The sequence below is a fragment of the Muricoccus pecuniae genome, assembly GCF_014199205.1.
In the GTDB taxonomy this organism is placed as follows: Bacteria; Pseudomonadota; Alphaproteobacteria; order Acetobacterales; family Acetobacteraceae; genus Roseomonas; species Roseomonas pecuniae.
Genome location: NZ_JACIJD010000005.1, coordinates 1 through 224,317, shown reverse-complemented (window position 1 = coordinate 224,317; position 224,317 = coordinate 1). Strand labels below are relative to the sequence as shown.

The 224,317-nt window shown below is 71.3% G+C and carries 209 protein-coding genes, 3 tRNA genes and 1 pseudogene (1 of these 213 cut by a window edge); 71 read left to right on the top strand and 142 right to left on the bottom strand.

Going from position 1 to position 224,317, the window contains the following annotated elements; genetic code table 11:
- The 10 genes from parC to FHS87_RS07560 form a co-directional block, all read right to left on the bottom strand.
- On the bottom strand, positions 1–1,738 hold the 5' portion of the coding sequence (gene parC / locus FHS87_RS07605; RefSeq protein ID WP_184515756.1) for a DNA topoisomerase IV subunit A. 497 nt of this gene lie to the left of the window's left edge; 1,738 of the gene's 2,235 nt are visible here — the first part of the coding sequence; its start codon is at positions 1,736–1,738; its stop codon lies off the left edge, out of view.
- Positions 1,739–1,818: 80 nt separating this feature from the next.
- Positions 1,819–2,568 (bottom strand): DNA repair protein RecO, encoded by a 750-nt coding sequence (recO, locus tag FHS87_RS07600; protein ID WP_184515753.1) that lies wholly within the window; start codon positions 2,566–2,568, stop codon positions 1,819–1,821.
- A gap of 32 nt (positions 2,569–2,600) precedes the next feature.
- A complete protein-coding gene (era, locus tag FHS87_RS07595; protein WP_184515866.1) occupies positions 2,601–3,539 on the bottom strand; it encodes a GTPase Era in 939 nt (312 codons plus the stop codon).
- Positions 3,540–3,546: 7 nt separating this feature from the next.
- Positions 3,547–4,212, bottom strand: coding sequence for a ribonuclease III (rnc, locus tag FHS87_RS07590; RefSeq protein ID WP_184515864.1), 666 nt, complete (start codon positions 4,210–4,212; stop codon positions 3,547–3,549).
- 34 nt (positions 4,213–4,246) lie between these two features.
- On the bottom strand, positions 4,247–4,999 hold the full coding sequence (gene lepB / locus FHS87_RS07585) for a signal peptidase I (protein WP_184515750.1): 753 nt from the start codon (positions 4,997–4,999) through the stop codon (positions 4,247–4,249).
- Positions 5,000–5,169: 170 nt separating this feature from the next.
- Entirely contained in the window at positions 5,170–5,574 is a 405-nt protein-coding gene (gene acpS, locus FHS87_RS07580; protein ID WP_184515747.1) for a holo-ACP synthase, read from the bottom strand.
- Positions 5,575–5,584: 10 nt separating this feature from the next.
- Complete coding sequence (locus FHS87_RS07575; RefSeq protein WP_184515744.1) at positions 5,585–7,879, bottom strand: RelA/SpoT family protein; 2,295 nt, start codon at positions 7,877–7,879, stop codon at positions 5,585–5,587.
- A 61-nt stretch (positions 7,880–7,940) separates the two neighbouring features.
- The gene (rpoZ, locus tag FHS87_RS07570; RefSeq protein WP_184515741.1) at positions 7,941–8,339 is read right to left on the bottom strand and encodes a DNA-directed RNA polymerase subunit omega; all 399 of its coding nucleotides are present in this window, start codon (positions 8,337–8,339) and stop codon (positions 7,941–7,943) included.
- Positions 8,340–8,351: 12 nt separating this feature from the next.
- Entirely contained in the window at positions 8,352–8,909 is a 558-nt protein-coding gene (gene folK / locus FHS87_RS07565; protein ID WP_312861913.1) for a 2-amino-4-hydroxy-6-hydroxymethyldihydropteridine diphosphokinase, read from the bottom strand.
- A gap of 38 nt (positions 8,910–8,947) precedes the next feature.
- Complete coding sequence (locus FHS87_RS07560; protein WP_184515738.1) at positions 8,948–9,646, bottom strand: sulfite oxidase-like oxidoreductase; 699 nt, start codon at positions 9,644–9,646, stop codon at positions 8,948–8,950.
- A 145-nt stretch (positions 9,647–9,791) separates the two neighbouring features.
- On the opposite strand from FHS87_RS07560, the gene FHS87_RS07555 reads away from it, so the two are divergent.
- From FHS87_RS07555 to FHS87_RS07535, 5 genes are all read left to right on the top strand, one after another.
- Positions 9,792–11,243 (top strand): efflux transporter outer membrane subunit, encoded by a 1,452-nt coding sequence (locus FHS87_RS07555; RefSeq protein WP_312861910.1) that lies wholly within the window; start codon positions 9,792–9,794, stop codon positions 11,241–11,243.
- Positions 11,240–12,544 carry an efflux RND transporter periplasmic adaptor subunit gene (locus tag FHS87_RS07550; protein ID WP_184515735.1) on the top strand — a complete coding sequence of 435 codons (1,305 nt, stop codon included), beginning with the start codon at positions 11,240–11,242 and terminating at the stop codon, positions 12,542–12,544. Before FHS87_RS07555 ends, FHS87_RS07550 begins: the two co-directional genes overlap by 4 nt.
- Positions 12,541–15,642: an efflux RND transporter permease subunit gene (locus FHS87_RS07545; RefSeq protein WP_184515732.1), complete on the top strand. Its 3,102-nt coding sequence runs from the start codon at positions 12,541–12,543 to the stop codon at positions 15,640–15,642. Before FHS87_RS07550 ends, FHS87_RS07545 begins: the two co-directional genes overlap by 4 nt.
- A 10-nt stretch (positions 15,643–15,652) precedes the next feature.
- Entirely contained in the window at positions 15,653–18,742 is a 3,090-nt protein-coding gene (locus tag FHS87_RS07540; protein WP_184515729.1) for an efflux RND transporter permease subunit, read from the top strand.
- Between the two features lie 64 nt (positions 18,743–18,806).
- A complete protein-coding gene (locus FHS87_RS07535) occupies positions 18,807–19,565 on the top strand; it encodes a hypothetical protein (RefSeq protein ID WP_184515726.1) in 759 nt (252 codons plus the stop codon).
- A 27-nt stretch (positions 19,566–19,592) separates the two neighbouring features.
- Here FHS87_RS07535 and smpB read toward each other — a convergent pair whose 3' ends face one another.
- Together smpB and dapA are read right to left on the bottom strand one after the other, a co-directional pair.
- A complete protein-coding gene (gene smpB, locus FHS87_RS07530; protein WP_184515722.1) occupies positions 19,593–20,078 on the bottom strand; it encodes an SsrA-binding protein SmpB in 486 nt (161 codons plus the stop codon).
- Positions 20,079–20,082: 4 nt separating this feature from the next.
- Positions 20,083–20,961: a 4-hydroxy-tetrahydrodipicolinate synthase gene (dapA, locus tag FHS87_RS07525; protein WP_184515719.1), complete on the bottom strand. Its 879-nt coding sequence runs from the start codon at positions 20,959–20,961 to the stop codon at positions 20,083–20,085.
- A 259-nt stretch (positions 20,962–21,220) separates the two neighbouring features.
- Between dapA and FHS87_RS07520 the strand changes: the two genes are divergently transcribed.
- The 5 genes from FHS87_RS07520 (at position 21,221) to FHS87_RS07500 (ending at position 25,732) form a co-directional block, all read left to right on the top strand.
- Positions 21,221–23,227 (top strand): lytic transglycosylase domain-containing protein, encoded by a 2,007-nt coding sequence (locus tag FHS87_RS07520; RefSeq protein WP_184515716.1) that lies wholly within the window; start codon positions 21,221–21,223, stop codon positions 23,225–23,227.
- Complete coding sequence (locus FHS87_RS07515) at positions 23,227–24,069, top strand: alpha/beta fold hydrolase (RefSeq protein ID WP_184515713.1); 843 nt, start codon at positions 23,227–23,229, stop codon at positions 24,067–24,069. The genes FHS87_RS07520 and FHS87_RS07515 overlap by 1 nt, the downstream gene beginning before the upstream one ends.
- Complete coding sequence (locus FHS87_RS07510; RefSeq protein WP_246418187.1) at positions 24,066–24,512, top strand: phosphatidylglycerophosphatase A family protein; 447 nt, start codon at positions 24,066–24,068, stop codon at positions 24,510–24,512. The genes FHS87_RS07515 and FHS87_RS07510 overlap by 4 nt, the downstream gene beginning before the upstream one ends.
- Positions 24,509–24,994, top strand: coding sequence for a CinA family protein (locus FHS87_RS07505; protein ID WP_184515710.1), 486 nt, complete (start codon positions 24,509–24,511; stop codon positions 24,992–24,994). Before FHS87_RS07510 ends, FHS87_RS07505 begins: the two co-directional genes overlap by 4 nt.
- A 210-nt stretch (positions 24,995–25,204) precedes the next feature.
- Positions 25,205–25,732, top strand: a complete 528-nt coding sequence (locus tag FHS87_RS07500; RefSeq protein WP_184515707.1) for a GNAT family N-acetyltransferase — start codon at positions 25,205–25,207, stop codon at positions 25,730–25,732.
- Here the strand turns inward: FHS87_RS07500 and FHS87_RS07495 are convergent.
- The 15 genes from FHS87_RS07495 to tpiA all read right to left on the bottom strand — a co-directional run bounded on the left by FHS87_RS07495 (position 25,707) and on the right by tpiA (position 41,561).
- Complete coding sequence (locus FHS87_RS07495) at positions 25,707–26,771, bottom strand: threonine aldolase family protein (protein ID WP_184515704.1); 1,065 nt, start codon at positions 26,769–26,771, stop codon at positions 25,707–25,709. The genes FHS87_RS07500 and FHS87_RS07495 overlap by 26 nt on opposite strands.
- 81 nt (positions 26,772–26,852) lie before the next feature.
- Complete coding sequence (locus FHS87_RS07490; protein ID WP_184515699.1) at positions 26,853–27,332, bottom strand: type II toxin-antitoxin system RatA family toxin; 480 nt, start codon at positions 27,330–27,332, stop codon at positions 26,853–26,855.
- Between the two features lie 13 nt (positions 27,333–27,345).
- Positions 27,346–28,425: a lipoyl synthase gene (gene lipA / locus FHS87_RS07485; RefSeq protein WP_246418170.1), complete on the bottom strand. Its 1,080-nt coding sequence runs from the start codon at positions 28,423–28,425 to the stop codon at positions 27,346–27,348.
- 71 nt (positions 28,426–28,496) lie between these two features.
- Complete coding sequence (gene lpdA, locus FHS87_RS07480; protein WP_184515696.1) at positions 28,497–29,891, bottom strand: dihydrolipoyl dehydrogenase; 1,395 nt, start codon at positions 29,889–29,891, stop codon at positions 28,497–28,499.
- Positions 29,892–29,906: 15 nt separating this feature from the next.
- Positions 29,907–30,410, bottom strand: coding sequence for a GNAT family N-acetyltransferase (locus FHS87_RS07475; RefSeq protein ID WP_184515693.1), 504 nt, complete (start codon positions 30,408–30,410; stop codon positions 29,907–29,909).
- Entirely contained in the window at positions 30,407–31,807 is a 1,401-nt protein-coding gene (locus FHS87_RS07470; protein WP_184515690.1) for a hypothetical protein, read from the bottom strand. Before FHS87_RS07470 ends, FHS87_RS07475 begins: the two co-directional genes overlap by 4 nt.
- Positions 31,808–31,838: 31 nt before the next feature.
- A complete protein-coding gene (locus FHS87_RS07465; protein WP_184515688.1) occupies positions 31,839–33,221 on the bottom strand; it encodes a pyruvate dehydrogenase complex dihydrolipoamide acetyltransferase in 1,383 nt (460 codons plus the stop codon).
- 12 nt (positions 33,222–33,233) lie between these two features.
- Positions 33,234–34,688: a pyruvate dehydrogenase complex E1 component subunit beta gene (locus tag FHS87_RS07460; RefSeq protein ID WP_184515684.1), complete on the bottom strand. Its 1,455-nt coding sequence runs from the start codon at positions 34,686–34,688 to the stop codon at positions 33,234–33,236.
- Between the two features lies 1 nt (position 34,689).
- Complete coding sequence (pdhA, locus tag FHS87_RS07455; RefSeq protein ID WP_376766425.1) at positions 34,690–35,712, bottom strand: pyruvate dehydrogenase (acetyl-transferring) E1 component subunit alpha; 1,023 nt, start codon at positions 35,710–35,712, stop codon at positions 34,690–34,692.
- Between the two features lie 314 nt (positions 35,713–36,026).
- Positions 36,027–36,356 (bottom strand): FtsB family cell division protein, encoded by a 330-nt coding sequence (locus tag FHS87_RS23675; protein ID WP_246418165.1) that lies wholly within the window; start codon positions 36,354–36,356, stop codon positions 36,027–36,029.
- A 163-nt stretch (positions 36,357–36,519) separates the two neighbouring features.
- On the bottom strand, positions 36,520–37,803 hold the full coding sequence (gene eno / locus FHS87_RS07445; RefSeq protein WP_184515676.1) for a phosphopyruvate hydratase: 1,284 nt from the start codon (positions 37,801–37,803) through the stop codon (positions 36,520–36,522).
- A gap of 99 nt (positions 37,804–37,902) precedes the next feature.
- Positions 37,903–38,505: an NAD(P)H:quinone oxidoreductase gene (gene wrbA / locus FHS87_RS07440; protein WP_184515674.1), complete on the bottom strand. Its 603-nt coding sequence runs from the start codon at positions 38,503–38,505 to the stop codon at positions 37,903–37,905.
- Between the two features lie 169 nt (positions 38,506–38,674).
- Positions 38,675–40,306 carry a CTP synthase gene (locus FHS87_RS07435; protein WP_184515672.1) on the bottom strand — a complete coding sequence of 544 codons (1,632 nt, stop codon included), beginning with the start codon at positions 40,304–40,306 and terminating at the stop codon, positions 38,675–38,677.
- Positions 40,307–40,410: 104 nt separating this feature from the next.
- A complete protein-coding gene (secG, locus tag FHS87_RS07430) occupies positions 40,411–40,758 on the bottom strand; it encodes a preprotein translocase subunit SecG (protein ID WP_184515670.1) in 348 nt (115 codons plus the stop codon).
- A 44-nt stretch (positions 40,759–40,802) separates the two neighbouring features.
- The gene (gene tpiA, locus FHS87_RS07425) at positions 40,803–41,561 is read right to left on the bottom strand and encodes a triose-phosphate isomerase (protein ID WP_184515668.1); all 759 of its coding nucleotides are present in this window, start codon (positions 41,559–41,561) and stop codon (positions 40,803–40,805) included.
- Positions 41,562–41,679: 118 nt separating this feature from the next.
- Here tpiA and FHS87_RS07420 point away from each other — a divergent pair, with 118 nt between their 5' ends.
- The 8 genes from FHS87_RS07420 to lexA all read left to right on the top strand — a co-directional run bounded on the left by FHS87_RS07420 (position 41,680) and on the right by lexA (position 50,328).
- Positions 41,680–43,590, top strand: a complete 1,911-nt coding sequence (locus FHS87_RS07420; RefSeq protein ID WP_184515666.1) for a peptidylprolyl isomerase — start codon at positions 41,680–41,682, stop codon at positions 43,588–43,590.
- Positions 43,587–45,092 (top strand): anthranilate synthase component I, encoded by a 1,506-nt coding sequence (gene trpE / locus FHS87_RS07415; RefSeq protein WP_184515664.1) that lies wholly within the window; start codon positions 43,587–43,589, stop codon positions 45,090–45,092. The genes FHS87_RS07420 and trpE overlap by 4 nt, the downstream gene beginning before the upstream one ends.
- Positions 45,093–45,219: 127 nt before the next feature.
- Positions 45,220–45,831, top strand: coding sequence for an anthranilate synthase component II (locus FHS87_RS07410; protein ID WP_184515662.1), 612 nt, complete (start codon positions 45,220–45,222; stop codon positions 45,829–45,831).
- A 1-nt stretch (position 45,832) separates the two neighbouring features.
- The gene (gene trpD, locus FHS87_RS07405) at positions 45,833–46,840 is read left to right on the top strand and encodes an anthranilate phosphoribosyltransferase (protein ID WP_184515660.1); all 1,008 of its coding nucleotides are present in this window, start codon (positions 45,833–45,835) and stop codon (positions 46,838–46,840) included.
- A gap of 61 nt (positions 46,841–46,901) precedes the next feature.
- Complete coding sequence (gene trpC / locus FHS87_RS07400) at positions 46,902–47,729, top strand: indole-3-glycerol phosphate synthase TrpC (protein ID WP_184515657.1); 828 nt, start codon at positions 46,902–46,904, stop codon at positions 47,727–47,729.
- A gap of 74 nt (positions 47,730–47,803) precedes the next feature.
- Positions 47,804–48,268, top strand: a complete 465-nt coding sequence (gene moaC, locus FHS87_RS07395) for a cyclic pyranopterin monophosphate synthase MoaC (protein WP_456306607.1) — start codon at positions 47,804–47,806, stop codon at positions 48,266–48,268.
- Positions 48,268–49,473, top strand: a complete 1,206-nt coding sequence (locus tag FHS87_RS07390) for a molybdopterin molybdotransferase MoeA (RefSeq protein WP_184515655.1) — start codon at positions 48,268–48,270, stop codon at positions 49,471–49,473. Before moaC ends, FHS87_RS07390 begins: the two co-directional genes overlap by 1 nt.
- 105 nt (positions 49,474–49,578) lie before the next feature.
- On the top strand, positions 49,579–50,328 hold the full coding sequence (gene lexA, locus FHS87_RS07385; protein WP_184515652.1) for a transcriptional repressor LexA: 750 nt from the start codon (positions 49,579–49,581) through the stop codon (positions 50,326–50,328).
- A 59-nt stretch (positions 50,329–50,387) separates the two neighbouring features.
- On the opposite strand, the gene FHS87_RS07380 is transcribed toward lexA, so the two are convergent.
- Complete coding sequence (locus tag FHS87_RS07380; protein ID WP_184515649.1) at positions 50,388–52,583, bottom strand: ComEC/Rec2 family competence protein; 2,196 nt, start codon at positions 52,581–52,583, stop codon at positions 50,388–50,390.
- Positions 52,584–52,662: 79 nt separating this feature from the next.
- Between FHS87_RS07380 and gltX the strand changes: the two genes are divergently transcribed.
- Positions 52,663–54,069 (top strand): glutamate--tRNA ligase, encoded by a 1,407-nt coding sequence (gltX, locus tag FHS87_RS07375; RefSeq protein WP_184515646.1) that lies wholly within the window; start codon positions 52,663–52,665, stop codon positions 54,067–54,069.
- 21 nt (positions 54,070–54,090) lie between these two features.
- Here the strand turns inward: gltX and FHS87_RS07370 are convergent, their stop codons facing one another.
- The 51 genes and pseudogenes from FHS87_RS07370 to FHS87_RS07120 form a co-directional block, all read right to left on the bottom strand.
- Positions 54,091–56,157 (bottom strand): methyl-accepting chemotaxis protein, encoded by a 2,067-nt coding sequence (locus FHS87_RS07370; protein ID WP_184515643.1) that lies wholly within the window; start codon positions 56,155–56,157, stop codon positions 54,091–54,093.
- 81 nt (positions 56,158–56,238) lie between these two features.
- Positions 56,239–57,108, bottom strand: coding sequence for a DUF697 domain-containing protein (locus FHS87_RS07365; RefSeq protein ID WP_184515640.1), 870 nt, complete (start codon positions 57,106–57,108; stop codon positions 56,239–56,241).
- 32 nt (positions 57,109–57,140) lie between these two features.
- Positions 57,141–58,538, bottom strand: coding sequence for a YcjX family protein (locus FHS87_RS07360; protein ID WP_184515637.1), 1,398 nt, complete (start codon positions 58,536–58,538; stop codon positions 57,141–57,143).
- A gap of 10 nt (positions 58,539–58,548) precedes the next feature.
- Positions 58,549–58,953, bottom strand: coding sequence for a lactoylglutathione lyase (gene gloA / locus FHS87_RS07355; RefSeq protein WP_184515634.1), 405 nt, complete (start codon positions 58,951–58,953; stop codon positions 58,549–58,551).
- Positions 58,950–59,807, bottom strand: a complete 858-nt coding sequence (locus tag FHS87_RS07350) for an LpxI family protein (RefSeq protein WP_184515631.1) — start codon at positions 59,805–59,807, stop codon at positions 58,950–58,952. Before FHS87_RS07350 ends, gloA begins: the two co-directional genes overlap by 4 nt.
- A gap of 5 nt (positions 59,808–59,812) precedes the next feature.
- Positions 59,813–60,634: an acyl-ACP--UDP-N-acetylglucosamine O-acyltransferase gene (gene lpxA / locus FHS87_RS07345; RefSeq protein WP_184515628.1), complete on the bottom strand. Its 822-nt coding sequence runs from the start codon at positions 60,632–60,634 to the stop codon at positions 59,813–59,815.
- Between the two features lie 2 nt (positions 60,635–60,636).
- Positions 60,637–61,080, bottom strand: coding sequence for a 3-hydroxyacyl-ACP dehydratase FabZ (gene fabZ / locus FHS87_RS07340; RefSeq protein WP_184515848.1), 444 nt, complete (start codon positions 61,078–61,080; stop codon positions 60,637–60,639).
- Between the two features lie 56 nt (positions 61,081–61,136).
- The gene (gene lpxD, locus FHS87_RS07335; protein WP_184515625.1) at positions 61,137–62,192 is read right to left on the bottom strand and encodes a UDP-3-O-(3-hydroxymyristoyl)glucosamine N-acyltransferase; all 1,056 of its coding nucleotides are present in this window, start codon (positions 62,190–62,192) and stop codon (positions 61,137–61,139) included.
- A gap of 3 nt (positions 62,193–62,195) precedes the next feature.
- Positions 62,196–63,008: an OmpH family outer membrane protein gene (locus tag FHS87_RS07330; RefSeq protein WP_246418157.1), complete on the bottom strand. Its 813-nt coding sequence runs from the start codon at positions 63,006–63,008 to the stop codon at positions 62,196–62,198.
- A gap of 25 nt (positions 63,009–63,033) precedes the next feature.
- Complete coding sequence (bamA, locus tag FHS87_RS07325) at positions 63,034–65,379, bottom strand: outer membrane protein assembly factor BamA (RefSeq protein ID WP_184515619.1); 2,346 nt, start codon at positions 65,377–65,379, stop codon at positions 63,034–63,036.
- Positions 65,380–65,492: 113 nt separating this feature from the next.
- Entirely contained in the window at positions 65,493–66,620 is a 1,128-nt protein-coding gene (gene rseP, locus FHS87_RS07320; protein WP_184515616.1) for an RIP metalloprotease RseP, read from the bottom strand.
- Positions 66,621–66,659: 39 nt separating this feature from the next.
- The gene (gene dxr / locus FHS87_RS07315; protein WP_184515613.1) at positions 66,660–67,829 is read right to left on the bottom strand and encodes a 1-deoxy-D-xylulose-5-phosphate reductoisomerase; all 1,170 of its coding nucleotides are present in this window, start codon (positions 67,827–67,829) and stop codon (positions 66,660–66,662) included.
- A gap of 37 nt (positions 67,830–67,866) precedes the next feature.
- Entirely contained in the window at positions 67,867–68,727 is an 861-nt protein-coding gene (locus tag FHS87_RS07310; RefSeq protein ID WP_184515609.1) for a phosphatidate cytidylyltransferase, read from the bottom strand.
- A complete protein-coding gene (gene uppS, locus FHS87_RS07305) occupies positions 68,727–69,476 on the bottom strand; it encodes a polyprenyl diphosphate synthase (RefSeq protein ID WP_184515606.1) in 750 nt (249 codons plus the stop codon). The genes FHS87_RS07310 and uppS overlap by 1 nt, the downstream gene beginning before the upstream one ends.
- An 11-nt stretch (positions 69,477–69,487) precedes the next feature.
- On the bottom strand, positions 69,488–70,060 hold the full coding sequence (gene frr / locus FHS87_RS07300; protein WP_184515604.1) for a ribosome recycling factor: 573 nt from the start codon (positions 70,058–70,060) through the stop codon (positions 69,488–69,490).
- Positions 70,061–70,069: 9 nt separating this feature from the next.
- Positions 70,070–70,789, bottom strand: coding sequence for a UMP kinase (pyrH, locus tag FHS87_RS07295; protein ID WP_184515601.1), 720 nt, complete (start codon positions 70,787–70,789; stop codon positions 70,070–70,072).
- A gap of 166 nt (positions 70,790–70,955) precedes the next feature.
- The gene (gene tsf / locus FHS87_RS07290) at positions 70,956–71,870 is read right to left on the bottom strand and encodes a translation elongation factor Ts (protein WP_184515598.1); all 915 of its coding nucleotides are present in this window, start codon (positions 71,868–71,870) and stop codon (positions 70,956–70,958) included.
- Between the two features lie 294 nt (positions 71,871–72,164).
- A pseudogene (gene rpsB / locus FHS87_RS07285) lies at positions 72,165–72,935 on the bottom strand (30S ribosomal protein S2); the annotation flags it as partial.
- 271 nt (positions 72,936–73,206) lie between these two features.
- Complete coding sequence (locus FHS87_RS07280; RefSeq protein ID WP_184515593.1) at positions 73,207–73,758, bottom strand: tellurite resistance TerB family protein; 552 nt, start codon at positions 73,756–73,758, stop codon at positions 73,207–73,209.
- Between the two features lie 93 nt (positions 73,759–73,851).
- Entirely contained in the window at positions 73,852–74,421 is a 570-nt protein-coding gene (locus tag FHS87_RS07275; RefSeq protein WP_184515590.1) for a hypothetical protein, read from the bottom strand.
- Complete coding sequence (dnaE, locus tag FHS87_RS07270) at positions 74,418–77,876, bottom strand: DNA polymerase III subunit alpha (RefSeq protein ID WP_184515587.1); 3,459 nt, start codon at positions 77,874–77,876, stop codon at positions 74,418–74,420. The genes FHS87_RS07275 and dnaE overlap by 4 nt, the downstream gene beginning before the upstream one ends.
- Before the next feature lie 43 nt (positions 77,877–77,919).
- Positions 77,920–78,804: an O-fucosyltransferase family protein gene (locus FHS87_RS07265; protein ID WP_184515584.1), complete on the bottom strand. Its 885-nt coding sequence runs from the start codon at positions 78,802–78,804 to the stop codon at positions 77,920–77,922.
- Positions 78,788–79,468 (bottom strand): ABC transporter ATP-binding protein, encoded by a 681-nt coding sequence (locus tag FHS87_RS07260; RefSeq protein ID WP_184515581.1) that lies wholly within the window; start codon positions 79,466–79,468, stop codon positions 78,788–78,790. The genes FHS87_RS07265 and FHS87_RS07260 overlap by 17 nt, the downstream gene beginning before the upstream one ends.
- Positions 79,461–80,714 (bottom strand): lipoprotein-releasing ABC transporter permease subunit, encoded by a 1,254-nt coding sequence (locus FHS87_RS07255; protein ID WP_184515579.1) that lies wholly within the window; start codon positions 80,712–80,714, stop codon positions 79,461–79,463. Before FHS87_RS07255 ends, FHS87_RS07260 begins: the two co-directional genes overlap by 8 nt.
- A complete protein-coding gene (gene proS / locus FHS87_RS07250) occupies positions 80,714–82,042 on the bottom strand; it encodes a proline--tRNA ligase (RefSeq protein ID WP_184515576.1) in 1,329 nt (442 codons plus the stop codon). Before proS ends, FHS87_RS07255 begins: the two co-directional genes overlap by 1 nt.
- 328 nt (positions 82,043–82,370) lie before the next feature.
- Positions 82,371–82,631 (bottom strand): DUF1467 family protein, encoded by a 261-nt coding sequence (locus FHS87_RS07245; protein WP_184515573.1) that lies wholly within the window; start codon positions 82,629–82,631, stop codon positions 82,371–82,373.
- An 18-nt stretch (positions 82,632–82,649) separates the two neighbouring features.
- Positions 82,650–84,302: a ribonuclease J gene (locus tag FHS87_RS07240; protein WP_184515570.1), complete on the bottom strand. Its 1,653-nt coding sequence runs from the start codon at positions 84,300–84,302 to the stop codon at positions 82,650–82,652.
- Complete coding sequence (locus FHS87_RS07235) at positions 84,299–85,120, bottom strand: type III pantothenate kinase (RefSeq protein WP_184515567.1); 822 nt, start codon at positions 85,118–85,120, stop codon at positions 84,299–84,301. The genes FHS87_RS07240 and FHS87_RS07235 overlap by 4 nt, the downstream gene beginning before the upstream one ends.
- Positions 85,121–85,142: 22 nt before the next feature.
- On the bottom strand, positions 85,143–85,868 hold the full coding sequence (locus tag FHS87_RS07230; RefSeq protein ID WP_312861907.1) for a biotin--[acetyl-CoA-carboxylase] ligase: 726 nt from the start codon (positions 85,866–85,868) through the stop codon (positions 85,143–85,145).
- Positions 85,865–87,286 carry an NADH-quinone oxidoreductase subunit NuoN gene (gene nuoN / locus FHS87_RS07225; protein ID WP_184515564.1) on the bottom strand — a complete coding sequence of 474 codons (1,422 nt, stop codon included), beginning with the start codon at positions 87,284–87,286 and terminating at the stop codon, positions 85,865–85,867. Before nuoN ends, FHS87_RS07230 begins: the two co-directional genes overlap by 4 nt.
- A 4-nt stretch (positions 87,287–87,290) precedes the next feature.
- A complete protein-coding gene (locus FHS87_RS07220; protein ID WP_184515560.1) occupies positions 87,291–88,802 on the bottom strand; it encodes an NADH-quinone oxidoreductase subunit M in 1,512 nt (503 codons plus the stop codon).
- A complete protein-coding gene (nuoL, locus tag FHS87_RS07215; protein WP_184515557.1) occupies positions 88,799–90,715 on the bottom strand; it encodes an NADH-quinone oxidoreductase subunit L in 1,917 nt (638 codons plus the stop codon). Before nuoL ends, FHS87_RS07220 begins: the two co-directional genes overlap by 4 nt.
- Positions 90,716–90,721: 6 nt before the next feature.
- The gene (gene nuoK / locus FHS87_RS07210) at positions 90,722–91,033 is read right to left on the bottom strand and encodes an NADH-quinone oxidoreductase subunit NuoK (protein ID WP_221299635.1); all 312 of its coding nucleotides are present in this window, start codon (positions 91,031–91,033) and stop codon (positions 90,722–90,724) included.
- Positions 91,033–91,728, bottom strand: a complete 696-nt coding sequence (locus FHS87_RS07205) for an NADH-quinone oxidoreductase subunit J (RefSeq protein ID WP_184515554.1) — start codon at positions 91,726–91,728, stop codon at positions 91,033–91,035. Before FHS87_RS07205 ends, nuoK begins: the two co-directional genes overlap by 1 nt.
- On the bottom strand, positions 91,725–92,213 hold the full coding sequence (nuoI, locus tag FHS87_RS07200; protein ID WP_184515551.1) for an NADH-quinone oxidoreductase subunit NuoI: 489 nt from the start codon (positions 92,211–92,213) through the stop codon (positions 91,725–91,727). The genes FHS87_RS07205 and nuoI overlap by 4 nt, the downstream gene beginning before the upstream one ends.
- A 37-nt stretch (positions 92,214–92,250) precedes the next feature.
- Entirely contained in the window at positions 92,251–93,261 is a 1,011-nt protein-coding gene (gene nuoH, locus FHS87_RS07195) for an NADH-quinone oxidoreductase subunit NuoH (protein ID WP_184515548.1), read from the bottom strand.
- Positions 93,261–95,321, bottom strand: a complete 2,061-nt coding sequence (gene nuoG, locus FHS87_RS07190) for an NADH-quinone oxidoreductase subunit NuoG (protein ID WP_184515545.1) — start codon at positions 95,319–95,321, stop codon at positions 93,261–93,263. Before nuoG ends, nuoH begins: the two co-directional genes overlap by 1 nt.
- 4 nt (positions 95,322–95,325) lie before the next feature.
- Positions 95,326–96,636 (bottom strand): NADH-quinone oxidoreductase subunit NuoF, encoded by a 1,311-nt coding sequence (gene nuoF, locus FHS87_RS07185; RefSeq protein WP_184515540.1) that lies wholly within the window; start codon positions 96,634–96,636, stop codon positions 95,326–95,328.
- Between the two features lie 2 nt (positions 96,637–96,638).
- A complete protein-coding gene (locus FHS87_RS07180; protein ID WP_184515537.1) occupies positions 96,639–97,310 on the bottom strand; it encodes a complex I 24 kDa subunit family protein in 672 nt (223 codons plus the stop codon).
- Positions 97,307–98,512 carry an NADH-quinone oxidoreductase subunit D gene (locus tag FHS87_RS07175; RefSeq protein ID WP_246418203.1) on the bottom strand — a complete coding sequence of 402 codons (1,206 nt, stop codon included), beginning with the start codon at positions 98,510–98,512 and terminating at the stop codon, positions 97,307–97,309. Before FHS87_RS07175 ends, FHS87_RS07180 begins: the two co-directional genes overlap by 4 nt.
- A 41-nt stretch (positions 98,513–98,553) precedes the next feature.
- The gene (locus tag FHS87_RS07170) at positions 98,554–99,228 is read right to left on the bottom strand and encodes an NADH-quinone oxidoreductase subunit C (protein WP_312861906.1); all 675 of its coding nucleotides are present in this window, start codon (positions 99,226–99,228) and stop codon (positions 98,554–98,556) included.
- The gene (locus tag FHS87_RS07165; protein WP_184515529.1) at positions 99,221–99,781 is read right to left on the bottom strand and encodes a NuoB/complex I 20 kDa subunit family protein; all 561 of its coding nucleotides are present in this window, start codon (positions 99,779–99,781) and stop codon (positions 99,221–99,223) included. The genes FHS87_RS07170 and FHS87_RS07165 overlap by 8 nt, the downstream gene beginning before the upstream one ends.
- A gap of 79 nt (positions 99,782–99,860) precedes the next feature.
- Positions 99,861–100,229, bottom strand: coding sequence for an NADH-quinone oxidoreductase subunit A (locus FHS87_RS07160; RefSeq protein WP_184515526.1), 369 nt, complete (start codon positions 100,227–100,229; stop codon positions 99,861–99,863).
- A 261-nt stretch (positions 100,230–100,490) separates the two neighbouring features.
- Positions 100,491–100,567 (bottom strand) — tRNA-Asp (locus FHS87_RS07155).
- 760 nt (positions 100,568–101,327) lie between these two features.
- Positions 101,328–101,399: transfer RNA gene (locus tag FHS87_RS07150), tRNA-Val, on the bottom strand.
- Between the two features lie 122 nt (positions 101,400–101,521).
- Complete coding sequence (gene lon, locus FHS87_RS07145; protein WP_184515523.1) at positions 101,522–103,939, bottom strand: endopeptidase La; 2,418 nt, start codon at positions 103,937–103,939, stop codon at positions 101,522–101,524.
- Positions 103,940–104,126: 187 nt separating this feature from the next.
- Positions 104,127–105,383, bottom strand: a complete 1,257-nt coding sequence (clpX, locus tag FHS87_RS07140) for an ATP-dependent Clp protease ATP-binding subunit ClpX (protein WP_184515520.1) — start codon at positions 105,381–105,383, stop codon at positions 104,127–104,129.
- Between the two features lie 166 nt (positions 105,384–105,549).
- Positions 105,550–106,227, bottom strand: coding sequence for an ATP-dependent Clp endopeptidase proteolytic subunit ClpP (clpP, locus tag FHS87_RS07135; protein WP_184515517.1), 678 nt, complete (start codon positions 106,225–106,227; stop codon positions 105,550–105,552).
- 187 nt (positions 106,228–106,414) lie between these two features.
- Positions 106,415–107,758: a trigger factor gene (tig, locus tag FHS87_RS07130; protein WP_184515513.1), complete on the bottom strand. Its 1,344-nt coding sequence runs from the start codon at positions 107,756–107,758 to the stop codon at positions 106,415–106,417.
- Between the two features lie 46 nt (positions 107,759–107,804).
- Positions 107,805–107,889 (bottom strand) — tRNA-Leu (locus FHS87_RS07125).
- Between the two features lie 64 nt (positions 107,890–107,953).
- On the bottom strand, positions 107,954–109,474 hold the full coding sequence (locus FHS87_RS07120) for an NAD(P)H-hydrate dehydratase (RefSeq protein ID WP_184515511.1): 1,521 nt from the start codon (positions 109,472–109,474) through the stop codon (positions 107,954–107,956).
- A gap of 113 nt (positions 109,475–109,587) precedes the next feature.
- On the opposite strand from FHS87_RS07120, the gene parA reads away from it, so the two are divergent.
- Entirely contained in the window at positions 109,588–110,211 is a 624-nt protein-coding gene (gene parA / locus FHS87_RS07115; RefSeq protein WP_184515508.1) for a ParA family partition ATPase, read from the top strand.
- Between the two features lie 7 nt (positions 110,212–110,218).
- Here parA and FHS87_RS07110 read toward each other — a convergent pair whose 3' ends face one another.
- On the bottom strand, positions 110,219–111,121 hold the full coding sequence (locus FHS87_RS07110; RefSeq protein WP_246418155.1) for a DMT family transporter: 903 nt from the start codon (positions 111,119–111,121) through the stop codon (positions 110,219–110,221).
- Positions 111,122–111,292: 171 nt separating this feature from the next.
- Here FHS87_RS07110 and FHS87_RS07105 point away from each other — a divergent pair, with 171 nt between their 5' ends.
- From FHS87_RS07105 to FHS87_RS07080, 6 genes are all read left to right on the top strand, one after another.
- Positions 111,293–111,964, top strand: coding sequence for an NUDIX domain-containing protein (locus tag FHS87_RS07105; RefSeq protein ID WP_184515502.1), 672 nt, complete (start codon positions 111,293–111,295; stop codon positions 111,962–111,964).
- Positions 111,961–112,686, top strand: coding sequence for an alanyl-tRNA editing protein (locus FHS87_RS07100; RefSeq protein WP_184515498.1), 726 nt, complete (start codon positions 111,961–111,963; stop codon positions 112,684–112,686). Before FHS87_RS07105 ends, FHS87_RS07100 begins: the two co-directional genes overlap by 4 nt.
- A 2-nt stretch (positions 112,687–112,688) precedes the next feature.
- Complete coding sequence (locus FHS87_RS07095; protein WP_312861905.1) at positions 112,689–113,558, top strand: sulfurtransferase; 870 nt, start codon at positions 112,689–112,691, stop codon at positions 113,556–113,558.
- The gene (metC, locus tag FHS87_RS07090) at positions 113,558–114,754 is read left to right on the top strand and encodes a cystathionine beta-lyase (RefSeq protein WP_184515496.1); all 1,197 of its coding nucleotides are present in this window, start codon (positions 113,558–113,560) and stop codon (positions 114,752–114,754) included. The genes FHS87_RS07095 and metC overlap by 1 nt, the downstream gene beginning before the upstream one ends.
- 137 nt (positions 114,755–114,891) lie before the next feature.
- Positions 114,892–115,617 carry a class I SAM-dependent methyltransferase gene (locus FHS87_RS07085; protein ID WP_184515494.1) on the top strand — a complete coding sequence of 242 codons (726 nt, stop codon included), beginning with the start codon at positions 114,892–114,894 and terminating at the stop codon, positions 115,615–115,617.
- 213 nt (positions 115,618–115,830) lie between these two features.
- Entirely contained in the window at positions 115,831–117,984 is a 2,154-nt protein-coding gene (locus tag FHS87_RS07080) for a DUF6311 domain-containing protein (RefSeq protein WP_184515492.1), read from the top strand.
- A gap of 64 nt (positions 117,985–118,048) precedes the next feature.
- On the opposite strand, the gene FHS87_RS07075 is transcribed toward FHS87_RS07080, so the two are convergent.
- The 5 genes from FHS87_RS07075 to FHS87_RS07055 form a co-directional block, all read right to left on the bottom strand.
- Positions 118,049–119,050 (bottom strand): glycosyltransferase family 2 protein, encoded by a 1,002-nt coding sequence (locus tag FHS87_RS07075; protein WP_184515490.1) that lies wholly within the window; start codon positions 119,048–119,050, stop codon positions 118,049–118,051.
- A 75-nt stretch (positions 119,051–119,125) separates the two neighbouring features.
- The gene (locus tag FHS87_RS07070) at positions 119,126–120,475 is read right to left on the bottom strand and encodes an NTP/NDP exchange transporter (RefSeq protein WP_184515488.1); all 1,350 of its coding nucleotides are present in this window, start codon (positions 120,473–120,475) and stop codon (positions 119,126–119,128) included.
- Entirely contained in the window at positions 120,465–121,379 is a 915-nt protein-coding gene (locus FHS87_RS07065; protein WP_184515486.1) for an aldo/keto reductase, read from the bottom strand. Before FHS87_RS07065 ends, FHS87_RS07070 begins: the two co-directional genes overlap by 11 nt.
- 96 nt (positions 121,380–121,475) lie before the next feature.
- Positions 121,476–121,838, bottom strand: a complete 363-nt coding sequence (locus FHS87_RS07060) for a hypothetical protein (protein WP_184515483.1) — start codon at positions 121,836–121,838, stop codon at positions 121,476–121,478.
- A gap of 132 nt (positions 121,839–121,970) precedes the next feature.
- Positions 121,971–122,456 (bottom strand): Fur family transcriptional regulator, encoded by a 486-nt coding sequence (locus FHS87_RS07055; RefSeq protein ID WP_184515480.1) that lies wholly within the window; start codon positions 122,454–122,456, stop codon positions 121,971–121,973.
- Positions 122,457–122,513: 57 nt separating this feature from the next.
- Here FHS87_RS07055 and hisI point away from each other — a divergent pair, with 57 nt between their 5' ends.
- Both hisI and FHS87_RS07045 read left to right on the top strand, forming a co-directional pair.
- Positions 122,514–123,002 carry a phosphoribosyl-AMP cyclohydrolase gene (gene hisI, locus FHS87_RS07050; RefSeq protein ID WP_184515835.1) on the top strand — a complete coding sequence of 163 codons (489 nt, stop codon included), beginning with the start codon at positions 122,514–122,516 and terminating at the stop codon, positions 123,000–123,002.
- Positions 123,003–123,057: 55 nt separating this feature from the next.
- Complete coding sequence (locus FHS87_RS07045) at positions 123,058–123,732, top strand: GOLPH3/VPS74 family protein (protein WP_184515477.1); 675 nt, start codon at positions 123,058–123,060, stop codon at positions 123,730–123,732.
- A 6-nt stretch (positions 123,733–123,738) separates the two neighbouring features.
- On the opposite strand, the gene FHS87_RS07040 is transcribed toward FHS87_RS07045, so the two are convergent.
- Complete coding sequence (locus tag FHS87_RS07040) at positions 123,739–124,041, bottom strand: SemiSWEET family sugar transporter (RefSeq protein WP_246418154.1); 303 nt, start codon at positions 124,039–124,041, stop codon at positions 123,739–123,741.
- Positions 124,042–124,059: 18 nt separating this feature from the next.
- Here FHS87_RS07040 and lpxB point away from each other — a divergent pair, with 18 nt between their 5' ends.
- Positions 124,060–125,250: a lipid-A-disaccharide synthase gene (gene lpxB, locus FHS87_RS07035; RefSeq protein WP_184515474.1), complete on the top strand. Its 1,191-nt coding sequence runs from the start codon at positions 124,060–124,062 to the stop codon at positions 125,248–125,250.
- Between the two features lie 51 nt (positions 125,251–125,301).
- On the opposite strand, the gene FHS87_RS07030 is transcribed toward lpxB, so the two are convergent.
- The 3 genes from FHS87_RS07030 to FHS87_RS07020 form a co-directional block, all read right to left on the bottom strand.
- On the bottom strand, positions 125,302–126,354 hold the full coding sequence (locus tag FHS87_RS07030; protein ID WP_184515470.1) for a YsnF/AvaK domain-containing protein: 1,053 nt from the start codon (positions 126,352–126,354) through the stop codon (positions 125,302–125,304).
- Between the two features lie 55 nt (positions 126,355–126,409).
- The gene (locus FHS87_RS07025; RefSeq protein WP_184515467.1) at positions 126,410–126,811 is read right to left on the bottom strand and encodes a DUF2382 domain-containing protein; all 402 of its coding nucleotides are present in this window, start codon (positions 126,809–126,811) and stop codon (positions 126,410–126,412) included.
- Between the two features lie 74 nt (positions 126,812–126,885).
- Positions 126,886–129,216: a bifunctional salicylyl-CoA 5-hydroxylase/oxidoreductase gene (locus FHS87_RS07020; protein ID WP_184515464.1), complete on the bottom strand. Its 2,331-nt coding sequence runs from the start codon at positions 129,214–129,216 to the stop codon at positions 126,886–126,888.
- 116 nt (positions 129,217–129,332) lie between these two features.
- On the opposite strand from FHS87_RS07020, the gene FHS87_RS07015 reads away from it, so the two are divergent.
- From FHS87_RS07015 to FHS87_RS06970, 10 genes are all read left to right on the top strand, one after another.
- Complete coding sequence (locus tag FHS87_RS07015) at positions 129,333–130,085, top strand: SDR family NAD(P)-dependent oxidoreductase (protein ID WP_184515461.1); 753 nt, start codon at positions 129,333–129,335, stop codon at positions 130,083–130,085.
- Complete coding sequence (locus FHS87_RS24185; RefSeq protein WP_184515458.1) at positions 130,082–130,591, top strand: MarR family winged helix-turn-helix transcriptional regulator; 510 nt, start codon at positions 130,082–130,084, stop codon at positions 130,589–130,591. Before FHS87_RS07015 ends, FHS87_RS24185 begins: the two co-directional genes overlap by 4 nt.
- Positions 130,588–131,397 (top strand): enoyl-CoA hydratase family protein, encoded by an 810-nt coding sequence (locus FHS87_RS07005; RefSeq protein WP_184515455.1) that lies wholly within the window; start codon positions 130,588–130,590, stop codon positions 131,395–131,397. Before FHS87_RS24185 ends, FHS87_RS07005 begins: the two co-directional genes overlap by 4 nt.
- Positions 131,397–132,575, top strand: coding sequence for an acyl-CoA dehydrogenase family protein (locus FHS87_RS07000; protein ID WP_184515452.1), 1,179 nt, complete (start codon positions 131,397–131,399; stop codon positions 132,573–132,575). Before FHS87_RS07005 ends, FHS87_RS07000 begins: the two co-directional genes overlap by 1 nt.
- Positions 132,557–134,215, top strand: a complete 1,659-nt coding sequence (locus FHS87_RS06995) for a benzoate-CoA ligase family protein (protein ID WP_246418146.1) — start codon at positions 132,557–132,559, stop codon at positions 134,213–134,215. The genes FHS87_RS07000 and FHS87_RS06995 overlap by 19 nt, the downstream gene beginning before the upstream one ends.
- 32 nt (positions 134,216–134,247) lie before the next feature.
- Positions 134,248–134,790, top strand: a complete 543-nt coding sequence (locus FHS87_RS06990; protein WP_184515449.1) for an acyl-CoA thioesterase — start codon at positions 134,248–134,250, stop codon at positions 134,788–134,790.
- Positions 134,787–135,188, top strand: coding sequence for a RidA family protein (locus FHS87_RS06985; protein ID WP_184515446.1), 402 nt, complete (start codon positions 134,787–134,789; stop codon positions 135,186–135,188). Before FHS87_RS06990 ends, FHS87_RS06985 begins: the two co-directional genes overlap by 4 nt.
- A gap of 334 nt (positions 135,189–135,522) precedes the next feature.
- A complete protein-coding gene (locus FHS87_RS06980) occupies positions 135,523–136,737 on the top strand; it encodes an NADP-dependent isocitrate dehydrogenase (RefSeq protein ID WP_184515443.1) in 1,215 nt (404 codons plus the stop codon).
- A gap of 96 nt (positions 136,738–136,833) precedes the next feature.
- Positions 136,834–137,514 carry a DUF599 domain-containing protein gene (locus FHS87_RS06975; protein WP_184515439.1) on the top strand — a complete coding sequence of 227 codons (681 nt, stop codon included), beginning with the start codon at positions 136,834–136,836 and terminating at the stop codon, positions 137,512–137,514.
- An 11-nt stretch (positions 137,515–137,525) separates the two neighbouring features.
- Complete coding sequence (locus FHS87_RS06970) at positions 137,526–137,909, top strand: hypothetical protein (protein WP_184515437.1); 384 nt, start codon at positions 137,526–137,528, stop codon at positions 137,907–137,909.
- Between the two features lie 3 nt (positions 137,910–137,912).
- Here FHS87_RS06970 and FHS87_RS06965 read toward each other — a convergent pair whose 3' ends face one another.
- The 3 genes from FHS87_RS06965 to FHS87_RS06955 are packed head-to-tail and all read right to left on the bottom strand — an operon-like array spanning position 137,913 to position 141,269.
- On the bottom strand, positions 137,913–138,380 hold the full coding sequence (locus FHS87_RS06965; RefSeq protein ID WP_184515433.1) for a hypothetical protein: 468 nt from the start codon (positions 138,378–138,380) through the stop codon (positions 137,913–137,915).
- Positions 138,377–140,056 (bottom strand): peptide chain release factor 3, encoded by a 1,680-nt coding sequence (locus tag FHS87_RS06960; protein WP_184515431.1) that lies wholly within the window; start codon positions 140,054–140,056, stop codon positions 138,377–138,379. The genes FHS87_RS06965 and FHS87_RS06960 overlap by 4 nt, the downstream gene beginning before the upstream one ends.
- Positions 140,057–140,099: 43 nt before the next feature.
- Positions 140,100–141,269 carry a multidrug effflux MFS transporter gene (locus tag FHS87_RS06955; RefSeq protein ID WP_184515429.1) on the bottom strand — a complete coding sequence of 390 codons (1,170 nt, stop codon included), beginning with the start codon at positions 141,267–141,269 and terminating at the stop codon, positions 140,100–140,102.
- Between the two features lie 168 nt (positions 141,270–141,437).
- Between FHS87_RS06955 and FHS87_RS06950 the strand changes: the two genes are divergently transcribed.
- A complete protein-coding gene (locus FHS87_RS06950; protein WP_184515426.1) occupies positions 141,438–141,884 on the top strand; it encodes a hypothetical protein in 447 nt (148 codons plus the stop codon).
- A gap of 49 nt (positions 141,885–141,933) precedes the next feature.
- On the opposite strand, the gene FHS87_RS06945 is transcribed toward FHS87_RS06950, so the two are convergent.
- The 3 genes from FHS87_RS06945 to FHS87_RS06935 form a co-directional block, all read right to left on the bottom strand.
- Positions 141,934–142,527 (bottom strand): YcbK family protein, encoded by a 594-nt coding sequence (locus FHS87_RS06945; protein WP_312861904.1) that lies wholly within the window; start codon positions 142,525–142,527, stop codon positions 141,934–141,936.
- Positions 142,524–144,023, bottom strand: a complete 1,500-nt coding sequence (locus FHS87_RS06940) for a L,D-transpeptidase family protein (RefSeq protein WP_246418138.1) — start codon at positions 144,021–144,023, stop codon at positions 142,524–142,526. Before FHS87_RS06940 ends, FHS87_RS06945 begins: the two co-directional genes overlap by 4 nt.
- A 94-nt stretch (positions 144,024–144,117) precedes the next feature.
- Positions 144,118–144,348, bottom strand: coding sequence for a hypothetical protein (locus FHS87_RS06935; protein ID WP_184515420.1), 231 nt, complete (start codon positions 144,346–144,348; stop codon positions 144,118–144,120).
- Between the two features lie 229 nt (positions 144,349–144,577).
- Here FHS87_RS06935 and FHS87_RS06930 point away from each other — a divergent pair, with 229 nt between their 5' ends.
- A complete protein-coding gene (locus tag FHS87_RS06930) occupies positions 144,578–145,786 on the top strand; it encodes a hypothetical protein (protein ID WP_184515417.1) in 1,209 nt (402 codons plus the stop codon).
- A gap of 67 nt (positions 145,787–145,853) precedes the next feature.
- On the top strand, positions 145,854–146,573 hold the full coding sequence (locus tag FHS87_RS06925) for a DUF1028 domain-containing protein (protein ID WP_184515414.1): 720 nt from the start codon (positions 145,854–145,856) through the stop codon (positions 146,571–146,573).
- A gap of 7 nt (positions 146,574–146,580) precedes the next feature.
- Here FHS87_RS06925 and FHS87_RS06920 read toward each other — a convergent pair whose 3' ends face one another.
- From FHS87_RS06920 to minC, 4 genes are all read right to left on the bottom strand, one after another.
- Complete coding sequence (locus FHS87_RS06920) at positions 146,581–148,944, bottom strand: putative bifunctional diguanylate cyclase/phosphodiesterase (protein WP_184515411.1); 2,364 nt, start codon at positions 148,942–148,944, stop codon at positions 146,581–146,583.
- 69 nt (positions 148,945–149,013) lie between these two features.
- A complete protein-coding gene (minE, locus tag FHS87_RS06915) occupies positions 149,014–149,295 on the bottom strand; it encodes a cell division topological specificity factor MinE (protein WP_184515408.1) in 282 nt (93 codons plus the stop codon).
- A complete protein-coding gene (gene minD / locus FHS87_RS06910; protein WP_184515405.1) occupies positions 149,292–150,110 on the bottom strand; it encodes a septum site-determining protein MinD in 819 nt (272 codons plus the stop codon). Before minD ends, minE begins: the two co-directional genes overlap by 4 nt.
- A gap of 112 nt (positions 150,111–150,222) precedes the next feature.
- Complete coding sequence (minC, locus tag FHS87_RS06905) at positions 150,223–150,927, bottom strand: septum site-determining protein MinC (RefSeq protein ID WP_246418131.1); 705 nt, start codon at positions 150,925–150,927, stop codon at positions 150,223–150,225.
- 173 nt (positions 150,928–151,100) lie between these two features.
- Between minC and FHS87_RS06900 the strand changes: the two genes are divergently transcribed.
- Positions 151,101–151,544 carry an acyl-CoA thioesterase gene (locus FHS87_RS06900; protein WP_184515398.1) on the top strand — a complete coding sequence of 148 codons (444 nt, stop codon included), beginning with the start codon at positions 151,101–151,103 and terminating at the stop codon, positions 151,542–151,544.
- Here FHS87_RS06900 and ggt read toward each other — a convergent pair.
- The 5 genes from ggt to FHS87_RS06875 all read right to left on the bottom strand — a co-directional run bounded on the left by ggt (position 151,541) and on the right by FHS87_RS06875 (position 156,274).
- Positions 151,541–153,190 carry a gamma-glutamyltransferase gene (ggt, locus tag FHS87_RS06895; protein ID WP_246418124.1) on the bottom strand — a complete coding sequence of 550 codons (1,650 nt, stop codon included), beginning with the start codon at positions 153,188–153,190 and terminating at the stop codon, positions 151,541–151,543. The genes FHS87_RS06900 and ggt overlap by 4 nt on opposite strands.
- A 102-nt stretch (positions 153,191–153,292) precedes the next feature.
- Entirely contained in the window at positions 153,293–154,372 is a 1,080-nt protein-coding gene (locus tag FHS87_RS06890) for an ABC transporter ATP-binding protein (protein WP_184515395.1), read from the bottom strand.
- Complete coding sequence (locus tag FHS87_RS06885) at positions 154,369–155,151, bottom strand: class II aldolase/adducin family protein (protein ID WP_184515392.1); 783 nt, start codon at positions 155,149–155,151, stop codon at positions 154,369–154,371. Before FHS87_RS06885 ends, FHS87_RS06890 begins: the two co-directional genes overlap by 4 nt.
- Position 155,152: 1 nt before the next feature.
- Positions 155,153–156,088 (bottom strand): 2-hydroxyacid dehydrogenase, encoded by a 936-nt coding sequence (locus FHS87_RS06880; protein WP_184515388.1) that lies wholly within the window; start codon positions 156,086–156,088, stop codon positions 155,153–155,155.
- A 3-nt stretch (positions 156,089–156,091) separates the two neighbouring features.
- Complete coding sequence (locus FHS87_RS06875; protein ID WP_184515385.1) at positions 156,092–156,274, bottom strand: hypothetical protein; 183 nt, start codon at positions 156,272–156,274, stop codon at positions 156,092–156,094.
- Positions 156,275–156,456: 182 nt separating this feature from the next.
- Here FHS87_RS06875 and FHS87_RS06870 point away from each other — a divergent pair, with 182 nt between their 5' ends.
- Entirely contained in the window at positions 156,457–158,037 is a 1,581-nt protein-coding gene (locus FHS87_RS06870; RefSeq protein WP_184515382.1) for an EAL domain-containing protein, read from the top strand.
- Between the two features lie 32 nt (positions 158,038–158,069).
- On the opposite strand, the gene FHS87_RS06865 is transcribed toward FHS87_RS06870, so the two are convergent.
- A complete protein-coding gene (locus FHS87_RS06865) occupies positions 158,070–161,210 on the bottom strand; it encodes a YhdP family protein (protein WP_184515379.1) in 3,141 nt (1,046 codons plus the stop codon).
- Between the two features lie 86 nt (positions 161,211–161,296).
- Here FHS87_RS06865 and FHS87_RS06860 point away from each other — a divergent pair, with 86 nt between their 5' ends.
- The 5 genes from FHS87_RS06860 (at position 161,297) to FHS87_RS06840 (ending at position 167,530) form a co-directional block, all read left to right on the top strand.
- On the top strand, positions 161,297–164,278 hold the full coding sequence (locus FHS87_RS06860) for a bifunctional [glutamine synthetase] adenylyltransferase/[glutamine synthetase]-adenylyl-L-tyrosine phosphorylase (RefSeq protein ID WP_184515376.1): 2,982 nt from the start codon (positions 161,297–161,299) through the stop codon (positions 164,276–164,278).
- Complete coding sequence (gene bcp, locus FHS87_RS06855) at positions 164,275–164,727, top strand: thioredoxin-dependent thiol peroxidase (protein WP_184515373.1); 453 nt, start codon at positions 164,275–164,277, stop codon at positions 164,725–164,727. The genes FHS87_RS06860 and bcp overlap by 4 nt, the downstream gene beginning before the upstream one ends.
- Before the next feature lie 157 nt (positions 164,728–164,884).
- On the top strand, positions 164,885–166,090 hold the full coding sequence (locus tag FHS87_RS06850) for an MFS transporter (protein ID WP_184515370.1): 1,206 nt from the start codon (positions 164,885–164,887) through the stop codon (positions 166,088–166,090).
- 77 nt (positions 166,091–166,167) lie between these two features.
- A complete protein-coding gene (locus FHS87_RS06845; protein ID WP_246418116.1) occupies positions 166,168–166,635 on the top strand; it encodes a hypothetical protein in 468 nt (155 codons plus the stop codon).
- Positions 166,636–166,642: 7 nt separating this feature from the next.
- A complete protein-coding gene (locus FHS87_RS06840) occupies positions 166,643–167,530 on the top strand; it encodes a DUF6065 family protein (protein ID WP_221299633.1) in 888 nt (295 codons plus the stop codon).
- Positions 167,531–167,606: 76 nt separating this feature from the next.
- Here FHS87_RS06840 and FHS87_RS06835 read toward each other — a convergent pair whose 3' ends face one another.
- Both FHS87_RS06835 and FHS87_RS06830 read right to left on the bottom strand, forming a co-directional pair.
- On the bottom strand, positions 167,607–168,953 hold the full coding sequence (locus tag FHS87_RS06835; RefSeq protein ID WP_312861901.1) for an ATP-binding protein: 1,347 nt from the start codon (positions 168,951–168,953) through the stop codon (positions 167,607–167,609).
- Between the two features lie 13 nt (positions 168,954–168,966).
- A complete protein-coding gene (locus tag FHS87_RS06830; protein WP_184515364.1) occupies positions 168,967–169,686 on the bottom strand; it encodes a response regulator in 720 nt (239 codons plus the stop codon).
- A 195-nt stretch (positions 169,687–169,881) separates the two neighbouring features.
- On the opposite strand from FHS87_RS06830, the gene FHS87_RS06825 reads away from it, so the two are divergent.
- Positions 169,882–170,586, top strand: coding sequence for a DNA-3-methyladenine glycosylase family protein (locus FHS87_RS06825; protein WP_221299631.1), 705 nt, complete (start codon positions 169,882–169,884; stop codon positions 170,584–170,586).
- Positions 170,587–170,627: 41 nt separating this feature from the next.
- On the opposite strand, the gene FHS87_RS24180 is transcribed toward FHS87_RS06825, so the two are convergent.
- On the bottom strand, positions 170,628–170,759 hold the full coding sequence (locus FHS87_RS24180; RefSeq protein ID WP_281394321.1) for a hypothetical protein: 132 nt from the start codon (positions 170,757–170,759) through the stop codon (positions 170,628–170,630).
- A 241-nt stretch (positions 170,760–171,000) separates the two neighbouring features.
- Here FHS87_RS24180 and FHS87_RS06820 point away from each other — a divergent pair, with 241 nt between their 5' ends.
- Entirely contained in the window at positions 171,001–172,500 is a 1,500-nt protein-coding gene (locus FHS87_RS06820; protein WP_456306606.1) for a circularly permuted type 2 ATP-grasp protein, read from the top strand.
- The gene (locus FHS87_RS06815; protein ID WP_184515361.1) at positions 172,500–173,441 is read left to right on the top strand and encodes an alpha-E domain-containing protein; all 942 of its coding nucleotides are present in this window, start codon (positions 172,500–172,502) and stop codon (positions 173,439–173,441) included. The genes FHS87_RS06820 and FHS87_RS06815 overlap by 1 nt, the downstream gene beginning before the upstream one ends.
- A gap of 24 nt (positions 173,442–173,465) precedes the next feature.
- Here the strand turns inward: FHS87_RS06815 and FHS87_RS06810 are convergent, their stop codons facing one another.
- Entirely contained in the window at positions 173,466–175,775 is a 2,310-nt protein-coding gene (locus tag FHS87_RS06810) for an FdhF/YdeP family oxidoreductase (protein WP_184515358.1), read from the bottom strand.
- A 12-nt stretch (positions 175,776–175,787) separates the two neighbouring features.
- Entirely contained in the window at positions 175,788–176,882 is a 1,095-nt protein-coding gene (locus FHS87_RS06805; RefSeq protein ID WP_184515355.1) for a catalase family protein, read from the bottom strand.
- A 146-nt stretch (positions 176,883–177,028) separates the two neighbouring features.
- On the opposite strand from FHS87_RS06805, the gene FHS87_RS06800 reads away from it, so the two are divergent.
- From FHS87_RS06800 to FHS87_RS06785, 4 genes are all read left to right on the top strand, one after another.
- On the top strand, positions 177,029–177,226 hold the full coding sequence (locus tag FHS87_RS06800) for a hypothetical protein (protein ID WP_184515351.1): 198 nt from the start codon (positions 177,029–177,031) through the stop codon (positions 177,224–177,226).
- 117 nt (positions 177,227–177,343) lie between these two features.
- Positions 177,344–178,306 (top strand): GAF domain-containing protein, encoded by a 963-nt coding sequence (locus tag FHS87_RS06795; protein ID WP_184515349.1) that lies wholly within the window; start codon positions 177,344–177,346, stop codon positions 178,304–178,306.
- Between the two features lie 114 nt (positions 178,307–178,420).
- Positions 178,421–179,938, top strand: a complete 1,518-nt coding sequence (gene adh, locus FHS87_RS06790) for an aldehyde dehydrogenase (RefSeq protein ID WP_184515345.1) — start codon at positions 178,421–178,423, stop codon at positions 179,936–179,938.
- Positions 179,939–180,004: 66 nt separating this feature from the next.
- Entirely contained in the window at positions 180,005–180,349 is a 345-nt protein-coding gene (locus tag FHS87_RS06785) for a DUF779 domain-containing protein (RefSeq protein WP_184515342.1), read from the top strand.
- A gap of 7 nt (positions 180,350–180,356) precedes the next feature.
- Here FHS87_RS06785 and alaS read toward each other — a convergent pair whose 3' ends face one another.
- Both alaS and FHS87_RS06775 read right to left on the bottom strand, forming a co-directional pair.
- A complete protein-coding gene (gene alaS / locus FHS87_RS06780) occupies positions 180,357–183,005 on the bottom strand; it encodes an alanine--tRNA ligase (RefSeq protein ID WP_184515338.1) in 2,649 nt (882 codons plus the stop codon).
- A gap of 91 nt (positions 183,006–183,096) precedes the next feature.
- Entirely contained in the window at positions 183,097–183,699 is a 603-nt protein-coding gene (locus FHS87_RS06775) for a transposase (protein WP_184515335.1), read from the bottom strand.
- 205 nt (positions 183,700–183,904) lie between these two features.
- On the opposite strand from FHS87_RS06775, the gene FHS87_RS06770 reads away from it, so the two are divergent.
- Complete coding sequence (locus tag FHS87_RS06770) at positions 183,905–184,987, top strand: hypothetical protein (protein WP_184515332.1); 1,083 nt, start codon at positions 183,905–183,907, stop codon at positions 184,985–184,987.
- A 247-nt stretch (positions 184,988–185,234) separates the two neighbouring features.
- Here FHS87_RS06770 and FHS87_RS06765 read toward each other — a convergent pair whose 3' ends face one another.
- From FHS87_RS06765 to flgB, 9 genes are all read right to left on the bottom strand, one after another.
- Positions 185,235–186,323 carry an SMP-30/gluconolactonase/LRE family protein gene (locus FHS87_RS06765; protein ID WP_184515329.1) on the bottom strand — a complete coding sequence of 363 codons (1,089 nt, stop codon included), beginning with the start codon at positions 186,321–186,323 and terminating at the stop codon, positions 185,235–185,237.
- A gap of 206 nt (positions 186,324–186,529) precedes the next feature.
- A complete protein-coding gene (gene recA / locus FHS87_RS06760) occupies positions 186,530–187,567 on the bottom strand; it encodes a recombinase RecA (RefSeq protein WP_184515327.1) in 1,038 nt (345 codons plus the stop codon).
- Between the two features lie 177 nt (positions 187,568–187,744).
- The gene (locus FHS87_RS06755) at positions 187,745–189,286 is read right to left on the bottom strand and encodes an ATP-binding protein (protein ID WP_184515324.1); all 1,542 of its coding nucleotides are present in this window, start codon (positions 189,284–189,286) and stop codon (positions 187,745–187,747) included.
- A 35-nt stretch (positions 189,287–189,321) separates the two neighbouring features.
- Positions 189,322–190,374, bottom strand: coding sequence for an EscU/YscU/HrcU family type III secretion system export apparatus switch protein (locus FHS87_RS06750; protein ID WP_184515321.1), 1,053 nt, complete (start codon positions 190,372–190,374; stop codon positions 189,322–189,324).
- A gap of 3 nt (positions 190,375–190,377) precedes the next feature.
- Positions 190,378–191,154 carry a flagellar biosynthetic protein FliR gene (locus tag FHS87_RS06745; RefSeq protein WP_184515318.1) on the bottom strand — a complete coding sequence of 259 codons (777 nt, stop codon included), beginning with the start codon at positions 191,152–191,154 and terminating at the stop codon, positions 190,378–190,380.
- Positions 191,151–191,426: a flagellar biosynthetic protein FliQ gene (locus FHS87_RS06740; protein WP_184515315.1), complete on the bottom strand. Its 276-nt coding sequence runs from the start codon at positions 191,424–191,426 to the stop codon at positions 191,151–191,153. The genes FHS87_RS06745 and FHS87_RS06740 overlap by 4 nt, the downstream gene beginning before the upstream one ends.
- A 14-nt stretch (positions 191,427–191,440) precedes the next feature.
- Positions 191,441–191,728, bottom strand: a complete 288-nt coding sequence (gene fliE, locus FHS87_RS06735; RefSeq protein WP_184515312.1) for a flagellar hook-basal body complex protein FliE — start codon at positions 191,726–191,728, stop codon at positions 191,441–191,443.
- Entirely contained in the window at positions 191,728–192,135 is a 408-nt protein-coding gene (flgC, locus tag FHS87_RS06730) for a flagellar basal body rod protein FlgC (RefSeq protein ID WP_184515309.1), read from the bottom strand. Before flgC ends, fliE begins: the two co-directional genes overlap by 1 nt.
- Before the next feature lie 16 nt (positions 192,136–192,151).
- Positions 192,152–192,553, bottom strand: a complete 402-nt coding sequence (gene flgB, locus FHS87_RS06725; protein WP_184515306.1) for a flagellar basal body rod protein FlgB — start codon at positions 192,551–192,553, stop codon at positions 192,152–192,154.
- A gap of 94 nt (positions 192,554–192,647) precedes the next feature.
- On the opposite strand from flgB, the gene FHS87_RS06720 reads away from it, so the two are divergent.
- The 3 genes from FHS87_RS06720 to fliP are packed head-to-tail and all read left to right on the top strand — an operon-like array spanning position 192,648 to position 193,873.
- Positions 192,648–192,899 (top strand): hypothetical protein, encoded by a 252-nt coding sequence (locus tag FHS87_RS06720; RefSeq protein WP_184515303.1) that lies wholly within the window; start codon positions 192,648–192,650, stop codon positions 192,897–192,899.
- A gap of 12 nt (positions 192,900–192,911) precedes the next feature.
- Complete coding sequence (locus FHS87_RS06715) at positions 192,912–193,157, top strand: FliO/MopB family protein (protein ID WP_184515302.1); 246 nt, start codon at positions 192,912–192,914, stop codon at positions 193,155–193,157.
- 50 nt (positions 193,158–193,207) lie between these two features.
- Complete coding sequence (gene fliP / locus FHS87_RS06710; protein ID WP_376766423.1) at positions 193,208–193,873, top strand: flagellar type III secretion system pore protein FliP; 666 nt, start codon at positions 193,208–193,210, stop codon at positions 193,871–193,873.
- A 117-nt stretch (positions 193,874–193,990) separates the two neighbouring features.
- Here fliP and speE read toward each other — a convergent pair whose 3' ends face one another.
- From speE to FHS87_RS06665, 9 genes are all read right to left on the bottom strand, one after another.
- On the bottom strand, positions 193,991–194,863 hold the full coding sequence (speE, locus tag FHS87_RS06705; protein ID WP_184515300.1) for a polyamine aminopropyltransferase: 873 nt from the start codon (positions 194,861–194,863) through the stop codon (positions 193,991–193,993).
- A gap of 72 nt (positions 194,864–194,935) precedes the next feature.
- A complete protein-coding gene (speD, locus tag FHS87_RS06700) occupies positions 194,936–195,382 on the bottom strand; it encodes an adenosylmethionine decarboxylase (RefSeq protein WP_184515297.1) in 447 nt (148 codons plus the stop codon).
- Positions 195,383–195,541: 159 nt separating this feature from the next.
- On the bottom strand, positions 195,542–198,337 hold the full coding sequence (locus FHS87_RS06695) for a hypothetical protein (protein ID WP_184515294.1): 2,796 nt from the start codon (positions 198,335–198,337) through the stop codon (positions 195,542–195,544).
- Complete coding sequence (locus FHS87_RS06690) at positions 198,337–198,891, bottom strand: protein phosphatase CheZ (RefSeq protein ID WP_184515291.1); 555 nt, start codon at positions 198,889–198,891, stop codon at positions 198,337–198,339. Before FHS87_RS06690 ends, FHS87_RS06695 begins: the two co-directional genes overlap by 1 nt.
- A complete protein-coding gene (locus FHS87_RS06685; RefSeq protein WP_184515288.1) occupies positions 198,884–199,264 on the bottom strand; it encodes a chemotaxis response regulator CheY in 381 nt (126 codons plus the stop codon). The genes FHS87_RS06690 and FHS87_RS06685 overlap by 8 nt, the downstream gene beginning before the upstream one ends.
- A 16-nt stretch (positions 199,265–199,280) precedes the next feature.
- Complete coding sequence (locus tag FHS87_RS06680; RefSeq protein ID WP_184515286.1) at positions 199,281–199,919, bottom strand: MotE family protein; 639 nt, start codon at positions 199,917–199,919, stop codon at positions 199,281–199,283.
- A gap of 8 nt (positions 199,920–199,927) precedes the next feature.
- On the bottom strand, positions 199,928–200,350 hold the full coding sequence (locus FHS87_RS06675) for a DUF6468 domain-containing protein (protein ID WP_184515283.1): 423 nt from the start codon (positions 200,348–200,350) through the stop codon (positions 199,928–199,930).
- Complete coding sequence (fliM, locus tag FHS87_RS06670) at positions 200,347–201,402, bottom strand: flagellar motor switch protein FliM (RefSeq protein WP_184515280.1); 1,056 nt, start codon at positions 201,400–201,402, stop codon at positions 200,347–200,349. Before fliM ends, FHS87_RS06675 begins: the two co-directional genes overlap by 4 nt.
- The gene (locus FHS87_RS06665; RefSeq protein WP_184515278.1) at positions 201,399–201,962 is read right to left on the bottom strand and encodes a flagellar basal body-associated FliL family protein; all 564 of its coding nucleotides are present in this window, start codon (positions 201,960–201,962) and stop codon (positions 201,399–201,401) included. Before FHS87_RS06665 ends, fliM begins: the two co-directional genes overlap by 4 nt.
- 230 nt (positions 201,963–202,192) lie before the next feature.
- Here FHS87_RS06665 and FHS87_RS06660 point away from each other — a divergent pair, with 230 nt between their 5' ends.
- The 4 genes from FHS87_RS06660 (at position 202,193) to flgH (ending at position 205,493) form a co-directional block, all read left to right on the top strand.
- On the top strand, positions 202,193–202,939 hold the full coding sequence (locus FHS87_RS06660; protein ID WP_184515274.1) for a flagellar hook basal-body protein: 747 nt from the start codon (positions 202,193–202,195) through the stop codon (positions 202,937–202,939).
- 72 nt (positions 202,940–203,011) lie between these two features.
- Positions 203,012–203,797 (top strand): flagellar basal-body rod protein FlgG, encoded by a 786-nt coding sequence (flgG, locus tag FHS87_RS06655; RefSeq protein WP_184515271.1) that lies wholly within the window; start codon positions 203,012–203,014, stop codon positions 203,795–203,797.
- Between the two features lie 5 nt (positions 203,798–203,802).
- On the top strand, positions 203,803–204,747 hold the full coding sequence (gene flgA, locus FHS87_RS06650; RefSeq protein ID WP_184515268.1) for a flagellar basal body P-ring formation chaperone FlgA: 945 nt from the start codon (positions 203,803–203,805) through the stop codon (positions 204,745–204,747).
- 11 nt (positions 204,748–204,758) lie between these two features.
- Positions 204,759–205,493 (top strand): flagellar basal body L-ring protein FlgH, encoded by a 735-nt coding sequence (gene flgH, locus FHS87_RS06645; RefSeq protein ID WP_184515265.1) that lies wholly within the window; start codon positions 204,759–204,761, stop codon positions 205,491–205,493.
- Positions 205,494–205,549: 56 nt separating this feature from the next.
- Here the strand turns inward: flgH and FHS87_RS06640 are convergent, their stop codons facing one another.
- Complete coding sequence (locus tag FHS87_RS06640) at positions 205,550–205,741, bottom strand: CsbD family protein (protein WP_221299629.1); 192 nt, start codon at positions 205,739–205,741, stop codon at positions 205,550–205,552.
- A 112-nt stretch (positions 205,742–205,853) separates the two neighbouring features.
- Between FHS87_RS06640 and FHS87_RS06635 the strand changes: the two genes are divergently transcribed.
- On the top strand, positions 205,854–206,609 hold the full coding sequence (locus tag FHS87_RS06635; protein ID WP_184515262.1) for an SOS response-associated peptidase: 756 nt from the start codon (positions 205,854–205,856) through the stop codon (positions 206,607–206,609).
- Position 206,610: 1 nt separating this feature from the next.
- Here the strand turns inward: FHS87_RS06635 and uraH are convergent, their stop codons facing one another.
- Together uraH and FHS87_RS06625 are read right to left on the bottom strand one after the other, a co-directional pair.
- Positions 206,611–206,958, bottom strand: coding sequence for a hydroxyisourate hydrolase (gene uraH, locus FHS87_RS06630; protein WP_184515259.1), 348 nt, complete (start codon positions 206,956–206,958; stop codon positions 206,611–206,613).
- Positions 206,955–208,394 (bottom strand): SidA/IucD/PvdA family monooxygenase, encoded by a 1,440-nt coding sequence (locus tag FHS87_RS06625; protein WP_184515256.1) that lies wholly within the window; start codon positions 208,392–208,394, stop codon positions 206,955–206,957. Before FHS87_RS06625 ends, uraH begins: the two co-directional genes overlap by 4 nt.
- 243 nt (positions 208,395–208,637) lie before the next feature.
- Here FHS87_RS06625 and FHS87_RS06620 point away from each other — a divergent pair, with 243 nt between their 5' ends.
- On the top strand, positions 208,638–209,903 hold the full coding sequence (locus tag FHS87_RS06620; protein WP_184515253.1) for a M20 family metallo-hydrolase: 1,266 nt from the start codon (positions 208,638–208,640) through the stop codon (positions 209,901–209,903).
- Positions 209,904–209,945: 42 nt separating this feature from the next.
- Here the strand turns inward: FHS87_RS06620 and FHS87_RS06615 are convergent, their stop codons facing one another.
- The 3 genes from FHS87_RS06615 to thrS form a co-directional block, all read right to left on the bottom strand.
- Positions 209,946–210,713 (bottom strand): carbonic anhydrase, encoded by a 768-nt coding sequence (locus tag FHS87_RS06615; RefSeq protein ID WP_184515249.1) that lies wholly within the window; start codon positions 210,711–210,713, stop codon positions 209,946–209,948.
- A 178-nt stretch (positions 210,714–210,891) separates the two neighbouring features.
- Complete coding sequence (infC, locus tag FHS87_RS06610) at positions 210,892–211,416, bottom strand: translation initiation factor IF-3 (RefSeq protein ID WP_184515246.1); 525 nt, start codon at positions 211,414–211,416, stop codon at positions 210,892–210,894.
- A 128-nt stretch (positions 211,417–211,544) separates the two neighbouring features.
- Positions 211,545–213,506 (bottom strand): threonine--tRNA ligase, encoded by a 1,962-nt coding sequence (gene thrS / locus FHS87_RS06605; RefSeq protein ID WP_184515243.1) that lies wholly within the window; start codon positions 213,504–213,506, stop codon positions 211,545–211,547.
- Positions 213,507–213,763: 257 nt separating this feature from the next.
- Between thrS and FHS87_RS06600 the strand changes: the two genes are divergently transcribed.
- Positions 213,764–215,164 carry a PQQ-dependent sugar dehydrogenase gene (locus FHS87_RS06600; RefSeq protein WP_312861898.1) on the top strand — a complete coding sequence of 467 codons (1,401 nt, stop codon included), beginning with the start codon at positions 213,764–213,766 and terminating at the stop codon, positions 215,162–215,164.
- The gene (locus FHS87_RS06595; RefSeq protein WP_184515240.1) at positions 215,164–215,514 is read left to right on the top strand and encodes a c-type cytochrome; all 351 of its coding nucleotides are present in this window, start codon (positions 215,164–215,166) and stop codon (positions 215,512–215,514) included. Before FHS87_RS06600 ends, FHS87_RS06595 begins: the two co-directional genes overlap by 1 nt.
- A gap of 49 nt (positions 215,515–215,563) precedes the next feature.
- On the opposite strand, the gene purU is transcribed toward FHS87_RS06595, so the two are convergent.
- The 3 genes from purU to FHS87_RS06580 form a co-directional block, all read right to left on the bottom strand.
- Positions 215,564–216,439: a formyltetrahydrofolate deformylase gene (purU, locus tag FHS87_RS06590; protein ID WP_184515237.1), complete on the bottom strand. Its 876-nt coding sequence runs from the start codon at positions 216,437–216,439 to the stop codon at positions 215,564–215,566.
- A 160-nt stretch (positions 216,440–216,599) separates the two neighbouring features.
- On the bottom strand, positions 216,600–217,031 hold the full coding sequence (locus FHS87_RS06585) for a CBS domain-containing protein (RefSeq protein WP_184515234.1): 432 nt from the start codon (positions 217,029–217,031) through the stop codon (positions 216,600–216,602).
- Between the two features lie 114 nt (positions 217,032–217,145).
- Positions 217,146–218,927, bottom strand: coding sequence for a glucan ABC transporter ATP-binding protein/ permease (locus tag FHS87_RS06580; protein ID WP_184515231.1), 1,782 nt, complete (start codon positions 218,925–218,927; stop codon positions 217,146–217,148).
- Positions 218,928–219,184: 257 nt separating this feature from the next.
- Between FHS87_RS06580 and FHS87_RS06575 the strand changes: the two genes are divergently transcribed.
- Positions 219,185–220,207, top strand: coding sequence for a tripartite tricarboxylate transporter substrate binding protein (locus tag FHS87_RS06575; protein ID WP_184515229.1), 1,023 nt, complete (start codon positions 219,185–219,187; stop codon positions 220,205–220,207).
- A 5-nt stretch (positions 220,208–220,212) separates the two neighbouring features.
- Positions 220,213–221,199, top strand: coding sequence for a Bug family tripartite tricarboxylate transporter substrate binding protein (locus FHS87_RS06570; RefSeq protein ID WP_184515226.1), 987 nt, complete (start codon positions 220,213–220,215; stop codon positions 221,197–221,199).
- Between the two features lie 71 nt (positions 221,200–221,270).
- Here the strand turns inward: FHS87_RS06570 and FHS87_RS06565 are convergent, their stop codons facing one another.
- Positions 221,271–221,936, bottom strand: coding sequence for a glutathione S-transferase (locus tag FHS87_RS06565; protein WP_184515224.1), 666 nt, complete (start codon positions 221,934–221,936; stop codon positions 221,271–221,273).
- Between the two features lie 255 nt (positions 221,937–222,191).
- Here FHS87_RS06565 and FHS87_RS06560 point away from each other — a divergent pair, with 255 nt between their 5' ends.
- Entirely contained in the window at positions 222,192–223,421 is a 1,230-nt protein-coding gene (locus tag FHS87_RS06560) for a polyhydroxyalkanoate depolymerase (protein WP_184515221.1), read from the top strand.
- 15 nt (positions 223,422–223,436) lie between these two features.
- On the opposite strand, the gene FHS87_RS06555 is transcribed toward FHS87_RS06560, so the two are convergent.
- Both FHS87_RS06555 and FHS87_RS23385 read right to left on the bottom strand, forming a co-directional pair.
- A complete protein-coding gene (locus FHS87_RS06555; protein ID WP_184515218.1) occupies positions 223,437–223,880 on the bottom strand; it encodes a VOC family protein in 444 nt (147 codons plus the stop codon).
- A 150-nt stretch (positions 223,881–224,030) separates the two neighbouring features.
- On the bottom strand, positions 224,031–224,317 hold a 287-nt coding region (locus FHS87_RS23385; RefSeq protein WP_221299627.1), incomplete at its 5' end, for an IS3 family transposase.

Genomic DNA, 224,317 nt, shown 5'->3' with positions numbered 1-224,317 from the left:
CGCCGCGGCCGCGCGGGATGGCGTCGGCCTTGATCGTGTAGGCGCGGCCGTTGGAGGCGAGCAGGCCGATGCGGTCCGTCGTCTCCGCGTGCAGCATGAGGGCGAGGCTGTCGCCTTCCTTGAAGCGCAGGCCGGAGGGGTCCTCGATATGGCCCTTCTGCGCGCGCAGCCAGCCCTTCTCCGAGAGGATGACAGTGATCGGCTCGCGCTCGACGAACTGGTTCTCGTCGAACACCACCGCCACCGCCTCGGTCTGCACCGTGCGGCGGTCGCCCAGCGCGCCGGAGCCGAACCTGTCCCGCGCCGCGCCGATCTCCTCGGCGATCCGGTCCCACTGCGCCCTCTCGCTGGCGAGGAGCTTCTGGAGCCCCTTCAGCTCCTTCGTCAGCCGCGTGTGCTCGCGCCGGATCTCCATCTCCTCCAGCTTGCGGAGGGCGCGGAGGCGCATGTTCAGGACTGCCTCGGCCTGGTTGTCCGTCAGGCCGAAGGTCCTGATCAGCGCCTCCTTCGGATGGTCCTCCTCGCGGACGATGCGGATCACCTCGTCGAGGTTGAGATAGACGAGGAGGTAGCCGTCCAGGATCTCCAGCCGCTTCTCGATGGCGGAGAGGCGGTGGCGGGAGCGGCGGACGAGCACGACCTGCCGGTGGTCGAGCCAGGAGCGCAGCACCTCGCGCAACCCCATGACGCGCGGGGTGCGCTCGGCATCCAGCACATTCATGTTCAGCGGGATGCGGCTCTCCAGCGGCGTCGCACGGAAGAGGCTCTCCATCAGCATGGCGGGCTCGATCGTGCGGGTCTTGGGCTCCAGCACGAGGCGCACCTTGTCCGTGCTCTCGTCGCGCACATCGGCGAGCAGCGGCAGCTTCTTCGCCTCCAGCAGCTCCGCGATCCCCTCGATCAGGCGCGACTTCTGCACCTGATACGGGATCTCGGTGACGACGATGTGCCAGGTGCCGTTCTTGAGCTTCTCCACCTCCCACTTCGCGCGCAGGCGGAAGCCGCCGCGGCCGGTCTCGTAGGCGTTCAGGATGCTGTCGGCGGGCTCCACCATCACGCCGCCCGTCGGGAAGTCCGGGCCGGGCATATGGGCGAGGAGCTGGGCGGTGGTGGCCTCGGGGTTGCGGATCAGCTCCAGCGCCGCGCCGCAGACCTCGCCCGCATTGTGCGGCGGGATGGAGGTGGCCATGCCCACGGCGATGCCGTTCGCGCCGTTCGCCAGGAGGTTCGGGAAGGCGGCCGGCAGCACGACCGGCTCCTGCTCCTCCCCGTCATAGGTAGCGCGGAAATCAACGGCGTCCTCGTCGATGCCCTCCAGCAGCGCCTTGGCGACCTCGGTGAGCTTCGCCTCGGTGTAGCGCATGGCCGCGGCGTTATCGCCGTCGATATTGCCGAAATTGCCCTGGCCCTCGACGAGCGGGTAGCGCGCCGCGAAGTCCTGGGCGAGCCGCACCAGCGCCTCGTAGACCGAGGCGTCGCCGTGCGGGTGATACTTGCCGATCACGTCGCCCACCACGCGGGCGCATTTCTTGAAGCCGCCCGCGGGGTCCAGCCGCAACTGCTGCATCGCCCAGAGCAGGCGGCGATGAACCGGCTTCAGCCCGTCCCGCACATCCGGCAGGGAGCGCGCCATGATGGTGGACATGGCATAGGCGAGGTAACGCTCGGACAGGGCGCCGGCGAGCGGGGTCTCGTTGATGCGGCCGCCATCGGGCAGCGCCTTCAGGTCGTCGGGCATGGGCTCGGCGCTATGTTCTTCATCTGTTCAGGGTGATCCGTTCTAGCAGGACCGGGGCGCGGATGCCAGCACGGCGCGCCTCAGGCCGCCTTTTCCCCGGCCTCTGCGAGCGCGGCGACACGGTCCGCGAGTGCCTCCCGCGCAGCAGGCATCGGGCGGTGATGACTGCCGAAGGCATCGCGGGCGAGGAAGTGGCCGGTCAGGCGCAGGGCGTCCGACCAGTCCTTCGGCCCGCTCGGCCGGGAGGGATCCCGCATGAAGGGCGGCAGGGGCAGCATGCGGTCGGCATAGGGGGCCGCGACCTCGGCGCGCACCGCGCGGCCGGATTTCGGGGAGACATGGGTCAGCCCCTCCGCCTCCCCCGTCACGGCGCAGCGCGCGAGGTCGAGGCCGTAGCCGAGCTCGGCCAGCAGCAGCACTTCCCAGTGCACGAGGTCGGGCAGCACCTCCTCCGCCCCCCGCCCGAGATGGGCGAGGATGGGGACGAGGGCGCGGAAGGCGGCGGGGTGCGGCTCGCGCTCCGGCAGGGCCTCGGCGGCCACTGCGCAGGCGGAGGAGAGCAGCGCGAGGGCCAGCGGATCGTCCATCGCGAGCGCCGCCGTGGGATGCACCAGCTCCCCGCTGAGATGGCCGAGCTGGTCGGAGAGGCGAGCCATCCAGCGCGCTTCCACGAGGTTGCCGGGCAGCCAGACCGGCGTCTGCGCGCGAGAGGCGCCGCCGCGCGCCATGCCGGCGTGGCGGCCGTGCTCCTCCGTGAGAAGGCTGATCACGGCCCCGCCCTCCCCGAGGGGGCGGGACTCCAGGACGATGGCGGGGGCGGTCCATTCCATGCCGGAAAGATGGGGTTCCCGGCCCCCGAACGCTACTCCAGGTCCTCCAGCCCGAGGGCGCGGAGGCGGCCGCGCTCCTCGTCCCAGCCCGGCCTGTCCTTCACGTTGAGGAAGAGATGGACCGGCCGCTCCAGCAGCTTCGTCAGCTCCACGCGCGCCCGCTGGCCGATCTCGCGGATGCGGGAGCCCTTGTCCCCGATGAGGATCGCCTTCTGGGAGGACCGGCCGACATAGATGGTGCAGTCGATCCGCACCGAGCCGTCCTTGCGCTCCTGCCAGGACTCCGTCTCCACCGTCGCGTGGTGCGGGACCTCCTCATGGGTCTGGCGCAGGATCTGCTCGCGCACGATCTCGGCGGCCAGCATCCGGTCCGTCACGTCGGACAGCTCGTCCTCGGGGAACAGCCATGGCCCGACCGGCATCGCCTCGCAGAGCTGGGTGCGGAGGCGGTCCACCCCATCCCCCGTCTCGGCGGAGATCATGAAGGTCTCGGCGAACTGGAGCAGCCCGTTCAGCTCGGCGGTGAGGGGCAGCAGGCGCTTGGTGTCGAACAGGTCCGTCTTGTTCAGCACGAGCCAGAGCGGCGGCGAACCCTTGGCCAGCTTGGCGACGATGGCGCGCAGCGGATCGGTCAGCCCCGCCCGCGCATCCACCACCAGCATGGCGAGGTCGGCGTCCTGCGCGCCGCCCCAGGCGGCGGCGACCATGGCGCGGTCCAGCCGGCGGCGCGGGCTGAAGATGCCGGGCGTGTCCGTCAGCACCACCTGCGACCGCCCCTCCGTGAGGATGGCGCGGATGCGGAAGCGCGTCGTTTGCGGCTTGTTCGAGACGATGGAGACCTTGGCGCCCGCCAGCCGGTTCACCAGGGTGGACTTGCCGGCATTCGGCGCGCCCAGCACGGCGGCGAGACCGGCGCGGGTCGGTCCCTCAGGGGCCGTCTTCGGCCCCTCGGGCGCGGTCTCCTCGGGAATGTCGTCCTCAGCCACGGGACAGCTCCGTCAGCAGCGCCTCGGCCGCGAGTTGCTCAGCGGCGCGCTTGCTCTCGCCGCTGGCCTCGGCCGCCTTGCCGCAGGCGCGCGCCGAGACGGTGAAGAGCGGCGCGTGGGAGGGACCCTCGGCGCTCACCAGCACGTATTCGGGCAGGCCCTGGCCGCGGCCGAGCAGGTATTCCTGCAGCCGGCTCTTGGCGGACATGGGCGGGGTCGCGTCCGCCTCCATGGCGACGGTCCATTCGCGGCGGATGAAGGCGCGCGCGGCCTCCAGCCCGGCATCGAGGTAGAGGGCGCCGATCAGCGCCTCCGTCGCGTCCGCCACCACGTTGGCGCGCTGGCGCAGCCCGGTGCGGCCCTCGGCGGGGGGAATGCGAAGGGCGGCCGGAAGGCCGATGGCGTCGCCCACCTTGGCCAGGGTGTCGGCGGCCACGAGCACCGCCAGGCGCTTGCCCAGCTCCCCCTCCCGCTCCTCGGGAAAGCGCTCGGACAGCCACTCGGCCATGCAGAGGGCGAGGACGCGGTCGCCGAGGAACTCCAGCCGCTCGTTCGAATCGAGCTGGCGGCGCTTCGGATCGGCGGCGGAGCGGTGGGTGAGCGCCTGCTCCAGCAGGGCGGGATCGCGGAACCCATGCCCCAGCCGGTCCGAGAGCATGGCGACGGGCGCCTTCACGAGAGCCCTCCCGCCATCATCGCACGCCCGAGAAGATGCGCGTCCAGCGGACGGCGAAGGGCCAGGCCCAGACCTCCCACCAGCTCGCCGAGCCGTCCCACGAGAAGAAGATGAACTCGGCCCGGCCGACGAGGTTCTCCACGGGCACGAAGCCGACATAGCTCGTGGCCCGGCTGTCGAGGGAGTTGTCGCGGTTGTCGCCCATGGCGAAGACGTGGTCGGACGGGACCACGAATTCCTGCGTGTTGTCGTAGGGGCCGTCATCCGAGGCCTCCAGGATCTCATGAGTGCGCGCGGGGCTGCCGGAACTCGGCGGCAGCGTCTCGCGGTAGAGCCGCACGGTCAGGCGGGGGCCGTCCCCCTCCACGGTGTAGGGGCCGACGGCCGTGCGCGTCACGGGCTGGCCGTTCACGCGCAGGACCCCCTGCCGCACCTGGATGCGGTCCCCGGGCAGGCCGACGATGCGCTTGATGTAGTCCGTGGTGCCGTCCCGCGGCAGCTTGAACACGGCCACGTCGCCGCGCGCGGGCAGGCTGCCCAGGATGCGGCCGCGGAAGAGGTTCGGGCTGAAGGGCAGCGAGGCCCGGGAATAGCCGTAGGAGTACTTCGACACGAACAGGTAGTCGCCCACCAGCAGGGTCGGGATCATGCTGCCGGAGGGGATGTTGAACGGCTCGAAGGCGATGGTGCGGATGCCGATGGCGATCAGGCCCGCATAGAGGATCGTCTTCAGGCTCTCCAGCCAGCCGCCGGAGGACTTATTGCTCATCGTATGCTTCTTCGCGGCCTCACCCGGCCGGCCGAGAACCCCCGGAGAGCCCGGACAGGGGCGTGGGTCGGGCCGCCGCTGGCCCGTGGGTGCGACAGATGGGCCGGGCTGTCAAGGAAGGCCGGGGCGGCACTTCAGGGAAGCAACCCCAGCGGGGCGTGCGAACGGCCCTAAAAAGGCACGGCCGAGATGATCACCACAGCCTCGGCATAGGGGTACTCGTCCGTCATGGTCAGCGCCACCTGGGCGCGGTGCCCGGGCGGGGTGATGGCGGCCAGCCGCTCCGCCGCCCCGCCGGTCATCTCCATGGTCGGCTGGCCGGAGGGGAGGTTCACCACGCCGAGGTCGCGCCAGTAGACGCCGGCCCGGAAGCCGGTCCCCAGCGCCTTGGAGGCTGCCTCCTTCGCCGCGAAGCGCTTGGCATAGGTCGCGATCCGGATGCGCTCCGCCCGCCGCTCGGCCTTGGCGCGCTCGAGATCGGTGAAGACGCGGGAGATGAAGCGATCCCCGTGGCGCTCGATGGTCCGCTCGATCCGGCGGATGTCCACCATGTCGTTGCCGAGGCCGAGAATCATGGTGTGGGGATCACGCCTTGGCCCGCTCCACCTGCTCGATGCCCGGCAGTGCGCGAAGGGCGGCGATGACGCTGGAGAGGTGGCGCAGGTCCTTCACCTCCAGGTCCACGTTCAACTCGGCGAAGTCCGAGGCGCGGTGGAGGAAGCGGAGGGACTGGATCCGTGCCTCCTGCTTCGTGATCGCGGTCGTCATCCCCGCGATCGCCGCCGCCTCGTTGGAGGCAATGACGGAGAGCCGCGCGACATGCTCCCCGGCCGCGCCCGGGGCGGTGTCCCAGTCCACGTCGATGAAGCGCTCGGGCGTGCCGGCGAAGGCGTCGAGCGTGTGGCAGCCCTGCTTGTGCACGGTCACGCCGCGGCCGGTGGAGACGATGCCCACGATCCGGTCCCCCGGCACGGGGTGGCAGCAGCCGGCAAAGCTCACCTCCATGCCCGAGACGAGGCCGGTGATGCCGTGCGCGACGTCCCGCCCCTTGGTGACGCGGTGGGGAACGGTCGAGCCCGGCTTGCCCCGCGCGCGGGTGAGGGCCAGGGCCTCGATGCCCGAGACGGCCGGGCGCGGCGGGCCGCGCAGTTCCGGCACGGCGGCGTGCAGCACGTCGCGCGCCGTGATGTTGCCGGCGCCGACCGCGATGCAAAGCTCCTCGAAGCCCGGCTGCTTCAGCGCCTTGACTGCGGGCTCCGCGATCTTCTCCGAGAAGTCCAGCCCCTCCTGGCGGAAGGCGCGGGCGATGGCCTGCCGGCCGTTCTCCCGGCTCTCCTCGCGCTGGCGGGCGAGCACGGTGCGGCGGATGCGGGCGCGCGCCTTGCCCGTGACGACGAAGCGCTCCCAGGCCGGGTTGGGCGTGCCGCCGCGGGCGGTGATGATCTCGACCTGGTCGCCGTTCTCGAGCTGGTGCCGCAGCGGCACGATGCGCCCGTTGATCTTCGCGCCGACGCAGGAATCGCCGATCTGGGAGTGGACGTGATAGGCGAAGTCCACCGGCGTCGCCCCGCGGGGCAGCGCGATCAGGTCGCCCTTGGGGGTGAAGCAGAAGACCTGGTCCTGGTGGAGGGCGAGCTTCGTGTTCTCCAGGAAGTCCTGCGCCTCCCCGGCATTCTCCAGGATCTCCAGCAGGTCCTTCACCCAGGGATAGCGCTTGCGGTCGCGGGAGGCGTTCACCACCCCGTCCGGGCCCTGCTTGTAGATCCAGTGGGCCGCGACGCCGAACTCGGCGACCTCGTGCATCTCCGGCGTGCGGATCTGCACCTCGATCTTGGCGTTCCGGCGCTCGGGCACCGTCACCCCGGTATGGAGGGACTGGTAGCCGTTGGGCTTGGGGGTGGAGATGTAGTCCTTGAAGCGGCCGGGGACGACGCGATAGGCCGAGTGGATGGCGCCCAGTGCGGCGTAGCAGTTCGCCTTGTCGTCGGTGATGACGCGGAAGGCCATGATGTCCGAGAGCTGCTCGAACTCGACCTTCTTCGAATGCATCTTCAGCCAGATGCCGTAGGCCGACTTCTCCCGCCCCTGGATCTCGATCACCGGCACGTCCGAGTCCCGGAGGCGGCGGCGCAGGTCCTCGGCGATGTCGGCGATGAGGTCAGCGCCCTGGCCGCGGAGGAAGGCGAGGCGGGCATTGATCGTCTGGGAGGCGTCGGGCTGGAGCTCGCGGAAGGCGCGGTCCTCCAGCTCGTCCTTCACCGACTGCATGCCGATGCGCTCGGCGAGCGGCGCATAGATCTCCATCGTCTCGCGCGCAGTGCGGGCGCGGCGGTGCTGCTGCGGGACGAAGTGGAGGGTCCGCATGTTGTGCGTGCGGTCGGCGAGCTTCACGAGGAGGACGCGGATGTCCTCGCTCATCGCCAGCACGAGCTTGCGGAAGTTCTCGGCCTGCTTCGTGCGCTCGGACTGCAGCTCCAGCCGCGTCAGCTTCGTGACGCCGTCCACGAGCTTGGCCACATCAGGCCCGAAGTCGCGGGAGAGGTCCTGGAGCGTGACCCCGGTGTCCTCCACGGTATCGTGGAGAAGGGCGGTCGCGATGGTGGCCGCGTCCAGCCGGTAGCCGGCCAGGATGCCGGCGACGGCCACGGGATGGCCGATATAGGGGTCGCCGTTATCGCGCTGCTGGTTGCGGTGGGCCTTCTCGGCGACGCCATAGGCCCGCTCGATCATCGCCCCGTCGGCGCGGGGGTCGTAGCCCGTGACGAGGGCGGCCAGGGCGGCGCCGGGATTCTCACCCAGCCCCGCATCGCCCGTACCATCGCCTCCCCCGAAGTCGGAGGCGCCGGCGAGCACCCCTTCGGGCGCCCAGAAGGGGGTCATGGCGACACCGGGAGGGTTAGGGATCCCGGTGCCGTCTTTCATGGAGAGATATGCCCCCCGGTCAGCGGCGGCCGCCGAGCTCGGCCGCGATGGCGGCCTCGAGGTCGTCGCCGGACATGTCCTCGACCTGCATGCCGGCCTCGGCCGCGCTCTCCTCGTTGACGTCCATCACGCCGAAGATGTTCTCGTCGGTCGCGATGAGGTCGATCACCTCCTCCTCCACCGGCTCGGGCTCGGGGGCGCGCAGGAGGGACTTCACGATGTCCTCCTTCAGCCCGTCCAGCTCGACGGTCTGGTCAGCGATCTCGCGGAGCGCGATGACGGGGTTCTTGTCGTTGTCCCGGTCCACCGTCAGCTCCTCGCCGCGCGAGATCGCACGGGCGCGCTGGGCGGCGAGAAGGACGAGGTCGAAGCGGTTAGGAACCTGGAGGATGCAGTCCTCGACCGTGACGCGGGCCATGGCGGACTCCGTTTATTCTGTGCGGGCGAACGGGTCAGATAGAGCGGACGGCGCCGGAACACAACCCCGCGTGAAACCACCCACCAGGCCCGGGGCAATCCGCCGCATCGGGGCGGGCGGAAGGTCCCGCAGCAACGCCTCCGCCTCCTGGCCCGTCGAGGGATGCACCCATCCCGGCCAGACCTCCCGGAGCGGCTCCAGCACGAAGCGGCGCAGATGGGCGCGGGGATGGGGGATCACGGGGTCGGGCGCCGCGCGGAGGAGGCGGCCCATCGCCACGATGTCGAGGTCCAGCGTCCGGGGCGCGTTGGGGTAGGGGCGCCCCCTGCCCTCCCGCGCCTCGATCGCCTGGAGCGCGGCGAGCAGCGCGGCGGGATCGGCCGCCCCGCGCAGCCGCGCGACGCCGTTCACGTACCAGGGGCTGGCGGGGTCCGGCGGCTCGGGCGCCGTCTCCCACCAGGATGAGGTGGCCAGGAGGGAGAGGCCCAGGAGGCCGTCCAGCGCCTCCGCGGCCCGCCGGCAGGTGGCGAGCGGCGCGGCGCCGTCCGGCCCCGGCAGGTTGGCCCCGATGGCGACGAGGATGTCGCCCCCGGATTCGCCGGCCGGGCTCAGGAGTAGCGCTCCTCCTTCCAGGGGTCGCCGCGGTCGTGGTAGCCGCGCACCTCCCAGAAGCCGGGACGGTCATCGGGGATCAGGGTGATCCGCCGGATCCACTTCGGGCTCTTCCAGAAGTAGAGATGCGGCACGACGAGGCGCAGCGGCCCGCCGTGCTGGCGGGTCAGCGGCTGGCCCTCCCAGTGGGTAGCCAGGAGGTTCTCCGGCCGGTCGAGGTCGGCCAGCGGCAGGTTCGTGGTGTAGCCGTCATGCGACTCCATCGTCACGAAGCGCGCCTCGGGCCGCGGGCGGGCACGGGCGAGGAGGTCGGTCACGGAGATGCCGCGCCAGTCGTTGTCGTAGCGGGACCACTGGGTGACGCAGTGGATGTCGTTGCGCCGCTCCTCCTGGGGAAGCGCCATCAGCTCGGCCCAGGAGAGGGAGAGCGGGGCCTCCACCAGCCCGTCGATGTCCAGCCGGGCAGCGGCCTCGGAGACGGCGGGCTGGATGCCGAGGTCCAGCACCGGCCAGTCCGTCACCAGCCGCTGGCCCGGCGGCAGCCGGTCCCGCTCGGGATCGCCGGCGGTGCCGGTCAGCAGACGTCCCTGCTCCGCCCAGAGCTCCTTGGTGCGGACCAGTTTCTCCTTAATCCCCTCCAGGACCCCTTCCGGGGTTCCGCCGGGCTTGCCCTCGGGCGCGCTGTCCTTGCTCATGCCGCAGAGGTGCGCGCGGATGGCCCGGGATGCAACGCCCCCGCCGCCGGTTTCGCGCCGGAGGCGTGCGCGACCGTTCCCGGCGATCAGTGGCGAAGGGTAACGGGGCATAGGGGGCGGGTCCCATCCGGCCTACAATGATCGCGTGCGACAAGCAGTTCCGACCCTTCCTCCCCCCGCGCCCACGCGGCGGGGCGCCAACAGGCTCATCCTGGGCGCGATCCTCGGCGCGCTCCCCTCGGGCTGCGCCCTCCTCCCCGATCCCGTCCCGGCCGTGGCGGCCGGGCCCAACCGGTTCCGCGAAGCCGATTCGCGCGCCCCCGTCTCCTGGCCGGACCCGAACTGGTGGCGCCGCTTCGGCTCCACCGAGCTGGAGCGGCTGATGGCCCGCATGGCCGGCGAGAACCTCGACCTTGCCGTGGCCGCCGCGCGGGTGCGCCAGGCCGACGCCTCCGCCCGGATCGCCGGCGCCGCCCTGCTGCCCATCGTCACCGGCGGGGGTAGCGCTCAGCGCAGCGAGGCGGGCGGCGGCGCGCGGGCGGTGACGCGATACAGCGCGAGCCTCGCCGCTTCCTACGAGATCGACTTCTGGGGGCTGAACCGGAACGCCGCCCTGTCGGCCCGGCTCTCGGCCGAGGCGACCCGATTCGACCTCGGCACGACCCTCATCACGACCGAGGCCTCCGTCGCCAACACCTACTTCACCATCCTGGAGGCGCGGGACGCCTTGCGGATCCAGGAGGCGAACCTCGCCGCCGCCCGCCGGGTGCTGGCCGTGATCCGGCAGCAGGTGGCGGCGGGCACGGCCACGGGCCTCGACCTCGCGCAGCAGGAGACGGTGGTGGCCCAGCAGGAGGCGGCGGTGCCCCCCTTGCGACAGACCGTCTCCCAGAACATCGCCACCCTCGCCGTGCTCGTCGGGCGGGCGCCGGCGGAGATCGAGATCACCGGCCAGGGCTTCGGCCGGCTGGACGTGCCATCCCCCTCCCCCGGCCTGCCCTCGGAGTTGCTGGCGCGGCGGCCGGACGTGCTGGCGGCGGAGGCGGCCCTCGCCTCCGCCAATGCGAATGTGGCGGTGGCCCGGGCGGCGCTGCTGCCCTCCGTCACCCTCTCGGCCCAGGGCGGGTTCCAGTCCCTCCTCCTCGGCACGCTGCTCCGGCCGGAGGCGCAGTTCGCCACCCTCGCCGCGAGCCTCGCCCAGACCGTCTTCGACGGCGGCGCCCTGCGCGGCCGGGTGGAGCTGGCCCGGGCGCAGCAGGAGGAGCTTCTCTTCACCTATCGCCAGGCCATCCTCTCCGCCCTCTCCGACGTGGAGAGCGCCCTCGCCGCCCTGCGCGAGACGACGGAGCAGGAGGCGCTGCTGCGCGAGGCGGAGACGCGCGCCGCCCGCGCCTACAACATCGCCGAGGAGCAGCTCCGCGGCGGCATCATCAACCTGATCACCCTGCTCAACACCCAGGCGACGCTCTTTACCGCCCGCCGCAACCTGTCGACCGGGCGGCTCAGGCGTTTCCAGGCAGCGGTGGGGCTGTTCCGGGCGCTCGGCGGTGGCTGGGGCCCGCGCGCCGCCGCCCAAGTTTCGGAGATACGCCGATGAGGCGCGGATACGCTTGGCTCCTGGCGCTGGTGCTGCTGGCCGGCGCCGGCGGGGCGGGCTGGTGGTGGTGGCAGGGGCGCGGGGTGCAGGACCCCTCGGCGGCGCGCGACCAGCGAGAGGCGCAGGGGCCGCAGGGCACGGTCGCGCCGCAGGGGCCCGGGGCGCCGCGCCAAGGCGCAGGCGGGGCGGGCCGCGCGCGCCGCCCCGGCGGGGGCCCTCCCGTGCCGGTGACGGTGGCCGAGGCCTCCCGCCGGGACGTCTCCCTCACCGTGGACGCGCTCGGCACGGTGGTGCCGCTGGAGAGCGTCGTCGTCCGCACGCAGATCGACGGCCAGCTCATGGAGGTGAACTTCCGCGAGGGCCAGGAGGTCGCCAAGGGGGAGGTGCTGGCGCGCGTGGACGAGCGCACCGCCCAGGCCGCGCTGCAGCAGGCCGAGGGCAAGCGGGCCTATGACCAGGCCCAGCTCGCCAATGCCCGGGTGGACCTCCAGCGCTACCAGAGCCTCGCCCGCGGCGCAGGGGTGACGCAGCAGCAGGTGGACACCCAGCGCGCCCAGGTGGCGATGCTGGAGGCCCAGGTCAGGCAGGACGAGGCCGCCATCGAGCAGGCGCGCACCCAGCTCGGCTTCGCCACCATCCGCGCGCCGCTGGCCGGGCGCGTCGGCATCCGGCAGGTCGATCCCGGCAATATCGTGCGGGGCTCGGACACGAACGGCATCGTGACGGTCACCCAGATGTCGCCCATCGGCGTCACCTTCACCCTGCCGCAGCAGGAACTGCCGCGCCTGATGCGGGCGATGGCCGCGGGCCCCGTGCCCGTGGAGACCCTGCCGGGGCCCAATTCCTCATCGGGCAACGCGCCGGTCGCGCGCGGCACGCTGCTGACGGTGGACAATGCCGTGGACCCCACCACGGGCACGATCAAGGCGAAGGCCACCTTCTCCAACGAGGACCGCGCCCTCTGGCCCGGCGCCTTCGTCAACCTGCGCCTGCGGATCGAGGTGGTGCCGGGGGCGACCGTGGTGCCTCTCGTCTCCGTCCAGCGCGGGCCGGAGGGGAACTACGCCTTCGTCATCCGCGAGGACCGCACGGTGGAGCAGCGGCCCGTCACGATCGGGCAGACGACGCAGGCCGAGGCGGTGGTGCAGTCCGGCCTCCAGCCCGGGGAGCGCGTGGTGACCTCGGGCGGGCTGCGGCTGAGCGCGGGCACCGCGGTGGCCGTCGCCGACGACACCGCCCCCGCCCGCCCCGCCGGCCCCCGCCCGCGCCGCACGGCCGACGCGCAGGGAAGCGCGAATTGAACATCTCGGCCCCTTTCATCTCGCGGCCCGTGGCGACGACGCTCCTGTCGGTCGCCGTGCTGCTCGTGGGTCTCTGGGGCTACTGGCGGCTGCCCGTCTCCTCCCTGCCCGAGGTCGAGTTCCCGACGATCGAGGTCTCCACCCAGCTGCCCGGCGCGGCGCCCGACACGGTGGCGCTGCTGGTCACCGCGCCGCTGGAGCGCCAGCTCGGGCAGATCGCCGGGGTCTCGGTGATGACCTCCACCTCCGGCCCCGGCACCAGCCGCATCGCCATCCAGTTCGCGCTGGACAAGGACATCGAGGAGGCGGCGCAGGACGTGCAGGCGGCGCTGGACGCCGCGCGCGGCACGCTGCCGACGACCCTCCCCTATCCCCCGGTCTACGCGAAGGTGAACCCGGCGGACCCGCCGATCATCACCCTCGCCCTGACCTCCGACACCCTGCCCATCGCGCGGCTCTCGGACACGGCCGACACGCTGCTCGCGCAGAAGCTCTCCCAGTCCGCGGGCGTCGGCCGCGTGACGGTGCAGGGCAACATGCGCCCGGCCGTCCGGCTGCGGATCGACCCGGCCCGGCTGGCCGCCTACGGCCTCTCCATGGCCGATGTCCGCACCGCCGTGACGGGGGCGAACGCCAACACGCCCAAGGGCTCGCTGGACGGTGCGCGCCAGGCCTCCACCATCATGGCGAACGACCAGATCACCGCCCCCGGCGAGTTCGCCGAGGTGATCGTGGCCTATCGCAACGAGGCGCCTGTCCGGCTGCGGGATCTCGGCACGGCGCAGGAAGGGCTGGAGAACGACCGCAACGGCGCCTGGTTCAACGGCCGGCCCGCCGTCATCCTCGATGTGCAGCGCCAGCCCGGTGCGAACATCGTGGACACGGTGGCCCGCATCCGCACCCAGCTCCCCGACCTCGAGCGCGGGCTGCCGGCCGGCATCGCCATGTCCGTCGTGTCGGACCGCACGGAGACGATCCGCGCCTCCGTGCGGGAGGTGGAGCTGACCCTCGTCCTCTCCACCGTGCTCGTCGTCGCGGTGATCTGGCTGTTCCTGCATTCGGGGCGGGCAACCATCGTGCCTGCGGTTTCGCTGCCGCTCTCCATCATCGGCACCTTCGCCGTGATGTCCTGGATGGGCTTCTCGCTCGACAACCTCTCCCTCATGGCCCTGGTGATCGCGACGGGCTTCGTGGTGGACGACGCGATCGTCATGATCGAGAACATCGTCCGCCACATCGAGGAGGGCATGGCGCCGCTCGCCGCAGCCTATGAGGGCGCGCGCGGCATCGCCTTCACCATCGTCTCCCTCACCGTCTCGCTCATCGCCGTCTTCATCCCGCTGCTCTTCATGGAGGGGGTGGTCGGCCGGCTGTTCCGCGAGTTCGCGCAGACGCTGACGGCCACCGTCCTCGTCTCCATGGTCGTCTCCCTTACCCTCACGCCCATGATGTGCGCGCTGCTGCTGCGCCCGGCCAGGGAGAGCAAGGGCCGGATCGCCCGGGCCTCCGACCGGGTGTTCGACGCCCTGCTGCACGCCTATCGCCGCGCGCTGGAGGTCACGCTGCGCGCCCAGGCGCTGACGCTGCTCGTCGCCATCGGGACGGTGGCGCTGACCGGCTGGCTCTACGTCGTCATCCCCAAGGGGTTCCTTCCCCCGCAGGACACGGGCCTCATCCAGATCGCCACCGAGGCGCCGGGCGACGTCTCCTTCGCCCGCATGTCGGAATTGCAGCGCGCCGTGGCGGAGGTCGTTCGGTCCGACCCGGCGGTGGAGGCGGTCACCTCCGTCGTCGGCGCGGGCACGGTGAACGCGACGCTCAACGGCGGGCGGGTGACGGCGGTGCTGCGGCCGCGCGAGACGCGGGACCTGACGGCACAGGAGGTGATCGCGCGCCTCTCCCCGCGCCTGGCCGGGATCGCGGGGATCGTCAGCTATCCCCAGGCCGTGCAGGACATCCAGATCGGCGCGCGTGCCGGCACCACCCAGTACCAGTTCACCGTGGTGGACGCGGACGCCGCCGAGCTGGCGCGCTGGTCTCCCCGCATCCTGGAGGCCCTGCGCGCCCTGCCGGAGCTGACCGACCTCTCCAGCGACCAGCAGCAGGACGGGCTGCGGATCACGGTGGAGGTGGACCGCGCCCGCGCCGGCCGGCTGGGCGTGACGATGCAGGCGGTCGACGACGCCCTCTACGACGCCTTCGGCCAGCGCCAGATCTCGACCATCTACGCCCAGAACAACCAGTACCGCGTGATCCTGGAAGCGGGCGAGGACTTCCTGGCGGACCCCACCCGCCTCGGCCTGCTGCGCGTGGCCGGCAGCACGGACGGCACGGCGAGCGTCGTCCCGCTCTCGGAAGTCGCGCGGATCGGGCGGGGAAGCGGGCCGCTGCAGGTGACGCGGGAGAACCAGTTTCCCGCCGTGACCTATTCCTTCAACCTCGCCGAGGGCGTCTCGCTCGGCGGGGCGGTCTCGGCCATCGGGGAAGCGCAGCGCCGCCTCGGCGTGCCCGCGACCATCACCGGGCGCTTCGCCGGGGATGCGGCGGAGTTCAACTCCTCCCTCCGCAGCCAGCCCTGGCTCATCCTCGCCGCGGTGGTGGTGATCTACATCACCCTCGGCGTCCTCTATGAGAGCCTCGTCCACCCGCTGACCATCCTCTCCACCCTGCCCTCGGCGGGGATCGGGGCGCTGCTGGCGCTGGAGCTGTTCGGGCTCGACCTCTCGGTCGTCGGCATCATCGGCATCCTCCTGCTGATGGGCATCGTGAAGAAGAACGCGATCATGATGATCGACTTCGCGCTGGAGGCGCAGCGGGACCGCGGCATGGCCCCGCGCGACGCCATCGTGGAGGCGGCGGTGCTGCGCTTCCGCCCGATCACCATGACGACATTGGCGGCACTGCTCGGCGCGCTGCCCCTCGTACTCGGCCACGGCGCGGGGTCGGAGTTGCGGCTGCCGCTCGGCGTTTCCATCGTCGGCGGCCTGGTCCTCTCGCAATTCGTGACGCTCTTCACCACGCCCTCGGTCTATCTCGCCCTCGAATGGGTGCGGATGCGGCTCGGGGGGCGGCGCGCGGTCGCGGCACCGGCGGAATGAGCATTCTGGCATGAGCATTTCGGGCCCCTTCATCGCCCGGCCCATCGCCACCTCCCTCCTGGCGATCGGCATCGCGCTGTTCGGGCTGGTGGCGATGTTCCGCCTGCCCGTGGCCTCCATGCCGCGGGTGGACATCCCCACCATCGTCGTCATCGCCAACCAGCCCGGCGCCAGCCCGGAGACGATGGCGAGCACGGTCGCGGCCCCGCTGGAGCGGCGCATCGGCACCATCCCGGGGGTGACGGAGATGACCTCCGTCTCCTCCCTCGGGAGCACGCGGGTCATCATCCAGTTCGACCTTGCCCGCACGCAGCGCGAGGCGGCGCAGGACGTGCAGGCGGCGGTGAACGGCGCGCGGCAGGACCTTCCCTCCGGCCTGCCCAACCCGCCGACCATCCGCAAGATCAACCCGGCCGACGCGCCGATCATGATCCTGGCGATGACCTCGGAGACGCTGGCGGGCCCGGCCGTCTACGACATCGCGGACAGCCTCGTCGCCCAGCGCCTGGCCCAGGTGCCCGGCGTGGCCCAGGTCGAGGTGAGCGGCGGCGATCAGCCAGCCGTGCGCGTGGCCGTCGATCCCTCCGCCGCGGCGGCGGCCGGCATCTCGATGGAGGGGGTCCGCCTCGCCATCACCCGCTCCAACGTCACCCAGGCCACCGGCTTCATCGAGGGGCCGGAGCAGTCGGCCGCCATCCGCACCAACGACCGCATCGACAGTGCCGACGCCTATCGCGAGATCGTGGTGAAGGCGCAGGGCGGCGCCATCGTCCGGCTGGCCGACATCGCGCGGGTGGAGGACGGCACGCGCAGCCGGCGGCAGGCCGGCTGGTTCAACGGCCGCCCCGCCATCCTGCTGATGATCCGCAAGCAGGCCGACGCCAACATCATCGAGGTGCTGGACGGCATCCGAGCCATGATCCCCCAGGTGGAATCCTGGGTGCCGGCCGGCGTGCGGCTCGACGTGCTGAGCGATCGCTCCACCACCATCCGCGCCTCGGTAGAGGAGGTGCGGCTGACGCTGGCGCTGACGATCGGGCTGGTGGTGGGCGTCGTCGCCGTCTTCCTCAGGAGCTGGGCGCCCATCCTCGCCGCCAGCGCCTCCGTGCCGCTCTCCCTTCTCGGCACGGTCGGCGTGATGTGGTGGATCGGCTACTCCTTCAACAACCTCTCCCTCATGGCGCTGACCATCTGCGTCGGCTTCGTCGTGGACGACGCCATCGTCATGATCGAGAACATGGCCCGCCACCGCGAGCGCGGACTGCCGCCGCTCCAGGCGGCGCTGGCCGGGGCGCGGGAGATCGGCTTCACCGTCCTCTCCATCACCGTCTCGCTGATCGCGGTCTTCATCCCGCTGCTCGCCATGGGCGGCATCATCGGGCGCATCTTCCGCGAGTTCTCCGTCACCCTCGCCGTCGCGGTCGGCATCTCCGGCGTGGTGTCCCTCACCCTCACGCCCATGATGGCGGCCTGGCTGGAGCGCGACGGCCCGCCACGCCCGCCCGGCCTCCTGGCCCGCGGCTTCGAGGGCGCGCTGGGCGCGACGACGCGCGGCTATCTCCGCAGCCTCGCCTTCCTACTGCGCTTCCGCTGGCTGATGCTGCTGGCGACCTTCGGGCTGATGGGGCTGACCGTGTGGCTCTACATCGTCATCCCCAAGGGGTTCCTGCCGGCGCAGGACACGGGACTTCTCCAGGGCATGACCCAGGCCGCGCCCGACACTTCCTTCGCCACGATGGAGACGCTCCAGCGGCGCGCGGTGGAGACGATCGCGGCGGATCCGGCGGTGGAATCCGTCGCCGCCACGGTCGGCAGCAGCGGCGGCGCGGGCGCCTCCAACCGCGGCTTCATCTACATTACCCTCAAGCCGCGGGAGGAACGCGGGATCTCGGCCGATGCGGTGATCGCGCGGCTGCGCGCCCCGCTCGGCCGGATCGCGGGGGCAGGCGTTTTTCTCTGGGCGAACGAGGACATCCGCATCGGCGGGCGGCAGGACAGCGGCCGCTTCTCCTACGTGCTGCTCGGAAGCGACATCGAGGAGCTGCGTGAGTGGACGCAGACCATGGTCCAGGCCCTGCGCAACGTGCCCGGCATCAACGACGTGACGAGCGACCAGGACCGCGCCGGCCTCGTCACGCGGGTGGAGGTGGACCGCGCCGCCGCCGCGCGCCTGGGCGTCGAGCAGTCCGAGATCAACGCAACGCTGAACAACGCCTTCTCCCAGCGCCAGGTCTCGACGATCTACCGCTCCCGCAACCAGTACCGCGTCGTGCTGGAGATCGACCCCGCGCTGCAGCAGGGCCCGCCCGACCTCTCCCGCATCTTCCTGCCCGGCGCGGGGACCACGCAGGTGCCGCTCTCGGCCGTCGCGCGCGTGGTGGCGGCCTCGGCGCCGCTGGCCGTGACGCATCAGGGCGGCTTCCCCGCCGCCGCCATCTCCTTCAACCCCGACGAGGCGCTGAGCGTGGAGGAGGTGCGCGAGCGGATCGAGGAGGTGCAGCGCCAGGTGCGGCTGCCGGCCAGCATCCGCCCGCAATTCGGCGGCAACGCGGCAGCCGCGCAGTCCTTCGCCCGGGACATGCCCTTCCTGATCCTCGGCGCCTTCCTCGCGATCTACGTCACGCTCGGCGTGCTCTACGAGAGCTTCATCCACCCCATCACGATCATCTCCACCCTGCCCACCGCGGGGCTCGGCGCGCTGCTGGCCCTGCTGGCCACGAGCACGCCGCTGACGGTGATCGCGCTGATCGGCGTGATCCTGCTGCTGGGAATCGTGAAGAAGAACGCGATCATGATGGTGGACTTCGCGCTGGAGCACGAGCGGGAGAAGGGTGGGAGCAGCGAGGAGGCGATCCTAGCCGCCTGCCGCGAGCGCTTCCGCCCGATCCTGATGACGACCCTGGCCGCCCTGCTCGGCGCCGTGCCGCTGGCGCTGGGCACGGGCACGGGATCGGAGCTCCGGGCGCCGCTCGGCATTGCGATCATCGGCGGTCTGGTCGTCTCCCAGCTTCTGACGCTCTACACCACGCCGGTCGTCTATCTCGCCCTGGACCGGCTGCGGCGCCGGGAGCCGCGCGCCCTGGCGCAGCCGGCCGAGTAGCGCCGGGGCTTGCGGGCGCGCGCGATCCGGCGCCCCCTTCACGCCGCAACCGGGGAGAAGCGCATTGGATCCGATCAGGGCTGCGGCCGGGCTTCTCGCCGCGGCGCGCGACGGGGACGCCCTTCCCGGCCTTCCCCAGGCGCTACGCCCCACCACCCTCGATGCGGCCGAGGCGATCCAGCACGCCACCTTCGCCGCGCTGGGCGAGATGATCGGCGGCTGGAAGCTCGGGCGCCAGCTCGGCCAGGTCTTCTCCGCCCCTATCCCGGCATCCCGCATCCTCGCCGATCCCGGCGAGGCGCCCGTGCCCATGCCCGCCGCGCGCTTCATCGAGCTGGAGGTGGCGCTCCGCTTCCACGGCGAGGTCGCGCCCGCCGCCGCCGCGGCGCTGCGTCCGGAGGACCTGCCCGGCCTCGCCCGGCTGTCCGCCCTGTTCGAGCTGGTGCAGCCGCGCTTCGAGCCCTCGGCGGAGCCGGGCCCGCTGGACCGGATCGCCGAATGCGTCGGCAATCACGGCGCGGCGCTGCGAGAGAGCCCCTTGCCCTGGTCGTTCGAGGAACTGGACGCGCCGCCGCCCGTGCGGCTGATGCAGGACGGGAAGGTGATCGTGGAGCGCGACGGCCCGCATGTCGCCACCCCCGTCCGGCCGCTCTTCGAGGCCTGGATCGCGCGGCTCGGCCGGGAGGGGCGCGGCATCGCGGCGGGGGAGGTCGTCACCTTCGGCAGCCTCACCGGCATGCCGCCGGTCCCGCCGGAGGGCGCGCGCTACCGCGGCGAGATCGGCGGGATGGAGCCGCTCCTTCTCACCATCGCGCCGGCCTGAGCGGAGCTCAACCGGGGTGAGCGGGACTCACCCGCGGTCGCGCATCACCCGGGCCTTGTCGCGCTTCCAGTCGCGCTCGGCGATGGCCTGGCGCTTGTCGGCCTTCGTCTTGCCCTCGGCCAGGCCAAGGGTGAGCTTGGCCACGCCGCGGTCGTTGAAGTGGATGTCGAGCGGCACGAGCGTCGCGCCCTCGCGCGAGATGGCGCCGGTGAGGGTCTCGGCCTGCTTGCGGTGGAGCAGCAGCTTGCGCGGCCGGCGCGGCTCGAACTTCGCCACCACCGATCCGGCCTGCCATTCCGGGATGTAGAGGTTGAAGATCCACATCTCGCCGTCGCGCTCGCCGGCCCAGGCCTCGGTCAGCGTGGCGCGGCCGGCGCGCAGGCTCTTCACCTCCGGCCCGACGAGGACGATGCCGGCCTCGTAGGTGTCGAGGATCTTGTAGTCGAAGCGCGCCTTGCGGTTCTGCGCGGCGATGCCGTGGCTGATCAGGGCCTTCTTGCGGGGCTCGGCCATGGCGTCAGTTCAGCAGCCCCGCGCCGGTCATGGCCGCGCGCACCCGGTCCTTCGATGACGCGGCGATCGGCGCCATGGGCAGGCGGCAGAACTCGCTGCCGCGGCCGAGCAGGCTGGCCGCGTACTTCACCGGGCCAGGCGAGGTCTCGCAGAACATGGCGTCGTGCACGGGCACCAGGCGCTCCTGGATCGCCATCGCGTCCCCCACGCGCCCCTCGGCCCAGGCGTCGTGCATCTCGCGGCAGAGGCGCGGGGCGATGTTGGCCGTTACGCTGATGCAGCCCACCCCGCCGGCGGCGAGGAAGGAGAGCGCCGTGTGGTCCTCGCCCGAGAGCTGGCAGAAGTCGGGCCCGCAGGCGGCGCGGGTGTGGAGCGGGCGCGTCAGGTTGGCCGTCGCGTCCTTCACGCCCACGATGTTCGGGTGCTTCGCCAGCCGCGCCATCGTCTCGACGCTCATGTCGATCACGCTGCGGGGCGGGATGTTGTAGATGATGACGGGGATGTCGGCGGCGTCCGCCACCGCCTTGAAGTGCAGGTACATCCCCTCCTGCGTCGGCTTGTTGTAGTAGGGCGTCACCACCAGCACGCCGTCGGCCCCCGCCTTCTTCGCGTGCTTCGTGAGCGCCACCGCCTCTGCCGTGCTGTTCGACCCCGCGCCCGCGATCACCGGCACGCGCCCGCCCGCGGCCTCGATGCAGAGCTCGACGATGCGCGCGTGCTCCTCATGGGAGAGGGTCGGGCTCTCGCCGGTGGTGCCGACGGGGACGAGGCCCTGCGCGCCCTCCTCCACCTGCCAGGAGACGAAGTCCTGGAAGGCGCGCTCGTCCAGCGCCCCGTCGGGGGTCATGGGCGTGATGAGGGCGACGAGCGAACCCTTGAACATGGGGCGGCGGTTCCTGACAGCGGGGGGCGGATATGGGATGCCGGCGCGCCCTGCGCCAGCGCTTCCGGATTACGCGCCGCGACCTGCCGTCACAAGGGCGCCCGCGATCCGGCCCCTCACTCTGGCCCCCACTTCGGCACGGTGCCCCCGCGCCACGATCGGGCGCGATGATGGGCCGGCCGCTCGCAAACCCGTGTTCCGGCCCTTGCCAGCGCCGTGCCGCGGCGTGACTCTGCACCGCCACCGACCGAGCCCTCCCATGCCCCTGACGGCCCGCTCCCTCCGGCTCGCTACCCGCCTCACCCTGGTGCTGGGCCTGGCCGCGCCCCTGGCCGGGCCGCCTCTCGTCCCCCTCGCCAGCCCGGCCGCCGCCCAGCCCTGGGCGAGCGAGGCCGCTCGCGTCGCCGCCCGCACCGCGCTCGGCCTCGCCGGCTCGGGCCGCCACGCCGAGGCCGGTGCCGCCGCCGCCCAGGCGGACCCGCTGATGGGGAAGGTGGTCCTCTGGCTCCGGCTGCAGGCGCGCGGCGAGGCGGGCGGGGCGGAGCTGGCCGCCTGGATCGCCGCGAACCCCGACTGGCCCCTGCCCAACACCCTGCGCCTCCGGGCGGAGGAGGCCCTGGCCGCGGAGCCCGACGACGCACTCGTCCTCGGCCATTTCGCGCGCAACCCCGCCACCACCCTCGCCGGGGCGCAGCGCCATGCCGACGCCCTCTCGCGCAGCGGGGAGGGCGCGCGGGCGGCCTCCCTTCTCCGCGCCGCCTGGGCCGGGGGCTTCGGGGACGCCGCCGCCGAGCCCGGCTTCGCCGAGCGCAACGCCGCCATCCTGACCGCCGAGGACCGCTGGCGCCGCTTCGACCGCGCCTTCCTCGCCCGGGATCTCGGCGATGCCGCGCGCGCCGCCGCCTGGGTGGACCCTTCCCGCCGCGCGCTGGCCGATGCGCGGCTGGCCGTCGCGGGTGAGCGCGCCGAGCCCGTGACGGGCGGGGACGATCTCGGCATCCTCGCCGCGGGCGCCCGGCTGCTGCGCCGGGGCGAGCGCGACGCGGAGGCGGCCGCGCTCTGGGCCAGGGCGGCCCCGCTGCAGAAGGGCCTCCCGCCCGAGGCCGCGAAGGCGATCTGGGCGGAGCGGCAGGTCCTCGCGCGCAAGCTCATCCGGCTGAACCAGCCGGCGCTGGCCTATCAGGTCGCGGCGCAGCACGGGCAGGAGGAGGGCGAGGGAAAGCTGGAGGCGGAATTCCTGGCGGGCTGGATCGCTCTGCGCCGCCTGGACCAGCCCGACCTCGCCGCGCGCCACTTCTCCCTCCTCGGGGACAACAGCGCGAGCATCATCACCCGCGCCCGCGCCGCCTACTGGCAGGGGCGCGCGGCGGAGCGGACCGATCCGGCGCGCGCGAAGGCGCGCTACGGCGAGGCGGCGCTGCTCGGCACCGCCTTCTACGGCCAGCTCGGCGCCCTCGCCCTGGGGGAGGACGAGGCGCGCCTCGCCGCCCGCATCCGCGGCATCGCCCCACCGCAGCCGACGGAGGAGGCCGCGCGCCTCTTCGCCGGGCGCGAGCTGGTCGCGGCCGCCCTCGCCCTGGCCGACCTCGGCGACCACCGGCGCGCGCGCATGTTCCTCCTCCGCATGGAGGAGCTCTCGCCCGATCCGGCGGACCGCGTGCTCATCGCGCGGCTGGGCAATGCGCTTGGGCGCCCGGACCATGCCGTCTGGATCGCGCGCCGCGCCGGGGCTGATGGGGTGATGCTCCTGCCCGAGGGCTGGCCCACCCCCTACCCCACCCCCTCCGGCGTGCTGGAGCCCGCCCTGGTCAACGCCATCGCGCGGCAGGAGAGCAACTTCGATCCCGAGGCCGTCTCGGGGGCGAATGCGCGGGGGCTGATGCAACTCCTCCCCGCGACGGCCGCGGGGGTTGCGCGGCGGCTCGGCCTCCCTCACCAGCAGGGCTGGCTGACGACGGACCCCGCCCATAACCTGCGCCTGGGGTCGCAATATCTGGCCGACCAGCTCGGGCGCTTCGGGGGCAACCTCGCCCTGGCCGCGGCCGCTTACAACGCCGGGCCGGCGCGGGTGCAGGAATGGCTCGGCACCTATGGGACGCCCGGCGAGGGCGGCATGGACGTGATTGACTGGATCGAGCTGATTCCCTTCTCCGAGACGAGGAACTACGTGCAGCGCGTGGTGGAGAACGTGGTGGTCTACCGCGCGCGGGATGCCGCGACGGCGGGGCAGGCCCATCCCCTGAAGCCCTGGATGGCCGGGCCTTGATGCCCGTCAGCCGCCGCATCGCGGCGCGGGACGGACTGGCGCTGCACGCGCTGGAATGGGCGGGCGACGAGGCGCGCACGCCCCTGCTTCTTCTGCCCGGCATCTGCCGCACCGCCTGGGACTTCGCGCTGCTGGCCGAGCGCCATGCGGGCAAGCGCCGGGTCGTCGCGCTCGACTATATGGGCCATGGCGACAGCGCGCGCGCGCCGGACGTCTCGCGCTACCGGCCGGAGCGCGCGGCGGGGGACGTGCTGGACGCCTGCGCGGCGCTCCACCTGCCGCGCGCCGTGGTGGTCGGCACCTCCTTCGGCGGCATCATGGCGATGGTGCTCTCCATCCTCCGCCCGCGGCTGCTCCGCGCGGCCGTGCTGAACGACATCGGCCCGCGCATCGACCCCCGCGGCCTCGCGCTCGTGGGCGGCTTCGCCGGGCATGATCCGGGCTTTCCCGGCCTCGACGAGGCGGTGGCCTATCTCCGCACCGTCATGCCCCGCCTGCCGCTGCCGGACGAGGAGGCGTGGCACCGCTTCGCCGCCCTCACCTACAAGCCCGGCGCCGACGGGCTGCTGCACCCCCGCTGGGACACGCGCATCCAGCGGGCCATGGAGGCGGGCGGCGGCCCACCCGATCTCGGCCCCGCCTTCCGCGGGCTGCGCCCCATCCCCGCCATGCTCGTCTGGGGCGAGGCGAGCGAGTTCCTGGCGGCGGAGACGGTGCGGGAGATGGTGAGGGAGAAGCCGGACCTGGAGCTCGTCACCCTCCCCGGCGCCGGCCACGCGCCCACGCTGGAGGAGCCCGGGGTGGCCGCGCCGCTGGACCGCTTCCTGGACCGCATTCCTTGATCCATCCCACGGCGATGGCGGTGGCGAGCCTTCTCGGCATCGGGCGGCTGCGCCCGGCGCCCGGCACCTGGGCCTCGGCAGCCGTGCTGCCCCTTGCCCTGCTCGGCCCCTGGTGGTGCCTCGCGCTCGGCCTCCTCTTCTCCCTCCTCGGCATCTGGGCGGTATCGCGGCTGCCGGAGGCGCGGGAGGACCCGGGCTGGGTGGTGGCGGACGAGGCGGCGGGGCAGTGCCTCGCGCTCGCCGCCCTGCCTGCCGGGGCCTCGGCCCTCTGGGTGCTGGCGGGCTTCGCGCTGTTCCGCCTCCTCGATATCCTCAAGCCCGGTCCCGTCGGATGGGCGGACCGGATGGAGGGGAGCCTGGGCGTGATGCTGGACGACATCCTGGCCGGGCTGCTGGCCGGCGCGGCGCTCCTTCTGCTCCAGGCAGTCCTGGGGGCGGCATGACCACCGTTGATGCCGCTGCCCGGCTGCTCGACCTCCTCCGCGCCCGCGGCCTCACCATCGCCACGGCCGAATCCTGCACGGGCGGCCTCGTCTCCGCGGCGCTCACCGCGGTTCCCGGCTGCTCCGACGTCGTCCTCGGCGGGATCGTGACCTATTCCAACGGGATGAAGGCCTCGCTGCTCGGCGTGCCGGAAGAGGTGCTGCGCCGGGTCGGCGCGGTGTCGGAGGACTGCGCGCGGGAGATGGCCACCGGCCTCCTGCGGGCGACGGGCGCGGGGCTCGGCATCTCCGTCACCGGGATCGCCGGGCCGGGTGGAGGGAGCGCGGAGAAGCCCGTGGGGCTCGTCTATATCGGTGTCTCCCGCCCCGGAGGCGAGACAACCGTGCGGCGCAACCTGTTCTCCGGCGACCGGGCGGCGATTCGGGCCGCGACCGTCGATGCCTCGCTCGCCCTGGCGACCGAGGCGCTGCTTACCGGCTGACCCTGGCCGCCTGAACCGAAATCACACAATCGTCCACTTATCTCGCACTCGTTGCATAGTTCTTACTGACAACGCGGAATGGTCGTGTTTCGCTGATCCATCACGCGCCACGCGCGAGCCGCGCTGGATGCTGTTGGAGGATTGCATGATCGAAGGTGACCGGTCCGGCACGCGGTGCGGGGACGTGGCCCGTTCCTGGAGCTGCGCCGCATGATGCCGACCGTCCGGGCCGCCCGGCCGAGCGATGCTCGGGGCCTGGCCACGCTCCTCATGGAGATGCAGGCGCATTACGGCGCCCCCGTGCCCGAGGCGGAGGCGGTGGAAGCCGCCATCCTCCTCTGCTCCCTCCCCGCCGAGGGCTTCAACCCGCGGACGCTCCTCGCCTTCGACGAGGATACCGCCACCGGCTCCTGCGTCCTGAACGTGATGCTTCCGGCCGCCGAGCTGCGGCGCTCCCTGTACATCAGGGATCTCTTCGTCTCCGGCCGGGCCCGCCGCCGGGGAACAGGGCGTGCCCTGGTGCAGGGCGCCGTGCGCCTCGCGCGCGAGGGAGGCTTCTGCGCCCTGGACTGGACGACGGACTCGCTCAACCTGCCGGCGCGCCGCCTCTATGACAGCATGGGCGGCCGCGTCGTCGGGCGGACCTATTACCGCATCGACCGCGGTGCGATGGCCTCGGCCCTTGAGCAGCCCGCCCTCGCCCAGCCCAGCCTCATGGCCGCAGTAGCCGGCGAATAGCGTCCAGCGTCTCCGGGATCATGGAGGCGGAGACGTCGAGATGGGTGCAGGCGCGCAGGCGCCCACCCAGGGCGCTGACGGCGATGCCCTCGGCCCTGAGCGCGGCCTGCAGCGCCTCGGCCCCCACCCCCGCCCCGGCCGGATCGAAGTAGACGAGGTTGGTGTCGGGCTCCTCGACGCCGATCCCCTCGATCTGCCGCAGCCCGGCCGCGAGGGCGCGGGCATTCGCGTGGTCCTCCGCCAGCCGGTCGATGTGGTGGTCCAGCGCGTAGAGGCAGGCCGCGGCGCAGATCCCGGCCTGGCGCATGGAGCCGCCGAGCCGCTGCTTCCAGCGCCAGGCGCGGCCAATGAACTCCTCGGACCCTGCCAGCACCGCGCCGAGCGGCGCGCCCAGGCCCTTGGTGAAATCGAGCCAGACGGTGTCGAAGCCCGCGCACATCTCGGTCGCCGGCACGGCGGCGGCGACGCAGGCATTCATCAGCCGCGCCCCGTCCATATGGGTGGCCCAGCCCTGCTCGCGCGCGATGCCGCAGAGCTCGTTGAGCTGATTCACGGGCCAGACGGCCCCACCACCGATATTCGCGGTCTGCTCGATCTCGAGCAGGGTCTGCGGCGGGGAGTAGCGGCCGCGGCCGCGGATGGCGCCGCGCAGGGTGGCCGCGTCGAACATGCCGCGCTCGCCGCGAAGCGGATGGATCTGCACGCCCGCGATCGCCGCGTGGCTCCCGCCCTCGCTGGAGAGGATATGCGCGCTCTCATGCGCCAGCACCTCGTCGCCCGGGCGGCAATGGGTGTTGATGGCGACGACGTTGCACATCGTGCCGGAGGGCAGGAACATCGCCGCCTCCTTGCCCAGCAGCGCCGCCATGCGGTCGCAGAGGAGATGCACGGTCGGGTCGTCGCCGTGCTGCTCGTCCCCGACCTCGGCCGCCATCATCGCGGCCTTCATCGCCTCGGTCGGGCGGGTCTGGGTGTCGGAGTATAGATTGATGCGGATCGGCGGCGCGCCGGGGGCGGGGCGCTCGGGGGCGTGGACCATGGGGAACCTCTCGCGGCGACTGCCGGTGCTTCTGCCAGCAGCAGCGGCCCGCGGCCAGAGGCGGCCGGCCGGGAGGCTCGGTCAGCCCGGGCCGGGATTCGGCCGCGCGGTGAGCTTCGCGCCCGGCCTGTCCCGCCCGTAAAGCGCCATTGCCCGCCGCTCGAAGGCGCGCACCATCAGCCGCACGGCCTCGTTGAACACGGTGCCGATCACCGCCTGTAGCAGGCGCGAGCGGAACTCGAAGTCCACGAAGAACCTCACCTCCGACCCGCCCGGCACCGCCGTGAAGTTCCAGTGGTTGTTCAGGTAGCGGAAGGGGCCGGTGAGGTACTCGACATGCACGTGCTCCGGCCGCTCCAGCGTCACGCGGCTGCGAAAGGTCTCGCGGAACATCTTGAAGCCGATGGTCAGGTCCGCGATGAGCTCGCCCTCCGTGCGGGAGACCACCTGGGCGCCGACGCACCAGGGCAGGAACTCCGGGTAGCGCCTGACATCGGCCACCAGGTCGAACATCTGCTCCGGCGTGTAGGGGAGACGCTTCGTCTCCGCATGCGTCGGCATTCCCGGGACTTCCTCAGGCAGCCGTTGCGGGGACGCGGCCGAGCGTGGCGTCGCGGGCCGCGCGCAGCTCCGCGAAATCGCGGTCCGCATGGTAGGAGGAGCGGGTGAGCGGCGTGGCCGAGACGAGCAGGAAGCCCTTGGCGCGGGCCATGCGGGCGTAGTCCTCGAACTCCGCGGGCTCGACGAAGCGGTCCACCGCCGCGTGCTTCACCGAGGGCTGGAGGTACTGCCCGATGGTCAGGAAGTCGATCTCGGCCGAGCGCATGTCGTCCATCACCTGAAGCACCTCGCCCCGCGCCTCGCCCAGCCCGACCATCACGCCGGACTTGGTGAAGATGCCGGGGTCCAGCCGCTTCACCTCGTCGAGCAGACGCAGCGAGTGGAAGTAACGCGCGCCGGGCCGGATCGTCGGGTAGAGGCGGGGCACGGTCTCCAGATTGTGGTTGAACACGTCCGGCCGCGCGGCGACCACCACCTCCAGGGCGCCGTCCTTGCGGAGGAAGTCCGGTGTCAGGATCTCAATCGTGGTCTCCGGCGCGGCGGCGCGGATGGCGGCGATGGTGCGCGCGAAGTGCTCGGCGCCGCCGTCCCGGAGATCGTCCCGGTCCACCGAGGTGATGACGACGTGCCGCAGGCCCAGCGCCGCCACGGCGTCGCCCACGCGGCGCGGCTCGTCGGTGTCCAGGCCTTTCGGCATGCCGGTGGTGATGTTGCAGAAGGAGCAGGCGCGCGTGCAGATCTCGCCCATGATCATCATGGTCGCGTGGCGCTGGGACCAGCACTCCCCGATGTTGGGGCAGGCCGCCTCCTCGCAGACGGTGACGAGTTTGTTCTCCCGCATGAGGTTGCGGGTCTCGTGATAGATCGGGTGGGTCGGGGCCTTCACCCGGATCCAGTCCGGCTTGCGCTTGATCGGGTTGTCCGGCCGGTTCGCCTTCTCCGGATGGCGAAGCGGGGCGGCGGCCGTGCTGGGCACGATCCGCGCGATCGCGGCCGGCAGCGCGGGGGAAGCACTGTCCGTCGCGGGCAGGGCCGCCGGGCCGGAGCCCTGCGCGCCGCCGGCGCGGTGATCCACCAGGATGCGGGTGGCCATGCGGTCAGTCCTCGGCCGCGCCCCCGGCCCGGGGGCGGAGGCGCGGCGATGGGGGTGGAAGCGGTCTGGGCCTAGATGTGGATCACCCGGCCGTATGCATCAAGAACGGCCTCGTGCATCGCCTCGGAGACGGTCGGGTGCGGGAAGACCGTGTGCATCAGCTCGGCCTCGGTGGTCTCGAGCGTCCGGGCCACGGTGTAGCCCTGGATCATCTCCGTCACCTCCGGCCCGACCATATGGGCGCCCAGCAGCTCCCCGGTCTTCGCGTCGAACACGGTCTTGATCATCCCCTCCGGCTCGCCGAGCGCGATGGCCTTGCCGTTGCCGATGAAGGGGAAGCGCCCGACGCGCACCTCGTGCCCGGCCTCCTTCGCCTTCGCCTCCGTCAGCCCGACGCTCGCCACCTGCGGGCGGCAATAGGTGCAGCCCGGGATGTTCATGGCATCGAGCGGGTGCGGGTGCATCCCGGCGATGCCCTCGACGCAGATGATCGCCTCGTGGCTGGCCTTGTGGGCGAGCCAGGGAGCGCCGGCCACGTCGCCGATCGCGTAGAGGCCGGGCTCGCCGGTGCGGCACAGCTCGTCGGTGACAATGTGGGTGCGCTCCACCTTCACCTTCGTGCCCTCAAGGCCGAGATCCTCGACATTGCCGACGATGCCGACTGCCGAGATGAGCCGGTCGGCCGTGATCGTCTGCTGCTTCCCGCCCGCCTCGACGCTGACCGTGACGGAGTCGGACGTCTTGGTGATCTGGCCGAGCTTCGCGCCGGTCAGGACATTCATCTTCTGCTTCGTGAACGACTTCTGCACGAAGGCGCTGATCTCCGCGTCCTCCACGGGCAGGATGCGGTCCATCACCTCGATCAGCGTGACCTGGGCGCCCATGTTGAGGAAGAAGCTAGCGAACTCGCTGCCGATCGCGCCCGAGCCGATGACGATGAGCGACTTCGGCATGGTGTCCGGCACCAGCGCCTCGCGGTAGGACCAGACGAGCTTCCCGTCCGGCTCCAGCCCGGGCAGCACGCGCGCGCGGGCGCCGGTGGCGAGGATGATGTTCTTGGCCTGAAGGTCGGCGACCGGCTTGCCGTCCTTCGTGACGGAGAGCCTGCCGGGCCCGGCGAGCTTGGCCGTGCCATCGACCACCGTGACCTTGTTCTTCTTCATCAGCCCCTTCACGCCCGCCGAGAGCTGGCCGGCAACGGCGCGGGAGCGCTTCACCACCTTCTGGAAGTCGAAGCGGATGTTGTCGGCGGCGAAGCCATAGGCATCCAGCGTGTGCAGGAGATGGTTGATCTCGCTCGCCCGCAGCAGCGCCTTGGTCGGGATGCAGCCCCAGTTGAGGCAGATGCCGCCGAGATTCTCGCGCTCGACCAGCGCGACCTTCATCTTCAGCTGCGCGGCGCGAATGGCCGCCACATAGCCGCCGGGCCCGCCGCCCACCACCACGAGATCGTATTGATCGGCCATGCCGGCCTCCCTTCCTTATTCGGCCAAGCGACGGAGCGCGTCGCCGCTCACCCGTCGCCCGCGCCAGTCATCCAGCGCCGCCGCGCCCAGCCCCTCGTAGAAGCGGATCGCGGGCTCGTTCCAGTCCAGCACCTGCCAGTCCAGCCGCGCCCAGCCCCGCTCCAGCGCCAGCCGGGCGAGGTGGCGGAAGAAGGCGCGGCCGATGCCGAGGCCTCGATGACGGGGCTCGACATAGACATCCTCCAGATGGATGCCCGGCCGACCGGTGAAGGTGCTGACATTGTTGTACCACAGCGCGCCACCCACCACGCGCCCCTCGCGCTCGGCGAGGACGGCGTGGAGCAGCGGCGCCGGGCCGAAGAGGAGACGGCCGAAATCCTCCTCCGTCGCCACGGCCGCATGGCCGAGCCGCTCGTACTCCGCGAGTTCCCGCACGATGCGCAGGATCTCCGGCAGATCTGCCGGTTCCGCGTCCCGCAGGGTGAAGGCCGCTCCTGCGATGCCCTGCCCCACCGTCATGCCCGCCTCCCCCCTTCGGCCGCGACGCCCAGCGCCGGCCAGCGGCGCGAGGCGAGCGAGGCGATCGCCAGGGAAGCGGCGGTCGAGAGGCCGAAAATCAGGGCCAGGTTGTAGCGGTCCTGGTTCACCGAGGCGCCCGCATGGACCGCGAGCATGATCCAGGCGGGCGCGGCATAGACGAGCAGCGGGGTGAGCCGCCCCGCCCGCCGCGCGGCGGCGATCCCCAGCGGCAGCAGGAGGATCATCGCGAAGCCCCAATAGCGCCCGACCCAGAGGCCGCGCCAGGCGAGCGAGAGGGTCGATCCCACATAGGCCACCGGCTTCCCGAGCACCTCCTCGCGCAAGAGGACGGGCAGCGCCGCATCCACCCCGCCGGGCGCTTCCAGTGCCGCATGGCGACGGCGCTGGCCGATGTCGTAAAGGCTGCCGGGCCGGTCCCAATCCAGCCGCGCCGCTGCTTCAGGCCCGAAGAGCCGCGCGGTGAGCGCGTCCCCGAAATCCGGAAGCCAGTAGAGGAAGGACAGGCCGAACTCGCGCGGCGTCATCCCGTTATAGGCCATCCGCTCGATCAGTACGGCAGGACCGTAGCCCGCGGTGAGCGCGAAGCGCCCGAGCACCAGCTCGTTCCGGACAGCCCAGGGCAGCAGCGCCGCGGCGAGACCGAGCCCGAAGAGCGCGCCTGTCATCAGGCGCCGCGGCGCGAAGAGAAGCAGTGCCGCAAGGGCGAACGGCGCGAGCACGATATGGCTGGGCCGGGTGAGGATCAGCAGGCCCAGTGCCGCACCGCCCGCCAGCGCCGCCCAGCGCCTTGTCCCCTCGAATGCCACAAGGAAGAGAAGGGTGGCGGCTGAGAAGAGAAAGAGGGCGAGGCTCTCCGTCATCGCGAGGTTTAAGAGCTTGGCATAGCCGAGCGCGGCCGCGAGCCCGAGAGCCGTCGCCAGCACGGCCACGGCAGGACGTCCGGTGACGCGCAGGGCGGCGAGCAGGAGTAGCGCTAGCGCCCCCGCGACGAGCGCGTCATTCACCCAGCCGACCAGCCCGCGATAGGCCGGGCAGCGCGCGGCGGCGTCGTCCGAGGGCAGGTGCCGCACAGCGCAACCCGCCGCCTCCCGCAGCGCGGGATCGAGCCTCATCAGCCCGGCAAGCAGCACGGGGTAGCCGGGGCCGAGGAACATGCCGGGCGGCGGGGGCTCGGTGGAACTGTCCACCCGGTCGAAGAAGCCGTCGGAGAAGGTGCCCCAGCGCACCAGGTCCCAGGCGGTCGCCACGTAGAACTTCTGGTCGAAATGGGCGAGGTCGCGCGGCGGAACCCGCGACCCCGCGGCGAGCAGCGCAGCGAAGCAGACCAGGAAGGCGAGCGCGGCCGCGAGCGCGCCGTGCCGCCCGCGCCCCGCCACTCTCACCACCCCGCGCCGCCCGCCGCGCCCCTCACAGCATGAGGCTCAGCGGGTCCTCGACGATCGACTTGAAGGTGGAAACCCACTCCGCCGCCAGCGCGCCGTCGATCACGCGGTGATCGACCGAGAGCGTCACGGTCATCACCGTGGCCACCGCGAGCTGCCCGTCCTTCACCACCGGCCGCTTCTCGCCCGCCGAGACGGCGAGGATGCCGGCCTGGGGCGGGTTGATGATGGCCGAGAACTGCTTCACCCCGAACATGCCCATGTTCGAGATGGAGAAGCCGCCGCCCTGGAACTCCTCGGGCTTCAGCTTGCCGGACTTCGCGCGGGCGGCGAGGTCCTTCATCTCGTTGGAGATGGTCGCCAGGCCCTTCTGGTCGGCGCGGCGGATAATGGGCGTGATCAGGCCGTCGGGGATGGAAACGGCGATGCTGATATCCACGTCGTCGTAGATGATCGTCGCGTCGTCGGTCCAGGTCGCGTTGGTCTGGGGCAGCTTGCGCAGCGTGGCCGCCGTCGCCTTGATGACGAGGTCGTTCACCGAGAGCTTGTAGGCGTTCGGTCCGTCCTTGGGCGAGCGCGCGTTCAGGTCCGCGCGCAGCTTCATCAGCGCGTCCAGCTCCACGTCGATCGAGACGTAGAAGTGCGGGACGGTCTGCTTGCTCTCCGACAGGCGGCGGGCAATGACCTTGCGCATGGAGGAATGCGGCACGGCCTTGTGCGGCGCCGTGATCACGGGCGCGGCGGGCTTGGGCGCGGGAGCCGGCGCGGCGGGTGCCGGGGCGGGCGCTGCGGCCTGCGGGGCGGGCTGCGCGGCGGCCGGCTTCGGCGCGGCCTGGGCCGCCTCGATGTCCGACTTCACGACGCGCCCGTTCGGGCCGGAGCCCTTCACCGAGGCGAGGTCGATCCCGGCCTGCTCCGCCATGCGGCGCGCGAGCGGGGAGGCGAAGACGCGCCCCCCCTGCCCGGCCGGCGCGGCAGACGGCGCCGGGGCGGGGTTGCCGCCCGTGGGCGCGGGCGGGGTGATCGGCTGCTCGGCCGCGCCCGCGACCTTGCCGCCCGCGGCCTGCACGCCTTCCATCGCAACGCTGCCGGAAGGGGACGGAGCCGGCCCTGCCTCGCCGGCCGTGCCGCCGGCGGCGGAGGTACCGCCGGAGGGGACGGCCTCGCCCTCCTCCACCATCACACCGATGGGCTGGTTGACCTTCACCCCCTCGGTGCCGTCGGGCACGAGGATCTTGCCGAGGATGCCTTCATCCACGGCCTCGAACTCCATCGTCGCCTTGTCGGTCTCGATCTCGGCGATCACGTCGCCGGACTTGACCGTGTCGCCCTCCTTCTTGAGCCAGCGGGCGAGCGTCCCCTCCGTCATCGTCGGAGAGAGGGCGGGCATCAGGATATTGGTGGCCATGTGCCGCGCCCCTTACTTGTAGGTCACTTTGCGCGCCGCCTCGACCACCTGCGCCACCGTCGGCAGCGCCAGCTTCTCGAGATTGGCGGCGTAAGGCATCGGCACGTCGGCGCCGGCCACGCGGGCGGGGGGCGCGTCGAGATAGTCGAAGGCGCCCTCGATCACCTGCATCGCGACCTCGCTGCCGATATTGGCGAAGGCCCAGCCCTCCTCCACCGTCACGAGCCGGTTCGTCTTGCGGACGGAGTCCAGCACGGTGTCGATGTCGAGCGGGCGGATGCTGCGGAGATTGATCACCTCCGCCTCGATCCCCGCCTTGGCCAGCTCCTCCGCCGCCTGCATCGCCAGCCCCACCATGATGGAGTAGGCGACGATGGTGACGTGCGAGCCCTGGCGCTCCACCTTCGCCTTGCCGATGGGGAGGATGAAGTCCTCATCCACCGGGCACTCGAAGGTCTGGCCGTAGAGGATCTCGTTCTCGAGGAAGACGATCGGGTTCGGGTCGCGGATGGCGGCGCGGAGCAGGCCTTTCGCATCCGCCGCGGACCAGGGTGCGATCACCTTCAGCCCGGGGACATGCGCGTACCAGGAGGTGTAGTCCTGGCTGTGCTGCGCCGCCACGCGGGCGGCGGCGCCGTTCGGACCGCGGAAGACGATGGGGCAGCCGAGCTGGCCGCCCGACATATAGAGCGTCTTCGCCGCCGAGTTGATGATGTGGTCGATGGCCTGCATCGAGAAGTTGAAGGTCATGAACTCGACGATCGGCTTCAGCCCGGTCAGCGCCGCGCCGACGGCCATGCCGGTGAAGCCGTACTCCGTGATCGGCATGTCGAGCACGCGCTTCGGGCCGAACTCGTCGAGCAGCCCCTGCGAGATCTTGTAGGCGCCCTGGTACTGGGCGACCTCCTCGCCCATCAGGAACACGTCCTTGTCGGCGCGCATCTCCAGCGCCATCGCGTCGCGCAGCGCCTCGCGCACGGTGGTGGGCTTGGTCGGGCCCCAGTCCTTCTCGGGCTGGGCGGTGGACTTCGCCTCGGCCGCCACCCCCTCGCGCCGCTCGGCGCCGCGAGCGGAGACCTGGCCGTAATCCTCGGCGGTCTTCGCAACCTGGGCGACCTCGCCACCGTGCTGCGTGGCATTCGATTCCGGGCCCTGCGGGGCGGCGGGCTTGCTGCCCTGCTCCGCCACGGGCGTCGCGGTGTTGCCGGCCGGCGCCGCGCTGCCGTCGCCGCCGTCCAGCTCCGCGATGGCGGAGTTCACCTGCACGCCCTCGGTGCCCTCGGGGACGAGGATCTTCGTGATCTTGCCCTCGTCCACGGCCTCCACCTCCATGGTGGCCTTGTCGGTCTCGATCTCGGCGAGCACGTCGCCGGACTTCACCTCGTCGCCTTCCTTCTTCAGCCAGCGGCTGAGCTTGCCCTCGGTCATCGTCGGCGAAAGGGCGGGCATCAGGATCGTCGCGCCCATCTCAGCGGCTCTCCACCAGAACATCGGTCCAGAGTTCGGATTCGTCGGGCTCGGGGCTGGACTGGGCGAACTCCGCCGCGTCCTGCACGATGGCCTTCACCTCGTCGTCCACTGCCTTCAGGTCGGCCTCGCTCGTGCCGCCCTCCAGCAGCAGCTTGCGCACGGTCTCGATGCAGTCGCTCTGCTCGCGCATCTTCTGCACCTCCTCGCGCGTGCGGTACTTCGCGGGGTCGGACATGGAGTGGCCGCGGTAGCGGTAGGTCTGCATCTCCAGTAGGTAGGGCCCCTTGCCCTCGCGGCAGTGGGCCACCGCGCGCTCGCCGGCCGCCTTCACCGCCAGCACGTCCATGCCGTTCACCTGCTCGCCCGGAATGCCCCAGGGCGCGCCGTTCTTCGACAGGTCCTTCGAGGCCGAGGCGCGCTCGACGGAGGTGCCCATGCCGTAGCGGTTGTTCTCGATGATGAAGATGCAGGGCAGCTTCAGCAGCGCGGCGAGGTTGAAGCTCTCATAGACCTGACCCTGGTTCGACGCGCCCTCGCCGAAATAGGCGAGCGCCACCTTGCCGTCCTCGCGGTACCAGTTCGCGAAAGCAAGGCCGATGCCGAGCGAGACCTGCGCGCCCACGATGCCGTGGCCGCCGTAGAAGCCCTTCTCGCGGGAGAACATGTGCATGCTCCCGCCCTTGCCCTTGGAGTAGCCGCCGATGCGGCCGGTCAGCTCCGCCATCACACCGCGGGCCTCCATGCCGGTCGCCAGCATATGGCCGTGGTCACGGTAGGAGGTGATGACCTCGTCGCCGTCCTGCAGCGTCATCTGCATGCCGACGACGACGGCTTCCTGGCCGATATAGAGGTGGCAGAAGCCGCCGATCAGCCCCATGCCGTAGAGTTGGCCCGCCTTCTCCTCGAAGCGGCGGATGAGCAGCATCTCGCGATAGGCCTTGCCCAGGATGTCCTGGTTGTGGCCGGGCTGGGCCGGCGAGTCGTTGCCGCGTCCGTTGCGGCGCTTCGCCGCATTGTCCATCCCAAGCGCCATCGGGGGGTGCTCCTGCGTTCCAGCCGGCCGGGAGGCCGCCCTTTCCGGGCAGATACGGTCGCCGCTCCCGATCAGCAAGCTACAAGACTCACCTAAGTCATTGATGTTGCGGTGCAACAGAACGATTAACCGCTTTCTGGTTAAGCACCTTGGCCGCGAGGAATCCCGCGCTTCGGCAACCGGAGGGCTGTCCGGACCGGCTAAGCCCGACCTCCTGGCCACCGACACGCGGCGATACGAACAAAAGAAAACAGCGCGCCGGAGTTCCGGCGCGCCGCGAATATCCCGAAGAGAACCGGCCCTCAGAAGAGCCGGCGGTTCGGCGGATAAGGCACGATGATCTCGTCCCGCGACACCACGTTCAGCAGCGCGCGGGCGCGTTCCTCCAGCATATCGCGGTCAAGGTGCTCGGCGCGCAGCCCGGCCACCTTGCGCTCCATGCTGTCCCGCTCCGCCTCGGCTTCGGCGAGGACGATGCGCGCAGCGGCGATCTCCGCGTTGCGGGCCTCGCGCGCCAGAATGCCGCGCGTGCCGTGCATTGCGTGATGCGCGAAGTATCCGCACAGCGCGAAGAAAATTACTGGAAGCACCAAGGCCTGCGCCCGGCGCTTCACCCCCTTAAAGAAAGCCAACTGCCCCTCCCCCGAAGAGCTTAGGCCGATCGGAATGATCCCCTGCCCCCGAGTAAAATCGGCGTGCCTCGAAAGCGCAAGCCGTCTCAGAGGGATAGCGCAGAAATAGCTGTGGACGTTGCACCGAAGCCGCGCCGGAATCGCTCCAGCGCGGCGGCCGGTCCTAGCGCCCGCGTGGCAGCACGCTCCGGCCCGCATAGCGCCCGGCCGGGCCGAGGCCCTGCTCGATGCGGATGAGCTGATTGTACTTGGCCAGGCGGTCGGAACGGGAGAGGGAGCCCGTCTTGATCTGCCCGCAGTTCGTGGCCACGGCGAGGTCGGCGATGGTCGCGTCCTCCGATTCGCCGGAGCGGTGCGACATCACGGCTTTGTAGCCGGCGCGGTGCGCGGTCTCGACCGCCTCCAGCGTCTCGGTCAGCGTGCCGATCTGGTTCACCTTCACCAGGATGGCGTTGCCCACCCCGGCTTCGATGCCCTGGCGCAGCCGCTCCGGGTTGGTCACGAACAGGTCGTCGCCCACGAGGTTGACGGTCTTGCCCAGCCGCTCGGTCAGGAGCTTCCACCCCTCCCAGTCGTCCTCGGAGCAGCCGTCTTCGATGGAGACGATGGGGTACTTGCCGCAGAGGCCGGCGAGGTAGTCCACCATCCCCGCCGCATCCAGCTTCTTCCCCTCGCCCTCCATGTCGTAGGTGCCGTTCTTGAAGAACTCGGTGGAGGCGCAGTCGAGGGCGAACATGATGTCCTCGCCCACGCGGTGCCCGGCCGCCTCGCAGGCCTGGGAGATGAAGTCCAGCGCCTCCTCGGCGCTCTTCAGGTTCGGCGCGAAGCCGCCCTCGTCGCCGACATTCGTCGCGTGGCCGGCGTCGTGCAGCTTCTTCTTCAGCGCCTGGAACACCTCGGAGCCGATCCGCACGGCGTCCGACATCGTGCCGGCGGCCACCGGCATGATCATGAATTCCTGGATGTCGATCGGGTTGTCCGCGTGCTGGCCGCCATTAATGATGTTCATCATCGGCACCGGCAGGGTGCGGGCGAAGGTGCCGCCGACATAGCGATAGAGGGGCAGGCCGTAATGCTCGGCCGCCGCCTTCGCATTGGCGAGCGAGACGGCGAGGAGAGCGTTCGCCCCCAGCCGGCCCTTGTTGGGGGTGCCGTCCAGCTCGATCATCGTCTCGTCGATCTTCACCTGATCGGTCGAGTCGAGGCCGGACAGGGCGTCGAAGATCTCGCCCTCGACATTGGCCACCGCCTTGCGGACGCCCTTGCCGCCGTAGCGGGATTTGTCGCCGTCCCGCAGCTCCACGGCCTCATGCGCGCCGGTGGAGGCACCGGAGGGGACGATGGCGCGGCCGAGGGCGCCGCTGTCCAGCACAACCTCCACCTCCACCGTCGGATTGCCGCGGCTGTCCAGGACCTCGCGGGCGATGATGTCGGCGATGGCGCTCATTCGGTGCTCTCTCCCGGCTCCGTCCCCTGAATCGGGACGGAAGTCGGATAGGCCCGGGAGGGTTGGCAGGCAAGGGAGCCCCCCTGCCCGCCCCGCCGCTCAGGCCGCGAGCTTGGCCGCGATCCGCGCCACGTGCTCGCCCTGGAACCGGGCGGCGCCGAGGTCGTCCTCCGTCGGCTTCAGGCTGCCGTCGCCGCCCGCCACGGTGCTCGCGCCATAGGGCGTGCCGCCCTGCACCTTCGTCACGTCCTGCAGGGGCCCGTAGGAGTAGGGCAGACCGACGATCACCATACCGAGGTGGTAGAGCACGTTGTTGGTGGCGAGGATCGTGCTCTCCTGCCCGCCATGGAGGCTGGCGGTGGAGGTGAAGCAGGACCCGACCTTCCCGTTGAAAGCCCCGCGCGCCCAGAGCCCGCCGGTCTGGTCGAGGAAGTTCTTCATCTGCGACGCCATGTTCCCGTAGCGGGTCGGGGTGCCGATGATGATGGCGTCGTAGTCCGGCAGCTCGTTCACCACGGCCACCGGGGCCGCCTGGTCCAGCTTGTAGTGAGAGTTCCGGGCGACTTCCTCGGGCACCAGCTCGGGCACGCGCTTCACATCCGCGGTCACGCCGGGGACGGCGCGGGCGCCCTCGGCCACCGCATGCGCCATCGCTTCGATATGGCCGTAGCTGGAGTAATAGAGGACGAGAACCCTTGCCATCGCCACGCATCCCTTCATCTGCCGCCCGCCGCAGCGGCGGGCCGTGCCCGGCAGTTATGGTCGTGCCGGGCCGGCGGACAACGCGCGGGGGGAATGACGGTTATTCACGGAGCGAGGGTGACAATCCCGTCAGCGGGCCGTCCGTGAGGGGACGGCCCGGACAACGGCCTCAGACCAGCCGCGCCTGGCGCACCGCCGCGCCGATGAAGCCGGCGAAGACGGGGTGCGGCTCGAAGGGCTTGGACTTCAGCTCGGGGTGGTACTGCACGCCGAGGAACCAGGGATGGTCCGGCCGCTCCACGATCTCGGGCAGCACGCCGTCCGGCGACATGCCGGAGAAGCGCAGGCCGGTGGCCTCCAGCCTCTCGCGGTAGTTCACGTTCACCTCGTAGCGGTGGCGGTGGCGCTCCATGATCTCCGCGCGGCCGCCATAGATCTCGCGCACCAGCGAGTCCTCGGCCAACAGGGAGGGGTAGGAGCCGAGGCGCATCGTGCCGCCGAGGTCCCCGCCCTCGGCGCGGCGCTCCACCTGGTTGCCGCGCTTCCACTCCGTCAGCAGGCCGACCACGGGGTCGTCGCAGGGGCCGAACTCGGTGGAGGAGGCGCCGGGCATCCCCGCCTGGTTCCGCGCGGCCTCGACCACGGCCATCTGCATGCCGAAGCAGATGCCGAGGAAGGGAACGCCGCGCTCGCGCGCGAACTGCACCGCGCGGATCTTGCCCTCCGAGCCGCGCTCGCCGAAGCCGCCGGGCACGAGAATGCCGTGCACCCCCTCCAGCCGCTTGGTCGCGCCCTCCCCCTCGAAGATGGAGCTGTCCACCCAGTCCAGCCGCACCTTCACGTTGTGGGCGATGCCGCCATGGGCCAGCGCCTCGCCGAGCGACTTGTAGGCGTCGAGCAGGGACATGTACTTGCCGACGACGGCGATGGTGACCTCGCCCTCCGGCTGCTGGAGCGACTGCACGATCCGCTGCCAGCGGGAGAGGTCCGGCTCGCCATAGACGGACATGTCGAAGTGGCGCAGCACCTCGCGGTCCAGACCCTCGGCATGGTACTGCAACGGCACCGCGTAGATGGACGAGGCGTCGAGCGCCGGGATCACGCTCTCCGGCCGCACGTTGCAGAAATTGGCGATCTTGCGCCGCTCGTTCTCCGGGATCGGCCGGTCACAGCGGCAGAGCAGGATCTGCGGCTGGATGCCGAGGCCCAGCAGCTCCTTGACGCTGTGCTGCGTCGGCTTCGTCTTCAGCTCGCCGGCCGAGGCGATCCAGGGCACAAGCGTCAGGTGCACGAAGAGGGAGTTGCGCGGCCCCAGCTCGTTGGCGAGCTGGCGCATCGCCTCCAGGAAGGGCAGGCTCTCGATGTCGCCCACTGTGCCGCCGACCTCGACGAGAACGAAGTCGTAGTCCTCGACGCCGGAGGTGATGCCCTCCTTGATGGCGTCGGTGATGTGGGGAATCACCTGAACGGTGCCGCCGAGATACTCGCCGCGCCGCTCCTTCGCGATCACGTCGGAGTAGATGCGCCCCGTCGTCCAGGCATCGGCCTGGTTGGCGTGAACTCCGGTGAAGCGCTCGTAATGCCCGAGGTCGAGGTCGGTCTCCGCCCCGTCATCGGTCACGAAGACCTCGCCGTGCTGATACGGGCTCATCGTGCCCGGATCGACGTTGAGATAGGGGTCGAGCTTCCGGAGCCGGACCTTGTGGCCGCGCGCCTGGAGGAGCGCCGCGAGGGATGCGGCGGCAATGCCTTTTCCGAGGGAAGAGACCACGCCGCCGGTGATGAATACGTACCGCGTCATGGGTGGCCCTTATAGCGCGCGTTGAAACGCCGCGGCCAGGGGGCGCGGACGCAGGGAAGCCATGCGCGGCACCCTCCTTGCGGGGCGCCGCGCCCGGGAACGAATCAGTTGGTCGGGACGCTCGGCGCCGGCGGCAGGGCGGGCGCGGCCGGGGTAGCCGGGGCCGTGCCCGGGGCACCGGTCGCGGCCGGGGGCGACTGGTCGAAGATGGAGCGCTGCCGCCCCGTGCCCTGGTTCAGCAGGCCGAGCGCGAGCGCGAGCGCCATGAAGAGCGTGGCCAGCACCGCCGTCGCCCGCGTCAGCAGGTTGGCGGTGCCGCGCCCCGTCATGAAGCTGCCCATGCCCTGGGACGAGCCGATGCCCAGCCCCCCGCCCTCGCTGCGCTGCAGCAGCACCACCCCGATCAGGGCGGCGGCGACGAAGAAATGCAGGACGAGGAGGACGGTGGTCATGGTGGGCGGCTTCTAGACCCGTTCCGTGATGCGAGGAAAGGGATTCAGGCGGGAACGGCCGCGGCGATGGCCAGGAAGTCCTCGGCCTTCAGGCTGGCGCCCCCCACCAGCGCGCCGTCCACGTTCGGCAGAGCCAGGATGGCCGCGGCGTTGGAGGGCTTCACCGAGCCGCCGTAGAGGAGGCGCGTCGTCTCGCCCGCGCCGGGGAAGCGCCCGGCCAGCTCGGCCCGCATCCGCCCGTGCATGGCGGCAATGTCGTCATTCGTCGGCGTGCGGCCGGTGCCGATGGCCCAGACGGGCTCATAGGCCACCACCCCCTTGGCCCCGGCGAAATCGGGCGGCAGGGAACCGGCGAGCTGGGCGGCGACGACCGCCTCCGCCTCCCCCGAGTCCCGCTGCGCCTCGGTTTCGCCGACGCAGACGATGGGGATCAGCCCGGCCGCGATGGCCGCGCGGGCCTTCGCCTGCACCAGGGCGTCGCTCTCCCCGTGGTCCGCCCGGCGCTCGGAATGGCCGAGGATGACGTAGCCGCAGCCGGCATCGGCCAGCATGGCGGCGGAGACGTCGCCCGTATGGGCCCCGTTCGCCTCGGCCGAGCAGTCCTGCCCGCCGATCGCCACCGGCTTCCAGCCCATGGAGGCCGCGGCGACGTGCAGGTGGAGGAAGGTCGGGCAGATCAGCAGGTCCGCGCCCCTCACCCCCTCCAGCCCCGCGCGCACGCCCTCGGCCAGGGCGGCGGCCTCGCGCAGCGTGCCGTTCATCTTCCAGTTGCCGGCGATGAGGGGGCGGACATCGGGGGTCATGCGGTCTCCTGGCGTTACGGCTCGTCTGCAGCGCCTATCGGCGGTGGGGGCGTTTGGCAACCGGGCCGGGGTGCGCTACGGGCTGCGCGTCTTCCGCCTTCCCCACAGGGGCATTGCCATGATCACCGCGTTCCGCCGCCTCGCCGGCACCTGGTTCGCCAAGGGGTTGTTCCTCCTCCTGGTCCTCTCCTTCGCGGTCTGGGGAATCGAGGACGTGGTCCGAAACCTCGGGCGGGACAATGCGGTGGCCCGCGTCGGCGGGGAGGCGATCGAGCTCACGGAGGCGCAGGACGCCGCCCGGCGCGAGACCCAGCGCCTGCAGCGCCAGCTCGGCCCGCGCTTCGAGGCGAACGAGGCGTTCCGCCAGGCGGTCGCCCGCCAGGCCGTGGAGAACCTGATCGCCTCCCGCGCCCAGAGGCAGGAGGCCCGGCGCATGGGCGTCGCGGCCTCGGTCGAGGCGGTGCGCGCCTACACCTTCTCCATTCCTTCCTTCCAGGGTGCGGATGGGCGGTTCAGCCCCTTGATCCTGCAGCAATTCCTCCGACAGAACGACCTGAGCGAGGGCGACTTCACCCGCCTCGTGGTGGCGGATCTGGAGCGGCAGCAGCTCGTCGGGGCCGTGCGCGCCGGGGCGCGGGCGCCGGAGGCCCTGGCCCGCCAGCTCCTCGCCTTCGCCGGGGAGCGCCGCGTGGCGGAGGTGGCCGAGTTCCCCCTTCTCAATGCCCCCGAGCCGCCCGAGCCCACCGAGGCCCAGCTCACCCGCTTCCACGAGAACAACCCGGCGCCGTTCTCCTCGCCCGAGTACCGCGAGGCCGCCCTCGCCCTTCTCTCGGCCGAGACGCTCCTGCCGCGCGTGGCGGTGAGCGACGCCGAGGTCGAGGCCGGGCTGGAGGCGCAGCGCGAGCGGACCGGCACGCCCGAGCGCCGCACGGTGGAGCAGGCGCTGGTGAACTCCAGGGAGGCCGCCGAGGCCATCCGCGCCGCCTGGGCCGGGGGCGCCGATCTCGCCGCCATCCGCGGCCAGGCCGAGGGCGCCGGCGGCACCGCGCTGGAGATGGGTCAGGTGAGCCGCGGCGAGATGCCGGTGGAGAACATCGCCGCCGCCGTCTTCGCCCTGCCCGAGGGCGGTGTGACCGACCCCATCCAGAGCCCCTTCGGCTGGCACGTGATGAAGGTGACGGCCGTGCAGGCCGCCGCCGGCAAGCCGATCGAGGAGCTGCGCGCGGAGACCCGCGACTTCCTCGCCCGCGAGAAAGCCGCCGACCTCACCTTCGAGGAGGCGAACAAGCTGGAGGACGCGCTCGGCGGCGGCGCGACGGTCGAGGAGGCTGCGCAGCGCTTCGGCCTCGCCGCCATCCGCGTGACGGTGGACCGCAATGGCAACGGCCCGGACGGGCGGCGCGTGGAGCTGCCCGGCGGCCCCGTGGCCCGCGCCGGGGTGCTGGAGGCGATCTTCGCGGGCCCCGCCGGGGCCGGCACCCGCGTGGCCGAGGCCGGCAACGGCTTCCTCGCCCTCGACGTGCCCCGCGTCACCCCGGCGGCGCTGAAGCCCTTCGCCGAGGTCGAGGCCGAGGTGCGCCGCGCCTGGACGCTGGACGCCCGCCGCCGGGCCCAGGAGGAGCGGGCCGCCGCCCTGCTCGGCGCTGCCCAGGGAACGGGCCAAGGGGGGAAGGACTTCACCGAGGCCGCGCGCGAGGCCGGGGTGGAGCCGGTTCGCATGGGCCCCTCCCTCCGCGACCCCGGGGCCGCGGCCCCCGGCGGCATTCCCGGCGGGCTGCTCCCCGGCCTCTTCGCCGCCAAGCCGGGCGAGGTGACCATGGCCCAGACCTCCGATGGCTACGCCGTCGCGCGCCTCGTCGAGATCGTGCCCGCCGATGTGGCGGCGGATGCCGAGGGGCAGGCGCGGGTGAAGAACGAGGTGGAGCAGTCGATGCAGGACGACCTGGAGGCCCAGTTCGCCGCCGCCCTGCGCGCCCGCGCGAATGTCACGATCAACCCGTCGGCGATGGAGCAGGTGGCCGCCCGATGAGTGCCAGCGACAGCTACGCCGCCTTCGCCGCCGCCCATGAGGCCGGGCGCGGGCAGGTGATCTTCCGCGAGCGCGTGGCGGATCTCGACACCCCTGTCGGCGCCTTCCTCAAGCTCGCGGAGGGGCGGCCCAACACCTTCCTGCTGGAGAGCGTGGAGGGCGGGCAGAGCCGCGGCCGCTACTCCGCCATCGGCCTCGCGCCCGACCTCGTCTGGCGCTGCCGCGACGGGCGGGCGGAGATCAACCGCCACGCCCTCTCCGCCCCCCACGCCTTCGTGGCGGAGGAGGCGCCTCCGCTGGAGAGCCTGCGCGCCCTCATCGAGGCCTGCCGCATGGAGCTGCCCCAGGGCCTGCCGCCCTGCGCGGCCGGGCTGTTCGGCTATCTCGGCTACGACATGGTCCGCCAGATGGAGCGGCTGCCGGCGAAGAACGCCGACGTGCTGGGCATCCCCGAGGCGCTGCTCACCCGCCCGACCGTGATCGCGGTCTTCGACCATGTGCGGGACATCCTCACCCTCTGCGCCCCCGTCCATGCCGACCGGGGGGAGACGGCGCGCGCGGCCTATGACGCCGCCCAGGCCCGGCTGGACGAGGCGGAGGCGGCGCTCGACCGCCCCGTGCCGCGCCCCGCGCCCCCCGCCGCCCTGCCCGCCCCGGGCAACCCGGGCTCCAACTTCACCAGGGAGGGCTTCATCGAGGCGGTGGAGCGCGGGAAGGATCTCATCGCGGCGGGCGACGCCTTCCAGATCGTGCTCAGCCAGCGCTTCCAGGCGCCCTTCGCCCTGCCGCCCTTCGCCCTCTACCGCGCGCTGCGGCGGTTGAACCCGGCGCCCTTCCTCTTCCACTTCGACTTCGGCGGCTTCGCGGCCGTGGGCGCCAGCCCCGAGATCCTCGTCCGCCTGCGCGACGGCACCGTGACCGTCCGCCCGCTGGCCGGCACGCGCCGCCGGGGCGCGACGCCCGAGGAGGACCTCGCGCTGGAGAGGGAGCTGCTGGCCGATCCGAAGGAGCGGGCGGAGCACCTCATGCTGCTCGACCTCGGCCGCAACGATGTGGGCCGGGTGGCCGAGATCGGCAGCGTGCGCGTGACCGCCCAGTTCGGGATCGAGCGCTACTCCCAGGTCATGCATATCGGCAGCGAGGTGCAGGGGCGCCTGCGCCCGGGCCTCACCGCCCTCGACGCCCTGGTGGCCGGCTTCCCCGCCGGCACGCTGTCGGGTGCGCCCAAGGTGCGGGCGATGGAGATCATCGAGGAGACCGAGCCCTCCCGCCGGGGCGTCTATGCCGGCTGCTTCGGCTATTTCGGCGCCGATGGCGGGATGGACACCTGCATCGGGCTCCGCATGGCGCTGGTGAAGGACGGGGTGATGTCCGTCCAGGCCGGGGCCGGGGTGGTGGCCGACAGCGATCCCGAGGCGGAGTACGAGGAGACGCGCCAGAAGGCCCGCGCCCTGTTCCGCGCCGCCGAGGAGGCCGTGCGCTTCGCGGCCGTGCGGAAGTAGGGCGCCAGCAGACCTCCCGCCGGCGGCGGCACCCGCCCCCCATGCCGGGCGGGGGTGCCGTCCGGCGCCGTCGACCACCCTCTCCCCGCTTGACCCGGCGCCTCCCCTGGGACGAAGTGAGGGCGCCATGATCCTGCTCATCGACAACTACGACAGCTTCACCTTCAACCTCGTCCACTTCCTCGGGGATCTGGGCGCGGAAGCGCAGGTCTGGCGCAACGACGCGCTCTCCGTGGACCAGGCGCTGGAGATGAAGCCGCGCGCCATCGTCCTCTCCCCCGGCCCCTGCACGCCTGATGAGGCGGGGATCTGCCTCGACCTCATCGGCGCGGCCTCGCGCAAGGGCGTGCCGGTCTTCGGCGTCTGCCTCGGGCACCAGGCCATCGGCCAGGCCTTCGGCGGGGCGGTGGTGCGCGCGCCCGAACCCGTCCACGGCAAGGTCCACGACATCCATCACGGCGGGTCCAGCGTCTTCGCCGGCCTGCCCAGCCCGGTGCGCGCCACGCGCTACCACTCCCTCGTCGTCCGGCGGGAGGACCTGCCCGAGGAGCTGGAAGTGACGGCGGAGACGGCCGACGGCCTCATCATGGGCCTCTCCCATCGCGACATGCCGGTCTGGGGCGTGCAGTTCCACCCGGAGAGCATCGCCTCCGACCACGGGCACGACATGCTGGCCAACGTTCTCCGCATGGCCGGGATCAACCTGCCGCCGCGGGGCGAGACCCTCCGGGCCGCCTGAGGTGTCGCTCAAGCCAGTCCTGGCCCGGCTCGCCGCCGGGGAGCGTCTCGCCGAGAGCGAGGCGGAGGCCGCCTTCGGCACCGTGATGGCCGGCGAGGCCACCCCCGCGCAGATCGCGGGGATGCTGATGGCCATGCGCGTGCGCGGCGAGACGGTGGCGGAGATGACGGGCGCCGTGCGCGCCATGCGCGCCCGCATGGTGGCGGTGGAGGCGCCGGAGGGCGCGATCGACCTCGTCGGCACGGGCGGGGACGCGGCGGGCACGGTGAACATCTCCACCGCCGCGGCGCTCGTGGTCGCGGGATGCGGCGTGCCCGTGGCCAAGCACGGGAACCGCGCCCTCTCCTCCCGCGCGGGCGCCTCGGACGTGCTGACCGCGCTCGGCGTGAACACGGACGTGCCCTTCGAGCGCCTGCCCCAGGTCATCCGGGAGGCCGGCATCCTCTTCCTCATGGCGCCCCGTCACCACGCGGCGCTGCGCCACGCCGCCGGCCCGCGCATGGAGCTGGGCACGCGGACCATCTTCAACCTCTTGGGACCGCTGACGAACCCGGCCCGCGTCCGCCGCCAGATGACCGGCGCCTTCGCCCCGCAATGGCTGCGCCCCATGGCCGAGACGCTCGCCCGGATCGGCACCGAGCACGCCTGGCTCGTGCACGGGCAGGGGCTGGACGAGCTGACGATCGCCGGCCCCTCCGATGTCGTGGAGTTGAAGGACGGCGTGATCCGGGAATTCGAGATCACGCCGGAGGAGGCGGGCCTGCCCCGCCACCCCGCCGAATCGCTTCGCGGCGGCGAGCCCGGCGAGAATGCCGAGGCGCTGCTCGGCGTGCTCAGGGGCGAGGCCGGCGGCTACCGGGATTGCGTGCTGCTGAACGCCGCCGCGGCGCTGATCGTGGCGGGACGGGTGACGGATCTCCGGGCGGGAGCGGCGCTGGCCGCCGAATCGGTTGCCTCCGGCGCGGCCATGCGGGCGTTGGAACGGCTGCGCTCAGCCACCGCGGCGTGATCCCGGCGGTGGGAGCTGCCGCTTGACGCGCGCGGCGGAAGAGCGCCAGGAACAGGCCATCATGGACCAGACCCTTCCGCCCGTGGACGCGCCCCTCTCGGACACGCTCCGCAAGATCCTCGACGACAAGCGCGTGGAGGTGCAGGCGCGCATGCAGGAGACCCCGCTCTCCGAGATGGAGCGGCGCGCGCGGGACGGCGGGCGCCCCCGCCCCTTCACCCAGGCGCTCTGCGATGCCGTGGCGGAGATGCGGATCGGGCTGATCGCCGAGGTGAAGCGCGCCTCCCCCTCGGGCGGCCTCATCCGCGAGCCCTTCGACCCCGCCGGTATCGCCCGCGCCTATGAGGCCGCCGGCGCCTGCTGCCTCTCCGTGCTGACCGACGAGCCCTATTTCAAGGGCACCGCCGAGCACCTCCGCCTGGCGCGGGAGGCGACAGGGCTTCCCGTGCTGCGGAAGGACTTCATGATCGATCCCTGGCAGGTCTTCGAGGCCCGGGCCATGGGGGCGGACGCGGTCCTCATCATCATGGCCGCGCTGACCGACGACGAGGCCTCGGCCATCGAGGACGTCGCGCGCGGCCTCGACATGGGCGTGCTGGTCGAGGTGCATGACGAGGAGGAGCTGGAGCGAGCCCTCGGGCTGGAGACGCGGCTGATCGGCGTGAACAACCGCGACCTCCGCACGCTGCGGACCGACATCGCGGTGACCGAGCGCCTCGCCCCCCTCATCCCGGCCGACCGCATCCCCGTCGCCGAGAGCGGCATCCGCACGCCCGAGGACGTGCGCCGCATGGCGAATGCCGGCGCGCGCTGCCTCCTGGTGGGCGAGCACCTGCTGCGCCAGCCCGACCCGGGCGAGGCCGCGCGCCTCTTGGTGCAGGCCGCTTGAGCAGCCCCCTGACCACGGGCGAGGACCGCGCGAGCGATCCTCTGACCACGGGCGAGGACCGCGCGAGCGGTCCTCTGACCCATTTCGACGCGGCCGGCCGGGCGGCCATGGTCGATGTCTCGGCCAAGGCCGAGACGGTGCGGGAGGCGACCGCGCGGGGCCGCATTACCATGCAGCCGGAAACTCTGGCCCTCATCGCCGGGGGCCGCGCAGGCAAGGGCGACGTGCTCGGCGTCGCGCGGCTGGCCGGGATTATGGCGGCCAAGCGCACCGCGGACCTCATCCCCCTCTGCCATCCCCTGCCCCTCTCCTCCGTCTCGATCGAGCTGGAACTGGCGGAGCCCGGCGCGGTGGAGATCGCGGCAACCGTCCGCACCGCCGGGCGGACGGGGGTCGAGATGGAGGCCATGACGGCGGTCACGGTCGCGGCCCTCACCATCTACGACATGGTCAAGGCGGCCGATCGCGGGATGCGGATCGAGGCCGTGCGGCTGACCCGGAAGTCAGGCGGAAAATCCGGCGCTTACGAGGCTTCCTGATGATCCCGGTTGAGGAAGCGCTGGACCGCATCCTGGCGGTTCTCTCCCCCACGGGCGCGGAGAGTGTGGCCTTGCCAGAGGGCTGGGACCGGGTTCTCGCCCGCCCGCTGGAAGCCCGGCTGACCCAGCCTCCCACCGATGTTTCGGCCATGGACGGCTACGCCCTGCGCGCCGCCGATGCCTCGGTCGGGATAGGGCTGCGGGTGATCGGCGCCTCGCCGGCCGGCCATCCCTTCCCGGGCAGCGTGGGGCCGGGCGAGGCGGTGCGGATCTTCACCGGCGGGGCGGTTCCGCCCGGGGCCGACACGATCCTGTTGCAGGAGGACGCGGCCGCCGAGGGCGACCACGTCTCCCCCACCGAAGCCCCCCGCCCCGGGCGCCACATCCGCCGCGCCGGGCTCGACTTCCGGGCGGGCGAGCTGCTCATCCCCGCCGGACGGCGGCTGACGGCACGCGACATCGGCCTCGCCGCGGCGGGGAACCATCCCTGGCTTCACGTCCATCGCCGTCCGCGCATCGGCATCCTCGCCACGGGGGACGAGATCGTTCTTCCCGGCGAGGCCGTGCCGGAGGGGGGCATCGTCTCCTCCAACGCCCACGCACTGGCAGCGCTGGTGCGCGCGGCGGGGGGCGAACCGCTCGTCCTGCCCATCGCGGCCGATGACCGCGACGCCATCGCCGAGGCCGCCGAGGCCGGGCGGCGCCTCGACCTGCTCGTCACCACGGGCGGGGCGAGCGTGGGGGAGCACGACCTCGTCCAGGCCGCGCTCGCGCCCATGGGGCTGAAGCTGGACTTCTGGAAGATCGCAATGAGGCCGGGCAAGCCCCTGATCTTTGGGGATTTGCGCGGAACCCCGCTGCTCGGCCTGCCCGGCAATCCCGTCTCGGCACTCGTCTGCGCCGTGCTCTTCCTCATCCCCGCCCTGCGCCGCCTCTCGGGCCTGCCCGCCGGTCCGGTGGAGACCCGCCCCGCCCTTCTCGGGGCCGACATGGCGGCGAATGACCGGCGCCAGGACTACCTGCGCGCGACCCTGGCGGAGGATGCAGAGGGCGGGCTGGTGGCCACGCCCCTACCCGTCCAGGACAGTTCCATGCTCTCCGCCCTCGCCCATGCCGGGGGATTGCTGGTGCGCCCTCCCCATGCGCCGGCTGCCGTGGCGGGGACGGTGGTTCGGGTTGTGGAGTTTTCCTCCCTCGGCGTGTGAAGCGCGGCATTGACCGACGCGGGAGAACTTTCATAGAACTTCCAGGTCGGTTGCCCGTTTGTTCGTGCACGAGACTGCCCCACCCCCCTGGGAGACGCCCGCACCATGCTCACCCGGAAGCAGCACGAGCTGCTCATCTTCATCGACAGGCACCTGCGGAACACCGGCTTCTCCCCCTCCTTCGAGGAGATGAAGGAGGCGCTGAACCTCAAGTCGAAGTCCGGCATCCACCGCCTGATCACGGCCCTGGAGGAGCGCGGCTTCCTCAAGCGCCGCGCCCACCGCGCCCGCGCGCTGGAGGTGCTGCGCCTGCCGGACAGCCTCGCCACGCGCGGGGCCCAAGCTGCTGCTCAGCCCGCCGCGGCGGCTGCCCAGCCCGCCGCGCCCGCCCCGGCCTTCGCGCCCAATGTCATCCGCGGCAATTTCGCGCAGAACCTGCCCGGCGCCGTCCGCACCGCGAACGATGCTGCCGCCGTCCAGCTCCCGCTCTACGGCCGGATCGCCGCGGGCCTGCCGATCGAGGCACTGCGCGACGGGGGCGAGAGCGTCGAGGTGCCCGCCGCCATGCTCGGCGGGGGCGAGCACTACGCGCTGGAGGTCTCGGGCGATTCGATGGTCGAGGCCGGCATCCTCGACGGCGACACCGTCATCATCCGCCGCGGCGACGTGGCCGATAACGGCGCCATCGTCGTGGCGCTGGTGGATGAGAACGAGGTGACGCTGAAGCGCCTGCGCCGCCGCGGCAACTCGATTGCCCTGGAGGCCGCCAACCCCCGCTACGAGACCCGCATCTTCGGGCCGGACCGGGTGAAGGTTCAGGGCCGCCTCGTCGGCCTCGTTCGCCGCTACCACTGACCCCTCCCTGAGGGGGCCGAGCGGGCCGGGGGGCGCATGCCTTCCGGCCCGTTCGCGTTTCAGCGGTCCCCTTCCGTTTCCGCCAGGGGTTCCTCCTGGGGGCGGGAGCGGGGCAGCGGCACGGGGGGCACCCAGGGGCGGTCGCCCCGCGAGGCGCGGTCCGAGAGGATCACCGCCCCCTCCGGTCCGAGCCAGAGGGCGTGCGAGCCGTCCCGCCAGACGGAGAAGCGGTCGATTCGCGGGGTCTGCCGGCACCCGCCCCGGATCGGCTCGAGGGAGAGCATCACCGCCGCCTTCCCGCAGCCCGCCTCGGCCATCACGGGCGGGGGCGGCGGCGCCTGGCCGCGCCGGGGCCTGCTCGCCTCGCGCGGTGCCCTGAGGAGGATCGCGTCGGCGGCCCCCGGCCGCGGGCGGAGCAGGCAGGCCGAGGCCGTGCAGCGGACGAGGCCGTCCGCCGCCTCCCCTTCGGCCGGGAAGGCCGCTGCCTCATCCTCCCCCCAGCTTCGCAGCCAGGATTCGCGGGTGATCCGGCTCGCCCCCGAGGCGCGCTCGACGAGGACACCCGCGGGGGTGGATAGCGCCAGCAGCCGCCCGTCCGCCGCAACGAGCAGATCGGGCGGGCGGCTCATGGAACCCGAGAATAGCCCCGCCAGCATCAGCGGTACCCCGGCCCAGCGCCAGGGGAGGCGCCAGAGGCAGAGCCAGCACAGGCCGAGGGCGAAAAGGCCGAGCCCCCAGCCCGGGATGGGCGGGGCGGTCATCGCCGCGCCGGGCCAGGCCGCGACGATTCGGCCCGTCAGCAACGTGCCATCTACGCCCCAGCCCATGGCGGCCAGCGCCGGCCCTTCCAGCCCGAGGGGCATGAGGAACAGGGCCAGCATCCCCGCAGGCATCACGAGGAAGGAGGTGAGCGGCACGGCCACGGCATTGGCGACCACGCCGTAGAGCTGAAGGCGCCCGAAATGGTGCAGGCCGAAGGGCGTGGTGGCGGCCCCGGCGATGAGGGAGGTGGCCGTCAGCCCCAGCAGCACCGCGGCGGCGCGCCCAGCCGGGCCGCGGGCACGAAGGGCTTGCCCCGCGCCGCGCAGCGCCTCCGCCGCCGCGATCAGGGCGAGCACCGCGCCGAAGGACATCTGGAAGGAGGGGCCCGTGATCGCCGCCGGATTGGCCAGCAGCACGATTGCCGCCGCAAGGGCCAGGGCGCGCGGCGAGAGGGCGCGTCGGCCGGTGAGCACCGCGAGCGTCGCCAGCGCCGCCATGGCGAAGGAGCGGATCATCGGCACCCCTCCCCCCGTCAGCAGCGTGTAGGCACCGCCCAGTGCGAGGCCGAGCAGGGCCGCGGCCGCCTTCGAGTCCAGCCGGAGCGCGAGCCAGGGGATGGCAGCGATGGCCGCCCGCAGCAGCACGAAGCCGATCCCGGTGACGATGGCGACGTGGAGCCCCGAGACGGAGAGAAGATGCGCCAGCCCCGAATCCCGCAGCGCCCCCAGATCCACCGCGGGAATGCCGGCCTGCGAACCCGTCAGCAGCGCGGCGGCGACCGCGCCCGTGGCCCCGGGCAGGCTCCCCGTCACCCGCGCCTCGATGGCGGCGCGCAGGCCGGGGAAGAACGGCGCCGAGCTGCCAGGAGTGACCGTCGCGGGGGCCAGCGCGAAGCCGGAGCCGCCAAGGCCGGAGAAGAAGGCGGCGCGCTGGAAGTCGAAGCCACCGGGATAGGCGGGTGCCATGGGCGGACGCACCAGGGCGCGCAGGGCAATCCCGTCGCCCGGTGCCGGACGCGCCGGATCGGTTGGGCGCAGGCGGATGCGGAGCTGGCGGGCGAGAGGCGGTCCGCCGTCGAGCCGCGGTTCGTCTAGGGTCACGCGCCGGCCCTCCGGCAGGATGTCCACCGAGGCCACGCGGCCGGCGATGATGGCCGCCGTTCGGGGAAGCTCCGGCAGGGGCGGCGCGAGCCGCGCGTGGAGCAGCGCCGCCGCGAAGCCGAGGGCCAGGGCGCCGGCCAGCGCGAATCCCGCTCCCGCCAGGGGAAGGCGCCCGCGCAGGGCGAGGCTGAGGCAAAGGAGCGGCAAGGGCACTGCCAGCCAGACCGGCGAGGGCTCGGCCGTCAGGCCGAAATAGCCGAGCACCCCGATCCCCATGGCCACGGGCAGCCAGAGCGGCCAGCGGTCCCACTCCGCCGCGACGAGCGCGGCGGCGCGTTCGGCCAGCGAGGGAAGAGGTCCGGCGAGTGGGCCTCGGGCGGCGTGGGCGGACATGGTCTCTCGCCATGTTAGCGCATTCCATCACAGAAGCGTGAGGGTTCAACAGGCCGGGGCGGCGGTGTTACAGGGGCGCATGACCGTCCGCACCCGCTTCGCCCCCTCCCCCACCGGCTACCTGCATATCGGCGGGGCCCGGACCGCGCTCTTCAACTTCCTCTTCGCGCGGCACCACGGGGGGCAGTACCTCCTCCGGATCGAGGATACGGACCGCGCGCGCAGCACGCCCGAGGCGGTGCAGCAGATCATCGAGAGCCTCGACTGGCTCGGCCTCTCGCCGGACGAGCCGCCAGTGATGCAGACCTCGCGCGAGGCGCGGCACGCCGAGGTGGCGAAGGAGCTGCTCGCCAAGGGCGCCGCCTATCTCGCCTACGACACCGCCGAGGAGCTGGTCTCCATGCGCGAGCGCGCCCAGGCCGAGGGGCGCCCTCCCCGCTACGACGGCAACTGGCGCGACCGCGACCCCGCCGAGGCGCCGGCCGGCATCGCCCCCGTGATCCGCATCAAGGCCCCGCGCGAGGGGGAAACCGTGGTGCGGGACCTCGTGCAGGGCGAGGTGCGCGTGGCGAACAGCGAGCTGGACGACATGATCATCCTGCGCTCCGACGGCACCCCGACCTACCTCCACGCGGTGGTGGTGGACGACCACGACATGGACATCACCCATGTCATCCGCGGCGACGACCACCTGACCAACACCTTCCGCCAGTGCACCGTCTACGACGCCATGGGCTGGGAGCGGCCGGCCTTCGCCCATATCCCGCTCATCCACGGCGCGGACGGCGCCAAGCTCTCCAAGCGGCACGGCGCGGTCGGCGCGCTGGAGTTCCGGGACCAGGGCTTCCTGCCGGAGGCCGTGTGCAACTACCTCCTCCGCCTGGGCTGGGGCCATGGGGACGAGGAGTTCGTGCCGCGCGAGCGCGCGATCGAGCTGTTCGACCTCGGCGGCGTCGGCCGCGCGGCCTCGCGCATGGACTACGCGAAGCTGTCCCACCTCAACGGCCAGTACATCCGCGCCGCCGATCCCGCCTCCCTCCTGCCGCGCCTCGCGCCCTGGCTCGGCGCGCTGGATCAGGCGCAGACCGCGCGGGTCGAGGCGCTGATCCCGGACCTCCAGCCCCGCGCCCGCACCCTCGTCGAGATGGCCGAGGGCGCCCGCTTCGCCCTCGCCGAGCGCCCGCTGAAGTACGAGCCCAAGGCCGCGGAGGCCCTCGACCATCCCGATGTGCGGGACCGCCTCGCCCGGCTCGCGGAGCGGCTGGGGGGAACGGCCTGGGACCGCGCGGGGCTGGACGCCGCGCTGCGCGACTTCGCCGCGGCGGAGGGCGTGAAGCTGGGCGTGGTGGCCCAGCCCCTGCGCGCCGCGCTGACCGGCAGCCTACAGTCGCCGCCGATCGACGCGGTCCTCCTCGTGCTCGGGCGGGAGGAGAGCCTCGCCCGCATCGGCGACGCGGCGGAAGGGGTCACCCTGATCGGGGGCTGACCGCCCTCCGCCCGCGCCCGCTCAGGCCGCCCGGACCCGCGCCACGAAGTCGGTGACGGTTCCGTTCAGCCGCTCGGCCTGCTGGGCGAGGTCGGAAGCGGCGGAGAGCACCTCCCCCGCCGCCGCGCCCGTCTCGGCCGAGCCCTGGCTGACGCTGGCGATATTGGCCGTCACCGCCTCGGTGGCGCGCGCCGTCTCCTGCACGGTGCGGGCGATCTCCCCCGTGGCGGCGCCCTGCTCCTCGACGGCCGCCGCGATCGCGACCGCGATCCCGCTGACCTCCTCGATCGTGCGGCCGATGCCGCCGATGGCGACCACGGCCTGATCCGTCGCGGCCTGGATCTCGGCGATCTGGGCGGAGATCTCCTCGGTGGCCTTGGCCGTCTGGGAAGCGAGGGTCTTCACCTCGGAGGCCACCACCGCGAAGCCCCGGCCCGCCTCGCCGGCGCGCGCCGCCTCAATGGTCGCGTTGAGGGCGAGCAGGTTCGTCTGCCCCGCGATGTCGCTGATGAGGCGCACCACGTCCCCGATCCGCGCCGCGCCCTGGGCCAGGGTCTGCACCGTGGCGTCCGTGCGGCGGGCGTCATCCACGGCGCGGCCGGCGACGGTGGTTGCCTGGGAAACTTGGCGGCTGATCTCGCCGATCGAGGCCGTCAGCTGCTCAGCCGCGGAGGCAACGGTCTGGACGCCCGAACTCGCCTGCTCAGCGGCCGAGACCACGCGGCCAGCCTGGCTGCTGGTGCCCTCGGCCGTGGCCGTCATGCCGCGCGCCGTCGCCTCCAGCTCGGTGGAGGCGGAGGAGAGGGTCCGCGCCATCTCCCCTGCCTGTGCCTGGAAGCCGCGCACCAGCCCTTCCATCTCCGCGGCCCGCACCTCGCGCGTCTCCCGCGCGGCCTCCGCCTCGGCGGCGAGGCTCCGGCGGGCGACGGAGTTGGCACGCAGCACCTCGATCGCCTCGGCCATGGCCCCGACCTCGTCCGGGCGGCCGCGATGGGGAACCTCGATGTCCAGCTCGCCGGCCGCGATCCGGCCCACCCCGTCGGTCAGGTCGCGCACGGGCGTCACGAGCCGGCGCAGCAGGAGGTTGATACTGCCGATGGCGACGAGCAGGGCCATCCCGGCGAGCAGCAGGCTGACCAGCAGGCGGGTGCGGGCGGCAGCGGCCGCGGAATCGCCCCTCTCCAGCGCAGCTTCGAGCGCCGCGTCGCGCAGCGGGAGTACCTGGGTCAACGCCTCGACGGTCCAGCGCTGGTACTCCGCGTTGCCGCTGGGCCAGGCCGGCGCGGCACGGGAGAGCAGGCTCGCTGCGGCGGCCTCGACATAGGCACGGTACTGCGGCTCCGCGGCGCGGGTGTAGTCGGCCTCCACCCTCTCCAGGACCTTGAGGAGATCCGGGTCGCCCACCTCCGCGGTCAGCCGGCGCGCGGTTTCCATCGTCATCCCGGCCCGTCCCGTCAGGATCTGGGCATTGGCCACGGCGCTCGCTGTCACCGGCTGCCCGCCCCGCCAGGCGTTGATGGCGAGGCTCCGCGCGCCGAGTTCCGTCCGCAGCGCCGTGATCTGCCGCCCGATCTCGGCAAGGATCGCGATCTCGGGCGCGGCCTCGTTGATGCGCTTCTCGGCGCTCCGCGCGGCGGCGTCCATGCCATCGATGATTTCGCTGCGGGCATTGAGGAGGTCGGACACCAGCCGCGGGTCGCCTTCCCTCCCCCCCTTGGCCACATGTTCCCCCACGCGCCGGCGAAGGGCGTTCAGCATATGCGCCGAGCGGTCGATCGGGCCGGCATCCCGTCCCTCGGCCAGGAGGGCCTGGCGGGCGCCGTCCAGCAGCCCGTCCGTGAGGCGGGCATCGCTGGCCAGCGCAGCGATGTCGCCCGTCCCGGTGCGGGCAGCGGAGCTAAGTACCCCCATCTCCACGCCGATGGCCGCCATGCCCCGCAGGGTGCCGTTCAGCACACGGGTGGAGTAGGTGGCGCGCTCGGCCTTCTCCCAGCCCGTCCAGGCCTGCCAGGAATTCCAGCCCAGGACCCCGAGGCCCGGAATGGCAATCGCGGTGACACCGGCGAGCAACAGGGTACGGATATGCATGGGCTCTCCTCGCAGATGCAGGCACTCTGCCAGGAAAAAATTACGCGCCCCTAAAGGCCCTCCTTATCGAGTTGAGCATTTTCAGTTGGTTGGAAGGATCCGGCACGCGGAAGAGGTCGCTCGCGCTAAGGTGATCAAGCGCCGCGCGGCCACAGCCCCGGTGGCGGCCTCGCCCACGACATGCCCGACGAGCGGGTTGCTCACGATGGCCCGCACGGCGGTGTCGGTCGCCACCTCCGTCGCTGCCACCGTCGCCGCGTCGAAGGCGGCGCGGCGCAGGAGGGACGCGGTGGCGGCGATCCCTGGGCGCATCCCGTGCAGCGCGGCCACCTGCCGCACCAGCCGCAACCCGCGCCAGCCCACGACCAGGGCGTCGAGGGCGGGAGAGGGGCTGATCGCCGTGGCCGCGAAGCCCTGCACGGCCGCGAGGCGCCCGATCAGGCGCGATTCGCCGTCCAGCGAGGCGAGCGGGCCGCTCTCCAGCAGGGCGCGTAGGGCGGGCAGGTCCGGCGCCTCGCGGAGCGCGGGAAGGAAGGGGGCGGCGAGCGGGATCGGCTCCGCCCAGGAGAGGACATGCGCCTTGGCCCCGGTGAAGTCGCCCCGCGCGAAGGCGGCGCGGGCGGCGTCCACCTCGCGTAGCAGCAGGAGGGCCCGGAACTCGCGCAGGATGGCCCAGAAGATCGTCCCGAAGCCGCCGAGGGCGACGAGGAGGGTGAGCCAGCCGAGCCAGGCCGCGCGCGCGAACTGCTCCGCGACGTAGTTGCCGGCCGCGAGGGCGGCGAAGCCCAGGATCAGGGCCGAGAGGCCGATCGCCAGGAGCGACAGGGTCGAGAAGCCCGCCGACGGGATGGATGCGGGCTCGGTGCCGCCCTCCCAGCCGTGGTCGAGGCGCGCGGGGCCGGCCTCTTCCTCGAGGATCACGCGGGGCGGTCGGGGGGCGGTCTCGCTCATGGCCGGGCGCATATGGCCCGCCCCGCCCCGGATTACAGCGCGTCGCCCAGGAGGGTGGAGAGAAGGCCGTCGAGGCCGAGATGCGGCACGCCCGCCCGCCCGCCCGCCTCCAGCGCGGGGGGTCGGAAGACCGGCATCTCGAAATAGGCGGCGTTCCAGAAGCTCTCCGGCGGACGGCGGGCCGGAACGAGGCCCGGGTCCACCGTCGCCCAGCGCCCGTTTTCCAGCAGCACGCCCCGCACGGCCGGGGCCACCCGCCCCTCATGCGCCGCCGTCGCCTCCTGCGTGCAACGGATGGCGGCGACGGGATGGACGGAGACGGAGGCGCCCGCGATCTCCGCCCGCCGGCGCGGCGCGTCCACGAGGTCGGAGAGAAGGGAGGCGAGGCTGTCGCGGCTCACCTCCGGCACGTGGTCCGCCTTCGTCGCGGCGAAGGCCACGCGGGCGATGCCGGCGCCGGTCAGCAGGTCCAGCCAGCCGCGCCCGTAGCGCAGCGTGGCGGAGATGGCGGAGAGCGCCTCGGCCGTGTCCTCGAAGGCCTCGCGCCCGGCATGGAGGGCGCCGAGCACGTCCACCAGCACGACCTGCCGGTCGAAGCGGCGGAAGACGGGATCGAGGAAGCGGTCGCGCTGGTCCCGCAGATAGGCCTCGTGCCGCCGGGCGAGCAGTTCCCCGAGCGGGGATTCGCGCGCCGCGGAGGGCAGCGGGAAGAACCAGAGAAGCGGCGCGTCGCCTGAGGGTCCGGGGTTGAGGAAGCGGCCGGGCTGGAGGAAGCGCAGCCCCAGCCGGTCTCGCGCGTCCAGCAGGAAGGCGCGGTAGAGCGCGTGGCCGCGGCGGGCGAGGGAATCCTCCGCCGGGGCATTGGCCGGCAGGGCGCGGGCGAAGGCGAGGAACTCGGCCGCCGGGGCCGCGCGGATGCCCGTGGAGAGGCGCGCGAGGGTGGCGTCCGACCACTCGGCGAAGTCCTGGGCGAACATGGGGAGGTCGAGCAGCCACTCGCCGGGATAGTCCAGCAGGTCGAGCGTGACCTCGCGGTCGGGCAGCACCTGGCCGTAGATCCCGCGCCGCCGCAGCGTCAGCAGGACGGAGAGGGTGGAGAGGTCCTCCGTCCGCGCGGGCCATTCCGGCGGATCGGCGGCCAGCGCCGCGAGATGGGCCTCCGCGTCGAAGCGCGGTGTCGCCTCCACCCCCGGCGGAACCGTGCGCGCGGCGCGCAACCGGCCCGACGTCGCCTCCAGCGCCGGCAGGGTGCGCCGCCCCGCCCCGGCCGCCACGAGATTGGCGACGAGGGAGGTGAGGAACACCGTCTTCCCCGCCCGCGACAGGCCGGTGACGGCCAGCCTCAACCTTTCCCGCCCGGCCAGGGCGAGGGCCGCCTCCCCGGTGCGGGAGGCGGCATCGGTGATGAGGCGGAAGGGGTCCGGGGTCACGCGCCCGGGCTCAGGCGCGCTGGATCAGCTCGATCTTGTAGCCGTCGGGGTCCTCGACGAAGGCGATGATCGTGGTCCCGAACTTCAGCGGCCCGGCCTCGCGCACCACCTTGCCGCCCTCGGCCTTGATGCGCTCGCAGGCGGCGTAGACATCGGGCACGCCGATGGCGAGGTGTCCGAAGGCGGTGCCGATCTCGTACTTCTCGACCCCGTAGTTGTAGGTCAGCTCGATCTCGCCCTCGCCGGCCGCGTTGCCGCCATAGCCGAGGAAGGCGAGGGTGTACTTGCCGTCGGGCACGTCGTTCCGGCGCAGCTCCCGCATGCCGAACATCTTCGTGTAAAAGGCGATGCTGCGCTCCAGGTCCCCGACCCGGATCATGGTGTGGAGGAACTTGCCCTTCGGGGTATCGCTCATGTCGTGGCTCCTGCTGTCGCCCCGGAAAACTCCCCGGGGCGGATGGCGAGAAGGAACAGCCCGGCCGCATCCGCCCGGGCCACCATCGTCTCGCGGTCCACCAGCAACGCGCCATCCGCCTCGAAGGCTATGCCGGCCAGACCCGCGGAAATCGCACCCTCCACCGTGCGGGGCCCGAGGGCGGGCATGTCCACCTCCCGGTCCTGCCCGGGCTTGACGAGCTTCACCAGCACCCCGCCCGGCCCCTCCCGCCGGAGGTCGCGCACGCGGGCGAGCATGGCGTCCGTGCCCTCGATCGCCTCCACGGCGAGGACGAGGCCCTGCTGCACCACCGCCCCCTGCCCCACATCGGCCCGGCCGAGGGACTGCACCACGGCGACGCCGCGGGCGATGTCGGCCATTGCCGTGCCATCGGGCGCCGCGCGGGTGAGCAGGCCGGGCGGGCACTGGGCCTCCTGCAGGAAGCGCGTCGGGCCGACGGGCTCGAACCCCTCCTCCCGGATGACCTGGCGGACGGCGGAGAGCAGGCTGTCGTCGCCGCCGAAGGCGCGCATGCCGATCCGGGCGATATAGGCGGCGCCCTTCGCATCCGGCCGGAGCGAGAGGATGGAGGGGCGGCGGACATGTCCGACGAGGACGATCTGCCTCGCCCCCGAGGCGCGTATCCAGTCCAGCGCCCCGCCCGCCGCGCCGAGGCGAAAGACCATGAACCTCTCCCCCGCCCAGTCGGCGGGATCGGCGAAGCCCTCCAGCAGCACGGCCACGAAGGGCCGGCCCATGGCGCGGCAGGCGGCGGCCACGCGCAGCGGCATGGCGCCGCCACCGGCGATGATCCCGACGGGCTCCCCGCTCATCGCGCTCAGGCCGCTTCGGCCTCGGCCGCGTCGTCCGCCTGGCGCCCGGCCCGCATGAGGCCACGCCGGCTCGGCGCCTCGATGAAGGAGAGGATCTCCGCCACCTGGGGCTGGCCCCCATGGTCCTGCTGGACGAGCGCCATCCGGTCCTCGAAGGTGCCGCGCCCGAGGAAGAGGCCGCGATAGGCGGCGCGCAGCGCGTTGATCGCCTCCCGCCCGAAGCCGCGGCGTTTGAGGCCGATGAGGTTGAGCCCGATCAGCCGTGCGCGGTTGCCCATGCAGGAGCCGAAGGGGATCACGTCCCGCTCCACCCCGCTCATGCCGCCGATCACCGCCTGCCGGCCGATGCGGACGGACTGGTGGATCGCCGTGCCGCCGCCGACGAAGACGTTGTCGCCGATATGCACGTGCCCGCCGAGCATGACGTTGTTGGCGAGGATGACCCTGTCCTCGAGCTGGCAGTCATGCCCGACATGGGCGACGCACATGATGAGGCACTCGGCGCCGAGGCGGGTGATGCCCTCCCCGCCCACGCTGCCGCGATGCACCGTCGCGTGCTCGCGGATGATGCTGCGGGGACCGATCTCCACCCGCGTGGGCTCGCCCCGGTACTTCAGGTCCTGCGGCGGCAGGCCGACGGAGGCGAAGGGCAGGATCTGCACGCCTTCGGCGAGATGAGTGACGCCGTCGAGCACGGCATGCGCGCCGACCTGCACGCCCTCGCCGATCACCACGTCGGCGCCGACGGTGGCGTAGGGGCCGATGGTGGCCGAGGCGGCGATGGACGCGCCCTCCGCCACGATGGCCGTCGGATGGATGTCGGCCACGCCTAGCTGTCCAGGATCATGGCGGCGTAGGTGGCCTCGGCCACCACGGCGCCGTCCACCTTCGCCTCGGCGGAGAACTTCCACACGTTGCCGCGCTGACGCTCCTTCGTGACATGCACGCGCATCTGGTCGCCCGGCACCACGGGCTTGCGGAACTTCGCGCCCTCCACGGACATGAAGTAGACCAACTTGCCGCGCGATGCCGGCCCGAGCGTCTCGACCACCAGCACGCCCGCGGTCTGGGCCATGCTCTCGATGATCATCACGCCGGGAAAGACGGGATGGCGCGGGAAGTGGCCCTGGAAGACGTGCTCGTTGATCGACACGTTCTTGATGCCCACCGCGCTGACGCCGGGAATGAGGTCCACCACCCGGTCCACCAGCAGGAAGGGGAAACGGTGGGGGATCGCCTCCATGATCCGTGCGATGTCGAGGGTGGAGCGCATCTCGCCCGCACTCTCCGCCGGCGCTCCGGGCGCCTGTTCTGCATTGTCAGCCATGCTCAATCGCTCGTTTTCGCTTCCGCCGCCTTGTTCGCCGCCTTCGACTGGCCCAGCTTCCGCAGGGCGGCGAAGGAGCGCATCGCCTCGCGCACCGGGATGGCGGGGCTGCCCAGCACGTCCGTGCCGGGCTCCACATCCGCCATGACGCCCGCCTGGGCCCCGACGCGCGCCTTGTCGCCGATCGTCAGATGCCCGGTCATTCCCGCCTGGGCCGCGACGACCACGAAGTCGCCGAGCGTGGTCGAGCCGGAGATCCCGGCCTGCGCCACGATGACGCAGCCGCGCCCGGTCCGCACGTTGTGCCCGAGCATGACGAGGTTATCCAGCCGGGTGCCGGGCCCGATCACCGTGTCGTTCCCCGATCCCCGGTCGATGCAGGCATTCGCCCCGACCTCCACGCCGTTGCCCAGCATCACCCGGCCGAGCTGCGGAACCGTGACGTGCTCGCCGCGCGCGCTGGTGGCGAAGCCGAAGCCCTCGCTGCCGATCCGCGCACCGGGGTTGAGCGTCACGCGGTCCCCCGCGACGCAGTGGGTGACGGTGACATGGGAGAGGATGCGGCACTCCGCGCCGAAGACGCAGTTACGCCCGATATGGGCGTGCGGCCCCACGATGCAGCGCGGCCCGAGAACGACGCCGTCCTCGATCACGGCATAGGCGCCGATCTCGCATCCTTCGCCGATGACGGCGCCCTCCCCCACCACCGCGGTCGGGTGCCGCGAGCCGCTCGCGGCCGGCGGCGGGTGCAACAGGGTCGCGATGCGGGCGAAGGCGAGGACGGGCGCGGGGGAGACGAGCGCCACCGTGCCCTCTGGCACGGCATGGGCGTTCTCCGCCGCCAGTACCACCGCCCCGGCGCGGGTCTCGCGCAGGCTGGGCAGCCAGCGGCGCGCGTCGAGGAACGAGACGTCCTCCGGGCCCGCAGCCCCGAGCGTCGCGACGCCGGCGAAGAGACGGTGGCCCTGGCCGTCCGGCACCGGAATCCCGGCCGCCTGCGCGAGCTGCGCGAGCGGGATGGGACCAGCGCCGGGGTGGAAGCGGGGATCCGCCGCCACGGCCTAGCGGCGTTGCTGCGGCTGCTGCGCGGGCGCCGCGGCCGGGCGCTGCGCCGGCGCCTGCCCGCCACCCGCCGCGGCCGGCGCGGGTGCTTGGCCCTCCGGCGGAAGGGTGACGTTGCGCAGCACGCGGTTCACCTGCTGGCTGATCTCGTCCGTCAGGTCGAAGGGGGCGTCGTTGAAGATCACCAGCGGGCGCGGCAGCACGAGGTTCACGTTGCGGCTGGCCGCCACCTGGCGGATCACCACGGCGAGCGCCTGCTCGATCTCCTGCAGCGCGCCCTGGGCCACCTGCTCGATCGTGCGGGAGCGGTCGCGGAAGACGCGCTGGCTGTCGGTGATCCGCTCCTGCAACTCGCGCTCCTTCTGGCGGAGCTGGTCGGGGTTCATCGTGGCGCGCTGGTTGGCGAGGGTCTGCTGCTCCTCGCGCCAGCGCGTCTGCTCGCGCTGCAGGTCGTCGTTCAGCTTCTGCCGCCGCTTCTCGATCTCCTCGCGCACGCTGTTGAAGGCGGTCGAATTCCGCTGGATCTCGGGCACGTCGACGATGCCGATCACGGCGGCCGGCGGCGGCTGGCCCGGGGGCAGCGGGGCGGGGTTCGGCTGCGGCGGGCGCTGGGCCCCCTGAGGCGGCCGCTGCTGCTGGGCCGGCTGCTGCGCCGGGCGCTGCTGCTGCGGCTGGGCCTGCGCCGGGCGGGACTGCCCACCGCCACCGCCACCGCCGGGGGGGATGAAAAAGCCAGGATCGGACTGGGCGAGCGCGGAGCCCACCGGGATCAGGATCGCCGCCAGGGCGGCGAGCGCAGGGCGCGCGGTCATCATGCGAACTCCAGTCATCTCGTCTCTAGAACCGCGTGCCGAAGCCGAAGCGGAAGAACTGCGTCCGGTCGTAGTCCTTCTTCACCACGGCCTGAGCGAAGTCGAGGTTGATCAGGCCGAACGGGCTGCGCCAGGAAACGCCCACGCCCGAGCCGACGCGGGGGGAGGAGTCGTCCACCACGCCCACGCCGGAGGAGGAGCCGCTCAGCCCGCCCACATCGACGAAGGCGCGGCCGGTGATGCCGATCTCGTCCGGGATGGGAAGCGGGAAGCGGAACTCGGTCGTCTGGGTGTAGATGAAGCGGCCACCCAGGCTGTCGCGCGAGGTGGTCGAGAGGTCGCGCGGGCCGGCACCCGCCACCTCGAAGCCGCGGAGGTTCTCGCCGCCGAGGAAGAAGCGGTCGACGATGCGCTCGTTCTTGCCGCCGAAGGGCTCGAGATAGCCGACCGAGCCCTGGATCGCGAGGACGTAGTTCGGATCGCCGAGCAGCCGCTCGAAGGGGATGTAGTAGGCGCCGTCCACGCGGCCGCGGACGTACTGCACGTCGCCGCCGATGCCGGCGAAGTCGGTTCCCAGCCGCAGGAGGTAGCCGTTCCGCGGATCGAGGCGGCTGTCGCGCCGGTCATAGGTGAGGGTCTGGCCGATCTGGGAGAGCAGCGTCTCGCCCTTCTGCTCCTGGATGTAGCGCGAGGCCAGGGGATCGACGTCGTAGATGTTGCGGTTGGAGAGGGTGTAGGCCCAGGACTGCCGCAGGTACTCGTTGAACTCGTAGCCAGCGCGCACGGCGAAGCCGTAGCGGCGCTCGCGATAGCCGGAATAGCTGAGCAGGTCGCGCGTGATGTAGAACAGGTCCGCACCCACCGCGAGGTTGCGGTCGAGGAAGGACGGATCCGTCACGGAGAGGTCGAGCTGGCTGCGGCGCTGGGCGATCACGCCGTTCAGCCGCGCGTCGATGCCTGTCCCGAGCAGGTTGCGCTCGCGCAGGCCGAGATCGGCCAGCGCGCCGGCATCGGTGGAGTAGCCGCCGCCGATCGAGACCTCGCCCGTCGCGCGCTCGCTGACATTGGCGCCGAGCACCACGCGGTCCGGCGCAGAGCCCGGCGTCGTCGAGATGGTCGCGTCGTTGAAGTAGCCGAGGTCGCGGATGCGCTGGCGCGAGCGGCGGACGAGCGCGGCGTTGAAGGCGTCGCCCTCGGCGATGCGGAACTCGCGGCGGATCACCCGGTCCTGCGTGCGGACATTGCCCGTGACGTCGATGCGCTCGACGTAGAGGCGGTTGCCCTCCTTCGCCTCGAAGGTGATGTCGACCGTGCCCGCGGCATTGTTGCGCACGATGCGCGGCGTGACCTCCACGAAGGGGGCGCCGAGCGCGTTCGCGCGGTCGGACATCGCTTCCGAGGCGCGCTCCACGGCTTCCCCGTCGTACCAGTCGCCGGCGGAGAGATCGATCGTCGGGCGGAGCTGGTCCGCCGTGACGTTGCGCAGCGCCGAGGTCGTCTCGATCTTGCCCAGACGGTAGCGGCGGCCCTCGTCGATCGTGTAGGTCACGAAGAAGCCGGAACGGTCGGGCGACAGCTCCGCCGCGCTGCCCGTGACGTTCACGTCGGCATAGCCCTGGCGAAGGTAGTAGCGCCGCAGCAGCTCGCGGTCGAAGTTCAGGCGCTCGGGCTCGTAGGTGTCGCTGCTGCTGAAGGGGCGGTACCAGGCCGCCTCGCGCGTCGCGACGATCTCCTTCAGCCGGCTGTCGGAGACGGAGCGGTTGCCGACGAAGTTGATGCGGCTGATGAGCGCGACCTGCCCCTCGTTGACCTCATAGACGAGGTCCACCCGGTTCTGCTCGAGCTGGATGACCTTCGGCTCGACCGTGGCGGAAAGCCTGCCGCGGCGTGCATAGATCTCCAGCAGCCGGGCGCGGTCCGCCTGGGCCGCCTGGGAGGTGAAGACCGAGCGCGAGCGGAGCTGCACCTCGTTGCGCAGCACGTCGTCGCCGAGCTTGCTGTTCCCCTCGAAGGCGACGCGGTTGACGATCGGGTTCTCCTCGACCTGCACGAGAATCCGGTCGCCCTGCCGGCCGACGCGCACGTCCCGGAACAGCCCGGTCGCGAAGAGCGTGCGGAGGGAGCGGTCGAGCCTCTCCTCCTCGAAGGCGTCGCCGGGCTGGAGCAGCATGTAGGAGCGGATCGTGTCCGCCTCGATGCGCTGGTTGCCCTCCACGTCGATGGCGCGGACCGTGCCGGAAGCGGGTCGCGCGACGGGGCGCGCCGCCGGGCCGGGGCGGCGAGGCTGCGCCTCCGCGACCGTCGCCGTGGTGATGGGCACGAGGGTGGTGGCGGCCAGCAGAAGGGCCCGGGAGAAAGGCGAGGCGTGCAAGGCGTGATCCTGTGCCGGCTGTTCCGGTTCGCGGTGGCGCAACCTAGCCGCAAGCCCCGCCGGTTGCCACCCCCGCGAAGGTTTCCGCCGCAAGCCCCGGAAACGGCGGGCGGCTAGCCGAACAGCCCGTGGACCCAGCGGAACAGGCCGAAGCTGGAAAGGTCGTTCCAGGTCGCGAAGATGAAGAGCGTCGCCAGCACGGCCAGCCCGGCGCGGAAGCCGTACTCCACCGCGCGCGGCGGCAGGGGGCGGCCACGGATCGCCTCCAGCGCGTAGAAGACGAGATGCCCGCCATCCAGCACGGGGATGGGGAAGAGGTTGATCAGCGCCAGGTTCACCGAGAGGATCGCCATGAAGCTGACGAGGCTGGAAAGGCCGAGGCTGGCCACCTGCCCCGAGAGCTGGGCGATGCGGAGCGGCCCGCCGATCTCCTCGGACCCGCGCTGGCCCGTGATCATCTGCCAGATGCCGCCGAGCGTCTGCGCCGTCACCTCGGCCGTGTAGGTGATGCCGCCCCAGACCGCCGAGAGCGGGTCCGTCCGCTCATAGGTGGCCGCGCCGCCGCCGACGCCGAGCATCCCGACGGGCGGCGTCCCCTCCCCCCGGCCCGGCCGCGCCGCCGGGGTAGCGGTGAGGGTCAGCTCCTGCCCCTCCCGCAGCAGCCGGACGCGCACGGGCTGGCCCGCGCGGGGCTGGATATGGGCCTGCACCTGCTCGAAGCGCGTCACGGCCTGGTCGTCGAGGGAGAGGATCCGGTCGCCGGGCAGGATGCCGGCCTGCTGCGCCGCGCCGCCCTCGACCACCGAGGCCACGGTCGTGGTGCCGACCGGCCGGCCGACCGCGATGAAGAGCGCGGAGAAGAGCACGGCGGCGAGGACGAAGTTCGCGATCGGCCCGGCCGCGACGACGATGGCACGGTCCGCGACCGGCTTGTCGTGGAAGCGCGGGCCGCGGGGGTCGTGGCCGGGCGGGGCGTCCACCGAATCGGTAACGTCGCCAGGGCCCTCCTGCCCGTAGAGCTTCACGTAGCCGCCGAGGGGCAGCCAGCCGATCTGCCAGTCCGTGCCCCGCCGGTCGGTCCAGGCGAGGAGCGGGCGGCCGAATCCGATGGAGAACTTCTCCACGAAGATGCCGCGCCAGCGGGCCGCGGCGTAGTGGCCGAGCTCATGGAAGAAGACCAGCACGCCCAGCACCACCACGAAGGCGAGGATGGTGCGGAAGGGATCGGGGAGGAATTCCACGGTGGTCTCTCTTCGCCTCTCTGGGCAGGTCGCTCTGATCTAGGCCGCGAGTCCGAGCCGGCCGGCGATGTGGCCGGCCTCGGTCCGGGCCGCGGCGTCGAGGGCCAGCACCTCCTCCAGCCCCGGCACGGCGGGCGCGCCGAGGCGCTCCATCGTGGCCTCGACCACCCGGGCGATGTCCAGGAAGCCGAGGCGCCGGGCCAGGAAGCGTTCGACCGCCACCTCATTCGCCGCATTCAGGATGGTGGGCACGCCCGCCCCGGCCAGCAAGGCCTCCCGCGCGAGGCGCAGCGCGGGGAAGCGCGCCTCGTCGGGCGCCGAGAACTCCAGCTTGCCGAGGGCGGCGAGGTCGAGGCGCGGCACATCGGCCCGCATGCGGCGCGGCCAGGCCAGCGCATGGGCGATCGGGGTCCGCATGTCCGGGGAGCCGAGCTGGGCGAGGAGCGAGCCGTCGGCGTACTGCACCATGCCGTGGACGGTGGATTGCGGATGGATCAGCACCTCGATCCGCTCGGGCGGGACGGGGAAGAGGCGCGCGGCCTCGATCACCTCCAGCCCCTTGTTGAACATGGTGGCGCTGTCGACGCTGATCTTGGCGCCCATGGACCAGACGGGGTGGCGGAGCGCCTTCTCCGGCGTCGCGGCGCGCATCTCGGCCTCGCTGGCCAGGCGGAACGGGCCGCCCGAGGCCGTGAGGACGATGCGCTCGACCATCGCGGGGTCCCGGGCGTCGAGGGCCTGGAAGATGGCGTTGTGCTCGGAATCCACGGGCAGCAGGGTCGCGCCCGATTCCCTGATCTCCCGCAGCACGATCTCGCCGGCGCAGACCAGCGCCTCCTTGTTGGCGAGGGCCAGCGTTCCGCCGCGCCGAATGGCGGCGAGAGTCGGGCCGAGCCCGGCGGCGCCGACGATGGCGGCCATGGTCCAGTCCGCCGGGCGGGACGCAGCCTCGGTCACCGCCGCCTCCCCCGCCGCCGCCTCGATCCCGGTCCCGGCGAGCGCCTCGCGCAGGGCGGGGAGGCCGGCGGGATCAGCGAGGACGGCGACCCGCGCCCGCAGCCGCCGCGCCGCATCGGCCAGCCCCGCCGCGTCGCGCCCGGCCACGAGCGCCTCCACGGCGAACTCGCCCTTCGGCGCGGCCTCCAGCAACGCGATGGTGCTGCGGCCGATCGAGCCGGTGGCGCCGAGGATGGTGATGCGTCGTGTCATGCAGGGGGAACCGGAAGGGCTGGCGGCCGGGAGGGCATCAGCGCCACAGGGCGCCGCCATAGCCGAGAAGGAGGGCGAGGAGCATGGCGGCGGGCGCGGCGGCGAGCAGCCCGTCCAGCCGGTCCAGCAGCCCGCCATGGCCGGGGATGAGGCTGGAGGTGTCCTTCACCTTGAAGTGCCGCTTGATGGCGGACTCCAGCAGGTCGCCCGCCTGGGTGGCCACGGCCAGCACGGCCGCGGCGGCGGCGGCCCGCCAGGGACTCCCCGGGGCGAGCTGCACGGCGGCGAAGGCGCCGATTCCCATGGCCAGCAGCAGCCCGCCCACCGCCCCGGACCAGGTCTTGGCCGGCGAGACCTGTGACCAGAGGAGCGGCCCGCCGAGGGCGCGGCCAGCGAGATAAGCGCCGATGTCGCTCGCCCAGACCACGAGGAGGAGGAACAGGAGATTGGCCCGCCCCGCCTCATTCTCGTGCCGAAGCTCGATGAGGCAGAGGAAGCCGATACCGATATAGAGCACCCCAAGCGCGAGGCGGAGCGCGGGCTGCCCGGCCCGCTCCCGCCCGCGGAGCCGCTCGGCCCAGGCCCAGGTGAGCAGGAAACCGGCAATCAGGACGAGCCAGGAAGCGACCGGGTGCTCCGTGACCGCGAGCGCGCCCGCCGCGAAGACCGCCACGGGCACCCCCGCCCCCGGCAGCCTCTTCGTGCTGAGGCCGCAGAGATGCACCCATTCCCAGGTGAGGATGGCGGCGCCGAGCGCGAGCAGCAGCGTATAGGCATTCGCGCCGAGCCAGACGCAGAGCAGCGCCGCCGGCCCGAGGACCAGGGCGGAGAGGAATCGCTTGCGCAGGTCCCGCCAGTTCCGGCCCGGCTTCGGCTCAGCGGCGGGAGGAGCAGCCATCAGCCGGTCCGCGCGCCGAAGCGGCGGTCGCGGCGGCGGAACTCGGCGATGGCGTCCCGCAGGTGGTCGGCCCCGTAATCCGGCCAGAGCACGGGCTGGAAGACGAACTCGGCATAGGCGGCCTGCCAGAGCAGGAAATTCGAGATCCGCTGCTCGCCGGAGGTGCGGATGATGAGGTCGGGATCCGGCATCCCCGCCGTCTCCAGACCGGCGGCGAGCGCGGCCTCGTCGATCGCGTCGGGATCGATCTCCCCGGCCGCCGCGCGCCGGGCGAGGTCCCGCGCGGCGCGCGCGATCTCCGCCCGTCCGCCATAGGAGAGCGCGACGTTCAGGTTGATGCGCCGGTTCCCGGCCGTGGCCGCCTCGGCCCGCTCGATCTCGGCCAGCATCCCCGGGCCGAAGGCGGCGCGGTCGCCGATGATGCGCAGGCGCACGCCCTTCTCCACGAGCTGCCCGACTTCGTGGCGGAGATAGTGGCGCATCAGCCCCGTGAGGTCCCGGACCTCGTCGGCCGGACGCCGCCAGTTCTCGCTACTGAACGCGAAAAGGGTGAGCCAGGACACGCCCTGGTCGGCCGCGGCCTCCACCACCCGGCGCGTCGCCTCGGCCCCGGCCTTATGGCCGAGCGCGCGCGGCACGCCGCGGGCCGCGGCCCAGCGTCCGTTGCCGTCCATGATGATCCCGACATGGGCGGGGGCGGGAGGCGTGCTGCCTCCCGTCTTCTGGACTGGCTGTGTCGCGGCGCTCATGGGCTGGCGGCTCAGACGGCCTTGATGTCCTTCTCCTTGTCGGCGAGCGCCACGTCCACCTTCTTCACATACTCGTCCGTCAGCTTCTGCACGTCGTCGGACCAGCGCTTGGCGTCGTCCTTGGAGATCTCGGACTTCGTCTCCCAGCCCTTGATCGTCTCCATCCCGTCGCGGCGCACGCCGCGCACGGAGACCTTCGTCGCCTCGGAATACTTCGCCGCCTGCTTCGCCAGCTCGTTGCGGCGCTCCTGGGTCAGCGGCGGCAGGGGCACGCGGATGACCTGGCCCTCGGCCTGGGGATTGAGGCCGAGGTTGGAGTCACGGATGGCGACCTCGACCTGCTTGGTGATGGAGCGGTCGAAGACCTGTACGGACAGCAGCCCGGGGCCGGCGACGGAGATGTTCGCGACCTGGTTCAGCGGCTGGTTCGTCCCATAAGCCTCGACGCGGATCGGCTCCAGCAGCGCGGGGCTGGCCCGGCCGGTGCGGAGGCCGGAGAACTCCTTGCGCAGCGTCTCCAGCGCGCCGTCCATGCGGCGCACGAGGTCCTTGCGAAGATCGGGGAAGTTGGGCGGGGCGGCCATTTCAGTGCCTCAGCTCTCGTGAACCGTGGTGAACTTGCCCTCACCCTTCATGACGGCGGTGAAGGCGCCCGGCTCGTGGATGTTGAACACGATGATCGGCAGCTTGTTCTCGCGCGCGAGCGAGATGGCGGCGGCATCCATCACGGCGAGGTCGCGCGCCAGCATGTCGAGATAGGTGAGCGTCTCGTAGCGCTTCGCCGAGGGGTCGCGGCGCGGGTCGGCGCTGTAGACGCCGTCCACCTGCGTGCCCTTGAGCAGCGCGTCGCAGCCCATCTCGGCGGCGCGCAGCGCGGCGGCGGTGTCGGTGGTGAAGAAGGGATTGCCCGTGCCGGCGGCGAAGATCACCACCCGCCCCTTCTCCATGTGCCGCTCCGCGCGGCGCCGGATGAAGGGCTCGCACAGGGCGGCCATGGGGATGGCGGACTGCACGCGCACGGGCACGCCCGCCTTCTCCAGCGCGTTCTGCATGGCGAGCGCGTTGATGACGGTGGCCAGCATGCCCATGCCATCGGCCTGGGCGCGATCCATCCCGGCAGCAGCGCCGGAGACGCCGCGGAAGATGTTGCCCCCGCCGATCACGAGGCTGACCTGGATGCCAAGGCGGGTCACGGAGGCGACGTCCTCGGCGATGGCGTTCACCGTCGTGCCGTCCAGGCCGTAGGAGCCGTTGCCCATCAGGGCCTCGCCCGAAACCTTCAACAGGACACGCTTGTAGCGAGGGCTGGTCATCTCTGGCGGCGGTCCCGGGGCGGTTTGGAAGGTAGACCCGCCTGCCGGGCCCGGCAAGGAGCCGGGCCGGCAGGGGCCGTGGCCGTCGGGCGCAAAGGGCGCCCGACGGCGTTCAAGGCCTCGCGATGAGAGGCGGGCCGGGCGGGCGCGGGGCCCGCGGCGGGGATCAGCCCGCGGTGCCGGCGGCGGCGGCCACCTCGGCGGCGAAGTCCGAGGTCTCCTTCTCGATGCCCTCGCCGAGCTGGAAGCGGGCGAAGCCCACCAGCTGCGCCCCGGACTTCTGGACCACGGCCTTCACGCGGCTCTCGCCGTCATGCACCCAGACCTGCTCCAGCAGCACCACTTCCTCGTAGTACTTGCGGATGCGGCCCTCGACCATCTTCTCAATGACCGCGGGGGGCTTGCCGGAGGCCTGGGCCTGCTCGGTCAGCACCGCGCGCTCGCGCTCCAGGGCCGAGGAGTCCACGGCGGAGATGTCCAGCGCCTCCGGGCGGGCGGCGGCGACATGCATGCCGATCTGGCGGCCGAGCGTCAGCACGGCGTCCCCGCCGTCGGCGGCCTCGAGCGCGGCCAGCACGCCGATCTTGCCCAGCCCCGGCTTCACGGCGGAGTGCACATAGGTGGCCACGGCGCCGGAGCCGACGGAGAACACCTTCGCGCGGCGGATGGTCATGTTCTCGCCGATCGTGGCGATCAGGCGGGTGACCTCGTCGGCAACGCTGTGCCCGGCGCCGGGATAGGGGGCAGCCTTGATGGCCTCCACGTCCTCGCCGACCTCGAGGGCAACCTTCGCCACCGCCTCGACCAGACCCTGGAACCCCTCGTTGCGGGCCACGAAGTCGGTTTCGGCGTTCACCTCGACCATGGCGGCCTTCGTGCCGGCGGAGGCGACGCCGATCAGTCCCTCGGCGGCCACGCGGCCGGACTTCTTGGCGGCGGCGGACAGGCCCTTCTTGCGCAGCCAGTCGATCGCGGCCTCCGCGTCGCCGTTGCTCTCCACCAGGGCCTTCTTGACGTCCATCATGCCCGCGCCGGTCTTCTCGCGCAGGTCGCGGACCATGGCTGCCGTGATCTCGGCCATCTCTCGTCTTCCGTCTTCTGGGCGCACCGGGCCCGCAGGGGCGAACCGGCGCCGTGTATGCGACACGCCGGGGCGGCATGACCACCCCGGCGCGTTCATGTCCTTGCGAGCCGCGCGAGAAAGCCCCGCGCGGCCCGCGGGCGATCAGCCGGCGTTGGTGCCGTCGTCGCGGTTGTTCTGCACCATCTGTTCCAGGCTCTCCGTGTCCAGGCCCGCCGTGCGGCTGGACTGGGCGCCGGCGAGAACGGGGCCGTCGGCCACCTCGGCGCCGCCGAGCGTCTCGGGGATGGCGCCGGCGCCGGGGAGCACCTCCTCCTCCGGCAGCGCGTCCACCGGCAGGTCGGCCTGGGCGCCGACATCGACGCCGGAGGCGGACAGCTCGGCCGAGATGCCGTCGAACACGGCGGCCGCCATCATGTCGCAGTAGAGGTTGATGGCGCGGATCGCGTCGTCATTGCCCGGGATCGGGAAGGCCACGCCCGAGGGATCGGCGTTGGAGTCGCAGACGGCGATCACGGGGATGCCGAGCTTGTTGGCCTCCTCGATCGCCAGCTTCTCCTTGATCGTGTCGATCACGAAGATCAGGTCGGGCAGGCCGCCCATCTCGCGGATGCCGCCCAGCGCGCGGTCGAGCTTCTCGCGCTCGCGGGTCAGCATCAGGATCTCCTTCTTGGTGAGGCCCTGGGTGTTGCCGGCGAGCTGCTCGTCCATCTGCTTCAGGCGCTTGATGGAGCCGGTGATCGTCTTCCAGTTGGTGAGCATGCCGCCCAGCCAGCGGTGGTTGACGTAGTACTGGCCGCAGCGCGTCGCCGCCTCGGCCACGTAGTCGGCCGCAGCCTTCTTCGTGCCGACGAAGAGCACGCGGCCGCCGCCGGCCACCACGTTGCGCACGGTGCGCAGCGCGCTGTCGAGCAGGGGAACGGTCTGCTGCAGGTCGAGGATGTGGACCTGGTTGCGGACGCCGAAGATGTAAGGGGCCATCTTCGGGTTCCACCGACGGGTGTGGTGGCCGAAGTGGACGCCGGCCTCGAGCAGGCCGCGCAGGGTAACGTCGGGCATCGCCATGGTGGCGGTTCCTTCCTTCCGATGGGATCCGGTTGGGCCTCCGCGGCGCTGAGCCTCCGAATGGAGGACCGGACCCTGCCGCTTGTCTCGGAAGGGCGCGCCGCGTGCGGATTTGCCGGACATGGGAAGGCACCACAGGGGCGTCCCGCGTCCGGCGCGCGCGATATGGCATGGCGGGCGCGGCGGGGCAAGGGCGCCCCGTCCGGGGCAAACCTGCCCCGCGCCGGGGCGAACCTGCCCGCACCGTGGCAGGCTTGCGCCGCCGCGGCGATCAGGCGGAGAGGGCGGCGTTCAGCCGGTCCAGCACGGCGCGCTCGCTGGGGGAGATGCCGTTGAACAGCCCGACCAGGCCGTTCGCGGATTCGGCCACCCCCGTCGCGCGGTCCATCACCTGCCGGCGCAGCACCGCCCGGGCCTCCGGGCCGAGGGCGTGGACGTAGTCGGTCCAGGCCGGGAGCAGCTCCGGCGGCGGGGGCCGGGACAGCCAGCCGGAGAGAAGCTGCTCGCCCTCGGGACCGAGCCCGGCGCCGCGCGCCGCACCGAGGATCGCCTCGCGCTCGCGCTCGCCGAGGGTGCCGTCGGACCAGGCGACGACGACGAGCGGCACGAGGGAGAGCGCCGCGAAGGTGGCCCCGCGGATGCCGAGGGCGACCAGACGCTCCAGCAGGGCGTCGTCATGCAGGCCCGACACCTCGGCCAGGCGCTCCTTCTCCGTACGGCCGGGGTCCCCCGCCCGGAGACGGCGGATCAGCTCGTCATTGTGGCGGGCGAAGAACGCCTCCTCCAGCGCGCGGCGGCGTTCGTCCAGGAAGTCCCCTCTCATCGTCGCTCCTCCAATGCGGCGCCCCGCGATCGGGGTGCCCTCGCTGAAGGAGGTTGGGCACGGCCGGGCCGGGTTCCAATGGGCCGCAGCCCCTCAGGAGCGGAAGGCCGCCTCGAGCCGTTCCAGCATGGCGACCTCGGCCGGCGAGACCTGGGGATGAAGGCCGAGGAGGCAGCCCGCCACCTCCGCGACGCGACGGGCGCGGCCGAGCACGTGGATCCTGAGGGCCTGCCGCGCCTCCGGGTCCATCGCGGCCGAGCGGTCCCGGATATAGGCGCGCCAGGTCTCGATGAGGGCATGGGCGGGCGGGGCGGCAAGCCATTCCTGGAGAAGGGTGAAGGCGGCCCCGCCCCGCTCCAGCCCCGAATCCGCCGCGGCCTGAAGCACGGCCCCGCCCTCCCTCTCGTCCAGCGAGCCGTCCGCCCAGGCGACGGCCACCAGCGGCATGAGGGAGAGGGCGATCAGCGTGTCCCCCTCGATCCCGGCATCGACGAGCCGGGCGAGCAGGGCGTGGTCCGTGATGCCGGAGGCGGCCGAGAGGGCTTCCGGGCGCAGGTCGTGCAGATCGGGCGGAAGGGGGTGGCTCGGCGGGCCGCCATCGACCCCGGCGAGGAAGCCGTCCTCGAGCGCCCGCCTCGCCTTCTCGGTTTCAGGGAGGATCACGCGGCCTCCACCGCCTCGATGCCGGGGATCACCTTCAGCGCCTGCGCCAGCCGGGGCGAGACGTTCCAGCGGCCGGGCAGGCTCAGCTCCACCTCCTGTCCGGGGCCGGTGCGGGGGATGATGACGACCTCTCCCCTGCCCTTCCCCTCACGTTCTAGAAGGCTGCGGAGCGGGGTCAGCGCCTCCATCGCCGCGATCTCGATCCGCAGCCCGGCGCCGACGGACTGTGCCGCGCGCTCCAGCGGCTCGCAATCGAGGGCGGTGAGGCGCACGGCCTCGCCATCGGCCTTGACCTCGGAGGTGAAGAGGACGGCGTTGCCCTCCACCAGCATCTCCCGGCACTTGCCCAGGATCTCGGAGAAGCAGGTCACCTCCGTGCTGCCGCTCGCGTCCGAGATGCGGACCCAGGCCATGCGACTGCCCGTCTTCGTCGTGCGCTCCTTCGTGCCGATCACCGTGCCGGCGAGCTTCAGCCGCGCCGCCCCGGCCTGGGCGCGCTCGGTCATCCGCGCGATGGGGCAGACATTCAGCTTCCGCAGCACGTCCTTGTACTCGTCCAACGGATGGGCGGAGAGGTGGAATCCGATCGCCTCCGCCTCCTGGGCCAGCCGGTCGAGCTGCGGCCAGTCGGGCATGTCGCGCAGCCGCAGGGGCGGGGTGTCGGCCGAGGAGCCGGGGGCGCCGAAGAGGCCGATCTGGGCGCTGCTCCGGTCCTCCGCGGCCGCCTGGGCGCGGCGGAGGATCGCCTCGGCCCCCTCCGTCACCCGGGCGCGGTTGGGATCGAGGGATTCGAAGGCGCCGGCGCGGGCGAGGTTCTCCACCTGCATCTTGTTCAGCAGCTTCGGGTCCACCCGGTCGGCGAAGTCGGTGAGCGACCGGAAGCGCCCGCCCTCCTTCCGCGCGCGGACGAGGTCCTGCATCGCGGTCAGGCCCACGCGCTTCACCGCGGCGAGCGCGAAGCGGATGTCCTTCACGTCAGCCCCGTCCTCCGTCTTCCGGGGCTCCACCGCGAATTCGGCGTCGCTCCGGTTCACGTCGGGCGGCAGCACCTTGATGCCGAGGCGCGAGGCCTCCTGCAGGTGGGAGGCGAGCTTGTCCGTGTTGGTCATGTCGAGCGACATGATGGCGGCCAGGAACTCGACGGGATGGTTCGCCTTCATCCAGGCCGTCTGGTAGGAGACGAGCGCGTAGGCGGCGGCGTGGGACTTGTTGAAGCCGTACTCCGCGAAGCGCTCCATGAGATCGAAGATCTCGCCCGCCTTGTCCTCCGGGATGCCGTTCTTCGTCGCGCCATCCACGAAGATCTTGCGCTGCGCCTCCATCTCCGAGCGGATCTTCTTGCCCATGGCGCGGCGCAGCAGGTCGGCGCCGCCGAGCGAGTAGCCCGCCAGCTCCTGGCTGATCTGCATCACCTGCTCCTGGTAGACGAGGATCCCGTAGGTCTCCTCCACCAGGCCGCGCATGGCAGGATGCGCGGGCTCCCAGGCCTGGCCGTGCTTGCGCGCGCAATAGGCCGGGATGTTGGCCATCGGCCCCGGGCGGTAGAGCGAGACGGCGGCGATCAGGTCCTCGAACCGGTCGGGGCGCATCATGCGGAGCACGTCCCGCATGCCCTGGCTTTCGAACTGGAACACGCCGGCCGCATCGCCGCGGGCAAGCATCTCGTAGGTCTTCGCGTCGTCCAGCGGAATGGCGGTGAGGTCGACCTCCACCCCCTGCCCTTTCAGGATGTCGAGCGCGCGCTGGAGCACCGTCAGCGTCTTCAGCCCGAGGAAGTCGAACTTCACCAGCGACGCACTCTCCACGTATTTCATGGAGTACTGCGTCACCAGCATCTCGCTGCGCGGATCGCGGTAGAGCGGCACGATCTCGATCAGCGGACGCCGCCCGATCACCACGCCCGCGGCATGGGTGGAGGCGTTGCGGTAGAGGCCTTCGAGCTGGAGCGCCGTCTGCATCAGGCGGTCGACGTTCTCGTCCGTCTCGCGCATCTCCCGCAGGCGCGGCTCGCCGTCCAGCGCCTCCTGGAGGGTGGGCGGCTTGGCGGCGTTGAAGGGGATCAGCTCGGCGATCTTGTTCACCTGGCCGAAGGGCATGCCCATCACGCGGCCGACGTCGCGCACCACCGCCTTCGCCTGGAGGCGGCCGAAGGTGATGATCTGGCCCACCCGGTCCGGCCCGTATTCCTGGCGGACGTAGTTGATCACCTCCTCCCGCCGGTCCTGGCAGAAGTCGATGTCGAAGTCGGGCATCGAGACGCGCTCGGGGTTGAGGAAGCGCTCAAAGAGCAGCCCGAAGCGGAGGGGGTCGAGATCGGTGATGAGCAGCGACCAGGCAGCGACCGACCCCGCGCCCGAACCGCGCCCGGGGCCGACGGGGATGTCATGCGCCTTCGCCCACTGGATGAAGTCGGCCACGATGAGGAAGTAGCCGGAGAAGCCCATCTTCTCGATGACCGAGAGCTCGAACTCCAGCCGCTCCCGGTATTCCGGGCGCTTCTCCTCGGGCGTGCCCTGGGCGTCCAGCCGCGCCTCAAGGCCGCGCTTGGCCATGTCCCGCACCGTCTCGGCCTCGGTCATGCCGGGCTGCACCTTGGGGCAGACCGGCAGCTCCGGCTTCTTCGTCTCGGCCATCACGGCGCAGCGGCGCGCGATGGCGAGGGTGTTGTCGCAGGCCTCGGGAAGGTCGCGGAACAGCTCGCGCATCGCGGCGGGCGGCTTGAACCAGTGCTCGGCCGTCAGCCGGCGGCGGTCGGGCTCGGCCAGGGTGCGCCCCTCGGCGATGCAGAGCAGCGCGTCATGCGCCTCATGCGCGGCGGCGTTGGCGAAGTACACGTCATTGGCCGCCACGATCGGCACGGCGGCGGCATCGGCGATGGCCAGGAGGCCCGGCTCCACCGCGCGGTCGTGATCCGTGCCGTGGCGCGTGAGCTCCACGGCGAGGTTGTCGCCATAAGCCTCCCGCAAGGCGGCGAGCAGCGCCTCCGCCTGGGCGCGCCGCCCCTCCGCCAGCAGCCGGCCGAGCGGGCCGTGCGTGCCGCCGGTCAGGAGAAAGATGCCGGCCCCGTTCTCGCGCAGCTGGTCGAGGTTGATGGCGGGCTTGCCCGAGGGGTCCTCGCCGAGCCAGCCGAGGGAGGAGAGGCGCTGAAGGTTCTCCAGCCCCGGCCTGTCCATGGCCAGCGCCACAACGGGGTCGGGCGGCAGGCGCGCGGCCTCGGGGCGGTCGGCCTCCCGCGCGCGAGCGAGCCAGAGCTGGCAGCCGATGATGGGCTGCACGCCCTCCTTCGTGGCGTACTGACTGAACTCCAGCGCGCCGAACATCGTCGCCGTGTCGGTCAGGGCGAGCGCCGGCATCCCGGCCTTGCGGGCGAGACCGGGGAGCTTGTCGGCCTTGATGGCGCCCTCGGCGAGGGAATAGGCGGAGTGGACGTGGAGATGGACGAAGCTGGCGGACATGTCGGCCAGTATATAGGGATTCGCCCCCGGCCGGGCGAGCGGGTCAGTCGCCCCAGATCACGCCATGGACGAGCGAGGCCGCGTCGCGCGCGCTGATCTCCACTCCCGCCTCCTTGCCCTCGATCGCGCCCCGCAACGCCTCGTCGGTACCGGTCCACGCATCCGCGGGAAACAGGTGGAAGCGGTAGCGCGGGTCGGCCAGGGGAACGAGGTCCACCTCAGGCCGGCGTTTCGGGTGGAAGAAGCCGATCAGCGGGAGATGGATCGTGCTCGCCTCCGAGAGCCAGGCAGCGAGCCAGGAGAAGGTGCTGACGGGCAGCACGAGGTGATGCGCCGAGCGCAGCACGGCGAAATCCGCCATGGCGCCGCGCGAGCGCTCGAACTCCGCCCGCGGGTATCGGGCACGGAGGGCGGTGCTGTAGGGATCGTCCCCGAGCTGGCCGATGAAGACGGGGCGCAGCCCTGTCCCGGCGATGAGCCGGTCGTAATAGGCAATCGGGAGCGGCCGGTAGTCCTTGTGGCGCGGGCCGAGGATTTCGGCCAGGCGAAGGTTGATGACGAGGGCGTCGTCGCCATAAGCCACCTCCGCCACCTCCGCCGGGAACAGCGCGTGCGCGACGTCGAGTGGCGGGAGCAGGTCCATGCGGCAGGCAAGGCAGTTCGTCTCGATCCCGCGCAGAAGACCCTGCCGCACGAGCATCCCGAGGCGCGGCAAATCCGGGCGATGCCCCTGGATGGTGATGGAGGGATGCGGCAGCGGACGCGCCGGAAAAGCGATCCCCCATTCCGGCAGCGCCGAGCCGGTCAGCACCGCGCCGGGCAGCTCGGCGGCGAGGCGGTGGGCGAACAGGCACTCGAACATGCGATTGCCCAGCCCGCCCGTCGCGTTCAGCCGGATCACCGGCGGCAGGTCAGCCGCCGACGACATACCCGTCCCGCAGGGTCACGGTGCGGTCCATGCGCGCGGCCAGCTCCGGGTTGTGAGTGGCGATCAGCGCGGCGAGGCCCCGACCGCGCACGGCCTCCAGCAGCTCGGTGAAGACGAGGTCGGCCGTGCCGACATCGAGGTTGCCGGTCGGCTCGTCCGCCAGCAGCACCTTCGGGCCGTTCGCCAGCGCCCGCGCGATGGCCACGCGCTGCTGCTCGCCGCCGGAAAGGCGGCCCGGCCGGTGATCGCGCCGGTGGTCCAGGCCGAAGGCGGACAGGAGCTCCCTCGCCCGCGCCTCTGCCTCCCGCCGCCCGCGCGAGGCGGCGAGCTGGGGCAGCACCACGTTCTCCTCCGCCGTGAATTCCGGCAGGAGGTGGTGGAACTGGTAGACGAAGCCGATCGTGCCGCGCCTCAGGGCGGTGCGGTCGTCGTCCCCCAGTCTGCCGCTGTCGCGCCCCTCCACCAGCACCTGGCCGGCATCCGGCTTCTCCAGCAGCCCGGCCACGTGCAGCAGCGTGGACTTGCCCGTGCCGGAAGGCGCGACGAGGGCCACGATCTCCCCCGCGCGCAGGTCCAGATCGGCGCCCCGGAGAACGGGCAACTCGCCGGCCTCCGTGCGGTAGCGGCGCTCGACGCCGCGCAGGGCGAGTGACGGCTCAGCCATTGCGAAGGCCCTCCACCGGGTCCAGCCGTGCCGCGCGCCAGGACGGGTAGATCGTCGCCAGGAGCGAAAGGCCGAGGCCCATCCCGACGACCTGCGCCACCTCCACAGGGTCGACCACGGCGGGCAGGCGGGTGAGGAAGTAGATCTCCGCGCTGAACAGCTCCGTGCCGGTCAGGGATTGGAGGAACTGCCGGATGTTCTCGATGTTCAGGCAGAAGACGAGGCCGATGGCGAAGCCGATCAGCGTGCCCGCCACGCCGATGGAAGCGCCGGCGAGGAGGAAGATGCGGAGGATGGCGCCCCGCGTGGCGCCCACCGTCCGGAGCACCGCGATGTCCCTGCCCTTGTCCTTCACCAGCATGATGAGGGACGAGATGATGTTGAAGGCCGCGACGATGATGATGAGGGTGAGGATGAGGAACATCACGTTCCGCTCCACCTGCACCGCGTTGAAGAAGGAGGAGTTGGAGTCCTGCCAGTCCAGCACGCGGACCGGGCGGGCCCCCATCGCCTCGAAGATCGCGCGCGTCGAGTTCCGCACGCGGGAGGGGTCCTGGACGAAGACCTCCACCTGGGTCGCCGCCTCGCGCTGCTGGAAATAGACCTGGGCGGCGCCGAAGGGCAGGAAGACGTAGCTCGAATCGTATTCCTGCATCCCGGCCTCGAACATCGCCACCACCTCATAGGCGCGCAGCCGCGGCACGGTGCCGACGACGGTGGCGCGGCCCTGGGGGGAGACCAGGGTGATCCGGTCGCCGATCCGCAGCCCGAGCCGGCGCGCGAGGCGGGTGCCGATGACGATCGTGTCGTCGCCCGTGAAGCGCGAGAGGTCGCCCGCCCGGATGTTGCCCGCGATCAGCGGGCGCGCGCGCAGGTCCTCCGGCCGGATGCCGCGGGCGAGGCCGCCCGTGGCGCCCCCGTTCTCGCTGGTGAAGAGCACCTGCCCCTCGACGATCGGCGTGGCCGAGACGATGCCGGGAAGCTGCCGGATGCGGGCCGCGATGTCGTCGAAGTCGCGCAGCCCTGAGTTGTCCTGCGAGAAGACGCCGAGATGGCCGTTCAGCCCGAGGATGCGGCCGAGCAACTCCTGCCGGAAGCCGTTCATCACGGACATGACGATGATGAGGGTCGCCACGCCGAGCGCGATGCCCACGAGCGAGAAGATCGCGATCACGGAGACGAAGCGCTCGCCCTTGCGGGCGCGCAGGTAGCGGAACGCGACGGCGCGCTCGAAGGGCGAGAACATCAGGCGCCCGTCGCCCCGAGGCCCGCCCTGATCCGGTCCAGCGCCTCGTCGAGTGGCAGCTCCAGCCGCTCTCCCGTGGCGCGGCGCTTCAGCTCCACCACGCCCTTCGCGGCGCCGCGCGGGCCGATGATGGCCTGCCAGGGATAGCCGATGAGGTCGGCATCGGCGAACTTGGCGCCGGCGCGCTCGGGCCGGTCGTCATACACCGCCTCGCTGCCGAGGGCGGCGTAGAGCTTCTCGCAGAGCGCGTCGGCCGCCGCGTCGCCGGGCTTGAGGTTGAGGATGGCGCAGGCATAGGGCGCGACCGCGTCCGGCCAGATGATGCCGTCCTCGTCATGCCCGGCCTCGATGATGGCGGCGAGCAGGCGGGAGACGCCGATGCCGTAGGAGCCCATCTCGGGCACGACGGGCGTGCCGTCCGGTCCCGCGACCGTCAGCCCCATGGGCTTCGAATACTTCGTGCCGAAGTAGAAGATGTGCCCGACCTCGATCCCGCGCGCCGTCACCTGCGACTCTGCCGGGATAGCCTCCCATGCGGCCTCGTCGTGCTTCTCGTCCGTCGCGGCGTAGCGGCTGGTCCAGAAATCCACCACCGGCGAGGGATCGCCCGTGCCGGTGGGGTCCTGGGCGAGCACGTCGAATTCCAGCAGGTCCTTGTGCAGGTAGACGACGCTCTCCCCGGTGTCGGCGAGGATGATGAACTCGTGGGAGAGGTCGCCGCCGATCGGGCCTGTATCGGCCTGCATCGGGATCGCCTTCAGCCCCATGCGCGCGAAGGTACGGAGATAGGCGCGGAACATCAGCCGGTAGGACTGCCGCGCCCCCTCGGCGTCGAGGTCGAAGGAGTAAGCGTCCTTCATCAGGAACTCGCGGCCGCGCATCACGCCGAAGCGGGGGCGGATCTCATCCCGGAACTTCCACTGGATATGGTAGAGGCTGCGCGGCAGGTCCCGGTAGGACTTCGCGTAGCTCTTGAAGATGTCCGTGACCATTTCCTCGTTGGTCGGGCCGTAGAGCATCTCGCGGTCGTGCCGGTCGGTGATGCGGAGCATCTCCTTGCCGTAGTCGTCGTAGCGCCCGCTCTCGCGCCAGAGCTCGGCGGGCTGGACGGTCGGCATCAGGATCTCCTGCGCCCCCGCGAGGTCCTGCTCCTGCCGCACGATCTCGGACACCTTCCGCAGCACGCGCAGCCCGAGCGGCAGCCAGGCATAGATGCCGGCGCTGGTCTGGCGGATGAGGCCGGCGCGCAGCATCAGCCGGTGCGAGACGATCTGCGCTTCGGCGGGCGTCTCCTTCAAGGTGGGCAGGAAGGCGCGGGACAGGCGCAAGGCGAGAAGCTCCGGATGGCGTGAGGCGCGCAACCTAGAGCGGATCGCGGCGTGGCGGTATCGCCCCCTCGCCTGAATCCGCGGTGAAGGAGGCCGCGGGTCACGGATGGCGGGCAAAAAAAAGGGCCGTCCCGAAGGATGGCCCGAGTTTAGGGAGGAAACGCCAGTCACACGGCGGAAGAGGAAAAGCCCTCTTCCATGTCCCGATGATGCTGCGTTCCCGCCCTGGCCGGAAGTTCTATTGCAGTGCGGTCGGCCAAAAAATGGGCGATCTAAGCACCCAGATGCACCATCGTTGGGCTGTTAAGCTCCCCTTGTTAGCAATTGCCTAATCGTTGGGCTTTGCTAGCCAACCTTCCCGGAAAGACAGCCAATCAGCCCGAACTAACCATTCGATGAACACCCAGACGAGAATCGAAAGGATGGTGGTCAGCAGGACTACTCGCAGCACGCGGACCCGCCGGGGAGCGCCACGCCAGCCACCCGTGGCCTCCGCCTCGGGATCAGGGCTGATCCCGAGCGGGAGGACGGCGAAGAGCACCGTCCACCACACGAGGAAATAGACGACGATCCCCGTGACCCAGCCCATTCCGGTACCCACGCGAGGTCAGACCCGGAGAAGGTGCAGCTCGACCAGGGGCCGCTTGCGCAGCCGGCGGCCGATGGCCTTGCGGAGTGCCGTCCGGGCGGCTTCCCGCAGGGCCGAGTCCTCGCGGCGAAGAGGTGCCGGCAAGTCGTTGACGAGCCGCGCGAGGTCGGCGGCGATCTGCGCCGGCGCCTCCTCCCCCTGCTCGAACAGGCCGGGAGCCGAGATCTGCGGCGTCCCGCGGACCCTGCCGGCATCGTCGACGGCGAGCGAGCCCACGACGACCCCGTTGAACAGCATCCGCCGCCGCGCGCCCAGGACCCCACCTTCCAGGGGAAGCAGGCGCGACCCGTCCACGGCCAGCTTGCCGCTCTGCACGGTTTCGGAGACCTCCACGGGGTCGGGGCCGAGGCGGAGCACGTCGCCGTCCTCGATCAGATGGGGGATGGCGCCGAACTGCCGCGCGAGGGCGGCGTGCTCCTGCAGGTGGCGCCACTCCCCGTGGACCGGCACGGCGTGGCGCGGCTTCACGAGGTCGTAGAGGCGGCGCAGCTCCTCCTTCGCGGGGTGGCCGGACACATGGACCGGGTGCTCCGAATCCGGGGTGATCACCCGGCAGCCCGCCCGGTAGAGCGCGGCTTCCACGTTCATGATGGCCTTCTCGTTCCCGGGGATCATCCGGGAGGAGAAGATCACCGTGTCACCCTCGCCGAGCGAGATCTGGGGATGGGTGTCGGCCGCGATCTTGGCGAGGGCCGAGCGGGGCTCGCCCTGGCTTCCCGTGCAGATCAGCAGCAGCTCGTCATCGGGCAGGTAGCCCGCCTCCTCCTCGTCGAGGAAGGGCGGAAGGTCCTTAAAGTAGCCCGTCTCCCGCGCGGCGGCATCCGCGTTGCGAAGGGAGCGCCCGAAGAGCGCCACGCGCCGGCCCGCCGCCATGGCGGCGTGAGTGATGGACTCCAACCTCGCGATGTTGGTGGCGAAGCAGGCGACGGCGACGCGGCCCTTCAGCGTGGCGATCAGCGCGGTCAGCGCCTCCCGCACATCGGCCTCGCTGCCGGAATGGCCGTCCACCAGGGCGTTGGTGCTGTCGCAAACCATGGCCAGCACCCCCTCCTCGCCAAGGGCGGCGAAACCGGCCTCGTCCGTCGGCTCGCCGATCAGCGGGTTCGGGTCCAGCTTCCAGTCGCCGGTGTGCAGCACGATGCCGTGCCGCGTGCGAATGGCCAGGGCCTGCGCCTCGGGCACGGAATGCGAGACGCGAAGGAACTGGAGGTCGAAGTTCCCCACCTTCACCCGCGAGGAGAGCGGGAGGGTGTGGAGCGTGACCTCATGGAGAAGGCCGGCCTCGCCCAGCTTACGGCGAAGCACCGCACTGGCGAAAGGGCTGGCATAGAGCGGGCAGCGAAGCAGGGGCCAGAGGGAGGCGACGGCGCCGAGATGGTCCTCATGGGCATGGGTGATCACCATCCCGACCAGCCGGTCCCGCCTCTCGGCGAGCCAGGCGGGGTCGGGAACCAGGATCTCGGCCTCGGGCGCGTCGGCACCGCCGAAGCCGATGCCGCAGTCCACCGCGAGCAGTTGCCCGTCCAGGCGATAGACGTTGAGGTTCATGCCGATCTCCCCCGTCCCCCCGAGCGGGAGGAAGGCGAGGTCGTCGGTCGTATCGAAGGTCATTCGTTCTCGTTCTTGAGAGAGTCGGGGAGCGTTGTCTTCCGGAAAATGGGTGCTGGGTTCCGCGCAGCCAACAGCCGCAGCCCATCCAAGGTGATATCGGGATCAGTATGTTGAATGACGGTGGTGCCCTCGGCGAACAAGGGGGCGAGTCCGCCCGTGGCGATCACCTTCAGGGTACTGCCCTGCTCCGCCCGGATGCGCGCCACCAGCCCCTCGATCAGGCCGACATAGCCCCAGTAAATCCCGGACTGCATGGCGGGCACGGTGTCCCGCCCGATCACGGATTGCGGGCGACCGATCCCGATGCGCGGCAGGCGCGCCGCCGCCCGGTGCAGAGCCTCGATGGAGAGATTGATGCCGGGGGCGATCACGCCACCCACATAGGCGCCGCCCTCCCCCACCACGTCGAAGGTGGTCGCCGTCCCGAAGTCGATGACGATTAGCGGGCCGCGATAGTGGTGATGCGCGGCGAGGGAATTCAGGAGCCGGTCGGCCCCGACCTCCTTCGGCCGGTCCACCAGGATGTCGAAGCCCCACTCGACGCTGCCCGCGCGGGCGATCAGGGGCTCGCAGTTGAACCACTCCCGGGCGAGGCGCCGGAGGCTGTAGAGCGCGGCAGGCACGACCGTCCCGATGGCGCATTGGGTAATGGCCGAGGCCGGAAGCCCGTGATGCCCGAAGAGAGCGAGCAGCCACACCGCGTACTCGTCGCTCGTCCGGTCGGCGCGGGTGGCGATGCGCCAGCGGCCGCGCCACTCGGTCCCATCGTGCACGGCGAAGACGACATTGGTGTTGCCGGCATCGATGGCCAGGAGCATCAAACCTTCTCCCTCGAACCCCTCAGGGACAGACCTCCCCGGCGGTGACCGTTTCCATGCCGGTTGCGGTGGACAGACGCAATCCGCCCCAGGGGTCCAGCCCCGCGAAAGTTCCGGTGAGCGGACCGCACGGACCGGACACGCTGAGCGGAGCCCCAGGGGCGTGCCCCCGCTCCATCCAGGCCCGGAGGACCGGTTCGAAGCCCTCCCGCTCGCGTATGGCACGCCAGTGGTCGAGCGAGGCCATCAGGGCTGCGGCGGCGGCCTCGGGCGATGGCGCGGGCGCCGGGAGCGCCGCGGTGGCCCGGTCGGGCAGGGCCGGGGCGTGCGCCAGGTTCACACCGAAGCCCAGGGCCAGCCACTCCAGCGCGCCCGACGGCGCAAGGCTCGCCTCGGAGAGGATGCCAGCACATTTCGCCCCGTTCAGGAGCAGATCGTTCGGCCATTTCAGCGTGAGGCCCGGACCCGCATAGGGCGCGAGCGCGGCGTGGAGCGCCACGGCCGCGAGCAGCCCCCAACCGGGCACCTCGCGTGCCTGGGACGCCGGGCGGAGCAGCACGGAAAGATAGAGGTTCCCAATGGGCGACGCCCAGGACCGCCCCTTCGTGCCCCGCCCCGCCGTCTGCTTGCGGGCCAGGACCGCGAACCGGTCCCCCTCCCCCTCCTCCGCACGGGCGCGGAGGAAGTCGGCGGTGCTGGGGAGCTGGTCATGGACCAGCACCCTCCAGCCCGCCGGGAACGGGATCACCCGGCGAACGCCGCCACGGCCGCGCCGGCAGCGGCGACGACCGGCGCCGGGAACAGGAAGAACAGCAGGTTGAACAGCCCGGCACCGGCCAGGATGACCGAGGCGGAAGCCGAGCGCGGATCGAGCGCGCCGGCCGGGGTGTCGAAGTACATCACCTTGATGATGCGGAGGTAGTAGTAGGCCCCGATCACGCTGGTGAGGACGCCGACCGTCGCCAGCACCCAGTAGCCTTCCTGGACGGCGGCGAGGAAGACGTAGAGCTTCGAGAAGAAGCCCGCGAGGGGTGGGATTCCGGCCATGGAGAAGCAGAAGACCACCATGGCGATGGCCATGGCAGGATCCGTCCGGCCGAGCCCCGCCAGATCCTCCACCCGCTCCAGCGAGCGCCCCTGACGCCGCATCGAGACGAGGACGGCGAAGACGCCGGCATTCATGACGAGGTAGATCGCCATGTAGAGCATGACGCCGCGGAGGCCCGTATCCGTCGCGACGACCAGCCCCATCAGCGCGTAGCCGATATGGCCGATCGAGGAATAGGCCATCAGCCGCTTGATGTTCTGCTGCCGGATCGCGGCCAGCGAGCCGAGGATCATGGACCCCATGGACGCCAGCCAGATCACGCCCTGCCACTGCGCGGCGAGATCGGCGAAGGGATCGGCCAGCACGCGCACGAGGAGCGAGACGGCCGCGACCTTCGGGGCGGAGGCGAAGAAGGCGGTCACCGGCGTGGGCGCACCCTCATAAACATCGGGCGTCCACATGTGGAACGGCACGGCGGAGATCTTGAAGGCGAGCGCCGCGATCACGAAGGTCACGCCGACCAATAGGCCGAGCGATGCACCCTCCTCACCCGAGACGGCGCTGCCGATGGCCGCGAAGTTCGTGGAGCCGGAGAAGCCGTAGGTGAGGCTCGCGCCGTAGAGATAGAGGCCCGAAGCCAGCGCGCCGAGCACGAAGTACTTCAGCCCCGCCTCGGCCGACCGCTCGTTGTCGCGGTCGAAGGACGCGATCACGTAGAGGGAGAGGGAGAGCAGCTCCAGGCCGATATAGAGGGTGATGAGGTCGGACGCCGACACCATCACCATCATGCCGATGGTGCTGAACAGGACGAGGATGGGGAACTCGAAGCGCGCGATCCCCTGCTTCTCGTTCCAGTCCAGCGCCAGCATCAGGCCGGAGGCCGCGCCGAGCAGGATCAGCACCTTGGCGAAGCGGGCGAAGCTGTCGGAAATGAACTGGCCATTGAAGGCCACGCCGTCGGCGGTGGCCATGGAGAGCACCGCCGCCACGAGCAGCACGCCGAGCGTGCCCATCGTAATCGGAAAGGTCATGTCGCGCTTGGGCCCGACACCGACGAGCAGCAGAACGAGCCCCGCGACGGCGAGGAGAATCTCGGGAAGGGCAAGGGTCCAGTTCATCGTCTCACAGCCCTGCCAGGCGCGGCACGGAGAGGGCGGCCTCGTGGCGCTCGATCAGCGCCGCGACCGAAACCTCCCAGACATTGGTGAAGGATGAGGGATAGAGCCCCATCCAGAGGGTGAGCAGGATAAGGGGCGCGAAGATCGCGAGTTCCCGCGGCGAGAGGTCCAGCAGGCCCTTCACCTCGTTCTTGGTGATGCGGGAGAAGATCACGCGGCGGTAGAGCCACAGCATGTAGGCCGCGCCGAGGATCATCCCCATGCCCGCGCCGAGGGCGACCCATCCGCTCGAGCGCCACGCGCCCGTGATGACGAGGAACTCGCCAGGGAAGCCGGCCGTGCCCGGCAGCGCCACGCTGGCCATCGTGAACAGCATGAAGACCAGCGCGAAGGCAGGCATGATCTTGGCAACGCCGCCGTAGCGCGCGATCTCGCGCGAGTGCACGCGATCGTACAGGACACCGACGCAGAGGAAGAGAGCGCCCGAGACGACGCCGTGGGAGAGCATCTGGAAGATCGCCCCGGAGATGCCCTGCTGGTTGAAGGTGAAGAGGCCGATGGTAACGATGCCCATGTGCGCCACGGAGGAGTAGGCGATGAGCTTCTTCATGTCGTCCTGGGCGAAGGCGATAATGCTCGTATAGATCACGGCGACCACGCTCAGGGCGAACATCAGCGGGGCGAAGAAGGCGGACGCCTCTGGGAAGAGCGGGATGGAGAAGCGCAGGAAGCCGTAGCCGCCCATCTTCAGCAGAACGCCCGCCAGGATTACCGAGCCCGCCGTCGGTGCCTCGACATGCGCGTCGGGCAGCCAGGTGTGGACGGGCCACATCGGCACCTTGACGGCGAAGGAGGCGAAGAAGGCGAGGAACATCCAGTACTGCCAGTTGGCGGGCACCGGCACATCCATCAGCCCGGCGATGTCGGTCGTCCCCGCGCGAAACCAGAGCGCGAGGATGGCCAGCAGCATCAGCACGGAGCCGAGGAGGGTGTAGAGGAAGAACTTGAAGGCGGCGTAGACGCGCCGCTGCCCGCCCCAGACCCCGATGATCAGGAACATCGGGATGAGCACGCCCTCGAAGAAGACGTAGAAGATGATGAGGTCGAGCGCGCAGAACATGCCGACCATCATCGTCTCGAGCACGAGGAACGCGATCATGTACTCGCGCACCCGGTGCTGCACGCCCTCCCAGGAAGCGAGGATGCAGATCGGCGTCAGCAGCGTGGAGAGCAGAACGAAGAGGACGGAGATGCCGTCCACCCCCATGTGGTAGTTCACGCCGAAGTCGGGCAGCCAGGCGAGTTGCTCCACGAACTGCGCGTCCGCGACGCGCGGGTCGAAGCGGAACCACAGGATGAGCGACAGGACGAAGACGATCAGGCTCGTCCAGAGCGCCGTCCAGCGTGCGTTCGAGGCGACGGTCGCCTCGTCACCCCGGATGCAGAGGATGGCCACCGCCCCTGCCAGCGGCAGGAAGGTGAGCAGGGAGAGCAGCGGGAAGCCAGCGGCGTTCATCGCGTGAAGCCCAGAAAGATGACGGAGACGAAGACCACGAGGCCCGCGATCATGGTGAAGGCGTAGTTCGCCACGCGGCCCGTCTGGAACCGCGCCACGCCGCGCGCCGCGTCCGAGGTTACGGCCGCGATGCCGTTCGGAAGGCCATCGATGATGGTCGCGTCACCCACCTTCCAGAAGAGCTGGGCGAGCATTCGGAACGGCCGGACGAAGACTGCGTCGTACAGCTCGTCGAAGTACCACTTGTGCAACAGGAACCGATGGATCCCTGGGAAGGTCTGCGCCAGGCGAGCGGGAATCGAAGGGGCGAACATGTAGAAAAGATAGGCGAGCGCGATCCCGGCCACAGCGATCACCGTGGGCGCGAGCGGCACCCACTCCGGCACGCTGTGCGCCGCGTGGAGGACGTGATTGTGCTCCGCCGTGTAGATCGCGCCGTTCCAGAACTCCCCCTCGTGATGGCCAACGAAAAGCTCGTAGAAGGCCGCGCCCGTGAACAGGGCACCGACGGCGAGGACGAGAAGCGGGATCAGCATCACCGCCGGGCTCTCATGCACGTGCTCCATCACGTGGCGATCGGCCCGGGGAGCACCGTGGAAGGTCAGGATCAGCAGGCGCCAGGAGTAGAAAGCGGTGAGGAAGGCCGCGATCAGCCCCATGGCGAAGGCATACATGCCAGTCCCCGTGTGGGCGGCGAAGGCGCTCTCGAGGATCATGTCCTTCGAGTAGTAGCCGGCGAAGAACGGAATGCCGGCCAGGGCGAGGCTGCCGATCCACATCACGGCGTAGGTGATGGGGATCTTCGTCCAGATCCCGCCCATCTTCCGGATGTCCTGCTCGTCCGACATGGCGTGGATCACGGAGCCGGCAGAGAGGAAGAGCAGCGCCTTGAAGAAGGCGTGGGTGAAGAGGTGGAACACCGCCGACTGGTAAGCGCCGACCCCGATCGCGAAGAACATGTAGCCGAGCTGCGAGCAGGTCGAATAGGCGATGATGCGCTTGATGTCGTTCTGAACGCATCCCACCGTCGCGGCGAAGAAAGCCGTCGAGGCGCCGACGATCGTCACCAGGGTGAGCGCGTTGGGAGCGTACTCGAAGATGGGCGACATGCGCGCGAGCAGGAACACGCCGGCCGTGACCATCGTCGCCGCATGGATCAGCGCGGAAACCGGCGTCGGGCCCTCCATGGCGTCCGGCAGCCAGGTGTGCAGCCCGAGCTGGGCAGACTTGCCGCAGGCACCGAGGAAGAGAAGGACCGAGATGACCTCCAGGGCAGGCAGCCCGGCGAAGGTCGCGCCGCGCATCTCCTCGACCCGGGCGAAGATGTCCCCGAAGGTGAGCGCGCCGAAGGTCCAGAAGGTCAGCGCCATGCCGAGCATGAAGAAGAGATCGCCGACGCGGTTCACGATGAAGGCCTTCATCGATGCGCGGTTGGCGCTCTCCCGATCGTACCAGTAGCCGATCAGCAGGTAGCTCGCGAGACCGACCCCTTCCCAGCCGAAGAACAGCTGCACGAGGTTGTCCGCCGTCACCAGCATCAACATCGCGAAGGTGAAGAGGCCGAGATAGGCGAAGAACCGCGGCGGGGTCTCGTCGTGGGACATGTAGCCCACGCTGTAGAGATGGATAAAGGTCGAGATGAAGGTCACCATCCCGACCATCATCGCGCTCAGCGTGTCGTAGCGGAGCGCCCAGTCGACGCTCAGCCCGCCGACATCGATCCATTCGGCAATGGTCACCACGCGGGGAGCGGAGTGCAGCCCCACCTCGACGAAGGCCGAGACGCCGCAGATGGCGGCCAGCACCATGCAGCCGACGGACACCCACATGGAGAGCCGGTCGCCCAGCCAGCGTCCGAAGAAGCCGGCGAGGGTCGCGCCCAGGAGGGGGAAGAAAACGGCACCGACGAACATGGCGCCTTATCCCTTCAGGGTGGACACGTCTTCCACCTCAATGCTGCCGCGGTTGCGGAAGTAGATGACGACGATCGCCAGCCCGATCGCGGCCTCGGCCGCCGCAACGGTCAGGATGAACATGGCGAAGATCTGGCCCGTCAGATCCCCGAGCCGGGCCGAGAAGGCCACGAGGTTCAGGTTCACCGAGAGCAGGATCAGCTCCACCGACATCAGGATGACGATGATGTTCTTCCGGTTGAGGAAGATGCCGAAGACGCCGAGGACGAAGAGGATCGCGCCGACGGTCAGGTAGTGGCCCAGCCCGATGTCCAGCATCAGTGGTGTCCTCCGTGCCCGTGATCGCCATGGTCCTGCGCCACGGCCTTCGGCTTCGGCTGCTCGGGCGGCAGCGGGCGAAGGATGCCGAGCTGCCCGATGGAGGCGCCCACGGGAACGTTCGCCATGTCGAGCTGCGTGCGCCGGGACACCTGGGCATCAATATCCTGGCGACGGCTCCGCGGGCGGTCGCGATGGGTGAGGACGATGGCGCCAATCATCGCGACGAGCAGGATGAGGCCCGCGGCCTGGAAGAGGAAGACATACTCCGTGTAGAGCACGCGGCCGATGGCGGCCGTGTTCTGGACGTCGGCCGGGGTCGGATTGAGGCGCAGGCCTTCCGACTGGCCGCTCGACTGCCAGGCGCCGAGGACGAAGACGAGCTCGAGGAAAAGGATGCCGCCGATCACTGCGCCGATCGGGGCGTAGCGCTGGAAGCCTTGGCGGAGCTGCGCGAAATCAATGTCCAGCATCATCACGACGAAGAGGAACAGCACCGCGACAGCACCGACATAGACGATGACCAGGATCATCGCCAGGAACTCGGCCCCCGCGATCAGGAACAGCGCCGCCGCGTTGAAGAAGCCGAGGATCAGGAACAGCACGCTGTGCACGGGGTTCCGGCTGGTCACCACCATGACGGCGCTGGCGATCAGCACCGCGGCGAAGGCGTAGAAGGCGAGTCCGGCGATCATCGATAGGGTGCATCCGCCTGGAGGCGCGCGGCCAGGATCGGCTCCCAGCGGTCGCCGTTATCGAGGAGCTTCTGCTTGTTGTAGAGCAGCTCCTCGCGCGTCTCGGTCGCGAACTCCAGGTTGGGGCCCTCGACGATCGCATCGACCGGGCAGGCTTCCTCGCAGAGCCCGCAATAGATGCACTTCGTCATGTCGATGTCGTAACGCGTCGTGCGCCGGGACCCGTCCTCGCGTGGCTCGGCCTCGATCGTGATGGCCAGCGCGGGGCAGACCGCCTCGCAGAGCTTGCAGGCAATGCAACGCTCCTCGCCATTCGGATACCGGCGCAGGGCGTGCTCCCCCCGGAAGCGGGGGCTCAGCGGCGAGCGCTCGCTGGGATAGGAGATGGTCGCCTTCTTGCTGAAGAAGGCTTTGAGCGTCAGCCCCATGCCGGAGACGAGCTCCGTAAGCAGGAGACTGCGCGCGAACTTGTCGAGCGTCGCCATCAGGTGCGGACCTTTCCGCGAGTTAGGTTACGGCGGGTCATGCCGGGAGCCAGCCGAAGATCTTCAGCACCGCCGCCGTGAGCACCAGCCAGACGAGGCTGATCGGCAGGAACACCTTCCAGCCGAGCCGCATGAGCTGGTCGTAGCGGTAACGCGGGAAGGTGGCGCGGACCCAAACGAAGGTGAAAAGGCAGAGGCAGATCTTTAGGATGAACCAGACCGGCCCGGGCACCCAGTTCAGCGGCGCCACGTCGAAAGGGGGAAGCCAGCCGCCTAGGAAGAGAATGGTGGTGAGCGAGGACATGAGGATCATGTTCGCGTACTCGCCGAGGAAGAAGAGGGCGAAGGTCATCGCGGAGTATTCCACGAAGAAGCCCGCCACCAGCTCCGACTCGCCCTCGGGCAGGTCGAAGGGCGCCCGGTTCGTTTCCGCCAGCGTGGAGATGAAGAAGATGATGAACATCGGGAAGAGGGGGATGAAGAACCACAGCCCCTTCTGCGCCAGCACGATGTCCGTTAGGTTCAAGGACCCGACGCAGAGAAGCACCGTCACGATCACGAAGCCCATCGAGACTTCGTAGGACACCATCTGCGCCGCCGAGCGAAGCGCGCCGAGGAAGGCGTATTTCGAGTTCGACGCCCAGCCCGCGATAATGATCCCGTAGACGCCGAGCGAGGAGATCGCGAAGAGGTAGAGCACCCCGACATTGATGTCGGCGATGGCCCAGCCCTCGTTCACCGGGATCACGGCCCAGGCGATCATCGCCAGCACGAAGGTGAGCATCGGCGCCATGATGAAGAGGACACGGCTCGCGCCCGTGGGCACGATCGTCTCCTTCATCAGCATCTTCGCGGCATCGGCGAAGGGCTGCAGCAGGCCGAAGGGGCCGACGACGTTCGGACCCTTACGGAGCTGCATGGCCGCCATGATCTTGCGCTCGGCCCAGGTCATGTAGGCCACGCCGATCAGCAGCGGCACGAGGATGGCCAGGGCCTGCGCGACCGTGAGCGCGAGGACGCCGACCGGGGTATTGAGGAAGTCGATCATCACTCGGCCGCCATGGCAGGAGAGGGAGCCTGGGCACGGGCGCACTCGGCCATCACGTCGCTCGCCCGGCCGAACACGTCCGCCTGCCAGTAGTTCGTGATCCCCGGCGCGAAGGCCGCCGAGCCCGTCGCCGCGGCCTCGCCGGCCGGCGCCGCGGAGACGGCCGCGGGCTGGGGCACCTCGTCCACCCGGGAAAAGACCGGGTTCACCTCGGCCAGCCGCGCGCGAATGGCGAAGAGGTCGTCATAGGGCAGCGCGTGGCCGAGCAGCTCGCTGGCCGCCCGGAGGATGCGCCAATCCTCGCGCGCCTCGCCCGGCGGGAAGACGGCGCGGCGGCCGCGCTGCACCCGGCCCTCCGTGCTCACATAGGTGCCGTCCTTTTCCAGATAGGTCGCACCGGGAAGGATGACGTCGGCCCGCCCCGCCGCGCGGTCGCCGTGATGCCCCTGGTAGATCACGAAGGTTCCCGGCGCGATGAGCGAAGCATCAAAGCCGTCCGCGCCCAGGAGCCAGAGCACGTCCACCCCGCCGCCCAGCATGGCGCCGAGGTCCTTGCCCCCCTGCCCCGGCAGGAAGCCGAGGTCGAGGGCCGCGACCTGCCCGCCCTGCGTGTGGAGCAGGTTGAAGCCGTTCCACTCCGCGGTGACGGCGTCGAGCGAGCGCACGAGCGCCCAGGTGGCGGCGAGCACCGCGGCCCCGTCCGGCCGCGCCAGCGCGGCGCGGCTGAGCAGGATGAGCGGGCGCTTGGCGTTGCGGAGCACGTCCCCGAACGCCCCCTCCAGCACGCCGCGAAGGGCGTCCGGCCCGTCACCCAGTTGAGTGGCGGGATAGGTGAGGTTCGCCTCCGCCCCGATCACGCCCACGGGCACGCGGGCCATCGCCCGGCGACGGATGCGCGCGTTCAGCACGGGCGCCTCGACGCGCGGGTTCCCCCCGATCAGGAGGACCGCATCCGCGTGGTCGATGCCGGCGATGGTGCTGTTGAAGAGGTAGAAGGCCCGCTCCGAGCCGTCGAGCGCCGCGCCGTCCTCACGGCAGTCGAGGTTGGCGGAGCCCAGCGCGGCCATCAGGTCCTTCAGCGCGACCATGCTCTCCGCATCGGCCAGCCCGCCCGCGACGGCGCCGATCCGGTCCCCGGACACGCCCTTCAGCCGGGCCGCGATCGCGGCGAAGGCCTCGGGCCAGGAAACCGGGCGCAGCTTGCCGTCCTGCCTCACCCAGGGGCGATCCAGGCGGCGCTTCTTGAGCGCATCGAAGGAGAAGCGGCCGCGATCGGCCATCCACTCCTCATTCACCTCCTCATGCACGCGCGGGAGGATGCGGATCACGTCCGGCCCGCGGCTGTCCACGCGGATGTTCGTGCCCGTCGCGTCGAGCACGTCCACGCTGTCCGTCTTCGCCAGCTCCCACGGACGGTACATGTAGGCGTAGGGGCGGCTGGTCAGGGCGCCGACGGGGCAGATGTCGATCAGGTTGCCCGACAACTCGGTGGAGAGCGCCTTCTCCACATAGGTGGTGATCTCCAGCGCCTCGCCCCGCCCCACCGCGCCCAGCTCCGGCACGCCCGCGATCTCGGTCGCGAAGCGGACGCAGCGCGTGCACTGGATGCAGCGCGTCATGATAGTCTTGATCAGCGGGCCGAGATACTTGTCGGTCACAGAGCGCTTGTGCTCGTGATAGCGGCTGTGGTCGCCGCCATAAGCCATCGCCTGGTCCTGCAGGTCGCACTCGCCGCCCTGGTCGCAGATCGGGCAGTCCAGCGGGTGGTTGATCAGCAGGAACTCCATCACGCCCCGGCGCGCGTTCCGCACCACCGGGCTGTCCGTGATGATCTTCATCCCGTCCATGACGGGGAAGGCGCAGGAGGCGACGGGCTTCGGCGCCTTCTCCACTTCAACGAGGCACATGCGGCAGTTGCCGGCGATCGACAGGCGCTCGTGATAGCAGAAGCGGGGGATTTCCTTCCCCGCCTGCTCCGCCGCCTGGAGGGCCGTGGCGCCCAGCGGCACCTCGACCTCCTCGCCATCCACCGTGACCTTGATGAGCTTCACATCGCTCATGGCTTCACTCCGCCGCCATCGGGAAGACCCGGGCGGCATGCTTCCTCTTATACTCGGCGATCCGCTCCTCCATCATCGGACGGAAGTGGCGGATGAGGCCCTGCACGGGCCAGACGCCGCCATCGGCAAGGGCGCAGATCGTGTGCCCCTCGATGCGCTTCGTCACGTCCTCCAGCAGGTCGATCTCGTCGATCTCGGCGCGGCCCTCGACCATGCGGTCCATCATGCGGCTGACCCAGCCCATGCCCTCGCGGCAGGGCGTGCACTGGCCGCAGCTCTCGTGCTTGTAGAACTTCGAGAGGCGGGCGATGGCGCGGATCAGGTCCGTGGACTTGTCCATCACGATCACCCCCGCCGTGCCGAGGCCCGACTTGTGCTCGCGCAGCGCGTCGAAGTCCATCAGCACGTCGTCGCAGACATGCTTGGGGAGCAGCGGCGTGGAGGAACCGCCGGGGATGACGCAGAGCAGGTTGTCCCAGCCTCCGCGCACGCCGCCGGCATGACGCTCAATGAGCTCCCGCAGCGGGATGCTCATCTCCTCCTCCACGTTGCAGGGCTTATTTACATGGCCCTGGATGCAGAAGATCTTCGTGCCCGAGTTCTTCGCCCGGCCGAAGCCGGAGAACCAGGCCCCGCCCCGCCGCAGGATGGTCGGCACCACCGCGATGGTCTCGACATTGTTCACCGTCGTCGGGCAGCCATAGAGGCCGACCGCCGCCGGGAAGGGCGGCTTCAGGCGCGGCATGCCCTTCTTGCCCTCGAGGGACTCGATGAGCGCCGTCTCCTCGCCGCAGATGTAGGCCCCTGCCCCGCGATGGACGTAGAGGTCGAAGTCATAGCCCGAGCCGGCCGCGTTCTTCCCGAGCAGCCCGGCCTCGTAGGCCTCGTCGATCGCGGCCTGCAGCACGAGATGCTCGTTGTAGTACTCGCCGCGGACATAGATGTAGCCCGCGCTCGCATTCATCGCGACGGCGGCGATGAGGCAGCCCTCGATCAGCGTGTGCGGATCGTGGCGCAGGATGTCGCGATCCTTGCAGGTGCCCGGCTCGGACTCGTCGGAGTTCACGACGAGGTAGGAGGGACGCCCGTCCGGATTGGACTTGGGCATGAAGGACCACTTCAGCCCTGTCGGGAAGCCCGCGCCGCCGCGGCCGCGCAGCCCGGACTGCTTCACCTCCTCGATGATCCAGTCGCGGCCCTTGGCGATGATCGCCCCCGTGCCGTCCCAGTTGCCGCGCTTGCGCGCTGCCTCCAGGCCCCAGTGCTGGGTGCCGTAGAGGTTGGTGAAGATGCGGTCCTTGTCCTGAAGGGCCATGCTCAGTTCCCTCCCCGCTCTTCCAGCATGGGCACGTCGAGCAGCGTCAGCGGCCCGCCCTCCGGCGCGCTCGTCTGGCGCCCGGTGGTGCTGCCCGGCGCCGGACGCTCGCCGCGGCGCAGCGCCTCGATCAGCTCGACCGTGCGGCCGTAGTCGAGGTCCTCGTAGTAGTCGTCGTCCACCTGCAGGATCGGCGCGTTCACGCAGGCGCCCAGGCATTCCACCTCGGTCAGGGTGAAGAGCCCGTCCTCGCTGGTGTCGCCATAGCCCTTTAGCTTGCCGGCATCCTTGCAGGCGCGCAGCACGTCGTCCGACCCGCGCAGCATGCAGGGCGTCGTGCCGCAGACCTGCAGGTGGTAGCGCCCGATCGGCTTCGTGTTGAACATGAAGTAGAAGGTCGCAACCTCGTAGACGCGGATGGGCGCCATGCCGAGGCGCTCGCCCACCTTGTCCATCGCGATGCGCGGAACCCAGGCGCTGCCCGTCTGCCGCCCCATCTGCTTCTGCACGACGTAGAGCAGCGGGATGACGCCGGAGGCCTTCTTCGCCTCGGGATAGCGGGCGAGGATCTTGGCGATCTGCGCCTCGCTCTCGGCATCGAAGTCGAAGCTGTCCGGCTCGGCTTCGCTGTTGCGCCAGTTCGGGTCGAGGTGATCGACAGGTCCTTCGGTCATCGGTCGATCTCCCCGAACACGATATCAAGGCTCCCGATCACGGCCACCGCATCCGCCAGCATGTGCCCCTTGGACAGCGCCTCCATGGCCTGGAGATGCGCGAAGCCGGGCGCACGGATCTTGCAGCGATAGGGGCGGTTGGTCCCGTCCGCCACGAGATAGATGCCGAACTCGCCCTTGGGCGCCTCGACCGCCGTATAGGTAGCGCCCGGCGGCACGTGATAGCCCTCGGTGTAGAGCTTGAAGTGATGGATGAGCGACTCCATCGAGCGCTTCATCTCGCCCCGCCGCGGCGGCGTGATCTTGTTGTCCTGGATCTTCACCGGGCCGGACGGCATCTGGTCCAGGCACTGGTGGATGATCTTCAGGCTCTCCCGCATCTCGGCCATGCGGACGAGGTAGCGGTCGTAGCAGTCGCCGTGGCGGCCGACCGGGATCTCGAACTCCATCCGGTCATAGACGTCGTAGGGCTGCTGCCGGCGCAGGTCCCAGGCCACGCCGGAAGCGCGCAGGCAGGGGCCGGAGAAGCCCCAGTCCATCGCCTGCTCGGCCGTCATGACGCCGATATCGACCGTGCGCTGCTTGAAGATGCGGTTATGCGTCAGCAAGCCATCGAGGTCGTCGATGAACTTGGGGAAGCCGTTCGCCCAGGCCCGGATGCGGTCGGTGAGCCCGGCGGGCATATCCACCTTCACGCCGCCGGGGCGGAAGTAGTTCGCGTGGTAGTGGCTGCCCGAAACCTGCTCGTAGAACTCGAGCAGGATCTCGCGCTGCTCGAAGCCCCAGAGCGGCGGGGTGATGGCACCGCAATCCAGCGCGTATGTGGTGATGTTCAGCAGGTGGTTCGCGATGCGCGTGATCTCGGCGAAGAGCACGCGGATGTACTGCGCGCGCTCCGGCGGCGTGATGCCGAGCAGCCGCTCCGTCCCGAGGGCGAAGACGTGCTCCATGCACATCGGGCTGACATAGTCGAGCCGGTCGAAATAGGGCAGCGCCTGGAGGTAGCTCTTGTACTCGATCAGCTTCTCGGTGCCGCGGTGGAGCAGGCCGATATGCGGATCGGCGCGCTCCACCACCTCGCCCTTCATCTCCAGGATGAGGCGGAGCACGCCGTGCGCGGCCGGGTGCTGCGGACCGAAGTTGAGGGTGTGGCTGTCCACCTCGACCCGCCGGGTCGTCGGTTCGGCGGCCTCGGTGCCCATGGTCGGGGCGTCAGCGGCGTTCAGGGCGCCAGTGGTCAGGCTCATGGCTGCTTCTCCGCTTCCGGCTTTTCCAGAAGCGATGCGGGCGGCGGGGCGATTCTGTTCAAGTGGACCTTCTCATCGCCCGGAAGGGTCGTCATGCCCTCCCAGGGAGAGAGGAAGTCGAAGTTGCGGAAGTCCTGCTGGAGCTTCACGGGCTCGTAGACCACCTCGCGACGCTCCGGATCGTAGCGAACCTCGACATGGCCGGTCAGCGGGAAGTCCTTCCGGAGCGGGTGCCCCTGGAAGCCGTAATCGGTCAGCAGGCGTCGCAGGTCGACATGCCCTTCGAAAACGATGCCGTACATGTCCCAGGCTTCGCGCTCGAACCAGCCCGCGGTCGCCCAGATGGCGGTCACGCTCGGCATCGGCGTATCGGCATCCGTGGACGTGATGACGCGGATGCGATGGTTGTGGGTCAGCGAGAGCAGGTTCCACACCACCTCGAAGCGCTCGGCGCGCTCGGGGAAGTCCACACCGCAGATATCCATGCACTGCTCGAAAGCGAAGCGCGGGTCGGCGCGCAGGACCGCCATGATGGTGCGGACCTGATCGCGGCGGATCCGGATTACCAGCTCCGCGCCGCGCGCCACATGCGCGTCCAGAACGGCGCCGGGTGGCAGGCTCGCGGCGACCTGCTCGCCGAGGGTGGTGAGATCGGCAGAGAGGTCAGCCACGGAGAATCGTCCCGGTCCGGCGAATCTTCTTCTGCAACTGCATGATGCCGTAGACCAGCGCCTCCGCCGTAGGCGGGCAGCCGGGAACATAGACATCCACCGGCACGATCCGGTCGCAGCCGCGCACCACGCTGTAGCTCCAGTGATAGTAGCCGCCGCCATTGGCGCAGCTGCCCATGGAGATGACCCAGCGCGGCTCACTCATCTGGTCGTAAACCCGGCGCAGTGCGGGAGCCATCTTGTTGGTCAGCGTGCCGGCCACGATCATCACGTCCGACTGGCGCGGCGATCCCCGGGGGATCACGCCGAACCGGTCGAGGTCGTAGCGCGCCATATAGGCGTGGATCATCGGCACGGCGCAGCAGGCCAAGCCGAAGGTCATCGGCCAGAGGCTGCCCGTGCGGGCCCAGTTCACCACCTTGTCCAGGTTGGCGACGACGAAGCCCTTCTCCTCCACCTCGCCGCTCACGCTTTGCAGGACCGCATCCTGCTCAGGTCCGGGGGGAAGCGCCTGGTTGTTCCAGGCCAGTTGTTCGGTGCTGACGCCGCTCATCGCATCGTCCTCCGCGCGTGGTCGCGCGTCATGTTCCTGCGGGCCCGGAGGCCCGTCTCGCCGAGGCTTGCCGCCCGGCTCATTCCCAGTCCAGCGCGCCCTTGCGCCACTCGTACACGAACCCGACCGTCAGCAGGCCCAGGAAGCCCATCATCGAGAGGAAGCCGAGCCAGCCGATTCCGCCGAGCGACACCGCCCAGGGAAAGAGGAACGCGACCTCAAGGTCGAAGATGATGAACAGGATCGCGACGAGATAGAATCGCACGTCGAAGCGGTGCCGCGTGTCCTCGAAAGGCTCGAAACCGCACTCATAGGTCGAGAGCTTCTCCGCGTCCGGTTTCTGCCGCGCGGCCAGGACCGAACCGCCCACCATGGCGATGCTGATCGCGGCCGCGATGCCGAGAAAAACCAGGATCGGGAAGTAATTGGCCAGCAGCGGCTGGGTCATCATGCCCCTCGGAGCTTCGGGGCACCCGAGGCCTCACGCGACCGCCGGATGCGTCCATTGGCGCTGCGGCAATGCCGCAGCGCAATGGAGCCTACATATAGGCCCGGCGGGGTCTTCGCCATAGGGGCAGATGCCTATCCTGGCACAATGAATGCGGCTTAATCAATGGTTGCGAGGCGTTCTCAACCCCGCTCCAGGATCTCGCCGAAGCCCTGAAACGCAAAACGCCGCCCCGAGGGACGGCGTCTTGTTTGCGTCGCGTGGCGCGAGTGACGGGGCTCGAACCCGCGACCTCCGGCGTGACAGGCCGGCGCTCTAACCAACTGAGCTACACCCGCTCGCGACGTGAGGGGCGTGTATGGCCTGGCGCCCCTCCTGTCAATACGGTCCGCTCAGAAGACGACGACGGGCAGCACAACCACCCAGAGCGCGGTCTCCGCCTGCTTCATGGCCGGGGCCCGCCGGGAGTCGCGCTCCCCCCTTCTCCGCACGGTCTATCACCGCCAAGTCGCCGCGAGCCTGACGCTCCCCGCTCGCGCTGGCCTACCCGGGCCAGCGCCGCGCCGATGTCCTGCCCCATTTCCTCGAGACCGGTCATGTAGACCCGCCCCAGGGCGCGCTGCGCGCGGACATCGCCGCTTTCCGCGCCGCATCCACTGCAGCGCGGCGTTGGACTGCCGGGGCGTGTCCGGCGTCCCATGAACGAGCGCGGTCGCGAGACGGTACTGGGCGTCCGGTAACCCACGCTTTGCGGCGGCAACGAGGCCCAGGAGCGATTCGCCGTGCTCAGCCGTTCGATGGCGCCTGGGATCGTCGTCGTACACGGTCGCCCGCAAGCCTGTGGGCTTCGCACGGCAGGGCTGGCCAGGCGGGCACGGTGCCGCCCGCGCCGAAAGCACCGACCTCCCTGCCCCGCACAGGCGGCCAGGGCGAACGCGGCCGTGAGGGCCGCGCTCCGGAGATGGCTCCCGGCCCGGTCAGTGGACACTCACGCGTCCGCCGGGGCCCATGCCGCCGCCGCGCCGGTGAGCGGCCCGTTGGCGGTCCCGTGCTGAGGAAATCCCCTGAGCGAAATGACGGCGGCGACGGCGGCGGGAATGGGCGCTGAGGGATTCGAACCCCCGGCATCCTCGGTGTAAACGAGGCGCTCTACCGCTGAGCTAAGCGCCCGCCACGGCCGGACCCTATGCAGTCCACGGCGGCCACGTCAACGGCTGCAAGGCCCGGCGGACGCACGAAAGAAAAAGGCGCCGCCCCGAAGGACGGCGCCCTTGTTTGTCGAACCAGCCGCGTCAGTGCGGCAGGCTAGCCCCGGCCGGATCGCCCGCGGACGGCTTGGAGGGCGCGACCTCCTCCGGCTCGATCCAGTCGATCGGCTCCGGCCGGCGCACCAGGGCCTGCGAGATCACCTCGTCCACATGGGAGACGGGGATGACCTTCAGCGCCTTGGTCACGCTCTCCGGAATATCGGCCAGGTCCTTCTCGTTCTCCTTCGGGATGAAGACGGTCCCGACCCCGGCGCGGAGCGCCGCGAGGAGCTTTTCCTTCAGCCCGCCGATCGGGAGCACCCGGCCGCGCAGCGTGATCTCGCCGGTCATCGCGACGTCCTTGCGGACCGCGATCCCCGTCAGGATCGAGACGATGCTCGTGGCCATGGCGATACCGGCCGACGGCCCGTCCTTCGGAGTCGCCCCCTCGGGAACGTGGACGTGGATGTCCCGCTTCTCGAAGATCGTCGGCTTGATGCCGAAGCTCGTCGCGCGGCTGCGGACATAGGACACCGCCGCCGAGACGCTCTCCTGCATGACGTCGCCGAGCTTGCCGGTGTGCTTCACATGGCCCTTGCCGGGCAGCAGCACCGACTCGATCGTCAGGATCTCGCCGCCCACCTCGGTCCAGGCGAGGCCGGTGACGGCACCCACCATGTCCTCGACCTCGGCCTCGCCATAGCGGAACTTCCGTACGCCGGCATACTTGCCGAGGTTCTCGGCGGTGATCTCCACCGTCCTCGCCTTGCCAGAGACGATCTCGCGCACGGCCTTGCGGGCCAGCCCACCAATCTCGCGCTCCAGGTTACGGACACCCGCCTCGCGCGTGTAGTAGCGCACGAGGTCGCGGACCGCCTCGTCCGTCACACTCCACTCGCCCGGCTTCAGCCCGTTCGCCTCGCTGACCTTGCCGATCAGGTGGCGGCGAGAGATGCCGATCTTCTCATCCTCGGTGTAGCCGGGGATGCGGATGATCTCCATGCGGTCCAGCAGCGGCTGGGGCATCTTCAGCGAGTTGGCGGTCGTGATGAACATCACGTCCGACAGGTCGTAGTCCACCTCGAGATAGTGGTCGTTGAAGGTCCCGTTCTGCTCGGGGTCCAGCACCTCCAGCAGGGCCGAGGACGGGTCCCCGCGCCAGTCGGCGCCAAGCTTGTCGATCTCGTCCAGCAGGAAGAGCGGGTTGGACGTCTTCGCCTTCTTCATGCCCTGGATGACCTTGCCGGGCATGGAGCCGATATAGGTCCGCCGGTGGCCGCGCACCTCCGCCTCGTCCCGCACGCCGCCGAGCGACATGCGCACGAAGTTCCGGTTCACGGCCTTCGCAATCGACTTGCCGAGCGAGGTCTTGCCCACGCCGGGCGGACCGACGAGGCAGAGGATCGGGCCGCGGATCTTCTGGCTGCGCGACTGCACGGCCAGGTACTCGATGATCCGCTCCTTCACCTTCTCCAGGCCGAAGTGGTCGGCATCAAGGACGCGCTGCGCCTCCTCCAGGTCGATCCGCACCTTCGTGCGCTTCTTCCAGGGGATGGTCAGCATCCAGTCGAGGTAGTTGCGGACGACCGTCGCCTCGGCGGACATGGGCGACATGCCGCGAAGCTTCTTCAGCTCGCCCATCGCCTTCTCGCGCGCCTCGGCCGAGAGCTTGGTGGCCTTGATCTTGGCCTCGAGCTCAGCGATCTCGTCCTTGCCCTCCTCGCCCTCGCCCAGCTCCTTCTGGATCGCCTTCATCTGCTCGTTCAGGTAGTACTCGCGCTGGGTCTTCTCCATCTGCCGCTTCACGCGGTTCCGGATGCGCTTCTCCACCTGAAGGACGCCGATCTCGCTCTCCATATGGGCGAAGACCCGCTCCAGCCGCGCGGGAACCCCGACCGTCTCCAGAAGCTCCTGCTTCTCGGCGATCTTGAGGTTCAGGTGCGCGGCGACAGTGTCGGCGAGCTTGGCCGGCTCCTCGATCTGGTTGATCGAAACCAGCACCTCCGGCGCGATCTTCTTGTTGAGCTTGATGTAGCCCTCGAACTGGCTCACGACCGAGCGGCTCAGTGCCTCGACCTCGCGCGGCTCGGGGCTCGCCTCCTCGATCGTCTCGGCGAAGGCCTCGAAATGAGTGCCGGTCTCCTTCCAGCCCACCACGCGCGCGCGGCGGCCACCCTCGACCAGCACCTTCACGGTGCCGTCCGGGAGCTTGAGGAGCTGGAGCACGGTCGAGACCGTGCCGACCTCGAACAGGTCGGAAGCCTCCGGGTCGTCCTGGGCGGCGTTGCGCTGGGCGAGCAGGAGGATCTGCTTGTCCTCCCGCATCACCGACTCGAGCGCCCGCACGGACTTCTCGCGCCCGACGAAAAGCGGGACGATCATATGTGGGAAAACAACGATGTCACGGAGGGGAAGAACGGGCAGAGCCTCGCCCCGAACCAGTGCCGCTTCAGAATCCGCCATGGGGACCTCGCTTGGACAGTCGGCGCGGGAACGCCCCGATCGGGCACGTCCCCGTCACCACGGGTAGAGCCCTAATGTGGTGTCGGGGCGGCTTTCCCACAACGGCGGGAAGGCCGCCCCGACTGTCAGGACCTGCAAGAAATATACCCGCCCCCGATCACCGGGAACGGGCGGTGAGCTGCCCTGGTCAGGCGCTAGTCTGCTCCGCCTGTCGTTCACCGTAGATGAACAAGGGCTGGGCCCGGTTCTCGGCCACCTCCTTATTCACGACCACCTCCTCCACCTCGTCCAGACCGGGAAGGTCGAACATGGTGGAGAGCAGGATGCCCTCCATGATGGACCTCAGCCCGCGGGCGCCGGTCTTGCGCTGGATGGCGCGGGTGGCGACCGACTTCAGCGCGTCCTCGGTGAAGGTGAGCTTCGTCCCCTCCATCTCGAAGAGGCGCTGGTACTGCTTCAGCAGTGCGTTCTTCGGCTTGGTCAGGATCTCGATCAGGGCCTTCTCGTCGAGGTCCTCGAGGGTCGCGATCACCGGCAGGCGGCCGATGAACTCGGGGATCAGGCCGAACTTCAGCAGGTCCTCGGGCTCCACCTCGCGCAGGATGGCACCCTGGCGTCGCTCGTCCGGGCCCTTCACGTCGGCGCCGAAGCCGATTCCCGAACCCTTGCCCTTGGCCGCGATGATCTTCTCGAGCCCGGCAAAGGCGCCGCCCACGATGAAGAGGATGTTGGAGGTGTCCACCTGCAGGAACTCCTGCTGGGGATGCTTCCGGCCGCCCTGGGGCGGGACGGAGGCCACCGTGCCCTCCATGATCTTGAGCAGCGCCTGCTGGACACCCTCGCCGCTCACGTCGCGCGTGATCGAAGGGTTGTCCGACTTGCGGCTGATCTTGTCGACCTCGTCGATGTAGACGATGCCGCGCTGCGCCCGCTCGACATTGTAGTCCGCGGACTGGAGCAGCTTGAGGATGATGTTCTCCACATCCTCGCCGACATAGCCGGCCTCGGTCAGGGTCGTCGCGTCCGCCATGGTGAAGGGGACGTCGAGGATGCGGGCGAGGGTCTGGGCGAGCAGGGTCTTGCCCGAGCCGGTGGGGCCGACGAGCATGATGTTGCTCTTGGCGATCTCCACCTCGCCGGTCTTGGCCCCGTGGGCCAGCCGCTTGTAGTGGTTGTGCACGGCCACCGAGAGCACCTTCTTCGCGTGCTCCTGCCCGATGACGTAGTCATCGAGGACCTTGCAGATCTCCTTGGGCGTCGGAACCCCGTCGCGGGACTTCACGAGGTGCGTCTTGTGCTCCTCGCGGATGATGTCCATGCACAGCTCGACGCATTCGTCGCAGATGAACACCGTCGGGCCGGCGATGAGCTTGCGCACCTCGTGCTGCGACTTGCCGCAGAACGAGCAGTAGAGGGTGTTCTTGGAATCGCCGGACTTGCTCATGTGCGCTCCTCGCTCCGGGCCGGGCCGGATGGCGGCGCGCCCGGGGCGTCAGATCGGCAGGATAGCCACCCACCCCCCTCGGGGGAAGCGTGGGACGAAATTGTGACGGCCGCCCGGCCCCGCCAGTCGGAACAGATCCCGAACATGGTGGGGCGGGCCGCCCCCATCAGCTGCGGGGGCCCTCGACCGCCGGCGCCGCAACCGCCGCCCCAGGGGGCAGCTTCGACACGACCTGGTCGATCAGCCCGAAAGCCTGCGCGTCCTCGGCGGACATGTAGGTGTCACGCTCGAGCTTGCGCTCAATCTCCTCCACCGGTTGGCCGGTGTGGTGGACATAGATCTGGTTCAGGCGCTTGCGGAGATCCAGGATCTCGCGGGCCTGGATCTCGATGTCCGTGGCCTGGCCCTGGGCGCCGCCGGAGGGCTGGTGGACCATGATCCGGCTGTTCGGCAGGGCGAAGCGCTTGCCCTTCTCCCCGGCGGTCAGCAGCAGCGAGCCCATGGAGGCCGCCATGCCGAGGCAGACCGTGGAGACGGGGCTGCGGATGTACTGCATCGTGTCGTACATCGCGAGGCCGGCCGAGACGACGCCGCCCGGGCTGTTGATGTAGAAGGCGATGTCCTTGTTCGGGTTCTCGCTCTCCAGGAAGAGGAGCTGGGCGCAGATCAGCGACGAGACCTGGTCGAAGACCTGGCCCGTCAGGAAGATGATCCGCTCCTTCAGCAGGCGCGAGTAGATATCGTAGGCGCGCTCACCGCGAGCGCTCTGCTCGACCACCATGGGGACGAGGGAGTTGTTGTAGACATCCACCGGGTCACGATCGACGAATACGGAGCGAGTCATCGTTTGTCCTTCCCCGCCGGCGGAAGGGTGCGTCCCCGATGGCACCGCCCGGACGGGAGCCCGGCCATGCCGCGGCGCCCCTCCGGCCCCTTTGCCGGCAATACAACCCCAAGATGGGGCAACCCGCCCCCCCGGGGAAGGGGGGCGGGCGCGTATTTACCCCGGAGACAGAAAGCTCTCAGGGGTGTCAGGCGGCCTGGAGCTCGGACGGCGCAACGGTAGTGTCCGTCACCTTGGCCAGCTCCAGCATGAAGTCCACAACTTTCTCCTCGAAGATCGGGGCGCGGAGGTTCTCCAGCGCCTGCGGGTTCTTCTGGAAGAATTCGAAGACCTGCTTCTCCTGGCCGGGATAGCGGGTGGCCTCCCGGCGCATGGCCTGGAACAGCTCGTCCTGGCCGACCTGGATGTTGTTCGTCCGCCCGATCTCCGAGAGCAGCAGGCCCAGGCGGATTCGCCGTTCGGCGATCTTGCGGTACTCGGCCCGCAGCGTCTCCTCGTCCTTGCCGGCGTCCTCGGGGTCCAGGCGGCCCGCCTTGCGGTCCTCCTCCACCCGCGGCCAGATCTGGCCGAACTCGGCCTCCACCATGCCCTCGGGCACGGGGAAGTCGGCGCGGTCGGCGAGTTGGTCGAGGAGGGCGCGCTTCACCCGCAGGCGGGTGAGGCTGTCATACTCGCTCTGGATGGACTTCTTCAGCTCCTCCCGGAGCTTCTCGGCGCTCTCCAGGCCGAGCGACTTGGCGAACTCGTCGTCGGCCGGGGCGGCGGCGCGGGTCTTGAGCGCCTTGGCCGTGATCTCGAACTCCGCGGGCTTGCCGGCCAGCTCGGCCGAGCCGTAGCCCTCGGGGAAGCTCACGCGGACCTTGCGCGTCTCGCCCGGGCGGATGCCTTCAAGCCCCTCGGTGAAGCCGGGGATGAAGCCCTCGCCGCCCACCTCGATCGGCATGTCGCTGGCGGTGCCGCCCGGGAAGGGCTCGCCCACCGTCGCCTCATCGCCCTCGCCCTCGACGAGGCGGCCGACGAAATCGGCCACGACCATGTCGCCCTTGGCGGCGGGCCGCTCCTCCGTCACGTCCTCGAGCTTGGCGTTGCGCGCGGCCAGCCCGTCCAGCGCCTTCTGCACCTCCTCCTCGGAGGGCTCGGCGCGCGGGCGCTCCAGCTCGATGCCGGAGAAGTCGGGCATCGGGATCTCGGGCAGGACCTCCATCTCGATGTTGAAGGAGAGGTCCTGGCCCTCGCCGAACTCGCCGACGAGCTCGACCTTCGGCTGCAGCGCCGGGCGCAGGCCGCGGTCGGTCAGCAGCTCGCGGGTCGCGGTCTGGACCTGCTCCTCCAGCACCTCGCCCGTCACCGCCGTGCCGTAGCGCTTCTTGACCACCGACATCGGCACCTTGCCCGGCCGGAAGCCCGGGATCCGCAGGTCGCGGCCCAGCGCGGCGAGCCGCTTGTCGCGCGTCGCCTCGATCTCCGCCGCCGGCACCACCACCGAGAAGGACCGCTTCAGCCCCTCGGCCGAGAGTTCCGTCACCTGCATCTGCTCAGTTCCACATCAAGGACATTCAGGACGGCGCCAAGCAGCTTGGTGCGGGCGGAGGGACTTGAACCCCCACGGCTTGCGCCACTGGAACCTAAATCCAGCGTGTCTGCCAATTCCACCACGCCCGCCTCGCGCGGCGCCGAAGGGGGCGCCCTTACCGCAACCGGGCGCCCTTTCCAAGCGCCGGCGAAATCAGCGGGCCCGATCGGCGCGGGAGAGGGCCCCGGGGATCCCCTCCATTACGTCCTCGGCCAGCACGCCCGCCCCCCTCGGCGCCGCCTCGCCCTGAAGCCACACGGCGGCGCAGGCTGCCTCGAAGGGCGGCATTCCCCCGGCCAGCATCGCCCCCGTGATCCCGGCCAGCACGTCCCCCGTGCCCGCCGTGGCGAGGCTGGGCGGGGCGTTGTGGTTCACTGCCGCCCGGCCGTCCGGCGCGGCGATCACCGTGTCCGGCCCCTTCAGCACTGTCACGGCCCCGGTCTGGCAGGCGGCGCGGCGGGCGGCGGCCAGCCGGTCCGGCCCGACCTCGCCGAAGAGCCGCGCGAACTCCCCGGCATGGGGGGTGATGATGGCGGCGCCGCGCAGCCCCTCGGGCGCTCCGGCGAATGCGCCCAGTGCCCCCGCATCGGCCACGACCGAGCGCCCGGCCCGCACCGCGCCGGCCAGGAGGTCCCGCGCGGCGTCGTCGGGCGGCAGGCCGGGGCCGAGGACCCAGGTACCGCGCCGCGCATCCCCCAGCAGCGCCTCCGCAGGGGGGTCGGCGACGATCGCCCCCGGCTCCCCTGCGCGGAAGGCCGCCGCCGCCTCGGCCGAGAGGGCGGCGAGCGTCACCAGCCCCGCCCCGGCCCGCCGCGCGGCCCCCGCCGCCAGCCGCGCGGCCCCTGACATGGCCCCGCCAGCGACCACCACATGGCCGCGCCGGTACTTGTGCCCGGCGGGGTCCTCGGGCGGCAGGTGCCAGAGACCGGGGGCGTTGCGGAAGCTCCGCTCCCCCTCCCCCTCCAGCGCCTCGGCGATCGCCTCCTCCGGCAGGCCAATATCGGCGAGGTGCAGCTCGCCGCAGAGAAGCCGCCCGGGCAGGAGGAGGTGCCCGGGCTTCAGCCGGGCGAAGGTCACGGTGAGCGCGGCCGGCACCGCCTCCCCCAGCGGCTGCCCCGTCGTGCCGTCGAGACCGCTCGGCACGTCCACGGCCAGCACGGGGCCGCCCGCGGCGCGCAGCACCTCCAGCGCCCCGGCCGCGAGCGGGCGGGAGGGGGCGCCGCCGAGCAGCGCATCGATCACCAGCCCCGCCCGCGCCGCCTCCTCCGGGCGGAAGGGCAGCACCGGGCCGCGCCACCGGGCGGCCGCCTCCGCCGCGGGCCCCGCGGCCGGGGGCGCCGCCATGAAGGAGACGGCGACCGGCCACCCCGCCCCCTCCAGCAGCCGCGCCGCGACCAGCCCGTCGCCGCCATTGTTGCCCGGCCCCACCAGGACCAGCGTGCGGCAGGGGCGGAAGCGCGCCATGGCCGCCCGGGCCACCGCCCTTCCCGCGGCCGCCATCAGCCGCGCCACCGGCACGGAGGAGGCCGCGTCCGCCCGCGCCATCGCGGCGGGGGTGAGGAGGTCGAGCGGCCAGTCGGGCCGGAGGGAGCGGCCTCTGCCGCCCGCCCCGTCGGAGAGGCGCGGCGAAGGGAGCGGGGCGTGGCGATGATGGGCTGAGAAAAGGTCGGGCATGCCCGCTGAACGCTATTCCGGCCAGGACTATTCAGGGAGAGCCGTGACGCGGTGCAGCACCGCACGCTGAAACCGGTCTAGGCTCCCCGGCGAATCGGCAAAGGGCGTGTGACATGGCCTTCGTGGTGGCGGTGGCGCAGCGCAAGGGCGGGGCGGGTAAGTCCACCGTCGCGGCCAACCTGGCCGTGGCGCTGGCCGAGAGCGGGGCGCGCACGGCCTTGCTGGACACGGACCCCCAGGCGAGCCTGACGCGCTGGCACTCCCTACGCCCGGCCAGTGCCCGCGGGCTCGACTTCTCCAGCCCCTCCGGCTGGCGCGTGCCCCAGGCGGTGACGCGGCTGCGGGAAGGGCACGACTTCGTCGTGCTGGACACGCCGCCGCATGCCGATACGGACAGCCGAGTGGCGATGCGCTCGGCGGACCTCGTGCTCATCCCCCTCCAGCCCTCAATGCCCGACCTCTGGGCGATGGAGGCGACGCTGGAGGTCGCGGCGGCCGAGCGACGCGCGGTGGCCCTCATGCTCAACCGCGTCCCCGCCCAGGGAAAGGCCGCCCAGGAGGTCGCCCAGGCGCTGCGGGACCGGAAGCTGCCCCTGCTCGACGCCGCCTTCGGCAACCGCACCGCCTTCGCCGCCGCCTTCGCCGAGGGACTCGGCGCCGCCGAATCCGCGCCCCGCAGCCAGGCCGCCACGGAGGCGCGGGCGCTGGCCCAGGCGGTGTTGCGCGAGAGCCGGTAGCGGGCCCTCAGGCCGGCGCGCGCGAGACCTCCATCCGCCAAAGCGCCAGCCCCGCCCCGGCCAGGAGGAGGAACCCCGCGAGGTCCCAGAGATCCGGCACCTCCCCCCAGAGGAGCACGCCGATGGAGGTGGTCCAGAGGATGGCGGAGTACTCGAAGGGCGCGAGGAGCGTGGTATCCGCGGAGCGGTAGGCCGCCGTCATCAGCAGCTGCGCCCCGACGGAGACGAGGCCGACGACCAGCAGCAGCCCCCACTGCCCCGGCGTGGGGTGCACCCAGCCCGGCAGCGCCGCCAGGCCGGAGACGAGCGCGGCCCCGATGGCGAACCACAGCACGATGGTGATGCCCGCCTCCCCCGCCTCGCCCATGCGGCGGATCGAGACCATCGCGTAGGCCCAGCCGAGCGCCCCCGCCAGCACGCTCCCGACCGCCAGGGGATGGAGCGGCCCGCCGCCCCCGGGCTGGACCATCAGCAGCACCCCGGCGAAGCCGACCAGCACCACCCCCAGCCGGGCCCACCCCACCCTCTCCCGCAGGAGGAGGACGGAGAGGCCGGTGAGGAAGAGCGGCATGGTGAAGTTGAGCGCCGTCACTGTCGCCAGCGGCAGGTGGGCGTAGCCGAAGAAGGAGCCGTACATCCCCATCAGGCCGCCCACCATCCGCTCGACGTGGCGGGCGGGATGGCGCGTCCGCAGGGCCGCCCGCAGCCCGCCCGGCGCGGTGAGCGCGGCCAGCACCAGGATGGCCGGCAGGGCGAGGAGGTTGCGGAAGAAGACGAGTTCGGAGAGCGGGACAGCCCCCTGCAGGCCCTTCACCGCGGCGGCCGCGAGGGCGAAGAGGCCGGCCGAGGCGGTGACGCAGCCGATGGCGCGGGCCCTCGCGGCGCGCTGGCCGCGCGTCTCGTCGGGCATGGGCGGGGACTTCATGGGGCGGGGCTTCGCGTGACCTGGCGGCCATTCTCCGGAGAGGCGGGCCGGCCGCAACCCTCGGCGGCCCCTTTTCCCGGGCGGACGGCCATGCCCGGGAACCATGGCTGGGGGCGATACCCAAGCCGCGCGTTCCGCTGTAGCGTCCGGCCCCGCATGAACGAGCAGCGCGGCGCGGCCCGCATCCCTCTCCCCGGGCGCCCGGCCAAGGCCCCGCCCGTCCCGTCCCACCCGCTCTACGAGCCCGAGACCGACGAGGTCGTCTGGAACGGCCGCTACCCCGTCCAGCGGGTGCGCTTCCGCTTTCGCAAGCGGGACGGAAGCCTCTCGGAGCTGCTGACCTGGGAGCTGCTGCGCCGCGGGCAGGGAACGGTGATCCTGCCCTGGGACCCCGTGACGGACCGGATCGCGCTCATCGAGCAGTTCCGCCTTCCCGCCCTCGCCGCCGGGGAGGAACCGCGCGTGACGGAGCTGCCCGCCGGGCTGGTGGACCCCGGCGAGGACCCGCTTGAGACCGCCCGGCGCGAGCTGGAAGAGGAGACGGGCCTCGTCCCCTCCCGCATCGAGGCGATCGGGACCTACATGCTCGCCCAGGGGTCCTGCGACGAGCGCGTCCACTTCCACATCGCCCGCGTATCCCTGGAGGGGGCGCGCGACCGGACGGGCGGCCTCGCCGGCGAGGGGGAGGAAACCGTGGTCCGGGTGGTGGAGGCGGCGGAGGCCTTCGCCATGGTGGCCGCGAACCGCATCCGCAACGCGCCCACCGCCCTCGCCCTGCTCTGGTTCCAGGTGAACCACGCGCGACTGAAAGAGGAATGGACGCCATGACGCGCAGCCGCGCCCTGTTCCGGGAAGACGCCTATACCGCGGAGAACCGCGCGACCGTCCTCGAATCCTCCGAGGCCGGGGTGATCCTCGACGCCAGCGTCTTCTACCCCCGCGCCGGCGGGCAGCCGGGCGACACCGGCACCATCGCCTGGGACGGCGGCGAGATGGCGGTGGCCGACACGGTGAAGTCGCCGGACGGCTCCGCCCTGCACCTCCCCGCCCCCGGCGCCGCCCTACCGCCCGTGGGCGCGCAGGTCGTCGCGCGGCTGGACTGGAACCGGCGCCACCGGCACATGCGGATGCACACCACCCTGCACCTGCTCTGCGCCGCCATGCCCGGCATCTTCGCCACCGGCAACCAGATCGGCGCCGAGAAGTCCCGCCTGGACTTCGACCTGCCCGAGCCGCCCGCGAAGGAGTGGGTGACGGAGCGGCTGAACGAGCTGATCGCCGGGGACCACCCGATCGGCGAGCGCTGGATCAGCGAGGCGGAGCTGGACGCCAATCCCGGCCTCGTCCGCACCCTTTCCGTCCAGCCGCCGCGCGGGGCCGGTCAGATCCGGCTGGTGCGGATCGGCGCCGAGGAGGCGCCGGTGGACCTCCAGCCCTGCGGCGGCACGCATGTGCGCCGCACCGGCGAGATCGGGCGCGTGGAGGTGGTGAAGATGGAAAGCAAGGGCAAGCAGAACCGGCGCATCCACATCGTGCTGGCGGAGGGCTGATCGTGAGCGACACCATGGACGCAATCGTCTCGACGGAATGGCTGGCGGGGGAGTTGGGCAAGCCCGACCTCGTGGTGCTCGACTGCTCGCTGATCCTGCCCGGCGAGCCCGGCAACAAGCGGGAGAACTTCCTCGCCGCCCACATCCCCGGCGCCCGCTTCTTCGACGTGGACCTCCTCGCCGATCCCGACACGGACCTGCCGCACATGGTCCCGACGCCCGCGCGCTTCGCGAAGCTGGCCGGCGCGCTCGGCATCTCCAACGGCAGCCGCGTCGTCTTCTACGACCAGGCGCACGGGCTGCGCGCCGCGGCGCGGGGCTGGTGGCTCATGCGGCTGATGGGGCACGAGGCCGCTTACGTCCTCGATGGCGGGCTGCCCAAGTGGAAGCGGGAGGGACGGCCGGTGGAATCCGGCGAGCCGCCCGCGCCGACCGCCGCCACCTTCGTTCCCGATTTCCGCACGGACCGGCTCCGCGGCATCGGCGACATCAAGCGGATCGTCCGCCAGGGCGGGGGCGAGGCGCTGATCCTCGACGCGCGGTCAGCGGGTCGCTTCGACGGCACGGCGCCGGAACCCCGCGCGGGCCTGCCCAGCGGCCACATGCCGGGGGCGGCGAACATCCCCTTCACCGACCTTCTGGCGCCCGACGGCACGATGCTGCCCCCCGAGGCGCTGCGCGCCCGCTTCGAGCGGGCGGGGGTGGAGGCGGAGCGGCCCACCATCCTCTCCTGCGGCTCGGGCGTGACGGCCTGCGTGCTCGCCCTCGGGCTGGTGCGCGCCGGGCTGCCCGAGGGCTCGGTCTATGACGGTTCCTGGACGGAATGGGCGCTGCGGCCCGAGACGCCCAAGGCCACGGGGAGCGCCGCCTGATGGCCGACCAGGACGACGCGACGCTGGGCTTCGCCACCCGCATGTCCCATCACGGGCGCGCGGGGGCGCGGGTGCACGGCTTCGTCAACCCGCCCGTCCATCGCGGCTCCACCGTGCTCTTCCCGGACTGCGAGTCCCGCAAGGCGGCGGGGAAGCAGCGCTACGAGCAGGTGCTCACCTACGGCACGGCCGGCGGCCCGACCCACCACATGCTCGAGGACATGATCGCCGAGATCGAGGGCGGCACGCGCGCCCTGATCGTCGGCACCGGCCTCGCCGCCGTGATGGTGCCGCTGCTGGCCTACCTGAAGGCGGGCGACCACTGCCTCATGCCCGACAGCGTCTACGGCCCCGCGCGCAACCTGGCCGACGGGCTCATGGCGGGCTTCAGGATCGAGACGACCTATTACGATCCGCTGGTGGACGAGGCGGCGACGCGCGCGCTGATCCGCCCGAACACGAAGGTCGTCTATACCGAGAGCCCGGGCAGCCACACCTTCGAGGTGCAGGACATCCCTGCCATCGCCCGCGCCGCCCATGCCGCGGGCGCCAAGGTGCTGATGGACAACACCTGGGGCTTCCACAACTTCCAGCCCTTCGCCCACGGCGTGGACGTCTCCATCCAGGCGCTGACGAAATATGCGGGCGGGCACTCGGACATCCTTCTCGGCAGCGTCGCGGTGAACACGCCGGAGGACTGGAGCATCGTGAAGGGCGCGGCGAGCCAGCTCGGCCAGTTCGCCAGCCCCGACGACTGCTGGCTCTGCCTGCGCGGGCTGCGCACCCTGCCCGTGCGGCTGAAGGCCCAGGCCGAGAACGGGCTGGAGGTCGCCCGCTGGCTGGAGGGGCGGCCTGAGGTGCTGCGGCTGCTCCACCCCGCCCTGCCCTCCCATCCCCAGCACGCGCTCTACGCCCGCGACTTCGCCGGTGCCTGCAGCCTCTTCGGCGTGGTGCTCCAGCCCCGCTACTCCGATGCGGATGCCGAGGCCGTGGTGGACGCGCTCTCGCTCTTCGGGATCGGCGCGTCCTGGGGAGGCTATGAGAGCCTCGCCCTCCCGACCGCGCCCTCCATCACCCGCACCGCGACCGACCCGCACGACTTCGGCGGGCCGATCATCCGGCTGCATATCGGGCTGGAGGATACGGCGGATCTGATCGCGGACCTGGCCCAGGCGCTGGACCGGCTGCCTCGCTGAGACTGGTGCGTCACTGCAAGGAGCGGTCTACTGACACCGGATCGGGTGTTGGCTTCTTCCGGTCGAGATTGTACAGGGCGCCTGCTCCGCACCGGGGCGCGGGCGGAACAGGTTGCCAGAAGGAGCGCCGGGTAACGATGGACCTGAAGGAGGAAGAAATTCTCGGCGACCGCATCGCCGAGCACTGGTACTACCGGGCCAAGGCGAACGCCATGCTGCGGGTCAGCGGCGATGATTTGCGGCACGTGGCCGATGTCGGCGCGGGCTCGGGCTTCTTCTCGCGTATCCTCCTCTCCCGCGGAGCCGACCGTGCGACCCTGATCGACCCCGGTTATCCTGAGGACCGGGACGAGACGCATGAGGGCAAGCCGCTGCGCTTCCGGCGCCATGGCGATGCCTCGGACGCCTCGCTCGTCCTCATGATGGACGTCCTCGAGCACGTCGAGGACGATGTCGGCCTCGCGCGCGAGTACATCTCATCCGCCCGGCCCGGCACGCGCTTCATCATCACTGTCCCGGCCTTCCAGTGGCTCTGGAGCGGACATGACGAGTTCCTCGAGCACTTTCGTCGCTATGACCTTCGGCAGATCTCCGATGTCCTGACCAGGGCTGGGCTCCGGGTGGATGGCGGCCGCTATCTCTACGGCTTGCTGATGCCGCTCGTCATGGCGAGTCGCCTTCCTCAGCGCCTCCTCGGACGCAAGAGCGAGCCGAAGAGCCAGATGCGGGAATTCGGCCCTGTGATGAACACCGCCTTCGCCGCGGTCTGTGCCGCGGAAGCGGTGCTGCCCTGGAACCGAGCGGCGGGCCTGACAGCGATGGTTTGGGGAACTGTTCCAGAGAACAGGGCGGAACCCGCGTAGAGCTGAAGCACCCGAGTTCGGGGATTCGCGGTTTGCTCGACGGCGAGGCCTCGGACCGCCGCTCGCCGTCCAACGCGAGCAGCAACCTGATGGGCGTCGGATATACAGGGGCACGCGCCCGTCCGGTCCGCCGCTCAAACCGATTACCGCCCCTAGTGACGACACGATGTTCCAAACGCGGTCGCCCCCTGGGCATCAAAGGAAGCGCCTCCGATGACTAGTTCGCGCGAGTGCTGGGGCACGGGGCTCTTGTCCTACGGCTTGGCCGCACTCGCCGGCATCATGATGGCCGCTTGGCTTTTTCCAGCCTCCTTCCTCTTCCCCGACCCCCGGAGCGTGCTAGCGGGTGACGCGATCACCCATGCGATCGGCCAGCGCTACTTCATCGCGGAGCCATGGCACTGGCCGCCTCTCTGGATCCGCAACGTAATGCCCCCGGGCGTGCCGATCGGGTTCATGGATTCCATCCCGCTTCTGGCCGTCCTGCTGAAGCTTGGAAGAGAGCTTCTTTCTCCGGCATTCCACGGCATCGGGCTCTGGTACGGGATCGCCTGGGTCTTGCAGCCGGTCGCCGCGATCTTCTGCATCCGATGCGCTGGCGAGCGCCGTCTGCTACCCTGCCTGGCCTTTGCGGTCATGGCGGTGAGCATACCGGCGTGGTGGGCACGCTACGGGCATGCAGCGCTGACAGGACACTTCGTCCTGCTTTTCGGCCTTGGCCTCTACTTCCGGCTTCTGTCCCCAAAGCCGGTTGGCGCGTGGGTAGGCGCCCTCGTGCTCGTCTTATGCGCCTTGCTCATCCACCCCTACCTGCTCGTCATGAGCTTAGCGTTGATAATTGCGGCGCCGGCCACGCTCGTCTGGCGCGCGATCTTCGATCTCTCCCAGCGGGCACCGTACGGTTCGGCAGGCAAGCAGTGGGAGCGCTGGCGGCCGGGCATCCTGTCCGCCGTGTCGGGGCTGCTGGTGCTCGCCACCGTGGCCGTTGTCAGCCGCGTTCTCGGATACGGTGGAAACTACGGCACCGAGACGTTCATTAGCGACAGCTCCGGCCACAAGGGTTATGGCATTTACAGCCTCAACATCCTCTCTCCCATCTGGCCATTCCTGTCGGGACTGCTGCCGAACCCATCCGACTTCGTCCACATCAGCTCGGCCGCGGGTTTCGAGGGTTACAACTGGTTGGGATTAGGGCTGATCCTCTCGGTTGTTCTCGGCATTCTCCTTCGCCCGAGGGACGTCCCCCGAGCCCTTCATCGTCATGCAGGGCTCGTCGTGGGGCTGGTCATCCTCACCTGCCTCGCAATCACGACGCGCGTGGGTTTCGGCAGCAAGCTCCTCTTTGATCTGGGCCAGCCGCCACAGGCGCTCTTACAGTTTCGTGCCAGCGGAAGGCTGTTCTGGCCCGTTGCCTACACTCTCGCACTCGCTGGTATCCTCATTTTGGCACGTCTCCGGGCAAAGCCTCTATGGATAGCGGCCCTTCTCCTGATTCCGGCGGTACAGTGGGTGGATGCTGGACCACTCCGGGCCCGTCTGCACGAATTGGTGCGCACCGACACCACTCTGGTGCCGGAGGCGGAGGCACTCCGCGGGATACTGCCCAGTGTGCGTGTGGTGACCGTTCTGCCGTCCTACTACTGCAGCGGCGGCGGACCGGATGCGCAGTATGGCGAACTCTTGCTCCAACTACTCGGAGTCGTCTCTGAGCGAACCCTGCCGGTGAACACGGGATATGTCGGCAGGCAGCCGCGCCCCCTCGACTGCCGCGACGACTTCGCCCCTGCGGCAACGCCGCTGCAGCCAGGAGAGGTCCGGATTTTTACCAGACCGGACGGCGACACGGCGGTGGCGCTCGGGCACGGGAGACAGCATGAATGCGCCAGGGTGGGGCGGGTCGTCTTCTGCCGTCCAGCCGGGGAGGACCTACCAATCCTCCCGACGCCGAGCCTCGCAGCGGGGCTTGGCTTCGCGGCCGGTGGGAGCGGTCTGCAGACGCTGATGGATGGATGGTACACGCCTGAGGAGGCCTGGACTTGGTCCAGGGGACAGCGTGCCAGCCTGGTGTTGCGGCAGAGGACGGAGGCGGATGAGCCCCTCCGTTTAGAGTTCCAGCTGGTCGGTTTCGCGCCGCCGAGCCGCGAGGCGCAACGCGTAAGGGTCAGCGCGAATGGCGAGGCGATTGCTGAATGGGAGATACCGCACATGAAGCTGTCCTCCCGTAGCCTGGACGTGCCTGCCGGTCAGGGGCCCGTGCTGCTGGAGTTCAGCTTCGAGACGCCCTCCTCGCCGCGTGAGCATGGCATGAGCACCGATCCTCGCCTCCTCGCCATGGCATTGCGCAGCATGCGGCTGAGGCAACGCTGACGATGAGCGCCGAGTGGATCGTATTTCCGTCCGGCGTCGGTTCCGGCTGTACCGGGAGTTCTGCTTACTCCCCTGCCTCCCCGCCCGCGACATACCGCTCCACCACGTAGAGCGGGCGCCGCTTCACCTCGTTGAAGATGCGGCCGAGATACTCGCCCATGATGCCGAGGGTGATGAGCTGCACCCCGCCCAGGAACAGCACCACCGCCATCAGGCTGGGATAGCCCGGCACCGGATCGCCGTTGATGAGGGTGTTCATCACCACCCGGAGCATGAGGACGATGGCGAGGACGGCCGTGACGAAGCCGAGATAGGTGGCCGCGATGAGCGGCGCGGTGGTGAAGGAGGTGATGCCCTCGATCGAGAGGTTCCAGAGCCGCCAGTAGTTCCACTTCGTCTGCCCCGCGGCGCGCGGGGCGCGGTCGTAATACACGGCGCGCGAGGGAAAGCCGATCCAGGCGAACAGCCCCTTCATGAACCGGTGCTGCTCCCGCAGGCGCAGGAGGGCGTCCAGCGCGCGGCGGCTCATCAGCCGGAAGTCCCCCGTATCGGCGGGGATGTTGATGCGCCCGGACGCGCGGCCGATCACGCGGTAGAAGAGGCTCGCCGTGGCGCGCTTGAGCCAACCCTCCCCCTTGCGGGACCGGCGCGTCGCGTAGACGACATCCACGCCCTCGCGCCAGGTGGCCACGAGTTCGGGAATGACCTCGGGCGGGTCCTGGAGATCGGCATCGATGACGACCACGGCTCCGCTCGCCCGGGCATGGTCCAGCCCGGCGGTCAGCGCGATCTCCTTGCCGAAGTTCCGGCTGAGATTCACGATGGACACCCGGGGATCCGCGTCGCGGAGGGCGAACATCGTCGAGAGCGTCGCGTCCCGCGACCCGTCATTGACGTAGACGATCTCGTAGGAGCTCCCGAGCCCGGCCATCACGGCGGTGAGCCGCGCGTGGAAGGAGGAGAGCACCTCAGCCTCGTTATAGGCCGGGACCACGATGCTCAGCTCCGGGATGATCAGTTCCGGGAGGGGCACCGCCTGGTCGTCAAGGCGTTGATCCGGGGTCATGCGGGACGGATGGTCCATGGGTTGCCGCGCGCCGATACCAGGGATCGGCAAGGGGGCAAATAGCCTACCGCGACCTCACCCCGCCTGCAGGACCTGCCTTGGCCGCTCCTGCCCCTCCGCGCGGGGAACCGCCTCCGCCTCCGCGCGCTCCTGCCGCCGCCCGAGCCAGAAGCTCAGCGCCAGCCAGAGGACCGAGAGCGGCACGGCAAGGATGGAGATCCCCGTCATCGTCAGACCCAGCCCGATCAGCCCGGCATAGGCCCAGCTCGCCACCTGGTCCCCGCCTCGATAGACGACGGTGTCGATGAAGTTCTTTGCCTTGTAGCGGTCCTCCCGCGGCACGGAGGTGAAGAGGACCTCCCGTGCCGGGCGGGCGAGGGCGAAGTTGCTCACGCGGCGCGCGACCTGCACCGCGACGAAGGCGCCCACCGTGGGCGAGGCCGCGAGCGCGGTGAAGCCCGCGATGCTGACCAGGGGCAGGGCGCAGAGGGTGAGCGCGACCCCGATCCAGCCCATCAGCCGCCCCGTCAGGAAGAGCTGGAAGGCCAGCGTCAGCACGTTCACCCAGAAGTCGATGTTCGCGAAGAAGGCCGTGCGGGCCGCGCGGCTGGGAAAGTTCGCCTCCGCGATCGTCGCCTGCTGGAAGTAGAGGAAGGTGTTGGTGACGGCATAGAGGAGGATGAAGAACCCGATGCCCAGGAGGTAGGGCGAGCGGAAGGTGTGCGTCATCCCCGCGAAGATGCCGCCACCCACCGCCTTGTGCGGGTCGTCGCCGTTCGCCGGGCGGCCGAAGGCATCGCTGACGCGCGAGAGCCGCCGGGACGCGAAGACCGCGACCTCGAGCAGCAGGATGGAGGCGAGAAGCAGCGGGTACTGGCCGAGATGCTCGACCAAACCCGAGGTGAGGGCCGAGCCCGCGATGCCGCCGAGCGTGGCCCCGGCCGCGAGGAAGCCGAAGAGGCGCTTGCCCTGCTCCGCGTCGAACACGTCCACGACGAAGGACCAGAAGACGGAGACGACGAAAAGGTTGAAGACGGAGACCCAGATGAAGAAGGCGCGCCCGACCCAGAGCTGGGCTTCCGGCGGCGCCGCGGCGAGCAGCGCCATGAAGCCGAGCAGGTTGAGCATGAAGAAGCGGTAGGAGATGGCGATGAAGCGCTCCCTCGGCCATCGCCGCACCGCGAAGGCGAAGAGCGGGTTGGTCGCGAGCATCGCCAGCAGCGTGCCCGTGAAGAGCCAGGGCAGGTTACGCACCCCGCCGGCCACGCCCATCTCATCCCGAATGGGGCGGAGCACGTAGTAGGCGAGAAAGAGCGCGAAGACGTAGAGCCAGGACCAGGCCAGCGCCCGTCCCTCGCCCGGGCGGAGATCGACCAGCCGTCGCAGGGGGTGGTGCAGCGGCCCGCCCCCTGCCTCAGAGGCCATCGATGAGGGCTTCCATCCGTCGGCGCATCGCGGCATCCGGCATGCGGCCCGTGGCGGCGCGGAGGTTGTCGTCGACGTAGCGGGGCTGGGCCATGCCGGGCACGGCGCAGGTCACGGCCTCGTGCGAGACGAGGTATTTCAGCATGAACTGCGCCCAGCTCGTGCAGTCGATCTCAGCGGCCCAATCCGGTAGGGGCTTGCCCTCGGTGGCGCGGAAGACGCTGCCGCGGCCGAAGGGAAGGTTGATGAACACGGCCATGCCGCGCTCCCTCGCCAGGGGGATGATGCGCTCGGCGGCATTGCGATTGTCCAGCGCGTAGTCGATCTGGATGGCATCCAGCGCCTCGCGCCGCATCATCGCCTCGAAGGCCTCGTACTGCCGGTCGAAGGAGGTGGTCGCGCCGACATAGCGGATGCGCCCGGCGGCCTTCAGCTCGCGCAGCGTGGCGAGCTGGTTCGTGATGTCGCGCAGGTTGTGAACAGCCAGGAGGTCGATGCGGTCGGTCCGCAGGTTGCGGAAGGACCCCTCGATCTGCTCCCGCCCGGCCTCCTTGCTGTCGGCGCCGACCTTCGTGCAGACGAAGAGGTCGCGCCGTATGTCCAGGTCGGCCACCAGCCCGCCCATGATGGCCTCGGCATTGCCGTAGGAGGGCGCGGTGTCCAGCACCGTGCCACCGAGCGCGTGGAAGCGGCGGAAGGTGTCGCGCAGCGGGGCGATGTCGGCCTCGGTCCGCGCCTCCTCGTAGCGGCGGGCGGAGCCGAGGCCGATGACGGGGATCATCTCGCCGGAGGAGGGGATCGGCTTGCGGATGAGCGCGGGAGCCTGCGCCCGGGCGCCGCCCGCCGCGACGGCGGCGAGCCCGCCCCCCAGCCCGGCCAGCACGGTTCGGCGGGTGGCATCCATGCGTCTTCTCCCTCGGTCCTGGTTCCTACCGAATGGGGAGTGTTGCGCGAATGGGAAGGCCCGTGAACCGGAAGTCCCGTGGGCCCTGCCCGGTCCTTACTCGGTGACTGCCCGCGTGGTGCCGGACTGGCGGTTCCAGTGCAGCGTGACGCGGGAGATGGAACAGAGGTTCATCTTGCGCCACTCGCTCTGGTCGCCATCGGCATAGACCACCTTCATGTCCCACTCGCAGGTGGCGGCGCTCGGGCTGAACTGGACATCCACCGAGCGGCCATCGGCGAGCGTGCCCTGGCCCATGATGTCCCGCCCCCAGGAGGAGGAACTCGTCGGCCCGACATAGACCTCGTTGATCTCGTAGCCCGTGCGGTTGACCAGGGTGAAGTCGAGCCGGCTCTGCGCCTCGGCCATGGAAGGCATGGCGAGGGCGAGCCCGAGGGCGGCGAGAAGGTGGCGCTGCATGGAAGTCTCCGTCCGGAGCGGCGACCAACGCCTTCCGGTCCGCCCATGCTCGGGGCGCGGGCTGAAGCCGGGGTAAACGGACCGGCGCGCGGCGAGAGCGGGCCGGCCATTCCGGAAACGGCGCGGGACCGCTCAGGCCGCGGCGGCGCAGGCCTCGCAGGTCCCCTCCACCTCCACCGTGGTCCGCGCCGGGCTGAACCCGGCCGCGCGCGCCGCGGCCGCGACGGCGGCGGCCACGGAGTCGTCCGACAGCTCCGCGGTGCGCCCGCAGTTCCGGCAGATCAGGAACTGGTGGGGGTGCTCGTGGTCGTGGCCCTGCGCCGCCTCGGTGCAGGGGATGAAGGCGTTGAGCCGCTCGATCCGGTGGATCAGCCCCTGGGCGAGCAGGAAGTCCAGCGCACGGTAGACGGTGGGCGGCGCGGCCCCCGGGCGCTCGGCGCGCAGCCGGTCCAGCAGGGCATAGGCGCCGACCGGCTGCCCGGCCTCCAGCACCATCTCCAGCACGCGCCGGCGGAGCGGGGTGAGCTGCGCGCCGCGGCGCAGGCAGGCGCTCTCCGCCTCGCGCAGCACGTCGGTGGGGTCCGCGGGCGGGTGGTGATGGTGCTCGCCGTGGGGCATCCGGTCCTCGAGGGCGGCGCGCGGGACGCCGGCGCCGGCCCGCCCTATATAGGCCCCATGGCCACGCCCCCCAACCACGCCCCTGACCATGTCCCCGGGCGCAGCACCGACCGCCCCGCCGACCTCGCCCCCTGGCACGCCCCCACCCCCGAGGCCCGCGCCCGCTTCCTCGCCGCGCTCCGCCCGGATGCGAACGGGCTCGTCGCGGCCATCGCCCAGGCCGAGGGGACAGGGGAGGTTCTGATGCTCGCCTGGATGAATGCCGAGGCGGTGGAGGAGACCCTGCTGACGGGGCGCGTGACCTATTACAGCCGCTCCCGGCGCAAGCTCTGGCGCAAGGGCGAGACCTCGGGCCAGGTGCAGCACCTCATCGACCTCCGGCTGGACTGCGACGGGGACGCGCTCCTCGTGACCGTGCGGCAGGACGGCGTCGCCTGCCACACCGGCCGGCGCTCCTGCTTCTCCTGGGGGCTGCGGGACGGCGAGGTGGCGCCGCTGGAGCCCGTGCTGGCCGATCCGGCGGGGCTCTACGGCGGGGGCGGTTGACGCCCGGGCGCGGGGGAGGCCTCCTGTCCGCCGCCACCGGAACGCGGGAGTCCCCATGCCGCTCACCATGCCCGAGGAGCTGGTCCTCCTCATGCTCGATGACAGCACCGGCCGGCTGAACGACACCGCCGGCCCCGCCTCGGGCTACGCCATGGCCGGCGCGGTTCTGGCGGAGCTGGCGCTGCGCGGGCGGATCGCCACGGGCCCGGACCGCCTCTCCGTCACCGATCCCTCGCCCACCGGCGACGCGCTGCTGGACCCCGTCCTCGCCCGCATCGCCGGGGATCCCGGCCCCTCGGCCGAGGAGGCGGACATCCCCCATGGCAGCCGCTGGTGGATCGAGACCCTGGCCACCGAGGGCGACGCGTTCCGCGAGGCCGTCCTCGCCCGGCTGGTCGGCCATGGCATCCTGCGGGAGGAGGAGGGCCGGTTCCTCTGGGTCTTCCCCGAGCGCCGCTACCCCGCCATTTCCGGCCGGGAGGAGCGCGAGGTGAAGGCGCGGCTGATGGCGGTGATCTTCGAGGAGGAGGCGCCCGAGCCGCGGGACGCGCTGCTGATCGGCCTCTGCCGCGCCGCCGGCCTGCTGCCCCTCATCCTCGCGCCCGGGACGCTGGAGGCCGCCGAGCCCCGCATCGAGGCCGTCGCGAACACGGAGGAGCTGAGCCGGTCCCTCGGGGACGCGGTGCGCGACATCTTCGTCGAGATGGCGCGCTATACCCCGATCATGTAGCGCCGCTCAGCCGAAGCGGAGCTTCATCGCCAGGATATAGGCCGAGAGCATCATCGTCGCGCCGTTGGCGATGATGAGCCCCTGGCTGCCGATCATCAGCCCGTAGGCCAGCCACAGCATCACGCCGGTGTTGAAGAGCAGCAGCATCGGCATGGAGAGGTCCCGCGCCGAGCGGGTGCGGTGCGTGCGAAGCACCTGCGGCACGAAGGAAACCGTGGTGAGTATCCCCGCCACCACGCCCAGCCACTCGACGCCGTCCATCTCGCCCAGACCCCCCGCCCGCGCTTTCCCTTCCGCGCGGCCGGCCATCCGCCTATGCACCAGCCCATGTCGGAAATCCATCGCCCCGCCGGGGATGCCAGCGCGCCGCTGATCTACCTCGTTTCGGGGGAGGCATCGGGCGACGTGCTCGGCGCGCGACTCGTGTCCCGCCTGCGCGCCATGCGTCCCGGCATCCGCTTCGCCGGGATCGGCGGCGAGCGCCTGGCCGAGCAGGGGGTGGAGAGCCTCTTCCCCATGCGGGAGCTGGCCCTGATGGGGCTGCTGGAGGTGCTGCCGAACCTCCGCTCCCTCGCCCGCCGCATGGACGAGACGGTCGCCGACATCGCCGCCCGGCGCCCCGCCGCCCTCGTGACCATCGACAGCCCCGGCTTCGCCCTGCGCCTGGCGAAGCGGGTGAAGCCCATGGGCATCCCGGTGATCCACTACGTCGCGCCCCAGGTCTGGGCCTGGCGCCAGGGGCGGGTGAAGGAGATGGTCCACCGCCTCGACCGCATCCTCGCCCTGCTGCCCTTCGAGCCGCCCTTTTTCGAGCGCGCGGGCATCCCCGTGACCTTCGTCGGGCATCCCGTGCTGGAGAGCGGCGCGGACCGGGGCGATGCGGCGCGCTTCCGCGCCGCCCATGGAATCCGCCCCGGCGAGCGCGTGGTGCTGGTGATGCCGGGCAGCCGGCGGACGGAGATCGCGCGGCTTCTGCCGATCTTCGGGGAGGCCCTGCGGCTGCTCTCCGCCAGGGTGCCGGGCCTGCGCCCCGTCGTGCCGCTCGCCGGCCCGGTGGAGGAGGCGGTGCGGACCGCGGCCGCCGGCTGGTCCCCCGGCCCCATCCTCCTGCGCGGTGTGGAGGAGAAGCACGACGCCTTCGCCGCCGCCGAGGCCGGGCTGATCAAGTCCGGCACCTCCTCGCTGGAAGTGGCCCTGGCCGGGGTGCCGATGGTGGTGGGCTACCGCGTGAACCCCGTCACGGCCGCCATCGCCCGGCGGCTGATCAAGGTGCGCTACGCGAGCATCGTGAACCTGCTGGCCGATGCGCCAGTGATCCCGGAACTCCTGCAGGGCGACTGCCGGCCCGACCGGCTGGCCGGGGTGCTGGAGCGCCTGCTCGCGGGCGGGCCGGAAGCCGTGGCGCAGCGCGAGGGTTTCGCGCGGGTGAGATCGCTCCTTGCCCCTCCCGGCGGCGGCAGCCCGAGCGAGGCCGCGGCGCGGGCCGTGCTGGAGACCGCCGGGCTGGCCGCGCCATAGAAAAGGGGGCCGCGGCTGCCCGCGACCCCCCTTCCATTGCTCGCTGCCGGATCAGGTGCCGGCGGGGCGCTTCGGCATCGTGCCGCCCGTGGCCGCGGTGCCGGCAGTGCGCTCGTCCTCGACCTCCACCTCGGTGTGGCGGACGGTGTCGGAGACGGTCTGCTGGCGCTGCTCCGCCTCCTTGCGGATGACCAACTCCTCCTTCACCCGGGCCTCCTTCGAGACCACGGCCTCCTCGGCGTGCTCGACCGCCTCGATGGTGCGCTCGCGGAAGGCATCGTCCACGGCGGAGGCGGGCAGGTCCACGGGGCGGCGCTCCACCTGCACGTGCTCGTCGCGCAGCGTCACCGTCTCGCTCACCGGGGTCTCCACGACATAGGAGCGCACGCGCACGCGGCCGCGATCGGTCTCCCGCTTGCCGACGCGAAGCTGCTCCTCGACGATCGGGATGCGCTCCTCATTCGTGCGACCGGCCATGCCCGCGGTGGAATCGCTGGTCATCGAGCTGCCCGCCATCGAGGCGGTCTGGGCCGTGCTGGTCTCGGTCGTGCCGGTCTGGGCCATGCCGCCCGTCATGCCCGCGCCAGCCATGCCGCTGCCCATCTCCCCCATGCCGGTCGACCCGACGGCGGGGACGGAGGTGCCGCCCATGGTGCCCGCGCCGACCGCGGCGGAGCTGTTCATCGGCATGCCCGTGCCGGCGGAGGCATCCGTGCCGGTCGCCTGGTAGCCCGACCAGCCGGAAGAGCGCCACTCGGCCTCGCGGGTGTCCAGGTCCACCGCGCCATGCTCCTCGAACACGTCGAGGGCGTGGTCGACCATCGCGTCGTCCACCTCCGCCGAGACGACATAACCGCCGCGGCGGATGCCCTCGGAATAGGAGTAGCGGTCCTCGTCGGGAATGAAGAGGCTGCCCAGCGAGGCCCAGAAGCCCTGGCCCTCACCGCTGGACGCACCCGCACCGGTGGAAGCGGTGGACTGCCCCTCGGTCGCGCCGTGGATGTGGATGCGGGCGGGATCGATCCCGTCATGGGAGCGGAGATGGGTCGCGACGGCCTGCGCCTCGCTCATCGAATCGAACAGGCCTGTGATGGTACGGGTCATGGCAACTCCTTTTTCCGCCGGGGCGGAACTCTGGTTCTTGAACTTGGGCCCGGTCTCAGGACCCCGTTGCGTCCCGGGCGGGCGGCACCCGCTCCACGGCCGCATGCTGCACCCGGCGCGTCGCCGGCTGCTCGACCTCGATCTCCGCGCTCACCACGCGGAGATGGATCTCCTCCTTGAGAACGAGGCGCTTCTCGACGACGAGGACCTCCTCGACGACGGGGATGATCAGCAGGTCGCCTTCCTGCCGGACGCGCGGGACCTCGGTCACGGTCCGCCCGACCGGCTTTCGCTCCACCTCGGCATGCCGGGTGCGAAGCGTCTCGCGCAGGATCTCCTCCGCCACCTCGGTGGTGAGGGAAACGCGCACGCGCCCGGTTTCCACCAAGCGCTTGTCCACGCGCAGGGTCTCCTCCACGATCGGAATCACCGTCTCGGCGGGGGCCTCGTCCGGCATATCAACCTCTTCGTGGAACGCCCTGAAAACGGCCGTTCCACCCAGGGGTTGCAGATCGTCCGGGGAAGGAGGCGTTACAGCGCGTGGCGCTTGGGCCGGGCCTTCCTGCGCAACTCCGCCAGATCCGCCTCCTCCCGCGCCGCATTTCGCAGCAGGGCCTCCTGGCCCCAGCGGTACTGGGGAGGGCAGGCCGTGCGCACGCCGTAGCGCGCCGCCGCGTGGAGGGTGAAGGCGGGGTCCACCAGATGCGGCCGGGCGAGCGCCACGAGATCGGCCCGGCCCGCCGCCAGGATGGTGTTCACCTGGTCCGCGCTGGTGATGCTGCCGACGCAGATCGTCGCGACCTTCGCCTCGTTGCGGATCATGTCGGACCAGGGAACCTGGAACATGCGCCCGTAATGCGGGGCGCTGCCGGCGACGGTCTGGCCGGTGGAGACGTCCAGCAGGTCGCAGCCCTCCTCGGCGAAGGCGCGGGCAATGGCGAGCGTCTCCTCATCCGTCACGCCGCCCTCGGCCCAGTCGGTCGCCGAGACGCGCACGCTCATCGGCCGGTCGGCCGGCCAGGCGGCGCGGAGGGCCCGGTAGACCTCCAGCGGGTAGCGCAGGCGGTTCTCCAGGCTGCCGCCATACTCGTCCGTGCGGTGGTTGGTCAGCGGCGAGAGGAAGCTCGCCATGAGGTAGCCGTGGGCGCAGTGGAACTCGAGCATGTCGAACCCCGCCCGCGCGCCCCGGCGCGCCGCGGACACGAAGTCGTCCCGCACGCGGTCCATCTCCGCCCGGGTTATCTCGCGCGGGACCTGGCTGTTGGGGAAATAGGGCTGGGCGCTGGCCGAGACGATGGGCCAGGCCCCCTCCTCCAGCGGCTGGTCCATTCCCTCCCACATCAGCCGCGTCGCTCCCTTCTGCCCGGCATGGCCGAGCTGGAGGGCGATGCGGCTCTCCCCATGGGCGTGGACGAAATCGACGATCCGCTTCCAGGCCGCTTCCTGGGCATCGTTCCAGAGCCCCGTGCAGCCCGGGGTGATCCGCGCTTCCGGGGAGACGCAGGTCATCTCGGTGAAGATGAGGCCCGCACCGCCCGTCGCGCGCGCGCCGTAATGCATGAGGTGCCAGTCGTCCGGCATGCCGTCGGTTGCCGAGTACTGGCACATGGGCGAGACGACGACGCGGTTCGGCAGCGTCATCCCGCGCAGGCGGAAAGGCTGGAACATGGGCGGTGCGCCGCGCTGCGCCGGCAAACCTGCCGCGCGCACCTCCTCCTCGAAGAGATCGCGCGATTCCTCCACGAACTCCGGCGCGCGGAGGGCGAGGTTGTCCCAGGTAATCGCCTTGGACCGCGTCATCACGCCGAAGGCGAAGCGCGTCGGCGGCATGTCCCAGAAGCGGTCGAGATGCTCGAACCAGACGAGGGACACGTCGGCCGCGTGCTGCGTCTTCTCGACGTCCTCGCGCCGGCCGGATTCGAAACACATCAGCACGGCCTCGACATCATCGGCGCCTGGGCCGCCCTTCATGAAGGCGGCATGGAGCGCGATCGCGTCCTCCATCGCCAGCTTCGTGCCCGAGCCGATGGAGTAGTGCGCCGTCGCCTTGGCATCGCCGAGCAGCACAACATTGCCCCTGGACCAGCGCTTGCAGCGCAGCATCGGGAACCGCCGCCACATGCTGCGGTTCGTGATGAGCCGGTGCCCCCCCAGCTCCTCGGCGAAGACCTGCTCCATAAAGGCAGCGCTCGCCGCCTCGTCCATCGCGCCGAGGCCCGCGCGCTCGAAGGTGGCGGGATCGGTCTCCAGCACCCAGGTGCTCGCACCTTTCTCGTACTGATAGCAATGGGCGATGAAGATGCCCTCCGGCCGCTCCTTGAAGAAGAAGGTGAAGGCGTCGAAGGGCCGCGTGCTGCCCATCCAGGCGAAGCGGTTCGGGCGCAGGTCCACCTCGGGCGCGAAGTGATCGACATCGCGCTGGCGGACAGGGCTGTTGATGCCGTCGGCGGCCACGATCAGGTCCGCATCGGGAAAGTCCTCGGGCGTCGCCTCACGCCCGAACTCCATCTCCACGCCCAGCTCGCGCGCGCGGTCCTGGAGCAGCATCAGCAGCGTGCGGCGTGAGCATCCGCAGAAGCCGTTGCCGCCGATCCGGTGGGCGGCGCCCGTGCCATCGGCGCGGCTGGTGACGATCTCGATGTCGTCCCAGTAGGCAAAGGCCCGGGTGATCGCCTCGTAGGAGGGGCGGTCGGCGCGCTCGAAGGTCTCCAGGGTCTGGTCGCTGAACACCACGCCGAAGCCGAAGGTGTCGTCCGCGCGGTTGCGCTCCACCACCGTCACCCGCGCCTCCGGGCGGTCGCGCTTCATGAGGATGGCGAAGTAGAGGCCGGCAGGGCCGCCGCCGATCACCGCGATCCGCATGGGGAAGCCTCCTCGCTGGAACCCGGGATAGTTTAGGCTTCAACTTTTCGGGCGTTCAACAGGCTTGCGGCGGCTCGCGGAAACATTTTAGGCTTCAAGGATCGAGGCGGCATCGGATGAGCGGCTTGAGGGATCGGCACGCGATCGTGACGGGAGGCGGGTCGGGCATCGGCCTGGCCATCGCCGCCGCGCTCACCGGGGCGGGCGCCCGCGTCACCGCGATCGGACGCCGCGAGGGTCCGCTCCGCGCCGCGGTGGAGGCAGGACATGCGGCCGGCTTCGAGATCGCCGATGTCACGGCCGAGGGCGCCTTCGCCGCGGCACTCTCCCGCTGCGGCGCACCCGCCATCCTAGTGAACGCCGCCGGCGCGGCGGAGAGCGCGCCCTTCCTGCGGACCGGCGACGATCTCTGGGACCGGATGCTGCGCGTGAACCTGCTCGGCGCCGCCTCCGCCACGCGCGCCGTTCTTCCCGCCATGCTGGCCGAGGGCTGGGGCCGCGTGGTGAACATCGCCTCCACGGCCGCGCTGCGCGGCTATCCCTATGTCACCGCCTACACGGCCGCGAAGCACGGGCTGCTCGGCCTGACCAGGGCCCTCGCGCTGGAGGTGGCGGCCAAGGGCGTCACCGTGAACGCGGTCTGCCCCGGCTTCACCGAGACCGACATCGTCGCCGAGAGCGTTGCTCGGATCATGGAGAAGACCGGCCGCGGCGAGGCCGAGGCGCGGGCCGAGCTGGCCCGGCACAACCCGCAGGGCCGGTTGGTGCAGCCGCATGAGGTCGCCGCCGCCGTGCTCTTCCTCTGCGGGGAGGCGGCAGGCGCTGTGAACGGGCGCGCCCTCGCCATCGACGGGGGCGAGGTGCCGTGAGCCCGCCCGATACCCATGTCGATGCCGAGACCGCGCTCGCCCACGCGCCCGCCGGGCACAAGGACGATCTCCGCCTATGGCTGCGCCTGCTCTCCTGCGCCCGGCTGATCGAGGCCGAGATCCGCCGCCGCCTGCGCCTGAACTTCGACACCACCCTGCCCCGCTTCGACTTCCTCGCCCAGCTCGAGCGCGCGCCGGACGGCCTCACTCCCGGCGAGATCAGCCGGCGCATGATGGTGACCGGCGGCAACGTGACCGGCCTCGCCGCCCGTCTGGAGGAGGAGGGGCTGATCGAGCGCCGCGCCGTGCGGGAGGACCGTCGTGCCGTGACGCTGCGCCTCACGCCCGGCGGGCGGCGCGAGTTCGCGCGGCAGTCGGCGGCGCATGAGGGCTGGGTGGCGGAGCTTCTCGGCGGGCTCTCCGCCACCGACCGCGCCTCCCTGCTCCGCCTGCTCGACCGCACGCGGCGCGGCGTGCGCGCGGCCATCTCGGAGGACGGGGAATGACACTCGGCGGTTTCGAGGCACGGCATGTCGGGCTGAGCGTGGAGGGCGGCGTCGCCACGATCCTCCTCGACCGGCCCGAGCGGAAGAACCCGCTGACCTTCGATTCCTATGCCGAGCTGGTCGCCCTGTTCCGCGCCGCCGCCGGGGATGATGAGACCGGGGCCATCGTCATCTCCGGCACGGGCGGCAACTTCTGCTCGGGCGGCGACGTGCACGAGATCATCGCGCCGCTGCTGGAGCGCGACACGAAGGGGCTGATGCGCTTCACGGCGATGACGGGCGATCTCGTTAAGGCCATGCGCGCCTGCCCGCAGCCGATCGTCGCGGCGGTGGACGGGGTGGCAGCGGGGGCCGGCGCGATCATCGCCATGGCCTCCGACCTCCGCCTCGCGACGCCGCGGGCGAAGGTGGCCTTCCTGTTCAACCGCGTCGGCCTTGCGGGCTGCGACATGGGGGCCTGCGCGATGCTGCCGCGCATCATCGGCCAGGGGCGCGCCTCCGAGCTGCTCTTCACCGGCCGCTCCATGTCCGCGCAGGAAGGGCTGGACTGGGGCTTCTTCTCGCGCACGGTCGAGCCGGAGGCGCTGATGGAGACCGCCGCCGGGCTCGCACGGAGCATCGCGGAGGGGCCGGCCTTCGCCAACGCCATGACGAAGCGGATGCTGGCGATGGAATGGGCCATGTCGATCGAGCAGGCGATCGAGGCGGAGGCGGTCGCCCAGGCGCTCTGCATGACGACGAAGGATTTCCGCCGGGCCTACGAGGCCTACGCGGCCAAGCGTCGCCCGGTTTTCAGGGGCGACTGATGGCCGACCGCGACTTCCTTCTCTGGCCCTTCCTCGAAACCCGGCACAGGGACTGGGCGGAGGAGGTCGAGGCCTGGGCGGCAGCGAATGCCGCGCGCCTCTCGGAGGGCGACACGGACGAGGCCGTGCGAAACCTGACCCGCGCGATGGGCGAGGCAGGGCTGCTCCGCATGGCCGTGCCGGAAAGCGGCAGGCTCGACGTGCGCAGCCTGTGCATCGCGCGGGAAACCCTTGCTCGCCACTCCGGCCTTGCGGATTTCGCCTTCGCCATGGCGGGTCTCGGGACGGGCTCCGTGACGCTCTTCGGCGACCCCGCGCTGCGCGAGGCCTGGCTTCCCGCGGCGCGCGCCGGGACCTCCCTCGCTGCCTTCGCGCTGAGCGAGCCCGAGGCGGGCTCGGATGTCGCGGCCCTCTCCACCACCGCGACGCGCGAGAGCGACGGCCACTGGCGGATCGACGGCAGCAAGACCTGGATCAGCAATGGTGGCATCGCCGCGACCTATGCTGTCTTCGCGCGCACGGGGGAGGCGCCCGGTGCCAGAGGGCTGACGGCCTTTCTCGTGCCCGCCGGCACGCCGGGCCTCACCATCGCCGAGCGGATCGAGGTCTCGGCGCCACACCCGCTCGCGACCCTGCGCTTCGAGGGAGTGCGCGTGCCCGATGCGCACCGGCTCGGCGCGCCGGGCGAGGGCTTCAAGGTGGCCATGGCCACGCTCGACGTCTTCCGCGCCACCGTCGGCGCCGCGGCGCTCGGCTTCGCCCGCCACGCGCTGGACCTGACGGTGGCCCGCGCCTCGGGCCGCCAGCTCTTCGGTGGCCCCCTCTTCGACCAGCAGATGACCCAGGCCGCCATCGCGGAGAGCGCGGTGGATGTGGAGACCTCCGCCCTCCTCGTCTATCGCGCCGCCTGGCTGAAGGATTCGGGCGCGCCCCGCGTCTCGCGGGAGGCGTCCATGGCCAAGCTCCACGCGACGGAGGCCGCGCAGCGCGTGGCCGACCGCTGCGTGCAAATCCACGGGGGTCACGGCGTCGTCCGCGATCACCCGGCGGAGAAACTGTACCGGGAGGTACGCGCGCTGCGCGTCTACGAGGGTGCCAGCGAAGTGCAGCGGATCATCATCGCCCGTGCGGAACGTGCGCGGGCCGAGGAGGCGGCACGATGCAAACCGACACCATGATCGCCGCCTGGTCCGGCGCGACGCCGGACTTCGCGCCGAGCGCCCATCTCGACAGCTTCCCGCGCGACAACCTGCCCCCGCGCGAGCAGTGGCCCGAGCTTCTCTTCGACCTCGACGACTACCGCTATCCCACCCGCCTGAACTGCGCCGTCGAGCTGCTGGACCGCAATGTCGAGAGGGGCCGGGGCGACCATCCCGCCATTATCACGCCGGAGGAGACGCTCACTTACCGGCAACTGCAGGAGCGCGTGAACAGGATCTGCAACGTGCTGACGCGCGAGCTCGGCATGGTGCCGGGCAACCGCGTGATGCTCCGCAGCGCGAACAACGCCTGGATGACGGCGACCTATCTCGCCGTGCTGAAGGCGGGCGGCGTGGTCGTGGCCACCATGCCGCTGCTCCGCGCGAAGGAGCTGGGGCAAATGCTGGAGAAGGCGCGGGTCAGCCACGCCCTGTGCGACGCGAAGCTGCGCGAGGAGATGGACAAGGCCGCCGCGGCGTCGGGGCATCTTCGCCATCTCGCCTTCTGGGGAGACGGCGATCTCGAATCCCGCTGCGCGGCCCAGCCGGCGGAGTTCACCGCCTGCGACACCGCGGCCGACGACGTGTGCCTGATCGGCTTCACCTCGGGCACGACCGGCCTGCCCAAGGGCACGATGCACTTTCACCGGGACATGCTGGCGATCTGCGACGGCTATTCCCGCCACGTCCTGCGCCCGGGGCCGGATGACCGCTTCATCGGCTCGGCGCCTCTGGCCTTCACCTTCGGCCTCGGCGGCCTCGTGCTCTTCCCTTTCCGCGTGGGCGCCACGGGCATCCTGCTGGAGAAGGCCGGGCCGGACGAGCTGCTGTCCGCGATCGAGAAGTACCGTGCCACCATCACCTTCACCGCCCCGACCGCCTATCGCGTGATGGCGGGCAAGGCGGAGGGCTTCGACCTCTCCTCCCTCCGCAAATGCGTCTCGGCCGGGGAAACCCTGCCGCGCGCGATCTTCGACGCGTGGGAGAGGGCGACGGGCATCCGGCTGATGGATGGCATCGGCGGGACGGAGATGCTGCACATCTTCATCGCCGCGCCGGAGGACTCCCTGCGCCCGGGCTGCACCGGCCTTCCCGTGCCCGGCTATCAGGCCCGCGTGGTGAATGCGGACGGGCGGGAGGTGCCGCGCGGCACGCCGGGATGGCTCGCCGTGCGCGGCCCGATCGGCTGCCGCTACCTCGACGATCCCCGGCAGGCCGACTACGTCCGCGGCGGCTGGAACATCACCGGCGACGTCTACATCCAGGACGAGGACGGCTACTTTCGCTACCAGGGCCGGGGCGACGACATGATCGTGGCCGCCGGCTACAACATCGCCGGGCCCGAGGTGGAGGGCGCGCTCCTCACCCACCCCGCGGTGCGCGAGTGCGGCGTCGTCGGCGCGCCGGACGGCAAGGGCGGGATGCTGGTGAAGGCCTATGTCGCGCTGCGGCCCGGTCACGAGCCGGGCGAGGCGCTCGCGAAGGCCTTGCAGGAGCATGTGAAGGCCGAGATCGCGCCCTACAAGTATCCCCGGGTGATCGAGTTCCTCGAAGCCCTGCCGCGCACGGAATCCGGCAAGCTCCAGCGCTTCGCCCTGCGGCGGATGGCCAATCCATGACCCCGGGGCAACCCTTGCCCCCGGGGCAATCCTTGCCCCCGGGCCAGCCCCTGGCCCCGGGCGAATCCTTCGCCCCGGACGGAGCCGAGCGCGGCGGGGCGCCACGCCCCGCGCCCATCCCCGCCTCCGCCCTGCCCGCGGCGGCATACCGCGCCGCGGCGCGCATCCGCTTCGGCCATTGCGACCCCGCGGGGATCGTCTTCTTCGCCAACTGGTTCGTCCTGGCGAACGGGGCGATGGAGGACCTGTTCCGGGAGAGGCTCGGCATCGACTACCACGAGCTGCACGGGGCGCGCGGGATCGGCACGGGCTATGTCCACGCCGCCGCGACCTTCATGCGGCCGGGGCTGATGGGGGACGAGGTGGCGCTCACCCCGCTCATCCGCCGCGTCGGCGGCGCCTCCTACGCCATCGACCTGCACATCCATCGCGGGGAGGAGGAGCTGGCGCGGCTGGACCTCGTCACCGCCACCACCAACCTTGCCGCGCGCCGCAGCGTGCCGGTGCCGCCCGATCTCCGCGCCGCGCTGCTGCGCTACAGGGCCGAGTGCGGCGCCGAAGGAGGCCCCGAATGAGCAGCGGACTCGAGATCCTCCAGCCGCCGGGATGGCCGGCGCCGCGGGGCTACGCCAACGGCGTCGCTGGGCGGGGGCGCGTGGTGCTCGTCGGCGGGCAGATCGGCTGGGACGAGAGCGGCCGCTTCGCCGAGGGCTTCGTCGCCCAGGCCGAGAGGGCGCTGCGCAACATCCTTGCCGTGCTGGCCGAGGCCGGCGGGGGGCCGGAGCATATCGGGCGCCTTACCTGGTACGTGGTGGATATGGCGGAGTACCGGGCCAGCCTGCCCGAACTCGGCCGCGCCTACCGCTCGGTGATGGGCCGCAACTTCCCGGCCATGGCGCTGCTCGGCATCTCGGCGCTCGCCGAGCCGGAGGCGCGGCTGGAGATCGAGGCGACGGCCATCCTGCCGGACTGAGGCGGCCCAGGAAGGACAGGCCGCGGGCCGGGCAGCTCCCGCTCGGCCGCGCAGGAGCAGACAACGTGGCCGTCTGCCAGCCGGTTCGGCACGGTCGGTTCCCCGCAATGCGGGCATTCGCGGATCGGCTCCATCGCGCCCTCTCCAGGCCTCCCCCGGATCTGGGGGCAATCGCGGCCGGGGGAAGGGCGGGCGGGGCCGAAATGCCCGGCCCCGCCTTGAACGGTGCCGCCCCCGGTGCGAATGTCCGGCCCGCCGCGAGGGGGGCTCCCTTCCCGGCCCAGTTTCCGCATGGCGGGGAAGGCCCCGCCCTAGAAGCCCACGAGGATCGGCAATGGCCAAGATCAAGGTGAAGACCCCAGTCGTCGAGATGGACGGGGATGAGATGACCCGGATCATCTGGGGCTTCATCAAGGAGAAGCTGATCCTCCCCTATCTCGACATCGACCTGAAGTACTACGACCTCGGCATCGAGTACCGCGACCAGACGGACGACCAGGTCACGGTGGACGCGGCCAACGCCACCAAGCAGTACGGCGTGGGCGTGAAGTGCGCGACCATCACCCCGGACGAGGCGCGCGTGCGCGAGTTCAACCTCAAGAAGATGTGGAAGTCCCCGAACGGGACGATCCGCAACATTCTCGACGGCACGATCTTCCGCGAGCCCATCATCTGCCAGAACGTGCCGCGCCTGGTGCCGCACTGGTCCAAGCCGATCGTCGTCGGCCGCCACGCCTATGGCGACATCTACCGCTCGGTCGAGATGAAAGTGCCGGGCGCCGGCACGGTGAAGATGACCTTCACCCCCGAGGGCGGCGAGCCGCAGGAGATCGGCGAGTTCGCCATGCCCGCCACCGGCGGCGTCGCGATGATGATCCACAACCTCAACAAGTCGATCGAGGGCTTCGCCCGGGCCTCCTTCAACTACGGCCTGGCCCGCAATTACTCCGTCTATTTCAGCCACAAGAACACGATCCTGAAGGCCTATGACGGCTCCTTCAAGGACATCTTCCGCAAGATCTACGACGAGGAGTTCAAGGCCGAGTACGAGAAGCGCGGCCTGACCTACGAGGACCGGCTGATCGACGACATGGTCGCCTCCGCGCTGAAGTGGGAGGGCGGCTACATCTGGGCCTGCAAGAACTACGACGGCGACGTGCAGTCCGACATCGTGGCCCAGGGCTTCGGCTCGCTCGGCCTGATGACCTCCGTGCTGCTCTCGCCGGACGGCAACACGGTGGAGTCCGAGGCCGCGCACGGCACGGTGACGCGCCACTACCGCGAGCACCAGAAGGGCCGCGAGACCTCGACGAACCCGATCGCCTCCATCTTCGCCTGGACGCGCGGCCTCGCCTATCGCGGCAAGTTCGACAACACGCCCGATGTGGTGGACTTCGCCAACGCGCTGGAGAAGGTCTGCATCGAGACGGTCGAGAGCGGCCACATGACGAAGGACCTCGCCATCCTCATCGGCAAGGACCAGCCCTGGCTCAACACCCAGGCCTTCCTCGCCAAGCTGGACGAGAACCTGCAGAAGGCGCGGGGCTGACCCATCGCGCGCCCCTGCCGCTGCCAGGGCGGTTGCAAGCTTCGGGGGGCGGGCGCCGAGAGGCCCCGCCCCTCTCTTTTATCGCGGACCGATCCCATGCCCGGCTTCCTCACCGCGCTTGATCTCGCGGCCCTTGCCGTCTTCCTTCTCTGCTGGATCGGCTACTCGACCGTGGTGGACCGCGTGCCCTCCATCCGCCGGCGCAGCGTGATCCACGCGATGGACGAGCACCGCCGGCGCTGGCTGCTGGCCTCCATCCCGAAGGAGAACCGGATCGCGGACGTGGCCATCGTCGGCAACCTCATGTCCTCCACCTCCTTTCTCGCCAACACCTGCATCTTCATCATCGGCGGCGCCATGGCGCTGCTCGCCGCGCCCGATGTCGGGCGGCGCGTGCTGAGCGCCGTGCCCTATGTGCAGGCCCCCATGACGGACGGCGCCTGGGAGGCGCGGATCCTGCTCCTCCTGCTCATCTTCGTGCGCGCCTTCTTCGAGCTGACCTGGGCGCTGCGGCAGTTCAACTACGGCTCCATCCTCATCGGCGGCTATGGACAGACGCCCGCCGCAATTCCCGCGGCGGAGGTCGCGGCACAGGTGGTGAACCGCGCCGCGCGCCACTTCAACACGGGGCTGCGGGCCTACTACTTCGGCCTGGCCGTGCTCGCCTGGATGCTCCACCCCGTCGCGCTCGTCCTCGCCTCCCTCTGGGTGGTGAGGGAACTGCACCGGCGGGAGTTCCGTTCGGCCGTGCAGGCGGCGCTCGCAACGGCGGGATAGGGGGGATCGGGATGACGGGGTTGGTGCTCGGATGGCTGCTCCCGCCCGGCGAGAGACGGTCCCTGCTCGCCCTCGTCCCGCCCCGCTATGCGAGGGTGGTCGCGCATCACGTCACGCTGAAGCCCGGCGTGCGCCCCGGGCACCCGCTCCCGCGGGAAGAGGAAGGGGTGGTCGTCGGCGTCGCGGATGACGGTACGGGCGTGCAGGCCCTCGTCGTCTCGATCGGCGGCACGACGGACCGCTTCGATGGATCGACCTTCCATGTCACTTGGTCGCTCGGCCCCGGGCGGAAGCCGGTGGAGAGCAACGCCGTGATCGCCAAGCATGGCTGGATGGCGCTGGACCCGCCGCGCCCGATCCGGCTGGAGCCGGCGATCTTCGGCTCGGGAATGTAGCGCTCAGTCCGCCGGGCCGGTGAAGCCGAGCTTCCTGAGGGCGGCGATGGAGCGCTCGGCGGAGGTGTGGTGGACGAAGACGCCGCCCTTCGCCTCCCAGCCCTCCCAGGCCGAGGCGCGGTCGTCCACCAGCACATGGCCCGGCCCGGACCAGCGCGGCTTCTCCCGGCTCATGCAGGTGATGACGGGCACATGGGCGCCGAGCATCCGGGCCACCCACTGCTTCTTCTGCGCCGGCGCCCAGGAGCCCAGCGGCAGGCCGGTGAGGATGGTGGGGTGGTGCGGCTCGCAGAAACGCCAGAGCGCCTCCGCGTCGTGCATGAAGTCGAGCGTGTCGAAGAAGGCGGGCGCCTTGGCCAGCGCCGCCCACATCCGCTTCAGCGGCAGCTCCTCCGGCCGCTTGCCGGTCACCACCTTCACGCCCCGGTCGAAATCGGCGAGGACGCCGTCCAGGTCGAGGAAGAGGTTCACGCCGCCGCGTGCTGCTCGCGCAGCTTCAGGAACTTCAGCATCGGCCACTCCTCCTCCGCCCGGTTGCGGCGCCAGTCGGAGGTGAAGAAGGCGACCAGCGCCCCGTCATGGTCCTCCGCCGTGTCATGCGGCGCAGACTGGCGGAACTTCTCCATCGCCGCCTTATCGTCCGATACGACCCAGCGCATCATGCCCCAGGGCGTCGCCTCGTAGCGGCTGGGCACGGAGTATTCCGCCTTCAGCCGCTCGGCCAGCACGTCGAGCTGGAGCGCGCCGACCACGCCCACCACCGGCGGCGTGCCGTCCAGCGGGCGGAAGAGCTGCACAACTCCCTCCTCGGCGAGCTGCTCGAGCGCGGTGCGGAGCTTCTTGCCCACCATCGCGTCCTCGATCATCACGCGGCGCAGGATCTCGGGGGCGAAGCTCGGCACGCCCCGGAAGTTGATCTGCTCGCCCTCGGTCAGCGTGTCGCCGATCCGCAGGATGCCGTGGTTGGCGATGCCCACCACGTCGCCCGGCCAGGCCTCCTGCGCCACCTGCCGGTCCTGGGCGAAGAAGAAGAGGGGCGCGTTCACCGGTACCTGCTTGCCCGTGCGGGTCTGGCGCAGCCGCATCCCCTTCTCCAGCCGGCCGGAGCAGATGCGGAGGAAGGCGACGCGGTCCCGGTGGTTCGGGTCCATGTTCGCCTGGATCTTGAAGACGAAGCCCGTCAGCGCCGGCTCCTCCGGCTGCACGCGGCGCGTGTCGGCCGGGCGGGCGCCGGGATGCGGGGCGAAGCGGGCCAGGCCCTCCAGCAGGTGGCCGATGCCGAAGTCCCGCAGCGCCGAGCCGAAATAGACGGGGGTCATCGTGCCCTGGCGGAAGGCCTCGAGATCGAAAGCGGGGAAGGCGCTCGCCAGCTCCGCCCCCTCCCGCAGCACCTCGGCATCGGCGGCAGGGACCAGCTCGTCGATCTTGGAGTCGTCGAGCCCGGAGAGCCGCACGGGCTCGGAGCCCTCGGCCATCAGGTGCAGCGCCGGCTCGAGCATGTCGTAGGTGCCGAGGAAGCCGCGGCCCGAGCCCACGGGCCAGGCGGCCGGGGTGACGTCGAGCGCGAGGGTCTTCTCGATCTCGTCCAGCAGCTCGAAGACGTCCCGGCTCTCGCGGTCCATCTTGTTGATGAAGGTGATGATCGGGATGTCGCGCAGGCGGCAGACCTCGAAGAGCTTGCGCGTCTGCGCCTCGATGCCCTTGGCCGCGTCGATCACCATCACCGCCGCGTCCACGGCGGTGAGCGTGCGGTAGGTGTCCTCCGAGAAGTCCTCGTGGCCCGGCGTGTCCAGGAGGTTGAACACCACACCGTCGCGCTCGAAGGTCATCACGGAGGTGGCCACCGAGATGCCGCGGTCCTGCTCGATCTTCATCCAGTCCGAGCGGGTGCGGCGCCGGTCGCCCTTGGCGCGCACCTGGCCGGCGAGCTGGATGGCGCCGCCGCGCAGCAGCAGCTTCTCCGTCAGCGTCGTCTTGCCGGCGTCGGGGTGGGCGATGATGGCGAAGGCCCGGCGCCGCGAGGCCTCTCGCGCGACATTGCTCAGCGCGCCCGTGGGCACGACGTTGCTCAGCGCGCCCGTGGGCGCGACGTTGCCGGGCGCCGTGCCGGCGGCCGGCAGGGCCTCGATGGGGGTCGTCTGATCCATGGCCGCTATCTGGCGTCCCCGCGCGCCCGGCGCAACAAGGACCTTAGCCGTAGCGGCGCCGCAGCCCGTTCAGCATGACCGTGACCACCGCTCCGAAGAGGATCACCCCCGCCACCGGCCCCGGCGTGCCGTTCGCGAGCGCCCCGACCGCCGCGCTCCCCAGAGCGGCGACGGTGAATTGCAGCGTCCCCATCAGGGCCGAGGCCGTTCCCGCCCTCTGCCCGTGGCGCGCGAGGCTGCCGACGGCCGAATTGGGCATGATGAGGCTGCTGGCCGTCAGCATCAGCACGATAGGGGGAAAGAAGCCCCAGATCCCGCCCCAGCCCGTCCAGCTCACCAGCGCCAGCACCGACGCGCAGCCGAGTAGGGCCAGGGAGGCGGCCGTCAGCACCCTCCCCGCGCCGAAGCGCCCGACCAGCCACGGATTGACCTGCGCGCCCCCGATGAAGCCGGCCGCCGCGCAGCCGAAGAGGATCGCGAAGGAGCCGGGCGACATGCCGAAATGCTCGATGTAGATGGCCGGCGCGCCGCTGATATAGGCGAACATGCAGAACATCACGGCCGCGCCCAGCAGCGCATGGGTGAGGAAAACCGGCTCCGTCAGCACCCGGATGTAGTTCGCGAGAAGCGCCGCGGGGCCGTGCCGCAGCCGCCGCTCCGGCGGCAGCGTATCGGGCAGCAGCCACCAGACGAGCAGTCCCGAGAGCGCGCCATAGGCCGCCATCACCCAGAAGATGGACCGCCAGCCCGCCACCCCGAGCAGCAGCCCGCCGAGCGAAGGCGCCAGGATCGGCGCCGCGCCCATCACGAGGATCAGGCGGGACATGATCCGCGCCGCCTCCAGCCCCGTCACCTTGTCCCGCACGATGGCCCGCGGGATGACCGAGCTGGCCGAGGCGCCGAAGGCCTCCAGGAAGCGGAAGGCGGCCAGCCACCCCATGCTCGGCGCCAGGGCGCAGCCGATCGTGGCCAGGGTGTAGAGCACCGTCCCTACCATCAGCGGCCCGCGGCGCCCGAAGCGGTCGGACAGCCCGCCCTGCGTCACCTGCCCCACGGCAAGGCCGAGGAACCAGGTCGCCAGCGTGACCTGCGCCCCGCCCGTGCCGCTGCCGAACTCGGCCTCCATCATGGGGAAGCCGGGCAGGTACATGTCGGTCGAGATCGGGTTGATCGCCGTCAGGAAGCCGAGCAGCAGGGGAAGCCAGAAGGGCATGGTCTCTTTCGTCGCAGCGCCGGGCCTTGCTGCGCCGCGTCAGGGCGGATGGGAAGCCCCCTTTCGCCGGCACGGCTCCGCCGGGGCTCCCACCATTTCGTGAAATCACTTGCGAACGATTATCATTCCAGGCAACCTTCCGGACGGACCGACCCGGAGACACGACGCATGGCCACTCGCGGCCTTCCCACCTGGCCCTGGCACGACGCGACGCCCGAGGACCTGCCCCCGGCGGAGAGCCTGCTGCTCGATGCCGTCCGCGCCTGGGCGGAGGCGACCCGCGCCGGCGCCGCCGCCCTCCCGGCCATCCGCCTGCCCCTGGTGACGGAAGGAGTCGAGGAAGCCGCCCCCGCGCTGGACGCCTTGCTGCGCGCGCTTGCCTCGCCGTCCGCCCTCGGATGCCGCCTCTGCCACCGGATCACCGCGGCCGAGGGCGCCCTGTTGATGGGACTCGGCCTCGCCCAGCGCGGGACACGGCGGGAGGCGCTGGCCGCCTTCCTCCGCCTCGCCCCGCCGGCGGCGGCCTATGCGGCGCTCGGGCCCGCGCTTGCCCTCGGCATGGTGATGCGCCGGGCAGGGCTGCTGCTCGCCCACCCCCTCCGCGCCACGTCCTGAAGGCCGGCGCCGCGCCCCGTTCCTCCCGGGGCGCGGTGGCCGCCCGCGCCTACCAGCGGCGGGACTGCCCGCAGTCCAGATGGACGAAGCCGTCGCGGCGGTAGAGGCCGACGCCGCCCAGCCCCATGGTCGCCGCCAGCCGGGCCATGCCGTAGGAGTCCCGGCCGGGGATCCGCATGTCCCCCGCCATGCCCGACATGTGCAGCGAGGCGGTCGAGGCCCGGCTCGTCTGCCGGACGACCCCCGCATTCGTCTCGGGAGAGCGGTAGCCGCTGATCACCTCGAAGGGCTCGGTGGCCTCCATGCGGGCGGCGACGGCGTGCATCACGTCGAAGAGGCGCGGGTCCATCGGCGTCACCTCCTCCCGCGACAGGTCGCGGAAGACCCAGTCGAGCTGCCGGAGCGCCTCGGCCACGTGCTGGCCGTCCTGGAAGTAGACGCCGGAGAAGGAGTCGTCGGTGAAGGCGCGGCGCACGCTCAGCCGCCGCGTCCCGCGCGCCGCCTGCGCCTCCACGCGGCCGCCCGCGGTGGAGGCCAGCAGGCCCAGCCCCGTCGCCACGAGCGAGCGACGGCCGAGGCGCCGGTCGGCGCAGCACGGGCATTCCGGCTCATGGGGCCGGTTCCCCGAGAGGACGCGGATCACCGCACCACCCCGCCGGCCGAGGCGATGCGCGGCCCGCGCTCCATCTCGCGCGCATAGGCGGCGTCCAGCCCGTAGATGTCGGGGCGCACCCGCACCCGCGAGCCCTCGACGGTCACGGTGGTGTAGTGCAGCCGAACGGGAAGGCTGCGGCGCAGGGCGATCGTCACCGTCTGCTTGCCCTCATAGGCGCGCTGAATCCGCGCGGCGTCCCATCCCAGGCCATCAAGCGCGACCGTCAGCAACTCGTTGGGCTGTGAGAGGCGGATGCAGCCGGAGGAGAAGGCGCGGTCCGGCCGGGAGAAGAGGCTGCGGTCCGGCGTGTCGTGGAGGTAGATGTCGTCGGAATTGGGCATGATGAACTTGATCCGTCCGAGGGCGTTGCCGTCGCCGGCATCCTGTCGGATGAGATAGGGAAAGCGGTCGGCGCTCACGCTCGACCAGTCCACGGCCGTCGGGCTGACCTCCACCCGCTCCCCGCCCACGACGCTGTAGAGGCGGAAGCCCTTGGCGGCCATGCCCGCCGGGTCGCGGCGGAAGCGGGGCAGGAGATCCTCCCGCGCGTTGCGCTCGGGGACGCCCCAGCTCGGGTTGAACTGGATCGTGGTGAGGCGCGCGCGCATCGTCGGCGTGGCGCGCGCCGGCTTGCCGACGATGACGCCCATCCGCAGCAGCACCCGCTCCCCTTCCTGCACGGTGAGGAGGTAGTCCGGGATGTTCACCTCGATGCGGCGCTCGTCCCCGGGCCTCACCGCGTTGCGGCGCATGTCGAGCGCCGCGCGGATCTGCGCCGCCCGCGCCGAGGCCGGGCGATTGAGGAGGCCCTGGGTGATCGGGCCGACCTTGCCGTCCACCTCCAGCCCGTTCGCGGCTTGCCAGCGGCGCACCGCGGCCTCGAGCGAGGCATCGAAGGTGGCGCCGTCGCCGCCCCGCGTGGCGGCCAGCACGGGATCCTCCGCCCGCAACCGGGCGCGGAGGGCCGGGATGCGGAGCGGGTCCACCGTGCCGGGCTCGAGCATTGCGGCGCCGGCCGGGATCGTCGCCCAGCCGGCCGCTGCCTGGCTGCTGGCGCGGGCCAGCTCGGCGCGCAGGGCCGCGGCGTCCTCGGGCAGGTTCGCGGCGCGATCGATCAGCCGCGCGGGCTCGGGCGCCCCGACCAGCTCGGCCTGCCAGCGCGCGAAATCGGCGGCGACGGGATCGCGCAGGATGTCCCCCCGCCCCGGGGCCTGGCGCAGCCGCCCGAGGACGAGGTCGCCCAGCGCCGCATTGGCCGCGTGATAGACGCCCGCATGGAAGGCGGCGGGGTCCGTGCTGCCCATCGCATCCGGGGGAATGGAATAGGAGGCCGGGTCCAGCCCCTCGGCGCCGAGGCGCCGTAGGCGCGCGGCCAGGCGGAAAACGGAATCCCAGCTCTGCGGTCCCGGCCCGGCAGGAACCGCGGGCGCCGCCTCGGACCCGCCCTCGGACGCCAAGGGCTGGCCATGGCAGATGGCGGGCATCAGGCACGCCATGAGGCCTGAGAGAGCGTCTCTTCGTCGCATGCGCGAAGGCATAGCTCCCGGCGCCGCGCGCTGCAAAGCCGAAAGCAGGGTGCTAGCCCGAGATGACCCAGCCGATCAGCATCACGGCGGCGGAGCCGATCAGGACGGCTTTCGCGAGGGCCCACCACTCGCTCCGGCCGCCCTCCCCTTCCTCCGCGTGGGCGATGGGTCGTGAGGGCGGGAGCCGCGCGCTAGAGAGGCCGAGGGGCGCCCCCTCATCCAGCAGGAACGGGCCTTCATCGAGATGTGCTGCGTCTCGCGTGCGGGGGTGGTTGGCGAGCATTTGATTCCTCGGGGAAAGCGATCCCGAACCTCCCGGGCGGCCATGATGGTCGCCGGGACAGGGCCGGAGATTTCCGGTTCAGAGGGCATAACGTGCGGGGAGGCGGCCTGTTTGCGGGCAGCCCGAACGCGGGACGCGTTGCGGCACCGTTGCCACCACGGTGCCACCAAGGCGCGCTTCCCGCACGGCCCCGCTTGATCCGGCCGTCCAAGGCTTTAACCCTGGCGTCATGCGCGACACCTCTCCCGGCGACGACCACACCGCCAACCCGGCCTGGACCGGAGCCGCCCGTTTCCTGGAAGGGCGCATCCCGCCCGGCCAGACAGTGATCGCCCCCGCGGCATTCGAGGCCACGACCGGTGCCCTCGCGCCGCCCGATCCCGCCGTGCTGCCGGACTGGGCGGTGGTGGAGACTGCCGGGGCCGGCGCCCTTCCCGGCGCCCTGCTGCAGCGGCTCCTCGCCGAGACGACGCCCGTCTACGCGAACGAGGGCTACGTGGTCTTCGCACGGCGCCCCACCTTCGGCCTGGCAAGCCTCCGCAATGCGGCCCCGGTACGCGCGCTGGCCGATGCCGCGGCATCGGGCTCCACCCCGCCCTCGCCGCCCTTCGCGGGACCGGGCGCCGCCGAGGCCAGCGCTCCCGGGAGCGCCTTGCCGCCCGAGGCGGCCATCATGCCCTCCGCGCCCCCGCGCGCGCCCGAGATTCCGAAGGCCACCCTTCCGCCCGAGGCGCTCGCGCTCCGGGTTCCGCCCGCAAGGCAAGCCGATCCGCCCGCCCCTCCCTCGATGCCGCCGGGGATGCCCGAGATGCCGCGCATCCCGGTGCCACCCACCCCCGCGCTTAAGCCGGAACCGCCGCCGAGCAACGCCGCCGCCGCCCCCGCGCGGGGCGCCGCCGGCTGGGGCGGGCTGCCGGCGCGGATCGGTCCTCTGCTGGGGGAGGCCGCCGGGCGGAGGGTCGCGGCGATCGGCCACTCGCAGGACCTCGCAGCGGCCGCCCTTCCCCCTTCCGCCCTCATCTCGGCCGAGGGTCCGCAGCTTCCTCCGGCCTGCTTCGACCTCGCTCTCGTCCTCGCCGCGGCGGAGCCGCCGGCGCGGGAGCTGGCCGAGGCCGCGCGCCTGCTCCGCCAAGGCGGACTCGTCCTCGCCATCGCCGAGAATGCGGACTCCCTGGGCCGGCGCCTCGCCGCAGCGCTCGGACGCGCGCCCACGACGTCCGGCCTCTCCGCCGCGGCGCTGCGCGGGGCGGCGCAGGCAGCCGGGCTCGTGCCGGTGCGGCTGGAGGGACATTCGCTCGACACCTGGCGTGCCCAGTCGGATGCGCCCCCAGCCGGCCTGCTTCCCGATGCGCCCGCCGCGGCGCTGCTGGAGGAGGCGGGCGAGGCGGCCGGGCCCCGGCACGCCGCCTGGCTCCTGCTTCTCGCCCGCAAGAACTGACCCCACCCCCGGCCTCCGCCCGAACCCGCGCGAGGCCGGCGCCAACCCGGCAAGGGAGACCCCACCCATGACCTGGTCCATCGTGGCGCATGACCCCGCGAGCGGGGCCTTCGCCGTCGCCGTCACGACCTGCAGCTTCGCCGTCGGCGCGTCCTGCCCCCATCTCCGCGCGGGGGTGGGGGCGGTCTCCACCCAGTCATTCACCAATCGCTATCTCGGGCCGGCAGTGCTCGACGGCATGGCGCGCGGCTTAGCGCCCGCCGCCGCGATCGAGGGCGCGCTGGCCGGCGACGAAGGGCGCCATGTCCGGCAGATCCACGCCGTGGACCGCTTCGGCCGCAGCGCCGCCTTCACCGGCCAGAACTGCGTGGAATGGGCGGGGGACCGCGCGACGCCGGGCGTCTCCGTCGCAGGGAACATGCTGGCGGGCCCGGCCGTGCTGCACGACACCTTCGCGGCCTTTGCCGTGAGCGCCGACCAGCCCCTGCCGGAACGGCTAGCGCTCGCCCTCCGGGCCGGCGAGGCCGCGGGGGGCGACCGGCGCGGCCGGCAGTCCGCCGCCATGCGCCTCGTCACCACCGAGGACTTCCCCGACCTCGACATCCGGGTGGATGACCACCCCGACCCGCTGGAGGAGATGTCCCGCCTCCTGGCGATCTGGCGGCGGGACCGCGCGCCCTATCTCGACCGCCAGCCCCGCAAGGCCAATCCGTCGGGGGTGCTCGACATGGAGGCGACCGAGGCGGCCTGGAAGGCGGCCGGGCTGGACCTGCGCTTCCGGCGCTGAGCGGGGGTCAGGCCGCGCTGGAGTTCCGCGTCCCCAGCTGCGCCTCGAAGTCGGCCGCCGACATCGGGCGGCCGAACAGGTAGCCCTGCGCCTCGTCGCAGCCCTCGGCCTGCAGGAGGGAGAGCTGGCCCTCGTCCTCGACCCCCTCGGCATTGGTGGTCACGTCCAGCGCGCTGCCGAGCGCGATCACGGCCCGGAGCAGCGCAACGGCCCGGGCGTCATGAACGAGATGGCGCACGAAGGAGCGGTCCACCTTGATCTTGTCGAAGCGGAAGCGCTGCAGCGTGGCGAGGGAGGAGTAGCCCGTCCCGAAGTCATCCATCGCCAGCCGGACGCCGAGCGAGCGAAGGCGCGAGAGGATGCCGAGCGTCTCGGCGCTGTTGGCAAGCATCGCCGCCTCGGTGATCTCCAGCTCCAGGCACCGGGCGGGCAGGCCCGAGCGGGCCAGGGCGCGTTCCACCGTGTCGACGAAGCTCGCCTGGCGGACCTGATGCGCCGAGACGTTCACGGCGAGGCTCAGCCCGCCCCATCGCCGGGCCACATGGCAGGCCTCCTCGAGCACCCAGGCACCGATCGGCACGATCAGGCCGGTCTCCTCCGCCAGGGGGATGAACACGTCGGGGCCGATGACGCCGCGCGTCGGGTGGTGCCAGCGCAGCAGCGCCTCCGCCCCCTTGATCCGGCGCGTGGCGGTCGAGACCTGGGGCTGGAAGAGGATCGTCAGCTCCTGCCGCGCCATGGCGACGCGCAGATCGGCCACCAGGGCGCGGCGGGTCCGCAGCCGGTCGTTCATCGCGGGCTCGAAGATGCGGAGGCAGGAGCCGCCCTCCGCCTTGGCCTGGTAGAGGGCGAGGTCCGCATCCTGCAGCATGGCCTCGGGCTTGCCGTCGAAGCCGCCGGGGGCGAGCACCGCCGCGCCGATGGAAAGGCCGATCGACCGGTACTCCGACCCGATAGGGACCGGGTCCTCCATCGCGGCGAGCAGGCGGTTGGCGAAGCCCTCCAGCTGGGCTGGCTCCTCCAGGCCTGGGGCGACCAGCACGAACTCGTCCCCGCCCGTCCGCGCGAGCGTGTCCGTGGTGCGCAGGCAGGAGCGCAGCCGCGAGGCGACGACGCGCAGGACCTCATCCCCCATGGCATGGCCCAGCGTGTCGTTCACCTCCTTGAAGTGGTCGAGGTCGAGGGCGAGGACCACGAGCCCCGTCCCGTCGCGGCGCGCGGTCGCGAAGGCGAGGTCGAGCCTGTCGCCCAGCAGCGCCCGGTTCGGCAGCCCTGTCAGCGCATCGAAATTGGCGAGCCAGCGCAGCCGCTCGGAGAGGCGGCTGCGCTCCGCCGAGGCGTCCCGGAACAGCGTGCAGGCATCGGTCAGCTCCACCAGCTCGCGCGGCGCGCCCGGCGGCAGGGCGGGGATGGAGACGCTGAGATCTCCCCGGCCCAGCCGCCGCAGCGCATCGGTGAGGGCGGAGAGCATGTTTCCCAGGCGCCCGGCCGCGATCGCGGCCAGGGCAATACCCACCGCCAGCATCGCCGCCAGCGCCGCCACGATGGCCCCGACCGTCCGGTCCAGCGCCTCGGCACCGGCGCCCGCCGGCAGGAGAAGCAGGATGAAGGAGCGCGGCCGGGACGGATCCCGCACCGCCCCGCCCTCCAGGGGCGCGACCCGGGCCTGCCAGACCCTCTCGTCCAGCGAGAGGCTGCCCGTCCCGACGCGGTTGGCGGCCATGGCATCGAGCAGCCAGTTGGGCGCCCAGTCTGCCAGGGGCGATGTTGGCACGGGCAGGGTGCTGACGCCGACCGCCCCCTCCGTCAGCAGCATCAGCGCGCCCTTCTCGCCGAAGGCGAGGGCCTCGGCGAGTTCCTGGCTCATGAAGGCCGAGATGCGGACCTCGGCCCGGGTGCCGTCCGGCAGGTCGAGCGCCGCGACGCTCTCCGCCAGCGGCGGGCCGCCCACCTCGCAGCGCGCGGTGGGGAGGGAGGCGCAGCCATCGGCCAAGCGGTATACCCGGTCCGGGCGCCCGCCGCCGGGCACGCGAAGCTCAATGGCCTGGATCGATGGATCGGCGGCCTGAAGCTCGGCCAGGAGGGGACGGAGGCGGCCTGCCCCGCTCTCAGCGGGTAGGGCGCCCGACAGGGCCTCGTGCCGCGGCAGCAGCAGCGAGAGGGCGTCGAGCCGGCCCCGCAGCTCCGCCATGCGCGTCTCGAAGCGGGTGCCGGCCGCCTGGAGCGCGCGCGCCTCCATGTCGAGCTGCAGGCCGCGCACGAACCAAGCGACAACGGCCGCCATCGCCAGCAGACAGAGGAGCGAGGGCGCGGCCGAGAGGAAGACCATCCGCGACCGCAGCCCGTTGTGCGGCAAGAACCGCCCGATCATCCGCCGATTCCGATCCATTCGGACCGGATGATGCGGCGGGCGGCTTGAGCAAGTGTTAAGCGCGCTCCCTCAGGAAGCGCGCCGCGCCGGCTCCGGTCCCGGGATCTCCACCGCGATGGCCAGCGTGGACATGTCCCCGCCCCGCTCGAGCGAGACGTTCACCCGCTCCGCCTCGATCGCCACGTGCTTGGCGATCAGCTCCACGATCTCCTTCTGGAGCTTGGGCAGGAAGTCCTCGCCCTTGCGGGAGATCCGCTCGTGGGCGAGCACGATCTGCAGGCGCTCCTTTGCGGCGGAGGCGGTCGGCGGGACCTCCTCCTGCTTGCCGCGGAAGAAACTCAGCCAGCTCATGCCGCCCTCCCGCCGAACAGGCGCGAGAAGAAGCCCCTCTTCTCCGCCTCGATGAAGCGCATCGGCCGGTCCTCGCCGAGGAAGCGGGCGACCGCGTCCTTGTAGGCTTGCCCGGCCTGGGACTCGCCGTCCAGGATCACCGGGTTACCGGTGTTGGAGGCCTTGAGGACGCTCTCGCTCTCCGGGATGACGCCGAGCAGGGGGATGCGCAGGATGTCCTGCACGTCCTCCAGCTTCAGCATCTCGCCGCGCTCGACGCGCGCCGGGTCGTAGCGGGTGACGAGAAGGTGCTCCTTGACGGGATCCTTCTTCTCCTCGGCCCGCTTGGACTTGGATTGGAGCACGCCGAGGATCCGGTCGCTGTCGCGGACGGAGGAGACCTCGGGGTTCGTGACCACGACCGCCTGGTCGGCGAAGTAGAGGGCGAGCATGGCGCCCTTCTCGATGCCGGCGGGGCTGTCGCAGAGGATGAAGTCGAAGTCCTTCGACAGCTCCTCGATGATGGTCGCGACGCCCTCCTTGGTCAGGGCGTCCTTGTCCCGGGTCTGGCTGGCCGGGAGGATGGAGAGGGTGTCCACCCGCTTGTCCCGGATCAGCGCCTGGTTGAGCTTCGCCTCGCCGCTGATCACGTTCACGATGTCGAACACCACCCGGCGCTCGACCCCCATGATCAGGTCGAGATTGCGGAGCCCCACATCGAAGTCGATCACCACCGTCTTCTTGCCGGCCTGCGCGAGCCCGGTCGCGAAGGCCGCGGATGACGTCGTTTTGCCGACCCCGCCCTTGCCCGAGGTTACTACCACTACTTGCGCCATGCGCCGCTCTCCAACCCCCTCGATCCCGCAGCCCGCCCGGCGGAAGGATCCTCCTTCGCATGCCGGGCCTCTCCCCTGCAAAGGGGAAGGCCGCCTTACCTCAACCTAAATCCTAGCCCAGCCGGTCGAACCGCATGCTCTCGCCGATGAGGCAGACCTGCACGGGCCGGCCGAGCGGGGCATCGCCCAGCCCGTCCCGCACGGCGTAGTAGCCGGCGATGGAGACGAGCTCGGGCTCGAAGTTCAGCGCGAAGATGCGGGCGTTCAGGTTGTCCGCCCCGCCCGCGATCGCCCGCCCGCGCAGCGTGCCGTAGACATGGACGTTGCCGTCCGCGATCACCTCGGCTCCCGGATTGACCGTGCCGCGCACGACGAGGTCGCCGCCCTGGGCCCAGATGCGCTGCCCTGCCCGCACGGCCTGGTCCACGACGAGCGTCGGCTGCCAGCCGGAGGGCGGGAGCGGCTCGGGGATGGGGACCGGGGCGGGCTGGGCGATCGGCTGGGGGGTCTCGCCGCCCGCCGCGCGGAGCGGCGGCAGCCCCGCCGCCTGGGCGGCCGCGCGCAGTTCCGGCCCGCCGCCCGTGGTGCCGATCGGGGCGATCTGGACGGCGCGGAGCTGGGCCGTCAGGTCGTTGAAATCAGGGGCCGCGACAGGGTCCAGGTCGTCCAGCCCGAGCACGATGGGGGCGTTCCGCAGGAAGCCCGGGGCGCGGCGGAACTGGTCGGCCAGGGCGGGGACGATCACCTCAACCCTGGGGTCGAGCAGTCGCAGCACCAGCAGGTTGAAATTCGCCCCGCGCAGCCGGAACGGCTCCAATCGGGCTTCTGACGCGGGGGAGGACATACGGGCGTGCGGGTTCCTGTGGGCGGGCTGTGGGCTCACATTACAGGGAAGCGAGCGGCAGGCGAAGCCTTGCGCGCGCTTTCCCGTGCGGGGAGGCTGCGGCGCGGCACGCGTGCCACAGCCGGGCGTGGAGAGGGGGAGAACCGATGAGCGAGCGCACACGCCCAGGGCGGGCGGATTTCAGGCATTTCCTCGAGATCCCGACGCGCTGGGGCGACAACGACGCCTATGCCCATGTGAACAACGTCGTCTACTACTCGTTCTTCGACACGGTGGTCTCGCGCTTCCTGCTGGCATCCGGCGCGATCGACCTCAGGACATCCACGGTCATCGGGGTGGTGGTGGAGACGGGCTGCCGCTACCTCGCCCCGATCTCCTTCCCCGACCTCGTCACGGCCGGGCTGCGCGTCTCGCGGGTCGGCAACACCTCCATCCGCTACGAGATCGGGATCTTCCGCAATTCGGAGGAGGAGGCGAGCGCGGAGGGGCACTTTGTCCACGTCTACGTGGACCGGGAGACGCAGACCCGGCCCACCCCCCTGCCCCAGGCGCTCCGCGACGCCGTCTCGCCGCTGCTGGTGGCGCCCTAGGGCCGCTGCTCCGGCACGAAGCGCACCCCCGGCCTCGCCAGCCCGCCCCCGATGCCCACGGGCGTGCCGTCCGCCCGCCAGCAGGCCGCGCCGGTCATCGATCCTCCCGCGCCGAAGGCCACCGCCCCCGTGCCGCCGCCGATCGCCGGCACGCGCAGCACCCGGTGCCCACGGGCGAGAAGGGCCTCCTCGGTCGCGGCGGGGATGCCGGGCTCCAGCTCCAGCAGGTGGCCCTGGCTCCAGACGCGCGGCGCCTCCACCGCCTCCTGCGGGGTCATGCCGTGGTCGACGAGGTTGATGATCGCCTGCATGGCGGAGCCGAAGATCCGCAACCCGCCGGGCAGACCCAGCGCCAGCACCGGCGCGCCGTCCCGCAGCACGATCATCGGCGCCATGGAGGTGAAGACCCGCTTCCCCGGCGCGACGGAGAGGGCGCGGCCGGGATGGGGGTCGAAGTTGTACATGTAGTTGTTCGCGATCATCCCCGTGCCCGGCACGGTGAAGCGCGCGCCGAAGAGGCTGTTGATCGTCTGCGTCGTCGCGATGATCGTGCCCTCCCCGTCCGCGACCGTGACATGCGTGGTGTTGGGCGATTCCAGCAGCCCGGGCCCGGGCGACCAGTCCCGCGCGCGCGCCATGTCGATCTCCCCGCGCCGGAGCGCGGCGTAGTCGCGGGAGGTGAGCCGCGCGACCGGCACGGGCACGAAGGCGGGATCGGCCGTGGCCACGGCGCGGTCGGCGAAGGCCATCTTCAGCACCTCCGCCAGGAGATGCGCGCCGTCCGGCGTGCCTGCGCCGAGGCCGCGGATGTCGAAGCCCTCCAGCACGTTCAGCATCTGCGCGATGTGGACGCCGGCCGATGAGGGCGGCGGCGGCCCGACCACTTCGTGCCCGCGATAGCTCGCGCGGATCGGCTCGCGCTCGATGGGGGAGACGCCGCGCAGGTCGGCGGCGGTGATCAGCCCGCCCGCGGCGCGCATATGCGCGGCCAGCGCGTCGCCGAGCTGCCCGTCATGCAGCGCGTCCGGGCCGTCGGCTGAGATCAGGCGGAGCGTGTCCGCGTAGTCGGCCCGCACCACCCGCTCCCCGGCGCGGAGAGGCCTGCCGTCCGGCAGGAAGGTGGCGGCCAGCCCGTCGTCCCGGGCGAGCTCGGCGGCGTTGTCGCCCACGGCATCGGCGAGATAGGGCGTCGCGCGCCAGCCGCGGGCGGCGCAGCGGATCGCGGGGTCCAGCACATCGGCCAGCCGCATCGTGCCGTAGCGCGCGAGGGTGTGGCACCAGGCCCGGAGCGCGCCCGGCACGGCCATGGCGAGCGGCCCGAGGTGGTTCGCCCGCCCCTCCGTCTCCTGGTAGTCGGGCAGGGTGTCGGAGACCGTGCGGTACATGTCCGGCCGGGCGGAGCCCGGGGCGGTGGCCAGCCCGTCCACCACGAGGTGCCGCCCGTCCGGCAGCCGCAGATGCGCGATCCCGCCGCCGAGGATGCCCACCATCATCGGCTCGACCACGGTGAGGGTGAAGAGGGCGGCGATCGCGGCGTCCACCGCATTGCCCCCGGCGAGCAGCATCTCCGCCCCTGCCCCCGAGGCCAGGGGGTGGTTGGTCACCACCATGCCCTTGCGGGCGGTGATGGGGTGCTTCTCGGTCATGGGGCTTCCTGTCCGGCCTTCCGGCTGCTCATCGGGGGATCGCGCCGTGGCGGGAGGCGAAAGGGGCGGTTCCGTTATCCCGCCCGGCAGCGCGCCAGCGCGTCACGCCGCGTCCTCCGCCACGGCCACCGCCGCGTCCCGCGACCATCCGAGCCGCACGGGCAAGCCGTCCGCGGGCGCCACCGGCGAGCGCCAGGCCGGGAGATGGACGCGCAGCGGGCCGAGATCGGGCGTCTCGACCGTCAGCGTGTAGCCCGTGCCTAGATAGGACCAGGCCGCGATGCGCCCCTCGACCACGTTGTCCTCCGCGGCCTCACCGGACAGCAGCGCGATCTTCTCCGGCCGGAGGGAGAGCAGCGCCCGCCCGCCCGGCGCCGCGCCGCGCGCCAGCACCCGCGTCCCGCCGCGCCGCAGGACGATGCCCTCCGCATCCGTCGCCGCCTCGCCCTCGATGAAGTTCGACTTGCCCAGGAAGTCCGCCACGAAGCGCGTCGCCGGGCGCTCGTACAGCGCCTCCGGCGTGCCGACCTGCACGAGGTCGCCGCGGTTGAGGATGGCGACGCGGTCGGAGAGGCTCAGCGCCTCCTCCTGGTCGTGGGTGACGTTGATGAAGCTGCGGCCGATGCGGCGGTGCAGCGCCTTCAACTCCTCCTGCAGCTCCGCGCGCAGCTTCTTGTCCAGTGCGGAGAGCGGCTCGTCCAGCAACAGCAGCGCGGGATCGAAGACGAGGGCGCGCGCCAGCGCGACGCGCTGCTGCTGCCCGCCCGAGAGCTGGGCGGGCCGGCGGTCGGCGAAGTTCTCGAGCTGCACGAGGTCGAGCGCGGCCCTCACCTTCGCCTCGCGCTCTGCGCGGCCCATGCGGCGCACGCGCAGGGGGAAGGCGATGTTCTCGGCCACGGTCATGTGCGGGAAGAGCGCGTAGCCCTGGAACACCATGCCGAAGTCGCGCCGCTCCGGCGGGAGCGCGGTGATGTCGCGCCCGTCCAGCAGGATGCGCCCCTCGCTCGGCTCGACGAAGCCCGCGATCATCATCAGGATCGTGGTCTTGCCCGAGCCGGAGGGGCCGAGCAGCGTCAGGAACTGCCCGCTCGCCACCTCCAGCGAGGCGCGGCGCACGGCGGCGAACTCGCCGTAGCGCTTCGTCACCCCCTGCAGGGAGAGGGCATGGCCGGCGGCGCTCACGTCGCGTAGTCCGGCTGCTCGCGGTCGAGCTTGCGGCGGAGCGCCTGCCAGGGAAGCCAGCCGCGCAACGGCCCCTCCTCCACCTGATCCCGGGCGCGCCGGACAACCGGCTCGGGCGGGATGACGAGGGGCGCGCCGCTCGCCTGGGCGGCGAGCTGGATGCGGCAGGCCTGCTCGAGATAGTACATCCAGTAGAAGGCCTCGGCGACGGTGCGGCCGGTGGTCAGCAGCCCGTGGTGGCGCAGGATCATGCAGGGCCTGTCGCCCATGTCGCGCACCAGCCGCTCGCGCTCGCCAGGATTGTCCTCGGCCGCCACGCCCTCGTAGTCGTGGATCGCCACGCGCTCGTGGAACTCGGCGCTGATCTGGTTCAGCGGCAGCAGCCCGCCCGCCTGGGCGGCGACGGCCATGCCAGCCAGCGTGTGCGTGTGCATCACGCACTGCGCGCCGGGGCTACCGAGATGCAGCGCGGAATGGATGACGAAGCCCGCCGGGTTCACCGGCCAGGCCGTCGGCTGCGCCGGCTCCCCCGCCGCGTCCACGAGCACGAGGGAGGAGGCGGTGATCTCCTCGAAGAGCAGGCCGTAGGGATTGACGAGGAAGCGGTGCGAGGTGTCCCCCGGCGGGCCCGGCACGCGCACGGAGAGATGGGTGAAGACGAGGTCCGTCATCCCGAAGAGCGCGATCAGGCGGTAGGCGGCGGCGAGGTCGCGCCGCAGCTCGGCCTCGCTCGGCAGGTGGTCCGGGTCCGGGCGGACGGGCGGCGGAGGCAGGGGCATGTCAGTAGCCCCGCTCGGGGTCGTAGAGATTGGGCAGCGGCCGCCCGGCCTCGAAATCCGCGATGGCCCCGGCGACGAAGCGCGCCCGCTCCCGCCGGCGCGCGATGCTGGCGATATGGGGCGTGACCGTGACCTTCGGATGAGTCCAGAGCGCGCTGCCCTCCGGCAGCGGCTCGGTGTCGAAGACGTCGAGCACCGCGCCCGAGAGATGCCCGGCATCGAGCGCCGCGAGCAGGTCCGGCACCACGAGATGCGCCCCGCGCGCGGCGTTCACCACCGCGGCGCCGGGGGGAAGGCGCGAGAGGAGGCGGGCGTCGATGATGCCCATCGTCTCCGGCGTCGAGGGCAGGAGGCAGACGAGCACGTCGCTGCGCGCGAGGAAGGCGTCCAGCTCCGCCTCCCCCGCGAAGCTCTCCACGCCCTCCACCGCCTTGCGGCCGCGGGACCAGCCGACAACGCCGTAGCCGAGCGCGCGCAGCATCGGCACCGCCGCGGCGCCGAGCGTGCCGAGCCCCATGATGCCCACCGTGAGGTCCCGCGCCGTGTTCTCCACGGCGCTCCAGCGCCAGCGCCGCTCCGCCTGCTGCTGCGCGAAGCCGCGCCCGTTGCGGAGGAGGTGGAGGCAGGCCCAGGCGACGTACTCGCCCATGCGCTGCCCGACCTCCTCCCCGCCCATCCGGACGAGCGGCACGTGGCACGGCCAGGAAGGGTCGCGCGTGATGTGGTCCACCCCCGCCCCGATGGAGAAGATGACCCGCAGCCCCGGCAGCCGCGCGAGCCAGCCCGGCGGCGGTTCCCAGGCGAGGACGTAGCGCACCTCCTCCTCCCGCAGCCCCGGCGCGTCGTGCGGGCGCGCGATCAGCCCCGGCGAGAAGCGCGTGAGGTGCTCGCACCACTCCTGCTGCGCGCGCAGCCCCTCGGATTTCACGACAAGCATGGATCAGCCCGCGATGATGTCGGCCACGTCCTCGTTCACTTCAGCGGGCTTGTCACCCCACCCGCCGCCGGGCGTGACCTGCCGCGAGGCCCTGGCCGGGGAACCGGGGCCGGCGCGGCGGCGGCCGGCGGGCAGGAGGGCCGCCGCGCGCGGGGCGACGCGGCGCTCAGGCAAGCTCTGCGGCATCCGTGCTCTCCCTCGTCGCCCTGCACCCCGCCAGGGCGCGGGAGGCGGCCCCCGCCCGGTCCGGCAAGGGACGGGCGATTTTGGTCCTGGCGGGGAGCGGAAGCAATCGGCGGGCTCCGCGTCGGCCGGCGCGTGCGGCATGCTTAACCCTGTTTCAATTCCGCGCCGGCACTCTGCGCGCCATGGACAGCCCGGACCCGACCCCGCCGAAGCAGAGCGCCCCGAGGACGCCGGGCCTCGACTCGCGGGACCGGTTCCTCACTTTCGCCTTCGCCGCGGCCGACATGCTGGTGGAAACCGGCCCGGACGCCACCATCACCTTCGCCGCCGGCGCCTTCCGGCACCATCTCGGCGAGCCGCCGGAGGCCTTCGTCGGCGGCCCGCTGGACAGGCTGATCGCCACGGAGGAACGGGCGGCGCTCGGCATCGCCATGCAGCTGCTCGCCGCGCGCGGCCGCCTGCCGCCCACGGCCATCCGGCTGAACGACACCAGGCGGACCGCCTTCTCCCTGGCCGGCCTCGCCCCGGCCGGCCCCACCGGGCGCTTCTGCCTCACCCTCGGCCCCCTCCCCGCCCCGCCGCGGGAGGCGACCCTCGCCGGGAGCGTCGCCTTCGGCCGGGCGGCCAGCGGCATGCTCGGCGGGTCGTCGAACGCCTCCCTCGCCCTGATCGACCTGCCGGACGAGATCCGCCGGATCCTCAGCAAACATCCCGGCATCCAGGAGGAGCTGGACGCCGCGCTGATGGCCGGGGCCGGCACGGGGCTGGCGGGCCGGCTGGCGGCGGGGCGCTACGGGCTGCTCGTCGGGCGCGATCCCGCGGACCTTCCGGGGCTCGCCGAGCGGATGGAGACGGTGCTGCTCGCCCACGGCCTGCCCGTGGAGGTCTCGACCTGCAGCCTCCCCCTCGCGGCCGAGGGGCTGACGCCGGTGCAGGCCAGCCGCGCCCTGCGCCACGCCCTGTCCAACTTCGCCGCGCGCGGCACGGCCGCCCTGGCCGAGGGCGGGCTGACCGGGGCGCTGAGCCAGATCTCGTCCCAGGCCGGCACCGTCCGCCGCGCAATCTCGGAGAGGCGGTTCGGCCTTCTCTACCAGCCGATCGTGCATCTGAAGGACCGGCGGGTGCATCACTACGAGGCGCTGCTCCGCCCGGAAGGCCAGGATGTGGAGACCGTGGTGCGCTGCGCCGAGACGGTGGGGCTGACGGAGGAGCTGGACCTCGTCGTCACCGACCAGGTGCTCGACGCCCTGCGCTTCAACCCGGGGGTGCGGATCGCGCTGAACATCTCCGGCCTGTCCATGCAGAGCGCCCGCTTCCGCCGCGCGCTGGTCGAGCGGCTGGACGCGCGCGCGAGCCTCACCTCCCGCCTGATGGTGGAGCTGACCGAGTCCGTGGAGGTGGAGGACGAGGCGGAGGCGCGGGCGACGATCGACATGCTGCGCTCGCGCGGCGTCACCCTCTGCATCGACGATTTCGGGGCGGGCGCCGCCGCCTTCCGCTACCTCCGCAACTTCACGGTGGACTGGGTGAAGGTGGACGGCTCCTACGTGCAGAGCGCCGTGCGGACGGAGCGGGACCGGTCCTTCGTGGCCAGCATGGTGGACCTCAGCCTCGCCGTCGGGGCGCGGGTGATCGCCGAGCAGGTGGAGACGGAGGAGCACGCGGCGGTGATGGCGGGGCTGGGGGTGGAGCTCGCCCAGGGCTATCTCTTCGCCCGGCCGGGCAAGCTGCCCGCGCCCGGCACGCAGCGCCGGCTGGCCTGAGCCCCCCGCCCCGCAGGCCCCGTCGGCGCGGCCTAGCGGCCCTCCGGCCGCGTCAGGAGCCCCCTCAGCGCGCCGGGGGCGAGGATGGAGAGGGGGTCGATGCGGATGTCGGGGTCGTCCAGCTTCCCCGTCATCCGGAAGTTCGCGGCGAAGAGCCCGCCGTTGCGCTCGGCAGTGAAGAGCTGGCCGATGCCGGGAATGCGCCCGAGCGCGCTGTTCAGCGCGTAGGACGGCACGATCGTCCCGCGGAGGTCGTAGCGCTCGGCCCGCCGCAGGATCCGCCCCTCGGCGGTGATGCCGAGCGAGGCGGAGACGGCCCGCGCCTCGCGCAGGGTCAGCGCCTCCCGCGTGAGGGTGAAGGGCGCGTTGGCCAGGGTGAAGCGCAGCCCGGGGCCGCGCACGGCCTCGGCGATGCCGTAGATCGAGAGGGCCTGGAGGATCTTCCCGATCGAGGCGGCCTCCCGCACCCCGAAGTCGCGCAGCTCGGCCACGCCGGTCAGCGCCGCCTCCGGCGTGTTGTCCGGCCAGTTGCCGGACATGTGGAAGGCCCCGTCGTCCAGCGGATCGAAGAGGCCGAGGTCCCGCAGGAGCGTGCCGAACCCCGTCGCCTTCACCTCCATGGCCCGACCGGCGCCGCGCGGCACCACCACCGCGTCGAACCCGCCGCCCCGGATGCCGCGGCCGGAGGCGTTCATCTCGCGCAGTACGCCGCGGGCGTCGCTGAACAGGGTGATGCTGGCGGGCCCCATCTCCCGCCCGCCGTCCAGCAGCACGCGGTCGAAGGCGGCGTCGAGGCGGATGGGCGTGGCTCCGCCGGCCTTGTCGTCGGACCCGTTGCCACCCTCGTCCAGCCCGAACTCGCGCAGCAGGGGCCGGATCTCCAGCACGGGGCCGCGAGCGAAGAGGTTCCAGGGCACGCCCGGCCCGCTCGGCGAGACGGCACGGCCGGAGAGGCGGCTCCCACCGATCCGGGCGTCCGGCACCTCCGCGCGCCAGCCCGTGCCGGGGCGGCCGAAGGCGACCTCCCCGCGCATGGCGAGGCTCGGCCCCTCCACCCGCAGGGCCTCAAGCGCCACGAGGTCGTCGCCGCGGAAGCGGACCACGCCCTCGCCCCGGGCGGCGGCGCCCGGCGGCTTGAGGTAGCCGAAGGGGTTGATGGTGATGCGGGCGTCCCGCAGGTCCGCCTTCACCTCCAGCCGCGTCTCGCCCGAGCGGCGGCGCTCCACGGCGAGGGTGTAGTTGAAGGGCCCCCGGAGATAGGGCCCGGCCTCCACCCCGATGCGGGGCAGGCTCGCGGCATCGGCCCGGCCCTCGGCCTTGACGCGCTCGGTCACCTGGCCCGGCGGGCCGTTGGTGAAGTCCAGCTCCGCCTGCACGCGCCCGGGAATGGTGGCCAGGGCCGCCGTACCGGAGAGGCGCATGCCGCGGGGGTCCACGGAAACCTCCAGCTGCCCGCGATCGAGCGTGCGGCCGGCCACCGCATTCTCCACCCGCCCGTTCTCCACCCGGCCCTGCGCGCTGATCCGCAGGTCCTCCGCGGCCAGGTTGCTCACCAGGGGAAGCCCCACGGAGAGCCGCGCATCCACGCTCCCCGCCGCAGGGCCGAGGGTGAGGGGGCGCTTCTCGAAGAGCTTCAGCCGGGGGTGGCGGACGAGGGTGAGCACGTCGCTCAGCGGGCCCGTCACGCGCCCGTCCACCTCCAGCTTCTCGTTCTCCGGCTCGGGGATGCCCAGGTCGGAGATGCGGACCCGCGCCTCGGGCACCGTCAGGGCCGTGCCGGACTGGCGGGTCGCGCGGGCCTTGATGACGAGATCCTTCTCGGAGAACTCGACCATCCCCTCCACCCCCTCCATCGGCGGGATCGGGCGCAGCCAGTGGACGGTCGCGTCCTCGGCCCGCACCGTGCCGGTCGCGCGGGTCAGCCGGCCGGAGGAGAGGTCGGGCTGCGCCTCGCCCTCCAGCACCCAGCTCCCGTCCCGCGCCGTGCCGGAGGTCAGGTTCTCCGCCACCCAGCGGCGCGCGTTGTCGGCGATGCCCGCGGGCCAGTAGCGGGCGATGTCGGGCGCGGCGATGGCACTGATCCCGAGTTCCACCCGCCCGCGCCACAGGTCCTCCCACCGGTCCGCCCGAGCGGCGGCGGTGATGCGCGGGGCGGGGAAGCCCGGCTTGCCGGCGGGAAGGTCGATGGCCAGGCGCTCCACCTCCAGCCGCCGCCCGTCCCCGGCGAGGACGGCGCTCACCCCGTCGAAGGGCAGGCTCTCCGGCCCCAGCCGGATCAGCCCGGGCGCGGCGCGCAGCTCGGCCCGGCCGGCGAAGGTCTCCGTCGCGAACTCGAAGCGGCCGCTGAACCGGGCGTCCACCTGCGAATCGAGGAGCGAGAGCGGGCGTAGGGAGGCCAGCGCGGTGGCCAGGGCGGCGGGGCTGACCGCGTCCAGCTCCATCGAGACCTCCGCGACCGGCGGCTCGCCCTCCGCATGGCCGGCGATGCGAACGGGGATCTCCTGCCCGGCCAGCCGCAGCCCGCCCGAGCCGGACATGGTGGTCGTCCCGTCCTCCGCGCGGAGAAGGGAAAGGGCGACGCGGTGGATGGCCCAGGCGAAGCGCAGCGCGTCGTCCCGCACCTGCACCACGCCGCCCTCGACGCGGATCTCGCGCAGCGCGGTCAGGGGGGAATCCGGCCCGGCCGGGCGCAGCAGCCGGGCCAGCGCCTCGCTCGTCGCCTCGGGGTCGCCCGTGCCCTCCGCCTCCGTGGCGGGGGCGACCGGGCCGGAGGAGACGCCGAGATCGAGGGAGAGCTCCCCCTCCGCGTCCCGGCGGAGCAGCGCGACGGGGTCGCGGAGGGACATGCGCACCGGCGCCACCACGCCGCGCAGCAGCGGCGGCACCGCGATCGACATCTCGACGGAGGTGAGGGAGGCGCGGGTGATTCCCGCCCCGTCCACCGCGCGCAGCCCGTCCAGCCGCAAGAGGATCGGCTCGGGCGCGCCCTCCTTCCACCCGGCCCAGGCCACCCAGGCCTGGCCGAACCCGATCCGCAGCCCCGGCGCCAGCCCGGTCAGGCGCTCGGCCACCGCCTCGTTCACCGCGCGGATGGAGGGAATGGGCATCGGCCCCTGGGCGAGGCGCCAACCCAGCGCCGCCAGCCCCGCCCCGGCAAGCAGGAAAAGGAGCATGGCGAGGCGAAGGAGGAAGGAAACTCCCTGAACCAGGCGACGCCCCACTTGACCGGGCAGGCGCCTCACGCGTTGCCTCTCCCGGCATGTCCGACGCCGAGCCAACCCGCCGCCGCCCGCCCACCCCCTATGATCCGGCCGCCGCGGGGCGGCTGGTCGAGGACTTCACCACCAAGGGCGCGGCCGAGGCCGCCTTCGCCGGCTCGCCCGTAGGCGCCGCGCTGCTGGGCGCGCTGGGCGGCCACAGCCCCTTCCTGGCCGATCTCGCCCTGCGCGAGGCGACGACGCTGTTGCGTCTCTCGGAACGCGGCGCGGATGCCGCCTTTGCCGCGGCGCTGGACCCGCTCGGCCGCGCCGACCCCTCGGCCAGCTCCGCCCAGCTCGGCGCCGCCCTGCGGCAGGCCCGGCGGCAGGCGGCGCTCATCGTCGCGGCGGCGGACCTCACGGGGGAGTGGACGCTCGACGGGGTGACAGGGGCGCTCTCCACCCTCGCCGAATCCTGCATCGACCTTGCCTGCGCCCATCTCCTGCGGGAGGCCTGCGCGCGCGGCGACATCGCCATGCCCAACGCCGCGAAGCGCGACCCGAAGGCCGCGAGCAAGGGCTCGGGCCTCGTCGTCCTCGGCATGGGCAAGCTCGGCGGGCGCGAGCTGAACTATTCCTCCGACGTCGATCTGATGGTCCTCTTCGATCCCACGGCCGCGACGGACCCCGACCGCGCGCAGTCGGTCTTCGTCCGCCTGGCGCGCGACCTCGTGCGGCTGCTCGAGGAACGCACGGCGGAAGGATACGTCTTCCGAACCGATCTGCGCCTCCGCCCCGATCCCGCGGCGACCCCGCTCGCCGTCTCCGTCCCTGCCGCCATCGCCTATTACGAGAGCTTTGGCCAGAACTGGGAGCGGGCGGCGATGGTGAAGGCGCGCCCCGTGGCCGGGGACCGCGTGCTCGGCGAATCCTTCCTGGCGGAGATCCGCCCCTTCGTGTGGCGGCGCCATCTCGACTTCGCGATGATCGCCGACATCCATTCGATCAAGCGCCAGATCCACGCCGTCCACGGGAGCAAGCGCGGCGCGGGGGCCGAGATCGCGGTGGCCGGCCACGACGTGAAGCTCGGCCGGGGAGGCATACGCGAGATCGAGTTCACCGCCCAGGTCGCCCAGCTCATCTGGGGCGGGCGGGACCCCGCGCTGCGGGACCCCACTACCCTCGGCGCCCTCGTCGCCCTCGCCGGGGCCGGGCGGATCGACCGGCGGGCGGCCGCCGATCTGGCCGATGCCTATGTTTTCCTCCGCGACGTCGAGCACCGCGTCCAGATGGTGGCCGACCGGCAGACCCACCGCCTGCCCGAGGACCCGGAGGGGCTGGCCCGCATCGCCTCATTCATGGGCTATCCGGACACCGAATCCTTCGCCGCCGTCCTCACCGCCCATCTCCGGCGCGTGGCGGGCCAGTACTCCCGCCAGTTCGAGGCCGCGCCCCCGCTCAGCCTTTCCGGCGGCGAGGGCTTCGAGGGCGGCAACCTCGTCTTCACCGGGGCGGAGCACGATCCCGCCACGCTGCGGACCCTCTCCGGCCTCGGCTACGCCAATCCCGAGGGGGCCTCCGCCCTCGTGCGCGGCTGGCACGCGGGCAGCCGGCGCGCGACCCGCAGCGAGCGGGCGCGGGAGCTGCTGACGGCGCTGATGCCCGCCCTCATCGCCGCCTTCGCCCGCCAGCGCGACCCGGACGCGGCCCTCGCCCGCTTCGACACGCTGCTGGAGCGCCTGCCCGCGGGGGTTCAGGTGCTCTCCCTCTTCCACCGCAACCCGGCGCTGCTGGACCGCGTGGCCGGGGTGCTCGGCGCCGCGCCCGCCCTGGCCGACCATCTCGCCCGCGACCCCGCCGCGCTGGAGGGGCTGCTCACGGGGGGAAGCGGCACCGCCGCGGCCTCCCTCCCCGCCCTCGTCGGCGCGGCGCGGCACTACGAGGAGGCGCTCGAATCCGTCCGCCGCATCGTGACCGAGGGGCGGTTCGAGATCGATGTCGCGGCGCTGGAGGGCTCGCTGGACGTGGATGCCGCCGGCATCGCCCGGAGCGAGCTGGCGGATGCGGCCATCTCCTGCCTTCTCCCCCAGGTCGCGAAGGACTTCGCCTCCCGCCACGGCAAGGTGCCGGGCGGGGCCATGGCGGTGGTGGCCATGGGCAAGCTCGGGGGGCGGGAGATGCTGCCGGGCTCGGACCTCGACATAGTCCTCATCTACGACCACGCGGAGGACGCGACCGAGAGCGACGGGCCGAAGCCGCTGGCGCCCTCGGCCTATTTCTCCCGCCTCGCCACCCAGTTCGTGGCGGCCCTCACCGCGCCGGGGGCCGAGGGCAAGCCCTATGAGGTGGACATGCGGCTGCGCCCCTCCGGGAACAAAGGCCCCGTGGCCGCCAGCATCGCCGCTTTCGAGCGCTATCACGGCCCCAAGCTCGGGGATGGCGGCCAGGCCTGGACCTGGGAGCGCATGGCCCTCACCCGCGCCCGGCCCGTGGCCGGCCCGCCCGCGCTGCGCCGCCGCATCGCCGAGTGCTGCCGCGAGGCGCTGGCCCTCCATGCCGGCCCCGGGGCGATCGAGGATGCGCGGTCCATGCGCGCCCGCATGCTGCGCGACCTGCCCCCCGACGGGCCCTGGGACGTGAAGGCCATGCCGGGCGGGCTGGTGGAGGTGGAGTTCATCGCCCAGGCCCTGCAATGCGCCCATGCCGCGGAGCACCCCCGGATCCTCGCCCCGGCCACGCGCGACGCCCTGGCCAACCTCGCCCGCGCGGGCCTGCTGGAGGAGGAGGAAGCGGCCTCCCTCATCCGGGCGGAGCGCTTCTGGCGCACGCTGCAATCCCTCCTGCGCCTGACGGTCGGGCGCGGAAGGACGGAGGACCTGCCGCCCGCCGCCGCGGATGCCGTGCTGCACGGGCTCGGCGTCGCAAGCGGCACCCGGGCCGTTGACCTCCCCGCCCTCCGCGCGCAGATGCGCGGGATCGCGGCCGGCGTGCGCTCCTCCTTCGAGCGACGCATCGGGCCGCTGCCGCTGAAGGGGGCCGCATGATTGCCGTGGGGGACAAGGCGCCGGAATTCGACCTGCCGGCGGCGGGGGGCGGCCGCGTCAGCGCCGCGCTCCTGCGCGGCAGGCGCTACGCCCTCTACTTCTATCCCAAGGCCGACACCTCCGGCTGCACCGTCCAGGCCCAGGGCATGCAGGAGAGCCTGGAGGCGCTGCGGAAGGCCGGGATCACCGTCATCGGCGTCTCGCCGGATCCCGTGAAGAAGCTGGACGCCTTCGCGAAGAAGTACGGCCTGACCTTCGCCCTGGCGTCCGACGCCGACCAGTCCCTCGCCACCGCCTATGACGCCTGGGTCGAGAAATCCATGTACGGGCGGAAGTACATGGGCATGGAGCGCAGCACCTTCCTCGTCTCGGCCGAGGGCACGGTCGAGGCGATCTGGCGCAAGGTAAAGCCGGCGGAGCATGCGGGGCTGCTGCTCGGGGCTGCCTAATCGGGGTCGCCTAATCGGGGTGGCCCGAGCCGGGCAGCCTGAGCCGGGTACGACTGGCCTCGGCAACGGCCGCGCGCCCCTGCCCCGCACGCGCCGCGATGGACCCCCGCCGGCGCCGGGTCTAGCGTGAGCGGCAACGGGACGGGAGCGGAGCGTCATGCAGGGCCGGTCACTCGCCATTCTCCTGACGCTCGCCGTCGGCTGCGCCGCCCTGGCCATGGGGCTGCGCCAGTCCTTCGGCCTCTATCTCGCGCCCATGACGGCCGCGATGGGCTGGTCGGCCAGCGGCTTCGCCCTCGCCATCGCCGTGCAGGTCCTCGTCAACGGCTTCAGCCAGCCGCTGGTCGGCCAGCTCGCGGACCGCTTCGGCGGGCGGGTGGTGGTGATCGGCGGCGCGCTGCTCTACGCCGCCGGCATCGCGGGCATGGCGCTCTCCCCCGGGCTGGGCCTCTTCACCTTCTTCGCCGGGCTGGTGATGGGCGTCGCCGTCTCGGCGGCGGGGATGCCCGTGATCGTCGCCTCCCTCACCCGCCAGCTCCCGGAATCCATGCGCGGGCGGGCGGCGGCGCTGGGGACGGCGGGATCCTCCCTCGGGCAGTTCCTCGTCGTGCCGCTCTCTGGCGCGGCCCTCTCGGGCTTCGGCTGGCAGGCTGCGCTGCTCGCCATGGCGGGCGCCGCGCTGCTGATGGTGCCGCTCGCCCTGCCGCTCGCTGGCCGCCCCGCGCCGAAGGCCGCGAGCGCCGAGCCGGAGGAGACGGCGCGCGCCGCCCTCTCCCGCGCGCTGGGCTCGCGCATGTTCTGGTGCCTCTTCTTCGGCTTCTTCGTCTGCGGGCTGCACGTCTCCTTCCTGGCCGTCCACCTGCCGGGCTTTGTCGCGCTCTGCCACCTGCCGCTCCAGGTCGGCGCCTGGGCGATCTCGCTGATCGGCCTGTTCAACGTCATCGGCTCGCTAGGCGCGGGGGAGCTGACCCAGCGCTGGCGCCGGCGGGAGCTGCTGGTGGCGATCTACGCGCTGCGCGCCCTGGTCATGGCCGTGTTCTTCCTCGCCGCCGAGAAGACCACCGGCTCCGTCCTCGTCTTCTCCGCGCTGATGGGGGTGCTCTGGCTCTCCACCGTGCCGCCGACCGTCGCGCTCTGCGCCCGGCTCTTCGGGACGCGCTGGCTCGCCACCATCTTCGGCCTCGTCTTCCTCGGCCACCAGATCGGGGGCTTCCTCGGCGCCTGGCTGCCGGGCCTGATCTTCGACCGCACGGGGAGCTACGACGCCATGTGGCTCATCTCGGTCGCGGCCGGGGTCTTCGCGGCCCTCATCCACCTCCCCGTGCGGGAGCCCGCGCCGCTGCCCAAACCGGCGGCGGCGTAATTCCCCCAGGGCCCGGGGTGGACAGGCGGCGCGTCCTCCCCTTTTCTGCCGCCGGTTCGCGGTCAAGGAGTGGGGTCATGCGGCAGGGCTGGGCGAAGTGGATCTTGGTCGCGGCGCTGGCCGCCCCGCTGGCTGCGGCGGACGCGCAGCAGCCCCAGGCGCAGGCGCAGGCCGCGCCCCATGCCTGGCTCTTCGGCTCCTGGACGGGCGGCATCTTCCCCGCCACCGAGACGGAGGGCGCGGCCTGCGCCGCCCAGCCCACCGTCATCATCACGCGCGACGTCATCATGCGCGTCTCCCTGCTGGAGGTTCCCTACCGCCAGCGCCTGATCGAGACGGTGGCCGGCGGGCCTGATGCCGTGGAGTTCCGCCTCGCCCCCGCCGCCGCCTCCGTCGCCCCGCTCGGCGGCCGGCTGCCGCCGGACAGCGCCTTCGGCTGCGCCAACCCGAACAACCTGCGGGTGGAGCGGCGCGGGCCGAACGAGATCGTCTTCCCCGACTGCGCCGAGTTCCCGAGCCCGCTCAAGCGCTGCACGGCGCGCTGAACCCGCCATGGCGGAGGGGCTGCCAGCCGCCGAGGCGGAGCCGCCCGGCTCCGGGATCGCCGGCCCGGATCTGGGCGCAGGTCTGGGCGCGGATCTGGGCGCGGACCGGGGGGCGGCTCCCGCCGGGGTGACGGCCGGGAACCCGCCCGCGGCGGAGGAGCCGGCCCCGATCCGGCTCACCGCCCACAGCCTCGGCACGCCCCCGCCCCGCCTGCGCCCCTCCCCCGCGCGGCGGGACTGGATGGACGCGACGCCCGCCGGCTTCGCCAACCGCTGCCTGCCGCTCACCATCGCCAACGCCCATGGCTGGGACGTGGTCGGCGAGGGCGCCTTCGAGGCCTGGTGGAACGGCGGCCCCGGGGCCGGCGACATCACCATCCGCACCGAGCGCCCGGGCGGCCCTACCCCCACCAGCCATTTCGGCGCGGGCATCCTCACCTTCCACATCGATCTCCTCTTTCGCACCGATCCCGGGACGAGCCTCTGGGTCTCGGGCCCGGTGAATGCGTGGAAGGACGGCATCGCGCCGCTCACCGGCATCGTGGAGACGGACTGGTCGCCGGCCACCTTCACCATGAACTGGCGCTTCACCCGGCCGAACCATCCCGTCCGCTTCGCGCCGGGCGAGCCGGTCTGCACGATCTTTCCCATCCCGCGGGACCTGATCGCGCGCGTCCGCCCGACCATCCGGCCCATCGCGGCCGAGCCGGAGCTGGAGGCCGCGCACCGGGAGTGGAGCCGCTCCCGCACGGCCTTCAACGCCGGGCTGAAGGAGCCGGGCAGCGAGGCGCGGGCCCAGGGATGGCAGCGCGACTACCATCGCGGCCGGATCGGGGACCGGGCGAGTGAGGCCCACCTCACCCGCCTGCGGCCGCGGGACTTCGAGCCAGGCTGAGCCCCCCCCGGCCGGCGAGGCCGGCACCAAGTATCTATCCGGCGAGGCCGGCACCAAGCACCCGGTGCCCGGCGGGCTAGGCCGGCAGGGTCACCACCGCCGCCAGCCCGCCGCCCTCCCGGTTCCGCAGCACCACGTCCCCGCCATGCGCGCGCAGGATGTTGCGCGCGATGGGCAGGCCGAGGCCGACGCCGCCCGTCTCGCGGTTGCGGCTCGCTTCCAGCCGGCGGAAGGGCTGGAACACCGCCTCCTGGCTCTCGGGCGGGATGCCCGGCCCGTCATCCTCCACGCGCAGGCGGATCCCCCCGCCCGCGGGCGGCTCCAGCACCACCCGCGCGGTGCCGCCGTAGTTCGCGGCATTGGCGACGAGGTTGGCCAGCGCGCGCTTGAGGGCGATCGGGCGGCCCCGCACGGTCAGCCGCTCCGGCCCGGTATAGAAGAAGCTCTCCGCCTCGGCCTCGGGCCGGGCATCGGCCGCCTCGTCGAGCACGGTGCGGCAGAGGGCGGCGAGGTCCAGCGGGACGGAGGGCTCGGCCGCCGCGTCGTCCCGCGCGAAGGCGAGGGTGGCGTTGATCATCGCCTCCATCTCCTCCAGGTCGGCGAGCATCTTCGCGCGCTGCTCGTCGTCGTCCATGAACTCGGCGCGCAGCTTCAGCCGGGTGATGGGGGTGCGGAGGTCGTGGCCGATCGCGGCCAGCATCTGCGTCCGGTCGCCGACGAAGCGGCGGATGCGCGCGGCCATGGTGTTGAAGGCGTGGGCGGCGGTCGCGACCTCGCGCGGGCCGTCCTCGGGCAGGGGCGGCGCGTTCACGTCCCGCCCCAGCGCGTTCGCCGCCTGGGCGAGGTCCCGCACGGGGCGCGTCAGCCGGCGCGTGGCCCAGACGATCAGCAGCGCCGCCGCCACCGTCATCAGCAGGAAGGCGATGAGGAAGGTGGGGGAGTGCCAGGGACGCGGCGGCGGCAGGTGGATGCTGACATTGAGCCAGGCCGTGCCGTCCGGCATCAGCAGCGCGGCGTAGAGCGTGCCGAAGCGCATCCCCGCCTGGATCTCGCGTGGGCGGAGCCGCGGCGGGCCGCCGATCAGCATCTCCGGCCGCACCATGCGCAGCGCGGGCGGCGGCGCGGGGAGCATTCCCACCCGCACCGTCGGCTGCTCGTCCAGCGAGGCCTCCAGCCCCTGCGGCAGCTCGATGTCGCCCAGGATCGAGGCGCGGCGCTCGGGCGTGGCGACGACGAGGGCGCGCCAGAGGCCGAAGATGCGGGCCGAGACCTCGCGCTCGATCGCCGCGCGCTGCAGGTCCACGCGGTCCAGCGCGTGGATGGTCAGCCCCGCCGCCTGCACGGCCATCAGGGCGAGCAGCAGGAAGAGCGCCGTCCGCCCCGCCAGCGTGCCCGGCAGGACGCGGCGCAGAGGAGTCCTCACAGCGGCGCGCGCATCAGGCCGCGCGCTCGACATCGGCGGCGAGGACGTAGCCGCCGCCGCGCACGGTCTTGATGAGGCTCGGGTTGCGCCCGTCATCCTCCAGCTTGCGCCGCAGCCGGGAGACGGCGACGTCGATCGCGCGGTCGAAGGGCCCGGCCTGCCGGCCGCGCAGGAGGTCCATCAGCATGTCGCGGGTGAGCACCCGGTTGGGGCGCTCCACCAGCACGGTCAGCAGCTCGTACTCGCCGCCGGTAAGGGAGACCTCCGCGCCGTCGGGGTTCAGCAGGCGCCGGCGCTGCGGCTCCAGCGTCCAGCCGCCGAAGTGGATGGCGCTGGGCAGAGGGTCGCGGCGGGTGCCCTCGCCATGGGCACGTCGCATCACGGCGCGGATGCGGGCCAGCAGCTCCCGGGGGTTGAAGGGCTTGGCCACGTAGTCGTCGGCCCCGAGTTCCAGCCCGACGATGCGGTCCGTCTCCTCCCCCATGGCGGTGAGCATCACGATCGGCACGTCCGACTGGCCGCGCAGCCAGCGCGCGAAGTCGAGGCCGGACTCGCCGGGCATCATGAGGTCGAGGACGACGATGTGGTAGCGGCCGAGGGGCCAGACCTTCCGCGCCTCCCGCGCCTCCCGCGCCGTGGTCACGCGGAATCCCTGCTTCTCCAGGAAGCGGGCGAGCAACTCGCGGATCTCGCGGTCGTCGTCGACGACCAGGATGTGCGGGGCGGGTTCCATGGCTGTTACATAGCGCGCCCGCGGCCGGTGTCGCCGGTCGGGTTGTTACAATCCATGTCGGGCGCCCTTCCCGTTTCCCACCGTTTCAACGGAGCGGGAGCCGGGCTTGGAGTCGCGGGGCCCATCCCCAGATAGGCGTCAACGGCGGTGCCCTCCCCCCAATCCCCCGGGCATCGTCGCAGGAACGGCGGCGGGGTGACCTGCATCCCCCCTTGTCGCGGCCCCCGCCGCCGTCCACCTCCCCGCGCGATGACCTCACCTCCCGGCTGGGCCGAGCGCGGCCTCGCCGCCCTTCTCCTGTCGGACCCCGCCCTGGGCTCGGTCCCGGAGCGCTGCGGCCCCCTGCCCTGGCGTCGGCGCCCGCCGGGCTTCCCGGGCCTTCTCCGCACCATCTGCGGCCAGCAGATCAGCAACCAGGCAGCGGCCGCCATCTGGGCCCGGCTTCGCGCCCTTCCCGGCGCGCTGGAGCCCGCGGGGCTGCTGGCGCTGGACGATGCGGCGCTCTGCGGGGTGGCCGGGCTCTCGCGCCCGAAGGCGGCGCATGCGCGAAGCCTTGCCGCCGCGGTCCTGGAGGGCCGGCTGCGGCTGGATTTCCTGCCCGGCATGGGGGACGAGGAGGCGATCGCCCATCTCTGCGCCGTGCGCGGGCTCGGGCGGTGGACCGCCGGGGTTCATCTCCTCTTTGCCGAGGACCGGCCGGACATCTTCCCCGCGGGCGACCTCGCGCTCGCCGCCGCCCTGGCCGGGCTGCGGGGCCTGCCCGCACGGCCCACCCCTGCCGCCCTCGCCGCGGCGGCCGAGGAGTGGCGGCCCTTCCGCTCCCTGGCCGCCCGGCTTCTCTGGCATTATTGGCGGCACGCCACAGGGCGGCCGGGTGCCGAGCCGGAGGATGACGGCTAGCTCGCCCTCGGCCCGCCGGGGTGAACAGCCGCCGTCCGCTCCTAGTAGCCCAGCGCGACGGCCACCTCGCCCAGTGCCCAGAAAACGGGGAAAGCGATGACGAAGGCCATCATGGCTTCGCGCAACGCGTCGTTCGGGATGACCGGGCGGGTCGCTGCATGGAGGTATCGCATGCACAGATATGAACAAAACAAGAACGATTGAGCAAGAACGGAGCCTTCACCGTTCCGTGAAAACCTGACCCACCCTCGTCGCACCCTTAGCGTGGGGGTCCATGAAACCCGCCCCCCCTTAAACGCCTTGCGGAAGGAAGGCGTGCCAAGGGGCGGAACGCTCCTCCCACCCGCCCGGCACGCCTCTTGCTGAACCCACTGAGCTGGCCGCATATCCGGACCACGCCATACGGAGGACAGGGTGCCCGCCTTCGACGAGATGAATGAGGGGGGCCGCATCCGCCCCGCCTATGCCGGGATCGCGCGTTACCTCGAGGCCGCCGGCGGGAGTGAGCTGGAGTCGAAGCGCCGCGAGGCGGAGGTGCTGTTCCGTCGCATCGGCGTCACCTTCGCCGTTTACACCCAGGGGGGCGACCCCGAGCGCCTGATCCCCTTCGACGTCATCCCCCGCGTCATCGCCCGCGCGGAGTGGGACGCGCTGCGCCGCGGGCTGGAGCAGCGCGTGCGCGCCCTCAACGCCTTCCTCGCCGACATCTACGGCCCCCGCCGCATCCTCCAAGCCGGACTGATCCCGGCCGAGCTGGTGCTGAAGAACGAGGGCTACCGCGAGATCATGGAGGGCTTCACCCCCCCAGGCGGCGTCTACACCGTCATCTCCGGCATCGATCTCGTGCGCACGGGGCCGGAGGAGTTCTTCGTGCTGGAGGACAACTGCCGCGTTCCCTCCGGCGTCTCCTACATGCTGGAGAACCGGGAGGCGATGATGCGCCTCCTTCCCAATCTCTGCGCCGCGCACCGCATCGCGCCCGTCAGCCACTACCCGGAGGAGTTGCTGGAGACGCTCAAGTCCCTCGCCCCTCCCGCCTGCCAGGGCGAGCCGACGGTGGTGGTGCTGACCCCCGGCCCCTTCAACTCCGCCTATTACGAGCACTCCTTCCTCGCCGACGAGATGGGCGTGGAACTGGTGGAGGGCGCCGATCTCTTCGTGCGCGACGACACGGTGTTCATGCGCACCACCGCCGGCCCGCGCCGCGTGGACGTGATCTACCGCCGCGTGGACGACGAGTTCCTCGATCCCCAGGTCTTCCGCCCGGACTCCATGCTCGGCGTGCCCGGCCTCATGGCCGCCTACCGCGCGGGGCGCGTGACGCTCGCCAACGCCCCCGGCGCGGGCGTCGCCGACGACAAGGCCGTCTATCCCTTCGTGCCCGAGATGATCCGCTTCTACCTCTCCGAGGAGCCGATCCTGCGCAACGTGCCGACCTATATGTGCGAGCGGGAGGAGGACCGCGCCTATGTCCTCGACCACATGGGGGATCTGGTGGTGAAGCTCGCGCGCGGGTCGGGCGGCTACGGCATGCTCGTCGGCCCGCACAGCACGGCCGAGCAGCGCGCCGACTTCGCCGCCCGCATCCGCGAGAAGCCGGGCGACTACATCGCCCAGCCCACCCTTGCCCTCTCCACCGTGCCGACGCTCTGCGAGAGCGGCATGGCGCCGCGCCACGTCGATCTCCGCCCCTTCATCCTCTTCGGCCGCGACCAGGTGCGGATCGTTCCGGGCGGGCTGACGCGCGTGGCCCTGCGGGAGGGATCGCTCGTCGTGAACTCCTCTCAGGGCGGCGGCACGAAGGATACCTGGGTGCTGGAACAGGACCCGCCCCCGATGTCCCAGTCCATAGGGCCGGAAGGAATGGCGCAGAGCATGGGCGGCATGACCCAGAGCCTGGGGAAGGGGGTCTGATGCTCGCTCGCACGGCGGACAGCCTCTTCTGGCTCGGGCGCTACATGGAGCGCGCGGGCAACGTGGCGCGCGCGCTGAACGCGACGTTGCGCATGGCCTCCCTCGCCGCGCCGCGCGGCACGGAGCTGGCCGAGTGGTCAGCGCTGCTGGACGCGACCGGCTCGGCCGAGCATTACGAGCAGCTCTACGGCGACCCCACCCCGGAGCAGGTGGCGCGCTGGCTCACCCTGGACACGCTCAATCTCTCCTCCATCGCCTCCTGCTTCGAGTCCGCGCGGCGCAACGCGCGCGCCGTGCGCACCGCCCTGACCGTGGACATGTGGGAGGCGGTGAACGACACCTGGATCGACCTCCGCAAGCTCGACCCGCACGAGGCCGGCGGCGACAGGCTGATGGGCTTCAACGACTGGGTGCTCTCCCGCGCGGTGCTGTTCAACGGCGCCGCTATGGACACGATGCTGCGTGACGATGCCTGGCGCTTCGTCCGCCTCGGCACGATGCTGGAGCGTGCGGACAACACGGTTCGCCTGCTCGCCGCCCACAGCGCCGCCTTCGGCACGGAGACGGAGAACGCCCCCGAGAACTACGCGCAGTGGCAGGGCCTGCTGCGATCCGTTGCCGCCCTGCGCGCCTACCAGCACCTGTTCCGGGAGAGGCTGCGCCCCCTCCGCGTGGTGGAGCTCCTGCTGATGCGCCCGGAATACCCGCGCTCCGTCAGCGCCTGCTACGAGGAGGTGAACGACATCCTCAGCGTGCTCGCCATGTCGGACGGCGAGGACCGCGTGGCCTGCCGCCGCCTCGCCGCCGCGCTGCGCGGCCGTTGCGTGGAGCACACGCCGGCGCGGCTGATGGATGGCGCCCTGGCCGAGCTGCTCGCGGAGGTGATCTCCGGCAACCAGCGGCTGGGTGATTCCATCGGGCGGTGCTTCCTCATCGGATAGGCACCGCCCTCCCCTGCCGGCGGCCTACTCGGCCGCCATCCGCGCTTCCTGCCGGCGGATGCGCACCGGCACGGACTTCGCCGCCGGCACCTTGCTCCCCTCGGCATAGTGCCAGAGCGGGATGAGCGGGTTGCACTCGGGGTAGTAGCCACCGACTGCGCCCTGCGGGATGTCGTAGGGCACCACCCGCAAGCCGTGGACCTGGCGCAGCACGTTGTCGTCAACCGCGGTCGTGAGCGAGACGGTGTCGCCCTCCTTCAGGCCGAGGCGGGATGCGTCGGCGCGGTTCATCAGCAGCACCTCCCGCGTGCCGCTGATCCCGCGGAAGCGGTCGTCATAGCCGTAGATCGTCGTGTTGAACTGGTCGTTCGAGCGGAGCGTGATGAGCTGAAGGATCTCGGGATCGTCGAGATCCGTGCCGAGGTCGGTGCGGAACCCGGCGGGCACGAGGAAGTTCGCCTTCCCCGTCTCGGTCTGCCACTCCCGCTGCCGCGCGGCGAGCGGCCGGGCGAAGCCGCCTGGCTCGTCCATGCGCCGGTTGAAGTCCTTGAAGATCTCGGGATAGCTCGCCTCGATCGCGTCGCGAATGCGGCCGTAATCACCCATCCACTCGTCCCAGGTCACGCGCGGGTTGGGCGGCAGCGTGGCCTTGGCGATGCCCGCGACGATGGCCGGCTCCGAGAGCAGGTGCGGCGAGGCCGGGGCCACGGTCCCGCGCGAGGCGTGGATATGCGTCATCGTGTCCTCGCAGGTCACGGCCTGCTCGCCGCCCGCCTGCGCATCCACCTCCAGCCGGCCGAGGCAGGGCAGGAGATAGGCGACCTCCCCGTTGATGAGGTGGTTGCGGTTCAGCTTCGTCGCCACCTGCACCGTCAGCCGGATGCCGGGCCAGGCCGCCTCCATGCGCTGCGTCTCCGGCACGGCGCGGAGGAAGTTCCCGCCGAGGCCGAGGAAGGCCTGGACGCGCCCCTCCAGGATCGCCTCGCAGGCCTCCACCGTGTTCATGCCGGTGTCGCGCGGCGGCTCGAAGCCGTACTGTTCGGCCAGCCCGTCCATCGGCACCAGCTCGGGCTTCTCCGTGATGCCGACGGTGCGCTGGCCCTGCACGTTGGAATGGCCGCGCACGGGAAGGATGCCCGCGCCGGGCTTGCCGATATTGCCGCGCAGCAGGAGCAGGTTGACCAGCATGCGGACGTTCTCGACGCCCTTCTTGTGCTGCGTCAGCCCCATCCCGTAGATGCCGATGGCCGAGCGCGCCGCGCCGTAGACGCTCGCCGCATCCATCATCGCCTGCCGCGCCAGGCCGGACCAGCGCTCCAGCTCCGCCCAGTCCTGGGCGCGGCACCAGGCGGCGAAGGAATCGAAGCCGTGGGTGTGCTGCTGGATAAAGGCGTGGTCGAGGATCGGGGCGCGGCCCGCCGCCATCGCCTTGTCGTCGGCCTCGACCAGCGCCTTGCACATGCCGGTGATGGCCGCGATGTCCCCGCCCGCGCGGAGCTGGTGGTACTGGGAGGAGATGCGCGTCTCCTTCAGCGTCAGCATCTCCTGCGGCGATTGCGGGTTGGTGAAGCGCTCCCAGCCGCGCTCCTTCAGCGGGTTGAAGGTGATGATCGGCACGTCGCGCTTCGCCGCCTCCTGCAGGGGGTGCAGCATGCGCGGCGAGTTGGAGCCGACATTCTGCCCGAAGGAGAGGATGCAGGCGGTATCCCGGAAATCCTCGAGCTGCACCGTCCCGACTGGCGCCCCGATGGCCTGGGGCAGCGCGACGGACGTGCTCTCGTGGCACATATTCGAGCTGTCCGGCAGGTTGTTGTGCCCGTAGAGCCGCGCGAAGAGGCCGTAGATGTAGGAGGTCTCGAGCGAGGCGCGGCCGGAGGCGTAGAAGATCGTGCGCCGGGGATCCATGCCGCGCAGTTCCGCCCCGATCTCGCGGAAGGCGTCCTCCCAGGCGACGGGAACCCAGCGGTCCCGCGCGCGGTCGAGGCGCATGGGACGCGTCAGCCGCCCGATCGCCTCGAGGTCGTGGTCGGACCAGGAGAGAAGCTCGGTGAGCGTGTGCGTCTCGAAGAAGTCGTCCGGCAAGCGCTTGCGCGTGATCTCCCAGGCCGTCGCCTTGGCGCCGTTCTCGCAGTACTCGAAGGGCAGCGGCTCGCGCGGCTTCGCCCAGGAGCAGGAGACGCAGGAATAGCCGCCGGGCTTGTTCTGCTTCAGCAGCACCGCATTGCCCGTCGCGATGCGCTCCTCCTGCAGGAGGATGCTCTCGACGGAGCGGAACGAGCCCCAGCCGCCGGCGGGCCCGGAATAGGGCTTCGTGCTCACGGGACGCTTGGCCATGGGGCGGCTCCTCTAGATCGGGATGTCATCCGCCACGCGCGGCTCGTGCATGGGGCAGCCACTGTGGCTCGCGCGGAAGCCGGAGGACATCTCGTAGGCGGGTTTGCGGGCGCGGTTGATGGAGCCCAGCGGACGGTGCGCGGCCAGGCCGTGCCAGGGGCTGAAGGACATGCCGAGATCGACTGCCCGCGACCGCTCCTCGTTCCAGGCCGGCTGCCGGCGGACGGTGATGCGTGCGAGGGCCAGGTAGGGGCTCGCCTCCTCCGGCCAGGGCACGGAAGCGTCCTCGACCGGCATCGCCTCGGGATCGGTGAGGAGCTGCGCCCGGAGTTCCCACTCGCCTCCATGGGCGGCGAAGAAGTCCGTCACCTCCTCGCGCAGCGCCTCGGGACGGCCGGACACCTCCACCTTCCGCCCGGTCAGCGCGCGCAACTCGGGCGAGACGGGGGCGATGCTGTACTTCGCGATGAAGTCGCCGTGGCGATAGGGCGTCTGGCTGTAGAAGGTCTCGCCGAGGATATGCGTGTTAGGGTGGCCGCCGAGCTGCGTGACCGTCGCGCTCTTGCCGCCCACCGCCTCGATCGCCGCCTCCGTGCCGCGCAGCACCGCCGAGACTGCCTTCTTGAAGCCCTGCGGCATGTCGGTCGTCTTCGCCAGCATCTTCGCACTGCCGAGGAAGGCCTTGGCCGTCGCCGCCGCGAAGGCGGGGGCATTGGCCATGACGAAATCCTGCGTCGCCTGTCCCTCCGCGCCGGGAAGCCGCTCGCCCTCCACCCCCACCACCTTCAGGGCGAGGCCGCGGGGGACGGAGACGCTGTCGTCCAGCAGGTCGCCGGGGTTGGTGGAGAAGCGCATCACCACGGGGAAGCGCCCGGGCCTGGCGAACAGCCCCTGCGCAAGGGCAGGCGGCAGGCCGCCGAGCACCTCGATCTCGCCGCGCAGGAAGCCGTGGCTCTTCGCGTGCACGCTGCGGACGGGGTAGCCGTAATCCTTGAAGGTGGTCTCGACGATGCCCCTCATGGTCTCGACCAGCTCCCGCGTGGTCTCCCCCTCGGCAGGCTCCGGGTGTTCCAGGCCGGGCTCGTATCGGAGGGGGTCGGTCGGCATGAGGTCTCCTTTGTTAAGGCCTTCAACGCCGTGTGCAGGGGCATGTTTCCCCGCCGGCCTCCCCCCGTGTGTCGTCATTGCAACAGGTGAAATGTGTAACATCACGGATATGTGAAAACGCGCCGGGGATTCGCTAGGCTTCCCCCATGAGCACATTCCGAGCCCAGGCCATCGCTGGCCGTGTCGTTCTGGTCCATGACATGCCGGACCAGGTCGTCGTCTCCGAATTCGACGCCGTCGAGGCCTCGACGCTGCTGCGGCAGCTCGAGAACGCCCTCGCCCAGGTCGTGCGCGGCCTGGCGGAGCGCGCCTCGCAGCCGCTTCGCCCCGAAGCGGTGGGCTGAGACAGCCGGGCCAGTCCCGCTGCGGGAGAGGGGCGGAAACCGCTTCCTCCCCTCCCGAGGCCTCATGCTAGCCTCCCGACCGCTCAGGCAGGGTCAACACCCGCCGACGGAGGAGACATGCACGGGACAGCGGAGCGGCCCCATGCCGAACGGGTCCACGCGGCCTTGCAGGACGGCGCCGCGGCCCGTTCCGCCATCGCGGCCTCCTGGCGGCGGTCCATCGCCCTCTACGGGCTGGACCCCGAGAACCATCGCCCGCCGAGGAACCTGACCGAGCCGGAGCTGCGCCTGGCCCGCGAGCGGATGGAGCCGCTCATTCGCCTGGCCCAGCCGAGCATGGACCGGCTCTTCCAGGCCGTCGGCGGCATCGGCTGCTGCGTCCTGCTCACCGATCGCAGCAGCATCCCCGTGGAGCGCCGCGGCCATGGCGGGGACGACGCCCAGTTCCGCAAATGGGGCCTCTGGACCGGCACGGTCTGGAGCGAGGAGAGCGAGGGCACCAACGGCATCGGCACCTGCCTCGCTGAGGGCCGGGCGCTGACGATCCACCGGGACCAGCACTTCCACTCCCGCAACGCCGCGCTCAGCTGCACGACCGTGCCGATCTTCGACCATGAGGGCGCGATCGCGGGCGCGCTCGACGTCTCCTCCTGCCGGGCCGACACGACCGAGGCGGTGACGGGGCTGATCGCCGCCGCCGCCGCCGATGCCGCGCGCCGGATCGAGGAGCGGGGATTCCGCCAGGCCTTCCCCCACGCCCGCATCGTGCTGGTCGAGGACCGCGCCGGCGCCGCCCTTCTCGCGATCGATGCGGACGACCTCGTTGTCGGGGCCACGCGCGCGGCGCGGCAGGCGCTCGGCATCACGGCCGAGGCGCTGCGCCGGCCCTTGCCGGCGGCCGACCTTCTCAGCGCCGGCGCGCCCGCCGCAACGGACCTCCTGCAAGCCGAGCGCAGCGCCCTGCAAAGGGCCCTCGCCCGGGCGGGCGGCAATGTCTCCGCCGCGGCCGGAGCGCTGGGAATCAGCCGGGCCACGCTGCACCGCAAGCTCCGCCGCCTCGGCCTGCGCGGCGCGCACTGACGCCTTCCCTGTCGCAGATCTGCGACAAGTCGGTCCGATAGCGGGATGACAGGGCGGGGGCTCCTGCCCCAGCCTGACCGGGATGCGAGGCATCAAGCACGCACGGAGGAAAGCATGACCAAGATCGACGGGCTCCAGGTGGCGGATTCGCCGTTCAAGCGGCGCTACGGCAACTTCATCGGCGGGCAATGGGTGGAGGCGGCGAGCGGGCAGAGCTTCGCCAACACCTCCCCCGTCAACGGCCGCGTCCTCTGCGAGGTCGCGCGCTCCGACGCCACCGACATCGACCGCGCGCTGGACGCCGCGCACGCCGCCCGCGAGGCCTGGGGCCGCACCAGCGCCGCCGAGCGCGCCCGGATGCTGAATGCCATCGCCCAGCGGATGGAGGACAACCTGGACCTCCTCGCCCGGGCCGAGACGCTCGACAACGGCAAGCCTATCCGCGAGACGACGGCCGCCGACCTCCCGCTCGCCATCGATCATTTCCGCTACTTCGCCGGCTGCATCCGCGCGCAGGAGGGCACGCTCAGCGAGATCGACCACGACACCATCGCCTACCACTTCCACGAGCCGCTGGGCGTCGTGGGCCAGATCATTCCCTGGAACTTCCCGCTGCTGATGGCCTGCTGGAAGCTCGCCCCCGCCCTGGCCGCCGGCAACTGCGTTGTGCTGAAGCCGGCCGAGCAGACCCCGGCCTCCATCCTCGTCTGGGCGGAGCTGATCGCCGACATCCTGCCGCCGGGCGTGCTCAACATCGTCAACGGCTTCGGGCTGGAGGCGGGCAAGCCGCTGGCGACCAGCCCGCGCATCGCCAAGATCGCCTTCACCGGCGAGACGACGACGGGCCGGCTGATCATGCAGTATGCCAGCCAGAACCTTATCCCCGTGACGCTGGAGCTCGGCGGCAAGTCGCCGAACATCTTTTTCAAGGACGTCGCCGCCGAGGAGGACGACTTCCTGGACAAGGCGATCGAGGGCTTCGTCATGTTCGCCCTCAACCAGGGCGAGGTCTGCACCTGCCCCTCCCGCGCCCTCATCCATGAGAGCCTCTACGACCGCTTCATGGAGCGCGCGATCAAGCGGGTGGAGGCCATCGTGCAGGGCGACCCGCTCGACCCCGCCACGATGATCGGCGCCCAGGCCTCCAGCGAGCAGTTGGAGAAGATCCTGAGCTACATCGACATCGGCAAGCAGGAGGGCGCCGAGATCCTGACGGGCGGCGAGCGCAAGCTCCTGCCGGGCGAGCTGGCGGGCGGCTACTACATGCAGCCCACCGTCTTCCGCGGAAACAACCGCATGCGGATCTTCCAGGAGGAGATCTTCGGCCCCGTCGTCTCCGTGACCACCTTCAAGGACGACGAGGAGGCGCTGTCCATCGCCAACGACACGCTCTACGGCCTCGGTGCCGGCGTCTGGACGCGGGACATGAACCGCGCCTACCGGTTCGGCCGCGCCATCCAGGCCGGGCGCGTCTGGACGAACTGCTACCACGCCTATCCCGCCCACGCGGCCTTCGGCGGCTACAAGCAGTCCGGCATCGGGCGGGAGAACCACCGGGCGATGCTCGACCACTACCAGCAGACGAAGAACATGCTCGTCAGCTACAGCCCGAAGAAGCTCGGCTTCTTCTGATCCGTCCCGGGGCGGCGCGGGCCATTGGCGCCCTCGCCGCCTCTCCACCACTGAGGAGATCCGGTCGTGGCGGAAGCAGCGAGCCGCGTCAGCGCCACACCCGAGGCCCTCGCCCTGATCGCGGAGATCCAGGCGGAGCACGGCCCCGTGCTCTTCCACCAGTCCGGCGGCTGCTGCGACGGCTCCTCCCCCATGTGCTACCCGCAGTCGGACTTCATCCTCGGCGACCGCGACGTGCTGCTCGGAGAGATCGGCGGCGCGCCCTTCTACATCGGCGCCGCCCAATTCGAGGCGTGGCAGCACACCGAACTGGTCATCGACGTCGTCCCCGGGCGCGGGGGGATGTTCTCCCTCGACAACGGGCGGGAGCGGCGCTTCCACACACGCTCCTGCCTCATCCGCGAGGGCTGAGCGGCCCTCAGGCCGCCAGCGCCTCCCGGATCGCCGCCAGCGCCTCGGCGGACTTGCCGCCCTCGGGGCCGCCGGCCTGCGCCATGTCGGGCCGCCCGCCGCCGCCCTTGCCGCCCACCGCGGCGGAGGCGGCGCGCACGAGGGCGACGGCATCTGCCCTGCCCTTCGCCGCCTCGCCCACCGCGACCACGATGCTCGCCTTGCCCTCGGCCGAGGAGACGAGCGCGACCACATCCGCCGTGCCGCCCTTCAGGATGGCCTCTGCCAGCCCCTTCAGGTCGCGCGCGGGCACCTCGCCGAGGTCGCGCAGCGCGACGCGAAGGCCGGAGACCTCCTCCACCTCGGAAGCCGCGCCGCCCGTCGCGAGCTTGCGGCGGAGGTCGGCCACCTCCCGCTCCAGCTTGCGCCGCTCCTCCACCAGGGCGGCGATGCGGGCGGGGACCTCGTGCGCGGGCACCTTCAGCGCGGCGGCCGCCTCCCGCAGGAGGCGCTCCTCCTCCTCCACCACGGCGAGGGCGGCGGGGCCGGTCACGGCCTCCACGCGGCGCACGCCGGCGGAGACGGCCCCCTCCCCCACGATCTTGAACAGCCCGATATCGCCGGTGCGGCCGACATGCGTGCCGCCGCAGAGCTCCAGGCTATAGACGCCGTGGCGCGAGACCGCCTCGAGGTCGTGGCCCATGCCGACGACGCGGACCTCGTCCCCGTACTTCTCGCCGAACAGCGCCATGGCCCCGGCCTCGACCGCCGCTTCCGGCGTCATCAGCCGGGTGACCACCTCGGCGTTCTCGCGGATGCGGGCGTTCACCTCCCCCTCCACCCAGGCCAGGTCCTCGGGGGACATGGGGGTGGGCTGGGAGACGTCGAAGCGCAGGCGGTCGGGGGCGTTGAGGCTGCCCTTCTGCGCCACATGATCGCCCAGCCGGCGGCGCAGGGCCTCGTGCAGCAGGTGCGTCGCGGAGTGATGGGCGCGGATCGCGCTGCGGCGGTGATGCGCCACCTCGGCCAGCACCGAGGCGCCCACAACCGCCGTGCCGTGCTGGACGATGCCGAGATGGACGTGCAGCCCGAGCTTCTTCTGCGTGTCCCGCACCGCGATCTGCAGGCCGTCGGCCCCGGTGATGAGGCCGGCATCGCCGACCTGCCCGCCGCTCTCGGCGTAGAAGGGCGTCTGGTTCAGCACCACCGCCACCTCCGTCCCCTCGGGGGCGCTGTCCACCTCGGCGCCGTTCGCGACGATGGCGAGGATCGAGGCCTCGGCCCGCTCGGTGTTGTAGCCCTGGAACTCGGTGCCCGTGCCCAGCCGCTCCTTCAGGTCGAACCAGAGCGTCTCCGTCGCGGCATCGCCCGTGCCGGACCAAGCGGCCCGCGCCCGGCGGCGCTGCTCGGCCATGGCGCTCTCGAAGCCCGCCGTGTCCACGGGGCGGCCCTCGGCGCGCAGCGCGTCCTGCGTGAGGTCCAGCGGGAAGCCGAAGGTGTCGTAGAGGCGGAAGGCGACATCGCCCGGCAGCGGCTGCCCCTCGCCGAGCTTGCCCGTCTCCTCCGCCAGCAGGCCGAGGCCGCGCTCCAGCAGGGAGCGGAAGCGCGTCTCCTCCAGCCGCAGCGTCTCGGTGATCAGCGCCTCGGCGCGCACCAGCTCGGGATAGGCGGCGCCCATCTGGCGGATCAGCACGGGAACGAGGCGCGGCAGCAGCGGGTCCCGCGCGCCTATCATGTGCGCGTGGCGCATCGCGCGGCGGAGGATGCGGCGCAGCACGTAGCCCCGCCCCTCATTGGAGGGCAGCACGCCTTCGGCGATGAGGAAGGCGCCGGAGCGGAGATGGTCCGCCACCACCCGGTGGCTCGCCTTGAACGGGCCGTCGGGCTCCTGCCCCGTCGCCTCGGCGCTGGCGAGGATGATCGCGCGGAAGGTGTCCGTGTCGTAGTTGTCGTGGACGCCCTGCATGATCGCGGTGAAGCGCTCCATGCCCATGCCCGTGTCGATGGACGGGCGCGGGAGGGGGCGGCGCGTGCCGGGCGGCCCCTCCTCGTACTGCATGAAGACGAGGTTCCAGATCTCGATGAAGCGGTCCCCGTCCTCGTCCGGGGAGCCGGGCGGGCCGCCGGGGATCTTGTCGCCGTGGTCATAGAAGATCTCGGAGCAGGGGCCGCAGGGGCCGGTGTCGCCCATGCGCCAGAAATTGTCGGAGGTGGCGATCCGGATGATCTTCTCCTCCGGCAGCCCCGCGATCTTCTTCCACAGCGCCGCCGCGTCCTCGTCCTCGTGATAGACGGTGACGAGCAGCTTCTCCTTGGGAAGCGCGAAATCCCTCGTCAGCAGGGTCCAGGCATGGCTGATCGCCTGTTCCTTGAAGTAGTCGCCGAAGGAGAAATTCCCCAGCATCTCGAAGAAGGTGTGGTGGCGCGCGGTGTAGCCGACATTGTCGAGGTCGTTGTGCTTGCCGCCGGCGCGGACGCATTTCTGGGCCGTGGTGGCGCGGCTGTAGGGTCGCTTCTCCGCCCCGGTGAAGACGTTCTTGAACTGCACCATGCCGGAATTGGTGAAGAGCAGCGTCGGGTCGTTGCGCGGCACCAGCGGGCTGCTCTCCACCACGGAATGTCCGTTGCGGGCGAAGTAGTCCAGGAAGGTGGCGCGGACGTCGTTGCTGCTGGTCATGGGGCGGGTTCTGTTCCGATTCCTCGCGCGGGCGCGACCGGGGCGTGTAGCCCGGCCCGGGCGGGGACGTCGAGGGTGGGGGGCGCGGGCATCAGGGCCATGCCAGCCTCACCGTGCGGGGGATACGCCGGCGCCCGAGCGCGGCCCTGGCCAGGGCCTCGATACTCCGGAGATAGGATTTGGCCGCCGCGAGTTGAAGCGCCGTGCGCGGCGCGGGGGGCATGGGGGCCCGGCGGAGGGTTTCGGACAAAAGCGGGTCCGGCAGCAGCCAGGGCGGGCCGTTCAGCGCCGTGCGCAGCCCGAGCTTCCGGATCAGCAGCAGGAGAGGCATCCCGCCCAGGCGCGCGGCCCGGCGCGTGGCGCGGAGGATCGCGTACTCGATCCCGCGCAGGGGATGGTCCGGGCCGCACTCGGCGAGCGCTTCGAGGAGGCGGTGCCAGAGGCCGGCACGCGTCAGGCGCCGGAAGAAGCGGGCCACCGTCTCGGGGCGGCCGTAGGCTTCGGGGAGGAGGCGCCAGGGATCGCCGGGGGTGGAGGCGAGATGGAAGATCGCGTCCATGCGGTGGCGGAGATCGGCGATGCGCCGGCCCTGGGGCGCGCGGGGCAGGACATAGGGGGCGAGGGCGTGCCACTGGAGGTCGGTGAGCGGCGACCAGGGCCGGGGCGGGGTGAGGCGGGAGGTGGTGTGGGACATAGGCGGGCCTCCCCAAACAGTATTCCAACCATAGAGGAATTTAGTCCTTTTGTCAAGGTGCTCCGCTCCGATTTGACGTTCGAATCGGGTTGTCGACTAGGCACTCAACGATCAGCGTCGCAGCTTCAGAAAAGCACTCTTCCGCAATAGGCGAATGTCAATGTCCGAGAGACCTGAAAGTTCGAGCACCCTGGTTGATCGGCAGGTGAGCCAGATCGGCTTTCGATTTCAGGGCGGAATTGCTAGTAGAGGGCAACTCAGCTTTTATGAGGCAGGTCGTTACCGTTATGCTGCTGCGCGCCTCCTCTATACTGCCGAACATTTCCGCAAAACGGGCGAAGTGTTAGAACGACTCAGTGTTTATGTCGAAGCTGACTTCCGCGTAACAGCTCCTATTGATGGTTCTTTTTTAGAAAACGTCTGGCTCTATGCGGCGCCGGCCATAGCAGACGCAAAACAAATTCAATCATTTCTCAAAATCCCCTTCGATAAGCTCTTTCCATACATCTGGTCCAAGCTAATTCCCAGCACTTCGGGAAGTCAGCAGCTGGCAAAAATTGCAGAGACGCAGGCTGATGCTATTCAACAGATGGCCAAAGCGAGCCAGGAAAGAGAGCGAACAGCCCAAGTACAAGCAACACAAGAAACCGAGCGACTTCGCATCATAGCGACTCTTCTTCGAGCCGACACAGGCGGAACTCGCGATAACCGCGCGGAAGCTGAAGAGATCAGTGAAATCTTAGCGAAGCGGGCGAACTCACCCGCTCGTATCTTAACTGACGATGGAACCGGAGATTTCATTGCAGATGAATTAAAAGCCGAGAACAATAGAAACAACCTCTTGGAAGAAGTTCAAGAGGAGATGAATCGTGTTGATCCCGAGGGGGAAGATCGCATTGTTGAAAAGATGCGAAAGCTTGTTCCTGATCTTGCTCAGCCGCTAAAGAGATCGGCAACGAAAATGTCCCTTGAAGTCACAGAAAAAGCCATTCCGATTGCCATCCTTAACAGCAAACGGGTTGCACAAATCTCTCATACTGCAAAAGACGAGCACCCAATACGCCTAAACGGCAACATGATCAAGCTCGACAAAGAGACAGGCTACGGCCGATTTAGGCCAACAGGGGCCAGAACTCCTCTGTCATTTACAATACCAAGGGAAATCTTCAATTTACAGCGTGCCAGCTTCATAGGAGCCTTTACTTCACGCGAGATATCGGTCGAGGCTTTACCGTACCGGGATGGAATTGGAAATATAACAAAACTTATTTTGCTACGCGTTCTGTAGTTAGCCTTACACGAGAACGGCTAGGAACATCGAAATCCATCCAGGCGCCAACCCCAACAGCACTGGTCCAGAAGCCTCCATTTTGTAGTAAAGAGAATATCGGAAAAAGCAAAGTTCTTCATTGCCTCAGCAGGGCGCCGCAACGAAAAAAGGCCGCCCCGGAGGTGCAGCCCTTCATCGTTCGATGCCAGCGAAGGGATAATTCCACCGTGGCGGCGACGAGCGTCGCCCGCCCGTCGTCCCTCCATCACACCGCCCCGTGCGCCTCGACATAGAGCGCGTAGAGGGAGTGGCTGCTCGTCATGTAGAGCCGGTTGTTCTTCGGCCCGCCGAAGGTGAGGTTGGCGCAGCGTTCCGGCAGGCGGATGAAGCCGATCGCCTTGCCCTGGGGGTTGAACACCATCACCCCGTCCAGGTCCTCCGGCTTGCCCCGGAGCCCGTAGACCTGCCGCCCCCCGACCTCGCGAGGCTCGGCTTCCAGCAGCCCGTTGCTGCCCCAGCCGCACCAGAGATTGCCGTCCCGGTCCACCTTGAAGCCGTCCAGCGCGCCCTGGTCGGCGGCGTCGATCAGCTTGGTCCGGTTCCCGACCGTGCCGTCGGCGCTCACGTCGTAGCTCCAGATGCTGCGGTTCGGCGTGCCCCGCCACTCCACGACGTAGAGCTTGCGCTCGTCGGGCGAGAAGGCGAGGCCGTTCGGGTTCATGATGTCGGTGATGACGGCGGTGAGCTTCCCGTCGGTGCCGATGCGGTAGACATTCGTGGTGGCCTGTTCCGGCCGGGCCCGGCTCCCCTCCCACTCGCCGTTGATGCCGAAGAGGGGATCGGTGAACCAGATCGTGTCGTCGGAGCGGACGACGATGTCGTTCGGCGCGTTGAGGCGCTTGCCCTCGAAGCTGTCGGCGAGAACCGTGATGGAGCCGTCCTTCTCCGTGCGGGTCACGCGCCGGGTCACCGAGTGCTCGCAGGTGAGAAGGCGGCCCTGCCGGTCGCGGACATTGCCGTTGGCGTAGTTCGCGGGATGGCGGAAGACGGTGAAGCTGCCGTCCTTCTCGTCATACTTCATGATGCGGTTGTTCGGGATGTCGCTGCACAGGAGGTAGCCGCCCTCGGGGAAATAGGCGGGCCCCTCGGCCCAGCGCATGCCGCTGGCGAGCTGCTCGACCGTGCTGCTGTAGATCCGGTAGCGCGCGAAGCTCGGATCGAGGATCTGGACGGCCGGGTCGGGGTAGCGCTGGTTCGGCACGAAGGGGAAGGACTGCGCCCCCGCCCCGCCTGCGGCCAGCGCAGCACCCGCGGCCATGCCGCCGGCCCTCAGCAGGTCACGTCTCGTCTTCATCCCTGTCCTCCCTTTCCCGCGCTGGTCCGCTCGCACCGATCGCCGAGTCGTCCGTCTTCGCGGCTCAACGCGCCATCGCTAGCATCCCGCCCGGACCGCGCCCAGGGAGGGCCTTGCCCCTGCCCTGCGAGACGAGGAATGGGCCGAAACGAAAAAGGGCCGCACCCGGAGGTGCGGCCCTTCGTCGTTCAGCGCCCGCGCGGGGATCACTCCGCCGCGGCGGCTTCCTCAGCGTCCGGGGCGACCATCATGGCGTTCGCCACCTGGCCGGCCTGCTCGCGGATGCGGCGCTCGATGCTCTCGGCCATGGCCGGGTTGTCGCGCAGGAACTGCTTCGCGTTCTCGCGGCCCTGGCCGATGCGCTGGCTGTCGGCGGAGAACCAGGCGCCGGACTTCTCGACCACGCCGGCCTTCACGCCGAGGTCGATCAGCTCGCCCACCTTCGACACGCCCTCGCCGTACATGATGTCGAACTCGACCTGCCGGAACGGCGGGGCCATCTTGTTCTTCACCACCTTCACGCGCGTCTGGTTGCCCGTGACCTCCTCGCGGTCCTTGATCTGGCCGATGCGCCGGATCTCCATGCGGACGGAGGCGTAGAACTTCAGCGCGTTGCCGCCCGTGGTCGTCTCGGGGTTGCCGAACATGACGCCGATCTTCAACCGGATCTGGTTGAGGAAGATCATCATGCAGTTGGAGCGGCTGATAGAGCCCGTCAGCTTGCGCAGCGCCTGGGACATGAGGCGGGCGTGGAGGCCGACATGGCTGTCGCCCATCTCGCCCTCGAGCTCCGCGCGCGGCACGAGGGCGGCGACGGAGTCGATCACCAGCACGTCGATCGCGCCCGACCGGACGAGGGTGTCAGCGATCTCGAGCGCCTGCTCGCCGGCATCGGGCTGGGAGATGAGGAGGTTGTCCACATCCACGCCGAGCTTGCGGGCATAGCCGGGGTCGAGCGCGTGCTCAGCGTCGATGAAGGCGCAGGTGCCACCCTTCTTCTGCGCCTCGGCCACGCATTGCAGGGCGAGCGTCGTCTTGCCCGAGGATTCCGGGCCATAGATCTCGATGATGCGGCCCTTGGGCAGCCCGCCGATGCCGAGCGCGAGGTCGAGCCCGAGCGAGCCGGTGGAGATGACCTCCACCTCCTCGTTCATCTGCTTGCCACCCATCCGCATGATGGAGCCCTTCCCGAAGGAGCGCTCGATCTGGGAGAGAGCGGCTTCGAGAGCCTTGTTCTTTTCCATTCTGGAAGTAGCCCCTTGGCGTTCGGCGGACGCGTTCCCTGCGTGCCGCCGGCGGATGAGTTGGCGGCCCTGGGGCCGCCTGCCTCACGCGCTTGTTAAACGGCCGGGGGGGCTGCGCACAAGCGCCAAACACCGCCCCGGTCCGTGCTGTTCATATTATGTTCACGGCCGGGGAAATCAAGTTCTTTCCCCCAGGGGGAGGCCGGAAACGAGCTCCACGAGCTGGGCCGGGCGGAAGGGCTTGGCCAGGAAAAGAATGCCGTCCCGGCCGAGATCCTCCCCCAGCGCCGCCTCCGCGTAGCCACTGACGAGGACCACCGGCAGGCCCGGCCGGCGGTCCCGCACGGCGCGGGCGAGGGCGAGGCCGTCGAGTCCCGGCATCGAGATGTCGGAGATGACCGCGCCGGGTTCCAGCCCCTCCTCGATCAGTTCCAGCGCCTCCTCCCCGCCCTCGGCCTGGGTGACGCGGTGGCCCGCGCGCTCCAGCGCGACGGCGGTCAGGCGGCGCAGCGGCGCCTCGTCATCCACCAGCAGGATGTGGCGGCCCGCCTCGTTCCTCGTGGCGACGGGGGCGGCGGCGGGGGCGGGCGCTGGCTCCTCGCCCGCCTTGCCGTCGTGGCGGGGCAGGAAGATGCGGAAGCGCGTGAGGCCGGGGCGGCTCTCCACCTGCAGCGCGCCGCCGGACTGGCGGACGACGCCGTGCACGGTCGCCAGGCCCAGCCCCGTGCCGCCCTGGCCGGCACGGGTGGTGAAGAAGGGCTCGAAGACGTGGCCGATGATCTCGGGCGGGATGCCGGGGCCCGTATCGGTCACCTCCAGCACCGTCCAGCGGCCGGGGGGCAGCGCGTCCGGCAGGCCCGGCTCCTCCCCCAGCGCCACGGCGGTGTCGGTGGCGATCGTCACCCTCCCCTCCCCGCCCATGGCGTCCCGCGCGTTGGCGACGAGGTTGAGCAGTACCTGGTCGAGCTGCACGGGATCGACGCGCACCCGCCGCCCGAGCGCGCCCGGCCGCCATTCCAGCGCGATGCGCGAGCCGAGCAGGCTCCGCAGCATGGGCCGGGCAGCTGCGACCGCCTCGTCGAGGTCGAGGACGCGCGGCTCGAGCTGCTGCCGCCGGGCGAAGGCGAGCAGGCGCCGCACCAGCGCCGCCCCGCGCGCGGCCGCGTCCTGGGCGGGGGCGAGGGCCTCCGCGGCACGCGGCGCGGCGGAGACGGCCGCGTCCATCGCCCCCATGATGATGGCGAGCAGGTTGTTCACGTCATGCGCGATGCCGCCGGCGAGCTGGCCGATGGCGCGCAGCTTCTCGCCCGCCTCCGCCTCCTCCCGCCGCCGCCGCTGCTCCGACAGGTCGGTCACGAGCAGGGCCCGCCGCCCCTCGGGCAGGACGGCGAGGTGCAGCGAGGCCGGAACCGGCGCCCGCCCCTCCGGCGCGGCGAGGCCCGCTTCGAGCCACCCCGGCCCCTCCTCCCCCATCCAGGCGCGTACAGCCTCCCGCGCGGCGGGATCGAAGAGCGAGAGCACGGCCATGCCGGGACGCAGCGGCTGCAACGGGCCGAGCATCGCCCTCAAGGGCTCGTTCGCGCGCAGCACGGCGTCCGAGGAATCGAGCAGGGCCGCGCCCTGGGGAAGGGCATCGAGCAGCGCCGCAAGCCCGGCCTCGACACCGTCCACGCGGCGCGCAGCACCGAATCCCAAGACCTGCCGAATGCCATTCGCCATGGGGCGCAGCCTAGCGTGCCGGCGCGCCACGTCCATCATCCCACCCGGCGAGAGCGCGCGCGCCAGACGAAGGCAATGATCTCGGCCACGGCCTGATAGTGCTCGGCCGGGATCTCCGTATCCACGTCCAGCTTGAACAGGGCACGGGCGAGCGGCGGGTTGGACACCAGCGGCACGCCGGCCTCCCGCGCCTTCTCGCGGATGCGCGCGGCCAGCTCGTCGGCGCCCTTGGCGAGGATGCGCGGCGCGGCCGATGACCCCTCATCATAGCCCAGCGCCACGGCGTAGTGAGTGGGGTTGGTGATGACGACGGCCGCCTTGGGCACCGCGGCCATCATGCGCTGCCGCGCCCGCTGCTGGCGAATGGCCTTCTGCTTGCCCTTCACATGCGGATCGCCCTCCGCATCCTTCGCCTCCTCCTTCATGTCCTGCCGGCTCATGCGCAAGCGGCGGAGGTGGCGGAAGCGGGTGAGGAACACGTCCCCCGCCGCCAGCACGGCGAAGGCCACGAGCGTGGCCGCGACGAGCCGCATCCCCTGGTCCATCGCGACGCCCAGCAGCCCCGCGGCGGGCTGGTGGAGCACGGCCTGCAGCAGCTCCGGCGCGGCACCGGCATGCCAGATGGCCGCCCCGACGAGCGCCATCTTCAGCACCGTCTTGAGGAACTCCACCAACGACTCCGGGCCAAGGATCCGCTTCAGCCCGGCCAGCGGCGAGAGGCGTGAGAATTGCGGCGCCAAGCCTTTCGCGGAGACGAGGCCGCGCGTCTGTAGCAGCGTCGTGCCCGCCGCGCCCAGGGCCGCCGCCCCCAGCACCGGCACCAGCAGGGTCGCCGTCGGCGCCAGCACCTCCAAGGCCTGCGCCGGTGTCATCTCATGCCCGCGCTCCAGGATGCCTCGTAGCGCCCGCAGCAGGTCGCGGCCGAGCGAGGGCAGCGCCATGCCGGCAACGAGAACCGCGAGCAGCAGCGCCGCGAAGGCGGAGGCCTCGCGCGAGTTCGGGACCTGCCCTTCCTGCCGCGCCTGGTCGAGGCGCCGTGCACTCGGGGCCTCGTTCCGGTCCTCGGCCTCCCCGCCGCCCTCCGCCATGGCTCAGCGGAGCCCCGGCAGCACGGACCAGCCCGCCTGCAACGCTTCCTGGAAGTTCTCCAGGATCGAGGGCGCGAGCAGGGCGAGCAGGGCCAACCCGGCCAGGATCTGCCCAGGCGCCGCGACGAAGAAGACCTGAAGCGAGGGCGCGACGCGCGCAACCAGCGCCATGGCGAGGTTGATCGTCACCGCCGCGACCACGAAAGGCCCGGCGAGACGCAGCGCGAGCGCCAGCATGGACGCGCCTGCCGCCGCCATCTCCCCTGCTGCCTCCCCCGCCGCCCAGGGGGAGCCCGGCGGCATCAACGCGTAAGAATCCGCCAGGGCGCGCAACGGCAGAGCGTAGAGCCCGGTGGAAAGGACCAGCACCGCCGCCGCGAGGCTCCCCAGCCGACCCAGGGCCGAAGCCCCGCCACCCAGCGACGGATCGGGAACGAGGATCGCGGCCAGCCCAAGAAGCGTCGCACCGGCCTGCAAGGCAACGGAGAGAGCGAGCGCGAGGATCCGTGCCAGACCACCGATCCAGAGCCCCGTAACCACCTCCAGTGAGATGAGGCGAAGGGTTTCCGGCACCGAATCCGGCGCCCCGGGAAGCCCCGGCGCGAGGACGGGAAGCAGGACCGGCACGAGCCCGAGAGCGAGGGCGAGGCGCACCGGCGCGGGCACGTCCTGCTCGCCCAGCCCAGGCAGGATCATCGCCGCCGCGCCCACCCGCGCCAGGATCAGCACCGCCTGGAAGGCCAGCGCCGGCAGGGCCTCGAGCAGCGCGGCCTCGGTCACGGCAGGCCGCCGAGCGTGATCATCCGGTCGAAGAGGGTCACGGTCCAGTCGCGAAGCACGCCCACCATGAAAGGGCCGAGCAGGAGCAACCCGCCGCCCGTGACGGCGAGCTTGGGAAGGAAGGCGAGCGATGCCTCCTGGATCTGGGTCAGGGCCTGCACGACCGACACCGCGAGACCGACCACCAGCAAGGCCACGAGCAGCGGTGCCGACATCTGCAGGCACACCCAGAGGGCATCCCGGAAAGACTGCGCGATGAGATCGGTTTCCACGCCCCGCGCCTCCGTCAGATCGGCATCCGCATGACGTCCTGGTAGGCCGAGACGACCCGGTCCCGCACCGCGACCGCCGTCTGCAACGCCATCTCGGCGCGGCTCACGGCAAGGACGGTGTCCGTCACGCTGACCTGCCCGAGCATCGCGCCCGTGCTCGCCGCATCGGCCTGGCGTCCCGCCTCGACGGCCCCCTCGATGGCGCGCTTGAGGGCACCCCCGAAGCCCTCTCCGGCCGGCGCCGGCCCGGATGCGGTTCGGTAGGCGGAGGCGGCCGCGGCGGCGCCGATCGGGGCGGGCATCAGCGCAGCGCCTCGATCGTGCGCGTCAGCATCCCGCGCGTGGTCTCGAGCACCGAGAGATTCGCGCTGTAGCTGCGCTGGGCCTCGCGCATGTCCATCACCTCGATGAGACTGTCGACATTCGGCGTCTTCACGTAGCCCTGGGCGTCGGCCGCGGGATGCGCGGGATCGTAGCGGCGCGGAAACTCACCCGGCGCCTGCCCGACCCGCGAGACGCCGACCGTGCGCGCGCCTGTCGCCCGGTCGACGCGATCGGCGAAGCTGACCGTCCGGCGCCGGTAGGGATCGGCGCCGGGACTCTCCCCCGTGCTGTCGCGATTTGCCAGGTTCTCCGCGACCACGCGGAGCCGCGTCGATTGCGCCGCCATCCCGGCGGCGGAGATGCGGAGCGCCTTGTCGAGATCCATCCGACTCTCCTCTTACCTATCCGTTCCGGCCGAGTGCCGTTCGGAACATGCCTGTCCAGCGCTTGTGCAGCCCCATCGCCAGCGCGTGCGCCGAATCCGTGTCGGCCACCTTGATGGCCTGCTCGTCCAGCGACACGGCGTTCCCGTCCGGCGAGACCTCCTCTGCCGGAGCGGGCCGGGCCGCCGGGCCGCTTCCCCCGCTGCCGGTCAGGTGCCGGAGATCGGTCCGCGCGAGGGAGGCGGCGTCCCCGGCCCGGCGCAGATGCTGGGCGAAGGGAGAGAGATCCCGGGCGCGGTAGCCTGGCGTGTCGGCATTGGCGATGTTGCGCGCCAGCACCTCCTGCCGCCGGTCGAGCCAGCGCAGCCGCTCTTCGGCGAGTTGCATCGGGTTGCCTGTGACGGGGCCGGGGCTGGTCATGCCCGGCATCTTCCGCCGGCTTCCCTAATCCTTCCTTTATGCCGCGGCGGGCGCCGTTAACCGTTCGGCAAGAGAGCAGGCGCAAGCTCCGGCCATGAACAGCACGCCGCAAAATGCCGTGCTCACCGCCGTCGATGAACTGCACGGTGTGCTGAGCCTCGCCGAGGCCCTCCTGCTCGCAGGGCGGCAGCTCGACCTCCAGGGATTGGACGCGGAGGTCGCCTCGATCTGCGACGCCGTCAGACACCTCTCGCCCGAGGAGGCGCGGGCGGCCCGCCCTGCGCTCACCACCCTTCTCGCCATGGTCGACGGGCTGCACGCCCGCCTCTCCGGCCGCGCAGCATGAGGAGCCGGACCGATGGGCGAGGGAATGGGCCAGTGGATTTCCGCCGCGGGCGCGCTGGCCGTGGTTCTGGGCCTGCTCTGGATGCTGGCGGGCCTGGCCCGGCGCGGCGGCCTGGCGAGCCCCGGTGCGCGCAGGGTCCGGGTGGTCGAGGCGACGCCGATCGACTCGCGCCGCCGGGCGGTGATCCTGCAGGTGGACGGCCGGGAAGCGCTGCTCGTCACCGGTGGCCCGAACGACAGCTTCATCGGCTGGCTCTGACCGCCGCGGCGCTACTCCTGCTCGCCCCCACCGCCGCCCTGGCCCAGTCCTTGTCGCTCGACTTCGGGAGCACGGGCTCGGGGAGCACCGCGAAGCTGGTGCAGCTCACCGCCCTCATCGGGCTGCTCTCCCTCGCGCCGTCGCTGCTGGTGATGGCCACCGCCTTCGCGCGGATCGTGATCGTGCTCTCGCTCCTGCGCAGCGCGATCGGCGCGCAGGGCATCCCGCCCAACCCGGTGCTGATCGGCCTCGCCCTCTTCCTCACCTTCTTCGTCATGCAGCCGGTGGTCGAGGCCTCCTGGACCCAGGGGCTGCAGCCGATGCTCGCGGGGCAAGTGGCGGAGCTGGACGGGCTGGCAGCCTCGGCCGAGCCCTTCCGCCGCTTCATGGTCGCCAACGCGCGCGACTCCGACCTGGCCCTGTTCCTCGACCTCGCCCGCCTTCCGGCGCCGGCCAGCGCGGATCAGACGCCCTGGCGAGCCCTGGTGCCGGCCTTCATGGTCAGCGAGCTGAAGCGCGGCTTCGAGATCGGCTTCCTGATGTTCCTGCCGTTCCTCGTCATCGACCTCGTCGCGGCATCGCTGCTGATGTCGCTCGGCATGATGATGCTGCCGCCGAGCGTCGTCGCCCTGCCCTTCAAGATCATCTTCTTCGTCATGGTCGATGGGTGGCGCCTGGTCTCGGCGAGCCTCGTGCAGGGCTTCTCCGGCCAGTAGCAAGGGGAGAAGCGGCCGCCGCGCTCCCGTGTCCCCAATCCGTCACCGCGCGCTGCGACGCTGCGCAGCGGGCGACGGCAAAACGGGAACCGGTGAGGCGCGGCGGCCGAACCCGCCTCAGCCCTTACGCGGCAGGTGCTTCGCGATGTAGGGCGGCAGGTGGAAAGCCGCCGCATGGATCTCCGGCGTCCAGTAGCCGGTCTTGCCGAGAACCCCCGCCCGCTCGGCCCGCGCGCGGATCTCATCGACGCCCACCGCGCGCATCGCGGCATCCTTCGCCGCCCAGCCGAGCGTCATGTAGCCGCCGACATAGGTGGGCACCGCGGCGACATAGGCCCAGATATCGGGGAAGACCTTCCCGCGCCGGACGGAGGTCTCGGCCAGCTCCTCGGCCTGCATCGCCGGCACGCCGCACTGGTTCACGATCAGACCGCGATCCGAGAGAAGGCGCGCCGCATTGGCGTAGAACTCGTCGGTGAAGAGAACCTCGCCGACGCCGATGGGATCAGTGCTGTCGACGATCACCACGTCGAAGCTGCCGGCCTCGGCCTTGCGGACGTAGTCGATGCCGTCCGCCACCAGCACCTCGGCGCGAGGGTCGTTCCAGGCATCGCCTGCGATTCCCGGCATGTGCTCCTTGGCAAGACGGATCACCTCGCCGTCGATCTCGACCATCACGGCCTTCTCGACGTTCCGGTGCTCCAGCACGCGGCGGAGGACGCCGCCGTCGCCGGCACCGATGATCAGGACGCGTTTCGCATCGCCATGCGCCAGGAGCGGCACATGGGTCAGCATTTCCTGATAGACGAACTCGTCCATCTCGGTGATCTGCACGACGCCGTCGAGCAGCATGACGTGGCCATGCGTCTCCGACTCGAAAACCATGATGTCCTGGAACTCGGACTTCACCCGGGCCAACTCGCGAACCACGCGGAAGCGCTGGCCCCAGGCGGGATAAAGCGTCTCGTTCACCCAGGAATCGGTGGTCATCTCAATCTCCGGACAGAAGAAGGGGGCGGACCCTAGGGCCCGCCCCCGGTCTCGTCTCGTGACGTCCGTGCGTCAGGCCTGCATGCCGCGGCGGTGCTCGGCGAGCTGGACGCGCTCGGGCAGGAAGCCGCGCTTCAGCACGGGGATCGCCAGATACGGGTCGCACACGCCGCAGACGAAGATGTCGAGGGCGGCATAGGCCTTCTCGGGCCAGGTGTGGATCGACACATGGCTCTCCGCCAGCACCAGCACACCGCTCACCCCGCCATTCGGCTGGAAGTGGTGGAAGTGGCCGTGGAGGATCGTCGCGCCGGTCTCAATCGCGGCCTCGCGCAGCACCTCATCGATATGCGCGGGATCGTCGAGGTTCGTGGCACCCCAAAGATCGATAATCAGGTGAGTCCCGGCGAAGCGGACGCCGTTCTTCTCGACGAAGTAGTCCTTCGCCTCTTCAGTGAACTGGGCTTCGCTCGGGCTTTCATCCGAGACCATCCCCAGCGGAGCAACAAGAAAGTCCATTTGCGGGCCCCCATTCCTCGACCGGCGATGACCAGGGCGATCGGTGATTCGATCAGGTCAACGGCCGCGGCATATGGGGCAAGCGGACCCGGGTCGCAAGAGAAATAGGCGCTTCCAGGCCGAAAAAAACGCGGCTCCCCCCCGCGTACGACGCGTGGCTCATCCGGGATTTGCGGCTGCGGTCCGGAAGGCCTCCAGCCGGTTCGGGAATCCCCGGAAAAGGTCCAGTTCGCGCTGTAGCCTCGGCAGGTCGGAAAGGCCGCGGACAGGATCCGCCGTCAGGGCGGCCAGTGCGTCGGCGATTGGCCCCGAGGCCAGGCGCCCCAGCCAAGCGGCGCGGATGGCACCGAGACGGGCGTTATCACCCCCGAGGGCAGCGAAGGCGGCAGCGCGGAGGATCTCTCGCGGGGTCGCCGGATCGTCGGGGCGAGCGGCGGCCAGGGAGAGGAGCGCGTCGGAAGCGCCTGCCCAGTCCTGCTGCTCGGCGAGCAGGGCAGCGAGCGCGGTCAGGCCGGCGGGCCCGAGGCTGCGGAAGATCGCCGCAGCTTCGTCCCGTGCTCCCATCGCCGCCTTGGCCCGAGCCGTCAGCAGGCCGCGGGCGACCGCCTCGGCCGGGTCGGCCTGCGCCGCCTGGAGCACGGCCAGAGCGCCGGGAGCGTCCCCGGCCGCCAGTCGCAGCCCTGCGAGACGCGTGACCAGACCGGCGCGCTGGCCTGGCGCCGCCTGTTCGAGCGCCTGCTGGGCCAGAGCCGCCCCGCGTTCCGGAAGGTCCATCGCCGCGAGCCGCTCGGCCAGCAGCGCCAGCGCCTCCGCGCCCCGGCCATCCCGCGGCAGGAGGGCGGCATGGGTTTCGGACATAGCGACGGCGACGGTCGGTGACTCTCGAGCCAGGGCCTGAAGAAGCGCCCCCTCCTGGGCCGGGCGGATCTGCGCGGCTTGGTCAGGGAAGATCCCGACCGCCTCCTTCAGCATCTCGAGCGCGCCACGGGAATCGCCCGCGGTCTGGCGGAGAGCCGCGATACGCATCCGCGTGCCCAGTTCCTCTGAGTCCCCGCGCCACGCGAAGAGGCCGGCCTCCAGGGCCGTCGCGCCACCAGCCGGGTCCAGGGCGCCGGTTGCGAGGCGAATTTCGACCGAGCGGCGCAGTGCCTTCGCCCGGGCGAGGCGATCCCGCCCCGCCGCCACGCCCACGTAGAGGTTGAGCGCGTCCGCGGCGCGGCCCTCGGCCTCCGCGAGCCGCGCTCGGGCATAGGCGAGGTCGGATCGGTCCCCAACCGCGCGCAGCAGCCGGTTCGCGGCGGCGAGGTCGCCTGCCTCAAGCAAAGCCTCCGCGGCGACTGGCAGTAGCCGGGCCTTCAGCAACTCGGGATAGCCGACCAGCAACGGAATCGTGGCCGCAAAGCCGGGCGAAGCGGCCGCCGTATCGCCGTTCGCCGCGGCGAGCGCCGCGCGCCAGAGGGTAACCTCGTCATTGCCCGGCAGGTTCGCGGCCGAGAGACCCTGTGCTTCGGAAATCCGGCTCGCCAGCAACGCGGCCGCGCCGTGGGCGACAAGGCTGCGAGGATCGGTCGAGGCACGGGGATCCTCTTGGAATGCGAGGCGGATCATCGCCTGCGCTTCCTGGGGCAGACCTAGCGCGAGCAAGGCTTCCGCGGACTCGCGGCGGAGGGGCAGGCGGGCGAGTGGGGGGGCAGCCGCGATATTCGCCTGCAGGGAACGCAATCTCTCCTGAAGCGCGCTCGTCTCGATTGAGGGCACCTCCATGATCCGCGTCATGCTGCCCGCCTCGGCATTGGGATCTGCAGCCGCCACACCGGAGATGCCGGAGAGGATGAAGCGATCGCCCACACGCCGAAGCGCCGCCGTATCCGCCCGCGCGAGCGCCGCGACGCCGAGCTGCGTCGGCAACAGATCAACCTGGGCGAGGTTCCTGGCCGTCGGCACGCTCTGGCCCGCCTCCCGCACGGTCCCGACGAGGATGGGAAAACCGGTCTCCGGATCGCTGATCGGCACAGGGCGCCCAGGTGCCGCAGCCCTGAGCACCACCCGCCCTTCCCCGGGCTCCGCAAGGATCGACCTCTCGTGGCTCACCTCAGGCAGAGGAGAAAAAAGCCAGCGCTCGCCATCCCGCCGGGCGCGCAGCATCGCTGGCGGGGAGACGGGGAGTCGCAGGATGGTAGCCTCGGGTAGAGTTTCGGACCGCAACCTGCCGAAGACAGGATCGTCCCTCAGCGGGCCGGTGTCGAACACATGCGGCTGGTCGAGTACGACAAGGAGCGTGTCGCCCCGTCGCAGGACTGCAAGACCTGTCTCGGCCGGGAGCGGAAGAACCAGAACGCGCCCCTCCTTCCCGGCGATGCTCCGCAGCGGCAGACCCGCATTAACCGACGGAGCCGGAGCCGGAGCCGGCGCCGGAGCGGCCTCCCGGATGGGAGGGGGCGGGCCATCGGCAACCGGCGCCACCGGCGGAAGAGCAGGCGGGGTGGGGGTGGAAGCCGCGGGCGCGGGAGCCGGGCGCGCGCTGTCCTGCCCCCGCGCCTGGCGCGCCCCCGCGGCTCGGGATGCGGGCTGAGCGCGCGCCTCCGTGGCGGGCGTGGCTCGCGGCGCCGGACCATCGTGAAGGTCCAGAACGAGGTAGGTTCCCAACCGGTAGTGGCGGAGGCGCGCACCGGGGCGGAGGGTCAGGCGCAGCCCGTCCGGCGCCGGCTCCATCGCGAGAAGATTGCGGGGAAGCCGACGCGCCAGGGAAAGATCCGGCTCCAGCCCCGGGGCGAGGCGCAGGATCAGCCCGTCCTGCACCTCTTCCACGGAGTAGGGGGCGCCCGGCGCGGTGAGGTCCAGCACGATCCGCCCGAGGCCGGGATGGTCACCCACCCGGATGGTTGTCCGCTCCGCCAGGGCCTGTGAGCCGAGGAGGAGCGATCCGCAGATCGCGAGGACCGCCGCGCCGCGCATCAGTCGAAGCTCGCCAGCAGCGCGTCGATCTCCGCCTGCGACGAGGCGGCCGAGGTGGGTTGCGGGCCGTTCGCGAGCCGCTCCCCCTCGGTCTGCGCCGGGGCGCTGCGCGCCGGGAGGGCCGTCGAGGGCGCGAAGCGCCCCGTGGTCTCCCGCACGCGCTGCTCGATCTGCTTCAGCGCGTTCACCACCTTGCCGATCCGCTGGCCCGTGATGTCCTGGAAGGCGCAGGCCTCGTAGATGCGGGTGACGCACACGCCCACCGTATCGGCAGCCTCGGCCGGAAGGCTCGGCTGGAGATTCTCGAGCGTCTCGCAGACGTCCAGGATCTCGTTGGCGGCACTCGCCGTGCTCTTCACCACCTCATCCAGCTCGTCGGTCGCGGCGGGGAGATGTGTGGCGTCCACGTTCTCCACGCGCATCGCCGCGATCTCCTGCTTCGCGGCAGCGACCATCCGGCCCAGCGACTCCAGCTCCTGCAGGAGCGCGGCTTCCGTCTTGTTCAGGCCCGACATCACCTGAAGCGCGATCTCGGCGCGGTCTACCTTAGGCATGAGCCATCACCTTCTCGATCTTCTCGCGAAGCGTCTCCGCATTGAAGGGCTTGACGATATAGTTCGAAACGCCCGCGGCCCGCGCGGCGACGACGTTCTCCGTCTTGCTCTCCGCGGTGATCATGATGAAGGGTGTGGACTTCAGCCTCGCATCGGCCCGAACCTCCTTCAGCAAGTCCAGGCCCGTCATCGGCTCCATGTTCCAGTCGGAGATGACCAGCCCGTAATTGCCGGCGCGCAGCTTCGCGAGGGCCTCCTGACCGTCGGTTGCCTCATCGACATTGTTGAAGTCGAGCTGCTTCAACAGGTTCCGGATGATCCGCAGCATCGTCTTGTAGTCGTCGACGATCAGCACGTTGGTGTTCTTGTCCATCGCGGTAACTCTCCTTTCAATCCGTCCGGTTTTCGGTGGCACGGAGCCGGGCCAACTCCGCTGTCAGGCTGCGGGCCCGGTCGGGGCGCATGGCCCCGATCACCGGGGCGGCTTTCGCCTCCCGCATCCGATTCACGATTTGTACGAGCACAGGCATTTCCAAATCGTCGAAAACGGTGGCCGCATCGCGCGGGCGCATCGTTTCGTAAGTCTTGACCAGGCCGCGCCAGCCGGCCTCCTCGCGCTCGCCGCGGCCCCGGTCCAACTCCTCCAGCCGCGCCTTCAGCGCCGCCATCTCCTCGAGGCGCGCGGTGAGCCTGCGCTCGGCAGCGGCCAGCACCGCCTCTCGCGCCGCAAGGGCGGTTTCCCGCGCCTCGATCTCGGTGCGGCGCTCGCGCAGCCGGCCGAGCAGCGCGCGCTCGGCCTGATCCACCGGATCGGGAGGCGCGGGCGCGGGCTGCGGCTGGGGCGCGGACTGGGCGGGAGCGGGCGCCGGCGGCGGGGCGGAGGCAGCCGCGCTCGCAACGATTCCCCCCTCGCCCGGAAGCGCCTGCCAGAGGGCGTGGGCCTTCACCAGCGCCAGCCCCACGCATGCGAACAGAATGGCGGGCAGCAGACGGGGACGGCCGGGCACGGCCTTGCGCGCCTTCTCCATGAAGTTCGTCACCGCGCCATCCTCAGCGCCCGGAGGAGATCGCGCTCCGCCTGGCTACGGGGCGCGGCAGCCTCCTCGGCAACCGGAGCGGCGGCCGCCGCAGCACCGCCAAGGGCGGGCCGCCCCTGCCTCACCAGCAGTTCCAGGCGGTCGGCGAGCGCCTCGCCGCGGTCCAGCATGAAGCGCAGGTCCTCGCGGAGGGACTCGGCAGTCGCGGTCTGCCGCGCTTGGGTTTCGAGGGCGCTGCGCAGCCCTGCGAGCGCGGCCTGGGCTTCCCGCGTCGCCGTCTCGAAGCCGCTCGCCCCATCGGCGAGGGCGGCGCGGTCCTGCCGCAGCGCGGCCAGCCCGCGCTCAAGTCGCAGGGCGAAGGGCAGCGCCGCCAGCAGCAGCAGCAGCAGCACTCCCTGCAGGGTCCATTCCAGCGCGCTCATGCCTCTTCCTCCGCACCTGCCCGCTTCAGTTCATGATCGATTCGCACGGCCAGCCGGTTCTCCCGCCGCCCCAGCGTTGCCTCGAAGAGGGAGACCTCGCCGCAGCGCAGGCGCACGGGGGCGCCAGGGCCGACATTGAGCGTCAGCCGGTCGCCGGCCTTGAGGTTCACCACGGTCGAGAGCGGCAGGGGCTGCTCGTCCAGAACCACGTCCAGCGACACCTCGGTGTGGCGCAGTTCGTCCGCGAGGTGGTTCTCCCAGATAGAGTCGCGGCCGAACTTCTCGCCCATGAACTGCTGCAGCAGCAGCTCGCGCACGGGCTCCAGCGTCGCGTAGGGGAGCAGCAGCTCCACCTTCCCGCCGCGGTCCTCCATCTCCACCCGCAGCTTCACGAGGATGCAGGCGTTGGAGAGGCGCGAGATGGTAGCGAAGCGCGGGTTCACCTCCAGCCGTTCGAACTGGAACTCCACAGGGCAGAGCGGCTCGAAAGCGGCGGAGACGTCGCGCAGGATGACGCCGATCAGGCGCTCGACCAGCGTGCGCTCGATCGTGGTGTAGGGCCGGCCCTCGATCCGCATCGCCGCCGTGCCGCGGCGCCCGCCGAGCAGAACGTCCACCACGGAGTAGATCATGGCGGAGTCGACCACCATCAGCCCGTAATTGTCCCACTGCCGCGCCTTGGTCACGGCCAGCATCGCCGGCAGCGGGATCGAGTTGAGGTAGTCGCCGAAGCGCAGCGAGGTGATGCCGTCGATCGACACCTCGACATTGTCGGAGGTGAAGTTGCGGAGCGTCGTGCTCATCAGCCGCACGAGTCGGTCGAATACGATCTCGAGCATCGGCAGACGCTCGTAGGAGACGAGCCCGCTGCTGATGATCTGCTCGATGCCGGACTTCGTCTCGCCGACCTGCTCCTGGTCGAAGCCGAGGAGGCTGTCGATCTCGGCCTGGTTCAGGACCCGCGTCGAATCCGCGCCGCCGGCGGGCGCCTTGTCCTCCTCCTCGAGCGAGGCGCCCCAGGCAGCGGCGAGATCCTCTTCCTCCGTGCTCACTGGACGATCATCTCGACGAAGAGGACATCGAGGACGCGGGCCGGGCTGGCGGCGAGCGAGGCCCGGTTCCGGAGCTCCTCGCGCAGGCGGTAGGTGCCCTGGCTGCCCCGCAGCTCCTCGGGCCGCATCTCCCGCAGGTAGGTCTGGAAGAGGTCCTGCAGGCGCGGCATGGCGGCCTGGATCGCCGCGGCGTCGCTCTCCCCTGCCAGCTCGAGCTTCGCCTTCAGCCGGATGAAGGTCGCCCGCCGGCCGGGAACGTTCAGGTTGGTCAGGATCTCCGGCATGTCGAAATAGACCGGCGGCTTGGACGGGACCGAGGGCGCGGCCGCGGTGGGGCCCTTCGCCTCGCCGTGTCCGGCCGCCTCGCCATGCGCGGCGGGCGGTGCGTGCTCCTCAGGGCCAGGGGCGGACTTGCCGAAGGGGAGCAGCCCGCTGAACCAGAGCCCCGCGCCGATGGCGGCGAGGAGCACCGGAAGCGCGATGAGGACGAGCTTCTTCTTGCCGCCGCCTTTCGGGGCTTCCGCCGCTTCGTCCGCCGTGGGTGCAGCCGCCTGGGCCATGGGGTCTCGGGTGCTTCCTGCCGTTCCGATGCCCCGGTTCTGGCCGATTCACCGTTAACAAAGCCCTTAACCCCGGCGAAAACGCCGGGTGCCCGGCAGATCCTGCCGCCTCCCGGCAGCGCGGGCCCCGCGCGCCCCGCTGAATCGCTGGCACCGATGTTGCGCAAACCATTCCGCAACCCCGGCGGCGCATCATCGCGCTCCCGGATGGCAAAAGGCGGACGGCGCGGATGGACAACCCCGGCTACATCGCTCTCTCCAGGCTCGTCGCGCAGAACCGCGCGACGGCGGTGCTCGCCCACAACATGGCGAATGCCGAGACCCCGGGCTTCCGCGCCTCCCGCCCCGTCTTCGCGGACCATCTCGAGCGCCAGCGCCAGGCGCGGACGGCCCCGGGGGGCGAGTCCCTCCACTTTGCCCAGGACCGCGCGACCTGGCGGGACGATTCGCCGGGCGCGGTGCAGACCACGGGCAACCCGCTGGACATCGCCATCTCCGGCGAGGGCCTCTTCTCCGTCCAGACCCCGCGCGGCGAGCGCTACACGCGCGCCGGCCGCTTCTCACTCGGCCCGGAGGGGACGGTCGTGGACGCGGAGGGCAACGCGCTCCTCGACACCGGGGGCAACCCGCTGCGCGTGGCGCCCAACGACGTCAGGCTGACGATTCGCGGTGACGGCACGCTGCTGAGCGAGAACGGCGAGATCGGGAAAATCCGGGTCTCCCGCTTCGCCCAGCCGCAGCGGCTCGTGGCCGAGGGAGACCGGCTTCTCGCCGCCGGCGAGGGGCAGGCGCCCGAGGCCATCGAACGCCCCGCCCTCGTCCAGGGCGCGCTGGAGGGCAGCAATGTCCGCCCGGTGGTCGAGCTGACGCGGCTGACGGCGGAGATGCGGGAGTTTCAGTTCATGGCCCAGTTCGCGGAAAAGGAGGGCGAGCGCATCTCCGGGGCCGTCGAGCGCATCCTGCGCAAGCGCGGCTGATGAGCGCCCCCTCCCCTCTCCGCCATTCCCCGACGACAACCCTCCGGCCCGCGCCGGCGAAGGAAGACTGACATGCGCGCACTCTGGACGGCCGGCACGGGCATGATGGCCCAGCAGACGAATGTCGAGGTCATCTCCAACAACATCGCCAATATGAGCACCACGGGATTCAAGCGCCGCCGCGCGGAGTTCCAGGACCTGATGTACCAGAACATGCGGCGCGTCGGCTCGCAGTCCTCCGACACGGGCACGACGCTGCCATCCGGCGCACAGGTGGGCCTCGGCGTGCGCACCGCCGGCGTGTACCGCATCCACGAGCAGGGCAGCCTGCAGCAGACGGAGAACAAGTTCGACGTCGCCATCAAGGGCAACGGCTTCCTCCAGGTCACGCTTCCCTCGGGCGAGACGGCCTATACCCGCGACGGCACGCTCGGCCTCTCTCCCGAGGGCACGATCGTCACCGCCGAGGGCTATCCCGTGCTCCCCGGCATCGCCATCCCGGCCAATGCGACCGATGTGACGATCAACGGCAACGGCGAGGTGCTGGTGAAGCTGGCGGGCCAGCCGGCCGCGCAGAATGTGGGGCAGTTCCAGCTCGCCATCTTCGCCAATGAGGGCGGGCTGGAGGCGATCGGGGACAACCTGCTGATGGCGTCCGCCTCATCGGGTGCCGCGCAGCAGGGGACGCCGGGCGCGCCCGGCTTCGGCAACGTGATGCAGGGCTTCGTCGAGACCTCGAACGTGAACGTGGTGCAGGAGATCACGAGCCTCATCACGGCCCAGCGCGCCTATGAGATGAACAGCAAGGTCATCACCGCGAGCGACGAGATGCTCAACACCGTCGCGCGGCTGCGGTGACGGCGATGGGCCGCCTTCTCCTTCTCCTCGCGCTGCTCGCAGCGATGCTGCCGGCGGTGGCGCGGGCGGATCTCGCGGTGCTGCGCCCGCTCGCGGTGGTGGAGGACTCCGTCATCCGCCTCTCCGACCTCTTCGACGGGGCAGGGCAGAATGCCGGCCGCGTCGTCGGCCCCGCCCCCGCGCCAGGACGGCGCGTGGTGGTGGAGCCCGCGCAGCTCCTCGCCATCGCGCGGGCGAACGGCGTCGCCTGGCGCCCGCTCACCGCGGCGGACACGGTGGTGGTGGAGCGGCTCGGCCGCTCGGTGCCGCGGGAGGAGGTGCTCGACCTCCTGCGCGGCGAGTTCGGCCGGATGGGGCTCGACCCCGAGGCGGAGCTGGAGCTGCCGGGCTTCCAGCCGCCGATGGTGCCGCTGGCCGCCTTCACCCAGCTCGCGCTGGAGCAGCCCTCCTTCGAGGCGGCGACCAACCGCTTCTCCGCGACGCTGGTAGTGATTGCGGAGGGGATGCCGACCATGCGGACGCGTCTGGCCGGACGCGCCGTCGCGACGGCGGCGGTGGTCGTCGCGGCGCGGCGGCTGGCGCTGGGCGAGGTGGTGGGGCCGGGCGACCTGCGCCTCGTCCGCCAGCGCGCGGAGCGGGTGCGGCCGGGTCTCGCGAGCGATCCGGGGCAGGTCGTGGGCAAGGCGCTGCGGCGCCCCGTGGGCGAGGGGCTGGCCTTCGCCCTCGTGGATCTCTCCCTGCCCGCCGTGATCGAGAAGAACGCGACCGTCACCCTCATCATGGAGGCGCCGGGGATGAGCATGACGGCGCAGGGCCGTGCCATGGCCTCCGCCGCGCGGGGGGAGGTGGTGCCCGTGATGAACCTCGCCTCGCGCTCGATCGTCGAGGGCCAGGCCATCGGCCCCGGGCGGGTCCGCGTGGCGTTCGGCAGCGCGCCGGTCAACCGGTGAAAGGAACGACGATGCGTCTCGCCCTTCTCCTTCTTCCCCTTCTCCTCGCCGGCTGCGGCACGGCCGAGAAGCTGTCCCGGATCGGCCACGCGCCGGAGATGGCGCCGATCGCCGATCCGACGCGCGGGCCGGACTATCGCCCGGTATCGATGCCGATGCCGGCGCCGCAGGACGGGCGCCATCTGGCCGCCAACAGCCTCTGGCGCCCGGGGAGCCGCACCTTCCTGCGCGACCAGCGGGCGGCGAGCGTGGGCGACATCATCACCGTCCTCGTCTCGATCAAGGACACGGCGCAGCTCTCGAACACCACGGACCGCAGCCGCGACAATTCCGAGAGCATGGGCATCCCCCGGCTGCTCGGGCTGGATGCCTCCTACGCGCGCTTCCTCCCGAACGGGCTCGATCCCAGCAAGCTCGTCGAGGCGTCGTCGGAGAATTCATCCAAGGGAACGGGGCGCATCCAGCGCAACGAGGCCGTGACCATGCGCGTGGCGGCGACGGTCACGCAGGTCCTGCCGAACGGGAATCTCGTCGTCGGCGGGCGGCAGCAGGTGCGGGTGAACCAGGAGATGCGCGACCTCAGCATCGCCGGCATCATCCGCCCGCAGGACATCGCGAGCGACAACACGGTGCAGCACGACCGGCTGGCGGAGGCGCGCATCGCCTATGGCGGGCGCGGCACGGTCAGCGACGTGCAGGCGCCACGCTACGGGCAGCAGGTGCTCGACGCCATCCTGCCCTTCTGAATCGAAAAAGGGCGGGCCGCCCGAGAGCAGCCCGCCCCTTCCGAGTGGGTGCGCGATTAGGCCTTGTCGGCGGCGTCGCGAACGGTGTCCTTCACGCCGCCGGCGGCGTTCTGCACCTTGCCTTCGGTGCGCTTCGCCGCACCCTCGGCCTCCATCTTCTTGTCGCCGAGCGCGGCGCCCACATTTTCCTTCACGGCGCCGCCGGCCTGCTTCATCGCGCCCTCGACGCGGTCCTTGTCGATCGCCATAGCGTTCTCTCCTCAGTTCTTGCTCTGAGTTAAGAACGCGGCGACGAAGGCGAGGTTGCCCCGGGCGGTGGGTGGCTGTGTCACGCAATGAAACGGGGGCTCGGGAATCGGCATGTGCGGGCGATACTTCCTCGAGCGGGACGCCACCGGCCTCGCCCGCTACTACGGTCTGCCCGCCGGCACGCCGCTGCCCAACTTCGCGCCGAACTGGAACATAGCGCCCACGCAGGACGGCGTCGTGCTGCGCCGCCATCCCGAGAGCGGCGAGCGGCGGATCGACCTGCTGCGCTGGGGCCTCGTGCCGCGCTGGGCGAAGGACGCGCGGGACGGTGCGCGGCTGATCAACGCGCGCGCGGACGGGGTGGCGGAGAAGCCCTCCTTCCGCGATGCCTTCCACAAGCGCCGCTGCATCGTGCCCGCGGACGGCTTCTACGAGTGGCTCTCGCCCAAGGAGGCGGAGGAAAAGACGCGCTCGCGCGACCCGAAGCAGCCCTTCGCCGTCGCGCTGGCGAGCGGCGAGCCGATGAGCTTCGCCGGGCTGTGGGAGGGGTGGAAGGACCCGGAGGGCAACTGGCTCCGCACCTACTCGATCATCACAACCGAGGCGAATCCGAAGCAGGCGCCGCTGCACCACCGCATGCCCGTCATCCTGCCGCGGGAGGCCTGGGGCGCCTGGCTCGGAGAGGAACCGGCCGAGCCCGGGGCGCTGCTCGACCTCCTGCGCCCCTGCCCGCCGGAATGGCTGGCCTGCTGGCCCGTGTCGAAGCGCGCGAACAAGGTGGCGGAGAACGACGCCGCGCTGATCGGGCGCGATCCCTCGGTCCAGGCGCCACCGGGCCTCGACGACCCCTCGCCCTACGCGCGCTGAGCTAGCTGCCGCGATAGGTGGAGTAGGACCAGGGCGAGAGGAGCAGCGGCACGTGGTAGTGCCCTGCCCCCGCCTTCAGCCCGACATTCAGCACCACCGTGCCGAGATAGCCGGCATCGCTCCCGCGCGCGGCGAAGTAGCCGCCCACGTCGAAGCGCAGCTCGTAGCGGCCGGGGAGGAAGGCCTCGGGTGGAAGGAGGGGTGCGTCGGTGCGGCCGTCGGCGTTCGTGACGGCCCGGGCGATCAGCGCGGGCTCGGGCTCCATGCGCCAGAACTCGATCGCCATGCCCTCGGCGGGCACGCCGTTCGCGGTGTCGAGCACGTGGGTAGTGAGGGCGGAGGGCTTCATTCGGCGGCCAGCGCGGGCAGTTCCTGCGGGATCACGCCTGTCAGCTCGTGCTCGGCATAGCTGAGCAGGCTTTCCAGGTGGCGGTCCGCATCCTCCAGCCAGAAGCGGCGGCAGAGCCCGTCCACCAGCCGCGCCGTGCCGTACTTCATCCCGCTGATCGTCGCGCCCGACAGGCCCATGGAGGCGGTGGAGCCGTAGTTGATCATGTGAATATGCGCGAGGAAGGGCGCGGCGCCCGGCGACTTCTCCCGCATGGAGAAGTCGTCCCGCAGATAGGGGCAGGCGCCGAGGGCCGGGAACTCCAGCCCGGGCGGCGGGGTGTAGACGTCCCGCCAGAGAAGGATCCTCTCCGCGAAGGGCGCGAGTTCCGGCCGCAGCGAGAGGTCGAAGGCCGTCCCCGTGCCGACGATCACGTGGTCCGCCCGGTGCTCGCCCCGCGGCGTGGTGACGACGACCTCCCCGCCCTCCTCCCGCACGGCAGTCACGGGGCTGCCCATGTGCAGCTCGAAGCGGGGATCGTCGCAGACGCGGTTCCAGCTCTCCTGCGGCGGCGGCTGGTTGAGGGCGAAGATGTGCTGCATGAAGCGCCAGCGCGTCGCGTCCGGCATGGCGTAGAGCTGGCCGAGGAAGCCCGACTGCTCCATCCAGCGGAAGGGGTTCACCCGCGGCATCCGCTCGCGCCGGACGAGCATGATGGCGTGCGCCGCCCCCTCCTCCAGCGCGGTGGCGAGATTATCGAAGGCCGAGGCGCCGGCGCCGACCACCAGCACCCGCTTGCCCCGGAGCGCGGCAAAATCGACATGGCCGGAGGTGTGGGAGACGCGGCCGGCGGGCAGCCGGTCGAAGGGCGCGGGGATGGACCAGCCGCCCATCCCGTCCATCCCCGTGGCCAGGACGAGCTTGCGGGCGCGCACCACCACCTCCTCCCTCTCGGCGGTCGCGAAGGTGAGGTGCAGCGGCTCGTCCATCGCCGTCTGCCCGATGCGGAGCAGCTTGTGGCCGTGCGCCACGGGAAGGCCGAGCGTCGCCTCCAGCCAGTCCAGGTATTCCTGCCACTCCACGCGCCCGATCTTGTGCAGCGCTTCCCAGGCCGCCTCGCCGTCCCGCGCCGTGAAATAGGCGCGGGGCGTGAGGGCGGGGATGCCGAGATCGGGGCCGGTGACGTGCTTGGGCGTCCGCAGCGTCCGCATCCGGGCGAAGGTGGTCCAGACCCCCGTGCCGCCGCGGGGCGCCGCATCGAAGACGCGGACGCGCTGCACCCTCTCGCGCAGCAGGCCGAAGGCGGTGACCAGCCCCGTCTGCCCCGCGCCGACGATGGCGACGTCCAGCACCCCCTCCCCGCGCGACGGCACCCAGGGATGGCGGGGATAGTCGAGGAGGGCGAGCTGGCGGCGAGCCTCCTCGGCGAGGCGGGCGAGTGCGGTCTGGTCCGGCATGGATGGTCCCGGGCTGGGGCATTGGGCGGTGGCGTCGGCGAGGGATGTAGCACGCGCCGTGCCGGAACGATGCCGTTCGATGCCGTTCGATGCCGGGGGGGGAAATCGGGCGGGCGCGGGTTGATCTCCCGGGCCGGGGCACCGCAAATGCCCGGCGCAGACGCCTCACCGCCCCGGCGCCGGCGCCGCCCCTGGCCCCGCCCCCCCACCCTGGCCCCCAGCCCTGGCCCCGAAAGGAACCCCATGAGCAGCACCGCCCCCAACCTCATCGCCGCCGTCAGCGAGGCGCGGCAGTGGGACCGGCTGATGGAGCTGGCGAAGCTCGGCGCCATCACCGGGGCGGATGGCGAGCCCGGCGTGAACCGCGCCTGCCTGACCCCGCTGGACCGGGAGGCCCGCCGGCTGGTGATCTCCTGGGCGGAGGGCCTCGGCCTCACCGTGTCCGTGGACGAGATCGGCAACCTCTTCCTCCGCCACGAGGGCACGGAGGCGGGGGCGGCCCCCGTGCTGACGGGCAGCCACATGGACACCCAGCCCAATGGCGGGCGCTTCGACGGCATCTGGGGCGTGATCGCGGGGTTGGAGGCCGTGCAGGCCATCCGCGAGGCCGGGATCGCCACCCGCCGCCCGATCGAGGTCGTGGCCTGGACGAATGAGGAGGGCGGCCGCTTCGCCCCGGGCTGCATGGGCAGCATGGCCTATGCCCACTACAAGCCCGCCAATGCCTGGGACGCCGTGGCGGATGCGGAGGGCATCACCTTCGGCCAGGCGCTGGCCGAGCACCGCGCGGCCGAGGCCGGCCTTACTCACCGCCCCCTCGGCGGCAAGCCCTTCGCCTATGTCGAGGCCCATATCGAGCAGGGCCCGCGGCTGGAGGCGGAGGGAGCGGATATCGGCGTCGTCACCGGAATCCAGGGCAGCCGCTGGTTCATCGTGGAGCTGCGCGGCGAGACGGCCCATGCCGGCACCGCCCCGGTCTCGCTGCGCAAGGACGCCGTGCAGGACATGATCCGGGCGATCACCGCGCTGAACGCGCTGATGACGGACCCGACGGACGTGCTGCGCTTCACCGTCGGGCAGATCGAGGTGCTTCCCAACACCTCCAACACGGTCGCCGACCGCGTGCGCTTCACCATCGACTTCCGCCACCCCGACAAGGACGTGCTGCTCGCCAATGGCGACGCGATCGAGCCGACGATCCGCAGCGCGGTGAAGAACTGCGAGGTGACGGTGACCGAGCGCTTCCACGCCCTGCCCGTGGAGTTCGACGCGCTGGTGACCGATGCGGTGGAGGATGCCGCCACCGCCCAGGGCCTCTCCAGCCTCCGCATCCCCAGCGGCGCCTTCCACGACGCCCAGTTCATGGTGCCGCTCTGCCCCTCCGGGATGATCTTCGTGCCCTGCCGCAACGGCGTGAGCCACAATCCCGCGGAGTACTCCACCCCCGGCCAGCTCGCGGCCGGGGCGCGGGTGTTGGCGGCGGTGCTGACGGATCTCGCGAACCGCTAGGGCCAGCAACCGGCCCGGGGGGCCTCCCCCGGGCCGCGCGGCTCAGATGTCCTCGATCCACTCCACGTCGCCGTCGTCCAGGTCGTATGTGGCGGCGACGATCTTCAGCTTGCCCGCCCGCAGCGCCTCCTGCGCGATCGAGCTCTGCGTCTTCAGGCGGTTGGCGACGCGCCGGGCATTCGCGGTCACCGCGTCGTGCAGAACGATCTCTCCGCCCGGCTTCCGCGCCGAAAGCACGGCGGGGATGATGGGCTGCACCATCTCCCCGATCACGCCGGGGAAGCTGGCGTTCTTCTGCACCACATCCACCGCCGCGGCGACAGCGCCGCAGCTCTCATGCCCGAGCACGACGACGAGGGGACAGCCGAGCACGCCCACCCCGTACTCGATGCTGCCCAGCGCCGCCGTGTCCACCGTGTTGCCGGCGTTGCGGACGATGAACAGCTCGCCCAACCCACGGCCGAAGAGCAGCTCGGGCGGCACGCGGCTGTCGGAGCAGCCGACGAGCACGCAGAAGGGCGCCTGGCCGCGGGCCAGCTCCACCCGTCGCTCGCGCCCCTGGGCGGCGCGGTAGGGGGCCTCGGTGCGGAAGGCGTCATTGCCCTCCTTCATCCGGGCCAGCGCCTGGTCGGGGGTGAGGTTCGTGTGGGCAACGGGGTCGGCCGCCAGGGCGGCGCGGCCGGGAAGCACCGCGGCGGCGACGAGCCCGGCCGCCAGGCCGCCGAGCGCGCGGCGGCCGACCGGCGCTCGGCGCCCGAAGGGAGAGGGATGGGCCGATCCGCCGCAGCAGAGGCAGGGGGCGTTTTGCATGACATGTCCTCCTCGCGCCCGGCCCATTGCTGAAAGCCTGTTACGCGGGCCGGCACGCATGAACGGCCTGTAACGAAATCTTGAGGGTACGCAAACAAAAAACCGGCGGCCCCAGGGGGACCGCCGGCCATGGCTTCGCGCAGGGGCCCCGCGCAGGGATCTCGCGCCGGCGCGGCGCCTATTTCGGCGCCAGCACCATGATCATCTGGCGGTTCTCCAGCCGGGGCATGGATTCCACCTTCACGGCCTCCGCCATCTCGTTGCGGATGCGCTCCAGCACCTTCGCGCCGAGGTCCTGGTGGGCCATCTCGCGGCCGCGGAAGCGCAGGGTGACTTTCACCTTGTCGCCTTCCTCGATGAAGCCCTTCATCTGGCGCATCTTCACTTCGTAGTCGTGGTCGTCGATATTCGGACGGACCTTGATTTCCTTGATCTCGACGACCTTCTGGCGCTTGCGCGCCTCGTTGGCCTTCTTCTGCTGCTCATACTTGAACTTGCCGAAGTCGGTGATCTTGCACACCGGCGGCTCGGCGTTCGGGCTGATCTCCAGCAGGTCCATGCCGACTTCGTAAGCCCGCGCGAGGGCGTCGCGCGCGCTCATGACGCCGATCATCTCCCCATCCTGGTCGATCAGGCGAATCTGGGGCGCGCGGATCTCCTCGTTCACCCGCGGTCCGTCGCGGGTCGGGAGGGTATTGGGCATGGGGCCTCGGGCCAGGGTAGTCTCCTATGGTGGTGCAGCAGTGGTGTTATGGTGCGCGGCGGCGGCGTCTGCAACCGTCGTGACGCGAGGTCAAGACGGTTTTCCGATCGGACCGCCCACGCGACGGATCAGGCCGCGGCGTCGGTCGTCGCGGCGCTCCCGCGTCGGTCGGGCGGGGCTGCCTCGGCGGCCAGCCGGGCGATCGCCTCGGCCAGCGGCAGGGTCTCCTGCTCGCGCCCGGGCAGGCGGCGGAGCACGACGTTGCGCTCCTCCGCCTCGCGCCGGCCGACGACCGCGAGGATGGGCACGCGGGCGTCGATGTGCTCGGCGACCTTGCGGTTGATCTTCTCGTTGCGGATGTCCACCGAGGCGGCGAGGCCGGCGGCGCGCATGGCCTCGGCGACCTCCTCGGCATAGGGGGCGGCGTCGTCCACGATGGAGGCGACGACGACCTGGGTCGGGGCGAGCCAGAGGGGGAAGCGCCCCGCATGCTCCTCGATCAGGATGCCGAGGAAGCGCTCGAAGGAGCCGAGGATGGCGCGGTGCAGCATCACCGGGCGGTGCCGGTTGCCGTCCTCGCCGACATACTCGGCATCCAGCCGCTCGGGCAGGACGAAGTCCACCTGCAGCGTGCCGCACTGCCAGTCGCGGCCGATGGCGTCCCGCAGGACGAATTCGAGCTTGGGGCCGTAGAAGGCGCCCTCCCCCGGGTTCAGCTCGTACTCGACGCCGGCGGTGGCGCAGGCCTCGCGCAGCGCGCCCTCGGCCCGGTCCCAGGTCTCGTCCGTGCCGGCGCGCTTGGCCGGGCGGTCGGAGAACTTCACGCGGAAGGATTGGAAGCCGAAGTCGCGGTAGATGGAGGAGAGCAGCTCCACGAAGCGCACGGTCTCCCCGGCGATCTGGTCCTCCGTGCAGAAAATGTGCGCGTCGTCCTGGGTGAAGGCGCGGACGCGCATGATGCCGTGCAGCGCGCCCGAGGGCTCGTAGCGGTGGCAGGCGCCGAACTCGGCCATGCGGAGGGGGAGCTGGCGGTAGGAGCGGATGCCCTGGTTGAAGATCTGCACGTGGCAGGGGCAGTTCATCGGCTTCAGCGCGAGGACGCGGTCCTTCTCGGACTCGTCCTCGACGGTGGCGATGAACATGCTCTCCCGGAACTTCTCCCAGTGGCCGGACTCGATCCAGAGCTTGCGGTCGAGGAGCTGGGGGGTGCGGACCTCGTCATAGCCGGCGGCGTCCAGGCGGCGGCGCATGTAGTCCTCCACCGCGCGGTAGAGGCGCCAGCCCTTGGGGTGCCAGAAGATGGAGCCCGTCGCCTCCTCCTGGAGGTGGAACAGGTCCATCTCCCGGCCGATCTTGCGATGGTCCCGCTTCTCCGCCTCCTCCAGTTGGTGGAGATGGGCGTCCAGCTCCTTCTGATCGCGCCAGGCCGTGCCGTAGATGCGGGAGAGGACGGGGTTGCGGTGGTCGCCGCGCCAGTAGGCGCCGGCCACCTTCTGCAGCTTGAAGGCGGTGCCGACATCGCCCGTGCCGCGCATGTGCGGGCCGCGGCAGAGGTCCAGCCACTCGCCCTGGCGGTAGATGGAGATCGTCTCGCTCTCGGGCAGGTCCTGGATCAGCTCGGCCTTGAAGCGCTCGCCCCGGCCCTCGAAGAAGGCGATCGCCTCATCGCGCGGCCATTCCTCGCGGACGAAGGGGGCGTTGCGGGCGATGATCTCCCGCATCTTCGCCTCGATCGCCGGGAAGTCCTCGGGCGTGAAGGGCTGGTTCCGGTGGAAGTCGTAGTAGAAGCCGTTCTCGATGGCCGGGCCGATCGTGACCTGCGTGCCCGGGAACAGCTCCTGCACGGCTTCCGCCAGGACATGCGCCGCGTCGTGGCGGATCATGCCCAGCGCCTCGGGGTCGCGGCGGGTGATGAAGCGGAGGCGCGCGTCGCCCTCGATGGGCACGGAGAGGTCGCGGAGGACGCCGTCGACCTCCATGGCCAGCGCCGCCTTGGCCAGCCCCGGGCCGATCGACGCGGCCACGGTGGTGCCCGTCACCGGACCGTCATAGGTGCGGACGGAACCGTCGGGCAGCGTGATCGCGGGCATGGGGTGGGCTTGGCCTCGGGCTTGGGAAAACGGGGGCGAGAGGTGGCAGGGGGCTCCGATTAGGTCAAGCGCGCCCTCGGCGGGGCTGGGCCGCTCGGCGAGCCCTGGTGGGAGGGGCGGCGGTGGCCAGGCCGCGCGCCGCCGCCCGGGCGGATGGGGCGTCGGTCCCCTCACGGCGATGTCATCGCTGCCCCGGCGGCAGCCTGCGCATCCTCCCGAACTGGTCACGGAGATGACCAGAAAAGGAGGGAACGCGCGTGAAGAACAGGACATCTCTGCTCGGGGCCGGCCTGCTGCTGGCCTCTGTCGCGTCGTTGGCGCTGGCTCAGCAGCCCCTTCCGGGCCAGGGGGTCCCGGCCAATACGGGCGGGTCCATGCCGGGCGAGACGGCGCCCTCGGTCCGGCCGCCGGCGCCGGGCCCCGTGCAGGGCCAAGGCCGGGCGCAGGGACAGGGACAGGCCCAGGGCGACAATCTCGACCGCCTCCAGCAGTTCCGCACCACCGGCACCTCCCTGCAGATCGAGACGGTGCCCCAGGACGGCCGCCGCGCGGAGGCGCTGCGCCGGAACCTCGAGCGCATCCGCCTGCCCGAGGGCTTCCGGATCGACCTCTACGCCGTCGTGCCGGACGCGCGGCACATGGCCGTCGGCGCGGCCGGCGTGGTCTTCGTGGGCACGCGCAAGACGCGGGTCTGGGCGCTGACGGACCGCGACCGCGACCGGGTCGCCGACGAGGTGAAGGTCTTCGCCCCCTCTATCGGCTTCTCCGTGCCGAACGGCCTGTGCTTCTCGCCGGACGGCATCCTCTACGTCGTCGAGCACAACCGGGTCGTCGCCTTCCCGGCCGCGGAGTTCTTCTACGAGAGCCCCGATGTCGCGGCGGAGGTGGTGGTGCCCCAGGGCGGGCTCGTCCCGGCCGCGGAGGAGAGCTTCAATCACGGCGCCAGGGTTTGCCGCATCGGGCCCGACAACAAGCTCTACATCTCGCTGGGCCAGCCCTTCAACGTGCCGCCCGCCGCCAAGATGGAGCTCTACGACCGGGTCGGCCTCTCCGGCATCGTCCGCATGGACCGCGACGGCAAGAACCGGGAGGTCTATGCGCGCGGGATCCGCAATTCCGTTGGCATCGCCTTCCGGCCCGACTCCAACGAGCTGTGGTTCACCGACAACCAGGTGGACGGCATGGGCGACAACATCCCGCCCGGCGAGATCAACCGCATCACCGCCGCGGGGCAGCACTTCGGCTTTCCCTGGTACGGCGGCGGCACCGTGCGCACGCGGGAATACGCGGACAGACAGCCCCCGGCCAATGCCGTCCCCCCCGTGGTCGAGACGCAGAACCACGCCGCCGACCTCGGCATCACCTTCTATACCGGGCGGATGTTCCCCGAGGAGTATCGCGGCGCCATCTTCAACGCCCAGCACGGTTCCTGGAACCGCACGGAGCCCGTGGGCGCGCGGGTGATGGTGACCCTGCTGAACCCGGACGGCTCGGTGAAGGAGCACAAGCCCTTCGCGGAGGGATGGCTGGACGACGAGACCAACGAGTATCTCGGCCGCCCCGTGGACGTGGCGGTGCTGCGCGACGGCTCGCTGCTCGTCTCGGACGACATGGCGGGCGCCGTCTACCGCATCTCCTACGACCGGGGCAGGCGCTGATGCGGGGGGGAGCGGCGCTGGCGGCGCTGCTGCTGGCGGGGGCGGCCATCGCCCCCGCTCCCACCCTCGCGCAGGGGCAGGAGGGCGACCCGCGCGCGGGGCGGCGGCTGGCGGCCGGCGTCTGCTCGAGCTGCCACGGGCAGAACGGCATCGCCACCCTGCCCGGGGCACCGAACCTGGCCGGCCAGAACGCGGCCTATGTGGCGGCGCAGCTCCGCGCCTATCGCGAGAAGGAGCGGCTGCAGGAGCAGATGAACATCGTGGCCGAGCCGCTGACCGACAAGCAGATCGGGGACCTCGCCGCCTGGTACGCGGCGATCACGATCACGGCGACCGTCCCGGGCCGGTAAAGGCCCTGGAGGCCCGTCCGCCGGGCCTCCGGCCGCCAAGGCGCCCCGGTCAGTCCCGGAACACCACCGTCCGCGCACCGTTCAGCAGCACCCGGTCCTCCAGCTGCCAGAGCAGCGCGCGGGAGAGGACGCGGCGCTCGATGTCGCGGCCCTGGCGGATGAGGTCGTCCGGCGTGTCGTTGTGGGAGATGCGCTCCACGTCCTGCTCGATGATCGGCCCTTCATCCAGGTCCGCCGTCACGAAATGGGCGGTGGCGCCGATCAGCTTCACCCCGCGCGCATGGGCCTGGTGGTAGGGGCGCGCGCCCTTGAAGCCCGGCAGGAAGGAGTGGTGGATGTTGATGCAGCGCCCCGCCAGCTTCGCCGCCAGCCCGTCCGACAGGATCTGCATGTAGCGGGCGAGGATCACCAGCTCGGCCCCGGATTCCCGGATCACCCGCCAGACCTCGGCCTCCTGCTCCAGCTTCGTCTGCCGCGTCACGGGGAGGTGGTGGAAGGGGACATCGCCGAAGTCGAGGTGCTGGTAGGTCTCGCGGGGATGGTTGGAGACGATGCCGGCGAGATCCATCGGCAGCTCGCCCAGCCGCCAGCGGTAGAGGATGTCGGCGAGGCAGTGGTCAAACTTGGAAACGAGGACGACCACCCGCCGGCGCTCGGCGCGGTCCCGCAGCATCCACTGCATGGAGAAGCGCGCGGCCACCGCCTCCAGCCCGGCACGCAGCGCGGGCAGGTCCAGCCGGTCCTCCGGGTGGTTCAGGGTGATGCGCGCGAAGAAGCGGCGGCTCTCCACGTCGTCGTACTGCTGGGCCTCGCGGATGTTGCCGCCGTGCTCGAAGATGCAGGTGGCCACCGCCGCCACGATGCCCGGGCGGTTCGGGCAGGACAGGGTGAGGACGTGCTCGGGCCGGGCGGCGGCGTGGGACATGGCGGACCTGTGGGCTGTCGGGCGCGGGAGACACCCCGCGCGCGGGCAAGCCCTTGCCACCAAGGGCGCCGCACGGCCAGCCCCCCCTGGGAAGCGGCAGGCCGGAGCCGGCGCCGAAGGGTCCGCCCGGGACGGAGGTGTCCGTCCGGGAGGGACCGCCCTAACCCGCCGCCACGTAGTCCCGCAGCGCGGCGGCCTCGCCCACCGCCGCCTCGATCCGCGCCTTCACCAGGTCCCCGATCGAGACCATGCCGCAGAGCTTGCCCTCCGCGAGCACGGGGAGGTGCCGCACGCGCCGGTCCGTCATCATCTCCAGCGCCCGCTCGATCGGCGTCTCGGGGGTGACGGTGTAGAGCACGCGGGTCATCGCCTCCGCGGCCGTCAGCCTGTCCGTCTGCCCGTCCTCCCGCGCGAAGACGCGGACGATGTCGCGCTCGGAGATGATGCCGACGGGCTGGTCGTCCCCCTCGCGCACGAGGGCGGCGCCGATTCGGTGCTGCACGAGGACGCGCGCCACCTCGCCCAGGCCCATGCCGGGGGTGACGCTCACCACCTCCGACCCCTTGTTCCTCAGGATCGCCGAGACCGTCATGGCCCACCTCCTCGCCTTCCGGTTGCACGATGGTGGCAGGCCGGAGGGGGGCGGATACAAGCGGAAACAGCACCCCTCACGGCCCGGTGAAGACCCCGCGCCTCACGCGGCGCCTCAGGCCGCGACCGGGGCCGCCTTCTTCGCCTCCGCGCCCGAGAGCTGGGTGCGGACCAGATCGGCGAAGCGCCCGCCCAGCTCCACCAGCTCCTCGAAGCTCCCGCGCTCGGCGATCCGGCCCTGCTCGAAGACGAGGATCTCGTCGGCGTCGCGGATGGTCGAGAGGCGGTGGGCGATGATGAAGGTGGTGCGCCCCTCCATCAGCACCTTCAGCGCCTTCTGCACCCGCGCCTCGGTCGCGGCGTCGAGCGCGCTCGTCGCCTCGTCCAGGATGAGGATGGGCGGGTCCTTCAGCAGGGCGCGGGCGATGGAGAGGCGCTGCTTCTGCCCGCCCGAGAGGGTGGTACCGCGCTCGCCCACCATCGTGTCGTAGCCCTGGGGCTGGCGGGTGATGAAGTCGTGCGCCTCGGCCATGCGGCAGGCCTGCTCGAGCTGCTCCTGCGTCGCCTCGGGGCGGCCGACGAGGAGGTTCTCCCGGATCGTGCGGTTGAACAGCATGGCGTCCTGGAACACCACGCCGACATTGCGCCGCAGGCTCTCCAGCGAGATATCGCGGATGTCGTGCCCGTCGATGGTGATGCGGCCCTCGATGGGATCCCAGAGCCGCTGGAGCAGGGACATGGCGGTGGACTTGCCCGCGCCCGTCTGGCCGACCAGCGCGACCGTCCGGCCCGGCGCGGCCTCGAAGCTCACGTCGTTCAGGATGCGCCCGCCGCCGGGATAGCCGAAGGCGACCCCCTCGAAGCGCACGGCGCCGCTCACGCGGGGAAGGTCGATCGCGTTCGGGTTTTCCGGCACGGAGCTGCGGGCGTCGAGCACGCTGAACACCTCGCGCAGCCCGGGCACCCGCATCAGCAGGCCCGAGACGAAGCCCACCGCGCTCTCCAGCCGGCCGATGAGCATGGTGGCGAAGCCCATGAAGGAGACGATCTCGCCCACCGTGGCCATGCCCTCCATGTGCAGCCAGGTGCCGAGCATGAAGATGGTGATGACGCTGATCGTGCTCGCCGAGCGCGTGAGGACGGAAACCACCGCCCACCAGTTCAGCACGGGGAACTGGTGGTCCAGCACTTGCCGGATGATGTCCCCGAAGAGCTTCGCCTCGGAGGAGAGGCGGGTGAAGGACTGCACGACGATCACGTTGGACAGCGCGTCCTGCGCGCTGCCGGCAAGCTGGCTCTGGTAGTTCTCGACCCGGTCCTGGGCCTCCTGCGTGCGGCTGACCACGAAAGCCGCGACGGCGCAGAACACGACCACGAGGACCAGCAGCACCAGCGCCAGCCGCCAGTTCATCAGGAAGGTCAGCGGCAGCAGGACGATGACGGTGATGAAGGTGACCAGGTGCTCCCGAAAGAAGGAGAGCCAGATGCCGAAGAGATGGTCCGTCCCCACCAGCATGATCTTCATCAGCCGCCCCGAGGCCGTGTCCCCGTGGAAGGAGAGCGGCATGGCCAGGACGTGCTGGAAATAGCGGTGCATGACGGTCAGCCGGTTCCGGTGCGCCATGCGGTCCGCCAGGAGGGAGACCGCGACATTGGCCGCGATCCCCGTCAGCCCCACCGCCCCCCAGACGACGAGGAGGGCGATGGCCTGTGCCCAGACCTCGCTCTCCGCCCGGCGGTCCGCGCCCGAGAGCACGTCCACCACCCGGCCGAAGAGCACGGGCTCCAGGAACTGGAGCCCCGCCAGCGCGAGGGCGGCGAGGGACAGGCCGATGGCCACCCATTTGTCGGGCGCCAGAACCCCGAGCACGCGCGCATAGGTCTGAAGAAAGCCCATGCTGTTCCGATCCCCCAATTTCCGCGACCTGACCTGCCTGCACCCGCAACGCCTCAATGGCGGGCGAGGATGCAGGAGAGGGCACACCCTTCGCGCGGCCCTTGCAAGGGCAGGTGCAAGGGCGGGTCGCGCGGCCCTTGCGGGCGTGGGGCGCGCGGCCCTTGCAAGGGCGGGGCGGGCGCGGCACGTCTAGCGAAAGGGGCGGCGACTCAGGAAAGGGGCATGGAACCCCGCCCGCCCGCCGGAGGAAGATGCCCATGGCCCGCCGAGTGACCCTCTCCCGCCGCGCCGCCCTCGCCGCGCCCGCGCTCGCCCTGCTGCCCCGGCCCGGATGGGCCCAGGGAGGAGGCCAGGGAGCGGGGGGCTATCCCGCGCGCCCCGTCCGCCTCGTCGTGCCCTTCGCCCCGGCCGGGACCACGGATGTCGCGGCCCGCATCCTGGCCGAGCGGCTCCAGTCGCGGATGGGCCAGCCCTTCACGGTCGAGAACCGCGCCGGCGCGGGCGGCAATATCGGCTCGGACGTCGTCGCGAAGGCCGAGCCCGATGGCTACACGCTGCTGATGCAGACGATCTCCAGCGGGGCGATCAACTACACCCTCTACGGCGACCGCATGCCCTACCGGCCGGAGGACCTGGCCGAGGTCGGGCTGCTGATCCGCGTGCCCAACGTGATCTTCGTCACCAACTCCCTGCCCGTGCGGACGCTGGGCGAGCTGGTGGCCTATGCGCGCGCGAATCCGAACCGGCTGAACATCGGCTCGTCGGGCGCCGGCACCTCCCTCCATGTCACGGGGGAGCTGCTGAAGATGGAGGCGGGCATCTCCATGGCCCATGTGCCCTTTCGCGGCGCCGGGCCGATGATGGCCGAGGTGATGGCGGGCCGGGTGGAGGTGGCGGTGGACAACCTGCCCTCCGCCATCGGTCATATCCGGGACGGGCGCCTGCGGGCGCTGGCCGTCACGACCCGCGAGCGCACCCCTGCCCTGCCCGATGTCCCGACGACCGCCGAGGCCGGCCTGCCCGGGGTGGAGGCCACCGGCTGGTTCGGCATCCAGGCGCCCGCCCGCACGCCGCGCCCGATCGTCGAGCGGCTGGGGGCCGAGATCGACGCGATCGTGAAGGAGCCCGCCACCTGGGCGCGGCTCGCCGATCTCGGCGGCATGAAGCCCGGCCTGACGCCGGATGGCGGCACCAACCCCGCCGCCTTCACCGCCTTCGTCCGCTCCGAGATCGCGCGGTGGGGCGAGGTGGTGCGCAAGTCCGGCGCGAGCGTGGAGTAGAAAAGATGAGTTCCTTCCCCCTCAATCGCCGCTCGGCGCTGCTCGCCCTGCCCGCCCTCGCCGCGCCCGCCGCTGTCAGGGCGCAGGGCGCGCCCTGGCCCAGCCGGCCGATCCGCATGATCGTCCCCTTCCCCGCGGGCGGGGCGACGGACCTGACGGCGCGGGTGGCGGGGGAGCGCATGGCGGCGCTGCTCGGCCAGCCCGTGGTGATCGACAACCGCCCGGGCGCCGGCGGCAACCTCGGCAGCGACGCCGTCGCGAAGGCGGAGCCGGACGGCTACACCCTGCTCACCTGCACGATCGGCACGGCGAGCATCAACCAGTTCCTCTATTCCCGCCTGCCCTATGATCCCACCAGGGACCTGGCGAGCGTCGCCCTCGTCAACGAGGTGGCGAACGGGATCGTGGTCGCGGCCAATTCGCCGCTCCGCACGCTGGGGGACCTGCTGGCGGCGGCGAAGGCGCGGCCGGGCGAGCTGAACTACGGCACCCCCGGCAATGGCACCTCCGGCCATCTCTGCGGGGAGTTCCTGAAGTCCCGCGCCGGGGTGAACCTGACGCACATCCCCTATCGCGGCACCTCCCAGGTCATCCCGGACATCCTGGGCGGGCGGGTGGACGTGGCGGTGGACAACCTGCCGGGCTACCTGCCCCATCTGAAGGAGGGGCGGATGCGCTGCCTCGCCGTGACCTCCGGCCAGCGCTGGTTCTCCCTGCCCGAGGTGCCGACGGTCGCCGAATCCGGGGTGGAGGGCTTCGAGGCCGTGGCCTGGTTCGGCTTCCAGGCCCCCGCGCGCACGCCCCGCCCGGTGATCGAGAAGCTCGCCTCCACGGTGACGGGGCTGCTGGCCGAGCCCGCCGTGGCCGAGAAGCTGCGCGAGATCGGCAGCAACCCCCGCCCCCTCGGCCCCGCCGAGTTCGACCGCTACATCGCCGCCGAGAACGCCAAGTGGAAGGCGGTGGTGCAGGCGGCCGGGGCGAAGCTGGACTGAGGGGGCGTCCCCGGGCGGGAGCCACTGCCTAGGATGTCGCCGGGCCTGGCCGCCCGGCGGCGGCGTCTCCGCTAGAACTCAGCCTCGACCTCCAGCTCGTGGATCGGCGGCTCCGGCTCCTCCTGGGCGGCCGCCACCCACTCGGCCATGGGTGCCCATTCCATCACCCTTTGCGCGTAGGCCGCGCAGCCGCCGATCAGCTTCACGTCATAGGTGAGGAAGCGCGTCACGACCGGGGCGTACATGGCATCCGCCACGCAGGGCCGCTCGCCGAAGAGCCAGGGCCCGCCCCAGCGCCCGAGGCAGCGCTCCCAGATGAAGAGGATCCGGTCGATATCGGCCCGCGGCCCGGACCAGACGCGGAAGCCCGGCCGGTGGGCGCGCAGGTTCATCGGCAGGGAGGCGCGAAGGGCGTGGAAGCCCGAATGCATCTCCCCCGAGATGGAGCGGCAGCGCGCCCGCGCCTCCCGGTCCGCCGGCAGCATCCCGGCCTCCGGGCGGATCTCGTTCAGGTGCTCGGCGATGGCCATGGTGTCCCAGATCCGCAGCCCGTCATGGAACAGGCAGGGGATGCGGATCGAGGAGGCCTGGAGGAGAAGCTCCGCCCGCGCCGCCGGGTCGTCCAGGTCCACGGGCTCCACCACGAAGTCCAGCCCGGCCAGGCGGGCCAGGAGGAAGCCCCGGAGGGACCAGGAGGAGTAGTTGCGGCTGCTGATGACAAGCCTGGCCCGATCCATCGCGTCCTCTTTCCTGCCCGCGCCGGCATCTGTTGCGACCCTGGGGGCGCCGTCGCTTCCCGGATGCCTTGCCAGAACCGTTCCAGCACGGCCTTGCGCTGGCGCAAAGGTTACAACCGGCACAGTTTCCCGCGCGCGGGCGTTCTGCCCGTTGACCCAGCCCCCCCGAGTACCCACTATCGGTTTCGTGATCGAACCGGCAAACCCATCGGGCCGTTCAGAGCTCATGCACCTGCTCCTCGCGTCCCGGACGGCATGATTTACCAGCTCTGGCAGGCGCAGCAGGACGCACAGTTCCCCGCCCGGGCCTTCGCCGAGAGCGCGGGCCGCATCCTCCGCCAGTGGGAACCGATGACGGCCGCGATGCCCTTCGCCGCCCCCTTCTTCCGGCGGATGGGCGCGACCTTCGACCTCATCGCCAATTCCCGCACCACCCATGCCCGCCCCGATTACGGCTTCACCACCGTCAGCGTGGGGAACCGCGAGGTGGAGGTGACGGAGGAGGTGATCCACTCCACCCCCTTCGGCACGTTGCTGCGCTTCGCCAAGGACACGCCCGTCCAGCAGCCGCGCATCCTCGTGGTGGCGCCGATGTCCGGCCACTTCTCCACCCTGCTGCGCGGCACGGTGGAGGTGCTGCTGCCGGACCACGACGTCTACATCACGGACTGGATCAACGCCCGGGACGTCCCGCTCTCGGCCGGCAATTTCGGCTTCGACGACTTCACGGACCACATCATCCAGTTCCTGGAGGTGATGGGGCCGGGGAGCCACGTGCTCGCCGTCTGCCAGCCGGCGCCCGCGACGCTGGCCGCCGTCGCCCTCATGGCCGAGGACCGGAACCGCGCGACCCCCGCCAGCATGACGCTGATGGCCGGGCCCATCGACACGCGGGTGAGCCCGACCGCGGTGAACGAACTGGCCCAGTCCAAGCCGATCGACTGGTTCGAGCGCAACCTCATCGGCACCGTGCCCGCCCGCTACGCCGGCGCCGGGCGCCGCGTCTATCCCGGGGCGGTGCAGCTCCAGGCCTTCATGTCCATGAACATGGACCGGCACATGAAGGCGCACCGCACCCATTTCGACAATCTCGTCGCCGGCAACCTGGAGGCCGCGGAGGCCCATCGCCGCTTCTACGACGAGTATTTCGCGGTGATGGACCTGCCGGCCGATTACTACATCCAGACCGTGCAGCGCATCTTCCAGGACCACGACCTCCCCCGGGGCGAGCTGATGCACCGGGGCCGCCAGGTGCGGCCGGAGGCCATCCGGCGCACCGCGCTGATGACGGTGGAGGGGGAGCGGGACGATATCTGCTCGATCGGCCAGACCATGGCCGCCCTCGACCTCTGCCCGAACATCCCGCTCGCCAACCGCCACCACCACCTCCAGACCGGGGTGGGGCATTACGGCGTGTTCAGCGGGCGCCGCTGGGCGGGCGAGGTCTATCCGAAGGTCCGCGCCATGATCGAGGCGAACAGCTAGGGCCGCGGCCCCCGCTCAGGCGGTGGCGGGCTCCTCGGCCGGCAGGATCTCGTGCCTGTGCCCGGCGGCCTCGATCAGCTCGATGATGATGTTGGCCGGGCTCATGAAGAACTGGATGTTGCGCCCGCCATAGGCGATGGCCGGGGACGGCTCGGCGATCGGGAAGCAGCGGCTCTCGCGCATCCGCTCGCCCTCGGCGGCGAGGTCCTCCACGAGGTAGGCCACGTGGTTCAGCAGCCGGGACTTCGTCTTCAGCGCGAGCGCCACGGGGCTCCCCTCCCCCAGCGGCGCGATCAGCTCGTAGCAGACGCCGGAGCGGTCGTAGCCGAACTGGACGAAGACCTTGTTCACCGGATCCTCCCACTCGCGAGTCCACTCCGTGATCTGCAGCGCCGGGCCGAGCATGGTCCGCCCGTGCCGAAGGGTCTTCACTACCACGCCGATATGGTCGAACTGCATGTCGCGCCCCGGTTGTCCCGCTCGTCTCGCCAGACGTGATTCTTCCCACGATGCGGAAGCTGCTGTCGAGGCGTATGGCCGGGCTGTGAGTGCGTCTCGCGCGAAGGTGCGGTGTGACCTTCCCCTGTTTGAGTGGACACGGGTTACGGCCTACGCGGCCGCGGCGAGTTGTTCTATTTCGGTAGGGGCTTTGTAGCCGATAGCCGAGTGGAGCTGCTGTCGGTTGTAGAAGCCTTCGATGAGGGCGAAGAGAGCAGACCTGGCAGTCTGTCGGGTGTCGAAGGTCCCGTCCTCCATCAGTTCGGTCTTGAGGCTGCCGAAGAAGCTTTCCATGGGGGCGTTGATGCTCCTATAGCGGTCAAGTGGCAGATAGCGTTGGTTGAGCTGGTCCGGGCGAACGGCAGAGATAGCCAAAGATCTCACGGGCCACGAATCGC

What these genes read in the sequence shown, in the direction of transcription:
- FHS87_RS06625 (WP_184515256.1), bottom strand. Translation starts at nt 208,394, where the DNA reads ATGCCGGACCAGACCGCACTCGCCCGCCTCGCCGAGGAGGCTCGCCGC.
- FHS87_RS07120 (WP_184515511.1), bottom strand. Translation starts at nt 109,474, where the DNA reads ATGCCCGACCTTTTCTCAGCCCATCATCGCCACGCCCCGCTCCCTTCG.
- adh (WP_184515345.1), top strand. Translation starts at nt 178,421, where the DNA reads ATGACCAAGATCGACGGGCTCCAGGTGGCGGATTCGCCGTTCAAGCGG.
- FHS87_RS06800 (WP_184515351.1), top strand. Translation starts at nt 177,029, where the DNA reads ATGAGCACATTCCGAGCCCAGGCCATCGCTGGCCGTGTCGTTCTGGTC.
- ggt (WP_246418124.1), bottom strand. Translation starts at nt 153,190, where the DNA reads ATGACCGAGAAGCACCCCATCACCGCCCGCAAGGGCATGGTGGTGACC.
- nuoH (WP_184515548.1), bottom strand. Translation starts at nt 93,261, where the DNA reads ATGATCGACTTCCTCAATACCCCGGTCGGCGTCCTCGCGCTCACGGTC.
- FHS87_RS06920 (WP_184515411.1), bottom strand. Translation starts at nt 148,944, where the DNA reads ATGATCGGGCGGTTCTTGCCGCACAACGGGCTGCGGTCGCGGATGGTC.
- FHS87_RS06865 (WP_184515379.1), bottom strand. Translation starts at nt 161,210, where the DNA reads ATGCTCCTTTTCCTGCTTGCCGGGGCGGGGCTGGCGGCGCTGGGTTGG.
- FHS87_RS07055 (WP_184515480.1), bottom strand. Translation starts at nt 122,456, where the DNA reads ATGCCCCACGGCGAGCACCATCACCACCCGCCCGCGGACCCCACCGAC.
- flgH (WP_184515265.1), top strand. Translation starts at nt 204,759, where the DNA reads ATGCGTCTCGCCCTTCTCCTTCTTCCCCTTCTCCTCGCCGGCTGCGGC.
- FHS87_RS07070 (WP_184515488.1), bottom strand. Translation starts at nt 120,475, where the DNA reads ATGGCCTCTGAGGCAGGGGGCGGGCCGCTGCACCACCCCCTGCGACGG.
- FHS87_RS06850 (WP_184515370.1), top strand. Translation starts at nt 164,885, where the DNA reads ATGCAGGGCCGGTCACTCGCCATTCTCCTGACGCTCGCCGTCGGCTGC.
- smpB (WP_184515722.1), bottom strand. Translation starts at nt 20,078, where the DNA reads ATGGCCGAGCCCCGCAAGAAGGCCCTGATCAGCCACGGCATCGCCGCG.
- FHS87_RS07220 (WP_184515560.1), bottom strand. Translation starts at nt 88,802, where the DNA reads ATGAACGCCGCTGGCTTCCCGCTGCTCTCCCTGCTCACCTTCCTGCCG.
- FHS87_RS07100 (WP_184515498.1), top strand. Translation starts at nt 111,961, where the DNA reads ATGACGCGCAGCCGCGCCCTGTTCCGGGAAGACGCCTATACCGCGGAG.
- FHS87_RS06685 (WP_184515288.1), bottom strand. Translation starts at nt 199,264, where the DNA reads ATGGACAAGAACACCAACGTGCTGATCGTCGACGACTACAAGACGATG.
- FHS87_RS06560 (WP_184515221.1), top strand. Translation starts at nt 222,192, where the DNA reads ATGATTTACCAGCTCTGGCAGGCGCAGCAGGACGCACAGTTCCCCGCC.
- FHS87_RS06635 (WP_184515262.1), top strand. Translation starts at nt 205,854, where the DNA reads ATGTGCGGGCGATACTTCCTCGAGCGGGACGCCACCGGCCTCGCCCGC.
- FHS87_RS07310 (WP_184515609.1), bottom strand. Translation starts at nt 68,727, where the DNA reads ATGGCTGCTCCTCCCGCCGCTGAGCCGAAGCCGGGCCGGAACTGGCGG.
- FHS87_RS06950 (WP_184515426.1), top strand. Translation starts at nt 141,438, where the DNA reads ATGGCCACTCGCGGCCTTCCCACCTGGCCCTGGCACGACGCGACGCCC.
- FHS87_RS06715 (WP_184515302.1), top strand. Translation starts at nt 192,912, where the DNA reads ATGGGCGAGGGAATGGGCCAGTGGATTTCCGCCGCGGGCGCGCTGGCC.
- FHS87_RS06955 (WP_184515429.1), bottom strand. Translation starts at nt 141,269, where the DNA reads ATGCCCTTCTGGCTTCCCCTGCTGCTCGGCTTCCTGACGGCGATCAAC.
- FHS87_RS06580 (WP_184515231.1), bottom strand. Translation starts at nt 218,927, where the DNA reads ATGGGCTTTCTTCAGACCTATGCGCGCGTGCTCGGGGTTCTGGCGCCC.
- FHS87_RS07490 (WP_184515699.1), bottom strand. Translation starts at nt 27,332, where the DNA reads ATGCCGACGCATGCGGAGACGAAGCGTCTCCCCTACACGCCGGAGCAG.
- trpC (WP_184515657.1), top strand. Translation starts at nt 46,902, where the DNA reads ATGGACCAGACCCTTCCGCCCGTGGACGCGCCCCTCTCGGACACGCTC.
- FHS87_RS06690 (WP_184515291.1), bottom strand. Translation starts at nt 198,891, where the DNA reads ATGCCTAAGGTAGACCGCGCCGAGATCGCGCTTCAGGTGATGTCGGGC.
- tig (WP_184515513.1), bottom strand. Translation starts at nt 107,758, where the DNA reads ATGCAGGTGACGGAACTCTCGGCCGAGGGGCTGAAGCGGTCCTTCTCG.
- clpX (WP_184515520.1), bottom strand. Translation starts at nt 105,383, where the DNA reads ATGAGCAAGTCCGGCGATTCCAAGAACACCCTCTACTGCTCGTTCTGC.
- FHS87_RS06615 (WP_184515249.1), bottom strand. Translation starts at nt 210,713, where the DNA reads ATGCAAAACGCCCCCTGCCTCTGCTGCGGCGGATCGGCCCATCCCTCT.
- FHS87_RS07465 (WP_184515688.1), bottom strand. Translation starts at nt 33,221, where the DNA reads ATGGCCACCAATATCCTGATGCCCGCCCTCTCTCCGACGATGACGGAG.
- FHS87_RS06680 (WP_184515286.1), bottom strand. Translation starts at nt 199,919, where the DNA reads ATGGAGAAGGCGCGCAAGGCCGTGCCCGGCCGTCCCCGTCTGCTGCCC.
- FHS87_RS07460 (WP_184515684.1), bottom strand. Translation starts at nt 34,688, where the DNA reads ATGGGCGCGACGATCCTGATGCCCGCCCTTTCGCCGACGATGACCGAG.
- dnaE (WP_184515587.1), bottom strand. Translation starts at nt 77,876, where the DNA reads ATGTCCGCCAGCTTCGTCCATCTCCACGTCCACTCCGCCTATTCCCTC.
- FHS87_RS07085 (WP_184515494.1), top strand. Translation starts at nt 114,892, where the DNA reads ATGGACCTGAAGGAGGAAGAAATTCTCGGCGACCGCATCGCCGAGCAC.
- FHS87_RS07380 (WP_184515649.1), bottom strand. Translation starts at nt 52,583, where the DNA reads ATGTCCGCCCACGCCGCCCGAGGCCCACTCGCCGGACCTCTTCCCTCG.
- FHS87_RS07245 (WP_184515573.1), bottom strand. Translation starts at nt 82,631, where the DNA reads ATGGGCTGGGTCACGGGGATCGTCGTCTATTTCCTCGTGTGGTGGACG.
- FHS87_RS06875 (WP_184515385.1), bottom strand. Translation starts at nt 156,274, where the DNA reads ATGCCGCAGAGCTTGCCTGAGCGCCGCGTCGCCCCGCGCGCGGCGGCC.
- FHS87_RS07280 (WP_184515593.1), bottom strand. Translation starts at nt 73,758, where the DNA reads ATGAGAGGGGACTTCCTGGACGAACGCCGCCGCGCGCTGGAGGAGGCG.
- FHS87_RS07410 (WP_184515662.1), top strand. Translation starts at nt 45,220, where the DNA reads ATGATCCTGCTCATCGACAACTACGACAGCTTCACCTTCAACCTCGTC.
- infC (WP_184515246.1), bottom strand. Translation starts at nt 211,416, where the DNA reads ATGCCCAATACCCTCCCGACCCGCGACGGACCGCGGGTGAACGAGGAG.
- nuoG (WP_184515545.1), bottom strand. Translation starts at nt 95,321, where the DNA reads ATGAGCGATGTGAAGCTCATCAAGGTCACGGTGGATGGCGAGGAGGTC.
- flgB (WP_184515306.1), bottom strand. Translation starts at nt 192,553, where the DNA reads ATGACCAGCCCCGGCCCCGTCACAGGCAACCCGATGCAACTCGCCGAA.
- recO (WP_184515753.1), bottom strand. Translation starts at nt 2,568, where the DNA reads ATGGAATGGACCGCCCCCGCCATCGTCCTGGAGTCCCGCCCCCTCGGG.
- flgC (WP_184515309.1), bottom strand. Translation starts at nt 192,135, where the DNA reads ATGGATCTCGACAAGGCGCTCCGCATCTCCGCCGCCGGGATGGCGGCG.
- FHS87_RS06970 (WP_184515437.1), top strand. Translation starts at nt 137,526, where the DNA reads ATGACGGGGTTGGTGCTCGGATGGCTGCTCCCGCCCGGCGAGAGACGG.
- FHS87_RS07065 (WP_184515486.1), bottom strand. Translation starts at nt 121,379, where the DNA reads ATGGATGCCACCCGCCGAACCGTGCTGGCCGGGCTGGGGGGCGGGCTC.
- FHS87_RS07110 (WP_246418155.1), bottom strand. Translation starts at nt 111,121, where the DNA reads ATGCCCGACGAGACGCGCGGCCAGCGCGCCGCGAGGGCCCGCGCCATC.
- nuoK (WP_221299635.1), bottom strand. Translation starts at nt 91,033, where the DNA reads ATGCTGGACATCGGGCTGGGCCACTACCTGACCGTCGGCGCGATCCTC.
- flgG (WP_184515271.1), top strand. Translation starts at nt 203,012, where the DNA reads ATGCGCGCACTCTGGACGGCCGGCACGGGCATGATGGCCCAGCAGACG.
- FHS87_RS07495 (WP_184515704.1), bottom strand. Translation starts at nt 26,771, where the DNA reads ATGGTCCACGCCCCCGAGCGCCCCGCCCCCGGCGCGCCGCCGATCCGC.
- FHS87_RS06765 (WP_184515329.1), bottom strand. Translation starts at nt 186,323, where the DNA reads ATGAAGACGAGACGTGACCTGCTGAGGGCCGGCGGCATGGCCGCGGGT.
- FHS87_RS06775 (WP_184515335.1), bottom strand. Translation starts at nt 183,699, where the DNA reads ATGTCCCACACCACCTCCCGCCTCACCCCGCCCCGGCCCTGGTCGCCG.
- purU (WP_184515237.1), bottom strand. Translation starts at nt 216,439, where the DNA reads ATGTCCCACGCCGCCGCCCGGCCCGAGCACGTCCTCACCCTGTCCTGC.
- nuoI (WP_184515551.1), bottom strand. Translation starts at nt 92,213, where the DNA reads ATGGCGACGCTCGACAAGTTCGCGCGCAGTCTCCTGCTTACGGAGCTC.
- FHS87_RS07015 (WP_184515461.1), top strand. Translation starts at nt 129,333, where the DNA reads ATGAGCGGCTTGAGGGATCGGCACGCGATCGTGACGGGAGGCGGGTCG.
- FHS87_RS06555 (WP_184515218.1), bottom strand. Translation starts at nt 223,880, where the DNA reads ATGCAGTTCGACCATATCGGCGTGGTAGTGAAGACCCTTCGGCACGGG.
- FHS87_RS06660 (WP_184515274.1), top strand. Translation starts at nt 202,193, where the DNA reads ATGGACAACCCCGGCTACATCGCTCTCTCCAGGCTCGTCGCGCAGAAC.
- FHS87_RS24180 (WP_281394321.1), bottom strand. Translation starts at nt 170,759, where the DNA reads ATGCGATACCTCCATGCAGCGACCCGCCCGGTCATCCCGAACGACGCG.
- trpE (WP_184515664.1), top strand. Translation starts at nt 43,587, where the DNA reads ATGAGTGCCAGCGACAGCTACGCCGCCTTCGCCGCCGCCCATGAGGCC.
- FHS87_RS07420 (WP_184515666.1), top strand. Translation starts at nt 41,680, where the DNA reads ATGATCACCGCGTTCCGCCGCCTCGCCGGCACCTGGTTCGCCAAGGGG.
- FHS87_RS07080 (WP_184515492.1), top strand. Translation starts at nt 115,831, where the DNA reads ATGACTAGTTCGCGCGAGTGCTGGGGCACGGGGCTCTTGTCCTACGGC.
- FHS87_RS07265 (WP_184515584.1), bottom strand. Translation starts at nt 78,804, where the DNA reads ATGTCGTCGGCGGCTGACCTGCCGCCGGTGATCCGGCTGAACGCGACG.
- FHS87_RS07390 (WP_184515655.1), top strand. Translation starts at nt 48,268, where the DNA reads ATGATCCCGGTTGAGGAAGCGCTGGACCGCATCCTGGCGGTTCTCTCC.
- FHS87_RS07515 (WP_184515713.1), top strand. Translation starts at nt 23,227, where the DNA reads ATGCCCGTCAGCCGCCGCATCGCGGCGCGGGACGGACTGGCGCTGCAC.
- FHS87_RS07075 (WP_184515490.1), bottom strand. Translation starts at nt 119,050, where the DNA reads ATGACCCCGGATCAACGCCTTGACGACCAGGCGGTGCCCCTCCCGGAA.
- flgA (WP_184515268.1), top strand. Translation starts at nt 203,803, where the DNA reads ATGGGCCGCCTTCTCCTTCTCCTCGCGCTGCTCGCAGCGATGCTGCCG.
- FHS87_RS07560 (WP_184515738.1), bottom strand. Translation starts at nt 9,646, where the DNA reads ATGAGCAAGGACAGCGCGCCCGAGGGCAAGCCCGGCGGAACCCCGGAA.
- speE (WP_184515300.1), bottom strand. Translation starts at nt 194,863, where the DNA reads ATGACCACCGATTCCTGGGTGAACGAGACGCTTTATCCCGCCTGGGGC.
- FHS87_RS07020 (WP_184515464.1), bottom strand. Translation starts at nt 129,216, where the DNA reads ATGCGGATCGCGGTGATCGGCGGCGGCCCTGCCGGCCTCTACTTCGCC.
- lipA (WP_246418170.1), bottom strand. Translation starts at nt 28,425, where the DNA reads ATGGCCACCCGCATCCTGGTGGATCACCGCGCCGGCGGCGCGCAGGGC.
- uraH (WP_184515259.1), bottom strand. Translation starts at nt 206,958, where the DNA reads ATGAAGCCCTCCGCCCTCACTACCCACGTGCTCGACACCGCGAACGGC.
- FHS87_RS07540 (WP_184515729.1), top strand. Translation starts at nt 15,653, where the DNA reads ATGAGCATTTCGGGCCCCTTCATCGCCCGGCCCATCGCCACCTCCCTC.
- thrS (WP_184515243.1), bottom strand. Translation starts at nt 213,506, where the DNA reads ATGCCCGCGATCACGCTGCCCGACGGTTCCGTCCGCACCTATGACGGT.
- FHS87_RS07005 (WP_184515455.1), top strand. Translation starts at nt 130,588, where the DNA reads ATGACACTCGGCGGTTTCGAGGCACGGCATGTCGGGCTGAGCGTGGAG.
- clpP (WP_184515517.1), bottom strand. Translation starts at nt 106,227, where the DNA reads ATGACTCGCTCCGTATTCGTCGATCGTGACCCGGTGGATGTCTACAAC.
- FHS87_RS07175 (WP_246418203.1), bottom strand. Translation starts at nt 98,512, where the DNA reads ATGGGCACCGAGGCCGCCGAACCGACGACCCGGCGGGTCGAGGTGGAC.
- tsf (WP_184515598.1), bottom strand. Translation starts at nt 71,870, where the DNA reads ATGGCCGAGATCACGGCAGCCATGGTCCGCGACCTGCGCGAGAAGACC.
- FHS87_RS07105 (WP_184515502.1), top strand. Translation starts at nt 111,293, where the DNA reads ATGAACGAGCAGCGCGGCGCGGCCCGCATCCCTCTCCCCGGGCGCCCG.
- acpS (WP_184515747.1), bottom strand. Translation starts at nt 5,574, where the DNA reads ATGATTCTCGGCCTCGGCAACGACATGGTGGACATCCGCCGGATCGAG.
- gltX (WP_184515646.1), top strand. Translation starts at nt 52,663, where the DNA reads ATGACCGTCCGCACCCGCTTCGCCCCCTCCCCCACCGGCTACCTGCAT.
- rnc (WP_184515864.1), bottom strand. Translation starts at nt 4,212, where the DNA reads ATGCTCTCGGACCGGCTGGGGCATGGGTTCCGCGATCCCGCCCTGCTG.
- gloA (WP_184515634.1), bottom strand. Translation starts at nt 58,953, where the DNA reads ATGAGCGATACCCCGAAGGGCAAGTTCCTCCACACCATGATCCGGGTC.
- FHS87_RS06975 (WP_184515439.1), top strand. Translation starts at nt 136,834, where the DNA reads ATGCCCGGCTTCCTCACCGCGCTTGATCTCGCGGCCCTTGCCGTCTTC.
- FHS87_RS07435 (WP_184515672.1), bottom strand. Translation starts at nt 40,306, where the DNA reads ATGACGCGGTACGTATTCATCACCGGCGGCGTGGTCTCTTCCCTCGGA.
- FHS87_RS07365 (WP_184515640.1), bottom strand. Translation starts at nt 57,108, where the DNA reads ATGAGCGAGACCGCCCCCCGACCGCCCCGCGTGATCCTCGAGGAAGAG.
- FHS87_RS06995 (WP_246418146.1), top strand. Translation starts at nt 132,557, where the DNA reads ATGCAAACCGACACCATGATCGCCGCCTGGTCCGGCGCGACGCCGGAC.
- fabZ (WP_184515848.1), bottom strand. Translation starts at nt 61,080, where the DNA reads ATGCGCTCCACCCTCGACATCGCACGGATCATGGAGGCGATCCCCCAC.
- FHS87_RS07160 (WP_184515526.1), bottom strand. Translation starts at nt 100,229, where the DNA reads ATGACCCAGCCGCTGCTGGCCAATTACTTCCCGATCCTGGTTTTTCTC.
- nuoF (WP_184515540.1), bottom strand. Translation starts at nt 96,636, where the DNA reads ATGGCCCTTCAGGACAAGGACCGCATCTTCACCAACCTCTACGGCACC.
- FHS87_RS07500 (WP_184515707.1), top strand. Translation starts at nt 25,205, where the DNA reads ATGATGCCGACCGTCCGGGCCGCCCGGCCGAGCGATGCTCGGGGCCTG.
- FHS87_RS07330 (WP_246418157.1), bottom strand. Translation starts at nt 63,008, where the DNA reads ATGACCGCGCGCCCTGCGCTCGCCGCCCTGGCGGCGATCCTGATCCCG.
- recA (WP_184515327.1), bottom strand. Translation starts at nt 187,567, where the DNA reads ATGGAAAAGAACAAGGCTCTCGAAGCCGCTCTCTCCCAGATCGAGCGC.
- pyrH (WP_184515601.1), bottom strand. Translation starts at nt 70,789, where the DNA reads ATGACCAGCCCTCGCTACAAGCGTGTCCTGTTGAAGGTTTCGGGCGAG.
- FHS87_RS06795 (WP_184515349.1), top strand. Translation starts at nt 177,344, where the DNA reads ATGCACGGGACAGCGGAGCGGCCCCATGCCGAACGGGTCCACGCGGCC.
- FHS87_RS06665 (WP_184515278.1), bottom strand. Translation starts at nt 201,962, where the DNA reads ATGGCCCAGGCGGCTGCACCCACGGCGGACGAAGCGGCGGAAGCCCCG.
- tpiA (WP_184515668.1), bottom strand. Translation starts at nt 41,561, where the DNA reads ATGACCCCCGATGTCCGCCCCCTCATCGCCGGCAACTGGAAGATGAAC.
- FHS87_RS07240 (WP_184515570.1), bottom strand. Translation starts at nt 84,302, where the DNA reads ATGACCTTCGATACGACCGACGACCTCGCCTTCCTCCCGCTCGGGGGG.
- eno (WP_184515676.1), bottom strand. Translation starts at nt 37,803, where the DNA reads ATGAGCGCCATCGCCGACATCATCGCCCGCGAGGTCCTGGACAGCCGC.
- FHS87_RS06840 (WP_221299633.1), top strand. Translation starts at nt 166,643, where the DNA reads ATGGCGGAGGGGCTGCCAGCCGCCGAGGCGGAGCCGCCCGGCTCCGGG.
- wrbA (WP_184515674.1), bottom strand. Translation starts at nt 38,505, where the DNA reads ATGGCAAGGGTTCTCGTCCTCTATTACTCCAGCTACGGCCATATCGAA.
- secG (WP_184515670.1), bottom strand. Translation starts at nt 40,758, where the DNA reads ATGACCACCGTCCTCCTCGTCCTGCATTTCTTCGTCGCCGCCGCCCTG.
- FHS87_RS07180 (WP_184515537.1), bottom strand. Translation starts at nt 97,310, where the DNA reads ATGACCGAAGGACCTGTCGATCACCTCGACCCGAACTGGCGCAACAGC.
- FHS87_RS06900 (WP_184515398.1), top strand. Translation starts at nt 151,101, where the DNA reads ATGAGCGAGCGCACACGCCCAGGGCGGGCGGATTTCAGGCATTTCCTC.
- FHS87_RS06620 (WP_184515253.1), top strand. Translation starts at nt 208,638, where the DNA reads ATGAGCAGCACCGCCCCCAACCTCATCGCCGCCGTCAGCGAGGCGCGG.
- FHS87_RS06960 (WP_184515431.1), bottom strand. Translation starts at nt 140,056, where the DNA reads ATGGATCAGACGACCCCCATCGAGGCCCTGCCGGCCGCCGGCACGGCG.
- FHS87_RS06575 (WP_184515229.1), top strand. Translation starts at nt 219,185, where the DNA reads ATGGCCCGCCGAGTGACCCTCTCCCGCCGCGCCGCCCTCGCCGCGCCC.
- FHS87_RS06720 (WP_184515303.1), top strand. Translation starts at nt 192,648, where the DNA reads ATGAACAGCACGCCGCAAAATGCCGTGCTCACCGCCGTCGATGAACTG.
- lon (WP_184515523.1), bottom strand. Translation starts at nt 103,939, where the DNA reads ATGGCGGATTCTGAAGCGGCACTGGTTCGGGGCGAGGCTCTGCCCGTT.
- FHS87_RS06980 (WP_184515443.1), top strand. Translation starts at nt 135,523, where the DNA reads ATGGCCAAGATCAAGGTGAAGACCCCAGTCGTCGAGATGGACGGGGAT.
- lepB (WP_184515750.1), bottom strand. Translation starts at nt 4,999, where the DNA reads ATGAGCAATAAGTCCTCCGGCGGCTGGCTGGAGAGCCTGAAGACGATC.
- FHS87_RS07045 (WP_184515477.1), top strand. Translation starts at nt 123,058, where the DNA reads ATGCCGCTCACCATGCCCGAGGAGCTGGTCCTCCTCATGCTCGATGAC.
- bcp (WP_184515373.1), top strand. Translation starts at nt 164,275, where the DNA reads ATGATTGCCGTGGGGGACAAGGCGCCGGAATTCGACCTGCCGGCGGCG.
- FHS87_RS07205 (WP_184515554.1), bottom strand. Translation starts at nt 91,728, where the DNA reads ATGATCGCCGGACTCGCCTTCTACGCCTTCGCCGCGGTGCTGATCGCC.
- FHS87_RS07505 (WP_184515710.1), top strand. Translation starts at nt 24,509, where the DNA reads ATGACCACCGTTGATGCCGCTGCCCGGCTGCTCGACCTCCTCCGCGCC.
- nuoN (WP_184515564.1), bottom strand. Translation starts at nt 87,286, where the DNA reads ATGAACTGGACCCTTGCCCTTCCCGAGATTCTCCTCGCCGTCGCGGGG.
- FHS87_RS07550 (WP_184515735.1), top strand. Translation starts at nt 11,240, where the DNA reads ATGAGGCGCGGATACGCTTGGCTCCTGGCGCTGGTGCTGCTGGCCGGC.
- parA (WP_184515508.1), top strand. Translation starts at nt 109,588, where the DNA reads ATGGCCTTCGTGGTGGCGGTGGCGCAGCGCAAGGGCGGGGCGGGTAAG.
- fliE (WP_184515312.1), bottom strand. Translation starts at nt 191,728, where the DNA reads ATGCCCGCCCCGATCGGCGCCGCCGCGGCCGCCTCCGCCTACCGAACC.
- dxr (WP_184515613.1), bottom strand. Translation starts at nt 67,829, where the DNA reads ATGACACGACGCATCACCATCCTCGGCGCCACCGGCTCGATCGGCCGC.
- FHS87_RS07235 (WP_184515567.1), bottom strand. Translation starts at nt 85,120, where the DNA reads ATGCTCCTGGCCATCGATGCCGGCAACACCAATGTCGTCTTCGCCGTG.
- minD (WP_184515405.1), bottom strand. Translation starts at nt 150,110, where the DNA reads ATGGCGCAAGTAGTGGTAGTAACCTCGGGCAAGGGCGGGGTCGGCAAA.
- FHS87_RS07060 (WP_184515483.1), bottom strand. Translation starts at nt 121,838, where the DNA reads ATGCAGCGCCACCTTCTCGCCGCCCTCGGGCTCGCCCTCGCCATGCCT.
- metC (WP_184515496.1), top strand. Translation starts at nt 113,558, where the DNA reads ATGGCCGACCAGGACGACGCGACGCTGGGCTTCGCCACCCGCATGTCC.
- FHS87_RS06570 (WP_184515226.1), top strand. Translation starts at nt 220,213, where the DNA reads ATGAGTTCCTTCCCCCTCAATCGCCGCTCGGCGCTGCTCGCCCTGCCC.
- rpoZ (WP_184515741.1), bottom strand. Translation starts at nt 8,339, where the DNA reads ATGGCCCGCGTCACGGTCGAGGACTGCATCCTCCAGGTTCCTAACCGC.
- FHS87_RS06885 (WP_184515392.1), bottom strand. Translation starts at nt 155,151, where the DNA reads ATGCCCCTGCCTCCGCCGCCCGTCCGCCCGGACCCGGACCACCTGCCG.
- FHS87_RS06830 (WP_184515364.1), bottom strand. Translation starts at nt 169,686, where the DNA reads ATGGAACCCGCCCCGCACATCCTGGTCGTCGACGACGACCGCGAGATC.
- FHS87_RS06860 (WP_184515376.1), top strand. Translation starts at nt 161,297, where the DNA reads ATGTCCGACGCCGAGCCAACCCGCCGCCGCCCGCCCACCCCCTATGAT.
- FHS87_RS06640 (WP_221299629.1), bottom strand. Translation starts at nt 205,741, where the DNA reads ATGGCGATCGACAAGGACCGCGTCGAGGGCGCGATGAAGCAGGCCGGC.
- FHS87_RS07040 (WP_246418154.1), bottom strand. Translation starts at nt 124,041, where the DNA reads ATGGCCGGCCGCGCGGAAGGGAAAGCGCGGGCGGGGGGTCTGGGCGAG.
- hisI (WP_184515835.1), top strand. Translation starts at nt 122,514, where the DNA reads ATGGCCACGCCCCCCAACCACGCCCCTGACCATGTCCCCGGGCGCAGC.
- FHS87_RS06940 (WP_246418138.1), bottom strand. Translation starts at nt 144,023, where the DNA reads ATGCCCGCCATCTGCCATGGCCAGCCCTTGGCGTCCGAGGGCGGGTCC.
- FHS87_RS06805 (WP_184515355.1), bottom strand. Translation starts at nt 176,882, where the DNA reads ATGCCGACCGACCCCCTCCGATACGAGCCCGGCCTGGAACACCCGGAG.
- nuoL (WP_184515557.1), bottom strand. Translation starts at nt 90,715, where the DNA reads ATGTTCGTCGGTGCCGTTTTCTTCCCCCTCCTGGGCGCGACCCTCGCC.
- FHS87_RS06815 (WP_184515361.1), top strand. Translation starts at nt 172,500, where the DNA reads ATGCTCGCTCGCACGGCGGACAGCCTCTTCTGGCTCGGGCGCTACATG.
- FHS87_RS07575 (WP_184515744.1), bottom strand. Translation starts at nt 7,879, where the DNA reads ATGACCCCCTTCTGGGCGCCCGAAGGGGTGCTCGCCGGCGCCTCCGAC.
- speD (WP_184515297.1), bottom strand. Translation starts at nt 195,382, where the DNA reads ATGGACTTTCTTGTTGCTCCGCTGGGGATGGTCTCGGATGAAAGCCCG.
- FHS87_RS07030 (WP_184515470.1), bottom strand. Translation starts at nt 126,354, where the DNA reads ATGACCCGTACCATCACAGGCCTGTTCGATTCGATGAGCGAGGCGCAG.
- FHS87_RS06845 (WP_246418116.1), top strand. Translation starts at nt 166,168, where the DNA reads ATGCGGCAGGGCTGGGCGAAGTGGATCTTGGTCGCGGCGCTGGCCGCC.
- uppS (WP_184515606.1), bottom strand. Translation starts at nt 69,476, where the DNA reads ATGAGCGCCGCGACACAGCCAGTCCAGAAGACGGGAGGCAGCACGCCT.
- FHS87_RS07520 (WP_184515716.1), top strand. Translation starts at nt 21,221, where the DNA reads ATGCCCCTGACGGCCCGCTCCCTCCGGCTCGCTACCCGCCTCACCCTG.
- FHS87_RS06870 (WP_184515382.1), top strand. Translation starts at nt 156,457, where the DNA reads ATGGACAGCCCGGACCCGACCCCGCCGAAGCAGAGCGCCCCGAGGACG.
- FHS87_RS06565 (WP_184515224.1), bottom strand. Translation starts at nt 221,936, where the DNA reads ATGGATCGGGCCAGGCTTGTCATCAGCAGCCGCAACTACTCCTCCTGG.
- FHS87_RS06935 (WP_184515420.1), bottom strand. Translation starts at nt 144,348, where the DNA reads ATGCTCGCCAACCACCCCCGCACGCGAGACGCAGCACATCTCGATGAA.
- dapA (WP_184515719.1), bottom strand. Translation starts at nt 20,961, where the DNA reads ATGTTCAAGGGTTCGCTCGTCGCCCTCATCACGCCCATGACCCCCGAC.
- FHS87_RS07025 (WP_184515467.1), bottom strand. Translation starts at nt 126,811, where the DNA reads ATGCCGGACGAGGCCCCCGCCGAGACGGTGATTCCGATCGTGGAGGAG.
- lpdA (WP_184515696.1), bottom strand. Translation starts at nt 29,891, where the DNA reads ATGGCCGATCAATACGATCTCGTGGTGGTGGGCGGCGGGCCCGGCGGC.
- FHS87_RS07475 (WP_184515693.1), bottom strand. Translation starts at nt 30,410, where the DNA reads ATGACGGTGGGGCAGGGCATCGCAGGAGCGGCCTTCACCCTGCGGGAC.
- alaS (WP_184515338.1), bottom strand. Translation starts at nt 183,005, where the DNA reads ATGACCAGCAGCAACGACGTCCGCGCCACCTTCCTGGACTACTTCGCC.
- FHS87_RS06695 (WP_184515294.1), bottom strand. Translation starts at nt 198,337, where the DNA reads ATGCGCGGCGCGGCGGTCCTCGCGATCTGCGGATCGCTCCTCCTCGGC.
- FHS87_RS06930 (WP_184515417.1), top strand. Translation starts at nt 144,578, where the DNA reads ATGCGCGACACCTCTCCCGGCGACGACCACACCGCCAACCCGGCCTGG.
- FHS87_RS06585 (WP_184515234.1), bottom strand. Translation starts at nt 217,031, where the DNA reads ATGACGGTCTCGGCGATCCTGAGGAACAAGGGGTCGGAGGTGGTGAGC.
- FHS87_RS07350 (WP_184515631.1), bottom strand. Translation starts at nt 59,807, where the DNA reads ATGAGCGGGGAGCCCGTCGGGATCATCGCCGGTGGCGGCGCCATGCCG.
- pdhA (WP_376766425.1), bottom strand. Translation starts at nt 35,712, where the DNA reads ATGGACAATGCGGCGAAGCGCCGCAACGGACGCGGCAACGACTCGCCG.
- FHS87_RS06880 (WP_184515388.1), bottom strand. Translation starts at nt 156,088, where the DNA reads ATGCTTGTCGTGAAATCCGAGGGGCTGCGCGCGCAGCAGGAGTGGTGC.
- FHS87_RS07370 (WP_184515643.1), bottom strand. Translation starts at nt 56,157, where the DNA reads ATGCATATCCGTACCCTGTTGCTCGCCGGTGTCACCGCGATTGCCATT.
- minE (WP_184515408.1), bottom strand. Translation starts at nt 149,295, where the DNA reads ATGAGCTGGCTGAGTTTCTTCCGCGGCAAGCAGGAGGAGGTCCCGCCG.
- FHS87_RS06755 (WP_184515324.1), bottom strand. Translation starts at nt 189,286, where the DNA reads ATGGCGAATGGCATTCGGCAGGTCTTGGGATTCGGTGCTGCGCGCCGC.
- FHS87_RS06750 (WP_184515321.1), bottom strand. Translation starts at nt 190,374, where the DNA reads ATGGCGGAGGGCGGCGGGGAGGCCGAGGACCGGAACGAGGCCCCGAGT.
- FHS87_RS07255 (WP_184515579.1), bottom strand. Translation starts at nt 80,714, where the DNA reads ATGTTCTCGCCCTTCGAGCGCGCCGTCGCGTTCCGCTACCTGCGCGCC.
- FHS87_RS07000 (WP_184515452.1), top strand. Translation starts at nt 131,397, where the DNA reads ATGGCCGACCGCGACTTCCTTCTCTGGCCCTTCCTCGAAACCCGGCAC.
- FHS87_RS06925 (WP_184515414.1), top strand. Translation starts at nt 145,854, where the DNA reads ATGACCTGGTCCATCGTGGCGCATGACCCCGCGAGCGGGGCCTTCGCC.
- lexA (WP_184515652.1), top strand. Translation starts at nt 49,579, where the DNA reads ATGCTCACCCGGAAGCAGCACGAGCTGCTCATCTTCATCGACAGGCAC.
- FHS87_RS06810 (WP_184515358.1), bottom strand. Translation starts at nt 175,775, where the DNA reads ATGGCCAAGCGTCCCGTGAGCACGAAGCCCTATTCCGGGCCCGCCGGC.
- FHS87_RS06595 (WP_184515240.1), top strand. Translation starts at nt 215,164, where the DNA reads ATGCGGGGGGGAGCGGCGCTGGCGGCGCTGCTGCTGGCGGGGGCGGCC.
- FHS87_RS06675 (WP_184515283.1), bottom strand. Translation starts at nt 200,350, where the DNA reads ATGAGCGCGCTGGAATGGACCCTGCAGGGAGTGCTGCTGCTGCTGCTG.
- FHS87_RS06985 (WP_184515446.1), top strand. Translation starts at nt 134,787, where the DNA reads ATGAGCAGCGGACTCGAGATCCTCCAGCCGCCGGGATGGCCGGCGCCG.
- frr (WP_184515604.1), bottom strand. Translation starts at nt 70,060, where the DNA reads ATGGCCGCCCCGCCCAACTTCCCCGATCTTCGCAAGGACCTCGTGCGC.
- FHS87_RS07165 (WP_184515529.1), bottom strand. Translation starts at nt 99,781, where the DNA reads ATGAGCGGCGTCAGCACCGAACAACTGGCCTGGAACAACCAGGCGCTT.
- FHS87_RS07260 (WP_184515581.1), bottom strand. Translation starts at nt 79,468, where the DNA reads ATGGCTGAGCCGTCACTCGCCCTGCGCGGCGTCGAGCGCCGCTACCGC.
- lpxB (WP_184515474.1), top strand. Translation starts at nt 124,060, where the DNA reads ATGTCGGAAATCCATCGCCCCGCCGGGGATGCCAGCGCGCCGCTGATC.